General features: G+C 65.7%; 195 protein-coding genes, 1 tRNA gene and 5 pseudogenes (2 of these 201 only partly in view). 89 read left to right on the top strand and 112 right to left on the bottom strand.

The features are described 5' to 3' along the window. The 3 genes in view from K8P63_RS12565 to K8P63_RS12555 are tightly spaced (at most 49 nt apart) and all read left to right on the top strand, a layout consistent with a single transcriptional unit that may run on beyond the window. Positions 1-1,512: the 3' end of a WD40/YVTN/BNR-like repeat-containing protein gene (locus K8P63_RS12565; protein WP_223796369.1), read on the top strand. The gene continues 1,728 nt to the left of window position 1, outside the view; the window shows 1,512 of its 3,240 coding nt (coding positions 1,729-3,240); its start codon lies off the left edge, out of view; the stop codon is at positions 1,510-1,512. Positions 1,513-1,561: 49 nt separating this feature from the next. Next, positions 1,562-4,801, top strand: coding sequence for a WD40/YVTN/BNR-like repeat-containing protein (locus tag K8P63_RS12560; RefSeq protein ID WP_223796368.1), 3,240 nt, complete (start codon positions 1,562-1,564; stop codon positions 4,799-4,801). After that, the gene (locus K8P63_RS12555) at positions 4,798-5,883 is read left to right on the top strand and encodes a PepSY-associated TM helix domain-containing protein (RefSeq protein WP_223796367.1); all 1,086 of its coding nucleotides are present in this window, start codon (positions 4,798-4,800) and stop codon (positions 5,881-5,883) included. The genes K8P63_RS12560 and K8P63_RS12555 overlap by 4 nt, the downstream gene beginning before the upstream one ends. 13 nt (positions 5,884-5,896) lie before the next feature. On the opposite strand, the gene K8P63_RS12550 is transcribed toward K8P63_RS12555, so the two are convergent. From K8P63_RS12550 to paoA, 5 genes are read right to left on the bottom strand one after another with little or no spacing between them, the layout of a single operon-like run. Next, positions 5,897-6,469: a nucleotidyltransferase family protein gene (locus tag K8P63_RS12550; RefSeq protein WP_223796366.1), complete on the bottom strand. Its 573-nt coding sequence runs from the start codon at positions 6,467-6,469 to the stop codon at positions 5,897-5,899. Beyond that, positions 6,456-7,379, bottom strand: a complete 924-nt coding sequence (locus K8P63_RS12545) for an XdhC family protein (RefSeq protein WP_223796365.1) — start codon at positions 7,377-7,379, stop codon at positions 6,456-6,458. The genes K8P63_RS12550 and K8P63_RS12545 overlap by 14 nt, the downstream gene beginning before the upstream one ends. A gap of 26 nt (positions 7,380-7,405) precedes the next feature. After that, on the bottom strand, positions 7,406-9,619 hold the full coding sequence (gene paoC, locus K8P63_RS12540) for an aldehyde oxidoreductase molybdenum-binding subunit PaoC (RefSeq protein WP_223796364.1): 2,214 nt from the start codon (positions 9,617-9,619) through the stop codon (positions 7,406-7,408). Beyond that, positions 9,616-10,566, bottom strand: a complete 951-nt coding sequence (locus K8P63_RS12535; protein WP_223796363.1) for an FAD binding domain-containing protein — start codon at positions 10,564-10,566, stop codon at positions 9,616-9,618. The genes paoC and K8P63_RS12535 overlap by 4 nt, the downstream gene beginning before the upstream one ends. Beyond that, positions 10,563-11,198, bottom strand: coding sequence for an aldehyde dehydrogenase iron-sulfur subunit PaoA (paoA, locus tag K8P63_RS12530; RefSeq protein ID WP_223796362.1), 636 nt, complete (start codon positions 11,196-11,198; stop codon positions 10,563-10,565). The genes K8P63_RS12535 and paoA overlap by 4 nt, the downstream gene beginning before the upstream one ends. Positions 11,199-11,483: 285 nt before the next feature. On the opposite strand from paoA, the gene K8P63_RS12525 reads away from it, so the two are divergent. After that, the gene (locus tag K8P63_RS12525; protein ID WP_223796361.1) at positions 11,484-12,227 is read left to right on the top strand and encodes a dienelactone hydrolase family protein; all 744 of its coding nucleotides are present in this window, start codon (positions 11,484-11,486) and stop codon (positions 12,225-12,227) included. A 15-nt stretch (positions 12,228-12,242) separates the two neighbouring features. Here the strand turns inward: K8P63_RS12525 and K8P63_RS12520 are convergent, their stop codons facing one another. The 14 genes from K8P63_RS12520 to K8P63_RS12455 all read right to left on the bottom strand — a co-directional run bounded on the left by K8P63_RS12520 (position 12,243) and on the right by K8P63_RS12455 (position 22,804). After that, entirely contained in the window at positions 12,243-12,602 is a 360-nt protein-coding gene (locus K8P63_RS12520; RefSeq protein ID WP_223796360.1) for a hypothetical protein, read from the bottom strand. A gap of 6 nt (positions 12,603-12,608) precedes the next feature. Beyond that, entirely contained in the window at positions 12,609-12,863 is a 255-nt protein-coding gene (locus K8P63_RS12515; RefSeq protein WP_223796359.1) for a hypothetical protein, read from the bottom strand. Positions 12,864-12,916: 53 nt separating this feature from the next. Next, positions 12,917-13,174 (bottom strand): hypothetical protein, encoded by a 258-nt coding sequence (locus tag K8P63_RS12510; RefSeq protein ID WP_223796358.1) that lies wholly within the window; start codon positions 13,172-13,174, stop codon positions 12,917-12,919. A gap of 82 nt (positions 13,175-13,256) precedes the next feature. Further along, positions 13,257-13,925 (bottom strand): spermidine synthase, encoded by a 669-nt coding sequence (locus tag K8P63_RS12505; RefSeq protein ID WP_223796357.1) that lies wholly within the window; start codon positions 13,923-13,925, stop codon positions 13,257-13,259. Beyond that, positions 13,922-14,260: a DUF6481 family protein gene (locus K8P63_RS12500; RefSeq protein WP_223796356.1), complete on the bottom strand. Its 339-nt coding sequence runs from the start codon at positions 14,258-14,260 to the stop codon at positions 13,922-13,924. Before K8P63_RS12500 ends, K8P63_RS12505 begins: the two co-directional genes overlap by 4 nt. Before the next feature lie 154 nt (positions 14,261-14,414). Then, positions 14,415-15,107: a phosphatase PAP2 family protein gene (locus K8P63_RS12495; RefSeq protein WP_223796355.1), complete on the bottom strand. Its 693-nt coding sequence runs from the start codon at positions 15,105-15,107 to the stop codon at positions 14,415-14,417. Further along, positions 15,107-17,413, bottom strand: coding sequence for a TonB-dependent receptor (locus tag K8P63_RS12490; protein WP_223796354.1), 2,307 nt, complete (start codon positions 17,411-17,413; stop codon positions 15,107-15,109). Before K8P63_RS12490 ends, K8P63_RS12495 begins: the two co-directional genes overlap by 1 nt. A 162-nt stretch (positions 17,414-17,575) precedes the next feature. Then, positions 17,576-18,979, bottom strand: a complete 1,404-nt coding sequence (locus K8P63_RS12485; RefSeq protein WP_223796353.1) for a sensor histidine kinase — start codon at positions 18,977-18,979, stop codon at positions 17,576-17,578. Then, positions 18,970-19,650: a response regulator transcription factor gene (locus tag K8P63_RS12480; protein WP_223796352.1), complete on the bottom strand. Its 681-nt coding sequence runs from the start codon at positions 19,648-19,650 to the stop codon at positions 18,970-18,972. The genes K8P63_RS12485 and K8P63_RS12480 overlap by 10 nt, the downstream gene beginning before the upstream one ends. 116 nt (positions 19,651-19,766) lie before the next feature. Further along, positions 19,767-20,186 (bottom strand): (R)-mandelonitrile lyase, encoded by a 420-nt coding sequence (locus K8P63_RS12475; RefSeq protein ID WP_223796351.1) that lies wholly within the window; start codon positions 20,184-20,186, stop codon positions 19,767-19,769. A 40-nt stretch (positions 20,187-20,226) separates the two neighbouring features. Further along, on the bottom strand, positions 20,227-20,562 hold the full coding sequence (locus K8P63_RS12470; RefSeq protein ID WP_223796350.1) for a putative quinol monooxygenase: 336 nt from the start codon (positions 20,560-20,562) through the stop codon (positions 20,227-20,229). 78 nt (positions 20,563-20,640) lie between these two features. Then, complete coding sequence (locus K8P63_RS12465) at positions 20,641-20,967, bottom strand: carboxymuconolactone decarboxylase family protein (protein WP_223796349.1); 327 nt, start codon at positions 20,965-20,967, stop codon at positions 20,641-20,643. A 38-nt stretch (positions 20,968-21,005) separates the two neighbouring features. Then, positions 21,006-21,764: an SDR family oxidoreductase gene (locus K8P63_RS12460; RefSeq protein WP_223796348.1), complete on the bottom strand. Its 759-nt coding sequence runs from the start codon at positions 21,762-21,764 to the stop codon at positions 21,006-21,008. Positions 21,765-21,895: 131 nt separating this feature from the next. Further along, positions 21,896-22,804, bottom strand: a complete 909-nt coding sequence (locus tag K8P63_RS12455; RefSeq protein ID WP_223796347.1) for a LysR family transcriptional regulator — start codon at positions 22,802-22,804, stop codon at positions 21,896-21,898. A gap of 101 nt (positions 22,805-22,905) precedes the next feature. On the opposite strand from K8P63_RS12455, the gene K8P63_RS12450 reads away from it, so the two are divergent. Genes K8P63_RS12450 through K8P63_RS12440 form a run of 3 tightly spaced genes read left to right on the top strand, consistent with a single transcriptional unit; the run spans position 22,906 to position 27,148 of the window. After that, positions 22,906-23,577, top strand: coding sequence for an ABC transporter ATP-binding protein (locus tag K8P63_RS12450; RefSeq protein WP_223796346.1), 672 nt, complete (start codon positions 22,906-22,908; stop codon positions 23,575-23,577). Positions 23,578-23,579: 2 nt separating this feature from the next. Then, the gene (locus K8P63_RS12445) at positions 23,580-26,087 is read left to right on the top strand and encodes an FtsX-like permease family protein (RefSeq protein WP_223799817.1); all 2,508 of its coding nucleotides are present in this window, start codon (positions 23,580-23,582) and stop codon (positions 26,085-26,087) included. Next, a complete protein-coding gene (locus K8P63_RS12440) occupies positions 26,087-27,148 on the top strand; it encodes a lipocalin-like domain-containing protein (protein ID WP_223796345.1) in 1,062 nt (353 codons plus the stop codon). The genes K8P63_RS12445 and K8P63_RS12440 overlap by 1 nt, the downstream gene beginning before the upstream one ends. A 1,159-nt stretch (positions 27,149-28,307) precedes the next feature. On the opposite strand, the gene K8P63_RS12435 is transcribed toward K8P63_RS12440, so the two are convergent. From K8P63_RS12435 to K8P63_RS12410, 6 genes are all read right to left on the bottom strand, one after another. Next, entirely contained in the window at positions 28,308-29,519 is a 1,212-nt protein-coding gene (locus K8P63_RS12435) for a DUF5703 domain-containing protein (RefSeq protein ID WP_223796344.1), read from the bottom strand. 90 nt (positions 29,520-29,609) lie between these two features. Next, a complete protein-coding gene (locus tag K8P63_RS12430; RefSeq protein ID WP_223796343.1) occupies positions 29,610-31,220 on the bottom strand; it encodes a hypothetical protein in 1,611 nt (536 codons plus the stop codon). Between the two features lie 89 nt (positions 31,221-31,309). After that, positions 31,310-31,987, bottom strand: coding sequence for a TorF family putative porin (locus tag K8P63_RS12425; protein WP_263282638.1), 678 nt, complete (start codon positions 31,985-31,987; stop codon positions 31,310-31,312). 22 nt (positions 31,988-32,009) lie between these two features. Further along, a complete protein-coding gene (locus K8P63_RS12420; protein WP_223796341.1) occupies positions 32,010-33,218 on the bottom strand; it encodes a S8 family peptidase in 1,209 nt (402 codons plus the stop codon). Continuing rightward, complete coding sequence (locus tag K8P63_RS12415) at positions 33,215-33,823, bottom strand: zf-HC2 domain-containing protein (protein ID WP_223796340.1); 609 nt, start codon at positions 33,821-33,823, stop codon at positions 33,215-33,217. Before K8P63_RS12415 ends, K8P63_RS12420 begins: the two co-directional genes overlap by 4 nt. A gap of 1 nt (position 33,824) precedes the next feature. Next, positions 33,825-34,436 (bottom strand): RNA polymerase sigma factor, encoded by a 612-nt coding sequence (locus K8P63_RS12410; RefSeq protein WP_223796339.1) that lies wholly within the window; start codon positions 34,434-34,436, stop codon positions 33,825-33,827. A 187-nt stretch (positions 34,437-34,623) separates the two neighbouring features. Here K8P63_RS12410 and K8P63_RS12405 point away from each other — a divergent pair, with 187 nt between their 5' ends. Both K8P63_RS12405 and K8P63_RS12400 read left to right on the top strand, forming a co-directional pair. Beyond that, positions 34,624-35,256, top strand: coding sequence for a PEPxxWA-CTERM sorting domain-containing protein (locus tag K8P63_RS12405; RefSeq protein ID WP_223796338.1), 633 nt, complete (start codon positions 34,624-34,626; stop codon positions 35,254-35,256). Positions 35,257-35,342: 86 nt separating this feature from the next. Continuing rightward, complete coding sequence (locus tag K8P63_RS12400) at positions 35,343-35,735, top strand: cupredoxin domain-containing protein (protein ID WP_223796337.1); 393 nt, start codon at positions 35,343-35,345, stop codon at positions 35,733-35,735. A gap of 56 nt (positions 35,736-35,791) precedes the next feature. Here the strand turns inward: K8P63_RS12400 and K8P63_RS12395 are convergent, their stop codons facing one another. Genes K8P63_RS12395 through K8P63_RS12380 form a run of 4 tightly spaced genes read right to left on the bottom strand, consistent with a single transcriptional unit; the run spans position 35,792 to position 42,202 of the window. After that, positions 35,792-37,213 carry an efflux transporter outer membrane subunit gene (locus K8P63_RS12395; protein WP_223799816.1) on the bottom strand — a complete coding sequence of 474 codons (1,422 nt, stop codon included), beginning with the start codon at positions 37,211-37,213 and terminating at the stop codon, positions 35,792-35,794. 2 nt (positions 37,214-37,215) lie between these two features. Then, on the bottom strand, positions 37,216-38,370 hold the full coding sequence (locus K8P63_RS12390) for an efflux RND transporter periplasmic adaptor subunit (protein WP_223796336.1): 1,155 nt from the start codon (positions 38,368-38,370) through the stop codon (positions 37,216-37,218). An 11-nt stretch (positions 38,371-38,381) separates the two neighbouring features. Further along, entirely contained in the window at positions 38,382-41,567 is a 3,186-nt protein-coding gene (locus tag K8P63_RS12385) for an efflux RND transporter permease subunit (protein WP_223796335.1), read from the bottom strand. Next, a complete protein-coding gene (locus K8P63_RS12380; RefSeq protein ID WP_223796334.1) occupies positions 41,564-42,202 on the bottom strand; it encodes a hypothetical protein in 639 nt (212 codons plus the stop codon). Before K8P63_RS12380 ends, K8P63_RS12385 begins: the two co-directional genes overlap by 4 nt. A 91-nt stretch (positions 42,203-42,293) precedes the next feature. On the opposite strand from K8P63_RS12380, the gene K8P63_RS12375 reads away from it, so the two are divergent. Beyond that, the gene (locus K8P63_RS12375; RefSeq protein WP_223796333.1) at positions 42,294-43,190 is read left to right on the top strand and encodes a LysR family transcriptional regulator; all 897 of its coding nucleotides are present in this window, start codon (positions 42,294-42,296) and stop codon (positions 43,188-43,190) included. Positions 43,191-43,218: 28 nt separating this feature from the next. Here the strand turns inward: K8P63_RS12375 and K8P63_RS12370 are convergent, their stop codons facing one another. The 3 genes from K8P63_RS12370 to K8P63_RS12360 all read right to left on the bottom strand — a co-directional run bounded on the left by K8P63_RS12370 (position 43,219) and on the right by K8P63_RS12360 (position 45,584). Next, the gene (locus K8P63_RS12370) at positions 43,219-43,581 is read right to left on the bottom strand and encodes a DUF779 domain-containing protein (protein ID WP_317629309.1); all 363 of its coding nucleotides are present in this window, start codon (positions 43,579-43,581) and stop codon (positions 43,219-43,221) included. A 17-nt stretch (positions 43,582-43,598) separates the two neighbouring features. Further along, a complete protein-coding gene (gene adh, locus K8P63_RS12365) occupies positions 43,599-45,137 on the bottom strand; it encodes an aldehyde dehydrogenase (RefSeq protein ID WP_223796331.1) in 1,539 nt (512 codons plus the stop codon). A gap of 243 nt (positions 45,138-45,380) precedes the next feature. After that, a complete protein-coding gene (locus K8P63_RS12360; RefSeq protein WP_223796330.1) occupies positions 45,381-45,584 on the bottom strand; it encodes a hypothetical protein in 204 nt (67 codons plus the stop codon). Positions 45,585-45,691: 107 nt separating this feature from the next. Between K8P63_RS12360 and K8P63_RS12355 the strand changes: the two genes are divergently transcribed. Then, positions 45,692-45,970, top strand: a complete 279-nt coding sequence (locus tag K8P63_RS12355) for a UvrB/UvrC motif-containing protein (protein ID WP_223796329.1) — start codon at positions 45,692-45,694, stop codon at positions 45,968-45,970. Here K8P63_RS12355 and K8P63_RS12350 read toward each other — a convergent pair. Continuing rightward, positions 45,967-47,253: an Hsp70 family protein gene (locus K8P63_RS12350; protein WP_223796328.1), complete on the bottom strand. Its 1,287-nt coding sequence runs from the start codon at positions 47,251-47,253 to the stop codon at positions 45,967-45,969. The two genes, K8P63_RS12355 and K8P63_RS12350, sit on opposite strands and share 4 nt — an antisense overlap. Positions 47,254-47,401: 148 nt before the next feature. Between K8P63_RS12350 and K8P63_RS12345 the strand changes: the two genes are divergently transcribed. Beyond that, positions 47,402-47,785 (top strand): reverse transcriptase-like protein, encoded by a 384-nt coding sequence (locus K8P63_RS12345; RefSeq protein ID WP_223796327.1) that lies wholly within the window; start codon positions 47,402-47,404, stop codon positions 47,783-47,785. Positions 47,786-47,839: 54 nt separating this feature from the next. Here K8P63_RS12345 and K8P63_RS12340 read toward each other — a convergent pair whose 3' ends face one another. From K8P63_RS12340 to K8P63_RS12325, 4 genes are all read right to left on the bottom strand, one after another. Then, positions 47,840-48,223, bottom strand: a complete 384-nt coding sequence (locus K8P63_RS12340; RefSeq protein WP_223796326.1) for a YdbL family protein — start codon at positions 48,221-48,223, stop codon at positions 47,840-47,842. Then, positions 48,220-48,396, bottom strand: a complete 177-nt coding sequence (locus K8P63_RS12335; protein ID WP_223799815.1) for a YnbE family lipoprotein — start codon at positions 48,394-48,396, stop codon at positions 48,220-48,222. Before K8P63_RS12335 ends, K8P63_RS12340 begins: the two co-directional genes overlap by 4 nt. 50 nt (positions 48,397-48,446) lie before the next feature. Then, positions 48,447-51,374, bottom strand: coding sequence for a YdbH domain-containing protein (locus tag K8P63_RS12330; RefSeq protein ID WP_223796325.1), 2,928 nt, complete (start codon positions 51,372-51,374; stop codon positions 48,447-48,449). Between the two features lie 61 nt (positions 51,375-51,435). After that, positions 51,436-52,344, bottom strand: coding sequence for a LysR family transcriptional regulator (locus K8P63_RS12325; RefSeq protein ID WP_223796324.1), 909 nt, complete (start codon positions 52,342-52,344; stop codon positions 51,436-51,438). A 76-nt stretch (positions 52,345-52,420) separates the two neighbouring features. On the opposite strand from K8P63_RS12325, the gene K8P63_RS20795 reads away from it, so the two are divergent. Both K8P63_RS20795 and K8P63_RS20790 read left to right on the top strand, forming a co-directional pair. Then, positions 52,421-52,804 carry an SDR family NAD(P)-dependent oxidoreductase gene (locus tag K8P63_RS20795; protein WP_263282636.1) on the top strand — a complete coding sequence of 128 codons (384 nt, stop codon included), beginning with the start codon at positions 52,421-52,423 and terminating at the stop codon, positions 52,802-52,804. Next, positions 52,687-53,217, top strand: coding sequence for an SDR family oxidoreductase (locus K8P63_RS20790; protein ID WP_317629373.1), 531 nt, complete (start codon positions 52,687-52,689; stop codon positions 53,215-53,217). Before K8P63_RS20795 ends, K8P63_RS20790 begins: the two co-directional genes overlap by 118 nt. Before the next feature lie 102 nt (positions 53,218-53,319). On the opposite strand, the gene K8P63_RS12315 is transcribed toward K8P63_RS20790, so the two are convergent. From K8P63_RS12315 to K8P63_RS12300, 4 genes are all read right to left on the bottom strand, one after another. Further along, positions 53,320-53,700, bottom strand: coding sequence for a chemotaxis protein CheW (locus K8P63_RS12315; RefSeq protein ID WP_263282726.1), 381 nt, complete (start codon positions 53,698-53,700; stop codon positions 53,320-53,322). 72 nt (positions 53,701-53,772) lie between these two features. Then, positions 53,773-55,620: a methyl-accepting chemotaxis protein gene (locus tag K8P63_RS12310; protein WP_223796322.1), complete on the bottom strand. Its 1,848-nt coding sequence runs from the start codon at positions 55,618-55,620 to the stop codon at positions 53,773-53,775. A 198-nt stretch (positions 55,621-55,818) separates the two neighbouring features. Beyond that, entirely contained in the window at positions 55,819-56,526 is a 708-nt protein-coding gene (locus tag K8P63_RS12305) for an anti-sigma factor (RefSeq protein WP_223796321.1), read from the bottom strand. Beyond that, entirely contained in the window at positions 56,523-57,194 is a 672-nt protein-coding gene (locus tag K8P63_RS12300; RefSeq protein ID WP_223796320.1) for a sigma-70 family RNA polymerase sigma factor, read from the bottom strand. The genes K8P63_RS12305 and K8P63_RS12300 overlap by 4 nt, the downstream gene beginning before the upstream one ends. On the opposite strand from K8P63_RS12300, the gene K8P63_RS12295 reads away from it, so the two are divergent. Next, positions 57,185-57,433: a hypothetical protein gene (locus K8P63_RS12295; protein WP_223796319.1), complete on the top strand. Its 249-nt coding sequence runs from the start codon at positions 57,185-57,187 to the stop codon at positions 57,431-57,433. The genes K8P63_RS12300 and K8P63_RS12295 overlap by 10 nt on opposite strands. Positions 57,434-57,435: 2 nt before the next feature. On the opposite strand, the gene K8P63_RS12290 is transcribed toward K8P63_RS12295, so the two are convergent. Beyond that, positions 57,436-58,164 carry a Crp/Fnr family transcriptional regulator gene (locus K8P63_RS12290; RefSeq protein WP_223796318.1) on the bottom strand — a complete coding sequence of 243 codons (729 nt, stop codon included), beginning with the start codon at positions 58,162-58,164 and terminating at the stop codon, positions 57,436-57,438. 225 nt (positions 58,165-58,389) lie between these two features. Here K8P63_RS12290 and K8P63_RS12285 point away from each other — a divergent pair, with 225 nt between their 5' ends. From K8P63_RS12285 to K8P63_RS12235, 11 genes are read left to right on the top strand one after another with little or no spacing between them, the layout of a single operon-like run. Further along, positions 58,390-59,340, top strand: a complete 951-nt coding sequence (locus K8P63_RS12285) for a ferritin-like domain-containing protein (RefSeq protein ID WP_223796317.1) — start codon at positions 58,390-58,392, stop codon at positions 59,338-59,340. A gap of 29 nt (positions 59,341-59,369) precedes the next feature. After that, positions 59,370-60,353 carry a ferritin-like domain-containing protein gene (locus K8P63_RS12280; protein ID WP_223796316.1) on the top strand — a complete coding sequence of 328 codons (984 nt, stop codon included), beginning with the start codon at positions 59,370-59,372 and terminating at the stop codon, positions 60,351-60,353. 16 nt (positions 60,354-60,369) lie between these two features. Next, a complete protein-coding gene (locus K8P63_RS12275) occupies positions 60,370-61,026 on the top strand; it encodes a lytic transglycosylase domain-containing protein (RefSeq protein WP_223796315.1) in 657 nt (218 codons plus the stop codon). Continuing rightward, the gene (locus K8P63_RS12270; protein WP_223796314.1) at positions 61,023-61,364 is read left to right on the top strand and encodes a TrbC/VirB2 family protein; all 342 of its coding nucleotides are present in this window, start codon (positions 61,023-61,025) and stop codon (positions 61,362-61,364) included. The genes K8P63_RS12275 and K8P63_RS12270 overlap by 4 nt, the downstream gene beginning before the upstream one ends. Before the next feature lie 3 nt (positions 61,365-61,367). Further along, complete coding sequence (locus K8P63_RS12265) at positions 61,368-61,646, top strand: type IV secretion system protein VirB3 (protein WP_223796313.1); 279 nt, start codon at positions 61,368-61,370, stop codon at positions 61,644-61,646. Between the two features lie 19 nt (positions 61,647-61,665). Then, complete coding sequence (locus K8P63_RS12260; RefSeq protein WP_223796312.1) at positions 61,666-64,065, top strand: VirB4 family type IV secretion/conjugal transfer ATPase; 2,400 nt, start codon at positions 61,666-61,668, stop codon at positions 64,063-64,065. After that, positions 64,062-65,279: a type IV secretion system protein gene (locus tag K8P63_RS12255; RefSeq protein WP_223796311.1), complete on the top strand. Its 1,218-nt coding sequence runs from the start codon at positions 64,062-64,064 to the stop codon at positions 65,277-65,279. Before K8P63_RS12260 ends, K8P63_RS12255 begins: the two co-directional genes overlap by 4 nt. After that, positions 65,276-66,034 carry a TrbG/VirB9 family P-type conjugative transfer protein gene (locus K8P63_RS12250; protein WP_223796310.1) on the top strand — a complete coding sequence of 253 codons (759 nt, stop codon included), beginning with the start codon at positions 65,276-65,278 and terminating at the stop codon, positions 66,032-66,034. Before K8P63_RS12255 ends, K8P63_RS12250 begins: the two co-directional genes overlap by 4 nt. After that, the gene (locus K8P63_RS12245; RefSeq protein ID WP_223796309.1) at positions 66,031-67,152 is read left to right on the top strand and encodes a TrbI/VirB10 family protein; all 1,122 of its coding nucleotides are present in this window, start codon (positions 66,031-66,033) and stop codon (positions 67,150-67,152) included. The genes K8P63_RS12250 and K8P63_RS12245 overlap by 4 nt, the downstream gene beginning before the upstream one ends. After that, entirely contained in the window at positions 67,149-68,162 is a 1,014-nt protein-coding gene (gene virB11, locus K8P63_RS12240) for a P-type DNA transfer ATPase VirB11 (RefSeq protein WP_223796308.1), read from the top strand. The genes K8P63_RS12245 and virB11 overlap by 4 nt, the downstream gene beginning before the upstream one ends. A 1-nt stretch (position 68,163) precedes the next feature. Continuing rightward, positions 68,164-68,790, top strand: coding sequence for an outer membrane protein (locus K8P63_RS12235; protein ID WP_223796307.1), 627 nt, complete (start codon positions 68,164-68,166; stop codon positions 68,788-68,790). 57 nt (positions 68,791-68,847) lie between these two features. On the opposite strand, the gene K8P63_RS12230 is transcribed toward K8P63_RS12235, so the two are convergent. Together K8P63_RS12230 and K8P63_RS12225 are read right to left on the bottom strand one after the other, a co-directional pair. Continuing rightward, on the bottom strand, positions 68,848-69,669 hold the full coding sequence (locus tag K8P63_RS12230; protein ID WP_223796306.1) for a DeoR/GlpR family DNA-binding transcription regulator: 822 nt from the start codon (positions 69,667-69,669) through the stop codon (positions 68,848-68,850). Positions 69,670-69,673: 4 nt separating this feature from the next. Next, complete coding sequence (locus K8P63_RS12225) at positions 69,674-71,209, bottom strand: glycerol-3-phosphate dehydrogenase (RefSeq protein WP_223796305.1); 1,536 nt, start codon at positions 71,207-71,209, stop codon at positions 69,674-69,676. A gap of 165 nt (positions 71,210-71,374) precedes the next feature. Between K8P63_RS12225 and K8P63_RS12220 the strand changes: the two genes are divergently transcribed. The 4 genes from K8P63_RS12220 (at position 71,375) to K8P63_RS12205 (ending at position 75,612) form a co-directional block, all read left to right on the top strand. Next, the gene (locus K8P63_RS12220; RefSeq protein ID WP_223796304.1) at positions 71,375-72,181 is read left to right on the top strand and encodes an MIP/aquaporin family protein; all 807 of its coding nucleotides are present in this window, start codon (positions 71,375-71,377) and stop codon (positions 72,179-72,181) included. Between the two features lie 22 nt (positions 72,182-72,203). Beyond that, positions 72,204-73,697 (top strand): glycerol kinase GlpK, encoded by a 1,494-nt coding sequence (glpK, locus tag K8P63_RS12215; protein WP_223796303.1) that lies wholly within the window; start codon positions 72,204-72,206, stop codon positions 73,695-73,697. A gap of 189 nt (positions 73,698-73,886) precedes the next feature. Continuing rightward, a complete protein-coding gene (locus K8P63_RS12210) occupies positions 73,887-74,684 on the top strand; it encodes an SDR family NAD(P)-dependent oxidoreductase (protein ID WP_223796302.1) in 798 nt (265 codons plus the stop codon). Positions 74,685-74,718: 34 nt separating this feature from the next. Continuing rightward, positions 74,719-75,612: an SDR family oxidoreductase gene (locus K8P63_RS12205; RefSeq protein WP_223796301.1), complete on the top strand. Its 894-nt coding sequence runs from the start codon at positions 74,719-74,721 to the stop codon at positions 75,610-75,612. Between the two features lie 44 nt (positions 75,613-75,656). Here the strand turns inward: K8P63_RS12205 and K8P63_RS12200 are convergent, their stop codons facing one another. Next, positions 75,657-77,483: a glycoside hydrolase family 15 protein gene (locus K8P63_RS12200; protein ID WP_317629308.1), complete on the bottom strand. Its 1,827-nt coding sequence runs from the start codon at positions 77,481-77,483 to the stop codon at positions 75,657-75,659. Between the two features lie 184 nt (positions 77,484-77,667). On the opposite strand from K8P63_RS12200, the gene K8P63_RS12195 reads away from it, so the two are divergent. Beyond that, a complete protein-coding gene (locus K8P63_RS12195) occupies positions 77,668-79,827 on the top strand; it encodes an alpha-galactosidase (protein ID WP_223796300.1) in 2,160 nt (719 codons plus the stop codon). A 107-nt stretch (positions 79,828-79,934) separates the two neighbouring features. Here K8P63_RS12195 and K8P63_RS12190 read toward each other — a convergent pair whose 3' ends face one another. Continuing rightward, positions 79,935-82,460, bottom strand: coding sequence for a TonB-dependent receptor domain-containing protein (locus K8P63_RS12190; protein WP_223796299.1), 2,526 nt, complete (start codon positions 82,458-82,460; stop codon positions 79,935-79,937). A gap of 173 nt (positions 82,461-82,633) precedes the next feature. Then, complete coding sequence (locus K8P63_RS12185; protein WP_223796298.1) at positions 82,634-84,151, bottom strand: tryptophan halogenase family protein; 1,518 nt, start codon at positions 84,149-84,151, stop codon at positions 82,634-82,636. Between the two features lie 161 nt (positions 84,152-84,312). Here K8P63_RS12185 and K8P63_RS12180 point away from each other — a divergent pair, with 161 nt between their 5' ends. Both K8P63_RS12180 and K8P63_RS12175 read left to right on the top strand, forming a co-directional pair. Next, positions 84,313-85,650 carry an MFS transporter gene (locus tag K8P63_RS12180; RefSeq protein WP_223796297.1) on the top strand — a complete coding sequence of 446 codons (1,338 nt, stop codon included), beginning with the start codon at positions 84,313-84,315 and terminating at the stop codon, positions 85,648-85,650. Between the two features lie 21 nt (positions 85,651-85,671). Further along, on the top strand, positions 85,672-86,832 hold the full coding sequence (locus K8P63_RS12175) for a glycoside hydrolase family 68 protein (RefSeq protein ID WP_223796296.1): 1,161 nt from the start codon (positions 85,672-85,674) through the stop codon (positions 86,830-86,832). Between the two features lie 12 nt (positions 86,833-86,844). Here the strand turns inward: K8P63_RS12175 and K8P63_RS12170 are convergent, their stop codons facing one another. Continuing rightward, positions 86,845-87,882: a LacI family DNA-binding transcriptional regulator gene (locus tag K8P63_RS12170; protein ID WP_223796295.1), complete on the bottom strand. Its 1,038-nt coding sequence runs from the start codon at positions 87,880-87,882 to the stop codon at positions 86,845-86,847. A 135-nt stretch (positions 87,883-88,017) separates the two neighbouring features. On the opposite strand from K8P63_RS12170, the gene K8P63_RS12165 reads away from it, so the two are divergent. Continuing rightward, complete coding sequence (locus K8P63_RS12165; protein ID WP_223796294.1) at positions 88,018-89,799, top strand: alpha-glucosidase; 1,782 nt, start codon at positions 88,018-88,020, stop codon at positions 89,797-89,799. A gap of 8 nt (positions 89,800-89,807) precedes the next feature. Here the strand turns inward: K8P63_RS12165 and K8P63_RS12160 are convergent, their stop codons facing one another. Together K8P63_RS12160 and K8P63_RS12155 are read right to left on the bottom strand one after the other, a co-directional pair. Then, complete coding sequence (locus K8P63_RS12160) at positions 89,808-91,001, bottom strand: MFS transporter (protein ID WP_223796293.1); 1,194 nt, start codon at positions 90,999-91,001, stop codon at positions 89,808-89,810. Positions 91,002-91,011: 10 nt separating this feature from the next. Next, complete coding sequence (locus tag K8P63_RS12155; protein WP_223796292.1) at positions 91,012-92,046, bottom strand: aldo/keto reductase; 1,035 nt, start codon at positions 92,044-92,046, stop codon at positions 91,012-91,014. Between the two features lie 86 nt (positions 92,047-92,132). Between K8P63_RS12155 and K8P63_RS12150 the strand changes: the two genes are divergently transcribed. The 5 genes from K8P63_RS12150 to K8P63_RS12130 all read left to right on the top strand — a co-directional run bounded on the left by K8P63_RS12150 (position 92,133) and on the right by K8P63_RS12130 (position 100,616). Then, positions 92,133-93,038 carry a LysR family transcriptional regulator gene (locus tag K8P63_RS12150; RefSeq protein ID WP_223796291.1) on the top strand — a complete coding sequence of 302 codons (906 nt, stop codon included), beginning with the start codon at positions 92,133-92,135 and terminating at the stop codon, positions 93,036-93,038. Positions 93,039-93,140: 102 nt separating this feature from the next. After that, positions 93,141-94,091, top strand: coding sequence for a DMT family transporter (locus K8P63_RS12145; RefSeq protein WP_223796290.1), 951 nt, complete (start codon positions 93,141-93,143; stop codon positions 94,089-94,091). Positions 94,092-94,253: 162 nt separating this feature from the next. Beyond that, positions 94,254-94,418, top strand: a complete 165-nt coding sequence (locus K8P63_RS12140; RefSeq protein WP_223796289.1) for a hypothetical protein — start codon at positions 94,254-94,256, stop codon at positions 94,416-94,418. Positions 94,419-94,669: 251 nt separating this feature from the next. Beyond that, positions 94,670-97,885 (top strand): WD40/YVTN/BNR-like repeat-containing protein, encoded by a 3,216-nt coding sequence (locus K8P63_RS12135; RefSeq protein WP_223796288.1) that lies wholly within the window; start codon positions 94,670-94,672, stop codon positions 97,883-97,885. 598 nt (positions 97,886-98,483) lie between these two features. After that, positions 98,484-100,616 carry a glycoside hydrolase family 31 protein gene (locus K8P63_RS12130; RefSeq protein WP_223796287.1) on the top strand — a complete coding sequence of 711 codons (2,133 nt, stop codon included), beginning with the start codon at positions 98,484-98,486 and terminating at the stop codon, positions 100,614-100,616. Positions 100,617-100,672: 56 nt separating this feature from the next. Here the strand turns inward: K8P63_RS12130 and K8P63_RS12125 are convergent, their stop codons facing one another. After that, complete coding sequence (locus K8P63_RS12125) at positions 100,673-101,575, bottom strand: AraC family transcriptional regulator (RefSeq protein ID WP_223796286.1); 903 nt, start codon at positions 101,573-101,575, stop codon at positions 100,673-100,675. Between the two features lie 183 nt (positions 101,576-101,758). Between K8P63_RS12125 and K8P63_RS12120 the strand changes: the two genes are divergently transcribed. Next, on the top strand, positions 101,759-102,721 hold the full coding sequence (locus K8P63_RS12120) for an SDR family NAD(P)-dependent oxidoreductase (RefSeq protein WP_223796285.1): 963 nt from the start codon (positions 101,759-101,761) through the stop codon (positions 102,719-102,721). 60 nt (positions 102,722-102,781) lie between these two features. Here the strand turns inward: K8P63_RS12120 and K8P63_RS12115 are convergent, their stop codons facing one another. Both K8P63_RS12115 and K8P63_RS12110 read right to left on the bottom strand, forming a co-directional pair. Next, positions 102,782-103,888 (bottom strand): DUF2891 family protein, encoded by a 1,107-nt coding sequence (locus K8P63_RS12115; protein ID WP_223799813.1) that lies wholly within the window; start codon positions 103,886-103,888, stop codon positions 102,782-102,784. Continuing rightward, a complete protein-coding gene (locus K8P63_RS12110; RefSeq protein WP_223796284.1) occupies positions 103,888-104,958 on the bottom strand; it encodes a DUF2891 domain-containing protein in 1,071 nt (356 codons plus the stop codon). The genes K8P63_RS12115 and K8P63_RS12110 overlap by 1 nt, the downstream gene beginning before the upstream one ends. A gap of 256 nt (positions 104,959-105,214) precedes the next feature. Between K8P63_RS12110 and K8P63_RS12105 the strand changes: the two genes are divergently transcribed. Then, positions 105,215-105,979: a PEPxxWA-CTERM sorting domain-containing protein gene (locus K8P63_RS12105; protein WP_223796283.1), complete on the top strand. Its 765-nt coding sequence runs from the start codon at positions 105,215-105,217 to the stop codon at positions 105,977-105,979. A 15-nt stretch (positions 105,980-105,994) separates the two neighbouring features. Here K8P63_RS12105 and K8P63_RS12100 read toward each other — a convergent pair whose 3' ends face one another. The 4 genes from K8P63_RS12100 to K8P63_RS12085 form a co-directional block, all read right to left on the bottom strand. Then, a complete protein-coding gene (locus K8P63_RS12100) occupies positions 105,995-107,107 on the bottom strand; it encodes a glycoside hydrolase 5 family protein (protein ID WP_223796282.1) in 1,113 nt (370 codons plus the stop codon). A gap of 26 nt (positions 107,108-107,133) precedes the next feature. Beyond that, positions 107,134-108,267 carry an aldose epimerase family protein gene (locus K8P63_RS12095; RefSeq protein WP_223796281.1) on the bottom strand — a complete coding sequence of 378 codons (1,134 nt, stop codon included), beginning with the start codon at positions 108,265-108,267 and terminating at the stop codon, positions 107,134-107,136. Positions 108,268-108,476: 209 nt separating this feature from the next. Beyond that, positions 108,477-109,463: a GGDEF domain-containing protein gene (locus tag K8P63_RS12090; RefSeq protein WP_223796280.1), complete on the bottom strand. Its 987-nt coding sequence runs from the start codon at positions 109,461-109,463 to the stop codon at positions 108,477-108,479. 275 nt (positions 109,464-109,738) lie between these two features. Then, positions 109,739-111,340, bottom strand: a complete 1,602-nt coding sequence (locus K8P63_RS12085; protein WP_223796279.1) for a hypothetical protein — start codon at positions 111,338-111,340, stop codon at positions 109,739-109,741. A 370-nt stretch (positions 111,341-111,710) separates the two neighbouring features. On the opposite strand from K8P63_RS12085, the gene K8P63_RS12080 reads away from it, so the two are divergent. Then, positions 111,711-114,896, top strand: coding sequence for a VPS10 domain-containing protein (locus K8P63_RS12080; RefSeq protein ID WP_223796278.1), 3,186 nt, complete (start codon positions 111,711-111,713; stop codon positions 114,894-114,896). A gap of 511 nt (positions 114,897-115,407) precedes the next feature. After that, positions 115,408-115,995, top strand: coding sequence for a PEPxxWA-CTERM sorting domain-containing protein (locus K8P63_RS12075; protein WP_223796277.1), 588 nt, complete (start codon positions 115,408-115,410; stop codon positions 115,993-115,995). Between the two features lie 119 nt (positions 115,996-116,114). Here K8P63_RS12075 and K8P63_RS12070 read toward each other — a convergent pair whose 3' ends face one another. Both K8P63_RS12070 and K8P63_RS12065 read right to left on the bottom strand, forming a co-directional pair. Continuing rightward, entirely contained in the window at positions 116,115-117,176 is a 1,062-nt protein-coding gene (locus K8P63_RS12070; RefSeq protein ID WP_223796276.1) for an alpha/beta hydrolase family protein, read from the bottom strand. Between the two features lie 773 nt (positions 117,177-117,949). Beyond that, positions 117,950-120,706 carry a hybrid sensor histidine kinase/response regulator gene (locus K8P63_RS12065; RefSeq protein WP_223796275.1) on the bottom strand — a complete coding sequence of 919 codons (2,757 nt, stop codon included), beginning with the start codon at positions 120,704-120,706 and terminating at the stop codon, positions 117,950-117,952. 262 nt (positions 120,707-120,968) lie between these two features. Between K8P63_RS12065 and K8P63_RS12060 the strand changes: the two genes are divergently transcribed. Further along, a complete protein-coding gene (locus K8P63_RS12060; RefSeq protein WP_223796274.1) occupies positions 120,969-121,337 on the top strand; it encodes an ArsR/SmtB family transcription factor in 369 nt (122 codons plus the stop codon). A 39-nt stretch (positions 121,338-121,376) separates the two neighbouring features. After that, positions 121,377-122,372 carry an aldo/keto reductase gene (locus tag K8P63_RS12055; RefSeq protein WP_223796273.1) on the top strand — a complete coding sequence of 332 codons (996 nt, stop codon included), beginning with the start codon at positions 121,377-121,379 and terminating at the stop codon, positions 122,370-122,372. A gap of 222 nt (positions 122,373-122,594) precedes the next feature. Here K8P63_RS12055 and K8P63_RS12050 read toward each other — a convergent pair whose 3' ends face one another. Together K8P63_RS12050 and K8P63_RS12045 are read right to left on the bottom strand one after the other, a co-directional pair. Next, positions 122,595-123,017, bottom strand: coding sequence for a VOC family protein (locus tag K8P63_RS12050; RefSeq protein WP_223796272.1), 423 nt, complete (start codon positions 123,015-123,017; stop codon positions 122,595-122,597). A gap of 187 nt (positions 123,018-123,204) precedes the next feature. After that, entirely contained in the window at positions 123,205-123,621 is a 417-nt protein-coding gene (locus K8P63_RS12045) for a VOC family protein (RefSeq protein WP_223796271.1), read from the bottom strand. 128 nt (positions 123,622-123,749) lie between these two features. On the opposite strand from K8P63_RS12045, the gene K8P63_RS12040 reads away from it, so the two are divergent. Further along, complete coding sequence (locus K8P63_RS12040) at positions 123,750-124,454, top strand: helix-turn-helix transcriptional regulator (RefSeq protein ID WP_263282634.1); 705 nt, start codon at positions 123,750-123,752, stop codon at positions 124,452-124,454. 24 nt (positions 124,455-124,478) lie between these two features. On the opposite strand, the gene K8P63_RS12035 is transcribed toward K8P63_RS12040, so the two are convergent. Beyond that, complete coding sequence (locus K8P63_RS12035; RefSeq protein WP_223796150.1) at positions 124,479-124,706, bottom strand: hypothetical protein; 228 nt, start codon at positions 124,704-124,706, stop codon at positions 124,479-124,481. 98 nt (positions 124,707-124,804) lie between these two features. Here K8P63_RS12035 and K8P63_RS12030 point away from each other — a divergent pair. From K8P63_RS12030 to K8P63_RS12020, 3 genes are all read left to right on the top strand, one after another. After that, positions 124,805-125,571 (top strand): IS5 family transposase gene (locus K8P63_RS12030; RefSeq protein ID WP_223796151.1). Its coding sequence is split into 2 segments (ribosomal slippage): positions 124,805-125,117 and positions 125,117-125,571, totalling 768 coding nucleotides; the frame shifts between segments, so codons are not numbered across the junction. A 301-nt stretch (positions 125,572-125,872) separates the two neighbouring features. Further along, a complete protein-coding gene (locus tag K8P63_RS12025; RefSeq protein ID WP_223796269.1) occupies positions 125,873-126,067 on the top strand; it encodes a hypothetical protein in 195 nt (64 codons plus the stop codon). Next, on the top strand, positions 126,054-126,455 hold the full coding sequence (locus K8P63_RS12020) for a hypothetical protein (protein ID WP_223796268.1): 402 nt from the start codon (positions 126,054-126,056) through the stop codon (positions 126,453-126,455). Before K8P63_RS12025 ends, K8P63_RS12020 begins: the two co-directional genes overlap by 14 nt. A 231-nt stretch (positions 126,456-126,686) precedes the next feature. On the opposite strand, the pseudogene K8P63_RS21030 reads toward K8P63_RS12020, so the two are convergent. The 3 genes and pseudogenes from K8P63_RS21030 to K8P63_RS12005 form a co-directional block, all read right to left on the bottom strand. Beyond that, positions 126,687-126,791, bottom strand: a pseudogene (locus tag K8P63_RS21030) (PEPxxWA-CTERM sorting domain-containing protein); the annotation flags it as partial. A gap of 225 nt (positions 126,792-127,016) precedes the next feature. Beyond that, complete coding sequence (locus K8P63_RS12010) at positions 127,017-127,412, bottom strand: histidine kinase dimerization/phospho-acceptor domain-containing protein (protein ID WP_223796266.1); 396 nt, start codon at positions 127,410-127,412, stop codon at positions 127,017-127,019. A 260-nt stretch (positions 127,413-127,672) separates the two neighbouring features. After that, complete coding sequence (locus K8P63_RS12005) at positions 127,673-131,083, bottom strand: glycosyl hydrolase (RefSeq protein ID WP_223796265.1); 3,411 nt, start codon at positions 131,081-131,083, stop codon at positions 127,673-127,675. 665 nt (positions 131,084-131,748) lie between these two features. Here K8P63_RS12005 and K8P63_RS20865 point away from each other — a divergent pair. The 3 genes from K8P63_RS20865 to K8P63_RS11980 all read left to right on the top strand — a co-directional run bounded on the left by K8P63_RS20865 (position 131,749) and on the right by K8P63_RS11980 (position 138,130). Continuing rightward, entirely contained in the window at positions 131,749-134,481 is a 2,733-nt protein-coding gene (locus K8P63_RS20865) for a TonB-dependent receptor plug domain-containing protein (protein WP_317629307.1), read from the top strand. Between the two features lie 104 nt (positions 134,482-134,585). Then, entirely contained in the window at positions 134,586-136,826 is a 2,241-nt protein-coding gene (locus K8P63_RS11985; protein ID WP_398287510.1) for a beta-glucosidase, read from the top strand. Next, the gene (locus tag K8P63_RS11980; protein ID WP_223796264.1) at positions 136,823-138,130 is read left to right on the top strand and encodes a glycoside hydrolase family 1 protein; all 1,308 of its coding nucleotides are present in this window, start codon (positions 136,823-136,825) and stop codon (positions 138,128-138,130) included. Before K8P63_RS11985 ends, K8P63_RS11980 begins: the two co-directional genes overlap by 4 nt. A 288-nt stretch (positions 138,131-138,418) precedes the next feature. Here K8P63_RS11980 and K8P63_RS11975 read toward each other — a convergent pair whose 3' ends face one another. Then, positions 138,419-138,865, bottom strand: a complete 447-nt coding sequence (locus K8P63_RS11975) for a DUF488 domain-containing protein (protein ID WP_223796263.1) — start codon at positions 138,863-138,865, stop codon at positions 138,419-138,421. A 261-nt stretch (positions 138,866-139,126) separates the two neighbouring features. Between K8P63_RS11975 and K8P63_RS11970 the strand changes: the two genes are divergently transcribed. Both K8P63_RS11970 and K8P63_RS11965 read left to right on the top strand, forming a co-directional pair. Continuing rightward, a complete protein-coding gene (locus K8P63_RS11970; RefSeq protein WP_223796262.1) occupies positions 139,127-140,239 on the top strand; it encodes an acyltransferase family protein in 1,113 nt (370 codons plus the stop codon). Between the two features lie 186 nt (positions 140,240-140,425). After that, positions 140,426-141,552, top strand: a protein-coding gene (locus K8P63_RS11965; RefSeq protein WP_223796261.1) for an IS3 family transposase whose coding sequence is annotated in 2 segments (ribosomal slippage) — positions 140,426-140,678 and positions 140,678-141,552 — 1,128 coding nt in all. Because the reading frame shifts where the segments join, the coding sequence is not laid out codon by codon here. A gap of 973 nt (positions 141,553-142,525) precedes the next feature. Here K8P63_RS11965 and K8P63_RS11960 read toward each other — a convergent pair. The 7 genes from K8P63_RS11960 to K8P63_RS11930 all read right to left on the bottom strand — a co-directional run bounded on the left by K8P63_RS11960 (position 142,526) and on the right by K8P63_RS11930 (position 146,672). Beyond that, on the bottom strand, positions 142,526-142,720 hold the full coding sequence (locus K8P63_RS11960) for a hypothetical protein (protein WP_223796260.1): 195 nt from the start codon (positions 142,718-142,720) through the stop codon (positions 142,526-142,528). 328 nt (positions 142,721-143,048) lie between these two features. Then, entirely contained in the window at positions 143,049-143,240 is a 192-nt protein-coding gene (locus tag K8P63_RS11955; RefSeq protein ID WP_223796259.1) for a hypothetical protein, read from the bottom strand. Positions 143,241-143,487: 247 nt separating this feature from the next. After that, the gene (locus K8P63_RS11950; protein ID WP_223796258.1) at positions 143,488-144,030 is read right to left on the bottom strand and encodes a GNAT family N-acetyltransferase; all 543 of its coding nucleotides are present in this window, start codon (positions 144,028-144,030) and stop codon (positions 143,488-143,490) included. Between the two features lie 86 nt (positions 144,031-144,116). Next, positions 144,117-144,659: a cysteine hydrolase family protein gene (locus K8P63_RS11945; RefSeq protein WP_223796257.1), complete on the bottom strand. Its 543-nt coding sequence runs from the start codon at positions 144,657-144,659 to the stop codon at positions 144,117-144,119. Between the two features lie 41 nt (positions 144,660-144,700). Beyond that, positions 144,701-145,669, bottom strand: coding sequence for an IS110 family RNA-guided transposase (locus K8P63_RS11940; protein WP_223796256.1), 969 nt, complete (start codon positions 145,667-145,669; stop codon positions 144,701-144,703). A gap of 46 nt (positions 145,670-145,715) precedes the next feature. Then, positions 145,716-145,868 (bottom strand): hypothetical protein, encoded by a 153-nt coding sequence (locus K8P63_RS11935; RefSeq protein ID WP_223796255.1) that lies wholly within the window; start codon positions 145,866-145,868, stop codon positions 145,716-145,718. Positions 145,869-146,015: 147 nt separating this feature from the next. After that, positions 146,016-146,672 carry a TetR/AcrR family transcriptional regulator gene (locus K8P63_RS11930; RefSeq protein WP_223796254.1) on the bottom strand — a complete coding sequence of 219 codons (657 nt, stop codon included), beginning with the start codon at positions 146,670-146,672 and terminating at the stop codon, positions 146,016-146,018. A 212-nt stretch (positions 146,673-146,884) separates the two neighbouring features. Between K8P63_RS11930 and K8P63_RS11925 the strand changes: the two genes are divergently transcribed. The 5 genes from K8P63_RS11925 (at position 146,885) to K8P63_RS11905 (ending at position 152,130) form a co-directional block, all read left to right on the top strand. Next, positions 146,885-147,058 (top strand): hypothetical protein, encoded by a 174-nt coding sequence (locus K8P63_RS11925; RefSeq protein ID WP_223796253.1) that lies wholly within the window; start codon positions 146,885-146,887, stop codon positions 147,056-147,058. Between the two features lie 71 nt (positions 147,059-147,129). Then, positions 147,130-147,765, top strand: a complete 636-nt coding sequence (locus K8P63_RS11920; protein WP_223796252.1) for an RNA polymerase sigma factor — start codon at positions 147,130-147,132, stop codon at positions 147,763-147,765. A 96-nt stretch (positions 147,766-147,861) separates the two neighbouring features. Further along, positions 147,862-149,118: an HlyD family secretion protein gene (locus K8P63_RS11915; protein WP_223796251.1), complete on the top strand. Its 1,257-nt coding sequence runs from the start codon at positions 147,862-147,864 to the stop codon at positions 149,116-149,118. A gap of 1 nt (position 149,119) precedes the next feature. Then, positions 149,120-150,679, top strand: coding sequence for an MDR family MFS transporter (locus K8P63_RS11910; RefSeq protein WP_223796250.1), 1,560 nt, complete (start codon positions 149,120-149,122; stop codon positions 150,677-150,679). Beyond that, complete coding sequence (locus K8P63_RS11905) at positions 150,679-152,130, top strand: efflux transporter outer membrane subunit (protein WP_223796249.1); 1,452 nt, start codon at positions 150,679-150,681, stop codon at positions 152,128-152,130. Before K8P63_RS11910 ends, K8P63_RS11905 begins: the two co-directional genes overlap by 1 nt. A 340-nt stretch (positions 152,131-152,470) precedes the next feature. On the opposite strand, the gene K8P63_RS21025 is transcribed toward K8P63_RS11905, so the two are convergent. From K8P63_RS21025 to K8P63_RS11820, 17 genes are all read right to left on the bottom strand, one after another. After that, a complete protein-coding gene (locus K8P63_RS21025) occupies positions 152,471-152,677 on the bottom strand; it encodes a DUF1697 domain-containing protein (protein ID WP_223796248.1) in 207 nt (68 codons plus the stop codon). A gap of 119 nt (positions 152,678-152,796) precedes the next feature. Continuing rightward, positions 152,797-153,429: a tyrosine-type recombinase/integrase gene (locus K8P63_RS11895; RefSeq protein ID WP_223796247.1), complete on the bottom strand. Its 633-nt coding sequence runs from the start codon at positions 153,427-153,429 to the stop codon at positions 152,797-152,799. Positions 153,430-153,722: 293 nt separating this feature from the next. Beyond that, positions 153,723-155,381: a recombinase family protein gene (locus tag K8P63_RS11890; protein ID WP_223796246.1), complete on the bottom strand. Its 1,659-nt coding sequence runs from the start codon at positions 155,379-155,381 to the stop codon at positions 153,723-153,725. Beyond that, on the bottom strand, positions 155,378-155,794 hold the full coding sequence (locus K8P63_RS11885; RefSeq protein WP_223796245.1) for a DUF2924 domain-containing protein: 417 nt from the start codon (positions 155,792-155,794) through the stop codon (positions 155,378-155,380). The genes K8P63_RS11890 and K8P63_RS11885 overlap by 4 nt, the downstream gene beginning before the upstream one ends. Further along, positions 155,791-156,300 (bottom strand): DUF3489 domain-containing protein, encoded by a 510-nt coding sequence (locus tag K8P63_RS11880; protein WP_223796244.1) that lies wholly within the window; start codon positions 156,298-156,300, stop codon positions 155,791-155,793. The genes K8P63_RS11885 and K8P63_RS11880 overlap by 4 nt, the downstream gene beginning before the upstream one ends. A gap of 492 nt (positions 156,301-156,792) precedes the next feature. Next, positions 156,793-156,969 (bottom strand): GNAT family N-acetyltransferase, encoded by a 177-nt coding sequence (locus K8P63_RS11875; protein WP_263282633.1) that lies wholly within the window; start codon positions 156,967-156,969, stop codon positions 156,793-156,795. Between the two features lie 802 nt (positions 156,970-157,771). Continuing rightward, positions 157,772-158,848 (bottom strand): alcohol dehydrogenase AdhP, encoded by a 1,077-nt coding sequence (adhP, locus tag K8P63_RS11870; protein WP_223796242.1) that lies wholly within the window; start codon positions 158,846-158,848, stop codon positions 157,772-157,774. Between the two features lie 25 nt (positions 158,849-158,873). Further along, positions 158,874-160,265 carry an NAD-dependent succinate-semialdehyde dehydrogenase gene (locus tag K8P63_RS11865; RefSeq protein WP_223799810.1) on the bottom strand — a complete coding sequence of 464 codons (1,392 nt, stop codon included), beginning with the start codon at positions 160,263-160,265 and terminating at the stop codon, positions 158,874-158,876. 162 nt (positions 160,266-160,427) lie between these two features. Then, positions 160,428-161,303: a LysR family transcriptional regulator gene (locus tag K8P63_RS11860; protein WP_223796241.1), complete on the bottom strand. Its 876-nt coding sequence runs from the start codon at positions 161,301-161,303 to the stop codon at positions 160,428-160,430. A gap of 21 nt (positions 161,304-161,324) precedes the next feature. Continuing rightward, positions 161,325-163,361, bottom strand: coding sequence for an FUSC family protein (locus tag K8P63_RS11855; protein WP_223796240.1), 2,037 nt, complete (start codon positions 163,359-163,361; stop codon positions 161,325-161,327). 63 nt (positions 163,362-163,424) lie between these two features. Then, positions 163,425-163,808, bottom strand: a complete 384-nt coding sequence (locus tag K8P63_RS11850; RefSeq protein WP_223796239.1) for a hypothetical protein — start codon at positions 163,806-163,808, stop codon at positions 163,425-163,427. Positions 163,809-163,926: 118 nt separating this feature from the next. Beyond that, positions 163,927-165,441, bottom strand: a complete 1,515-nt coding sequence (locus tag K8P63_RS11845; RefSeq protein WP_223796238.1) for an acetyl-CoA hydrolase/transferase family protein — start codon at positions 165,439-165,441, stop codon at positions 163,927-163,929. 354 nt (positions 165,442-165,795) lie between these two features. Then, a complete protein-coding gene (locus tag K8P63_RS11840; protein WP_223796237.1) occupies positions 165,796-168,093 on the bottom strand; it encodes a heavy metal translocating P-type ATPase in 2,298 nt (765 codons plus the stop codon). A gap of 1,017 nt (positions 168,094-169,110) precedes the next feature. Beyond that, on the bottom strand, positions 169,111-171,561 hold the full coding sequence (locus K8P63_RS11835; RefSeq protein ID WP_223796236.1) for a phosphoketolase family protein: 2,451 nt from the start codon (positions 171,559-171,561) through the stop codon (positions 169,111-169,113). 83 nt (positions 171,562-171,644) lie between these two features. After that, positions 171,645-172,316, bottom strand: coding sequence for an NAD(P)H-dependent oxidoreductase (locus K8P63_RS11830; protein WP_223796235.1), 672 nt, complete (start codon positions 172,314-172,316; stop codon positions 171,645-171,647). Positions 172,317-172,348: 32 nt separating this feature from the next. Further along, positions 172,349-173,035 (bottom strand): NAD(P)H-dependent oxidoreductase, encoded by a 687-nt coding sequence (locus K8P63_RS11825; protein WP_223796234.1) that lies wholly within the window; start codon positions 173,033-173,035, stop codon positions 172,349-172,351. An 857-nt stretch (positions 173,036-173,892) separates the two neighbouring features. Then, a complete protein-coding gene (locus tag K8P63_RS11820; RefSeq protein WP_223796233.1) occupies positions 173,893-175,083 on the bottom strand; it encodes an acetate/propionate family kinase in 1,191 nt (396 codons plus the stop codon). A 493-nt stretch (positions 175,084-175,576) separates the two neighbouring features. Here K8P63_RS11820 and K8P63_RS11815 point away from each other — a divergent pair, with 493 nt between their 5' ends. From K8P63_RS11815 to K8P63_RS11805, 3 genes are all read left to right on the top strand, one after another. Beyond that, positions 175,577-177,184 (top strand): PAS domain-containing sensor histidine kinase, encoded by a 1,608-nt coding sequence (locus tag K8P63_RS11815; RefSeq protein ID WP_223796232.1) that lies wholly within the window; start codon positions 175,577-175,579, stop codon positions 177,182-177,184. Continuing rightward, positions 177,174-177,797, top strand: coding sequence for a response regulator transcription factor (locus K8P63_RS11810; protein WP_223796231.1), 624 nt, complete (start codon positions 177,174-177,176; stop codon positions 177,795-177,797). The genes K8P63_RS11815 and K8P63_RS11810 overlap by 11 nt, the downstream gene beginning before the upstream one ends. Before the next feature lie 91 nt (positions 177,798-177,888). Further along, positions 177,889-178,287 carry a response regulator gene (locus K8P63_RS11805; RefSeq protein WP_223796230.1) on the top strand — a complete coding sequence of 133 codons (399 nt, stop codon included), beginning with the start codon at positions 177,889-177,891 and terminating at the stop codon, positions 178,285-178,287. Between the two features lie 606 nt (positions 178,288-178,893). Here K8P63_RS11805 and K8P63_RS11800 read toward each other — a convergent pair. The 4 genes and pseudogenes from K8P63_RS11800 to K8P63_RS11785 form a co-directional block, all read right to left on the bottom strand. Further along, positions 178,894-179,126, bottom strand: a pseudogene (locus K8P63_RS11800) (L,D-transpeptidase family protein); the annotation flags it as partial. Between the two features lie 113 nt (positions 179,127-179,239). Then, positions 179,240-180,544 (bottom strand): NRAMP family divalent metal transporter, encoded by a 1,305-nt coding sequence (locus tag K8P63_RS11795; protein ID WP_223796229.1) that lies wholly within the window; start codon positions 180,542-180,544, stop codon positions 179,240-179,242. Positions 180,545-180,630: 86 nt separating this feature from the next. Next, on the bottom strand, positions 180,631-180,840 hold the full coding sequence (locus K8P63_RS11790) for a hypothetical protein (protein ID WP_223796228.1): 210 nt from the start codon (positions 180,838-180,840) through the stop codon (positions 180,631-180,633). Positions 180,841-180,906: 66 nt separating this feature from the next. Continuing rightward, positions 180,907-181,326, bottom strand: coding sequence for a GNAT family N-acetyltransferase (locus K8P63_RS11785; RefSeq protein ID WP_223796227.1), 420 nt, complete (start codon positions 181,324-181,326; stop codon positions 180,907-180,909). Between the two features lie 586 nt (positions 181,327-181,912). Here K8P63_RS11785 and K8P63_RS11780 point away from each other — a divergent pair. After that, positions 181,913-182,629 carry an IS6 family transposase gene (locus K8P63_RS11780; RefSeq protein WP_223796226.1) on the top strand — a complete coding sequence of 239 codons (717 nt, stop codon included), beginning with the start codon at positions 181,913-181,915 and terminating at the stop codon, positions 182,627-182,629. Here the strand turns inward: K8P63_RS11780 and K8P63_RS11775 are convergent. Continuing rightward, positions 182,619-183,416, bottom strand: a complete 798-nt coding sequence (locus K8P63_RS11775; RefSeq protein ID WP_223796225.1) for a transglutaminase family protein — start codon at positions 183,414-183,416, stop codon at positions 182,619-182,621. The two genes, K8P63_RS11780 and K8P63_RS11775, sit on opposite strands and share 11 nt — an antisense overlap. A gap of 73 nt (positions 183,417-183,489) precedes the next feature. Next, positions 183,490-183,936, bottom strand: a complete 447-nt coding sequence (locus K8P63_RS11770; protein ID WP_223796224.1) for a ferritin-like domain-containing protein — start codon at positions 183,934-183,936, stop codon at positions 183,490-183,492. 463 nt (positions 183,937-184,399) lie between these two features. On the opposite strand from K8P63_RS11770, the gene K8P63_RS11765 reads away from it, so the two are divergent. From K8P63_RS11765 to K8P63_RS11755, 3 genes are read left to right on the top strand one after another with little or no spacing between them, the layout of a single operon-like run. Then, on the top strand, positions 184,400-184,873 hold the full coding sequence (locus tag K8P63_RS11765) for a DUF3489 domain-containing protein (RefSeq protein ID WP_223796223.1): 474 nt from the start codon (positions 184,400-184,402) through the stop codon (positions 184,871-184,873). Between the two features lie 2 nt (positions 184,874-184,875). Further along, positions 184,876-185,292 carry a DUF2924 domain-containing protein gene (locus tag K8P63_RS11760; protein ID WP_223796222.1) on the top strand — a complete coding sequence of 139 codons (417 nt, stop codon included), beginning with the start codon at positions 184,876-184,878 and terminating at the stop codon, positions 185,290-185,292. Beyond that, on the top strand, positions 185,285-186,949 hold the full coding sequence (locus K8P63_RS11755; protein WP_223796221.1) for a recombinase family protein: 1,665 nt from the start codon (positions 185,285-185,287) through the stop codon (positions 186,947-186,949). The genes K8P63_RS11760 and K8P63_RS11755 overlap by 8 nt, the downstream gene beginning before the upstream one ends. Before the next feature lie 257 nt (positions 186,950-187,206). Here the strand turns inward: K8P63_RS11755 and K8P63_RS11750 are convergent. Together K8P63_RS11750 and K8P63_RS11745 are read right to left on the bottom strand one after the other, a co-directional pair. Continuing rightward, positions 187,207-187,293, bottom strand: a tRNA-Leu gene (locus K8P63_RS11750). A 100-nt stretch (positions 187,294-187,393) separates the two neighbouring features. Then, the gene (locus tag K8P63_RS11745; protein WP_223796220.1) at positions 187,394-188,047 is read right to left on the bottom strand and encodes a zinc-ribbon domain-containing protein; all 654 of its coding nucleotides are present in this window, start codon (positions 188,045-188,047) and stop codon (positions 187,394-187,396) included. 112 nt (positions 188,048-188,159) lie between these two features. On the opposite strand from K8P63_RS11745, the gene galA reads away from it, so the two are divergent. Further along, positions 188,160-190,595, top strand: coding sequence for a beta-galactosidase GalA (galA, locus tag K8P63_RS11740; protein ID WP_223796219.1), 2,436 nt, complete (start codon positions 188,160-188,162; stop codon positions 190,593-190,595). Between the two features lie 111 nt (positions 190,596-190,706). On the opposite strand, the gene K8P63_RS11735 is transcribed toward galA, so the two are convergent. Further along, entirely contained in the window at positions 190,707-192,755 is a 2,049-nt protein-coding gene (locus K8P63_RS11735) for a TonB-dependent receptor (RefSeq protein WP_223796218.1), read from the bottom strand. A gap of 288 nt (positions 192,756-193,043) precedes the next feature. Continuing rightward, a complete protein-coding gene (locus tag K8P63_RS11730; protein WP_223796217.1) occupies positions 193,044-194,387 on the bottom strand; it encodes an amidohydrolase family protein in 1,344 nt (447 codons plus the stop codon). Positions 194,388-194,477: 90 nt separating this feature from the next. Here K8P63_RS11730 and ispG point away from each other — a divergent pair, with 90 nt between their 5' ends. After that, positions 194,478-195,614 carry a flavodoxin-dependent (E)-4-hydroxy-3-methylbut-2-enyl-diphosphate synthase gene (ispG, locus tag K8P63_RS11725; protein WP_223796216.1) on the top strand — a complete coding sequence of 379 codons (1,137 nt, stop codon included), beginning with the start codon at positions 194,478-194,480 and terminating at the stop codon, positions 195,612-195,614. A 163-nt stretch (positions 195,615-195,777) separates the two neighbouring features. Here ispG and K8P63_RS21020 read toward each other — a convergent pair. Beyond that, a pseudogene (locus tag K8P63_RS21020) lies at positions 195,778-195,888 on the bottom strand (PEPxxWA-CTERM sorting domain-containing protein); the annotation flags it as partial. A 72-nt stretch (positions 195,889-195,960) separates the two neighbouring features. Next, a pseudogene (locus K8P63_RS11720) lies at positions 195,961-196,638 on the bottom strand (SGNH/GDSL hydrolase family protein); the annotation flags it as partial. Positions 196,639-196,874: 236 nt separating this feature from the next. Here K8P63_RS11720 and K8P63_RS11715 point away from each other — a divergent pair. The 5 genes from K8P63_RS11715 to K8P63_RS11695 all read left to right on the top strand — a co-directional run bounded on the left by K8P63_RS11715 (position 196,875) and on the right by K8P63_RS11695 (position 202,504). Further along, on the top strand, positions 196,875-197,789 hold the full coding sequence (locus tag K8P63_RS11715; RefSeq protein ID WP_223796214.1) for a DMT family transporter: 915 nt from the start codon (positions 196,875-196,877) through the stop codon (positions 197,787-197,789). Then, positions 197,786-198,262, top strand: a complete 477-nt coding sequence (locus tag K8P63_RS11710) for a GNAT family N-acetyltransferase (RefSeq protein ID WP_223796213.1) — start codon at positions 197,786-197,788, stop codon at positions 198,260-198,262. The genes K8P63_RS11715 and K8P63_RS11710 overlap by 4 nt, the downstream gene beginning before the upstream one ends. Beyond that, positions 198,259-199,074, top strand: coding sequence for an ATP-binding protein (locus K8P63_RS11705; protein WP_223796212.1), 816 nt, complete (start codon positions 198,259-198,261; stop codon positions 199,072-199,074). Before K8P63_RS11710 ends, K8P63_RS11705 begins: the two co-directional genes overlap by 4 nt. A 278-nt stretch (positions 199,075-199,352) precedes the next feature. Beyond that, entirely contained in the window at positions 199,353-200,222 is an 870-nt protein-coding gene (locus tag K8P63_RS11700) for an OmpA family protein (RefSeq protein WP_223796211.1), read from the top strand. Positions 200,223-200,698: 476 nt separating this feature from the next. Next, entirely contained in the window at positions 200,699-202,504 is a 1,806-nt protein-coding gene (locus tag K8P63_RS11695) for a DUF885 domain-containing protein (RefSeq protein WP_223796210.1), read from the top strand. Positions 202,505-202,508: 4 nt separating this feature from the next. On the opposite strand, the pseudogene K8P63_RS11690 reads toward K8P63_RS11695, so the two are convergent. Beyond that, a pseudogene (locus tag K8P63_RS11690) lies at positions 202,509-203,239 on the bottom strand (NAD-dependent deacylase). Between the two features lie 104 nt (positions 203,240-203,343). Between K8P63_RS11690 and K8P63_RS11685 the strand changes: the two are divergent. After that, the gene (locus tag K8P63_RS11685; protein ID WP_223796209.1) at positions 203,344-204,060 is read left to right on the top strand and encodes a CPBP family intramembrane glutamic endopeptidase, BDIM_20840 family; all 717 of its coding nucleotides are present in this window, start codon (positions 203,344-203,346) and stop codon (positions 204,058-204,060) included. Positions 204,061-204,110: 50 nt separating this feature from the next. Then, the gene (locus K8P63_RS11680; protein WP_223796208.1) at positions 204,111-204,473 is read left to right on the top strand and encodes a DMT family protein; all 363 of its coding nucleotides are present in this window, start codon (positions 204,111-204,113) and stop codon (positions 204,471-204,473) included. 181 nt (positions 204,474-204,654) lie between these two features. Here the strand turns inward: K8P63_RS11680 and K8P63_RS11675 are convergent, their stop codons facing one another. Further along, a complete protein-coding gene (locus K8P63_RS11675) occupies positions 204,655-206,184 on the bottom strand; it encodes a M20/M25/M40 family metallo-hydrolase (protein WP_223796207.1) in 1,530 nt (509 codons plus the stop codon). 122 nt (positions 206,185-206,306) lie between these two features. On the opposite strand from K8P63_RS11675, the gene K8P63_RS11670 reads away from it, so the two are divergent. After that, on the top strand, positions 206,307-206,792 hold the full coding sequence (locus K8P63_RS11670) for a GAF domain-containing protein (RefSeq protein ID WP_223796206.1): 486 nt from the start codon (positions 206,307-206,309) through the stop codon (positions 206,790-206,792). On the opposite strand, the gene K8P63_RS11665 is transcribed toward K8P63_RS11670, so the two are convergent. Beyond that, a complete protein-coding gene (locus K8P63_RS11665) occupies positions 206,741-207,223 on the bottom strand; it encodes a response regulator (RefSeq protein ID WP_223796205.1) in 483 nt (160 codons plus the stop codon). The genes K8P63_RS11670 and K8P63_RS11665 overlap by 52 nt on opposite strands. A gap of 149 nt (positions 207,224-207,372) precedes the next feature. On the opposite strand from K8P63_RS11665, the gene K8P63_RS11660 reads away from it, so the two are divergent. The 3 genes from K8P63_RS11660 (at position 207,373) to K8P63_RS11650 (ending at position 211,534) form a co-directional block, all read left to right on the top strand. Then, positions 207,373-207,729 (top strand): hypothetical protein, encoded by a 357-nt coding sequence (locus tag K8P63_RS11660; protein WP_223796204.1) that lies wholly within the window; start codon positions 207,373-207,375, stop codon positions 207,727-207,729. Between the two features lie 101 nt (positions 207,730-207,830). Further along, a complete protein-coding gene (locus K8P63_RS11655) occupies positions 207,831-210,419 on the top strand; it encodes a TonB-dependent receptor (protein WP_223796203.1) in 2,589 nt (862 codons plus the stop codon). Positions 210,420-210,427: 8 nt separating this feature from the next. Continuing rightward, the gene (locus tag K8P63_RS11650) at positions 210,428-211,534 is read left to right on the top strand and encodes a glycerophosphodiester phosphodiesterase (RefSeq protein ID WP_223799809.1); all 1,107 of its coding nucleotides are present in this window, start codon (positions 210,428-210,430) and stop codon (positions 211,532-211,534) included. Positions 211,535-211,657: 123 nt separating this feature from the next. Here the strand turns inward: K8P63_RS11650 and K8P63_RS11645 are convergent, their stop codons facing one another. Continuing rightward, on the bottom strand, positions 211,658-213,265 hold the full coding sequence (locus K8P63_RS11645) for a hypothetical protein (protein ID WP_223796202.1): 1,608 nt from the start codon (positions 213,263-213,265) through the stop codon (positions 211,658-211,660). A gap of 199 nt (positions 213,266-213,464) precedes the next feature. On the opposite strand from K8P63_RS11645, the gene K8P63_RS11640 reads away from it, so the two are divergent. Continuing rightward, the gene (locus tag K8P63_RS11640; protein ID WP_223796201.1) at positions 213,465-214,484 is read left to right on the top strand and encodes an acyltransferase family protein; all 1,020 of its coding nucleotides are present in this window, start codon (positions 213,465-213,467) and stop codon (positions 214,482-214,484) included. Between the two features lie 9 nt (positions 214,485-214,493). Here K8P63_RS11640 and K8P63_RS11635 read toward each other — a convergent pair whose 3' ends face one another. From K8P63_RS11635 to K8P63_RS11610, 6 genes are all read right to left on the bottom strand, one after another. Further along, the gene (locus K8P63_RS11635; protein ID WP_223796200.1) at positions 214,494-214,721 is read right to left on the bottom strand and encodes a hypothetical protein; all 228 of its coding nucleotides are present in this window, start codon (positions 214,719-214,721) and stop codon (positions 214,494-214,496) included. Between the two features lie 93 nt (positions 214,722-214,814). After that, positions 214,815-217,082, bottom strand: coding sequence for a CHASE2 and HATPase_c domain-containing protein (locus K8P63_RS11630; protein WP_223796199.1), 2,268 nt, complete (start codon positions 217,080-217,082; stop codon positions 214,815-214,817). A 7-nt stretch (positions 217,083-217,089) separates the two neighbouring features. After that, positions 217,090-218,103, bottom strand: a complete 1,014-nt coding sequence (locus tag K8P63_RS11625) for a FecR family protein (RefSeq protein ID WP_223796198.1) — start codon at positions 218,101-218,103, stop codon at positions 217,090-217,092. A 4-nt stretch (positions 218,104-218,107) separates the two neighbouring features. Beyond that, a complete protein-coding gene (locus K8P63_RS11620; protein WP_223796197.1) occupies positions 218,108-218,803 on the bottom strand; it encodes a response regulator transcription factor in 696 nt (231 codons plus the stop codon). 144 nt (positions 218,804-218,947) lie between these two features. Then, the gene (locus tag K8P63_RS11615) at positions 218,948-219,919 is read right to left on the bottom strand and encodes an alpha/beta hydrolase (protein WP_223796196.1); all 972 of its coding nucleotides are present in this window, start codon (positions 219,917-219,919) and stop codon (positions 218,948-218,950) included. A gap of 63 nt (positions 219,920-219,982) precedes the next feature. Next, on the bottom strand, positions 219,983-220,651 hold the full coding sequence (locus tag K8P63_RS11610; RefSeq protein ID WP_263282630.1) for an IclR family transcriptional regulator: 669 nt from the start codon (positions 220,649-220,651) through the stop codon (positions 219,983-219,985). A gap of 233 nt (positions 220,652-220,884) precedes the next feature. Here K8P63_RS11610 and K8P63_RS11605 point away from each other — a divergent pair, with 233 nt between their 5' ends. The 9 genes from K8P63_RS11605 to K8P63_RS11565 all read left to right on the top strand — a co-directional run. Next, positions 220,885-223,809 (top strand): TonB-dependent receptor, encoded by a 2,925-nt coding sequence (locus K8P63_RS11605; protein ID WP_223796194.1) that lies wholly within the window; start codon positions 220,885-220,887, stop codon positions 223,807-223,809. A 110-nt stretch (positions 223,810-223,919) separates the two neighbouring features. Then, the gene (gene fucP, locus K8P63_RS11600; RefSeq protein ID WP_223796193.1) at positions 223,920-225,164 is read left to right on the top strand and encodes an L-fucose:H+ symporter permease; all 1,245 of its coding nucleotides are present in this window, start codon (positions 223,920-223,922) and stop codon (positions 225,162-225,164) included. Next, the gene (locus K8P63_RS11595; RefSeq protein WP_223796192.1) at positions 225,161-225,955 is read left to right on the top strand and encodes an amidohydrolase family protein; all 795 of its coding nucleotides are present in this window, start codon (positions 225,161-225,163) and stop codon (positions 225,953-225,955) included. Before fucP ends, K8P63_RS11595 begins: the two co-directional genes overlap by 4 nt. After that, positions 225,948-226,901, top strand: a complete 954-nt coding sequence (locus K8P63_RS11590) for an aldo/keto reductase (RefSeq protein ID WP_223796191.1) — start codon at positions 225,948-225,950, stop codon at positions 226,899-226,901. The genes K8P63_RS11595 and K8P63_RS11590 overlap by 8 nt, the downstream gene beginning before the upstream one ends. After that, the gene (locus tag K8P63_RS11585; RefSeq protein ID WP_223796190.1) at positions 226,898-227,200 is read left to right on the top strand and encodes a UxaA family hydrolase; all 303 of its coding nucleotides are present in this window, start codon (positions 226,898-226,900) and stop codon (positions 227,198-227,200) included. Before K8P63_RS11590 ends, K8P63_RS11585 begins: the two co-directional genes overlap by 4 nt. Further along, complete coding sequence (locus K8P63_RS11580; RefSeq protein ID WP_223796189.1) at positions 227,197-228,405, top strand: UxaA family hydrolase; 1,209 nt, start codon at positions 227,197-227,199, stop codon at positions 228,403-228,405. Before K8P63_RS11585 ends, K8P63_RS11580 begins: the two co-directional genes overlap by 4 nt. Next, positions 228,402-229,133: an SDR family oxidoreductase gene (locus K8P63_RS11575; RefSeq protein ID WP_223796188.1), complete on the top strand. Its 732-nt coding sequence runs from the start codon at positions 228,402-228,404 to the stop codon at positions 229,131-229,133. The genes K8P63_RS11580 and K8P63_RS11575 overlap by 4 nt, the downstream gene beginning before the upstream one ends. A 1-nt stretch (position 229,134) precedes the next feature. After that, positions 229,135-229,482: an L-rhamnose mutarotase gene (locus K8P63_RS11570; RefSeq protein WP_223796187.1), complete on the top strand. Its 348-nt coding sequence runs from the start codon at positions 229,135-229,137 to the stop codon at positions 229,480-229,482. Between the two features lie 37 nt (positions 229,483-229,519). Beyond that, positions 229,520-230,686, top strand: partial view of a DUF5597 domain-containing protein gene (locus K8P63_RS11565; protein ID WP_223796186.1) — the 5' portion only. The gene runs 444 nt beyond the window's last position; only the first 1,167 of its 1,611 coding nucleotides appear in the window; it begins with the start codon at positions 229,520-229,522; its stop codon lies beyond the right edge, outside the window.

Here is a 230,686-nt window from a genome sequence, read left to right as displayed (position 1 = left end):
GCCAAGGGACTGATCTGGGCCGGCACTGACGACGGCCTCGTCCAGCTGACCCGGGACGGCGGCGCGAGCTGGAGCAACGTGACGCCGAAGGCGATGCCCGAATGGGGCACGGTCGACATGGTCGAGCCGCATCCGAAGAAGCCCGGCACGGCCTATATCGCGGTCGATTGCCACCGGCTGGACGATCTGCGCCCGCACGCCTTCCGTACCGATGATTACGGCAAGAGCTGGGTATCGATCACCGACGGGCTGCCGGCCGACGCTTATGTCCATGTCGTCCGGGCCGATCCGGTGCGCGACGGCCTGCTCTATGCGGGCACCGAGAACGGCATCTTCGTCTCGTTCGACGATGGTGGCCACTGGCAGCCGCTGCAGCTGAACCTGCCGCGCACGCCGGTGCACGATCTGGTCGTCCACGCCGACGATCTCGCGGTCGCCACCCACGGCCGCTCCTTCTGGATCCTCGACGACGTCAGCCCGCTGCGCCAGTGGCGGCCGGCGATCGCCGACGAGACCGTCCACCTGTTCGCGCCGCGCGTCACCAAGCGCGTCGTCTATTGGGGGCATGGCGACGGCAGCACGACCTCGACCGGCGCCAACCCGCCGCAGGGCGCGATCATCTATTATTCGCTCAAGACGGCCGCCAAGCCCGAAGCGGTGAAGCTGGAGATCCTCGACGCGCAGGATCGGGTCGTGCGCACCTTCCCGCAACCGACGCAGGGTGCGAAGCCGGACGAGAAGCCCGGCACCGAGGAGGAGTTCCAGCCGCTCGCCAAGTCCAAGCTGACGATGTATGCGGGCCTCAACCGCTTCGCGTGGGACATGCGCTACGAGGCGCCGGTGAAGGTGCCGCACTCGCCGCTGTGGAACGCCACCGGCGGCGGCCCGATCGCGCTACCCGGCGCGTACAAGGTTCGCCTGACGGTGGCCGGCAAGAGCCAGGTCCAGCCCTTCACGATCGTGCCCAATCCGAGCCTGTCGGTGACGCAGGCGCAATTGCAGAAGCAGTTCGATCTGGTCAGCGCGATCAATGCCGAGTTCGACGCGGTGCAGAACGCCGTACTCGAGATACGCGGCCTGCATGCCAAGCTGGATGCGATGCGCAAGCAGGCGGCGGGCAATGCCGCCTTGCTGCAGGCGGCGGATGCGCTGCAGGCGAAGGTCGGGCTGGTCGAGGACAAGCTCTACCAGAAGAAGTCGGTCGCGTTCGAGGATCCGCTTAACTATCCGCCCGCGCTCAACAATATGCTGGCTTCGCTCGCGACCACGGTGGGCGAGGGCGATACCGATCCGACCCAGCAATCCTACGCCCTGTTCGAACAGCTCAAGGCGGAGGCCGCGCGCGATCTGGCGGAATGGACGGCGTTGAAGGCCAACGACCTCGCTCGCTTCAACGCCGCGGCCGGCCAGGCCAAGCTGGCGCCGATCGCGGTGACGACGGAGCTGGAGCGTCGCCGTGAACTTGCGCTCTACGGCGACGAGCAGGTCGGCGTGGGTGACGACGATCGGTAGCGACGGCGTCTTCCGACCTAGTATACGACCGACCCGAGGAGATTCGAAGATGAATGGCTGGCGCTTCTGGTTCGCGATGGCGTCGGCCGCATCGGCGTGGAGCGGCGACGCGCTCGCGCAGCGCGCGCGCCCCGATCCCAACGCGTTCGGGTTCCATTTTGCAGGCCCGATGGTCGGCAATCGCATCGCTTCGGTTGCGGGCATTCCGGGCGACTACAACACATACTATGCAGGCGCGTCGTCGGGCGGCGTGTGGAAATCGACCGACGGCGGCAACCGCTGGTCGCCCGTGTTCGATGACCAGTCGGTCGCCGCGATCGGCGCGCTCGCGGTCTCGCCGGCCAATCCGAACATCGTCTGGGCAGGCACCGGCGAGGCGTGGGCGATCCGCGACATGGATGTGATGGGCGACGGCGTCTATCGCTCGGCCGACGGCGGCAAGACGTGGACCAACATGGGGCTGAAGGGCACCGGCCGCATCGCCCACATGATTGCCAGCCCGACCAACGCCGACGAATTGTGGGTCTGCGCCGCCGGCCGCATGACCGGGCCGCAGCAGGAACGCGGCGTCTATCATACGGTCGACGGCGGCAAGAGCTGGGTGCGCTCGCTGTTCGTCGATCCGAACACCGGCTGCTCCGGTTTGTCGATCGACGCCAAGGATCCCAACACGCTCGTCGCCGGCACGTGGCAGGTCGTGATGCACACGTGGGGCGAGTTCAGCGGCGGCCCCGGCAGCGGCGTGTTCATCACGCACGATGCCGGCAAGACGTGGAAGCGCGTCGTCGGCCACGGCATGCCGAAGCCGCCGGTGGGCAAGATCGACGTGGCGATCGCCCCGACCGATCCGAAACGCATCTACGCGCTGATCCAGGCGCCGGGGCAGGGCTCGGTCTGGCGCTCAGACGATGGCGGCGAGAATTGGCAGCGAGTGAGCTGGGATCGCACGCTCGCCGGCCGCGCCGGCTATTATATCAAGATTGCGGTGTCGCCCGGCGATGCCGACAAGGTGTATGTCGCCAGCAGCAACTATCACGTCTCCAGCGACGGCGGGAAGACGTTCGAGATCCGCCCGTGGGGCGGCGACAATCACGATATCTGGCTCGATCCCAAGGATCCGAAGCATTTCGCCATCACCTATGACGGCGGCATCGACATCACCACGGTCGGCGGCGACGGCTGGCGCAAGACCGGCCTGCCGATCGGGCAGATCTACCATGTCGCGGTGGACGATCGCATCCCGTACAATTTCTACGGCAACATGCAGGACAACAGCACGATGCGGGGGCCGAGCAATCCGTTCGGCAGCACGTCGTGGGGGCTCGGCGCGACCGCGGGCTGGGAGCATGGCATGGGCGGCTGCGAGTCCGGCTGGACCGTGCCGGAGCCCGGCAATCCCGATATCGTCTGGGCGACCTGCTACGGCAACGAGGTGACGCGGTGGGATGCCAAGACCCACCTCGCGCGCTCGGTCGCGCCGTGGCTGCACACGCTCAGCTCGGCGCCGGGCGACGCCAAATATCGCTGCCACTGGACGGCACCGCTGGCGATCGACCCGTTCGATCCGAAGCAGGTCTATTATGGCTGCCAGTATGTCCTGAAGACGAGCGACGCGGGCGAGAGCTGGAGCGAGATCAGCCCCGACCTGTCGACGAAGGATCCCAGCCGGCTCGGGCCGTCGGGCGGCCTCGTCGGCGACAATCTCGGCCAATTCTATGGCGAGGTCGTCTATGCGATCGCACCGTCGAAGAAGCAGCAGGGCCTGATCTGGGCCGGCACCAACGACGGCAAATTGTGGTACACCACCGACGGCGGCGGGAAGTGGACCGACGTCACGAAGAACATCGCCGGGCTGCCGGCGTGGGGCACGATCAGCAGCATCGAACCGTCGGTGTTCGATCCGGCCACGGCCTACGTCACGGTCGATTTCCACATCAACGACGATCGCGATCCTTACGTCTATCGCACGCGCGACTTCGGCAAGACGTGGACGCGGATCGACGGCGATCTGCCGCGCGGAGAGCTCGGCTATGCTCGTGTGATCGCGCAGGATCCGAACACGCCCGGCCTGCTGTTCGTCGGTACGGGCAATGCGCTGCATTATTCGATCGATGACGGCGCGCACTGGACGCGGCTGAAGCAGGGGCTGCCGCCCTCGCCGGTGACGTGGGCGGTGGTGCAGCAGCGCTTCCACGATCTGGTGCTCTCGACCTGGGGCCGCGGCTTCTACATCCTGCCCGACGTCACCCCGCTGGAGCAGCTTGCCGCCGATCATGCTGCCGGCAAGGCCGAGCCCGACGTGCGGCTGTTCGATCCGCGCCCGACCTATCGTCTGCCGCGCAATCAGGCCGCTTACGTCAACTTCTGGCTGAAGGGCGCCGCGGCCAAGCCGGTCCGCGCCGAGATCCTCGACGCGTCGGGCGCGGTGGTGCGGACGCTCAGCCACAAGGGCGATGCCGGCATCAACCGCATCGTGTGGGATCTGCGCTACGACCGGCTGGACAACGTCAAACTGCGCACGACGCCGGTCGAAAATCCGGACATCTGGAACGAGCCGCGCTTCAAGTCGAACCGCGCCTATCGCACCGTGACCCAATGGGGCCTGCCGACGCGCCAGAGCGGACCACTGGTGCCGCCGGGCACCTACACGGTGCGCTTGACGGTCGACGGCAAGGTGCTGACCGCGCCGCTCGAGATCATGCTCGATCCGTCCAGCCCCGGCACCGCGCCGGAACTGGCCGCCACGACCACGCTGGCGTTGCGCATCAGGGACGATGTCCGCCAGACCGCCGACGTCGTGAACATGATCGAACGCATGCGTCGCCAGATCGAGGACATGCGGCCGCGGCTGACGGGCAGCAATGCCAGCATGAGCCGATCGGCCGACGTGATGGACCGCAAGCTGGAGGCGGTGGAATATCAGCTGTTCAACAAGGATATGCAGCCGAGCGACGACAAATATTACACCTCGGCCTACAAGACCTATTTCAACCTGCTGTGGCTCTATGCAGGCGTGAACGGTAACGTTCTGGACGTGGCGGGCAGCGCCGAGCAGCGGCCGACGAAGACGATGCCGATGCTGGTCGATCTCATGGAAGGCGAGATCAAGGCGGCACGCGCCGATTATGCGACGCTGATCGGCAGGGACGTCCCGGCGTTCAACCGCCAGCTGACGGCGCATGGCCTGCCCGCGCTCGTCACCTCGGCGCCTGCTGCTTCGGATGAGGATGCCGACGGCGACGACGATCAGGATGCCGCCGAGGGCGAAGCGGAGGGCAGCGACCAGTGACGAAGATCGAGCTGCGCCGCGCCTGGTTCCAGGTTCACAAGTGGATCGGGATCGCGTTGTGCGTGATCCTGATCCCGCTGAGCCTGTCGGGCTCGGTGCTGCTCGCGCATGACTGGATCGAAGAGGAATGGGGCGAGGCCGCGCCGGCGGCGCCGCTGCCATTGTCGCGCTACGTCGCGGCGGCACAGGCGACGCTGCCCACCGGCGCACGCCTCGCCTCGATCGGCCTGCCGAGCGAGGAAGCGCCGTCAATTACCGTGAGCGCCTTCCCGGCGGCGAGCGCGGATGGGCCGCCGCGTGGCCGTCCGCGCCCCGTGCGGGTCTCGGTCGATCCGGCCACCGCGCATATCGTCCCGACCGAGGAGGGCGACGATTTCTTCGAAGTGACGCTGCACCGATTCCACGGATCGCTGCTGATCCCCGTTGCGGGGCGGCCGATCGTCGGCTGGCTCGGCATCATCATGCTGGTGTCGTGCCTGTCGGGCATCTGGCTGTGGTGGCCCACGGTCGGGCGGTGGCTGCGTGCGCTGCGCTGGCGGCGCGGCGACAAGCTCGATTACAATCTCCATCATCAGGTCGGCTTCTGGATCGCGCTGCCGCTCGCGATCCTGTCGCTCAGCGGGGCGTGGATCTCGTTTCCCGGCTTCTTCGGCGGGCTGGTGGGCGAGCCGGCGCGGGGCGGCCGTGGCGGGTTCACGCCGGTCGCGGCGCCGCATCTGTCGCTCGATGCCGTGGCGACGCGCTTCGCGGCGCGCGGTGCGATCGGCCAGCTCGATTATCCGACCGAGCAGAACGGCCGCTGGATCGCGCAGATCGGCGGCGAGGGACAGCGCCAAAGGCTCGCGATCAACGACACGACCGGCGCGTTTGTCCCCGCCGACATGCGGCAGCAGGGGCCAGTGATGCAGTGGATGCGCGCCATCCACGAGGGGCATGACGATACCGGCCCGGTCTGGCGCCTGATCGTCATCCTTGGCGGCGTCGCGCCGGCGGTGCTGGGGGTGACCGGCATCACGATGTGGCTGCGCAGCCGTCGCTGGCGGGCGACGGTCGACGCCCGGATGGCCGCCCGCCGGCGCTAGGATCGGATCCGCGTTACCGCGTCCGCGCGGCGTGGAGATCTTCGATCGTGTCGATGTCGCGAAGCTCCGCGGGGGGCGCCGCGACGAGGGTCGCCTCACGAAGCAGCGCGCGCGCGCCGGCATCGCCGGTCAGCGTTTCGAGTGCCGGGAAATGCGTCGCGTCGAACAGGGCCGGCGGCAGGGCCCGACCGCCATCGCTCGATGCGACCACGCCAGCGTCGCTGTCGAACTGGACCATCAGCGCCGCGATATGGGCGATCGTGACGAACGGCATGTCGGCCAGCGCGATCAGCACTGCGCGCGGCTCCGCCAAACGCGCCGCGGCGAGACCGAGGCGGATCGAACCGGACTGGCCGGCGTCCGGATCGGGATTGATGACCGGCGCGAACTCCTGCGACCGAAAGTCTGGGCCGTCGGGTCGGGTCACCGCGATCCGCGCGGCGAAGGGTAATCGGCTGAGGGTCCGCGCGGCATGAAGCCCGAGCGGCAGCCCGTCGAGTGTTTGTGCAAGCTTGTCGGCTGTGCCGAACCGGCTCGAGCTGCCGGCGGCGAGCAGGACGACCGCGATCGCCTCAGGCGGGATCACGCAGCGCCCTGACCATGCCGGCCGCGACCGAGAGCGCGATCTCCGCCGCACCGATCGCGCCGATGTCGATGCCGGCCGGCCCCTCGATCCGCGCCAGATCGGCCGGGCCGATGCCGAGCGCCGCCAGCCGTTCGAGGCGTGCGGCGTGGCTGCGCCGCGAGCCCAGCGCCGCGACATAGCCGGTCGGTGCGGCCAGCGCCGCGACCAAGGCCGGATCGTCGATCTTGGGATCGTGGCTGAGTGTGATGACCGCGGTCGAGGCGCCGGGCCGACAGGCCGCGACCGCCTCGTCGGGCCAGCGATCGTCGAGCGTCACGCCAGGAAAGCGCTCCTCGGTCAGGAAGCGGCTGCGCGGGTCGATCACGGTCGTCCGGATGCCCAACGTATCGGCGATCCGCGCGAGCGACTGCGCGATCTGCACCGCGCCGACGATCAGAAGCTGGCGCGGCGCGGCATAATGATTGGCGAACCCCGCCTCGCCGGCGATCGGTGCGAGACCGCTTCGTCCACTTGCGAGATCGGTATGCACTGTGACGCCGCGGCCGTCGTCGCGGGCCGCATCGATCGCATCGAACAGCACGGCCGGGAAGCCATCGTCGCCGATCGGCTGCACCAGGATTTCGATCGTGCCGCCGCAGGGGAGCCCCACCTCCCACGCCGCGCCGTCCGCCACGCCATAACGCCGCCGTTCGGGGCGCCCGCCGGCGATGACCTCGCCCGCCAGCGCCAGCACGTCGCCCTCGACGCACCCGCCCGAGACGGAGCCCTCCAGCCGGCCGTCGGCATGGACGAGCATATGGCTGCCGCGCGGCCGCGGCGCCGATCCCCAGGTGGAGATGACGGTGGCGAGCGCGACGGGGGCGCCGTGCCAGCTACGATACGCGGCGAGGACGGAATCATTATCGGCCATGGAGGTGTCTTATCGCGAGGTCGCGCTCATGCCACTTCGGGCAGTTTATCGAGGTGCTTGTCGAGCGTGATCGGATAATCGCGCACGCGCACGCCGGTGGCGTTGTAGATCGCGTTGGCGATCGCCGCGCCGACGCCGCACAGGCCGAGTTCGCCGACACCCTTCGCCTTCATCGGCGACGATTTGTTGTCGGGATAGTCGAGGAAGATCACCTCCTGATGTGGGATGTCGGCATGGACCGGCACCTCGTAGCTGGCGAGATCGTGATTGACGAAGAAGCCGAAGCGCTTGTCCACCGCCAGCTCCTCGACCAATGCCGCGCCGACCCCCATCGTCATCGCACCGATCACCTGGCTGCGCGCGGCCTTGGGGTTGAGGATCCGGCCCGCATCGCACACCGCGAGCATTCGGCGGATGCGCGTCTCGCCGGTGTAGTTGTCGACCGCAACCTCGACGAAGTGCCCGGCGAAGGTCGATTGCTGATATTGCTTGTCGAGCGTCCCATATTCGATGCCGTCCTCGGCGACGAGCGGCCCGGCCTGCGCCGCCTCGGCGAGCGGGATCGCGCGATTGCCGGCGGAGACCTTGCCGTCGGCGAACGTGGCGTCGGCGGTGTTGAAGCCGAGCCGCTGGGCGACCTGCTCGCGCAGCTTCACGCAGGCGGCGTAGAGGCCGGCGGTGGAGTTGTTCGCGCCCCACTGGCCACCCGATCCGGCCGATGCCGGAAAGTCGCTGTCGCCCAGCCGTACCGTGACACGCTCGATCGGCACACCCATCATCTCCGCCGCGGTCTGGGCGAGGATGGTGTAGGTGCCGGTGCCGATATCGGTCATGTCGGTCTCGATGGTTAGCTGGCCGCCATGCTCCAGCCGGATCCGCGCCGCCGACTTGGTGAGCTGGTTGTTGCGGAAGCCAGCGGCCATGCCCATGCCGATCAGCCAGCGCCCCTCGCGCACCTGCGCCGGTTTGGCGTTGCGCTTCGACCAGCCGAAGCGTTCAGCGCCGGTGCGCAGGCACTCGACCAGATGGCGCTCGGAGAATGGGCGGCTCGGCTTTTCGGGGTCGACCTGGGTATCGTTCAGGATACGGAACTCGACCGGATCCATGCCCAGCGCCTCGGCCATCTCGTCCATCGCCAGTTCGAGCACCATCAGCCCCGGCGCCTCGCCCGGCGCGCGCATGGCGTTGCCCTCGGGCAGATCGAGCGTCGCGAGCTTCATATAGGTCTCGCGATTGGGCGCGGCGTAGAGCAATCTGGTCTGCGCGACCGCCGTCTCGGGCCGCCCGTCGGGCAGATTGCCACTGGTCGAATTGTGCGCGATCGCGGTCAGCCGGCCGTCGCGCGTTGCGGCCAGCCGCACGCGCTGGATCGTCGCGGGCCGGTGGGTGGTGTTGTTCATCATCATCGGCCGCGTGAGCGCGATCTTCACCGGCTGCTTGGCCGCCTTCGCCCCCAGCGCGGCGAGGACGACGTCGGAGCGGATGAACAACTTCCCGCCGAACCCGCCGCCGATAAAGGGCGAGTCGACGCGCACGTTCGCCGCCGGGATCGACAGCGTCTTGGCGAGACTGCCCTTGCTCCACGCGATCATCTGGTTGGAGGTCCACACGGTCAGCTTGTCGCCGGTCCAGGCGGCGATGGTGGCGTGCGGCTCCATCATCGCATGGCTCTCGTCGGGCGTGGTGTAGGTCCGGTCGATCTTCACCGGCGCGGCGGCGAAGGCGTCCGCAAAGTCGCCGACGCGATCGATCGGCGGCTTGTCCTTGCTGTCGGCCGGCGCAAGCGGTGCGCCATCGACCTCGGCGGCGAGATCGAACTTGCCGGGCGTGCGGGCATAATCGGTCCGGATCAAAGATGCTGCGGCGCGTGCCTGTTCGAATGTCTCGGCAACGACGAGGGCGATCGCCTGATGATAATGCGCGACCTCCGCGCCGCCGAACAGGTGGGCGATGTTCATCATGCCGAGCGGCAGAGGGGTGGGGTAATCGAGCGTCGTCACCACTGCGATCACGCCCGGCGCGGCCTTCGCGTCGGCGGTGTTCATCGCGGTGATGCGGCCCTTGGCGATCGCGGCACCGACGACGAAGCCATAGGCCTGATCCGGGACGACGTCGTGCCGCTCATAGGCGTAGGGCGCGGTTCCGGTGGTCTTGAACTTGCCGTCGATGCGGTTGGTGGGGCGGCCGACGACCTTGAGCTGGTCGATCGGGTTGGTGCCGGCTGGCGTGTCGAACTTCATGCGCGTGCCTCCGCCATGACCGCGGCGAGCGTGCGCTCGGCCAGAGCCAGCTTGAACCGGTTGTCGTTGGTCGGCCGCGCATCGGCGAACGTCTGCGCCGCCACCGCCTTCGCGCCCCGCCGCATCGCGGCCTCCGCCGGCTCGACCCGCCACGGCTTGGGCGCCACGCCGCCGAACGCGACGCGGCCGCTGCCGTCGGGCTGGATCACCGCTGCGACCGACACCAGCGCGAACGCGTAGGAGGCGCGGTCGCGCACCTTCTGGTAGAGATGCCGGCCGCCAAGCGGACGCGGCAGCGTCACCGCCGTGATCAGTTCGCCGCGCTTGAGATTGGTCTCGACGTTCGGCGTGTCGCCCCACAGCCGATGGAAGTCGGCGATCGGGATCGTCCGCTTGGCGCCGGTGGGGTCGACCGTCTCGACCTGCGCATCCAGCACGCGCATCGCCACTGCCATGTCGCCGGGATAGGTGGCGATACAGGCATCGGACGTGCCGACGATCGCCAGTTGCCGCGAATAGCCGCCGATCGCTGCGCAGCCGCTGCCGGGCCGGCGTTTGTTGCACGGCTGGTTAGTGTCGTAGAAATAGGGGCAGCGCGTCCGCTGGAGCAGATTGCCCGCGGTCGTCGCCTTGTTGCGCAATTGCCCCGATGCGCCGGCGACGATCGCGCGGGTGAGCACGCCATAATCGCGCCGCACGCGCGGATCGGATGCCAGCGCGGTATTACGGACGAGCGCGCCGATGCGGAGCCCGCCCTCCGGGGTCGCCTCGATGCGGTCGAGCTTCAGATCCTGCACGTCGACCAGATGCGTCGGCGTCTCGATCTGCAGCTTCATCAAATCGAGCAGATTGGTGCCGCCCGCGAGGAACTTGGCGCCCGGCGTGTGGGCCACCGCCGCGGCAGCCTCCGCCGCGTTCTTCGCGCGGCTGTAGGTGAAGGCCTTCATGCGTGGCTCCCGGCGACCTGTTCCATCGCCTCGAGGATGTTGGAATAGGCGCCGCAGCGGCAGATGTTGCCGCTCATGCGCTCGCGCAGCTCGAGGTTCGTCGCCTTCGGATCGGCCGCGACGTCGGCCTGCACGTGGCTCGGCACCCCGCGGCGGATCTCGTCGAGGACGGCGACAGCGGAGCAGATCTGGCCGGGCGTGCAATAGCCGCATTGGTAGCCGTCATGCTCGATGAAGGCGGCCTGCATCGGATGGAGATGGTCCGGGCTTCCCAGCCCTTCGATCGTGGTGATCTCGTCGCCCTCATGCTGGAGGGCGAGGCTGAGGCAGCTGTTGATGCGCTGGCCGTTGACGATCACCGTGCAGGCGCCGCACTGGCCGTGGTCGCAGCCTTTCTTGGTGCCGGTAAGCTGCAAATGCTCGCGCAGCGTGTCGAGCAAGGTGGTGCGCGTATCCAGCTTGAGCGCATGGTGCTTGCCGTTGACCGTCAGCGCGACCGTCATCTTCGGCGGGTCGGCACGCGGCAGCGCTGAGTCCGCCTCGACGAGCGGCACCGTCGTCAGCGCGGCGGTCGCAGCGCCGCCCGCCATGATGCCGCGCCGTGAAATTGCCAGGTCGGCGGGTCCGTACATTGATGATCCCTTTCAATGCCGCGCGATCAGGATGGCTGCGGCACGCTGAGTGCGGTTCGAGTAGATGGCCGGGCCCTCTCACACCGCCGCCGATCCTGTAACGCGCCAGCCGCCTTTCTTATACATTCGGTTGGCCGCATGAAGCCATATCGACCATTCATGAATGGCGCCGCCTGCGCGAAACACGACAGGTGGCGCGCCCGCCTCGACGGACGACTGCGCGCGGCGGTTCCATTGCCGGTCGTAAACGCGCATGGCAGGTGCTTGTTCAACCGGAGGTGGCCGATGCTGTTGCGGAGCGACGAGGTTCAGGATGTCGCGGTGCCCGGCGGCGGCGCGATGCGGATGCACCTGTTCCGACCGGCGATCGAAGGGCGCTTTCCCGGCGTGCTGTTCTTTTCCGAAATCTATCAGGTCACCGGGCCGATCCGCCGGCTGGCGGCGATGCTTGCCGGCCATGGCTATGTGGTCGCGGTTCCCGAGGTCTACCACGAATATGAGCCTGCCGGCACCGTATTGGCCTACGATCCCGCCGGCACCGATCGCGGCAACGCGCTCAAATTCGCCAAGCCCGTCGCCGCCTATGATGCCGACGCCCGCGCCGGCCTGAGCGCGCTGGCCGAACATGCGGCGTGCAATGGAAAGCTGGCGACGTTCGGCGTGTGCCTCGGCGGCCATCTCGCCTACCGCGCCGCGCTCGACCCGCGGGTCGTGGCGGCGGCCTGCTTCTACGCGACCGACATCCATTCCGGCACGCTCGGCGAAGGGCGCGCCGACGATAGCCTTGAGCGGATGGCGGATCTGAAGGCGGAAGCGATGTTCGTGTGGGGTCGGCAGGATCCGCATGTCCCCTATGACGGGCGTGAGCTTATCCGCACGCGGCTCGAGGCGGTGGGCGCATCCTACGAATGGCACGAGGTCAACGCGCAGCACGCCTTCCTCCGCGACGAGGGACCGCGCTACGATCCCGCGCTGTTCATGCAGGCGGTGGCATGGACACTCGCTTTATACCGTCGCGCCATGGGCTGAACGGTCAGCGGCGCTTCACTGATAGCGTTTGATATTCGCGAAGCCTTCGTTGGCCTTGGCGCTCTTCATCAATTTGCGGATATAGGTCCGCACGTGGCGATCGAAGCGATCGTCGTTGTAGACGCCGCGCCAGACATAATCGTCACGATCGAGCAGGCCCTTGAGCTCCTGGACCAACATGTCCTGCTGCGCCGTCACCCGCTCGTTGCGGACTGCGGTGCAGACCAGCTCCTCGGCAGCCGCCTTGTCGCAATCGTCCTGCCGTTCCCGACCGTAGCGCTCGGCCGCGACCTGATCGGCGCGCGCCGCTGCGATCCGGCTCTCCAGCCATGTGCGGACGGCGGCGCCGTCCCATGGCTTTTCGGGATCACTCACGGATGCTCAATCGTCTTCGTCGATCGAAGCCACGAAATCGCGCGCGGCCTCGCGATCATCCTCTTCATCGAACGCGTCCTCCAGATCGGGCGCGGCGCCGAGCATATAGAGCAGGCACCAGATCGCGAACCGATCCTCGCCGTCTTCTTCGGCATCGAACTGGGCGCGGAGCTTTTCGACCCCGGCCAGAAGCTGGTCGTGCGGCAGCGCCGACAGGTCGCTGGTGCCAAAGGCGCGGAGGAGGAGCTGATCGAAATCCATGACGAGGCTCTAGCAGGCCCCGGCCGCGCATCAACCGTCGACCGGTCCGCCCGCTAAAGTCCGACCTTGTCGAGCGCCGAGGCGAGTTCCGCCGTGATCGATGTTCCGCTTTTGGGCGTCAGCCGGTTGAGCGCCGTCTGGACGCGTTTCTGCGCCACCTGCAGCGTCTTGTAGCGCACCTCGCGGATTGCGTTGGTTCGCCATGACGGGCTCTCGCCGCGCAGCGCCTCCCATTTGGCCTCCTCGGCGGCCAGGATGGCCAGCGCGAGCCGCAACCCATCGCGCCGGCCGTGATCGTAATCCTCAGACATCGCGCACCTCGCCGGGCCGCAACCTGCTCCCGCTCACTCGATCCTGCCTAAACGATTGGCGGCCGCTTGGGCATAGGCGGTGTCAGCGAGCTGCAAACCAGATGGTGTGGGTCGGTCCCTTGCCGTTCGATCGCGCGCGCACCTTCACTTCATCCACGGCGAAGCCGGTCTGCTGCAGCCGTCGTGTGAAGGCGGCATCGGGCTCCGCCGACCAGACTGCCAGAACCCCGCCGGGCCTGAGCGCCGCCCGCGCGCGCGCCAGCCCGGGCATGCCGTAGAGGGCGTCGTTTCCCGGCCGGGTCAGGCCGTCGGGGCCGTTGTCGACGTCGAGCAGGATCGCGTCATAGGCGCCCTTGCCCGCGGCGATCGTCGCGCCGACGTCCTGCAGGACGATCTCGACGCGAGGATCGTCGAGGCAGCCCTCGGTCATCGCGAGCATCGGCCCACGCGCCCACTCGATGATGCCGGGCACGAGCTCGGCCACGGTGATGCGCGCGTCAGGGCCGAGTTCCGCCAGCACGGCGCGCAGCGTGAAGCCCATGCCGTAGCCACCGATCAGAAAGCGGGGTGCGGCCGCCGATCGCAACCGTTGGCAAGTCATCACGCCGAGCGCGATCTCCGACCCGCTCATGCGGCTGCTCATCAACTCGTTGCGATCGAGCATGATCATGAAATCGCCGCCATGCCTGACGAGGCGGAGCGGCGGCCCGCCGGGAACCTCCGCGACGCCGATCACCTCGCGCGGGATCACTTCTTTCGCGCCTTGCGCGCTGCATAACGGGCGTCGCGCAGTGCCTTGCGTTCCGCGTCGCTGAGCTGGGGGCGCTCCGGCGCCTGCGCGGCGCTTGCGGCCAGAGCCTCCGCTTTCTTCACCGCCGCGGCGGCCTTGGCTTCCTCCGCGGCGCGCCTGCGGGCGGCGCGACGCTCGGCCTCGGCTGCCTCGCGGGCGGCACGGGCCGCCTGTCGTTCGGCGACGATCGCAGGATCGTGCGCCGGCTTGTTCCGCAGCAGTTCCATCGCGCGCTCGCGCTGGGCCTGCGCCGCCGCCGCGCGCTCTTTGAAGTCCGGAGATTTGAATCCTGCCATCTGCCCTGCACCTGCCGATCGCAGCCGCCTTTATGGCGTCTCGCGACGCTCCGCCATGGTTCCTGCCGCCTCGCTTCGCGAAAACGGCCCGATGGCGATGCGCGACCGACGATCGTCAGGATGCATCACGTGGACGGTAGCAGGCTGGGTCGGATCACAAGCCCTTCGATCGCAGCTCGGCCGCCGCCGCGTCGAACCTCGCGACGAAGGCCGGCGTTTCCATCAGTCGTTCGGTGATGAGCAGGCCATATGCCTCGCCGGCGGCGATATCGCCGGGGAAGTGCTGCTCGCAGACGATGCGGCTTTGCGAATAGGTGCGTGCGCGATCGAGCAACTGCGGCGCCTTGTCGGGCATCAGTCGCGCGAGCAGCGCGGCCGTCGAATAGGCCATCGAGACGTGCCCGCTGGGATAGCTGGTCTTCGGCTCGTCGTCGGGAGCGCAGCTATGCAGCTTGGGATCGACGATCCACGGGCGGTTGCGCAGGAAATGCGTCTTCGCGCGTGCCACCGCCGCTTTTTCTTCCTGCCGCAGCGTGGCGAACAAAGCCGTCGTGACCGGCAGTGTCGCCGGATCGAAGCGCGGGCCAAGTACGCCGGCGAAGACGGCGGTGCTCTTCAGCTTGCCCTCGGCGGCGGCCTCGGTCGCTTCCGCCGTCGTGCGGACCTTGTCCTCCGCCTGCAGGAACGCCAGTTCGGCGCGCGCTTCGGGCGTGCCTTCCGCCGCGGGGGGCGGAAGGAGCTTGGCCGGATCGAACTTTTCGGGCGTCAGGAAAAGCGCCGGTTCCGGCGCGGCCTTCGCTGCCGTGAGTGCCAGCAGCGGCAAGGCGTACAATGCGATCCGACGCATCAGAACTTGACCGTGATGTCGCCGGTGATCTGGCGGCCGGGCTGATAATAGAATTGGTCGCTATTCTGGTTGACGCCGTGGGCGACGTTGCCCGTCGGCCCGTTGCCCGAGAGACCGATATTCTCGACCTTCTTGGAGTCGAACAGATCGGTGACGTTCAGGCCGAAGCGCAGGTTGCGCCACTGGTAGCTCGCGGCGAGGATGGTGGTGTTATAGGGCGAAAGGCGGACGTTTCGCGACACCACGAAGAAGCTCTGCGTGGGATCCAGTGCCTCCTGAGTGGCATATTGCGGGCCGGTCCACTTGTCGATCAGCGAGAAGCGGATCGGGCCATGCTTGTACAGCACGCCGCCTGCCGCGGTCGACTTGGGCGAGTTGGACACCGGATTGTGCGTCCCGGCTTCCTTGGCATAGTTGAGCGAGCCGTTGGCGAAGACGGCGATGCCGCCGTTCAGCGCATAGGTCACCTGGCCCTCGATGCCCTTGTAGAGGACGCGGCCGGCGTTGAAGTAAGCAGTCTGCGTGGCGCCGGTATTGTCGGTCACCGTCTCCTGCTGAATCTTGTTGTTGATCTTGATGTAATAGACATCGCCGTCGAGGCTGAGACGCTCGCCGTGATAGACGGCGCCCGCCTGATAATTGGTCGAGGTCTGCGGCTGGATCGACGACAGGCTGGGATTGTTGACGTAGAGCTCGCTCAGCACCGGCACGGCCATGCCCTGCGCATATTGACCGTAGACCGACAGCTGCGACGTGACCGCATAGTTGATCGTCGCGAACGGCAGATCCTTGCGATAGGTCTGGCTGATGTCCTGCGCGTAGCGCGTCGTCTGATTATAGGCGGCGTCGATCGTCAGGTTGAACTCGACATGCTTGTAGCCGGGCGTGATCGTCAGGCCGGGCAGGGGGCGAAGCTCGAGCTCGGCGAATTCCTCGGTGTGATTGTAGCCGCTATTCTGGTTGAACTTGACATATTGCGGGGTGGCCGCGCCGGTCGTCGGATTGGTGACCTTCTTCTCGACATAATTGAAATTGCCGGTGAGCAGGTCGACGTCGGTCTGCTGGCGGAACGTATCGGCATGTTCGAACCACATGCCGACGGTCAGCGACGCCATGTCGAGCAGCTTGAACTTCGCCTTGGGGATGTCGCCCCACACGCGATACTTGTTGGTCTTGGTGTAGCCGGGGACGCCAGCGGCGGTCTTGCCGGTCGACAAGGTGACGGTCGTCGCGGCGACGGACGACGACAGCGTGCCCGTCGGGATCGTCGTCGCGCTGTTGCCGCTCAGCGTCTCGTTGTCGTAATAGAAGGTGTAGGCCGAGTTGGTGAAGGTCGTGCCCGGCGCGATCTCCGCATCCAGCTTCGCGATCTCGAAGTCGGTGGTCTTCGTGGTCACGTTATACTTGTAGTAGCTCTGGCTGGTCGGATCGTTGTTGAGGTTGTAATATTTGCCGTAGAGCGCTTCCTGCGCGAGCGTAACGCCGTTCTTGTCGGGCTGGAAGAAGTGGTTCTTGTTATAGGTGCTCAGGAACGACAGGTGGACGTTCGGGGCGATCGGGATCACGACCTTGCCGAAGATGTTCTTCTGGTTGTAGCCGCTGAGGCTCAGCGCGCCATCGGTCTTGATATATTGCGCCGAGACGACCGCTTCGGTGCCGCCCAGTTTGTCGATCGCGCCCGTCTGGACCAGCCCGCGCAGCAGGTAGGTGTTGAAGCTGCCGTAGGTGCCCTTGAACTCGGCCGACGGATCGGCGCGCGTTTCGCGCGAGAACAGGTTCATGCTGCCGCCATAGGTCGCCTGGCCGATCGCGCTGGCATTGCCGGGGCCGCGATCCACGACCAGCGTCTCGATCGTGTTCGACGGGAAGAAGGTATTGCTGTGATGGCTCGGCCCGTTGGTGTCGCCGAACGGCACGCCATCGTAGGTGATGTTATATTCGCCGTCGCCGAAGCCGCGGATCGTGGTCTTGGATTCGTTGAGGCCGACGCCGTTCTCACCGCCCGTATTGCTGACCGAGGGCGAGATCAGCGCGACGTCGTTGAAGTCGGCGCTGGCGGGCAGCGAATCCTCGATGAACGAGCGCGACACGATCGATGCGGGCTGGGTCTCCTTCAGCGACGCCGTCACCGGCGCGATCTCGTTGGCTTTCGTGCCGGTGACGAGGATGTCCGATCCCTCGGCGATGCCGTTGTCGACCGGCGGTGCCGGCCCGTCGGCGGCGCTCGCCTGGCTGGAAAGCGCGATCGTCATCGCGAAGGCGGACGCAATGGAGAGGGCGTGCAGGCGCCGCGCTGAAATCGTCATGTCTAGGTTCCCCGTTTCGGCCGATGCCGTCAATGGGCGGGTACGAGCGCTGCATGACAGTTCGGCGGAGAGTCGTTCCCTAAGATTGCGGAAATGTAAGGTTGAAAATTTGCAACGTTCGGCCCGAAAATATGCCTGCGATTCCAGTCCCCCGGATCGGCTTCAGAGTGCCGATTGTTCCGCCGCGTCGGAATGGTGGGCGCTGTCGTTTGCCGGAATGCGTACCTGCACGACCAGACCCGGGGTCGCGTCGGTCAAATCGAGGCTTCCGCGATGAAACCGCGCGATCGCATTTGCGATGGCGAGCCCCAGCCCGCTGCCGCCGCCCGACGATACGGCGGACCCGCGCTCGAACGGCTGCGTGACGCGTGCGAAGTCGCCGACCGCGAGGCCGGGCCCGTCGTCGCGCACGACGATGACCGCGCTGCCGCCGTCATGTTCCAGCGAGAGGGTCGCGCTCGTTCCGGGTGGCGTGTGCGTGGCGACGTTTTCGAGCAGGTTGATGAGGAGCTGATTGATGAGGTCTGGATCGCCGGTGATCGAAACGTCGTCCAGCCTTCGGACGCGGAGCGTGCCGCCATGGTCGCTGATCACCGGCTCCATCGTGTCGGCAATGTCTTCGATCAACGGGCGCAGCGACACCGCGCTCATCGCCGTGGGGTGCCGCCCGGTCTCGATCTCGGCGAGCCGGAGCAGCGCGTCGAAGATGCTGATGATCGACGCGCATTCGCGGTCGGCGCGCTCCATCAGCGACGGGAAGGTCGACTGGCCCTCGCGCGATGCCTTCTCCAGCAGGCTGCGGAGCCGCGTGAGCGGCGTGCGCAGATCGTGCGCGAGGTTGCTGGAAAAGAGCTGCTGCGCGCGCACCAGCTCCTCCATATGGTCGAGCATCCGGTTGAGGCTCTCGGCTTGCACGGCGAACATCCCGTCCAGTCGGTCGGTTGGGATGCGGCGGCTGAGGTCTCCGGCGGCGATGGCGGCCGCGGTGTTCTGCGTTTCGGACAGCCGCTTCGCGGTCAGGTGCGCGAACAGCAAGGTAGCAGACAGGCCGAGGATGAGGGCTGCCAGCGAGATGATCAGCACGACGATTGGCAGGAGCGCGTGGAGGCTCATCGCCGCCTCGCTGTGCTGGACGACCACGAACAGGCTGCCGCTGGGCAGGCGCGTCGCGAGCCCGCGCCCGATCTGGTAGTTATGGCCGCCGCCGGTGAAGCGCAGGTCCGAGAAGCCGGGGGGTGGCGGCGTGATGTCGAGGCGACCCGCGATCCTTTTGCTGGTCCGGTCGAACAGAACGTAGGTCCGTTCGCTCAGCACCTTGCGGTGCTGCCACTCGAGGATCTTCGCCTGCAGCCGGGCATCCTCGCCCGGGCCGTGCCCGGCCTCCGACAGATATTTGGCGGTATGATAGCGCAGCGACGTATCGATCCGGCTCGACACCCAATTGTCGGCGAGGCTGAAACCGACCATCCCCACCGTGACCATCGCGATGGCAAAGGCGAGGCCGAGCTGGATGGCGAGACGGTCGAGCCGCGCTGGTCCGCGGAAGATCCGCCAGGTCAGGCGCATCGTTCGGCGCGCAATATGTAGCCCGCGCCGCGCTGGGTCTCGATCGGATCGCAGCCAATCTCCTGCAGCGCCGTCCGCAGCCGGCTCATGTTGCTTTCGATGATGTTCGTGCTCGGCGAGAACGAATAGGACCAGACGTTCTCGATCAGCATGGCGCGGGTGACGAGCCGATCCGCGTTGCACATGAAATAAGCGAGCAGCGAATATTGCTTGCGATTGAGCGCAGCGCTGGCCTCGCGATAGGCCACCGAATGGCTGCTGGGGTGAAGCTGCAGCCGGCCCACCTCGAGGCTCGTTTGCTCCGTGCGTGCGGCACCACGGCGGGCGATCGCGATCAGGCGCGCGGCGAGTTCGTCGACGTCGAACGGCTTGGCCAGATAGTCGTCCGCGCCGCCCTGAAGCCCCTCGATACGGTTCTTCACCGATCCGAGCGCGCTGAGCATCAGCACCGGCGTGGAATCGCCGCGGCTGCGCATGTGGCTGATGACGGACATGCCGTCGATATCGGGCAGCATCCGATCGAGGATCATGGCATCATGCGCCTGATCCGCCATGGCCCTGATCGCTTCCGAGCCGGTGCGCGCGAGCGTGGCGCTGTGACCGATGTCGATCAGGCCAGAAACGATATGATCGGCGATGATCGGATCATCTTCGACGACAAGCAAGCGCACGCGGAACTCCTCCGCTTTACCTCCTCGTCAAATACCATGACAGATTAATGTCATTGGCTGTTCGTCCGATGCCGGGGGGCGCCCGTTTGAGCAACAAGATCAATGCGTCGTCGACGTCACGGGGCGGTATAGCCCGGCGGGCCGGCGTAATATTGCTCGTCCGTCACTTTCTCCAGCCAGATCACGGCCTTGCCATCGAGCGCTTCCTGGATGGCGATATGCGTCATCGCGGTAGTCGGCGAGGCGCCATGCCAATGCTTGTGGCCGGGCGGACACCAGATCGTGTCGCCGGCGCGGATTTCGACGATCGGTTCGCCTTCGCATTGGGTCCAGCCGCAGCCGGCGGTCACGAGCAGGATCTGGCCGAGCGGATGCGTATGCCATGCGGAGCGCGCGCCGGGCTCGAACGTGACGGCGGCACAGGACACGCGGGCCGGCTCGGGCGCCGCGTGCAGCGGATCGATCCGGACGGTGCCGGTGAAGAATTGCTCGGGGCCTTTTTGCGAAGGCTGCGAGCCGGCGCGGATAAGCTTCATATCGGCATGTCCTTCGAAGGTGACAGGATCGGGAGCAGGACTATCGGCAGCTGACGGCCTTGCTGCACAGCCGGATCGGATCGGTCTCGATCAGCCGGAGCGCGCGCACCATCGCGGCGGTCCCCTTCTTGTATTTCAGGAAGTGCGGCGTCGTGAGATGCCGTTCATAGGCCGCCTCGTCCGCATAGATTTCGAGGATGCGGATCTGGGCGGGATGGTCCTTCACGGATACCGCATTGAGCGCCAGCACGCCGGGCTCGATCTTGACCGAGGTCTCGATCTCTTCGGCCAGCATCGCCGTGTAGTCGGCGAGTTGCGCCGGATCGATGTCGAGTTCGGCCATGCGGACGACCGGATCGTTCTGGGCCTTTGCCATCGCTGCATCTCCTGCCAGGATCGATGCGACCGCCAAGGCTGCCATCAGCCATATGCGCGCCGGCCACATCCGCACCGCTTAAACGCCCGCTTCCGCGAACACCTTCTTGAGGATCGGCAGCGCCGTCATCGCGGGCGGCCAGCCGGCGTAGAAGGCGATCTGCGTCACCGCCTCGACGATTTCGTCGCGGGGGACGCCGTTCTCGATCGCCTTGTTGATGTGGAAGGGTATTTCGTTGAGTCGATACATTGCGATCAGGCAGGTGATCGTCACCAGGCTGCGATCGCGGGGTGTCAGCGCGGCATTCTCCCAGACATCCCCGAACAGCACCTTGTCGGTGATCTCGGCGAGGTGCGGGGCGATATCGCCAAAGGATTTTCGGGCGTTGGTCGGCTCGGTGGTCATGACGATATCTCCTGCAAGGATTGCCAGTCGCGGCGGCATCAATGGACGGTGAAACCGCCGTCGACGGGCAGGCCGACGCCCAGCACGAGGCTCGCACCGTCGCTGCAGAGCCACAGCACCGCCGCGGCGACCTCCTCCGGGCGGCCAAGGCGTCCGATCGATTGCTCGCGTATGACCTCCTGCAGCGCCGCCTGGTCGATGCCGGATGCCATCGGCGTCTCGATCGTGCCGGGGCAGACCGCATTCACCCGGATGTTCTTGGTGGCGAAATCGAGCGCGGCGCACTTGGTAAGGCCGAGGACGCCATGCTTCGAGCTGTGATAAGCGGCGCGGCCGGGCAGGCCGACGAGACCGCCGAGCGACGAGCAGTTCACGATCGCGCCGCCGCCCTGCTTCTCCATCTGGATGAGTTCGTGCTTCATGCAGGCCCAGATGCCCTTGAGATTGACGGCGTGGACATCGTCGAAGCCGGCTTCGGTCTCCTCGGTGACCGGACCCCATGGGCCGAGGATCCCGGCATTGTTGTAGGCCATGTCGAGGCGGCCAAATGCGGCGACCGTGCGATCGACGAGCGCCTTGGCTTCGGCCTCGACGCTGACGTCGCAGACGACGGCGAGCGCGGTGAAGCCGTCCGAGGTGAGCGACGCGACGGCGGCGGACAGAGCGTCGGCATTGCGATCGGCCAGAACGACCGAGGCACCGCTCTCGGCAAAAGCGCGGGCGGCGGCAAAGCCGATCCCCTGGCTCGCCCCGGTGACGAGTGCGACCTTGCCGGTGAAATCGTAGCTTGGCGTCATGGAATGTTCTCGCATGGGGGTGGGCGCGGTTTCGGCCCGTTCGAGCGAGACATAAGATCCGCAGCGGCGCGCGTCAGCCGGGCCGGCATTCCATGCTACGTTGCACGCCGCTCATCGTGGAGGCCGGAACTTTACAGCCCGAGCGGACGAAGCTCGCGGATCAGGTCGATCAACAGGCGAAGCCCCGTCGGCACCTGCCGCCGGCTGGAATAATAGATGTGGAAGCCCGGACCCGGCCCGGCCCAGTCGCCAAGCACCTCCTCCAGCGTGCCGGCGTCCAGCATTTCGCGCAGCAAGGGTTCCGGCCCGTACATCAGCCCGGCCCCGCGCATCAGTGCGCCCACGATGATGTGGCTGTCGTCGAAGGTGAGCGTGCCCGGCACCGCGATGCTGAGCGCTTCTCCGTTTCGCTCGAACTCCCAACGATAGATGCTGTCGTCGCCAAGGCGAAAGCGCAGGCAGCGATGGGCGAGCAGGTCGTTCGGATGGGAAGGGCGCCCGAACCGATCGAGATAAGCGGGCGTTCCCGCGACGAGCCAGCGGATATCTGCCGAGAGGCGCTGCGCCACCATATCCTCGGGCACGGTCCCACCATAGCGAATGCCCGCATCATAGCCGCCGTCAATGACGTCGGTCATCCGGTTGCTGACGCTGATGTCGAGCTCGACATCGGGATAACGCTCCACGAAGGGCGCGAGCACCGGTGCGATCAGCAGGGTAGCGGCATCGACCGGCACGTTGAGGCGGATGCGCCCGGTTGGCGCGTCGCGATAGCGATTGAGCCTCTCCACCGCCTCGGCGATCTGATCGAACGGGCCGGTGACCGCTGCCTGAAGCTCCGCGCCGGCGGCGGTGAGCATCACGCTCCGGTTGGTCCGGTTGAGCAGGCGCACGCCGAGCCGCGTTTCCAGACCTTTCAGGGCATGGCTGAGCGCCGACGCGCTGATGCCCAGTTCGAGCCCGGCCCGCCGAAAGCTCAGATGCCTCGCGATCGCAAGGAAATAGGTGAAGTCGGTGAAGTCGGATCGGCTGGTCGGCATCGCTCGAGATGTGAGCGCCCGGCTTCGAGAAGGCAATCTGCCGTCCGCGCAGAGCCGTTGCCGGGCCTTTCTGATAAGCGCGCTTGCGTCTAACTGGACATGTGCTGCCGCCTCTCCTCGACATCGACAATCTCCGCAAGACCGTGCCCGGCGGGCGGCTGCTGTTCGACGGTCTCTCGATGCGGCTTCGCGCAGGCGAACTGGTCGCGATCATGGGGGAATCGGGGGTCGGCAAGTCGACGTTCCTCAACCTGATCGCGGGACTGGATACGCCCGATGCGGGATCGGTCGTGCTGGACGGGACCGATCTCGCGACGCTCGACGAGGATGGCCGCGCCGCCTTGCGTCGCGCGCGGATCGGCTTCGTGTTCCAGGCCTTTCACATCCTTCCCCATCTTACCCTCGGCCAGAATGTCGGTTTGCCGCTCGCCTTGCTGCGTGCCGCACCGGCGGATGTCCGTTCGCGCGCCAAGGAATTGCTGACCGCGGTCGGATTAAGCGGACGCGATGCCGATTATCCGAGCCAGCTTTCGGGCGGCGAATTGCAGCGCGTGGCGATTGCGCGCGCGCTCGCGCACCGCCCGGCGCTGATCCTTGCGGACGAGCCGACCGGCAATCTCGATCCCGAGACGGCGGCGCGGGTGTTGGCGTTGCTGGTCGCGCAGCTGCGCGAGGCCGGGGCCAGTGCGCTGCTCGTCACCCATTCGGATGTCGCTGCCGCCTCCGCCGATCGCGTGATGCGCCTCACCTCCGCCGGCCTCGTCCCCGCGTGACGATGGCGCTCGACTGGCGGGCGACAGCGGTGCCGCGCTGGATGATCGTCGGTGAGTGGCGCGCGCATCCGGTGCGGATCGTGACCGCCGTGGTCGCCATCGCGATCGGGGTGGCGCTCGGCTTCGCGGTGCATCTGATCAATGCATCCGCGCTCGACCGGTTTGCGCGCGGCCTCGCCACCGTCAATGGCGGTGCCGATCTTCGGATCGCGGCGACCGGCGTGCAAGGCTTCGACGAGCGCGTCTATCCGCGGGTCGCCCGGCTGGCGGGGATCGCCGCCGCGAGCCCGGTGGTGGTGCTGCATGCGCGTCTCGACGGGCGGCCGCTCGATCTGCTCGGGCTCGACGTGCTGCGCGCGGCCGCGGTCACGCCGCTGCTGCTTGCCAGGCCGGAGCGGGAGAGGGGGCTCGCCTTGTTCGATCCGGACGCGCTGTTCCTCTCGCGCGCGGCGCTGGCCGGACATCATGTCGGCGACCATGTGGCGCTGGTCGTCGCCGGGCGCGTCGAGCGTTTCGCCATTGCCGGCCTGCTCCCCGGTGTCGATGGACGCGCGCTGGCCGTGATCGACATCGCCGCGGCGCAGGACCGTTTCGATCGCCTCGGTCGGCTCGACCGGATCGACCTGAAGCTCGCCGCTGGCGCCGATGCCAGGCGCGTGCGTGCGACGCTCGCCGCCACCCTTCCTGCCGACGCCGCGGCGGCCAGCACCGCCGACGATGCCAGCCGCACCGACGCATTGTCGCGCGCCTATCGCGTCAATCTCGACATGCTCGCGCTGGTCGCGCTGCTGACCGGCGCCTTCCTCGTCTATTCGGCGCAGGCATTGTCGATCGCGCGCCGCCGCGCCCATTTCGCGCTGTTGCGCGTGCTGGGCGCGAGCCGGGCGATGGTGATGGGGCAGATATTGGCGGAGGGGTTGGCGCTCGGTGTCGTCGGTGCCGCGATCGGGATCGTCGCCGGCCTCGGGCTGGCAGCCGGGGTGCTGCGGCTGGTCGGTGGCGATCTGGGGAGCGGCTATTTTGCCGGACAAAGCGCGCCGCCCCTGCTGTTCGCACCCGGCGCCGCACTGGGCTTTGCCGGGCTGGGCCTTGCCGCCGCCACGCTCGGCAGCCTGTTGCCCGCACGATCCGCGGCGCGGGTGACGCCGGCGGTGGCGCTGAAGGCGCTGGGCGATGCGGTCGATCCACGCCGCCGGCCGCCGATCCTGCCTGCGCTGCTGCTGGCGCTGGCGGGTGGGGCGTGCGCGCTGATGCCGGCGGTCGGCGGGATCGCGCTGTTCGGCTATGGCGCGGTCGGGCTGCTGCTCGCGGCGGGGATCGCGGCGATGCCGTGGCTGGCGCGGACGTTGCTGGCGCCGCTCGCCCGTCGCCACTTCGCCGCGCCTGTGGTCGAATTGGCGGTCGACCGTCTGTGGGGCGCACCGAGCCAGGCGGCCGTGGCGCTGTCGGGCATCGTCGCCAGCGTCGGGCTGATGATCGCGATGGCGGTGATGGTGGCGAGCTTCCGCGGATCGGTGGATGCGTGGCTCGACCAGATCCTTGTCGCCGATCTCTATGTCAGCGCGAATGGCGACACACCGTTCGATCCCGCGCTGCAGGCGCGGCTGAGCCGGCTGCTGGGGGTCGGCGCGATCACGTTCGGTGCGCAGCACCCGATCGTGCTGGCGCCGAACCGTCCGGCATTGACCCTGATCGTCCGCGCCGACCCCGACCACGCCGATCCGCCGCTGGGGCGCGTCGTGCCGCCCCCCGCAGGCGCATTGGCGGTGCGCGTGTCGGAGCCGGCGGTGCGGCTGTATGCACTCGCGCCCGGCGCGACGTTGACGCTGCCGTTGGGGGCGCGGCGGGTGCCCGCCTTCGTCACTGCCATCTATCGCGACTATGCGCGGCAGGATGGCGCAGTGATGATCGCCGGGCACGATTATGATCGGCTGACTGGCGACACCGCGCGCGGCGAGGCGGCGATCACGCTCGCCCCCGGCGCCGACCTCGTCGCGATCCAGGAGGCGTTGCATCGTGCATTGCCGGCCGCATTGGCCGACGAGGTGCAGATCGTGCCGACGCGGCTGCTCAAGGCGCGGGCGCTCGCCATCTTCGACCGCAGCTTCGCGATCACCTTCGGGCTGGAGCTGGTCGCGATCGTCGTCGGTCTCGCCGGCGTCGCCGCCACTGCCTCGGCGCAGACGATCGCGCGCACCCGCGAATTCGGCATGCTGCGCCATCTCGGCGTCACCCGTCGCCAGATCGTCGCGATGCTCGGCATCGAGGGGGCGCTGCTCGGGCTGGTCGGCGGGGTCGCCGGCGTGGCGCTGGGCTGCGGGCTGGCGCAGATCCTGATCCACGTCGTCAATCCGCAATCGTTCAACTGGACGATGGACACGCGGCTGCCGCTCGGGCTGCTGGCCGGCGTCGCGCTCGCCTTGATCGTCGCGTCGGCGGCGACCGCGATGCTGGCCGGGCGGCGCGCGGTCTCGGCCGATGCCGTGCGCGCGGTGCGGGAGGATTGGTGATGCGCCGACTATTCGGCGGGCTGGCGGCGCTCGCGCTGGTGGGTGCCGCGCCCGCCCCGCACTTCGCCGATGTGCGGCCCGGCGTGCCATTGGCCTTCCCGCGCGATCATGGCGCGCATCCGGATTATCGCACCGAATGGTGGTACGTCACCGGCTGGCTCGACGGGCCGGGCGGCAGCCATCGCGGCTTCCAGATCACCTTCTTCCGCACGGCGACCGGCATCGGCGCTTCGAGCCGCAGCGCGTTTGCCCCGCGCCAGATCCTGTTCGCGCACGCGGCCTTGTCCGATCCGGCGGTCGGTCATCTGCTGATCGGCGAGCGGATCGCGCGCGAGGGGCTTGGCCTCGCCGGCGCGTCGCGGGCCGATGCGGATGTGTCGATCGACGACTGGCACCTGCGCCGGGATCGCGACGGGCGCTTCGTCGCGCATGTCGCCGGCGAGGGCTTCGCACTCGACCTCACCTTCCGGCCGACCCAGGCGGTGCTGCCCGAAGGCGAGGGCGGCTACAGCCGCAAGGGCCCCGATCCGCGATCGGCCAGTCATTATTACAGCATGCCGCATCTCGCGGTCACCGGCACGGTCGTGCGGGGCGCGCGCGCGGATGCGGTGACGGGGGCTGCGTGGCTCGATCGCGAATGGTCGTCCAGCTATCTGCCGCCCGACGGGGCCGGCTGGGACTGGACCGGGCTCAATTTCGACGATGGCGGCGCGCTGATGGCGTTCCGCATCCGCCGCACCGACGGGGCGTCGCTCTGGGCTGGCGGCTCTTGGCGCGCCCCGGACGGGCGGGTGACCGTGCTCGGCCCGCAGGACATCGCCTTCGTGGCGCGTCATCGCTGGCGTTCGCCCCGCACGGGGGCGGTCTATTCGGTCGATCCTGTGCTGCGCATTCGCCTGCCCGGTGGCATCCGCAGCCTGCCGTTGCGCCCGCTGTTTCCGGATCAGGAGCTTGACGGCCGCGCAGCCGGCAGCCCGGTCTATTGGGAAGGCGCGGTGACGACGACCGGCGGCAGGGGCTATCTCGAGCTGACCGGCTATGCCGGCCATCTGCGATTGTGATCGACCGGGCGGCCCGGGCGTCAGTCGAGCCATTCGGGTAGCACGACGCGCGTGCGCGCGCTGGCAGGTTCGATCGCCAGCGCGACAAGCTTCCCACCGCGCAACGTCGCATCGACGCGCGTCGCATGCGGCGCATGAAGGCGGAACTCGACGTCCCAGTCGCGCGGCCATGCCGGGAACAGATGGATCGCGTCGCCCGGCGTCTGCATCAGCATCTCCTGCAGCCCGATCATGCCCGATCCGCCCCAATTATGATCGGGCGCCCAGTCATGCCCCGGCCCCCAGAAGCTCGGATATCGCCGCGCCGAATCGTCCAGCTTGAGCGCAGTGAGCCGGGCGGCCTCATCGGTCAGGCCCATGCGTGCGCAGAAGATCGCGTCCTGATGCCAGCTCTTGATGTCCTTCTGCACGGGGGTGTCGACGCCGTATTGCCACGTGTCGATCGCGATCTGCAGGTCGGGCCGCCCGACGCCATATTGGCCGTATGGAAAGACCGGGTAGAGCTGCGGGATCTCGACATTCTGGATGCGATCCCACAGCCGGGCAGGGGCGATGACGCGCCGGCCAGCCATGGTACGGAACGGGATCGGCGGCAGCGTCGCGCGCATCGCCGAATAACGCGCGCGCAGTTCAGCGCCGACCAAGGGCTCGGGCAGCGCGAGCAGCGCGGACAGGACCGCGTCGAGGCCCGCGATCGTCACCGTCGAGTCGAGCGCGTTCTTGTAGGTCTCGCACGCCGTGCCGGGAAACAGCACCAGCTTGCCGTCCTCGCCCAGCTCGCTGCCGGCGACGCGCAGATGCTCGCGGCGATAATGCTGGTCGAAGAAAGTGAGGCAGCTGTCGATGAAGATCAGGTCGCCCGAAACGTCGGCGGCGGTGAAGCGCCCGACCTCTAGCATCATCAGGCAGAATTCGAGAACCGTGTCCCATAGATGATCGACGAACGCGCTGTCCTCGACGCCGGGCAGCCGCGTCGCGGGCCGGTTCCAGCCGCGCGCCCAGCCCCATTCCTGGCCGCAGCACAGCCCGAAATTCTCGATCTGCTCGACGAAGCAGGCACCCTTGTGGCCCCAATAGGTCTGGCTGCGCAGCTCGGCCGTGCGCCGCAGGCGGCGGTAGAAATCCAGCTGGGGCAGCATGAGATCGGCATCGCCGCTCTTCAGCATCGGCCAATGAACCAGCCGTTGATTCTGTGCGGTGAATTCGCCGCCGCCCCAGGCGCGATAATCGGGCGACAGGCGCAGGCTGGGATCGGTGAATTCGGGATCGACGGTGAAATTGCCGCCGTTGAACTTGGTCGGCCAGCTGCCGCGGGCGTTGGTGCCGAGCTGGTGGCGGAAAAGCTGGTAGTTGCGCCCGATCCGCCATGGCTGGCTGTGCGGCCGGGCGGCCCCGGCTCGATCATGATGTAGCTGCGCGACCAGAAGGCACGCCACCAGCGCCGGCTGCGCGCGCGCGATGCCGCCGCGCCGACGTCGGCCGCGGCCAGCCGGCGCAGGCCGACCAGCCAGTCTTCGCGCGTGGCGGCCTGCGCCACGTGGCAATAGAGGCGGAGCGCGTGTGTGCGCTGCGGCTTCGCACTGGCCAGCGTCCAGCCGGTGAAGTCGGTGCTCGCGTAGCGCCCGTTCGTCTGACCTGCCGGCACCAGCCCGTCGCCACGCATCGATGTGCCGAAGGTCAGTCCGCTCAGCGGGTTCCACAGCTGATCCCTGACCGCGCCCATGCCCTGCTGCTCGACGAGCAGGTCGAAGACCGTGCCCTCGTCGCGGTTGCGATGCAGGCTGACCACGCCGCCGTCCGCAAAGCCGGTCGCGTCGGCATATTGGCGCGGCGTCACCGGGGCGCCGTCATAAGAGCGGTGCATCGACATTTCGGTCGGCAGATAATCGCGATCCGCCGTGCGCCAGCTTTCGAACGTCGCCGTGAGCGAAACTGGCGCGGCGCTTTCGCAGGCGACGTGTACCACGGGTGCCTCGGCATCGGCCCAGATCGTGACCGACACGCCGTTGCAGCTGATCTCGATCTCGCCGTCGAGCAGGCGCAATTCCTGCCGGAACGGCTTGCCGGACGCGAAGGGCGACGGATCGAGCCGCAGCCGCACGCGGCCGAGCTTCAGATAGCTGTTGGTCTCGTCGAACGCGCCGCTGCGGGCAATGTAGAACAGGATGTCGTCGCCTTCGACCCAGACGTTCAATCCGATGTCGCCGGCCCCGCATGGCATCGACGCGCCGGCATTGTCGCTGGGGCTGGTCCAGACCGGATTGTAGGTCGCGATGCGCCGGGCGGTCCCAGGCTCGTCATGGTAGGCGGCGGAGCCGGCGGCTGCGGGCGGAATGGCTGGCACGACGGCGGTGGCCGCCAACTGTTTCAATGTCTTGCGCTTATGCCTGTCCATCGTGGGACGTTCGCAGCCGTTCGACGCGGATGCAACGGCCGCCCGGACAAAGGGCGCGAGGGCGCGTCAATGCGCCGGCAGGATGAAGCCGTTGACCTGCGCCATCCAGCGGCTGGCCGGCGTCTCTGGGTCGCTCTCGGTCTGCCACACGAACCAGTCGGTATCGCCGCTGACTTCGCTCGCCACGTCGGCGAACTGATAGCTCAGGTCGCAGCCTGCGGCCGCGAGCGCATCGTGCATGGCGGCATAGCCGGTGGCCATACGATTGTCCGCGCGCATCCGGTGGCGCAGATCGAAGACGAAGGGGCGGTCCTGCGCCGAATAGCCGGTCAGCGGCATGGCATGGCTCCACTCGTAGACGCCCAGCCGCATATGCTCGGCGTCGAGCACCGTCTTCCATTGCTTGAACAGGCGTGCCTGGTCGGCGATCGAGCGATACGGCACTGTGGTCGTGAGCCCGGTGCCGTCCATCATCGCCCTGAATGCGGCATCCAGCCCAGCCGTGCCGCCCTTCGCCCAGGCGACGACCTTCGCGCGATCGACGTCATTCTCGGACGGAATGCCGAAATAGGCGGCGACCTGGCCGACATCGAAGCCGCAGTCGCCGAGCGTCTTGGCGTTGATGCCCAATTCGCGTGCCGCGAGCAGCGCGCCTTCCTTGCGATAGAGCGTCGAAGGCCAGACCGCCTGGAAGCCGAGGTTGGTCACCAGCCGGTCGCGCTTGCCGGCGAATGCCTTGATCGCACGCTGCATCACCTGGGTGGCGCGATAGGCATAATATTGCAGCGGGCGGCTGCCGCCCTGCGGCAGCTTGGCCATGAAGGCGCGCTCATTGCCCTTCTCGTTCGCCCAAACGCCCTGCAGGAAGGCCGCGTTGAATTGCCAGCCCATCTCGTTGCTGTAGGCGCATGAATAGCGACCGGTCAGCGTGTCGCGGATCTGGGCGACGAACTTGTCGACCGAGGCATTGTCGAACTGATGCGGCACCGGCAATTCGGCGATGCTTACCTTCAGGTCGTTCGCCAGCTTGCAGCAGGCCGCGACCGGCACGCCGGCATTGTAGGTGTTGTAGGTTTGGTCGTCGACCTGCGGCAGATCGGCGAACGTCTTGAACGGGCTGCTGTTGGTATGCAGCCAGTCCATGAAGCGGATCGCGCCGAAGCGCCGCAGCTTGTCGAGCATCGGCGCGCTGTAGATCGAGCCGTTCTCGAATTCGGACAGCCGATCATAGCGCACGACCCGGATATATTCGTCGGGCTGGAACGGTGAGCCCAGCGCGGTGATCGCGAGCGTGCCCATGCTCCAGTTCGGGTCGCTGCGCGCCCATTGATAGGGCTCGAACACCATCGTGTCGGACCGCGACAGCGCAGCGACGATGCCGGCGGTGGAGAAGGTCAGATCCCGCTTGTTGGTGAGCGCGACATAACGCTGGCCGGGCTTGCCGGCGCCGTCGGTGGGAAAGAAGCAGCCGACCTGTGTGGCGCCCGCCGGGATCGACGTTGGATAGCCGCGCGCGTCGACGGGCGCGGGGAAATCGGGCCGGCCGGGCATCGAGACCGTCCAGGGATCGGCGCCGAGCATGCGGTCCAGCATCAGGTGCGCCGTCCCGCCATAGGCGAAATGGCCGCCCGCCAGGTTGATCCCCACCGTGCGCGCATTCGGTGCCGGAACGACCATGGCAATCTCCATCTCAACCAGCGCAGCGCGGATGGCTGCCACAGCGGCGCCGACCGTAGCAAGCCCGATCGATCGTGTCTCCGAAAGGTCTAAAGCGGCAGGGATGCCCCGAGCGTCACGATGTGGTGGCCGTGATCGTCGCCACCATACCGGTCCGAACGGGGGCCGCCGACCGTCCAGCCCGCCTCGAGCTGGACGCGGCCGAGCCGCCGCGCAAGGCCGAGCCGCGTATCATAGCGGAGCTTCGGCACGGTAGCCGGGCGTCCGTCGCTCAGCCACAGGAGCAGGCCGCCGTGGAGCGCCAGGCTCCAGCGATCCGACAGCGGAAACTGATGTGCGATCTCGCCATAGGCGGTGACGTTTCCGCGTCCGAGCCAATCTGGCGACAGGCTGAGGCGCGCGCTCGACCGGTTGTCGGCAAGCCCGATATAGGCTTCGCTATAGTCGGCCTCGCGGCGGAGGCTCGAATGACGCGAGAAGCGGGTGTGGGTCAGTCCGGCATCGACGGTGAGATCCGGGCCGACGCGCCAGGCATAGCCGGCATAGGCCTGCGCGCTCAGAAATTGCGGCGTCGCGCCGCCCGCCAGCACGCTTTTGCCCTGCACGCCGACATAAGCGCCGCCAACGTCGTCATAAGCGAGATCGAGGCCGATCGCCGGCCGCCCTGCGCTGATCGACCGGCCGCGGAACGTTTCCTCGCTCGCGATCGCAACCCGCCCACCAATGTCGGCGATTGCGGGCGAGGCGGTCGTGAAAAGAAGCGCCAATGCAAGGCGGCTCCCGCATCGCCTAGCACGCGCTGTTGCACAGGCACTCACGGGCGTCATGGTCGCGCGTCAGGCTCAGGCAGGCGTTGACGAGGCCGCCACCCGCCGTCGCGAGCTCGATCGGGCGATCGGCCGGCTGCCCCTCGCGCAGCAACGCCAGCAGTCCGCTTACATGCGCTGCCGAATAGGAGCTGCCGTTGACGATCGACCATGAGCTTCCCGGCTCCGTAGTGGGAATGTCGCGACCCGGCGCAACATAGACCGGATTGCGGCCGCCGCGGACAGGCCGATCGCTGACGGCGATCACGCCCGTCATCGAAGCCGGAAAGCCGCCGTCCGCCGCCGCCGGATCGACCGCGGCGACGATCGCCCGGCCGCGTGCGAGACCTGCCTCGATCAGTCGTTGCAGAAGCAGATCGGGCGGCCCGCTCAGGCTCATGTTGATGATTGGGGCGCCGCGATTAAGCGCGAAGTCGAGCGCCTTGGCCAGGCTGAAGCTGTCGCAGACGGTGGGCGCATGAGTGGTCGCGCCGGTTTCCCAACACGCGCGCAAAGCAAGCAGGCGCGACGCGGGCGCGATGCCGACGATTCCCGCGCCGTTTCCACCCCGCGCGGCGATGATGCCCGCCACGCCGGTGCCATGCCATTCGGCGCGGAGCGGCACATGCCCGGTAAAATCCCGGTCGATCGATATCTGGCCGCGCAGATCGGGCTGCTGCGTGTCCACGCCGCTGTCGATCACCGCGACCGCGACACCCCTGCCGGTGGCGACCGCATGCAATTCCGCGAGCCGCCACGCTTTCGCCGCGGGTTGGGCCGCGAACAGCGGATCGTTATAGGCCGGCGGCGCGCCCTGCGTCTGATAAAGCCGAATAGGCTGCGACCACGCGACATCCTTGTCGGTGGTGACATCCACCGCCACGGCGCCGGCCGATCGTTCGGGCGACGTCCGCATCACGAAGCAGTCGATCCCCAAGATGGGCATCGGCCAATTCTCGATCACGGTAAGGCGGTGGCGCGCGGCCACGCGCCGCGCGATCCGCATCCGGGCGCTGGCGCCGAGCTCGTCGCTATAGCTGCCGCCATAGCTCTGGTCCGGCCGATAGTGCGAGGGTGCCGCCCGCAGCATCACGAGAATGCGATGATCGGAGTCCGGCGGCGCGGCGTACGAGGGTGCCGCCAGCAACAGCGCCAGCACGACCATCACGAACGCCGGCAGTCGCGGCCTCATGGATCGATCGGCTCCGCCATCGCGACGGCGGGCTGCGCGCGCAGGCGTGCGATCCGGTCCGCCCGCTCGCGCGGTGCGACACGAGCCAGCCACGCGCCCGCGTCGGTCGGCCCGTCGACGATCCGCGCATCGACGGATGCCAGCGCGTGCATCATCTCGTCCGCCTTGGCTTCGGGGCGAAACATGATGAGGGCGTTACCCCGCGCCGGCGCCGGCGTCGCGCTGAGGACGTGATAGGCGGCCGGGCGCCCGATTGGCGCGAAAGTAACGACCGTCGACACCAGCAGCACCAGCTGTGCGGCCAGCGCAAGCCCGATCCAGCGTGGTCGGCGGGCGAGCCGCGGGCCGAAGCTTCGCCGGCCCTGCGCCGGCTGGCGGGCGAGCCGCTGGCGCATGTCGTCCCAGCCGACCTCCACGTCGAGCGACAGGTTCGCGACGCGTCGCCCGATCGCTTGCTCGGTCGCCAGGGCGGCGCGGCATGCGCCGCAGTCCGCCAAATGGTCATCGACCTGACGGCGATCCGCGTCGTCCAGCTGCCCGGTCGCGTACCATGGCAGCAGCAATTGCGCCTCGTCGTGCGGGGTCGGTCGATCCAATTCGCTCATGTCAGCCGTCCCACAGCCAATCCTCCCGATCTCCGGCCATCAGCGCCCGCAATTTCCGACGGGCATGGAACATGCGGGTTTTAACCGTATCGACGGGGCACCCCATCACCACGGCGATGTCGCGATAATGGAGTTCGTGGAAATAGGTGAGGTCGATCACGGCGCGATGGTCGGCCGAAAGCTGTGCCATCGCTTCGATCAGGCGCCGGTGCGATTGTGATCGCCCCAGCGTCTCATCGGGAGCGGGCTCGTATGTCTCGTCCTCGTCGATGGCTCCTGCCTCGACGGGAACGTCCTGGCGCTGAAGCGCCTTCAGCGCCTTGCGATACGCGATTGCGAAGATCCACGTCGCCAACTTGCTCTCGCCCCGATAGGCGCCCGCTTTCTCCCAGATCACGACCATCGTGTCGTTCAGAGCCTCCTCCACGATCGTCGGCCGATGCGTGACACTCAGCAGGAACCGCGTCAGCCGCGGATGGAAACGGCGATAGAGCTGCTCGAACGCCGACAGGTCGCCGGCGCCGATCCGCGCGATCAGGGCAAGCTCGAACGCGCGATCGGTCGAGCCGCCCACAGCGCGTGCGCCGCGGCCCCAGATCGCCGGCCGGTTCAAGATCCCATCCCCATCGATATGTGAGTGCCTCTCTTCCGCCTTTTGGTTCAAAGCGTTCCGCACTTTATTTTCGGATCGTGCCGCGGACGTCCGTTGATCGCTCTACCGAAACATTTCGCCGATCGGATTGAACCTTTCGAGCGCGATCCGAAACCAACCGATCGAATGCAACGACGGGAGGTGGAACATGCGCAAATCCTTTAGCATCATCGCGACGGCGGCCAGTCTGTTCATGGCGGGCGGAGCGCTTGCCGCTTCGGTTTCGGATCCGGTCGGGGATTTCGCCAGCGGCTATGTCGGGCCGCATCAGGCGGACCTCGACGTCACCGGGTTCAGCGTCTCCTACGACAGCGCGGCCTCGTCGTTCCTGCTCGAAAGCACGATGGCGGGGCCGATCGATCCCAGCCTGCCCGGCTTCTACGCGATCGGCGTGAACACCGGAACGGGCCCGGCCAGCTTCGCCAGCATCGGCCTCCCCGGCGTCCGCTTCAATCAGGTCATCGCCGTGCAGAAAGCGGGAACGGCCGTCGTGAGCGGCAGCAGCCTTCCCGCCGGTTCGGTCACGATCGTGGGCGATCTGCTGAGCGTCGTCGTGCCGCTCTCGCTGCTTCCCTCGACCGGCTTCGCGCCCGAGGCCTACGGCTTCAACATCTGGCCGCGCAGCGGGGCCGGGGGCACCGAGGTGATCAGCGATTTCGCCCCCGACAATGCGACCGTCGCGGCGGCCGTGCCGGAACCGGCGGGCTGGATGATGATGATCCTCGGGTTCGGTGTGCTGGGTATCCGGATGCGCAGCCGCCTCGTGTCGAAGCCGGCCTGACCGACAGCCGCTTCGGCACCGGCCGGGTCCGGACCCTCCCCCTATCGGTCTGCGACCCGGCCACCCCATGGAGGCAAGCCATCCTTATGAAAGACGCGATCGCGGCGTTTCTGCTACTCACATCCTCCGCGGCAGGTGCCCAGCAGACCGATTGGTCGCGAGCTGCGCGGGTGGACGTCGATCTGTCGAGCTTCAGGTTTCGGCCGGCCATCCTGCATCTCAAACACGGCCAAGCTTACACGATCGTCTTTCACAACAGCGCCGATGGCGGCCACGATTTCGTGGCCAAGGACTTTTTCGCCCACGCGATGCTCGCGCCGGCTGCCCGCCGGACGGTCAGCGACGGTGAGGTCGAGCTCCATGGCGGCGAGAGCGCGACGATATCGTTGATCGCACCGCCGTCCGGAACCTACGAAGCCCATTGCTCGCATTTCATGCACAAGACGATGGGCATGACCGGCGAGATAATCGTGGAATGATCGCGCGACATCGCTGCCGGTAAGTCGCCGAGTGCGCTCGACCGATCGGATAGCCGCTAGGTCGGTCCGTTTGCCGTCCACCCGCCGCCGAGCGCCCGAATGAGATTGACCGCCGCGACGAAACGACGCGTCCGAATGTCGAGCGCCGCCTGCTGCGCCTGAAGCAAGGCCGTCTGCGCGGTGACCACATCGAGGTAGCTCGTTGCGCCATTGCTGTAGAGGCCCATCGCCGCGGTGGTCGTCTGCTGGGCCGCGGCGGCTGCCGCGCTCGACGACGTGCCCTCCTGCTCGAGCCGGAGCAGCAATGCCCGATTGTCCTCGACCTCCTTGAAGGCGGTCAGGGCGACCGACTTGTAATGGGCCGACGTCTCGCGGAAGCGGGCATAATTATAGGCAAGCTGGCCCTTGAGCTGCCCGCCGTCGAACAGCGGCAGGCTGATGCTCGGCCCCAACGACCAGAAGATGTCGGCGAGGCTGAACGGGTTGGTGCCCTGGCTCATCACGCCGCCATTCGCGCCAAGCGTGATCGTCGGATAGAAAGCGGCGCGCGCAACGCCGATCTCGGCATTGGCCGAGGCGATCGCGCGTTCGGCCGATGCGATGTCGGGTCGGCGCTGGAGCAGGGTCGCCGGAATGCCCTCCGGAATCGCCGGCAGCGTCATCGGCACGTCGGCCGGGTCCAGCGCGAAGGTTGACGGGCTCTCGCCGACCAGCACGGCGAGCGCATCGGCCATCAGCGCGCGATTTGCCTCGATATCGGCCGCGGCGGTCTTGGCCGTGTTGAGCTGCACCGACGCGCGCGATACGTCCATCTCGGCCGCGACCTTGCCCTTGTAGAGCGTCACGGTGAGATCGTAGCTTTTCTGATAGGCCGCGACCGTCCGGGTGAGAAGCAGCGCATCGGCGTCCAGCCCGCGCAGCTGGAAGTAGGTGCCGGCGAGTTGCGCCTCGAGGCTGAGCTGGATGGCGGCGCGATCGTCGTCGCTGGCCTGGGCGAGCGCCTTGCGGCTGTGCAGTGTGTTGCGCAGTTTGCCCCACAGATCGAGCTCGTAACCGGCGACGCCGTTGACCTGATCCGAGCCATAATTATCGGGCAGGTTCGAGCCGCGCAGCGGCCGATCGCGCGACTCCCGGTTCTGCATGGCATTGCCCTGCAGCCCGAGCGTGGGCAGCAGGCCGCCGCGGGCCTGCTCGACATAGCCACGCGCCTCGTCATAGCGCGCGACCGCCGCCTGAAGATCAGGATTGCTGCCGTCGAGCTTTTGCTCGAGCCGGTTTAGGATCGGATCGTCGAACACCGCCCACCAGGCGCCGCGCGGTGCGCCGTCCGACGGGGTCGCCGGCGTCCAGCCGGGCAGCGGCTTGTACGCCGCCGGCGTCGGCACCACGGGCGGATGATAGGCCGGCGCCAGATTGCATCCGGCGAGGAGGCTCGTCGCCAACAGGGCGAGCGCCGCGCGGCCGATCGTGGAGCGCATCGTCACGCGCCCGTGGCCTTGCCGAGCTGGACGTGGTCGCCGTTGCGCAAAGTCTCGGGCGGGCTGTCGATCACGCGATCGCCCGGTGCCAGACCGGCGACGACATCCACCTCGTTACCATAATCGCGGCCAAGCTTGACGCTGCGCAGATAGACAATGTTGCCGGCGCCGAGCACGGCGACCTGCGACCCCGCATTGGCGGTCGGAACGAGCGCCGTCGCCGGGATGCGGGTGGCGCTGCCGGTTCCGGCAGCTTGGAACACGACCTTGCAATAGGCGCCGGCGCCGATCGCGCCGCGGGGATTGGATGCCTGCAGCTGGACCAGCATGGTGCGAGTATTGAAGTCGAGCGCGTGCGAGATTGCCGCGATGGTGGCATGTTCGGTCTTGCCCGGCGTCTCGGGCAGGGTGAAGTCGACATGCTCGCCGGGCTTGAGCTTGGCGGCCAGCGTCTGCGGCACCTGGACGTAGATGCGCAGTTTGGTGAGGTCCGAAACCTCGAACAATTCCTGTCCGTTGGCACCTGCATTGATCAACGCGCCGATATCGGTCTTGCGCGCGGTGACGATGCCGGTGAACGGGCTGGCGATACGCTTATAGGCGACCAGCGCCTCGACGCCGCGAAGTTTGGCCAGACTGGCATCGACCACCGCGCGGTTGGCGGCGCTGGCGCCGACCTTCTCGTCGATGATCTGCTGCGACACCGCGCCGGTCTTCTGCAAAGCGGTCCAGCGCTGCGCGGTCAGGTCGGCGAGCTTGGCGTTGGCGCGCGCCATCTCCAGGTCGCCCTTCGCCTGCGCGAGCTGCTGGTCGAGATCGGGCGTGTCGACCGTCGCCAGCGTCTGCCCGGCCTTCACCTGCGTGCCGATGTCGGCCTTCCACGATCGCAGATAGCCGCTCACCCGCGCGTAGATCTGCGCCTTCTGGAACGGCTGGGCGGTGCCTGGTAGCTCGATGCTGCTGGCCTGGTCAGGCTGCATCTTGGCGAGCGTAACCGTCGGCACCGACTGCGCCTGCGACCATTGCGCGTTCTGATGCGCACCGTGTGCGCGCGAAACGAAACCGGTGCCCGCCACGACGGCGGCGACGGCGGCCGCGCCGATCCCGGCGGTGAGGAGGAAGCGCCGGCTGGGCGTCTTGGCTTGGAGCGTGGTCATGGGATCTGCTCTCAGGAATGAGCGGGCTGGGGAGGCGAAGGTTCGGCGTCGTGCCGGTCTTCGCGCGACGTCTTGCGGTGCATGACGGCGAACAGGGTCGGCACGAGAATGAGCGTCGCGAAGGTGGCGAACAGCAGGCCGCCGATGACCGCGCGGCCGAGCGGCATGTTCTGCCCCGGCTCGATCGCCATCGGGATCATGCCGAGGATCATCGCCGTCGCGGTCATCAGCACCGGGCGGAAGCGCGCGGCGCCGGCCTCGCGCGCCGAGGCGAGCGCATCCTCGCCGGTCGCCATATGCTCGCGCGCGAAGGCGATGACGAGGATCGAGTTGGCGGTGGCGACACCCATGCACATGATCGCGCCCGTCAGCGCCGGCACAGACAGCGGCGTGCCGGTCGCGAACAGCATCCACGCCATGCCGGCGAGTGCGGTCGGCAGACCGAGCACGATCACCAGCGGATCGAGCCACGACTGGAAGTTGACGACGATCAGCAGGAAGATGAGCACGATCGCGGCGGCAAGGCCGGCATAGAGCTGGCTATAGGCGCTCTTCATCGTCGAAACCTGGCCGCGCAGCGTCGCAGTCGCGCCCTTGGGCAGGCTCCGGGCGGTATCCTTGATGACCTTCTGCACGTCGGCCGCGACGCCGCCTAGATCCCGATCCTGCGGGCTGGCATAGATGTCGATCACCGTGCGCACGTTGTAGTGCGAGACGATGGCGTTGCCGGGGGTACGGTCGATCGTCGCCATGTTGCGCAGCAATTGCGGAACCTGGCCAGCCATGCCCGACGGCGTGATCGTGGTGTTGCGCAGCGCGTCGATCGAGGAGACCTCGCGCTGCGGCGTCTGGATCGACACCGGATAGGACACGCCGGTCTTGGGATTGAGCCAATAGGTCGGCGCGACCTGGGTGCTGCCGGCATAGGTCGTCAGCATCGCGTTGGCGGCGTCCTTCTCGGTCAGCCCGACCATCCCGGCGAAGGAGCGGTCGACGTTGACGTTGAGCTGGGGCTGCTGGAACGCCTGCTGGATGTGCGCATCGGCGATGCCGGGGATCGCCTTGATCCGCGCCAGCACGATATTGGCATAAGCGCGGTTGGCCGCGGTGTCGCTGCCGACGATCTGGAGGTCGATCGGCGCGGGCGAGCCGAAATTGAGGATCTCGCTGACCATGTCGGCGGGCAGGAAATCGAACTCCACGCCGGGGAAGCGGCGCGGCAATTGCTCGCGCAGCAGCTTCACATAGGTGGCGGTGCTGCCATGCTTGGGCGACAGCGTCACCGAGATCGTGCCGTCCTCGTTGCCGATCGTGCCGGCATTGTCATAGGCCATGTTGATGCCGCTGACGCTGAGGCCGACATTGTCGACGATGCCCGCGACCTCGCCCTGCGGCAGCAACTGGTGGATCGCGATGCCAACCTGATCGGCGATCTTGGTGGTCTGCTCGATCCGCGTGCCGGTCTGCGCGCGCATGTGGATGCGCATCTGGCCGCCATCGAGCTGCGGGAAGAAATCCTGGCCGAGCTGCGTCACCAGCAGCAGCGACAACAGCGAGCAGCCGAGGAAGCCGATGATGACCGCGCGACTGTGCGCCAGCGCCAGCTCGAGCAGGCCGACATAATAAGCCCGCACCGTCTCGAAGCGGGCCTCGAAGCCGCGCTGGAAACGCACCAGCGCACGCGCGATCCGGCAGCGCGGCTCCTTCTCCTGATCGGGCTCCTTGATCAGCCAGTCGGCCATCGCCGGGACGAGCGTCCGCGACAGGATGAACGAGGCGATCAGCGCGAACACCACCGCTTCCGCCAGCGGCAGGAACAGGTTGCCGGGCACGCCGGTGAGCAGCAGCATCGGCACGAAGGCGATGCAGATGCACAGCAGCGAGACAAAGGCCGGCGTGGTGATCTCCTCGGTGCCGGCGATTACCGCGTCGCGCACGGCCTCGCCACGCTCGAGATGGGCGTTGATATTCTCGATCGTCACGGTGGCATCGTCGACGAGGATGCCGACCGCGAGCGCCAGGCCGCCGAGCGTCATCACGTTGATCGTCTGGCCGAACGCCGACAGCGTGGCGAGCGAGGCGAGGATCGACAGCGGGATCGACACGGTGATGATCAATGTCGAGCGCCAGCTGCCGAGGAACAGCAGGATCATCAGGCCGGTCAGCGTGGCGGCGATGACGCCTTCGCGCACCACGCTCGACACCGCGCTCGTCACGAACACCGACTGATCGCCGGTCGCGAGCAGGTTGAGCCCGGCGGGCAGTGTGCCCTTGATCTGCGGCAGCAGCGCCTTCACCCCCGAGATCACCGACAAGGTCGAGTTCGCGCCCGACTTGATGATGCTGAGCAGCACCGCATTCTGACCGTCGACATGGACGACGTTGGTCTGCGGCGGATTGCCGTCATGCACGAAGGCGACGTCGCGCATGTAAACGGTCGCGCCGCTCACCGTCTTGATCGGCAGATCGTTGAACGCGGCGATGGCGTCGGGCGAGTCGTTCAGCTTCAGCGTATATTCGAGCTTGCCGATCTTCTGCGTGCCGACCGGCGTGATGATGTTCTGGTTGGCGAGCGCGGCCGACACGTCGTTGGCGGACAGGCCATATTGCCGGAGCGCCTGCGGGTTGAGGTCGGCCTGCACCTGACGGACCTTGCCGCCATAGGGCAGCGGTATCGAGGCGCCCGCGACCGAGGCAAGCTGCGGGCGGATGAAGCTCGATGCCTGGTCGTTGAGCGTCGTGTCGGGCAGCGTCTTGCTCGACAAAGCGAGCTGGAGGACGGGGACGCTCGAGGCGTCGAAGCTCAGGATCGTCGGCGGCGTGATCCCGGCGGGCATCTGCTTGAGCACGGTCTGCGAGGCGGCATCGACCTGCGCCAGCGCGGCATTGATGTTCACCGACGGCTGGAAATAGATCTTGATGATGCCGTAGCCGGGGATCGACTGGCTCTCGATATGCTCGACATTGTTCACGCTCGTCGTCAGCGCGCGCTCGTAATAGGTGACGACGCGGCCGGACATTTCGTCGGGCGACAGGCCGGTATAGCTGAACACCGCGCTGACCACCGGCACGTTGACGGCCGGAAAGATGTCGATCGGCGACTTGGAGATCGAGAACAACCCGAACAGGAAGATCAGGATCGAAAGGACGACGACGCTGTAGGGGCGATCGAGCGCGATCCGGACGATGCGGTTCATGCGCGGTCCCCGGCGCGCGATGAGACGCCATGCCCGCTCCGCTCGACCGCATGATAGCGGCTGGCGCGGGCGACGAGCTCGACGAGGAAGGTCTGGATTGCGCGGTCCGTCGCCCCGACGCCAACGGGAAGGATCATCGTCCGGATATCGATCGCCGACCGTCGAAGCGTGTGGATCAGCTCCTCGAAGAACCGGCCGTCCGGATCGGCGTCACGATGGTGCTGGACGAACCTGAAGGCGCCTTGCGCCGGGGGCAGGCCGACGACGACGCCGTCGGGCGGCAGATCCACGATGATCGCGCTGACGTTTCCCAAGACATTGCAGAGCGCGAGATCGAGCGCACGTTGGCCGGCCATGCCGAAGCCGATCAGGACGATCTGCAAAGGATCGAGCCCCAGCCGCTTCGTTTCGTGTTCGACCAGCTCGCGGACGGGTGCGAATGCGATCTGCCGGTACGCCAGGTTTGTCTCGAGGCCAGCAAATGCGCAGCCCGGCACCAGACTGGCCCAATGCGCGGCAAATGACCTCGCATGGGGCAGAGATCCGGCCTCGCAGATGATGAGCGCGAGGGTCTCGGTCGCCGGGGGGGCTTCGAACGAGTGCCAGCGGAGAGGCGTGGACGGATTGGAGATCATTGAAACGAGATGACGGCAGCTTGCTCATCTATCCAACTCATTATAGGAATTGATGCATGCATCAGATGCATATCTGGGAGAGCAATGCGACATGCGGATCGATCTCAATCTGCTGGTGGTATTCGAAGCCGTGCTGCGGGAGCGGAGCGTCACCCGCGCAGGAGCTCGCCTCGGATTGAGCCAGCCCGCGATGAGCCACGCGCTCAATCGGCTGCGCCATCTCACGAAGGATCAGTTGTTCGTGCGATCGTCCGAGGGGATGATTCCGACGCCGCTTGCCGAGCGGCTTGCCGAGCCGGTGCGTCGCTCGCTCCTGGATCTGCGGACCGCCCTGGAGGCCGAAGAGTTCGTCCCCGAAGATGCGCGACAGCGCTTCATCATCGCCGTCAATAATTATGCGGCGGTCGCGCTGGTCGCGCCGATCATCCAGCGCGCCCGCGCCTTGGCGCCGAACCTGCAGTTTCGCTTCCGGCCCAGCGGTACGTTGGATGTCGCCGACATGCTCGATCGGGGCGAGCTCGATCTTGCGCTGGTCGCGCATACCCCCCGGCTATCCCGATTTCACTCGCACAAGCTGCTTGAGGACGAGTTCGTCGGGGTCGTGCGGCGGGGTCATCCAATACTCAAGACCGAGCTCGATCTCGCGACGTTTGCCGGCCTGCCGCAACTTGCGATCTCCTCGAGCGGCGACGATCTCAGCTTCATCGAGGATCTGCTCGACGCTGCCGGGCTGACACGAACCACGCAATTCGAGGTGCCATATCTCGCTGCCGGTGCGGTACTGACCCAATCGGACATGATCGCGATCGTCGCGCGCCACGTCGCCGAGGAATTCAGGCGCGCTTACTCCGTCCAGATCGTCGACCTCCCGTTCGCGTCGAAGCCCTGCATGTCGGTAATGGTCTGGCAGGGCCGCTTCGAGGACCAGGCGGCGCACCGCTGGATGCGTCAGTCCATCATATCGGTTGCCGATGAGATCAGCCGCTGACGCAACTCAGATGCGCGCCGGACCAACCTCAGGGGACGGGTTGCGCGGTCGCGTCGAGGGCGTCGAGTTCACCGGCGTCGAATGCGCGCGAGCGCGTCAAGAAACGCCGTTCGCGCCCGTTATCCAGCGAGAACATGCCGCCCCGGCCGGGCACGACGTCGAGGATCAGCTGGGTATGCCGCCACAGCGCGAACTGCTGGCCGCCGATATAGACCGGCATTCGATCGACACGGCCGAGCAGCACGTCGTGATCGCCGATCAGGAATTCGCCTTGCTGGTAGCACATCGGCGAGGAGCCGTCGCAGCAGCCGCCTGATTGATGGAACAGGACCGGCCCATGTTCGGCGACGATCTCGCCAAGCAGGGCCGACGCCGCCTCGGTGGCGCGCACGCGAGGCGGCGCACCCATCAGAAGAAGCCCAGCTTCTTCGGGCTGTAGCTGACCAGCATGTTCTTGGTCTGCTGATAATGGTCGAGCATCATGCGATGGTTCTCGCGCCCGATGCCCGACTGCTTGTAACCACCGAACGCCGCATGCGCGGGGTAAGCGTGATAGCAGTTGGTCCACACCCGCCCGGCCTGGATCGCACGGCCGAAGCGATAGGCGCGCGTGCCGTCGCGCGTCCACACGCCCGCGCCGAGGCCGTAGAGCGTGTCGTTGGCGATGGCGAGCGCATCGGCATCGTCCTTGAAGGTGGTGACCGACAGGACCGGCCCGAAAATCTCCTCCTGGAAGATGCGCATCCGGTTATGCCCCTCGAACACGGTCGGCTCGACATAATAGCCGTCGCTCAGCGCCCCGCCGCGATCGGCGCGCTTGCCACCGGTCAGCACCTTGGCGCCTTCCTGCTTGCCGATGTCGATATAGCTGAGGATCTTCTCCAATTGCTCGGACGAGGCCTGCGCGCCGATCATCGTCGCGGGATCGAGCGGGCTGCCCTGGACGATTGCCTCGACGCGCTTGAGCGCCTTCTCCATGAAGCGGTCGTAGATACTCTCGTGCACCAGCGCGCGGCTCGGGCAGGTGCAGACCTCGCCCTGGTTGAGCGCGAACATGGTGAAGCCCTCGAGCGCCTTGTCGAGGAAGTCGTCATCCTCGGACGCGACGTCGGCGAAGAAGATGTTGGGCGATTTGCCGCCCAGCTCCAGCGTCACCGGGATCAGATTCTGGCTGGCATATTGCATGATCATGCGGCCGGTGGTGGTCTCGCCGGTGAAGGCGATCTTGGCGATGCGCGGGCTCGACGCAAGCGGCTTGCCCGCCTCCAGCCCGAAACCGTTGACGATGTTGAGCACGCCCGCCGGCAGCAGATCGCCGATCAGTTCGGCGAGGACCATGATCGAGGCCGGAGTCTGCTCGGCCGGCTTAATAACCACGCAATTGCCCGCGGCGAGCGCGGGGGCGAGCTTCCACACCGCCATCAGGATCGGGAAGTTCCACGGGATGATCTGGCCGACGACGCCCAGCGGCTCGTGGAAATGATAGGCGACCGTATCGTGGTCGATCTCGGAGATGCCGCCTTCCTGCGCGCGGATGCAGCCGGCGAAGTAGCGGAAATGATCGATCGCCAGCGGCAGGTCGGCGGCGGTCGTCTCGCGGATCGGCTTGCCATTGTCCCACGTCTCGGCGAGCGCGAGCATGCCGAGCTTTTCTTCCATCCGATCGGCGATGCGGTTGAGGATCAGCGCGCGCTCGGCGGGGCTGGTGCGGCCCCAGCTGTCCTTGGCGGCATACGCGGCGTCGAGCGCCTTCTCGACGTCGGCGGCGCCGGAACGGGCGATCTCGCAGACCTTGCCGCCGGTGATCGGGGAGACATTGTCGAACCAGCGACCCTCGACCGGATCGACGAACGCACCGCCGATGAAATTGCCGTAGCGCGCCTTGAACGGCGAGCGCAGCGCGGGCTCCCGCGGCGCTTCGGCGACGTCCGGCGCGGCGTCCAGCATGATCTGATCCACGACTCTCTCTCCTATTGTTATCGCCGCAGGATAGCCCAAGTCGGGCCACCATCCCAGCAGGCAAGCAGGAGCCGCCGACCGCTTTACCGTTCCGTCTTCGTCAGTTGGGCGATTTTCGATACCGGAACGGCAGTCGGCCGGTCATCGCTGAACGACGGGCAGTGCTTCGCGCGATCGAGCCAATTGATGCCGAAATCGGGTGCGGCATCGTGAGATACCGCACCCGGCAATTCAGCAGTTATTGAAGCGCCCGACCTGGCCGCGGCAGCGTTCCACCTTCACCGGATGCTTCGCCTTCAAATTGACCCTCGGCGCGACGACCTTGTGGCAATGGAAATGCTTGTCGTGGCTGTTGCGGCACACGCGCGCCTCGGCGGGCGTAACACTGGCAACGCTCACGCAGACGAGCACGGCAGCGGCGATCGCTTTCAACATTCGATTCTCCCTGGCGTACATCGACGCCATCAGACCAACGAACCGGCCGATGAATGGATGCGATGCCTGCCGTCGATCGAAACGACCGCACGCGCGTTGAGGCAGGCATGACCGATACGATCGAGACGCTACGCGTGAAGATGGAAGCGGCGGCGCGCGACCTCGATTTCGAGGAGGCCAAGCGGCTGCGCGACAGGATCAACCTGATCAGGGGCGGCGCGACGGCCGGCGAAGCCGAGGAAGCCGATGTCGCCGGATTGATGCGCCAGCGGCCGGGCGCGATGGGCCTTGGGACCAGCCAGCAGCGGATGGAGCCGCCGTCCGGGTGGACGCCGCCGCCCAAGCCAGACCTTCTGACATCCGGTCGTCGGCGACGCGGATCCTAGGCGGCCCAGGCCGCGGCGTCGTCCTCGAGCCCGATCAGCGCCAGGCCGTGTGCGATCGAGGTCAGTTCCCCGCCGCTCTCGATCTTCGCTTCGCCGAAACGCTCGATGAAGATGCGACGAATACATGGCACGAGCGAGGTTCCTCCGGTTAGAAACACGCGATCGATGCCGGCTGCGTCGAGCCTGGCGGCGTCGAGCGCACGATCGACCGCACGCTCCATCTGCGCGACATCGGCCGCGATCCACGCCTCGAATGCTGTGCGGTCGACGTCCGCTTCGATCTTCAGGCCGCCGCCTTCGAATCGGAACGCGGCGGTGTCGGCGGTCGACAAGGCGCGCTTGGTCTGCCCGACCGCCTCGTACAGCGGATAGCCCAGCTCGCCCTCGATCACCGCGATCATGCGGGTGATCGCGTCTCCGTCGACCGCCGTGCGGCGAAGGCGGTCCAGCTCAGCCATCGTCCGCGGGTTGCGCATCAGCGCGAGGCGCGACCAGTCGGCGAAGTCGTTGAACCAGGTGCCAGGAATTTCCAGCAGCTTGTCGAACGAGCGATACTGGCTGCCTTTGCCAAGCATCGGCAGGACGAGCCGGTCGAGCAGCCGGTAATCGAGGCGGTCGCCGGCGATGCCGACGCCGGCGTGCGCGAGCGGCACGCAGCGCGGTGTCTCGCCCCGCGCACCGATCCGCACGACCGAGAAGTCGCTGGTGCCGCCGCCAAAGTCTGCGACGAGGATCGTGGCGGGCTCCTCGAGACGCGCGGCATAGCTGTAGGCGGCGCCCAGCGGCTCGTAGACATAATGGATTTCGGTGCCGAACGCCTTGAACATCGCGTCGTAGCGCTTGCGCGCCAGCGCCTCGTCAGGCCGCGCACCGGCATATTCGACCGGCCGCCCGACCACGATGCACGGCTGCCGGGAGTCGAGCTGGCCACCGGCATGGCCGGTCATCCGATCGAGGAACAGGCGGCCGAGATCCTCAAACTCGAAGCGCTTCCCGAAGATCGTCGCTCGCTCAAAGCTTGCGCTCGCCGCGACCGTCTTGAACGACTGGAGGAAGCGGCTGTCGGTCGGATATTCGAGATATTCGGCGATCGCCCACGGGCCGGCCTCCGACGCCAACCCGTTCTTGATCGCGTCGTCATGCCAGAAGCAGAGCGCCGAGCGGAATATCGGGATGCTGCCGTCGGGCGTGTCGAACGCGAGCAGATCGGAGGCGCCGTCGCGGCCAAGCGCCACGACGCTGTTGGTCGTCCCGAAATCAAGGCCGATCGAGCTGCTCGCCATATCCTGTCTCCCGGGCAACGGGCTGGCCGTGTGCCGATGGTTGCCGGGGAGTGCAAGCGTCGACCGCGCTTGCCGAACGACGGCATTGCATGCCGCGAGGTCCGGCGAGCGGGTGGGAAAGAATGGCGCGAAGCGTTAGGGCCGGCGGATGATCCGGCGCCCCACCTTCTTTTTCGACGGAGGTTGCCAGCCCAATCCGGGCCCGATGGAGATCATGGTCGTGAGCCATGGCGAGGCGCACTATCGGTGCGATCTCGGCAGTGGGGACAATAACGAGGCCGAGTGGCTCGCGCTCCGTTATGCGGTGGAACTGGCCTGCGCTGCCGGGGTGACGGACGCCCTGTTCGTCGGCGATTCCGCCTTGGTGGTCGCCCAGGCGGCAGGTCGCCAGCGTTGCCGCAGCGCACATCTCCAACCGCATCTCGCGGCGTTCCGCGATGCCGTGGCGGCGATACCCCACGTCACGCTGAAGCAGGTCGCCCGATCGAAGAACCTTGCGGGCATCGCGCTGGCGCGACGCGGTCACCCGTGACGCGCCGACAAACGCTCATGAAGTCCTACGAAAAGCGTTTGGCTCGAACCGAAATCAGCCGCCGCATTGCGCGGGGAGCGTGATCGCCGCCGAACCCTTAGTCGCCCACGCGCCGCTGACGCTATACGCACGGCCCGTCCTCAGCCCGGCGAGCGTGTGACAGCCGATCGACGCGGCGAACGCCTCGATCGGCACGTTCTTCGCCTGGGCGACGCGGGTATAGCCCTCGCGCCGCTTGATGTTGATCGCGTCCACTTTCGCCTTCAGCCCCGGCACCGGCGCGCGGGCGAAGCCGAGATAGCCGTCGGCCTGCTCGCCTACCGCGCCATTGTCCAATGCGGCCTCGACCTCATTGTCCATCTGGGCGGCGACGGGGGCCGTCAGCGTCAGCATCGCCAGCGAGGCGAGGGCGATCAGGAGAGGGTTGCGGTTCGTCATTTCGGGAACAGATCCGGGTTGCTGTTGACGAAGTCCTCGGCATCCTTCTTCAGGCTGACGACGACCTCCTGCTTGACGCTGATGTTGAGGTTGATCTCGATCGGTTTGTCGGGAGCCTTCACCGTCACGCATCCTGCCAATGCCAGACCGAAACCGAGGGTAAACCAGCGCATCACGCCCCATGGGCTCGCATCCGAACGCGTCAGCGTCAAGCATGCAGCCTTCATCGCACGGGGCCGCTTGCCGGAGGCTGAACGTCGGCCGTGGTCGTCGGCGTCGCGGGCTGGGTGAGCAGCAGGCGCGGATCCATGTACGACCGCGCCGAACCGAGCAGGCCGCGCAGCGGCGCCCGGATGCGGATGTTGAAGCGGAACGGCAGGTTCTGGATCATGCGCGCGAGGAGGCTCCGTTCGGGCGTCGCTTCGCGGACCCCGGTAAAATTGACCTGACTGATCATCTCCCCGTCGAGCCGCCCGTCGAAACGAAGCTCGAGCGAGGAATAGCGGATCGCCTTCAGCGCGTCGAACGCCAGCTTGCCCATCGTGCCGATCTCGGCCTGGGAAAGCTCGCCCACATAAGCGAGCGTCCCGCCGCCGGGCCGCGCGACGAGCGAGCCGCCCTCGATCCGTCCGCCGTTGCTGTCGAAGATCATCGGCAGCACGCCGTCGAATTTGCCTTTTGCCGCCAGATTGGGAAGATCGAGCTGCTGGACGAATGACGCCGCATCGAGCCCGTCGACCCGGAAGGTGAGGCGGCGTTCGGCATCGGCGCCGAAATCGAGCGTGGCCGGATCGAGGCGGATGCTGCCCGAGGCGAACGGCCATCGCGCATCCTCGATCGCGACGCGATTGCCGGCGACGAGCTGGAGATGGACGACGCCGTCGATGACGGCGACACCGGGGTTGGTCTCGGCGATCGTCAGCGCCTGATGGGGTGCGCTGACCAGCCCAAGCAGGTCGGTGAAGTCGATCCGCCCCTTCACGCCGGAAACTGGCCCGAAAGCGGCGGCGAGATCGAGCTTGTCGGTGCCGAACGAGCCCGTGCTGCTGACGTTGCCGCCCGACCACTCGATCCGCCCCTCGCCCGAGACGGTGCCGGCGACGTTGGCGATCACGCCCAACGTCAACGGCGTCAGCATCTCCGGCTGAAGCCCCTTGGGCGAGAACGTGATCCCCGGAACGGCGAGTGCGGCGTGGCCGACCCCGTCCGCAAGGCGATGGCTGAGCGATACGCTGGTGACTTCCACCCGCGATTTGGGCTCGCGCAGGATTGCGCTCGCCGTGACCGCTCCGTCGCGCAGCGTCAGGTGCATGTCGTCGGTGACGAGCGGCAGGAAGTGCGGGCTCGCCGCGGCATCGGCGACCCGGAGGCTGCCGGCGAGGTCGAGCGACCCGTCGGCGAGCGTCCATTTGCCCACACCTTCGGACAGGAGCAGCGGGACGTGGGCGATGGCGCCTTCCGCGCCGGAATAGTCGCCGCTGATCGTGCCGCCCAAAGTGCCGGTGAGAGTGGCGATCCGCAATCGGCTGTCGCCCAGCTCGGCAGCGAGCGCGTCCGCTTCGAACCCGCGTTCGGACAGATGCGCGCGCTGGATGTCGAGCGTCACGCGCTCGCCGCCTGCAGTGCGTCCGGCCAATTGGATCGGCCCGGTCGTCGCGTCCAGCGTGCCCGCACTCCCGGCGAATAACGGCCGACCGCACAATGTCGTCCGCGCTGCGCCGAAGCTGAAGCCAGCCAGTCTCAGCGCGCGGAAGCCGACGGGCTGGCACCCCTGACCGACGAGAAAAGCACCGTCGTCGGAGATCGTCCCCTGCAACGGCAGGTCGAGACCCGCGACGAAACCGCCGCCAATCGGCCCGTCGATCACGGCGTCGATGTCGAAGCGGACACGCTTCCGGTCCCAATCCAGTCGGGCGGCCGGCAGAGCGAGCTGCGATGCGCCGACACCGTAGGGCGCAATCTGGCCAATGGCAGTCAGACGTGCGCCGGGGGCAGCCTGGCGCAACCGGAAATCCGCCGTCGGAAGCTCGGTGCCGCGAAGGCTGATGTCGCCGTCCGCCTGCCAGCCTGCCTGGCCCCACGCGATACCGCCGCGCTCGGCTATGCCGAGCGAACCAGCGGCTGTCTGAAGCGATGCCTCACGCAGGCGCACCGCGACCTGTTCGCCGGTGATCGCCGCATCCACCCGTGCCTCGGCGCGCGCATCGCTCAGCAACTGCACGAACGCCCGCTGCGCCCGCTGGACGGCCGGGGTGATCGGCAGGCCCTGCGGCAACGATCCGGCTGCGGCCAGCCTGCGGGACAGAATCGGCGTTGCGAAATGGTCGACCCCCAGCCGCGCCGTGACGCCCAGCTTGCCGAGCATGCCGCTCGCGCCGACCGGGCCGTCAATGGCGGCGAAGCGGCTTGGGCCGGCAGAGCCGCCGAACCCGTCGAGCCCTGCGGTGAGCGCGACGCGATCGAAGGCCGGGTTCGACGCTGCATCCACCCGCGCGCTCCCCGCACCGAGCCGGACGCCGGGGCAGGCGACCGTGCCGATCGCGACGATCCCGCGCGTGCGCGGCTCGCCCTGGTCGACCGCGATCGCCATCGTCGCCTCGGTTCGGCCGAGCGCGCAGGAGGCGAGGCGCAGCGCCTGCGCCTCGACCTTTGCCGTGCCCCGGAACCGCCGGGCCGGATTGCCCTGACCCTGCAACGCGACATCGAGACTGCCGTTCGGCGTTTCGAGCGCCAGCCGTCCGTCGGATATCGCCACCCCGAGATCGGGCATCGCCGCGCCGCCGCGCGAGGATCGCGGCATCAGGCGGTCCAGCGCCCCGAGATGGAGCCCATCGGGCTTGAGCGTCGCGCGCAACCGCGCTCCGTCGACCGCGACGCCGCTCACGTGCGGGCCGCGGAGGCTATAGCCGATCGCGACGTCGATCCGCCGCGCAATCAGATCGGGATGCGCCGGGTCGCCGATGCGGACATCTTCCATCCGCTCGAGGAACGGGCCGATGCGCGTGATCCGGTAGCTGCCGCCGACCCCGGCGGCGGCCAGCCTGCGATCGACGATCGCGGTCGCCACGCGCATGCGCGACCACCACAGAGCCGCGACCACCGATGCCAACAGGAGGATGCCAACCGAGCAAATGATACGGACGGTCTTCATCTCATCCCACGCTAGAGCGTTCGGCAGCGGAAGCCGACCCCCTCAACCCACAATGTGGCGGTTACGTCCGTTCCCAGGAGGGCGTTCCACGAAACGCCTCGCTCAGAAAATCGACCATCAGCCTTACTTTGGCCGAGAGATGGCGGCGACTGGCGTAAAGCGCGAGGATGTCGATGTCCGGCAGGCTGAAGCCGGGGAGCAAGGCGACGAGCGCGCCGCTGCGCAGATCGTCGCCGATGAGGAAACTTGGCTGCCAGGTGATCGCTTCGCCGGCAAGGGCGACCGAACGCGCCGTGTCGCCACTGTTCGTGCGTAGCCGGACACCGACGCGAACGCGGCGCTCGCGCCCGTCCTGGTCGAGGAAGGTCCAGACGTCCGGTTCCGGAGCATAGCCGTAGATCACGCAACCGTGGTCGGCGAGGGCTTCCGGATCGTGCGGCGCGCCATGCCTCGCGAGATAGCCGGGTGAAGCGCAGAGGATGTTACGGGAGGTCGCCAGCTTGCGCGACACATAGGCCTGCGAACCGCCGCGCGAAATGCGGATGCCCAGATCGTAGCCCTCTTCCACGATGTCGACCACGCGGTCGGTCAGCGCGATGTCGAGTTCCACCTCGGGATGGATCGCCATGAAACGCGGCCAGAGGGGGGCGAGATGGCGAATGCCGAACACGAGCGGCGCGTTGATGCGAAGGCGCCCGCGCGCCCCCGCGGCACGCGCGGTGGCGGCGGCTTCCGCCTCGGCCACGTCGTCGATGATCGTCCGCGCGCGCTCGTACAGCGCCTCTCCGGCCTCGGTGAGCGAGACCCGGCGCGAGGTGCGATGGAGCAGCCGGGTGCCGAGATGCGCCTCAAGCTCGGACACGTAACGGGTGACGTTGGCCGGCGATGTCGCGAGCGTATCGGCGGCGCGGGCAAAGCTGCCGCGCGCCACCACGGTCGCAAAAACCTCGAAGGCGCGCAGGCGATCCATCGGCTCATCCTTCAGCTTTCCTGAACTAATGAGCCATCTTTCGCCCATCGATCAAGCCGCGCCGATCGATTAGGTGATGCCTATCGCCGACGCGATGACCGCCGGCTTCCGATCGAAGGAGCTTCCCATGACCCGTCTCGCCAGGAAATTCGCCCTCGTCACCGGCGGCACCAGCGGCATCGGCCTCGCAACCGCCCGTCGCTTCATCGAGGAGGGCGCCGTCGTCGCCATTACCGGCACAAGCGAGGAGAAGCTGGCCGCGGCCAAAGCCGAATTGGGCGATGTCCTTACCATTCAGGCCGACGCCGGCGACATCGCCCACCAGGCGTTATCGCAGAGACGATCCGCTCGGCGTTCGGGCGTCTGGATATTCTGTTCGTCAATGCCGGCATCGCCGACTTCCGCCCGCTGGCGGCGTGGGACGAGGCCGGGTTCGACCGCTCGTTCGCGGTCAACGTGAAGGGACCGTTGTTCCTGGTTCAGGCGCTGGTGCCTGTGCTGGGCAATCCGGCCTCGGTCATCCTCAACGGCTCGATCAATGCCCGGCTGGGTAAGCCCAACTCGATCGTCTATGCGGCAACCAAGGCAGCGCTCATCTCGATGGCGCGTACGCTCTCCGGCGAGCTGATCGCGCACGGTATCCGCGTCAACGTCGTGAGCCCGGGGCCGGTCGTAACGCCGCTCTACGGCAAGCTGGGCCTATCCGATGCCGATCTTTCCGGCATGAAGGATTATCTGATCGGCGCCATCCCGGCCGGACGCTTCGGCGAGCCGCGCGAGATTGCCGACGCGGTGGTCCATTTCGCCTCGGACGAGAGCCGCTACACGGTTGGCAGCGAACTGATCATCGACGGCGGCATGAGCAATATCTGACGACATCGTGCGGCGCCTGCGCACAGGCGCCGCACGGCGATCAGCGTTCGCGCGCGACCCCATGCGCTTCCGACGCCAACAAATTGACCGAGCGGCCGGCGATCACGCCGCCTCGCTCAGGGCGCCGATTTCCAGACCGCCGAGCGCGATGACCGTCACCATCCGTTCGTCGGTCGTCGCGATGCCCTCGATCAGCGCCTGCATGGTATCGCCACCCAATGCCGGAGGGGATTGCAGCTCGTCGCGATCGATCGAGACGATATCGTTCACGGCGTCGACGATAAGCCCCTGCAATTGGGGCCCGATCTGGACGACGACAATGACGTGCCGGCCGGAGGGTTCGGTGCGGCCCCAGCCGAGAAGATGGCGCAGGTCCAGCACCGGCAACACGACGCCACGCAGATTGACGACGCCGCGAACGTGCGGCGGCGTGTTGGGCAAGGGCGTGGCGGGCGACCATGCCCGGATCTCGCGGACGGCCATGATGTCCACGCCCAGAACCTGGTCGCCGAGTTGAAAGGTGATGAGTTGTTGAAGCGTCACGGCGTGGACCCTTTAAAACTCGGACCAATTGTCTTGCGCGACCGCGACGGCGGCATTGCCGGCGCGGCGGGGGGCGGGCTTGGCGATGCGACGCCCGGCATTGGCGGCGCGCTCCTGCAGCTGGTGCACGGGGGAGCCCGATGCGGCCGACACGCTGCCGGTCTGGAAGCGGGCGATCTGCCGCGTCAGGCCGTCTGCCTCGCCGGCCAGGCTGCGCGCAGCGGCGGTCGCCTCTTCGACCATCGCCGCATTCTGTTGGGTCACGCTGTCCATTTCCGACACCGCGGTATTGACCTGGTGGAGGCCACTCGCCTGCTGCTCGGTCGCGCTCGCGATTTCGGAAACCAGCGAGCTCGCCTCGCCGATGCGGTTGATGATGCGTTCCAGCGCCTTGCCGGTTTCGCCGACCAGCTTCACGCCGGCATCGACCTGCTCGGACGAAGCGGTAATGCGTGACTTCACGTCCTTGGCCGCTTCGGCGGAGCGCTGCGCCAGGGCACGGACTTCGGACGCGACGACGGCGAAGCCCTTGCCGGCGTCGCCTGCGCGTGCCGCCTCGACGCCTGCGTTCAGCGCGAGCAGGTTGGTCTGGAACGCGATGCCGTCGATGACTGAGATGATCTCGGAAATCTCGTTCGACGTCCGCTCGATCCCGCCCATGGCTTCGACCGCGCTGCGCACGACGGTGCCCGAATGCTCGGCCTCCTGGCGCGCCTGGTGAACGGCATCGTTGGCGCGGCCGGCATTCTCGGCGCTGGTGCGAACCGTCGCGGTGATTTCATCCATCGCGGCCGCGGTCTCTTCCAATGCCGCCGCTTGCTGCTCGGTGCGCTGCGACAGGTCGTCGGATGCCTGACGAATCTCGCCTGCGCCGGTGTTGATGCCGGCGGCTGCCTCCGCGACCTGCGACATGGTCGCCTGGAGCGACGTGGCGGCGTCGTTGAAATCGCTCTTCAGTTTGGCGAACGGGCCGTCGAGGTCGGCATCCACCCGCGAAACCAGGTCGCCCTGCGCCAGCCCGGAAAGTCCCTTTCCGATGCTGTCCACGATCAAGGTCGTCTGTTCGACCTTGGATCGCTCGGCAGCCGCCAGCTGATCGCGGAGCCCGGTCATGGCCTGGCCAAGGCTGGCGATCTCATCGGCGCGCTGACCCACATCCGCCCGTGCGTTCATGTCGCCGCGCGACAGCGCACCAAGGCCGTCCGTCACCAGCTTCATCGGCTTTGCGATTGCGTTCACGAGCATGACGAGCATCCCGATGCAGAGCACGACAAATGCCAGGGCTGCCGCGATGATGATCGCGCGCGCCGTCTTGTACGTTTCCTCGGCGGCCTGCGCACTCTCGTTCATCACCGCGGACTGCGCCGTCTGGAGCGCCACGGCGGAGGTATTCATCGTGTCGTAGGTGGACTTGTCGGCGCGGAACGCCGCGATCGCCTGCGGGTCGAGATTCTGTTTCGCCAGCACGCTGACCTGATCGGATCGCTCCTGATAGGCGGCGACCTGCTGCTTGAATTCGGCCAGCGCGCTGCGCACCGCCGGGATGTTGATGTGAGCGTCGAGCCAGCTTGCCTGATCCGAGATCAGTCGCCGCTGATCGGCGATCATCTTGGCCGCTTCGCTCAGAGAGGCGGGGTCATCGGCCAGGATCTCGTAGGCTTCGGCCACGCGCAGATCCGATGCCGCGGTGTTGATCGTCGCCGCCGCTTCCAGCTTCGCGCGGCGCTCCACGCCAAGATCGTGCGCAGTATCTGCCATACCGCCGAGCTTCGTGATCGCGAGAGCGCTGACCATCAGGAAAGCGGCCAGCAAGGCGCCGAAGCAGACCAGCAGTTTTTTACTTATGGACAGATTCGACATTGCGCTCCCCGCTCAGAATCGATTGGATATCGACGCGAGGCGTAACAGCAGGAAGTTAGCGCAAGGTTAGAATAAGCGGCGGTTAACGGCGATCCCGCAGCTTTTTACGCAATTTGCATAGCGGGATATGGGCGAAGCGCGCGCGGCATCCCGCAGCTCGCACGCTGCGGCCACGCCGGGCGCCCGAACCGGGTCCGTTCACCCCCCGCGGATAGTGCCCGTCAGGATGATCGGGCCGGTCGGCTGTCCGGTCGGCGAACCACCGATCGGTTCCAGCGAAATGGCGAGCGTCGCCCCGGGCTGAAGCATGGGCGCGGCGATCGGCTTGAACGAGCGCCACGTGGGGTGGGGGAGTGGCACGAGCCCCAGCGACACCGGCTTGGCGGAGGCCGGCACCACCCACAGCTCCGCCGCGTGCCCGTCGGTCGAAAGCCCGTTCGCCGCGAGCAGCATCGTGCCGTCGGCGGGATTGATGCCGACGGTCACCGATGCCGCGTCGGACTTGCCGGAAAGAATGGCGACCAGCGGACGCGCGTGGGCGGTGGCTTGCTGCACGCCTGGATGGCTTGACGGGCTCGGTCGCTCGAACGCGACGACGGCGAAGGCCAGAGCCGCCGCAGCAGCGAGCGCAGTCGAGATCTGCCAAGGGCGCTTGCCTGCGCTGCGCATCGAACGCTCCGCGCGGAGTGCCACATCGATGCCTTCCCATATGCGCGTCGGCGGCTGCTCCTCGCGCCCGTCGGCCATGTGGCTAAGCTGATCGTCCCACCCGGCCTTGATAGCGGCGAAGGCCGGGTCGTGGGCGACCCGCATCGTCAGAGCCAGTCGCTCGGTCGACGGCAGGAGACCAAGCGACAGCTCGGCTGCGGCGATGATATCGTCCTCGTTCGGCATGGTCTGGGTCATTGCATGCACTCCCTTAACTTAAGGAGTGCGCGGCGGATTTTGCTCTTGATCGTGCCGAGCGGTGTCGCGGCCCGGCTTGCCAGTTCGGCATAGGTCGCCCCTTCGTAAAATGCCGAGCGGATCAGGCGCGCCTCGAATGGCCCCAGACGATCCATGCACATCAGCAGCCGGCCGGTCTCCTGCCGCTGTTCGACGAGATCGGAGGCGAGGGGTGCGGCGTCGGGCACGTCGTCGCCGGGCTCGATCGGCTCGATCGAGACGCGGGTCACGAGGCGCAGTCGATCGATGGCATGATTGCGCGCGATGGCGACGAGCCACCCCATGGCGCTTCCCCGACCCGGATCGAACGTGGCCGCGCGGCGCCAGATGGTGAGGTAGATTTCCTGCAATACGTCTTCGGCATCCTGCCGTCCCGGCGCGATGCGCAGGCAGAGCCCGAACAGGCGGCCGGACGTCGCTGTATAAAGATCATGCAGCGCCGCCACTTCACCCTGCGCCACCCTGCGGACGGTCGATTTCAACCGACCGTCGTCGTCGATGATGTGATTGACCGCCGCGGCGTCAATGCTGCTGTTCGTCACCGCAAGTTCCCCGCTACAAGATGACAAACGCGCCGATCCCCGGTTCGTGCCCGCAAGCGGTAGCAAGAGGATGCGTGATGCGTGCATGGTGGCTTTGCCCGCTTCTGGCGCTCGCTTCGCCGTCGCTCGCGGCTGCAGGCGAAGACGAGGCGCACCGTCTCGACCGCATGGAAACCAGGCGCCTCAACCAGGCCGCAGCGCAAAGGCTCCCGCGACGATCGCTGACACCGGCCGAAAAGGCGCTGATGATGCGCGAAGAACAGGCGATTGCCGAATGGCGCCGGGGAGCTGTGCCATGCGGGGTCGGCGATCGACCGGCATGTTGATGCTAGGCCGCAATTAATCGACAGCCGGCCGACTTGCCGAACGGCGCGATCAGATTCCGATATTGAGCCTCGGCTTCGCCATAAGCGTCGCCGGCACGCTCTTCCAGCGCCGAGCGATCGCGGATCAGGATCCTGCCGCGATTGCACCGGATCAGCAATTCGCCTTCCAGCATGTGCAAGCCATCCGTGATGCTCGCGCGACGCACGCTCAGATTGGCGGCGATCTCGTCATGCTGGACGAGCAGCACGTCACCGCCGAGGCGATCATGCCGCATGAGGAGCCAGCGGGCGATGCGCTTGTTGACCGTATCGTGGAGATGCGAGGCGATCGATCGGCCCATCTGCACGATGATGAGATGGACGAACTGCAGCAGGGCATCGAGCACACGCACGCCGCAGTGACGCCGCAGCGGCTCGACCGCGATGCGCAGCGTCGAGCCTGCGCGAAGCTGCGCGACCACTGCATGGGTCATGACGTCGGATCCCAGCAAGGCCGGCCAGCCGAGCAAGCCCTCGCGGCCGATCACCGCCACCTCGATGTGGCGTGACTGGCCAACCTGCTCCTCCAGCGAGAAAATGGCGCTCTCCGGGAAATAGAAGTCGCTCAGTCGGTCGGCGGGGCTGAACAGCCTGGCACCCCGCTGCACGGTAACCGTTTCCGCGAACGGTTCGAGCAACGCCTGATCGGCGGGCGATAATCGACGCAACAACAGATTGCTGCTGGATGCCACCAGCCTCGGCTCGTTCCCCTGCACGTGCGTCCTCTCCGCTCGTTTCAGATCATATACGGAGCCCGCTGACGCCCGGATGCGTCGCATGTTAATTTAATGGAACCAATTCGAAATCATTGGAAAATTGGCGGCGGGCGGTACGCTAACGTACCTCCTGCCAAAGCTGCTTTTTACTATCCTGAAAACATGCAAGCTCTCTGCCTACGTCTGCAGGAGCACATAATCATGGCGGATCAGCTCGCGCTACTCGAAGCGCTCGAAGAACGGTCACAACGCAGAGAAAGCCGACGAGCTCTATTCAAGGCATTTGGGGCGATTACTGCTGCCGCCGGGGGGATCGCTGCGGGCAGCATTCTGAGTCGCGCGGATGCCCAGACTGCGATCACGGACGCGGACATTCTCAATTTTGCGCTGAACCTGGAATATTTGGAGGCGCAATTCTACCAATATGCCGTCTTCGGCACGGGCCTGCCGTCGACCATGCTCGGCGGCACCGGAACACAGGGCGCGGTCACGGGCGGTCGCAAGGTGAACTTCACCGATCCGGCGGTCGCAGCCTACGCCAAGGAGATCGCGCAGGACGAGGTGGCGCACGTCACCTTCCTGCGCACCCAGCTTGGAGCCTCGGCAGTCGCGCAGCCCGCGATCGACGTCGGGACGGACCCGAGCGGAGCATTTTCCAGCGCGGCGCGCGCGGCCGGGCTGATCGGCGCGGGGCAGTCGTTCGATCCTTATTCGAGCGACGAGAACTTCCTGCTCGGTGCCTTCATCTTCGAGGATGTCGGGGTCACCGCTTACAAGGGCGCGGCGCCGCTCATCAACAACAAGACCTATCTCGAGGCGGCCGCAGGCATCCTCGCCGTCGAAGCCTATCATGCGAGCATCGTCCGGACGACGCTCTATCAGAAGGGCATCGCGACGCCGGCATTGATCGACGCGACCGAGAAGATCTCGGCGGCGCGCGACAGCCTCGACGGGTCGAGCGACGACGATCAGGGCATTCGCGGAACCGGCACCGCGAGCAACATCGTCCCGCTGGACGCCAACGGCATCGCCTACAGCCGCACGACCGGCCACGTCCTCAACATCGTGTACCTGAACAGCGGTGCGGTCTCGAAGGGCGGGTTCTTCCCCAGCGGGGTGAACGGCACGATCGCAACCAGCACCGCCAACTGAGCGCAGCGGACCCGAGAGAGGATCCCCACATGAACCAGCATCATCTGATCGCCGAAGTGTTCGAACGGCAGGCCAAAAGGCGCGAAGAGCGGCGGCAATTCCTGAAGTTCGCCGGCGGCGCGACCGCGGCGGCGGCAGGCGCCGGCCTGCTCGCCGCCTGCGGCGACGACAACAAGACCAGCACGGGCGCTGCCACCCCCACCACGCCATCGACCGTGGTCGGCGACGGCGACATCCTAAACTTCGCGCTCAACCTCGAATATCTCGAGGCGCAATTCTACGTCTTCGCCACCACCGGCGCGGGCCTCGACCAGAGCATGCTCGGCGGGATGGGTACGCAAGGGACGGTGACGGGCGGGCGCAAGGTCGCCTTCACCGATCCGGTCGTCGCGCAATATGCCAACGAGATTGCGGGCGACGAGCGCGCCCATGTCGCCTTCCTGCGTACCGCGCTCGGCAGCGCGGCGGTCGCCCAGCCGGCGATCGACATCAGCGCGAGTGCCACCGGCGCTTTCTCCAGCGCGGCGGTCGCCGCTGGCCTGATCACGCAGGGACAGGTGTTCGATCCCTATGCCAGCGACGAGAATTTCCTGCTCGGCGCCTTCATCTTCGAGGATGTGGGCGTCACCGCCTACAAGGGCGCGTCGCCGCTCATCAAGAACAGCACCTATCTGGAGGCGGCCGCCGGCATCCTCGCGGCCGAGGCCTATCATGCCGGCCTGATCCGTACCGTGCTTTACGGCAAGGGGCTGCAGGCGCCGACGCTCATCACCGCGACCGAGAAGATTTCGGCCGCGCGCGACAGCCTCGACGGCGCGAGCGACGACGATCAGGGCATCCAGGGATCGAACGGCGCGTCGAACATCGTGCCGACCGACAGCAACGGCCTCGCCTACAGCCGCACAACGGGGCAGGTGCTCGACATCGTCTACCTGACCAAGCTGGCGGCGCAGAAGGGCGGGTTCTTCCCGAACGGCGTCAACGGCACGATCAACCTCAGCACGGCGAGCTGAGGGCGGCGATCTGATCATGGCGAACGGCATCCTCCTCGAACTGTTGCTGGCATCGGCCGTGGCGTCCGCCGCGGCCGGGCCTGCGATGGCGGACGTGTTCGAGGTCGCCGCGGACGGGGTGGTGCATGCGCGCGGCGTCACCGCCCAGGCACCGTGGTCGATCCGCGATGCGGACGCGGCGCCCGACGATGGCGATCGGATCGATGCCCCCCAGGACGGTGCGCTGCCGAACGGTGCCATGACCCTGGTCGGCGCACCGGAGGCGCCCGAACGGTTCCGGTCCGCTCTGCTCGATGCAGCACGCCGCTACGATGTCAGCCCGAGCCTGCTCGCGGCGCTCGTCTGGCACGAAAGCCGGTGGCAGCCGGCGGCGCTATCCTCGAAGGGCGCCATCGGCCTCGCCCAGCTCATGCCGGCGACGGCGCGCGCGCTCGCGGTCGATCCGCACGATGCGGGCGCCAATCTGGCGGGCGCTGCGCATTACCTCCGTCAGATGCTCGATCTGTTCGACGGCGACGTCGAGCGCGCGCTCGCCGCCTACGATGCCGGGCCGGCGCGCGTGCTGAAGGCCAACGGCATTCCCCCCATCGCCGAAACACGCACCTACGTGGCGTCGATCATCGACCGGCTCGGACGGTCGGACGCCGCTTCTGTCCAAGGAGATGTCCGATGAAGAAGCATCATTCGCCGGCGCTGGCCGCTTCGCTGCCGGTCAACCGCCTTTATGCCCTCGCCGCCGCATTCGTGCCGACCGCGGCCCTGGCGCAGGCCTCGGGTGACCCCGCCGGATCGGGCCCGATCGTGTCGGCGCTCGGCTGGCTGCAGGGGACGTTGCTCGGCAACGTCGCGACGGCAGTCGCGGTGATCGCTGTCGCGATGGTCGGCTTCATGATGCTGACCGGCCGCGTGAACTGGCGCTACGGCGCGACGGTGATCGTCGGCTGCTTCGTCCTGTTCGGGGCGTCGGCGATCGTGTCGGGTATCCAGTCCACCGCCGCGCAGAGCCGCTGAGCGATGCTCGCCCGCGCTCCTGTCTTCCGCGCGCTGACCCGCCCGCAGATGTTCGCGGGCGTCACTTACAGCTTCTTCATCCTCAACGCGGCGGTGACGACCGAGGCATTCCTGATCTCGCGCAGCTTCCTCGCGCTGCCGGTGGCGCTGCTGGTGCATGCCGGCGGCTACCTCGCCTGCCTGCGCGAGCCGCGCATCTTCGACCTGTGGCTGACCAAGGTCAGCCGCTGCCCGCGCACCGCCAATTGGAAGCGCTGGGGCTGCAACAGTTACGCGCCCTGAGGCGCGGGAAGGACCGACGATGGCGACGTGGATCGGACCGGCGGCATGGGCCGCTAAGGAAGCGAAGGCGGGCGACCGGCTGCCTTACGCCGTCCACGTCGACGATGCCACGATCCGGCTGCGCGACGGCGCGCTGATGCGCATGATCCAGGTGCCGGGCCTGCCGTTCGAAACCGAGGATTCGCAGGCGCTCGATCATCATCTCGCCGTTCGCGAAACCGTGCTGCGCAGCGTGCTGGATGCGCGCTTCGTCGTATACCACCATGTCATCCGCCGCCGCGTGTCGGTGACGGTCGACGGCACGTTCGACGATCCGTTCGCCGCCGCATTGAACGAGCGCTGGCAGCAGCGCCTGGAGGAGCGGCGCCTGTTCGTGAACGAGCAGGTGCTGACGCTGGTGCGCCGGCCGGCGCGCGGCAAGAGCGGCTGGGTCGACCGGGTGCGTCGTCGCTTCGGCGCGGGCCGGGAGGGCGTCGATCCCGCCGACCAACGCGCGCTCGACGCCGCCGTCACCGCGTTGATCGCCGGGCTGGAACCCTATGGCGCGCGCGGCATGGGCATCTATGACGGGCCGGGCGGCTCCTGCTCGGAGCCGCTGGAGATATTGTCGGCGCTCTACAATGGCGAGATGCGGCCAGTGCGCGTGCCGTCGGCCGAAGCCGATCTCGGCCGGCATATCCCTTATGCCCGCGTCAGCTTCGGGCTGGAGGCGATCGAGACGCGGCGCACCGACGGCCGCGACTTTTCGGGCATGCTCTCGATCAAGGATTATCCCGACGCGACGCGGGCGGGGCTGATCGACAATGTGCTGCGCCTGCCGCACGAAATGGTGCTGACCGAGAGTTTCGCGCCCGCGGACCGCCAGATCGCGCGCGAGCGGATCGACCTCGCGCTGCGCCGGCTGCGGTCCGCCGACGAGGAGGCCGGTGCGGAGCGGCGCGAGATGCTCGCTGCGAAGGACGCGCTGGGCGCGGGCCAGATCGGGTTCGGCGATCATCACCTTTCGCTGCTGATGCGCGCCGACAGCCTGCCGGCGCTCGACGATGCGATGGCCTCGGCCGGCGCGGCTTTGGCCGATCTCGGTGCGGTCGCGACGCGCGAGGATCTGAACCTCGAGCCGCTTTTCTGGGGGCAATTGCCCGGCAACGAGGCCTATCTCGTCCGCCGCGCGCTGATCTCGACCGCCAACGCCGCCGGTTTCCTGTCGCTGCATGGGCTGGCGATCGGCCGCGCGTCGGGCAACCATTGGGGTGAGGCGGTCACGGTACTCGAGACGACTGCCGCCACCCCCTATTTCTTCAACTTCCACGAGGGCGACCTCGGCCACTTCACGGTGGTCGGTCCGTCGGGATCGGGCAAGACGGTGGTGCTCAACTTCCTCGCCGCGCAGGCGCAGCGCTTCGCGCCGCGCACCATCCTGTTCGACAAGGATCGCGGCGCCGAGATCTTCCTGCGGGCGGCGGGAGGCCGCTACAGCCGGCTGCTGCCGGGCGAGCCGAGCGGGCTCAACCCGCTCCATCTGCCCGACAGCGCGGTGAATCGCGCCTTCCTGCGCGACTGGCTGGGCGTGCTGCTGGGCGTCGACGGTGCCGAGGAGCAGGCGACGGTCGCCTCCGCGGTGGACGCCTGCTTCGAGGCGGATCCAGCCTTCCGCCGCCTGCGCTATTTCCGCGAGCTGCTGGGCGGCAGCCGCCGACCGCAGCCGGGCGATCTCGCGCATCGGCTGGAGGCGTGGATCGGTACTGGCGAACATGCCTGGCTGTTCGACAATGCCGAGGATCGGCTCGATCTCGACGCGCGCACGATCGGCTTCGACATGACCGCTCTGCTCGACGCGCCGGCCTTGCGCACGCCGGCGATGATGTATCTGTTCCACCGCGTGGACGAGCGGCTGGACGGCACGCCCGCGACGATCCTGATCGACGAAGGCTGGAAGGCGCTCGACGACCCCGTCTTCGCCGCCCGCATCCGCGACTGGCTGAAGACGCTGCGCAAGCGCAACGCCATCGTCGGCTTCGCCACGCAGTCGGCGCGCGATGCGCTCGACAGCCGGATCGCAAGCGCGCTGGTCGAGCAGACCGCGACGATGATCTTCACGCCCAACCCCAAGGCGCGCGCCGAGGATTATTGCACCGGCTTCGGACTGTCGCCGCACGAACTCGAGCTGATCCGGCAATTGCCCGCGCACAGCCGCTGCTTCCTTGTGCGCCATGCCAATCATTCGGTGGTGGCGCGGCTCGATCTGGCGGGCATGCCCGACATCCTGACCGTGCTGTCGGGCCGCGAGGCGAGCGTGCGCCGGCTGGACATGCTGCGCGCGCAGGTCGGCGACGATCCGGCCGACTGGTATCCGCTGCTCGTCGGCCAGCCGTGGCCGGCGGATCGCGCGATGCCGGACTATGCCGAGGCCGCCGAATGAGCGGGTGCCCGGCCTTGATCGGTGGCGAGGGCGGCGCTGCGCTGTCGGCAGCTTTGCGCAGCGTCGACTGCCAGACGGGGGAGGCGACCGCCTTCGCCTTCGGCCGCTTGTTCGGCGCCGACGGGCGGCTGCTGCCGGCGCTGACCCTGCTGCTGACGCTCTACGTCGCTTTCTTCGCGATCGGCCTGCTCACCGGCCGCACGCGCGTCGGCATCGGCACGCTGACGCCGCGCATGATGACGCTGGGACTCGTGCTGACCTTCGCGACATCGTGGGCGGCCTATCAGAACGTCGTGTGGACGCTGGCGACCGGCGCGCCCGACCAGATTGCGGGCGTCCTGACAGGGGCTCGCGGCTCCGCCACCACCGCCTTCGCCGATCGCCTGGATGGCTTGTTCACGATTGTGTCCGACGCCGCCGACGCCGCCAGCCGCCCCGCTGCGCCGAGCGCGACCGGCATCACGCCCGCGACGCCGATGGCGGGCGGCTTCACCGCGGCGACGGTGCTGTCGCTATCCTCCGTGATGCTGATGCTCGGTACGGTCGGCGTGCTCGTCACCAGCAAGATCGCGCTTGCGGCGATGCTCGCGCTCGGCCCGGTGTTCATCACGCTGGCGCTGTTCGGTCCGACGCGCGGCCTGTTCGAGGGCTGGCTGAAGGCCGTGGTGCTGTTTGCGGTCACGCCGTTGCTCGCGGTGCTGATCGGGGGCGGGGCGGTGATCGCGCTCGCGCCGGTCGCGCGTGCGGTCGCGATGGAGGGGGCCGAGCCGTCCAGCCGGCTCGTCGGCGTGCTGTTCCTCGGCGCGGCGGTCTATCTCGCGCTGATGGTGATGGCGCTCCGCACCGCCACGACCCTCGTCGGCGGGTGGCGCCTGCCCGGGACGGCGCGCGAGCGCGGCGACGATCGGGCGCAGACCGGCACACAAATCGCGGCCGTGTCGCCGGCAGCTTCCTCCTCAGCGATCGTCTCCAGCTCGACCCATGCCGATGACCGCGTGCGGGCGCTGGTGACAGGGCTGCGATCGTCGGACCCCGCCGGCGCCATCGTCGCGGCGGGGCCGGTCTCCAGCCAGCATCGATCGGCGCAGGTGATCTCCATCAACGGCACGCCCGCGCCCACGATCGCCACTGACATGCGGGTTCACGGCGTGGGCGCGCGCTTCCGTCCTCGGGCGCTGCCCGCGCCGGCCATCGGCAAAGGGAGGCTCGCATGATCCGGCCGTCGCAGCTGCTCGCGCTGCTCGCCATAAGTTTCGCGGTCCCGGCCCTGGCCGATCCGCGGATCACGACGCGCCTCTACGAGGCGAGCAACGTCGTGACGCTCCACGGCCGGACCGGCGTCGAGTCGACCATCGCCTTCGCACCCGAAGAGCGGATCGAGAATATCGCGGTCGGCAATTCCAGCACATGGCAGGTGACGCCGAACAAGCGCGCCAACCTGCTGTTCGTGAAGCCGTCGAGCGCACGCGCGCGCAGCAACATGACGGTCGTCACCGACCAGCGCACCTATCTGTTCGATCTGGTCAGCAGCCCGAATACGGCGCCGGTTTACATGCTGCGCTTCAGCTATCCGGTGCCCCTGACACCGGTCGCCGCCACGTCGCCGCCACCTGCGCCGCCGGTCACCGTGGTGGCGGTGAACCAGCCCGCCGCACCCGATCCCACGCCCCCGGATCTCCATTTCGACTGGCATGGCAAGGGTGATCGCGCGCTTCTGCCCGCGCGATCGTTCGACGACGGCCGCGCGACCTATCTGTCGTGGGCGAAGGACGCGACCTTGCCGGCCATCCTCGCGCGCGGACCGAACGGTGCCGAGGGGCCGGTGAACTACACCGTCGCGGGCGACTATATCGTCGTCGACGGCGTCCCGGCCGAATTGATCCTGCGCACCGGCCGCCAGATGGCGACGATCACCGCGCCCGCGCGGCAGGCGCCGGCCTCTACCCAAACCGCGAGTGCGCAACGATGAGCAGCACGAAGCAACCGACCCGGCTGATCCTGCATCCGCTGGATCGGATCGATCCGCGCGCGATACTGGACGATCGGGCGCTGATCGAGGCGAGCAACAATGCCTATCCGATCGTCGCGCAGGCGCGGCGGCGCAAGGATGGGGCGGGGCTGCTCGCCGGCAGCGGCATCGCGCTCCTGCTGGGCGGGCTGACGTTCTGGTCGATGAGCGGCCACCGCACCGCCCGCCCTGCGCCGCCGCCCCGGATCACCCCGGCACAGGCATTCATCGTGCCGGGCAAGAAGCCCGTTGTCGCGCCGCCTTCGTCACTGCTGCTGCCGTCGGTTCCCTCGGTTGCGAACCAGATGGCGCTCGCGCCCAACGAGGCGCGCCAGCCCGCGCCGATCATGGTGTTCGACACGAGCAGCGCGCCGCTTCCGGCGCCGGTCGCGTCGGCGGCTCCGGCGGTCATGCCGAACGCACCGGCCGCGCCACGCACCGCCAATGTCGGCAGCGGCGAGAACGAGCAGTTCGCCGCCCGCGCCGGCGATGGCGAGGTGCAGGTGGCGAGCGCGCACCGGCTGACCAATCCGGCCCAGACGGTGACGCAGGGCACGCTGATCGCGGCGGTACTCGAAACCGCGATCGATACCGATCTGCCGGGCTATGCCCGCGCGCTCGTCAGCCGCGACGTGCGCTCGTTCGACGGCAGCCAGGTGCTGATCCCGCGATCGTCGCGGCTGATCGGCCAGTATAAATCGGGTCTCGCCGCCGGCCAGACGCGCGCCTACATCATCTGGACGCGGATCATCCGGCCCGACGGCGTGTCGGTCGCACTCGGCTCGCCCGCGGTCGATTTTTCGGGCAGCGCTGGTCTGACCGGCAAGGTCGACGGGCATTTCATGAAGCGCTTCGGTTCGGCGGTGCTGCTGACGGTGGTCGGCGGTGTCGGCGCGCTGGCGAGCAGCGGCACGTCGGTGGTCCTGTCCTCCGGCGGGCAGAGCGCGGCGTCGGTCGCTGCCCAACGCGACACCGCAATCCCGCCGACGATCCGTGTGGCGCAGGGGCAGCCGATCCGGATCTTCACCGCGCGCGACCTCGATTTCTCGACCGTGGGCACGGAGGGCGTCGGCGAATGACCGCCACGCTGCATGCGCTCGACGAACCGAATGTCTTCCTCGGTGCCTATCTCGCGCCGTTCCGGCCGTGGCTGGAACGCGAGGATGTCACCGAGATCCTGATCAACCAGCCGGGCGAGGCGTGGATCGAGCATGGCGGCGCCGTGCACATGGAGCGGTTCGCGCTGCCGGACGTCGACGATCGGCACATCAAGCGTTTGGCCGAGCAGATTGCGCGCGCCAGCCACCAGGGGATCAACCGCGAGCAGCCATTGCTGGGGGCGACCCTGCCCGATGGCGCGCGCGTCCAGTTCGTCGCGCCGTCGGCCACGCGCGGCCATTGGGCGATGGCGATCCGCCGCCACCGCATGCTCGACATGCCGCTCGACGCCTATGCCGGCGATGGCGCGACGCCTGAAACGCCCGCTCCCATGCCGGACCGGCGCGCCGACCCCGTCGCCTTCCTGCGCAGGATGGTGCGTGATCGCCGCACCATCCTGGTGAGTGGGGGCACGTCGTCGGGCAAGACGACCTTTCTCAACGCATTGCTGGCCGAGGTGCCCGCACACGAACGGATCGTCCTCGTCGAGGACACCCCCGAGATCCGGCTGCGCGCCGCCAATGGCCTCGGCCTCGTCGCGGTCAAGGGCGAGCTGGGCGAGGCGCGCGTCACCACCGACAACCTGCTGCAGGCCGCGCTGCGGTTGCGGCCGGACCGGATCGTACTGGGCGAGCTGCGGGGCGTGGAGGCAGTCAGCTTCCTGCGCGCGATCAACACCGGCCATCCCGGCTCGTTCACCACCATCCACGCCAATTCGGCCGCGGGCGCGCTGGAGCAATTGGCGCTGATGGTCATGCAGGCCGGCCTCGGCCTCGGTCGCGCCGACACCATCGCCTACGCCCGATCGATGATCGACGTGATCGTCCAGCTCGATCGCGTCGGCGGCCGGCGCCGCATTGCCGACATTCACTGCGTAACCAGCGCCGCGTCCACCACCGAACTACTCCCACCTCAACAGAAGGGGTTCTGACATGCGTACGTCCACTTTGCTCGGCCTGCTCGCCGCCGTCGCCGCCGCGCCTGCGGCCCAAGCCTTCGACTTCGGCATGCCGAGTACGTTCCGCGGCTTTCGTGTGGAGGGCAATGTCGGTGGCGATCGGTTCCAGTCGCAGGCGATCCACACGGACAAGTTCGGTTATGGCGGCACCGCCGGCTTCGACGGCGTGTTCGCCGATCGCATCGTCGTTGGCGCGGAGGCGAGCTACTGGACCGCCAACAAGGGCAGTGAGAATAACTCGGCCGGTCTCAACGGCGGTCTCGTCCACGATAAATCGTTCGAGGAGTTTGGCGGCGCGATCCGCGCGGGCTACCTGATCACGCCCAAGCTGCTGATCTTCGGCAAGGGCGGCTACGTCAACAGCGAGCAGCGCAAGAGCTTCAACCCGACGACCAACCTGTTCTACGTCAACGGCAACATCGTCGGTCCGGAGCGTGGATATTACAACCACATCCACACCGATGGTTTCCAAGGTGGCGGCGGTGTCGAATACAGCCTGACCGACATGTTCTACGTGAACGCCCAATATGTCTATTCGGGCTATGCCGATCATACGGCGCGTCAGCGGATCATGGCGGGCGCGGGCGTAAGGTTCAAATAAGCGCTGGCGGTCGCACCACTCTTCCGGGATCCACAGCACGGCGTCTGCGATCGGCTCTTAGGCCTTCGTCTTGATCACCCGCACGTCGCTTCTTTCGCAAAGTGCAAGCAATGCGGCGTCGGCCCGATCGTCCGTCACGAGGAAATCCATGTCGGTGACGTTGCCGATCCGGACGGGCGCGGGGCGGCCGATCTTCGACGAGTCCGCGACCAGGATGACTTCGCGGGCGTTGCGGATGATGGTCTGCGACACCTTCACCTCGTCCACGTCGAAATCGAGCAACGTCCCGTCGCGGTCGATCGCGGAGGCGCCGATCAGGGCGAAATCGACCTTGAAGTGGTTGATGAACTCCATGGCGAGCGCGCCGACGACGGCGCGATCATGCGCGCGGATCCGGCCGCCGACGACGATCATCTCGATCCCCTTATGCCCGGCCAGCATGTCGACGACGTTGAGGTTGTTGGAGATCACCATCAGGTCGCGATGATCGCCCAGATGCGCCGCGACCGCCTCGGTCGTCGTGCCGATGTTGATGAACAGCGACGCGCCGTTGGGGATGAGCCTCGCCGCCGCGGCGCCGATCGCCGCCTTCTCGCGCGTGGCGACAGTCCGTCGCGTATCGTAGGCGATATTGTCGACGCCCGACGTGATCATCGCGCCGCCATGCACGCGCGACAACATGCTCTGGCGCGCGAGGATGTTCAGATCCTTGCGGATCGTCTGCGGCGTGACGGCGAGGCTTTCGGCAAGCTGCTCGACCGTGACGCTGCCTGCGTGGCGCGCAAGATCGAGGATCCGGCGATGGCGCGCGGCGACGATCTCGGCCGATCCCGCCGGGCTCGGCGTGTCGGAAGACGAGCCCGTCAGCGTCCGCGCCATTCGATCATCCGATCGCGCGGTCGGTGGCGGCCGCCCGCGGACGGTCGCGCTGCGACAGATATGCGGCGAGGTAGGCATCGATTGCCGCGTCCGCACCCGCCGGCACATGCAGACCAAGCTTGCTGCGGCGATAAAGAACATCCTGCGCGCTGGTCGCCCATTCCTGATCGACCAGATAATCCAGTTCCGCGGCGTAGAGGCCCGCCCCGAAATGCTGCCCGAGATCGGCGATGGTCTTCGCCTCGCCCAGCAGTGCATCGATCCGCGTGCCGTAGGCGCGCGCAAGGCGGCGGATCAGCAGGCGAGGGAGCTTCGGGCGCTGCTGAGCAGCACGATCCACATAGGCGTCGAAATCGGCGCCCGGAATGTCTCCGCCGGGCAGCGGCTTGCTCGCCGTCCAGCCGCCGCTCGCCTGCGGGAAGAAGGGCGCAAGCTTCTCCAACGCATGCTCGGCAAGCTTGCGATAGGTCGTGATCTTGCCCCCGAAGATGCTCAGCATCGGCGCCCGACCATCCTCCGCATCCAGGTCGAGCACGTAATCGCGTGTCACCGCCGAGGCATTGGCGGCGTGATCGTCATAGAGGGGGCGGATGCCCGAATAGGTCCAGACGATGTCCTTGGCCTCGACGCGCTTCTCGAAATAGCGCTCGACCGTCTGGAGCAGATAGGAAGTCTCGGCATCGTCGATCGTGGCACGGCCGGGCGCGCCCTCCCATGCCTCGTCGGTCGTGCCGACCAACGTGAACTCGCCCTCATAGGGGATCGCGAACACGACGCGCTTGTCGGGGTTCTGGAGCAGGAAGGCGTGGCTGCCCTCGAACAAGCGCGGCACGACGATATGGCTGCCCTTGATAAGGCGGACGCCGCGATCCTCGCGCGCATCGGGCACCTTCGAAAGCACGTCCGCCACCCACGGCCCAGCGGCGTTGACGAGCACGCGGGCCTTGACCGTGCGGCGGCCGGCGGCATCCTCGATCGTCGCGGACCAGCCGCCGTCTTCGCGCACCGCATCGACCAGACACGTATGCGTGAGGATGTCGGCGCCGCGATCCGCGGCATCGCGCGCATTGAGGACGACGAGGCGGCTGTCCTCGACCCAGCAGTCCGAATAGACGAAGGCGCGCGGCTTGCCGGGCTTGAGGCCCTTGCCGAGGGGGTCGCGATCGAGGCTGACGGTGCGCGTCGCCGGCAGCTTCTTGCGACCGCCGAGATGGTCGTAGAGGAACAGGCCCAGCCGGACCATCCATGCGGGGCGCGGTGAATTGGTCTGCGGCAACACGAACTGCAGCGGCCAGATGATGTGCGGCGCCATGTTGAGTAGGCGCTCGCGTTCGATCAGCGCCTCGCGCACGAGGCGGATCTCGCCATATTCCAGATAGCGCAGGCCGCCGTGGATCAGCTTGGTGCTGGCGGACGAGGTGTGGCTCGCCAGATCATCCTTCTCGACGAGCAGCACCGACAGGCCGCGCCCGACCGCGTCGCGTGCAATGCCCGCCCCGTTGATCCCGCCGCCGACGATCAGCAGATCGACCCTGTTCATATCTTCCATGGCAAGCCTTCGAGCGAAACCGGCAGGCGATGCTGCGCGTTCGTTTCATATACATACGAAAGCTATTATGCGCAATGAACGCTCCAAACGAAGCTTGTTGACGTTCAAACGAAACGGGTGAAAGGAAGCGGGGATAAGGATGAGAGGATCGGCGCAATGACTCCGGCGAGGCGATTTTTCGGCGAACTGATTTCCGAATGCGTCGCGGTGGCGATCGTCATCACGCTGGGGGATTCGGCCGCCGCGATGTACGCGCTGTACGATCCGAGCCCCTATGCGACGGCCTATTGGGGCGTGTGCATCGCCTGGGGCCTGGCGGTCACGCTTTCGATCTACGTGACGGGCGCGGTGTCCGGCACGCACGGCAATCCGGCGGTGACACTGGCGCTGGTGCTGTTCCGGAAGTTTCCGAAGGCCAAGGCGCTGCCTTATGTCGCCGCGCAGATTGCAGGTGCGTTCATCGGCGCCGCGCTCGTCTATCAAATGTTCTCGCCGACGATCGACGCCTTCAATGCGCTGCACGATGTCGGGCGCGATGCGGGCGGCGCGGCCGGCGTGTTCTTCACGCATCCGAACACCGGCATCACGCCGATTCACGCCTTCTGGGACGAGGTGATCCTCACCGGCATCCTGATGCTGGGCATCTTCGCGATCACCGACGAATATAACACGTCGGCGCCGATGGCCAATTCCAGCGCGCTGATGATCGGGTTGCTGGTGGCGTGCATCGGCGCCTCGGCGGGCTATCTGGAAGCGTGGCCGCTCAATCCGGCGCGCGATTTCGGCCCGCGCCTGTTCTGTTGGCTGATGGGCTGGGGCGATCAGGCGTTGCCGGCGCCGCAAAATTACTGGTGGGTGCCGATCTGCGGACCACTCGCCGGCGGGGTGGCGGGCGCGAGCCTCTACAGCTTCCTGATCAAACCCTATCTGCCCCCGCGCGATGCGTCGCCGTCGGCGCGCTGAACAGACTTAGAGGAGAGGCCCCTTGGCACAGCCCACGCACATCCTGGCGATCGATCAGGGCACCACGTCGACCCGAAGCATCGTCTTCGACCAGCACGCGACGCCGGTCGCCACCGCGCAGCGCGAGTTCCAGCAGCATTATCCCGAGCTGGGCTGGGTCGAGCATGATCCCGAGGATATCTGGCGCGATACGCTCGCCACCGCGCGCGAGGCCGTCGCCGAGAGCCGCTTGTCCGCCAAGGATATCGCCGCGATCGGCATCACCAACCAGCGCGAGACGGTGGTGGTGTGGGAGCGCGCGACCGGCAAGCCGATCTACAACGCGATCGTCTGGCAGGATCGCCGCACGGCGGACATCTGCCAGAAGCTGAAGGCCGACGGGGCGGAGCCGATGGTGCGCGCCAAGACCGGCCTGCTGCTCGATCCCTATTTTTCCGGCACCAAGCTCGCCTGGATTCTCGATCAGGTGTCCGGCGCGCGCGCGCAAGCCGAGAAGGGCGAACTGGCGTTCGGTACGATCGACAGCTTCCTCCTGTGGCGCCTGACCGGCGGCAAGGTGCACGCGACCGACGTCACCAATGCCGGGCGCACCTTGCTCTACGATATTCGTCGCCAGAGCTGGGACGACGAATTGTGCCGCCTGCTGCGCGTGCCGGAGGCGATCCTCCCCGAGGTGCACGACAACAGCCATCTGTTCGGCACGACCGAGCCCGGCCTGTTCGACGCCGAAATTCCGATCGCCGGCATGGCGGGCGACCAGCAGGCGGCGTTGTTCGGCCAGGCCTGCTTCGCCAAGGGCATGGTGAAGTCGACCTACGGCACCGGCTGCTTCGTGCTGCTCAACACCGGCGAGACGCCGATCGAATCCGAGAACCGATTGCTCACGACGCCCGCATATCGCCTCGACGGCAAGATGACCTACGCGCTCGAAGGCTCGATCTTCGTTGCCGGCGCGGCGATCAAGTGGCTGCGCGACGGGATCGGCGTGATCACCAGCGCGCGCCAGACCAACGACATGGCGACGCAGGTTCCGAACAGCCACGGCGTCTACATGGTCCCCGCCTTCGTTGGGCTGGGCGCGCCGCACTGGGATCCCGATGCGCGCGGGGCCATTTTCGGGCTGACGCTCGGCGCGACGGCGGCACATCTCGCGCGTGCCGCGCTGGAGGCGGTGGGCTACCAGACGCTCGATCTGGCGGAGGCGATGATCGCCGACGGCGGCAGCGCGCCCGCCACGTTGCGCATCGACGGCGGCATGGCGGCGAACGACTGGCTCTGCCAGTTCCTCGCGGACATGCTCGAGACCACCGTCGAGCGCCCGAAGCATCTCGAGACGACCGCGCTGGGTGCGGCATTCCATGCGGGCTTGGCCACGGGTGTCTGGCCCGACCTGGACGCGCTCTCGCGGACATGGACGCAAGGGGCGTCGTTCGAGCCGAAAATGGCGAAAGCGGATCGGCAGGTGCTGATCGACGGCTGGCGCTCGGCACTGAAGAAGACGCTTTCCGCGGGCTGAGGCGCCGCGCCGGGCCCTCATGATCCGGCGGTGTCGGGCGCGGCCGGCGCCAGGGCCGCCAGCCGATCCGTTCCGCGCGTCGTTTCCTCGGTTCCGTCTAAGTCTTTGGGTGTGAGGCCGTTCCGCAGGGAACTTCGCGCGGCCTGAGCCCTTCCTGCTGCTATCCCCAAGCACAGGACAATCGCGGCGATGAAGCTCGATATCGAAGGCCGGATCGCGCTTGTGACCGGCGCAGATAGCGGGATCGGCAAGGAAACGGCACGATGCCTTCTCGCAGAGGGCGTGCGCGTCGCGATCAGCGATCAGCCGGGCGGCACGCTTCAGCAAAGCCTCGCGGACCTGCGGTCTTTCGGTGAGGTCGTGGCGTTCGAGGCAGACGTCACGAAGCTCGACAGCGTGCGCGCGCTCTACGGCCAGGTTCGCGCGGCCCTCGGCGAGCCGGATATCCTCGTCAACGCGGCGGGCGTCACCGGCGCCACCGGCGATTTCGTCGAGGTAGACGACGATGGCTGGCTTGAGACGCTGAACATCAACCTGATGGGTGCCGTGCGGATGGCGCGCGAAGCGATCCCCGCGATGCGCGCGAAAAAATGGGGGCGGATCGTCCTGATCGCGTCCGAAGACGGCGTGCAACCCTATATCGACGAGCTCGCTTATTGCGCATCGAAGGCCGGGATCATCAATCTCGCGAAGGGTCTGTCGAAGGCCTACGGCTGCGACAACGTGCTGGTGAACACCGTCTCGCCGGCCTTCATCGCAACGCCGATGACCGACGCGATGATGGAAAAGCGCGCCGCCGAAAAGGGCGTCAGCTTCGACGCGGCGGTGCAAAGCTTCCTCGAGGAAGAGCGCCCCGGAATGACGCTGAAGCGCCGTGGCAGGCCGCAGGAAGTGGCCGCCATGATCGCCTTCCTCTGCTCGGAGCGTGCGAGCTTCGTCAACGGCAGCAACATGCGCGTCGATTCCGGCTCGGTCACGACGATCTGAGCCGGCCACCACCCTCGCTTTCAAGGAGAGCCAAATGACCGACCGCCTGACGATGCAGGATCCCCGCGCGCAATATCCGCAACCGCCTTTCCCCCGCCAGCCGCAGCCGGTGCCGGGCCTCGCCGCCGACATGGATCCCAAGCCCGATCATGGCGAGACGAGCTATAAGGGCTCGGGCAAGCTGACCGGGCGCAAGGCGCTGGTGACCGGCGGCGATTCCGGGATCGGGCGCGCCGCCGCCATCGCGTTCGCGCGCGAGGGCGCGGATGTCGCCATCGCCTATCTTCCCAGCGAGGGGAGCGACGCCAGGGAGGTCATCGCACTCATTGAGGCGGAGGGGCGCACGGCCGTCGCGCTGGAAGGCGACGTGACCGACGAGGCTTGGTGCCGGGAGCTCGTCGCCAAGGCGGTGTCGGGGCTCGGCGGCCTCGACGTGCTCGTCATCAACGCCGGCCACCAGCAGAGCCGGCCGTCGATCGACGCGGTCACCTCGGCCGACTTCGACGCGACGATGAAGACCAATCTCTACGCCATGCACTGGATCGTGCAGGCGGCGGTCCCGCATCTGCCGGCGGGCGCGTCGGTGGTCACCACCGCATCGATCCAGGCGTATGAGCCGTCGGAGACCCTGCTGGACTATGCCACCACCAAGGCCGGCATCGTCGCCTACACCAAGGCGCTCGCCAAGCAGCTGTTGAAGAATGGCATTCGCGCCAACGTCGTCGCACCCGGCCCGTTCTGGACGGCGCTGCAGTCGAGTGGCGGCCAGACGCCCGATAAGGTCGTCAAGTTCGGCGAGGAAAGCGCCTATGGCCGCCCGGGCCAGCCGGTCGAGATCGCGCCGGTCTACGTGCTGCTCGCTTCGCAGGAGGGCAGCTTCATCAACGGCGAGGTCTATGGCGTGACCGGCGGCGCCGGCATCGCCTGAAGCGTCGCGGGGCCGGACGCGCTGTCCGGCCCCGCTTGCTCGCGCTAGGCCTGGTCGCGCAGCGCCAGCGCGGCGTCGATGATCGCGAGATGGGTTAGGCCCTGCGGGATGTTGCCCAGCCAGCATCCGCTTTCGGGGTCGATCATTTCGGGATAAGGCCCTTCCGAACCAAGCACCGCGACGAGCGCCTCGAACGCGTCGCGCGCTTCGTTGCCCCGGCCGAGCAGCGCCTTGGCTTCGGCAATCCAGAAGCTGCAGGCGAGGAAGCAGCCTTCCTCCTCCGACATCCCCGTGTAGCGATAATGGAAGGGCCCCGCGCCAAGCTCCCGATCGAGCGCGTCGATCGTGCGTTCCAGCCGCCCGCAATCCTCGAACCCGAAGCGGACGGCCAGCGCGAGCGAGGCGTCGAGCGTGTCGCTGCCTGCCCAGCCGGTATAAGCCTGCTTCTCCTCCGACCAGCAATGTTCGCCGATCCAGGCGGCGATGCGATCGCGCTCCCGCGACCAGCGTTCGCGGCAGGTCGTCGGCAGATGGCCGTCGTCGGCCAGTTGCACCGCGCGGTTCATCGCCTGCCAGCAGCTGATCTTCGACATCGTGTAATGCCGCTGCTCGGGCAATTCCCACATGCCCGAATCGCGCCGGCGCCAGCCATCGGCGCATTCGTCGGCCAGCTTGGACAGCGTTTCCGCGGTGCGGGCGTCGAGGATATTGTTCTGCTCGACGAACCGATAGGCCATCTCGAAGATGTCGCCGTAGACGCCCTGCTGGAATTGTTCGCCGGCGGCATTGCCGATGCGGACCGGGCGCGATCCGCGATAACCGGGTAGATCGACGTCGGTCACTGCGGGAATAAGATGGCCGTCGAGCGTGTAGACGACCTTGGCGCCATGATCGGTGATGCGGCGGATGAGCCAGGTCAGCGCCGCCTTGGCCTCCGCATCCGCGCCGATGCCGAGGAAGGCCCTGATCGTGTAGCTCGCGTCGCGTACCCAGGCGTAGCGATAGTCGTAATTCTTGTCGCCGCCGATCCGCTCGGGCAGCGACGAGGTGGCGGCGGCGGCGATCGCGCCGGTCGGCGAATAAAGCAGGATCTTCAGCCCGAGGGCGCTGCGCAGGACCAGATCGCGATAAGGCCCGTCATAGCCGATCCGCGCCGACCATTCGCCCCATTCCTTGTGCGAGATGTCGATCCGCCGGTCGATCTCGTCGATCGTCGGAACGACCAGTGGCTCGCTTTCGCCGGCGATGATCGCGATCAGCGCGCGGTCGCCGGGGCTGACCGAGATATGCGCGCGGAACACCAGATCGTCCTCGCGATCGACCACGAACCCATCGCTGCGGCGGATCAGGCCAAGGACGTCGCCCGCGTGGAAGACCGGCCCCGCGCGGCTTGAGATGAGATACGGGCAACATGTGTCGGCGCGCGTGCCGAAGCGGATCTCCACGTCGAGGCGGACATGACCGTCCAGCCCCTCGATCCGGCGGGCCAGCTCGCACCACGGCAGGCGGCCTGCCGATCCGCTGTTGATGCATTCGACAAGCTTCGCCCGGCCCGTTTCGGTGACGAAGATCGTCTCGTGGACGTTGCTGCCCTCCAGATATCGCCGTTCGACCGAATAGGGGCCGGATGGGACGATCGCGAACCGACCCCCTTCTTCCGGGCTGAGCAGGCGATCGAACAGCGGCGGCGAATCCAGATTGGGGACGCACCACCAGTCGATCGAGCCGTCATCGCCCGATAGCGCGACCGACCGGCCATCGCCGAGAGCGGAATATGCCGACAGCGGAAGGAAGCCCTGGCTGCGGAACGTTGTTTCGAGGGTCAGAAGCTTGCCATTTCGCGATTGAGTTCGGTTCGTGATCTGAACCAAGCGCGACGCGACTTGTGCCCGCGCGCGCTGCTTATTCCGACGCGGCCGAATGCCGTTCGGCACCGCGACCTGCCTGCTCGTCGCCGCTCCAACGCCACCTAATGCTTGTCAATTTACGATGCCGCTCTAGATCTGCTCTCTGCAATCGATTGAGAACGGTCCGATGATCACGCTGGCGCTTGTGATGGCTTCCACACTGGCTGCGCCCGACCCCGCCGCGGGGGCGGTCAAAGCCGATCAGCCGCTGCGGCTCGACGGCGGCAACGTCACCTATGCGCTGGGCGTGGATGAGCATGGTTTTCTGGAACCGCTCTATTGGGGTCCGAAGCTGCCGGCCGGCGCACCGCTCATCGCCAAGGCGCCGGGCGAATTGTCGGGGTTCGATCCCGCCGGCTCGGTCACGCCGCAGGAATATCCGGGGCAGGGCGGGGGCCTCGTCACCGAGCCCGGCGTGAAGGCGGTGTTTGCCGACGGCAATCGCGATCTCGTCCTCACCTACCGCGCCCACCGCGCGACGGCCGGCGGGTTCGACGTGGATCTGGCGGATATATCGCGGCCGGTCACGGTGACGCTGCATTATCGGATGGATGCCGCGACGGGCATTCTCGGCCGCTCAGCCACGATCCGCAACGGGGGGCGTATCCCGGTGCGGCTGGATCAGGTCGCGTCGGCGGTGTTCACCCTGCCGGTGGGCGGCGACTATCGGCTGCACATGCTCACCGGCCGCCATGCCGCGGAATGGACGCAAGCCACGCAGCCGGTCACGCCCGCGCTGACCGTGCTCGAAAGCCGCCGCGGGTCGACCGGGCATGGCGCCAATCCGTGGTTCGCGATCGATCGCGCCGCGACGACCGAGGAGAACGGCCCGGTCTGGTTCGGCGCGCTCGCCTGGTCGGGATCGTGGCGGATCAGCGTGGGGCAGGACAATCTCGGCCACGTGAAGATTGCCGGCGGCTTCAATCCCTACGATTTCTCGTGGACGCTGAAGCCGGGGGAGACGCTCGACACGCCCGTCTTCTACGCCGGCTATACCGACGGCGGGGACGGCGAGGCGGCGCGTCTGTTCCACCGCTTCACCCGCACTGTTATTCTACCCGGCGGCGACGCGGCCAAGCTCCGCCCGGTGCTTTACAACAGCTGGGAGGCGACCGAATTCAATGTCGACGAGCCCGGCCAGATCGCGCTGGCGGAGCGCGCGGCGAAGATCGGCATCGAGCGGTTCGTGGTCGACGACGGCTGGTTCGGCGCGCGCGACAATGATAGCGCGGGCTTGGGTGACTGGGTGGTCAACCGCCGCAAATTCCCGAGCGGGCTGAAGCCGCTGATCGATCGCGTCCATGGGCTCGGCATGAGCTTCGGTTTGTGGGTCGAGCCCGAAATGGTCAATCGCGACAGCGATCTCTACCGCAGGCATCCCGATTGGGTGCTCAACTTCCCCGGCCGGCCACGCACCGAGGGGCGCAACCAGCTGGTGCTCAATCTCGCGCGCGAGGACGTGCGCGATCATCTGCTGACGGTGCTGGACACATTGCTGCGCGAGAACGACATCCAGTTCCTGAAATGGGACTATAATCGCAACTGGACCGAGCCCGGCTGGCCCGAGATGAAGCCGGCCGATCAGCAGCGCGTCTATGTCGATTACGTGCGCAATCTCTATTGGCTGCTCGCCGAATTGCGGCGACGCCATCCGGGGCTCGAGATCGAGAGCTGTTCGGGCGGTGGCGGCCGGGTCGATCTCGGCATCATGGCGCTCACCGACGAGGTCTGGCCATCCGACAATACCGATCCCTACGATCGGCTGGCCATCCAGGATGGCTATACGCGCGCTTATCCGGTCGCGGCGATGATGGCGTGGGTGACGGACAGCCCGAACTGGGCGAACGGACGCACCACGTCGCTCGACTATCGCTTTCTCTCGTCGATGCAGGGCAGTCTCGGCGTCGGCGCCAATCTGACGAAATGGTCGGATACGGACGCCGCCACGGCCACAAAATGGATCGCCGCCTACAAGGATATCCGCGCGACCGTGCAGCGCGGCGACCTCTATCGCCTCCTGCCGCCCGAGAACGGGGAGACGGCTGCGACCTTCTATGTCGCGCCCGACAAGCGGCAGGCGGTGCTGTTCCAGATGCTGCACAGCTCGCACTGGAGCGACAATCCGCCGCAGATCCGGCCGCGCGGGCTTGATCCGGCGCGCAGCTATAAGGTACGCCTGCTGGGTGGTGCGCCGCTGCCGGCGGCCGTGCCGGCGCAGGCGAGCGGCGACTATTGGATGGCGCACGGGCTGCGGGCCCCGCTGAAGGGCGATTATCAGGGCGCGGCGTTCGTCTTCGACGCCGTCTGATCCCGGCCCCGCACGTTCTCAAACAGGTGACGGGCCGCTCCCCGAAGGGAACGACCCGTCTTTGCTCCGGCGGCAGGCCGGGGCAGGCGCCTGCCGCCAGAACCGGATCAGAAGCGGAAGCGGATCGAGGCCTCCGTCGTGCGGCCGTAGATGCCGGTGTTGGTGTAGTAAGAGGTGCCACCGCTCTGCACGACGTTGCCGCCGTAACGGAAGCCGAGCGTATTGAAGAGGTTGTTGACGTTGATCCCGAGCTCGAGATTCTTGACCGGGCGGATCTTCAGGAAGGCGTTGACGAAGGTCGTTCCGTTCAGCTCGTACGTGCCGAAATCGTCGATCGGCGCGCCGGTCTGGCCGTCGATCGTGAAGCCCACCGCCGCGATGCCGCGATCATAGGACGGCTGGATGAAATATTGCAGGCGCGGAATGCCGCCCGGCCGGTTGCCGATAATGGCAGCCGTGGCGCTGTCCTTGATCTTGGCATCGGTATAGGTGAGGTTCGCGGTCAGGTGGAAGTTGCCCATCGCGATGTTGCCGGTGAATTCGACACCGAACGAGCGATATTTGTTCGAGATATTGGGATTGTTGTTCGGCGGCGAGTTGGCCAGCCGGGTGAAGTCGTAATTGTTCTCAGTCAGCGTCGAGTGGAAGAAGGTGGTCTCGGTGGTGTAACGGCCGGTCATCCCGAACAGGCTGAGCGTGCCGCGCTGCTTCAGGCCCGCTTCCTGCTGGTTGAGGAAATTGACCGCGGTCGAATTGCCCTGCGCGTTGAGCGAGCCGTCGCTGTTGAAGTTGCCGCCCAGCACGCGCCGATCGGCATTGAAGCGGCCGCCGCGGCTGGCGCGGACGAACACGCTGGTGTCGCTGCCGAACGCATAGAGCGCACCCGCGGACCAGCTGGAGTAGCTCTTGAGGTAGTTGATATTCTCCTTGGCCGACGCGGCGATCAGCGACGGGATCACGGCGGTGCCGAGCGCGTCGGACACGGTGTAATTGGCGCCGGCGACGCCGCCCTGCGCGAAACCCTTGCCCGCCACGCGATCGAAGCGGACGCTGCCGTCGAGATTGAGGCCGCCGACCGAATAGCCCGCCGACAGGAACGGCGCGTCGTCGGTATAGGTCAGGTCGACATTGCGCGCGCAGCAGGTGCCCCAATTGTCGCCATAGCCTGCCTGGCCCGCCGCGGTGAGCTGCGTGCCGGTGGTCGAGAACAGGTCGAGTTCGGCCCCGTTCTTGGTGGCGATTTCGCTATACTGGCGGTTGACGAACCACGTCTGGTCGATCTTCTGGCTCATGTGGAACCAGCCGGCCGACAGGTTGACGGTGCCCGAGCCAAGCTCGTGCTTGCCGTTGATCTGCAGGTTGTTCGCGAGATTGCCCATGTCGTGCATGAGCGTGTTGATGTTCGGATTGTTGTTCACGAACTGGCCGGTGAACGTCTTGCCCTGGTTCGGTCCGTTGGCATAGCGGATCGCGCCGACCGTCTGGCCATTCACGGTCGATCCGATCAGCGACGATGTCGGCAGCACGTTGAGGAACTGGGTGGTGAAGCTGCCGCTGATCCACGACTTGCGGAAATTGTCGTCGATCGTGATGCCGTCGGCGATCTCGTAATGGATCTGCGCCCCGACCGAGGTCACGCGCGGATGGATGCCCTCCACCTTCGCGGACTGGAGGTTGCCGTTCTGATCGACATATTGGAAGCGGCGATTATTTTCGGAATAGGTCGATCCCTCGCGCGGATCGATGCCGGGCGCGAGATCGAAGCCGGTGATCTTGTTGCCGTCGAGCTTCGCGATGGCGAGCGACGAGGTGTTCGTCGGCGCCTGCTCGTCCAGCCGCTTGAACAGCAGGCGGATATAGCCGCGATTGTCGGGCAGTTCCTTGGTGATGTTGGCCTTGACCTGATAGCCCTTCAGCGCGTCGTAGCTGATGTCGCTCGGCCCCGCGCCGCGCCGCCAATAGCCGCCGATATCGTAGCGCAACGTCGGATCGATGTGGCCGCCATAATTGAAGTTCAGCTGGTGCTGGCGAAAGTCGAGCCCCTCGGTGTAGCCGATCGAGCCGCCGTCATGATCGCCGGTGTTGCTGATATAGTTGATGACCGCACCCGGTGCCTGGCTGGCGAAGGTCGAGGCCGATCCGCCGCGCACCGCTTCGACGCGATCGACGGTATAGTCGAAGCGCAGCCAGTAATCGTTGTTGCCGAAGTTGATGTCGCCGAACAGCACGACCGGCAACCCATCTTCCTGCAGCGCGACATATTCGGATCCGCCGGTCGAGACGGGGATGCCGCGCACGCCGATATTGGCGTTGCCGCCGGGGCCGGCATTGGCGGCGGTCTGGATGCCGGGGATCGAGCGCAGGATCTCGGCCTGCGAACGCGGCGTGAAATTCTGGATCGCCTCGTTCGAGACCTGGCTGACCGAGACCGAGCTCTTGAAGCGCGTGCGGTCGCCGACAGCAGCAGTCACGACGATGTCGTCGCCCGTCTGTGCCTGGCTCAAGGCGCCGCTGACCGGCGGACTGGCAGGTTGGGCGCCGGCGGGCGCGTCCTGTGCGAAGGCGGGTGCCGCCAGAAGGGCCGTCGCCAATGCGGCAATGGAAACGGTGGGCTGGTGAGCCAAGCTCTTCATGCGATCCTCTCCGGTGATATCGTTGGCGCTCTGGTGGCGCGGCAGAGATGGTCATTAACGCTCATTCAATCGATTGCAATCGCTTTCCGCAAACGATTGTATCGACTTCGACCGAAGTCGTAGGATTGTTGCCGACGGGCATCACCGTCGGCCTCGCCTGCACTTCCGCCCGGTCAGGCGATCGTGCGCGCGATCGCATTGCCATGGCTGGGCATCGTCTCCGCCGCGCGCGCGATCGCGCCGGCCAGTTGATCGACGAACGCCCGACTCCGCGCGGGATCGGCGACGTGGTCGAGCAAAGGATCGCGCGCCTCGGGCAGGTTGAGCTGGCCGATATGGACTGCCGACCAGCTCGCCGCGCCGAACAGATCCATGTCGCGCGCGATCAGGCGGCCGAACCGCCGGAAGTGATCGATCTTGAGCTGGAGCGTGTCGGGCACGGCCATTGCCGCGCATTCCCGCCACAGCGGCGCATCGGCGCGCTGGGTCAGCTTATAATGCAGGATCAGGAAATCGCGGATCCGCTCGACTTCGGTGATGGCGATGCGATTATATTCGTCGGTTACCAGCGGATCGAAGCGGCGCGTCGGGAACAGTGCGAGCAGCTTGGAAATGCCCGCCTGGATGAGGTGGATGCTGGTCGATTCCAGCGGCTCCATGAAGCCGCTCGCCAGCCCGATCGCGACGACATTGCGGTTCCAGAACAGCCGCCGCCGCCCAGTGATGAAGCGCAGCGCGCGCGGCTCGCCCAGCGCCTCGCCGTCGAGATTGGCGAGCAGGGTCGCCGCCGCTTCGTCGTCCGACAAATGGCGGCTGCAATAGACATAGCCGTTGCCGGTGCGGTGCTGCAGCGGGATGCGCCATTGCCAGCCCGCGCTGCGCGCGGTCGACCGCGTAAAGGGGGTGAAGGGCGCAGTCCGTGCGCTGGGCACGGCCATGGCGCGGTCGCACGGCAGCCAGTGGCTCCAGTCCTCGTAGCCGGTCTGCAGCGCGCCTTCGATCAGCAGGCCGCGGAATCCGGAGCAGTCGACGAACAGGTCGGCCTCAAGCGGTCGCCCGTCGGCGAGCGTCACGCTCGCCACGTGGCCGCTGGTGCCCTCGAGCGCCACGTCCGCGACCTTGCCTTCGACGCGGACGACGCCGCGGGCCTCGGCGTAGCGGCGCAGGAAGGCGGCATAGAGGCCCGCGTCGAAGTGATAGGCGTAATCGAAGGTCGAGCCGATGCTGCGCGGATCGGGGAGGGGGCGGGCGAAGCGGTTCCGCTTCGCGGCACCCCACGCCATCGCCAGATCGTCCAGCGGCACCGTCGATCCCGCCGCTCGCGCCGCGAGCCAATGCTGGTGCACCGCGACCAGGTCGAACGGTTTTCCGAAGCTGCCGAAGGGATGGAAATAGCGCTGGCCGAGGCGCGCCCAATCGACGAACTCGATGCCCAGCTTGAAGCTCCCCTGCGTCGCGCGCAGGAAATCGGCCTCGGCGATACCGAGCGTCTCGTTGAACAGGCGGATCGGCGGGATGGTCGCCTCGCCGACGCCGACGGTGCCGATCTCCTCGGATTCGATCAGGGTGATGGTGCAGCCGCGCGGCAGCGCGTGCGCCAGTGCCGCGGCGGTCATCCAGCCGGCCGTACCGCCGCCGACGATCAGGATGCTGCGGATCGCGTCGTCGGCCACGGCCTTCTCCTTCGTCATGCCCGTTGTCCGCACGGGTTCGCGGGCGCTGTGTCACGGCGCATGCGGCTTGGTCAACGCTATCCGGATAAGAAATGCAATCGATTGTTGCATTCGGTGGGTCGATCCTCCATGATCGCTTCAGAGCCGACCAGAGCGGCGGAGAGGATCTCCCGAACCCCATGCGCCATCCGGACAGCAAGCCGCGCCTGAGCCTACCCCGCATCCTCGAGATGAACCTCGGCTTCCTCGGGCTGCAGTTCAGCTTCGGGCTGCAGCAGGGCAATATGGCGCCGATCTATTCCTACCTCGGCGCGAGCGAGGCGACTTTGCCGCTGCTGCTGCTGGCGGGGCCTGCGACCGGGCTGATCGTGCAGCCGCTGATCGGGGCGATGAGCGACCGCACCGACAGCCGCTTCGGCCGCCGCACGCCTTATTTCGTCGCCGGCGCGGTCCTGTGCATGCTTGGGCTGCTGTTCATGCCGTTCAGCGCCTCGATCGTGATGGCGGTGTCTTTGCTGTGGCTGCTCGATGCCGGCAACAACATCACGATGGAGCCTTATCGCGCTTATGTGTCGGACCGGCTGGACGAGAGCCAGCACGAGATCGGATTTCTCACGCAGAGCGCGTTCACCGGGCTGGCACAGATGCTGGCGTTCCTGACGCCTTCGTTGCTGGTGGCCGCGGGCATGAACGCCGACTGGGTCGATGCGCACAACATTCCCTATACGACGCGGATCGTCTTCCTGATCGGCGCGGTGCTGTCGATCTGCACGATCCTGTGGTCGATCCTGCGCGTGCCCGAACTGCCGCTCACGATCGCGCAGAAGGCCGCCATCGCCGGCAAGCAGAAAACCTTCGGGGCGACGATCGTGGAGATCGGTTCGGCGATCCGCGACATGCCGCCGGCGATGCGCAAGCTCGGCCTGATGAGCCTGTTCCAGTGGTACGGGATGTGGGCCTATTGGAGCTACGTGGTCTATGCGATCGGCCGCGCGGTCTACGGCACCACCAGCGCAACCGCGTCGGGCTTTCACCAGGCGGTGCTGACCAATGGCGAGATGGCGGCCTTCTATAACGGCATCGCCTTCGTCGCGGCGTTCGCGATGGTGCCGCTGGCCAAGCGCATCGGCGCGGGCGTCGTCCACGCGCTGTGCCTCGCCTGCGCGGGCATCGGTATGCTGTGGCTGCCGCATGTCAGCGACAAGGCACTGCTGTTCGTGCCGGCAATCGGTATCGGCGTCGGCTGGGCGAGCATCATGGGCAACCCCTACGTCATCCTCGCCGGAACGATCCCGCCCGAGCGGACCGGGGTCTATATGGGCATCTTCAACATGATGATCGTGCTGCCGATGATGCTGTTCGCGCTCACCATGCCGTTCCTCTACGATCGACTGCTGGGCGGCGATCCGCGCCGCGTGCTGATGCTGGCGGGCGTGCTCATGCTGCTCGCGGCGGCAAGCGTCCTTGCCGTGCGCGAGGGGCGCGTCGCCGGCCGTGCGCCGGCGCGACCCGCCTGACCCCCAAACCGGAGTATTTCCTTGGACGAACGTGCCTATTCCGCCGCCGAGGCCCCGCCGTCGGCGTGGACCGCGGAGCATGTCGCCGGCGCCGATGCCCAGACCGGCGCCGCCATCCCCGTCATCCGCGCCGCCGACGTGCAGCCGATGCTCGCGGATGGCGTCGTGTGGGATATGTGGCCGATCCAGTGGCCCGATGCGTCGACGGTCGTGATCGACGGGCGCAGCTTCTGGTTCTTCCTCGCCGCGCCACGCGCCGACGACCCCGATCTGCGGCACGATCGCGCGCGCATCCGGTTGTTCAGCTGGGGAGCGGACGGATGGCGCGATCATGGTGACACTTTCCAGGACGGCTTCACGCCGGGCAGCCGCGAATGGTCGGGCACGGCGGTGCTGGACGAAGACGGGCACAGCCTGACCCATTATTTCACGGCGGCCGGCCGGCATGGCCAGCCCCGCACGTTCGAGCAGCGCCTGTTCGAGACGCGGGGCCACTTCGAAGTGGAGGACGGCGTGCCGCGCCTGTCCGATTGGACGACCCCGATCGAGTCGGTCGCGGCGGACGGAATCGTCTATGCGCATGCCGATCAAGCGCAGGCAGAAGGCGGGCTCATCAAGGGGTTTCGCGATCCGGGTTACTTCCGTGATCCTGCGGACGGCACCGATTACCTGCTGTTCGCCGGCACCGCCGCGGCGTCGGAGCAGCGTTACGACGGCGTGGTCGGCATTGCGCGGCGGGAAGGGGCGCAGTGGGCCATGTTGCCGCCGCTCGTCACCGCCATCGGCCTGAATGCGGAGCTCGAGCGGCCGCACATCGTGACGACCGACGGACGCTATTACCTGTTCTGGTCGACCCAGCGCGCCCGCTTCGCGCCCGCCGGGCCATCGGGGCCGAACGGTCTGTACGGCATGGTCGCGGAACAGTTGTCCGGCCCGTGGCGTCCGCTGAACGGCACCGGCCTGGTGGCGGCGAACCCGCGCGAGGAGCCGCTGCAGGCCTATTGCTGGTGGGTGACGGGCGAGTTCGACGTCATCAGCTTCGTCGACCTGTGGGGACTGGACGGGCGCGATCCCACCGTCATGCCGGAACTGCGCGCCCGCCAGTTCGGCGGTACGGTGGCGCCGTGGTTCAGCCTGCACGTCGCGGGCGACCATGTCGTGCCGCGCTTCGGCCCACGCTGATCCGGTCGCCCGTCAGGCGGTATCGCGCTCCATCAACTGCGGTTCCATCTGCAGCGATGGCGTATCGTCGCCGGCGATGCGCGCGAACAGGGCCGAGACCATCGCCTCCGACCCGCGTGCGAGATCCTGCCGGATCGTGGTGAGGCGCGGCACGGTCTGGATCGCCAGCGGCAGATCGTCGAAGCCGATCACGCGGATGCGGCCCGGCACGTCGATCGCGCGATCCGCGAGCACGCGCAGGGTGCGCATCGCGATCACGTCGGATGCGGTCGCGATGCCGTCGATCTCCGCGCCCGCGCGATCGATCTGCGCCGCGATCTCATGCTCCATGTCGTCGGAGGCGATGTGGACGTGCAGCGGCAGCGGTCCCCTAGGCAGGCCCGCTTCGGCCATCGCGGCGGCGACACCCTCGAACCGAAGCCGGAATTCCGGCGCGCGCGTCTCGCCAAGAAAGGCGATGCGTCGCGCGCCGCCGGCGATCAGCCGCGCGCCGGCCAGTCGGCCGCCCTCGAAATTGTCGCTGCCGATCGCGCAATGAACCTGCCCGGCCTGGTGGATGCCCCACGCAACGAGCGGCCGGTAGGTGCGCGCGACCCGCTCGATCGCCCCGTGCTGGTCCGACTGGCCGATCAGCAGCACGCCGTCGAGCATGCCCGATTCCACGATCCGCTCCAGCCAGTCGTCCGCGTTCGGGATCACGCGCGACAGCATGATGTCGTAGCCATTCTCGGTCAGCGTATCGGCGAGGTGGCCGAGCAGCGACATGAAGAACGGGTCCGACAGGTGCTGGCGCTGCTCGTGGCCCAGCGGCACCACCACGCCGATCACACCGGTACGCTGCGTGCGCAGGCGCTGGGCCATCTGGTTGGGGCGATAATTGTGCTTCGCGGCGAGCGCCTGGATGCGCTGGCGTGTCTTGAGCGCCACCACCGGGCTGTCCGCCAGTGCACGCGAAACCGTGCCTGCATTCACACCGGCGAGCTTGGCGAGTTCCGCGATGTTGCGGACGCGCGCTTCGCCCTTCGGGGCGTCGGAACGGGGATCGGTCATCCCGCCGATCTTGCGCAAGGCGGCAGGTGCGCGCAACCCGCCTTGCGTGCATCTTGCAATCGATTGCCCGCGCGGTACGACATTGCCATCAAGCGCCGGGCCCGATCCCGCGCATTCATGAGCCGGGGAGGCATTATGCTCGCGTGGAAACGAAGGCTGTCGATCACCGCGGCGATGGCCTGCGCCGTGACTGCGCAGGGGCAGGGGGCGGCGCCCGCCAGACCCGCGTCGCAGGCGGCCGCGCCGTGGTGGTCGGGCGCCTTTCTCTATGAAATCTACCCGCGCAGCTTCGGCGACAGCAACGGCGACGGCGTCGGCGATCTGCCCGGCATCACCCAGCATCTCGACGACCTCAAATGGCTCGGAGTCGATGCGATCTGGCTGACGCCCAGCTATCCCTCGCCCCAGATCGATTTCGGCTACGACATCAGCGATTACGAGGCGATCGATCCGCAATATGGAATGATGGCCGATTTCGCGGCCTTGCAGTCGGCGGCGTCGAGCCGGGGTATCCGCGTCCTGATGGACATGGTGCTCAACCACACGTCCGACCAGCATGCCTGGTTCAAGGAATCGGCGACGTCGCGGACCAATCCGAAGGCCGACTGGTATGTCTGGAACGATGGGCTGGCCGCCACCGCGCCGGGTCTGTTATCGGTCCAGAAGGCCAATGTCCATGACGGCCGCGTGCCGCCCAACAATTGGACGTCGCTGTTCGGTGGATCGGCCTGGACGTGGGTGCCGGCACGCAGGCAATTCTATTACCACAAATTCTACGTCCAGCAGCCCGACCTGAACTGGCGCAACCCGGCGGTCGAGCGGGCGATGTTCGACGTGATGCGCTTCTGGCTCGATCGCGGCGTCGCCGGCTTCCGGCTCGACGCGATCCCGACGCTGTTCGAGGATCCGGGCCTGCGCAACGAGCCGGAGAGCGGCGGCATCGATCCGTTCGGCGCGCCCAATTTGCGCCACATCTACACCGAGAATCTGGACGAGGTGCACGGCGTCATCAAGCGCATGCGGGCGATGGTCGACGGCTATCCGGGCAACCGCGTGCTGGTCGGCGAGACCTATCTGCCCGACACGGCCGCGCTCGACAAATGGTATGGGGGCGCGGCGCAGGACGAGCTGCATTTGCCGATGGACATGCTTGTCGGCTTCGGGGCCGGCGCCGCCTACCGTGCCGACTATTTCCGGCCGCTGCTGCGTGCGGCGCAGACCGACCTGCACGGCGCGATGCCGCTGCTGGTGTTCGACAATCACGATCAGGTGCGCTCGATCGATCGCTTCGCCGACGGCGTGCACGATCGTGCGATCGCCAAGGGCATCGCCGCAATCCTGCTGCTGTCGCGCGCGACCGCGCTGACATATTATGGCGCACCGATCGGCATGCGGACGGCGACGCCGACCCGGCGCGAGGATGTACGCGATCCGATCGGCATCTCCGGCTGGCCGCGCGAGAAAGGCCGCGACGGCGAGCGCACGCCGATGCAGTGGACCGCCGGCGCGCAGGCGGGCTTCTCGACCAGCACGCAGACATGGCTGCCGGTGAGCCCCGATCACGTCACCATCAACGTGGCGACCGAGCGGGCCGATCCGGCCTCGCTGCTCAACTGGCACCATACGCTGATCGCGCTTCGCCGGAGCGAGCCGGCCCTGTCGCGTGGCACGATGCAGCTCGTCGGAACGGACCCCGACATCCTCGCATGGAAGCGCCGCGACCCGCAGACGGGCGCCACGGTCCTCGTCGCGATAAACATGAGCGGCACGTCACGGACGATCGATCCGGCAGACTATGATCCGGCGAAACGACCGGGACAGGCAGTGCATACGCTTGCACAAACCGGCGGCGCATCCGTCTCGGCGAAGGCGGTCGTGCTATCGCCCTACGACATATGGGTTGGTAAGGTTATGTGATCGAAGTTTCATATCGTGCCGTGCGCCGTCGCGACGCACGCGGACGGCGCAGCCGATGAGGGTGACCGGCGCGCTACGATAAGCACCGCCACGAGCCCGATCACCGAGCAGGCGGCGCCCGCAAGCGCTACCGCCGGATAGCCGAGGCCGGAGGCGATCACCCCGCCGCCCAGCGCCGCGCCGATGGCATTGCCGAGGTTGAACGCGCCGATGTTGACGGCCGATGCGAGGTTGGGCGCGTCGGCGGCCGCGGTCATCACGCGCACCTGGAGCGGCGGGACCAGCGCGAAGCTGGCGATGCCCCACAGGAACACCAATATGGCGACCGGCGCGGGATGGCCCATCAACAGGCCGAACAGGATCAGGATGGCCGAGAGCGAACCCAGCGTGACGATCAGCGTGCGATCGACCGAGCGATCGGCGAAACGCCCGCCGAGCCAATTGCCGATGGTCAGGCCGACGCCATAGAGGACGAGCATCGCGGTGATGAAGCCGAGCGAGGCGTGCGTCGCCTCGCGCAGGATCGGCGCGATATAGGTGAAGACGGTGAACATCGCGCTCGATCCGACGACGGTGAGCGCCAGCGCCCCCAGCACCTTGCCGCGCGCCAGCACGCGCAGCTCGGCCATCGCATCGCCGCCGGCGGGGGCGGGCAACGGGGGAAGCGTGGCGCGCAGCGCGGCCATGGTCAGCAGGCCAAGCCCGGATATCCCCCAGAAGGCGGCGCGCCAGCCGAGATGCTCGCCCGCCCATGTGGCGAGCGGGACGCCGACCACGTTCGCGATCGTCAGCCCCATGAACATCGCTGCCACCGCGCCGGCCTTGCGATCGGGCGGGACGAGGCTGGCGGCGACGATCGAACCGACGCCGAAGAAGGCGCCATGGTTGAAGGAGGTCAGCACGCGGGCGGCGAGCAGCAGGCCGTAGCCATGCGACACCGCCGCCAGCAGATTGCCGACGGTGAAGATCCCGGCCAGCAGGATCAGCAAGGTTCGGCGCGGCATCCGCCCCGTCGTCAGCGTCATCAGCGGCGCGCCGAGCATCACGCCCAGCGCATAGGCGCTGATGAGCAGGCCGGCGGTTGGGATCGACACCTGCAGATCGCGCGCGATCACCGGCAACAGCCCCATCGGCGCGAACTCGGTGACGCCGATGCCGAACGCGCCGATCGACAGGGCGATCAGGCCCGGATTGAGCTTCATGGCGATATCCTCAGACGAGGGCGGGGTTCAGGCGGGCAAAGCCCTCCTGCTGGCGATAGGGTGTGTGCGGGTAGGGCGGTAGCACGTCGCTCGCCGCGTCCAGCCGGGCGATCTGCTCGGGCGTCAGCGCCCAGCCGACCGCGCCGAGATTCTGGCGCAGCTGCTCCTCGTTGCGCGCTCCGATGATGACCGAAGATACGGTCGGGCGGCGCAGCAGCCAGTTGATCGCGATCTGGGGCACGGTCTTGCCGGTCTCCGCCGCGATCGCCTCAAGTTCGTCGATCACGCGATAGAGCAGTTCGGTCTCGACCGGCGGCGCGAACTGCTCGGTTTCGTGAAGCCGGCTGCCCGTCGGAAGCGGGCGATCGCGGCCGATCTTGCCGGTCAGGCGGCCCCAGCCGAGCGGGCTCCAGACCAGCGCGCCGATGCCCTGATCCGCAGCCAGCGGCATCAGATCCGCTTCATAGGCGCGGCCGATCAGCGAATAATAGACCTGATGGGCGACGAGGCGCGGCCAGCCGTGGCGATCGGCGATGGCTTGCGCCTTCATCGCCTGCCAGCCGGGGTAGTTGGAAACGCCGGCGTAGCGGATCTTGCCCGCGCGGGTCAGCAGATCGAGCGTGCCCATCACCTCCTCGGTTGGGGTGGAGGCGTCAAAGGCGTGGAGCTGGAGCAGGTCGATATGGTCGGTGCCGAGCCGGCCGAGCGCGTCCTCGACTGCGCGGATCAGGCGGCTGCGCGAGGCACCCCAGTCCTGCGGCCCGTCGCCCGTCGGCAGTCCGGTCTTGGTCGAGATCAGCACCGCGTCGCGACGGCCTTGGATGGCCTGCCCGAGAATCTCTTCCGATGCACCGGCCGAATAGACGTCGGCCGTGTCGAACAGCGTGACGCCGGCCTCGATGCAGATGTCCAGCAGCCGGCGAGCCTCCTGCGCGTCGCTCGTGCCCCATGCGCTGAACAGCGGCCCCTTGCCGCCGAACGTCCCCGTGCCGAAGCTCAGCGCCGGCACGCGCAAGCCCGATTGCCCCAATTGCCGATATTCCATGCGTCACCCATCGCTGCTACGTCGGAGCATAAATGACGTGGGCAGTCAGCCCGCAGTAGCCCGTCGGAACGCGAAGGATCTTTGCAATGAGCGCAAAGCTGACCGGGGGCGCCGATCGCGCCCGATCGCTTGCCTTGTTTGCCGCGATCGTGGAGCAGGGCAGTTTCTCGGCGGCGGGGCGCGTCCTCGATCTCAGCCCTTCGGCCGTCGCGCGTGCGGTCGACCGGATCGAGGCGCGATTGGGCGTCCGCCTGTTGTTGCGATCGACCCGCGCGCTATCGCTCACCGCGGAGGGGCAGACCTATCTCCAGTCGGCGCGGCGGATCCTCGCCGATCTGGACGAGGCCGAGCAGCGGATCGCCGATCAGGGCGCGCCGCGCGGGCGGCTGCGGGTCAGCGCCGCGCTCTCGCACGGCCGGCTGTGCGTGGTGCCGTTGCTGGGCGAGTTCGCGGCGCTCTATCCGCATATCCTGATCGATATCGCGTTGACCGACACGCTGGTGGACGTCGCGGCGGGGCAGGCCGATGTCGCGATCCGCTTCGGGCCGCTGGCCGACAGCATGCTCACCGCGCGCAAGCTCGGCGAGACGCGCCGCGTCATCGCCGCATCGCCGGATTATCTGGCGCGCCGGGGCACGCCGCGCGAGCCCGAAGATCTGCACGCGCACAATTGCCTGAACTTCAACTTCCGTCGAAGCGAGCCGATCTGGCCGTTCCGACGCCATGGGCGGGGCTTCGTCCTGTCGGTGAAAGGGAACATCGAGGCCAATAATGGCGAGACGCTGGGTCAGCTGGCGGCGGCCGGCGTCGGCATCGCCCGTGTCGGGGCGTTCAGCGTCGCCGACGAGATTGCGCGTGGCCACCTCGTGCCGATCCTGGAAGACTATAATCCCGGCGATGTCGAACTCATCCACGCCGTGTTCGTCGGCGGCGCCAGCGTTCCGGCGCGGACACGCGTGTTCGTCGATTTTCTTGCCGCGCGGCTGAGATGACCCGATCGATTTGACGGCGGCGCTCACATGCGCCTTGGAGTTCGCAGCATCGGCTCGTCGGCGATCGGATCGCTGCGATGGACGGCGCCGGCGGAAAGACGCATGGGCGATGGCGCAGATTGGATGGTCCGGCAGCACCGGCCGGCGAGGACGATGCTCAGCTTCTCATTTCTCTGGATTCCCGCAACCGTCGCGGCGTCGATTTTCCAGGTGGGGCGCAACGCGCTTCAGCGCGGTGTCATGGGTACGGCCGGGCCTTGGGGCGCGACGCTCGTCCGGTTCCTGTTCGGGCTCCCCTTTTCGGTCCTGTTCACGGTCTTGGCTTTTCTCGCGGTGCCGATGGCCCACCCAAGTTTCGGCGAGCCGTTCTGGCTTTCGGCGGTGGCGGGCGCTGTGTCGCAGGTGCTTGCCACCGCGGCGTTGCTGGCCGCCATGCAGCGAGCCGGCTTCGCCGTCGGCACCGCCCTGCAGCAGAGTTCGCTGCCGCTCGCGGCACTCATCGGGGCCGTGGTCTATGACGACCGGCTGAGCGGCATTGCGTGGATCGGCGTCGCCGTGACGACCGTCGGTCTCGCGCTGCTCACCTGGCCGTCGAAACTGGCGTCAACGCGGCATGCCGTGTCGGGCGCATTGTTCGGCCTGTTGTCCGGACTGTTCTTCGGTTTCTCGCTCAATGCCTTCCGCCATGCGGCGCTCGCGATGGAGCCCGATCATCCGGTGTTCGCGGCGATCATGAGCGTCTCGATCGTGCAGGCCATGCAGGCGGTGGTCCTCACGTTGGTCCTGCTGCTCGTGAGCCCCGCCGCGGTGAAGGCGGTATTGCGCAACTGGCGCAATTCGCTCGGGGCGGGAGCATGCGGAGCTTGCGCCTCGACAGGCTGGTTCGTCGCATTGGCGCTTTCGCCGGCCGCCCCGGTCCGCGCGCTGGGTGTGATCGAGGCGCCGATTGCCGCAATCGCCGGTCACCGGCTGTTCCGCGAAACGCTCCACATCAAGCAGATCGTGGCCGGCCTGGCGGTGATTATCGGGATCGTCATGACATCCTTGTGGTGAAGCGAGCGGGGCGGTGCTCGGCGGGACGGCTCCTCCTCCGTACGGCGGCGGACGAGGTTCGCGAGCGGGCCGGGCAAGGTCATCCGGCGGATCGCAAAACTGGTCCGGATTGGAAATCCGAACTGCTGACGGCGTCGTACGTAGCCGCGTGGAGGCACGCAGATGTCGGATCAGATCCGTGATCTTGCCGAGCGGTATGTACGCCAATTTGGCGATCGGGCCTTGGCGCGCATCGCGGACGACATCAGCATCGCAACCGCGAGGTGCGACTGGCCCGCGGTTCTGGCGCTCACCGAAGCCCGGCGGCAGATCGGCGGCTTCAAATGAAGGGCCGCGATACCGGCAGATACACGCGCATGCTCTCCAAGACATGGTCGTAGGCGCGCTCGCCGTTGCGAAGCGTCGATGTCCGCCACCGAAACCGGCGATCGGTTCGAAATCTTCGGACTGGTCATCGTCGTCGTAGCGTCTAGGCTCGTCGCCGGACTTCATGCCCATGGGTGCCGATCAACCTCCGGCCCGGTCCGCGCGGCGTAGCACGACGCGCGGCAGCCGGGTTCCAGCTCTGGACTAACGCTATGCGCATTCTGGCACTTTTGCTCTCCACCGCGGCTCTGGCCGGCACCGCCGGTCTCGCGGCAAAACCGGCGTCGTCCGCGAGTGTGGCTGGGCCACCGGAAGCGGCGGTCGTCACCGGCGAGATGGCGTGGCGCATGATCGGGCCGTTCCGCGGTGGCCGGACGCGGGCTCTGGTGGGGGTGCCGACCCAGCCCGCGGTCTTCTACATCGGCCCGGTCAACGGCGGCGTGTGGAAGACCGACGATGCCGGGCACACCTGGCACTCCGTTTTCGACGACCAGCCCACCCAATCCATCGGTTCGATCGCGGTGGCGCCGTCAAATCCGGACATCATCTACGCCGGCAGCGGCGAAGGGCAGCATCGGCCCGATCTGTCGGTGGGCGACGGCATCTACAAATCGACCGATGCGGGCAAGAGCTGGACGCATCTCGGCCTACGCGACGGGCAGCAGATCCCCGATCTCGCGATCGACCCCACCAATCCCGACCGCGTCTTCGCCGCCGTGCTCGGCCACCCCTACGGCGCCAATGCCGAGCGGGGCGTCTATCGCTCGCTCGACGGCGGCAAGACGTGGGAGCGCGTCCTGTTCAAGGATGACGACACCGGCGCCTATTCGATCGCGATCGATCCGGCCCAGCCGCAGACCGTCTATGCCAGCCTCTGGCAGGATCGGCATGGCCCGTGGGAAGACCACAACGCCTTTCAGGGGCCCAATGGCGGACTGTTCAAGTCGACCGACGGCGGCACGACGTGGCGCAAGCTGACGAACGGCCTGCCCGCGAACACCGCGCAGGTCATCGTCACCGTCAGCAGCGCCAATCCGAAGCGGCTCTTCGCGACCGTGTCGGCGCGCACGGATACCGGCGGCAAGGGCGGCCCCGGCAGCGGGCTGTACCGCTCCGACGATGCCGGCGAGACCTGGATCCGCATCACCGAAGACCCGCGTCCGCTGGCGAGCATCACCGGCAACGATCTGCCGACGATGCGCCCGGACCCGACGAATGCGGACGTGGTCTACATGTCCGGCATCATGGCGATCAAATCGGTCGATGGCGGCAAGAGCTGGAGCCCCGTACGCGGTGCGCCGGGCGGCGACGATTATCAGAACGTCTGGATCAACCCGACCAATCCCGACATCGTCGCCTATGCGGTCGATCAGGGCGTCACGATCTCGCTGAACCACGGCAGGACGTGGAGTACGTGGTTCAATCAGGCCACCGGCCAGCTTTACCACGTCACCGCGACCACCAACACGTTCCCCTATCGCGTCTGCGGCGGCTATCAGGATAGCGGATCGGTCTGCATCTCGAGCCGCGGCAACGATGGCGCGGTGACGGTGCGCGACTGGCATCCGGTCGGCGCCAGCGAATATGCCCAGGTGGCGCCCGATCCGCTGGATCCCGATCTGATCTACGGCGCCGGCCGATCGGAAGTCTCGCGCTTTCACTGGTCGACCGGCCTCGTCGAGGACGTCACCCCCGTTCCCATCGTCACGGGGGCCGACCGTGTTGATCGTACCCAGCCGATCCTGTTCGCGCCGTCCGATCCGCATGCGCTCTATTACGCCACCAGCAAGGTCTATCGCACGCGCGATGGCGGCACGAACTGGGACGCGATCAGCCCCGATCTCACCCGCGAGAAACCGGGCCTCCCCGCCAGCGTCGGCGCGATGCACGGCCCGGGCATGGAGAGCCAGCGCGGCACGGTCTATTCGCTCGGCGTGTCGCCGCGCGACAGCAATATCCTGTGGGCCGGCACGGACGACGGGCTGGTGTGGACGAGCCGCGACGGCGGCAAGAACTGGGCGAACGTCACACCGCCGACGATGACGGCGTGGAGCAAGGTCACGCAGATCGACGCGTCGCATTTCGACGGCAATGTCGCCTACATCTCGGTCAGCCGGATGCGCGTCGACGATCAGCGCCCCTACATCTTCCGCACGCGCGACGGCGGGAAGACGTGGGACTCGATCGTCGCCGGCCTCCCCGACAATGCCGCAGTCGACGCGGTGCGCGAAGATCCGAAAAAACCGGGACTGCTGTTCGCAGCGACTGAAAAGGCCGTCTGGTTTTCGCGCGACGACGGCGCCCGTTGGGCCTCGCTCCAGCTTAACCTGCCCCACACCTCGATGCGCGACCTTGCGATCCACGACGACGATCTGATCGTCGGCACGCATGGCCGGTCGATCTGGATTCTCGACGACATCTCGCCGCTGCGCCAGATGGACGTCGCTGCGGCCGGGAAGGCGGCGCTGCTCAAGCCGGCTGTGGCCTATCGCGTGGCCCGCAGTACCTGGACCGATACGCCGATGCCGCCGGATGAACCGAACGGGCAGAACCCGCCCGCAGGCGCGATCATCGACTATTATTTGCCGCAGGATATCAAGGGGCCCGTCACGCTCGAAATCCTCGACGGCCGCGGCAAGCTGGTCCGCCGCTATCGCGGCGACGATCCGGCAGAGATCACCGAGGCGGAGATCAAGCAGGGGCTGGTCCCGCCATACTGGATGATCCCGCGCCACGCATTGTCGGGCAAAAGCGGCATGCATCGCTGGATATGGGATCTGAACTATACCGCGCCTGCGGGCAGTGCGCGGCGCGGTTACCCGATCTCGGCAGTGCCCCATGCGACGCCGCGGCTGCCGCAGGGCCCGATGGCAATTCCGGGCGATTACGTCGTCCGGCTCATCGCCGACGGCAAGACGCTGGATCAGCCGCTGACGCTGCTGGCCGATCCGCGCGTGAAAACCCCCGCCGAGGGGTTGCAGCACCAGCTCGAGCTGGGCCTATCCGTCAGCGAATCCTTGACCCGTGCTTCGGCGATGCTGGTGGAGGCCCAATCGCAATTGGCTCAGCTCAAGCAGGCGAAGGCTGCCAACGACCCGGCGGTCGAGCGTCTGGTCGAGGCGCTCGAGGCCGTTCTGGATGGAAAGGGAAGCGGGGACCGCGACGGACTTGTCGCGACGCAACGCAACCTCGACCAGCTTTATTCGCAGGTGACCGAAGGTGCGGCTGCCCCGACGAGCGCGCAACTGGCTGCGGTTCGCGTCGTCGGGGAGCAATTGGCGCGGCTTCAAGGTGAGTGGACGCAGGCGCAGGCGGCTGTGCCCGAGGCCAACAAGAGCCTGCGCAAGTCGGGCCTCGCCGCCTTGCACGGAAGCAAGGCGCAGATCGATGCGGTCTTCGAGTCCGATGACGATCAGGACGACGATTGAGGAAGGACGATCCAGCGACGAAAAATGCCGGGAGATTCCTCGCGGGGGGCGGCCAGTGCGGCTTGAAGTGGCCTTGAACGAACCCTGCTCCGCCCCGTGGCGTAAGGATTGGACCAACCTTATCAGCGGATTGTATTCAACGCGCGAGGAGCAGGCGGCCTGGGTCGAAGCCGGCAAGCTTCTCGCATAAGGTCACAGGGCTTCGTCGTCGGAGAAACCGGAACATCGGCTTCGTCGAACGCCCGCGAATAAGATGTCCGATCATAATCGAGGCGAGGAGAACGGGATGCGTCCGAAGATTTTGAGCAGTGCGATGAAGGCTGTGCTCCCGTCGTCGCTCTTCGTCCTTGCCGTCATGCCCTTGGCGCAACCTGCTTGTGCCTCCGACCCTGCGACAGCCAGTGAATTTGTCATCGCGCGCGACGGCAGGACGATCGTGATCGAGCCCTATGGCCCGAATATCGTCCGCGTTTCGATGAGCAGCAAGAGTGCGGAAGCGCTGGCCAAACCCGGATATGGCTTCGTGGGGCTACCGTCGGCGAACGGCTGGACCCGGGAGAAGAGCGCGGACGGTTATGATGTCATACGTTCATCGCGAATGACCGTGCGTCTGGCCCCGGCCGATTTCCCGGCCCCCCGTCCGATGCCGCTCGATCCGCTGAACCAGTCGCTGCGTGACGTCTATTTCGGCGGAGGAAATCACCCCGGTCCCTTGAACGACATGCTGTCGATCGCGACCGCGGCCGGAAAGCCTTTGCTCACCCTGCAGCGCTGGTCGATGGCCCGCAATTCGGCCGCCGCTCCAGGGGGGCAGGCTGCTCCGTCAGCGGCGAGCGATCCCGGATATCGTGTCTCGGCCACGTTCGATGCGGCGACCGACGAGCATTTCTACGGGCTCGGACAACAGCAGCAGGGGCTGCTCGATCTGCGCGGGCACCAGATCCGCTGCTGGCACGATTATAGCGCGCCGGGTGGGGAGAATGTGTGCATCCCGTTCATGGTCTCGACGCGTGGATATGGGCTGATCTGGGACAATCCGTCGAAGACGACGGTTAATCTCGCGATCAACCAGCAGAGCCAGTGGTCGTCCGAGGTCGGCGATCGCGTGTCGTTCTTCGTGATTGCCGGGGATACCAGCGACGAGATCTATCAGGCATACCGGCAGTTAACGGGCGTCGCGCATCTGCTGCCCAAGGCCGGCTACGGCTATATCCAGAGCAAGGCCATCTACGCCACCCAGCAGCAGGTGATGGATGTCGCCAGCGGATATCGCGATCGGAAGCTGCCGCTCGACACGATCGTGGTCGATTTCCTGAACATGACGCGTCAGGGCGAACTCGATCTCGATCCCGCGCGCTGGCCCGACCCGGCCAAGATGAACCGCGATCTGCACGCGATGGGCATCGGGACGATGTTGAGCGTGTGGCCGCATTTCTCGCCCGGCACGCGCTATTACGACATGCTGGTGAAGAAGGGATGGCTCGTTTCCGGACCGGACGGCGTCCCCGACCAGGGCGGATTCAAGGATGCTGTCGGCCCCAACATCGACACGACCAACCCCGAAGCCGCGAAATGGTGGTGGGAAGCGATCCGGGATCGCTACGTGAAGCCGTATGGCTTCGATTATATCTGGCTCGACGAGACCGAGCCGGACATCGATCCGGCCAAGGACGTCTTCTCCATCGGATCCGGCAACCGTTACTACAACGCCTATCCGCTGTTCCACACGGCATCGGTCTATGACGGGTTCCGCAGAGACTTCGGCGACTCGCGCCGCGTGCTGATCCTCGCGCGTGCCGCCTATCTTGGCGCACAACGTAACGGCACGGTCTTCTGGTCGAGCGACGTCACGTCGACCTGGGACATGCTCAAGCGCTCGATCCCGGCCGGGCTGAACTTCGCCGCCAGCGGCATGCCCTATTGGGATACCGACATTGCCGGCTTCTTCTCGCCGACGCTTGCTGCCACGTATCGCGCGGACCACACGCCGTTACTGAGTCCGTCCGACGTGCTCGACAATGTCGATCGCTACGAAGATTATCCCGAATTGTTCGTCCGCTGGTTCGAATGGGGCACATTCCAGCCGGTGATGCGGGTGCATGGCGAAAGGCAGCACAACGAGGTCTGGTCGTACGGCAAGGCGGCCGAGCCGATCCTGTCGGCTTATCTGCGGCTGCGCTACCAGCTGATGCCCTACACCTACGCGCTGGGCTATCGCACCTATCAGACGGGCGCGCCGTTCATGCGCGCATTGTTCATGGATTTCCCCAATGATCCGAACGTCGTCGATCTCAAGGACGAATATATGTTCGGGCCGGCATTTCTGGTCGCGCCGGTGACGGAGCAGGGGGCGACAAGCCGGAAAGTCTACCTGCCCGCAGGCAGCGACTGGTATAATTACTGGACCAACGAGCGCTTCGCAGGCGGCACGTCGATCGAGGTGGCCGCGCCGATCGACACCATCCCGCTGTTCGTTCGCGCAGGCTCGATCGTCCCGATGGGATCGGCGATCGAAAGCGCAAGCCAGCCGCAGGCGATCGAGTCCGTGCGCGTCTATCCGGGCGCCGACGGCAGGTTCGCGCTGTTTTCCGACGATGGCACGACCTACAAATATGAGCGGGGTGCCGGATCGGTCACGACGCTCGTCTGGAATGATCGCTCGCGGAAGCTGACGTACGAGGGTGCGTGGCGTCCTGCCGATCCTTCGGTCGTCAAGGTCATGGGCCGTTGATCTCCGCCCTCGTCGGGAGCCTCTGACCGTCGCGGGGCGGCCTGAAACGCTTGCCGTCAAGCGTCGGCAGCTTCACCGACCTGGGCGATGCCCGTCTCACGCAGCCGTCCAGCATCGCGAGCGGGCGGCGCGCCGAACATCCGGGCATATTCCCGGCTGAATTGGGAGGCGCTCTCGTAGCCCACCATATGGGCGGCGCGCGCGGCATCGCCGCCCGAAACGAGCAGCCGCCGCGCTTCCTGGAGCCGAAGCGTCTTCTGATATTGGAGCGGGCTCATCGCGGTCGCTGCCTTGAAGTGGCGGTGGAACGAGGCGGGGCTCATTCCCGCCAGATCGGCGAGCTGCTCGACGCGCAATGTCCGGTCGAAGTGCGCCCGGATCCAGCCGATTGCCTGACGGATCTGGCTGAGCCGGCTGTCCGAACGCGCGATCTGGCGCAGCACGCCGCCCTGCGGTCCGCGCAGCAACCGGTAGAGGATCTCGCGCTCGTGTATCGGCGCGAGCACCGGCACGTCCTCCGGCCGGTCCAGCAGTGCGAGGAGGCGCGACCATGCGTCGAGCAAATCGGGCGTCACCGCGCTTACCGCAAAGCCTGCGGTTTCGCCCTCCGACCCGCCGGGCACGTCGAGAATGAGCGAGCTCAGGGTGCTCCGGTCCAGCTTCATGCTCACTGCGACATAGGGCCGCGCCGGGCTCGCCTCGACGACCCAACCGCAGGCGGGGAGATCGATCGTGGCGATGAAGTAACTCGCCGGATCGTAGCGGAGGGTGCGATCGCCGATCAGGATCTGCTTGGCACCCTGCAGGACCAGGCACAGCGCCGGCTCGTAAACGCCCGGCGTCGGCTTGGTCATCGTGCAGCCGACATGCACCGCGACGCGCGGAAGCGGCGTATCCTGCCGCGCGCCGTTGCCATGGCGTTCGGCGATTGCGCGCATTCGGGCCAGTTGTTCGTGCATCCGTCCCACATCGTCACGATCGACCGTCAAGGCAATGCGGCGCCCGTGCCGCCGAGCGCGTCCTGATAGGATCGGGCAAGAGAACGATATGATCGGGCTTCAACGCAAGCGCGACCGTGCCGATCTCGGTGATGCGTAGCGATTGCGCGCACGTGCATCATCCTATCAGGCAGGACTGCAATTATGACCAAGATATTCGGAGCGGAATCGACCACCGACGAGGTGCTCGATGGCATCGACCTCACCGGCAAGCGCATCCTCGTGACCGGCGTCTCCGCCGGGCTCGGGGTGGAGACCGCACGCGCGCTGATGGCGCATGGTGCGCACGTGGTCGGCGCCGCGCGCGACCTGGATAAGGCGCGCGTAGCGACGGCGGGGCTCGACGCGGCCGCAGCAGGGGGAGCGACCCTGGAATTGGTGGAGCTCGACCTTGCATCGCTCGCCAGCGTGCGGGCTTGCGCGGATGCGCTGGTGGCGGACGGCCGACCCTTCGATGTCATCATCGCCAATGCCGGCGTCATGGCGTGCCCGCAAAGCCAGACCCAGGATGGTTTCGAGACCCAGTTCGGCACGAACCATCTCGGCCACTTCGTCGTGGTCAATCGCATCGCGTCGCTGCTGAAGCCCGGCGGGCGGCTGGTGAACCTGTCCTCCGCTGGCCACCGTTTCGCCGATGTCGACCTCGACGATCCCAATTTCGAGCGCACGCCCTACGACGAATGGGTGGCCTATGGTCGTTCCAAGACCGCCAACATCCTGTTCGCGGTGGAGTTCGACCGGCGCCATCGGGGTGCGGGCATTCGCGCGACCGCGCTCCATCCGGGTGCCATCCAGACCGAACTCAGCCGCTACATGACGCCCGAGGCGACCGAACGGCTGATCGCCGCGATCAACGACACGCAGCGGGCGGCCGGCGCGCCGCTCTTCAACTATAAGTCGATCCCCCAGGGCGCGGCGACATCGGTCTGGGCGGCGGTCGTCGCATCGGCGGACGATATTGGTGGCCGCTATTGCGAGGATTGCCACGTCGCCGAAATTCAGGACGGCGCGGGCATCCGCGGCGGTGTTCGTCCCTATGCGCTCGATCCCGACCACGCCAAGGCGCTCTGGGCCAAGAGCGAGGAGATGGTCGGCGAGCGTTTCTGAGCGCGCAATGTCCGAATTTCGGGATGGCGCTTCAGAAGGAGGATCCGGGCAATGTCGGGTCTACACCTGCTGGAGCGCCAGCACTGCCCGCGCCGGCAGGCTGCGGCGGCCATAGTCGGTCTCGTCGAGATGACGGATGCCGGCCATGTAATGGGCGTGGGCGGCAGCGAGCAGCACCTGCGCGCGACGCCCTTCGGACGCCCTGCCGAGATTGCCGAGCAGCCATGATCGATGGAGGTTCATCAGGTCGGTCGCGAGCGTTATCCGCCAGTCGCTGCGATCCTGCAGCGCGCACGGCTCGAACAGGATCGCCGGCTGCCGCTGTTCGATGGTCGGTGCGAACCGCTGAAACCAGGCGGTGAATTCCTGCTTGGGTAGCACGCGGCGCATCAGATCGGCGGTGGCCAATTCGGCCGGGACGCTTTCCTCGCCCCCCACCGTCGCATTCGGTGCGATCACCATGGTCGCGTACCACCGTTCGGCATGATGGCGCAGCGTCGACAGAAATGCCGCATCGCCGGTCGTCTGCGCGGCGCAGGCCATCAGGGAGAGGCCCAGCGGCAGCGTGCCGCTCCGGCCGGCATTGGCGAGCTTCGGGAGGAACCCGACCATGCGCCTCTTCAGATCGTCGACCAGCGGCGTCAGCAGACGGTGCCAGTTCGCGGCCTGCGCGGTCTTTTGCCGCGCGAATTCGGCATCCAGCATCATCACGTGCCCCCAGCCTACCGGCCTGGAGAAGCCCTGCCGGTCGGGCTTCGCAAAGAAGGCGATCTCGGTCGCGACCTTCTCCGCCGACAAAACATGGTCGAAATAGGCCCGTATCCCGGCGGTTTGTGCCAGCGATGGGTAAAGGCGCGCCAGCCGCGCCAGCATCCAGCAATTCAGCGTGGCGGTCGACCAATCGAAGCTGCCGTAGAAGATCGGGTGATTGATGCGCGGCGACAGCGGATCGTCGACGCCAAGTCGCGACAGGCCGGCCTGAACGGGATATTCGCGCTTGAGCTCGGCCATGGCGAAACCCGCGAACGATCCCGCCAGCCCGGCGCCCAGGCGATCGGGCACTGCCAGCCGGGCCGACGCGACGCCGGCGGGGGCCGCCGCACCGAACAGGAACGTGGCATCGCGCAGCAGCGCGCGGCGATCGATGGTCATGCCGGAATTGTCCATCACTTGCCTTCCTCGATCGATTCCAGCGCGAGCAGTGCATAGGTCGAGAGCCAATGCTCGCTCATGTAGCCGCCCTGCACCTTGTCGAGCGAGGCATCGAGGAAGGTCGCGGCGGTATGTCGCAGCACTTCGGCGCGCGGATCCTGCCCCAGCGTCCGCGCCAGATTGTTCATCGCCCAGGCGCGGCTGAGGTTGACGCCGTCGAGATGGGCGAGAACCCCGTCGGTCGGGTCGGTCACGACGGCGACCTGGAAGAGGATCGCCGGCTCGCGGGCGGCCAGCCGCGGCAGGTAGCGATCGAGCCAGGCGAGGAAGCGATCGCGCGGCAGCACGCGCCGCATCAGTTCGGCCTCGGTCAGGATCGGCGAGAGGAAGTCCATCGGGCCGTAATCGACCTGCGTCGGGGCGACGTCGGCCGAAAACCAGTCGATCGCCCGCCGGCTTATCTGGTCGCGCAACGCCGCATCGCCGAAGCTGTCGGCATAATCGAGCGCCAGCACCATGTTGAACGCGCTGTTGGGGTGCGCACCATCCCGCGTCGGACGGGGCAGCTTCTGGATGTAGTCGCCGAAACGCCCGGCCAGGAAGCGCGCCATCGGCGTCACCGCTGCCAGCCAGCGGCGTCCAGCCTCGTCCTTGCGTTCGTGCAGCTCCGCAGCGAGCTTCAAGAACCAGCACCAGCCATAGGGTCGCTCATAATCCTCGGCAAAGGGGCGCTTGAAGAAGGCGATCTCGCCTGCGACCTTCGCCGGAGTGAATGCCTGATCGAGCTGTGCGATCGTGGCCGCGCGCTGGGGCAGATCGGGATAGAGCCGGTTCAACCGGGTGAGCAGCCAATAGCCGTGCACGCAGCTGTGCCAGTCGTAGCTGCCGTGGAAGATGGGATGGAAATCGCGCGGAGTCAGCGCGAGGTCCGCCGGGCCGAGCAGCACCTCCCCTTGACCGAACGGGAATTGCCGGCCGACGTGGCCGAGGGTGATGTCGACGAGATTCCCGGCGCGCTCGGGCGAAAGGCGGCGCCCGGTCCCGCTGGTGGGCTTGGGAAGAGCTTTTGCGTCCGCAGCATCCATGCCGGCTGATATCCTTCGTTCGCTTTCGGCTCGGCACTAGCGGATTACCCGCGAACCGCCACCCGGCGCGTTCGACACATTGTCGTCACGGGCAGGCCGAACGATTGCGCCGTCTTCGCTTGGCGTCGGCCGGGCATCGAGCGAGGTCATCACGGAGGCTGGTCTTCCTGATATCGTGGAAGTTGTTTCGCCTGTCGGCCATATTCATGGTTTGGCCGATATGGTAAACAAGGACTGTCCTGCCGGGGAGAGTCGCATGAAGCGCATCAGTCAGCTTGTATCGACTGCGATCTTCGTCACCGCCGCTTTGTTCGGTTCGGAAGCCGGATCGACGGTCCCTTATACGGTGACTTATAATGGAGTGGTGACGAGCGGGCAGGGCGTCGGCGTAGACTTCGCTTCTGTCTTCGGTAACGGCGCTGACCTTGTCGGCGATCCGGTCACGGTAGTCTTCACGATCGATCCGACCAAGGCCGACGTCAAGTTCAGCTCATCGGATGGATCGGATCGCTATGGCCCGGTCCATGCCGAGGAATATGATCTCACCAGCAAGTCGCTCGCGTCGGACCAGCTTGCGATCACGGCGACCGTGAAGATCGGGGATCTCTTTGCGGACGTCGCGACGTCGGTTCCGGCATCGGACCAGATCGATCAGGCGGCCGCGACGCGAAGCTTCATCGATACCTTTTCGTCGCGCACCACGAACATCAATTTCTACGATCCCGCGACCGGTCTAAGTCGCTCCGTCGGAAACAATACCGGCTTCGGAACGCCGTATGACGTCTTCGACCGGCCGGTCGATGAGCCGTTGTCCTATGACTCGCCCGGTGGGACCGGCGGGGTTTTCGCCGGCAACGGGTCACCGAGCTATTTTTTCGTCGTGTACGACATCACGAAGGTGACGGTCGCCCAGATCGCCGCCGTGCCCGAGAATGGCTCGTGGGCGATGATGCTCCTCGGCTTCGGCGCGGTAGGGGGCATTATGCGTCGTCGTCCGCGAGCGAGGCTTCGCTTCGGCTGATCCGCGCGCTCCGGCCTAGTTCGTCGCCGCCGTCAGCTTCCTGATAAGATCGACCTCGGCCTGTCGGTAAGGCGTGCCGTCGGTGTGCAGTACGTCGTGAAACCACAATGTCGGTTCCTGCGACACGTAGGGGCGCTGCCAGCTGTCCCACGGCAGCCGGGTCTGCTCCTTGCCGTCGACGAAGCCCCAGTTGATCATGCCGACATGGTGGCTCTTTCCGACGGGAAGCGAGCCGTCGAAGGTCGAACCGGCGCCCCGCGCCATATATTCGGTGCAGATGATCGGGCGGCCATAGCCTTCCAGCTTGGTGATCCGCGCCTCGATCGATTCCGGCCAGCCATAATCGTGAAAGGTGATGATGTCGGATTGGCCCAACTGCACCGTCTCGATCGGGCGGTGCGTATCGGCCGGCGCCCACGCCTTGCCCAGCCAGACGCCGCTCGTGAGCGGCTGGACGGGATTGGCGGCACGGGCCCACGCGAACACGCTCGGCAGCAGCTGCGTGACGAGCTGCGCCTTGTTGGCCGGCTGGTCCTTATACTGTTCGGAAGGATTGTCTGGCTCGTTCCATACGTCCCAGCCCAGAATGCGGTCATCCTTGGCGAAGGCGCCGACGACGCCCTTCACATAGGCTTCGAGCCGCGGATATTGCTTCGGGTCTTCCAGCGCCGCAATGCCGGGCGATTGCACCCAGCCCGAATTGTGGACGCCCGGGATCGGCGGATGCTGCGGCCCGAGCTTCGGATCGGGATCCCAGCAGCTGTCGAACAGGACGAACAGCGGCTTGATGCCGTGCCGGTGGGCGATCGTCAGGAACGTGTCGATGCGCTTGGCGAACCCCTTCGGATCGCTGTCCCACAGCCGATCGTGGAGGAAGACGCGCATCGTGTTCATGCCGATCTTCTGGGCCCAGCCCAGTTCCAGATCGATGCGCGCCGGATCGAAGGTTTCGGGCTGCCACATCTCGAGCTGGTTGATCGCCGTGGCGGGCAGATAATTGGCGCCGACCAGCCAGCGTTGCTGGCCGTACCACGCCTTCGCCTGATCGGGCGTCCAGCGTTCGCGCGCCACCGCCGGCGACGCCAGCACCGCCGCGCTTGCCAGAAGGGCAAAAGTCGCCCTGTTCATGCGATCACCCTCCGAAACTTTATTTCTTAGCGCGTCGTCGAGAAGCGGAAGACGATATGGTTTGCGTAGGTCTGTCCGGGATCGAGCCGGACCGATCCGAAATCGGGCCGGTTCGGCGTGTCCGGAAACATCTGCGGCTCGAGCACGATCGCATCGCCCTCGCGATAGATATGACCGGATTTGCCGGTGATCGTCCCGTCGAGGAAATTGCCCGAATAGAATTGCAGTCCGGGCTGGTCGGACAGCACCTCCATCACGCGGCCCGTTTCCGGATCCTCGACCCGCGCCATCAGCTGCATCGCCTTCGGCTTCGTCCGGCTGATGACCCAATTGTGATCGTAGCCGCGGCCGAAGCGAAGCTGTTCGTCCTGGCCGTTGCGCACGCGCAGGCCGATCGCGGTCGGCGTGCGGAAATCGAACGGCGTGCCGGTGACGGGACGGAATTCGCCGGTGGGAATCGCGGTCGCATCGGTCGGCGAATAAGCGTCGGCCGGGATCATCATCTTCAACCCCATCGCACCCGCAACGGAGCCTTCGCCGTTGAGGTTCCAATAAGTATGGTTGGAGAGATTGACGACGGTCGGACGGTCGGTCGTCGCGCTATAATCGACGGCGAGATCGCCCTTGTCGTCGAGGCTGTACGTAGCCGTGGCGGTGAGCGTGCCGGGATAGCCCTGGTCGCCGTCCGGGCTCACGTAGCGCAACGTCACGCCCGGCTTGGCGCCGCTATGGGTTTCGACGACCTGCCAGACGACCTTGTCGAACCCCTTGGTGCCGCCGTGCAGCGCATTGGGTCCGTCGTTGACCGGGGTCTGATAGGATTTGCCGTTGAGCGTGAACCGCCCCTTGGCGATCCGGTTGGCGACGCGGCCGACGGTGGCACCGAAAAAGTTGGGCTTGGCCACATAGCCGGCGAGATCGTCATAGCCGAGCACGACATCGGCCAGCTTGCCGGCGCGATCGGGCACCATCAGCGACTGGACGCTGGCACCCAGCGTCAGGATCGTGGCCGACATGCCCTTGCCGTTGCTGAGCACGATGGCTTCGACCGGGCTGCCGTCCGGCATCGACCCGAAAGGCTTGCGCTGCACCGCGCTGGCGAGCACCGGACCGGCCAACATTGTGATCAAGGCGAGGCCCATCCCCAATTTCGTGTGCATCTCTTCCTCCCCGACCGCCGCTTGAGAGCGCGTTTCGTGTCTTCGTTAGATGATAAATCGATTTGGTCCAGTGGCGTGGACCGGGTCAGGGGTCGTTCGCCGACCAATCATCAGTCGATCATCGGCTGTTCATCAGGCTCGCATCCTTCGAGGCCGTTGAGGTGCAGGCTAGACGGTGGCGTGTGCCGCGCGAGCGCGGCGCTGCCGCCTCATGCGGAAAGCAGCTGGTTGCGTCCGTTCTGTTTGGCGCCGTAGAGTCGGCGGTCGACGCTCTCGCAAAAGTCGCGCGCGCGCTCGCCTTCGTCGGGCACGACCGTGCCGACGCCGACGCTGGCGGTGACGAACGTGCTGCAGTCCGAAGCTTCGTGCGGGATGGCGAGCGCCTCGATCGCGTGGCGGCAGGTTCGCGCAAGATCGAGCGCGGTGGCCTCGTCGGTGTCGGGCAGCAGCAACACAAATTCCTCGCCGCCGAAGCGGGCGACCACGTCCTGCGCGCGACCGATCTTCCGCAGCGCCGCGGCTACGGTGACAAGGCATTCATCGCCGCGGACATGGCCGTAGCGATCGTTGAACCGCTTGAAATGATCGATATCGAGCAGGATCATCGACAATGGCCGAGCGCCGCGACGCGCCGTTTCCCATTCGGCCTCCAGCCGCTCGTCGAACCGGCGACGGTTGGCGGTGCGGGTCAGCCCATCCTCGAACGACAGGGCCTCGAGCTTCTTCTGCATCTTGACCAGTTCCTGCTCGATCCGCTTGCGTTCGCTGATGTCGAACATGAAGCCGATCAGGCTATCGACCTCGCCGGCGGCGTTGCGCACGACATGGACGACGTCGCGGATCCATACGAACCCGCGATCGGCGGTGAGCGCGCGGTAATCGGCTTCGTGGTCGATCCCGGCGATCGATTGGGCAACGCAGTAATTGACGACATGCTCGCGATCGTCGGGATGGATGCGCGACGCCCAATCCTCGACCGAAACCCAGCTATTCTGCGGCCAGCCGAGCAGCGGCTCGATCTGCGGTCCCATATAGGTGAAGCGCATGGTCGCCCAATCGATCTTCCACGGGATCGCCAGCGTCGATTCCAGCAGCGTCCGGTAGACCGCGGCATCGGCTTCGAGGCTCGCGCTGGCGGGATAGGCATGGATGGGGCTGGCCGCGACGGGCGCGGCAACGGGATCGCTCCGAGGCATGGCAGCTTGTCCAGCAATGGGGTGAAAGGCGGCGGGTGGCGACGACATACCCACATGCGCCGGATTAGGGATACGGAATCGCGACATGCTCCCCGGAAATCATGCCCATGGCAGGTTGGCTCGCCCGATGGCGACGAAAGATGCGGCGAGGCTTTGCCGACGATCGGATCACCGGCGCGCCGCGTGAGCATGCGGCGCGTGTGAAGACCGCCGCTGTGCCGCTCGCGCACCGATACGTCGACGTCAGCGCCCTCTGAATATGGCGAGCATGGCCATTACGGCTTCGATGCTGCTGCCGCGCCGCACGTCCCGACACGAAACGCGCCGATGCGGGTCGAGTAAGCGGCATCGCCGAACCCCAGATAGTCGCCGGTATACCAGAACGTGCAGTCATCGCTCGGATCGACCGCGGTCTCGACATAATCCTCCCAGCGGAGCGTGTCCGCCTGCGCCGCCTGGCCATGCACCAGCACGGTTTCGCCGGCCATCTGGCCGACGGGATCCGCCGCCACGCGCCCGGCGAAGCGTTGCCCGACATAGGTCTGGGCGTCGGCGAAGGAGTATCCGACACCGATGCTGCCAAAACGGTCCATCGCGATGCTCGGCATCCAGTGATAGCTCGGGTCCGGCGCATAGGTGCCTTGCTGGTAGACGCGCGGATCGCCACGCGCGTCGAGCCGCAGCTCGTACCAGCGCACGCCCCCGCTGCCCCCGGCCTCGATCGAGTGTGCCGCGAGCAGCGACTGCTGGTCGCCGATGCGTCGGTACGTGAAGCGCTGCATGATCTTGTCGCCCTGCGCGTCGATCTTCATGTCGACGCGCGGTTGCGGCACGCACTTGGTGAGCTGCCCGCCACAGAGATAGCGGTAAGGCTCGACCGCGATCCGGGTCGGTCCGACGAGGCGGCTTCGCGTCGGATGGTCCCAGTCGACATGATATTTCCAGACATACAGCGCGTCGTCGCCCGGCTGCCCCTTGAGCTGCGATCCGCCGGCCGCGATCACGATATTCGGTGCCCCCTTGGGCGGCAGCGCGGTGCCGTCGAGATCCGCATTGTTGAGGAAATTGACCCCGTCGACGATGATGCAGAGTTCGCGCGCGGGCTTGCCGGCCAGCATCTTGGCGCGCTCGGCGACGCAGGCGTGCTTTTGGATCACCGTATCGCCCGTGCTGGTCGGGACATAATAGCCGTCGGGCCAGATTGCCGGGCGCGGATAATCGGGAAAAAGCGGCCGCACGAATTCGTATCGGTAATAAGCACCGAGCGGATCGGGCGTCGCACTGACGGCGTAGCACATCGCATAGGATCCCTCGCCCAGCGCCTTGGGCCGTTCCGGTGCGTGGCCGCCCTGCGGCGCATCGAGCCGCGCCGCGGCGGGCTGGAACAGCGGCTCGGCCGGCCCCGGCTGATCCGATCGCCCGGGCATGCTCAGCGCGGGAGGCTCGCCCGCGGCCGGTGCCGATGGCTCGTGGCTGCGCTTGGGAAGCCGCGTGAAGATCGGCATCACGATCAGCCAGCGGTCGGCCAGCTGGTCATAGCGCACGACCGCATCGCCATTGTTGATCGTCTCGCACGGGCCGCCGAACCCACGGAAGACATTGCGCGTCTCGACCGGGCCGTAGAGCGGCCGGCCCGTCTCGCCATAGACCGCGCCGGCCTTGGTGAAGATCGCCATCCGCGTGTTGACGACCTGCACGATGTGGTTCGGCCCGACCGCCAGCGAGGTGTCGCTCGGACTGCGCCCGTAAAAGCGGCCTTGCGGGCCCGAAAAGCCCCGACCCAATCCCTCGAAGCTTTCGATCAGGCGGGGCGCGGCCGATCCCCGCACTGGTTCGGCCGCAACCGTCGGCGACGAACCAACACCGGCCAGGATCAACGCCGCAAGCCACCCAGCGAACGAATATGGTTTGGATCCGGCCATTCAATCCCAGCCCCGCTTTGGATAGCGCACGGGTATGCCCGATCCCGGCGCGGAGGCAATCGCGTTGGGAGGCAGTGGGATACGGCACAAATTGGCTGCTTGGGGCGGCAACGCTTCGAACTTGAACAAATCCGAAGAATCGATTGAATTGATGCGGTTTTGCCGAACTAGATTCTTAGTTTTGCCGTCTTAAATCGTATACTCGCGTCGCTTGCGCTGTTAGCGTCGGCGAATCCACGGCTGCGACTGCTCGGCGAGAAAAAGCGCGATATCACGGTGATATACGTCGCTCCGGACATGCCGCAGTCAAAAGGGGTAGGCGACGATGGTCCGTATGCTCGTGCGGTTTTGTGGCTATGTTCTGACGCTTGTGAGCCTCGCGCTCGCGGGTGCCTGCGCAAGTCGCGCGGACGTTCCCGACAATCCATCCAATCCCCTCGCGCAGCTCCATTATCGCATGATTGGACCGGGCGGGAACCGCATGGCGGCGGTCGCGGGCGAGCCCGGCAACCCGCTGGTCATCTATGCCGGCGCCTCCGACGGCGGCATCCGGAAGACGACCGACGGCGGTTCCAACTGGAAACCCGTATTCGACGATAAGGACGTCTCCGCCGTCGGCGCGCTCGCGGTCGCCCCTTCCGCGCACAATGTCGTCTGGGCCGGCACGGGCGAGACCTGGATCGTGCGGCCCGATTATTCGATGGGCAACGGCGTCTACAAGTCCACCGACGGCGGCGAGACCTGGACGCATATGGGCCTCGACCTGACCGGCCATGTCGGCCGCATCCTGATCGATCCCAAGAACCCGGACATCGTCTATGCCTGCGCGATGGGCCAGGCCTATCGCCCGCAGCAGGAGCGCGGCATTTACAAGACCACCGACGGCGGCAAGACCTGGACGCGATCGCTGTTCGTCAACGAGAATACCGGCTGCTCCGAACTGTCGATGGATCCCAAGGATCCCAACACGATGTTCGCCGGCATGTGGCAGGTCGACATCAAGACCTGGGATCTGCACAGCGGCGGCAAGGGCAGCGGCGTCTACGTGACGCACGATGCGGGCAAGAGTTGGACGAAGGTCGCCGGCAACGGCCTGCCCGCAGCGGACAAGGTGATCGGCAAGGTTGCGGTGCAGGTGGCGCCCACCGATCCCAATCGCGTCTACGCGCTGATCCAGGAGGATACGCCGCGTTTCTATCGCTCGGACGATGCCGGCAAGAGCTGGCGCATCGTCAACCAGCAGCACATCATGTCGGAACGCTCCTCTTATTATACGCGCTTCGCGGTGGCGCCGGACGACGAGAATTTCATCTTCGTCGTCGCGGTCAGCATCGTCTATTCGCGTGATGCCGGCGTCACCTTCGCCGAGGATCTGCCGCATCCGGCGGGCGACGTGCACGACGTGTGGTACGATCCGCTCAACCCCAATCGCGTGATGGTCGCGCACGATCACGGCATCAGCGTCAGCCTCAACCATGTGAAGTCGTTCCAGACCTACGGCTTCCCGGTGGCGCAGATGTATCACGCCTTCACCGACGACCAGATTCCGTACAACGTCTACGGCAACCGCCAGGACGAACCGACCTTCCGCGGGCCGAGCGACAATCTGAGCGGCGGGAAGGGCGACGGCATTTTCGGCGGCGGGATCAGCGCGGCCGACTGGACCCAGATCGGCGGCTGCGAACCCGGCTTTTCCATTCCCGACTGGAAGGACAACAATATCGTCTGGTCGGGCTGCTACAATGGCGACCTGACGCGGATGGATCTTCGCACCGGTCAGGCGCGCTGGGTCTCGCCCTGGCCTGCCGCGACCTATGGCTGGGCGCCCAAGGACGTGAAATATCGCTTCCACTGGACGATGCCGATCGCGATGTCGCCGCACGACAACAACAAGATCTATGTCGGCAGCCAATATGTCCATATGACCGAGAATGGCGGTCAGTCGTGGAAAGCGATCAGCCCCGATCTCACGCGCAACGACAAGAGCCGCCAGCTGGATTCGGGCGGCATGCACCCCGATAACCTGATGGTGTTCGAGGGCTCGGTCCTCTACGCGATCGCGGAATCGCCGGTACAGCCGGGCGTGATCTGGACCGGCGCCACCGACGGCACCGTCAGCGTCACCCGCGACGGTGGCAAAAGCTGGGACAACGTCACCCGCAACATCAAGGGCATGCCGCCGCTTGGCATCATCTGGAGCATCACGCCGTCGCGCTTCGACGCAGGCACGGCCTATGTCGTCAACAATATGGAGCAGAGCGCAGGCGATTATAACGCCTATGCCTACAAGACCAGCGACTTCGGCAAGACGTGGAAGCTGATTACGTCTGGAGTACCGAAATCGGTTAACAGCAGCGCTCATATTCTCCTGGAAGATCCGACCCGAAAGGGACTGCTTTACCTTGGAACCGACAATTTCATCTACGTGAGCTGGGATGACGGCGGCAAATGGACGCTGCTGCGCAACAATATGCCGCCCGCGCCGATCTACTGGATGACGATCCAGCCGCGCTACAACGATCTCGTCGTGGCCACTTATGGCCGCGGCTTCTGGATCCTCGACGATCTCAAGCCGATCCAGGAGTTCGACAAGGCCGAGGCGAACGGCACGGCCGTCACCTTCTTCAGGCCGCGCGATACCTATCGCTATCGGACCAACAACGCGACGCATCTGGCGGACACCTACAATCTGATGGTCGGAGAAAATCCGCCGCACGGTGCCCCGCTCAATTATTACCTCAAGGCGCCGGCGCAGAAGGTGACGGTCTCGATCTCCGACGGAAACGGCAGGCTGGTGCGCACGCTGGGCGGGCCGGCCAGGGCGGGCGTGAACCGGCTGTGGTGGGATCTGCGCTACGAGGCGCCGGTCACGGTCAAGCTGCTCAACAGCCCGCCGGGCGAGCCGTGGGTGCCGCTCGACAAGCAGGGCTGGCGACCGCTGGTCCACTGGCGCAATTACACGCACGGCCCGCTCGTCGCGCCGGGCGCCTATAGCGTGAAGATCGACGTGGACGGGCAAATCTCGACCCAGCCATTGACGGTCCTGCGCGATCCCAAGGATCTCGGATCCGAGACGGACATAAAGGCGAATACCGACTTCCTGTTGGGCCTGGTCGACGATCTCAACGGTGCCGCGGCGACGATCAACCGGCTGGAAGAGGTGCGCAAGCAGATCGGCGACCTCCACGCGCAGCACGGGAAGGAACCCGCCTACGCCGCACGGATCGCCGCGGCGGATCGAATGGACGCGCGCCTGAAAGAGGTCGAGGCGCTGTACTTCCCGCTCGCGCTCACCGGCCGTATCGAGGACGCGTTCCGCGTGCCCAGCCTGATCTACGGCAACCTCGCCAACCTCGCCTTCCTGACCGAGGGCGGAGCGGATTTGCCGCCGACGGATCAGGCCGTGGCCCTCCACGGCGAGCTTCGGCAGCAGTTGGCCCATGCCAAACAGCAGGCCGACCTGCTGGAACAGCAGGAGGTCGGCCCGTTCCTGGCGGGGCTTGCCCGATAGCGAAATCGATCGACGCGACGTGAGTTGGCTGCCGCGTCGGCCGGACGCGTCGGGGCGGCCAGGTAGCCTTCCGCGCAATGGCCGGCACGGTCGACACGGTGCCGCGAAACCTGCTCGACGCGGCCACCGTGCAGCAGCTCACGTCGGTCGTTTGCGCCCTGCCGCTGTGGATGCGTCGAGCCCAGGCGTGTGATCGTCGAAGCCGCCCGCATCGAGATAGCGGGCCGTGCCGATCTGTTGATATCACAGCGTCGTGCTCAGTTGGCGGTTGGTTTATCCGCCAGGTGCCGGTGCTAACGCCTGACCGGACGGTTACAAAATGCCGCCTGCCAACGCAAAAATAGCGATTTTGCTAAAACCGGATGTAAACGAGAAGGATAAGGATCCTGAGGCGCCTTGTCGTCTCTGTTAGAAAACCTGTTCCGGGCTGTCGACTCTCGGTTAACCGAATGTTAAACTCCGATGATCGCGAAAGACGCTTTGCCGAGTCGCGGTAATTGGGGGATTGATCATGAACAGAGCGATTTCGAGTGCGCTTGTCGTAACTTCGTGCATCGCCGGTCTGGCTGCTTCACCAGCAATGGCTGTCGATCTTACGGGTGCGAGCATTGGGGTTACCTGGCTGTTTCCGGATTCATCCACGGTCTACCAGTCCCAGACATTCGTTGCCGGGCCTGGCGTCGAACTGACCTGTCCAGGCGGGAGCGTTGGCGGAGGCCTGTGCTCCGGATTTGTCGATGCCTCGACAATTGATTTGGGCGTCGACACGCTCTCCCTGACGATCACCGACGGCACGTCATCTTGGACCTCGCCCGCCTTCAATGGCTATGAATTCAGCGGGCTGTCGGCCCACGGCGCCATCGCTGGTTATTCATTGGCGACGAGTTTCGCGGGCCTCGACGACAGCCGGATTTCCTTCACCGGCGACTCGATCTCCGTGAATATGGAGGGCATCAGCCCGGTGGCGGGGCAGAGCTTTACGATCACCCTGCTCGACGGCGCCGTTCCCGAAGCATCCTCTTGGGCGATGTTCGTAGCAGGGTTTGGACTGGTCGGCGCGGCGGTGCGCAACAGGAGAGGCAAAGTGAGCTTGGCCTGATCACATGGCGGATGGAGTGACCGCATGGGTTGCGGCACAACCGGAACCATGGCGGCCCCGGCCATAGCCGCCATGCGCTTCACAAGCCAAAGAGGCGAAGCGCATCGGGGCGATCTGGGTCAACGGCGCGGTCTGGCGTGGTCATCCAGCCATGCGCCGAGCAATGCGAAATAAGCGGGCGCGTTCGGCGCGGCTTGCTTGGCGAAACTGGTATCGAGCTGCTGCACAGGCGGCACGTCGAGCATCATCGCGTGATCGGCCCCATCGATGACGTGCACGCTCACCTGCCGGAACTCGGTGGCGCGCGACTGCAGGGCAGCCAGGGACGGCGCGACCGGCACCCACGGGTCTGCCTGACCGAACAGGATGAGCGTCGGAACGCGCGAACCGGCCAGCGCCTGCAACGGGTCCGCTTCGATCTGCCGCTTCCACTCCGGGTCGTCGATATTACCCTTGAGCCAGATCCGGTCGTACCATGGCTCGCCCCGGACATCCGCCTCCGCTGCCGCAGCTTCGGCGCGGCTGCGGCGACCGCGCGCATAATCGTCGACCGTTGTGCGCGCACGGATCGCTCGGTCGATCACCGTCTGTGGCTGCCCGGCAACGTGCAGGATGTTGGCGACGGCGAAATTCATCTGGACGTCGGCGCCTGCCATCGGCGCGGACACGGCGATGGCGAAGGCGGCGCGCTGCTCCTTCCTGGCGGCAAGCAATGTCAGCCAGCCGCCTTGCGACAGACCCCAGAAGCCGATGCGCGTGGGATCGATGCCCGGCTCGTGCCGAAGCCGCGCGAACGCGGCCACGGCATCCGCCGCCAGCAGGTCGAAATTTCCAGGCGCCGCGCCGCCGCTGGTGGACTCGCCCGAGCCGCGCCGATCGTAGAGGAACAGGGCGATGCCGAGCCGGGGCAGGATTTGGACGAGGTGGCGGTAGAGCGGATCGGTGCGCAACGGCACCTGTGCGCCGTGCAGCGCGATCACCGCGGCGCGCGGCTGCTGGCCAGCCGGCAGAAACAAGGTGCCGGCGAGACGGGCGCCCTGATTTTCCACGACGATCGCGCGTTGCTCGACCGCGACATCCGATGCCACCGCCCACGGCACCTGTTCGGCCGCTGTCGCTCGACCGCCAGCCCCGAGGGCCAAACTGCAGATAACGGCCGCCAACCCGATCGCCAGCTTCATCTTCCGCTCCCATCAGCACCAGCGAGCGCTTTTACCCCGCTAACCGTCCGAGAAGAACCGCTGTCCATTTTCGAGCGCGTTCCGAGCCCTTCAATGCCTGCAATTGGATCCTCATTGACTTAAGGCCGCTTCCGCGTTCGTTCAACAAATGCAGTTAGCCGGCCAGCGGACCAAAAAGCGGCGACCCGCGGAAAATACGGATGGGATGCAGAAGGTTTCCGACGCACGATTATCTAGTTCTGAGGCGCAGGGGGCTTCGCCTCGCGACAGAAAAGCATGACTAAATACAAGATCAAGGCGCAGGTGTTGTACTTGAGATGACGATCGTCCACCTCCATCCCTGTGGCTCTGACACGAGAATTAGTCAGCAGTCTGTAGGATTGATGCAAGCGCCATGAGATCAGCCATTACAGCTCGATAAGACGAACGCGATCAGCGCCATGACAAAGCGACAACCGCCAAAAACAAACCGGGACACTTCAAAAAGCTCTCTCATCTGATGAAGCAAACGCTGGCGTCCGTCACGCACTCGGCAAGTCAGTTCGCCGCGGGACCGCCGATTAATCGCCCGCCATATAGCGCCGCATTCAGTCTCAACGCTGGCAAGCCCGACCTCTGCGGGCTGCCGCGGTAAATGAGCGGCCGAGCGGCGTCGAATGGCCGGGATTGGGTCCACGCAGTAGCCGACACCGAAAGCCGTTTATTTCACCGATCGAGTTCAACAAAGCTGCGGAAATCTGACGCTATTCTGCCAGCCAGGCGGATTCGAGCCGCTAGATAGGCAGCTCCAATATTGCCGCCACTTTGACGGCGAGTGCTTCCATGGAGAAGGGTTTCGTCAGCAGCTCCATACCAGGTTCAAGATGACCATTCCCGACTGCGGCATTCTCCGCGTAGCCGGTAATGAACAGCACCTTGAGATTGGGCCTTAGCGCGCGGGCTGCATCGGCGACCTGGCGACCGTTCATGCCGTTGGGCAAGCCAACGTCGGTGATCAACAGCTCGATCCTTGCGCCTGACTGAAGCACCTTCAACCCGGCTGCGCCGTCGGCCGCGCCGATGACCGTGTAGCCGGCATCTTCCAGAACTTCGTCGATCAAGTGGCGGATGGTGGGCTCGTCATCGACAACGAGGATCGTCTGCCCGTTCGCGGCGTCGGGTCGCGCCTTTGCTCCTTCGGTTTGCGGCTCGGGCGCGTCGCCGATGTGGCGGGGCAGGTAGATGCAGACGGTCGTACCGCTGCCGACCTCCGAGTAGATCCGGACCTGACCCCCGGATTGTCGCGCAAAGCCGTAGACCATCGACAGACCCAGACCTGTTCCCTGTCCGATCGGCTTCGTCGTGTAAAAAGGTTCGAAGGCGCGCCCGATCGTTTCGGCCGACATGCCGGAGCCCGTATCGGTAACGCAGACCGAAAGATATTGACCGGGTATGAGATCACGCTCTTTCGCCGCGCGATCATCAAGCCATTTGTTGGCCGTCTCGATGGTGAGCCTGCCGCCATCGGGCATGGCGTCGCGCGCGTTGATGCTCAGGTTGAGCAGGGCGTTCTCGAGCTGGCCGGCATCGATGTTTGCCGGCCAGAGGCCAGCCGCCCCGACGACCTCGACCATGGTCGTCGGCCCGACGGTGCGCGCCAGGAGCTCCTCCATGCCGCCGATCAGCCGGTTGACGTCGATGGGCTTCGGATCCAGCGTCTGGCGCCGCGAGAAAGCGAGCAGGCGCTGGGTCAGGGACGCCGCGCGACGTCCCGCGCCTTGGGCGGCGAGGATGAAGCGGTCGATGTCGTCCACGCGGCCGCGGGCGATCCGCGCCTGCAGCAACTCGAGGTTGCCCATCATGCCCGTCAGAAGATTGTTGAAGTCGTGCGCCAGGCCGCCGGTCAATTGGCCCACCGCCTCCATCTTCTGCGACTGACGCAAGGCTTCCTCGACCTTCTCGCGCTCGGCGATCGCATCGACGATCCGCTCCTCGAGCGTGCGGTTGAGCTCTAGGACGGCGGCCTCGGCCCGGATCCGCGCCGTCACGTCCACAGAGGAACCGACGATACCGACCACCTCGCCGGCGCCGTTGAACACCGGGGATTTGGTCGACAGCCAGATTGCGGGTGTGCCGTCGGCGAGCCTGACCTCCTCCTCGGTCTGCTCGCTCCGGCCACTTTCCATGATCCGGCGATCGTTCGCCATGATCTGCGCCGCCTCGGCCTTGTCGTCGAGCAATTCGAGATCGGTCCGGCCGATATAGTCCTCAGGCGCCCTGCCGAGCAGATCGGTCGTCCCGCGATTGCCGATCAGGAGGCGTCCTTCGCGATCCTTGGCGTAGACGACGCCGGGGACCGTCTCCGTGAACGATCGCAGCAGCTCGGTCGCGCTATCGCGCTCAGCTTCCGCGGCGCGGCGGGCTTCGATGTCGAGCAGCACGCCGGGGAAATGGATTGCTCGGCCCTCCGCATCCTTTTCGACCCGGCCGTTCGCCTCGATCCAGTGGAAGACGCCGTCGATGTGCTTGACCCGATATTCGCAGCGATACGCGCCGCCTTGCGCGAGGGCAGCGGCGATCGCCTCGTTGACGCGGGCCTGATCGTCCGGATGAATGGACTCCACCACTTTCTCGAGAGGCAACCCGGTCTGGCAAAGTTCGTGCGATAGTCCGAAGGAATCCGCGAACCGATCGTCGGCGATGAATCGATCCGCGAGCACGTCCCAAAACCAGGTTCCGACGATGGCACCGGCATCGAGCGCCAGCTTCAGACGCTCGGAGGCGTTCCGCTCTTCAGTAATCTCGATGAAGGTGCACATCGCCCCCTGGTGGATGCCGCCCGGTGCGATCGGGACCGCCCAATATTCCACCGGGACAGGATCGGCACCGTTTATGGGGAAAAAGAGTTCGCCTCGGATATGGGCCGGAGTGCCATCCCGCGCGCAGCGATAGATTGGGCAATCAACGACATCGTAATGCGTGCCGTCCGGATGCTTGCCGTGGATGACGTCGTGCAGCTTGCGACCAACCGCATCCTCTTCCTTCTCGAAGCCCATCATCCGTAGGAAGGCGGCATTGCAGACGGTCGTGACCCCGTCCGGATCGACCGCGTAAAACCCTTCGATCATCGTATCGAGCAACAGGCGAATGTTCGCCTGTCCGCCGCGCAGCGTTTCGGTGGCGAGGCGCTGCTCGGTCCGGTCGCGCAGGACCTTGACGAAGCCCACGGCGCCACCAGCATCGTCGCGCAGCACGGTCATCTCGCCATTGGCCCAGAAACGCTCGCCGTTCTTCCGCAGATGCCAGCGTTCGTCGTTCCCCGCGCCGGTCTCGAGGGCGCACTGCATTTCCACCGCCGGCCGATCGCCCGCGAGATCCTCGGGGGTGAAGATGCGGTCGACCAGCTCGCCGAGCATCTCCGTTTCCGTCCAGCCAAGCGTGAGCTCGGCACCCTTGTTCCAGGCGGTGATCTTACCGCTTCGATCCGTCGCGATGATGGCAAAGTCGGTCGCGCTATCGATTATCCAGCGGTTGAGGGCATTGTTCGGCAAGACATTTCCATCTTCGATGGGATCTGGGCGGCAGCCTACTCTAGCGACCGAACGATCCGAAGTATCCCGATGTGTTGGCCCAGCCATGCATAGCAGCAGGGACGATCGTTAAAAGCCGAGACCAGATGGTTGTCAGTGAGGTCGCCAACCACGCGGCTGCCGAGCGGCCTCTCGACGCGGCGGCGCGCTGGCGGTCATGGAGGTATGGCTTGATTCATACTATCTGGGAAGGTATAGATCGAGTCGTACCTTGAGAGACAAGATGCCCGAAATCCTGCCCGCTCCCTCCGTTGATCAGATCGACCTCGGCGCCGTCCTGGCCGCGCTGGCCGATCCCCTGCGCCGAGAGGCGGTGGCGAAGCTGGCGTTGCTCCCCGACGGTGCTGAACGAGGTTGCTCGGCATTCGGCTTTCCGGTCGCCAAGGCCTCGCTGACCCACCATTTTCGCGTGCTGCGCGAAGCCGGGCTGATCCATCAGGTGGATTACGGCAACCGCCGGGCCTCCCGCCTCCGTCACGACGACATCGACGGCCGTTTCCCGGGACTGCTCGACCTGCTCAGGTCCGAAGTCGCCGGAGGCGGTCTTTCGATGGGCGTCGGCGCCGTGACCGACGTCGCCTGTCCCATCTGATTTTCAGTGCCGCTGCCGGCACGCAACGAGGAACGAACCATGGATTATGTGAAGCTCGGCTCGACCGGCCTCGATATCTCGCGCCTGTGCCTGGGCTGCATGACGTTCGGCGAACCGGATGCGGGCGTGCACGAATGGACGCTGGGAGAGGCGGACAGCCGGCCGATCATCCGCCACGCCATCGAACAGGGCATCACCTTCTTCGACACCGCCAACAGCTATTCGGCGGGTACTTCGGAGATCATCGTCGGCAAGCTGCTGAAGGAGTTCGCGCGCCGCGAGGAAGTGGTGATCGCCACCAAGGTTTTCTTTCCGGAACGCATGCTGGAAGGCGGCGCCGCGCCCAATCGCAAGGGCCTGTCGCGCAAGGCGATCATGACCGAGATCGACGCGAGCCTGAAGCGGCTCGGCACCGATTACGTCGACCTCTATCAGATCCATCGCTGGGATTATGCCACGCCGATCGAGGAGACGATGGAGGCGCTTCACGACGTCGTGAAGGCCGGCAAGGCACGCTATATCGGCGCATCCTCGATGTTCGCCTGGCAGTTCGCCAAGGCACAGGAGGTCGCCCGCGCCAACGGTTGGACGCGGTTCGTGACGATGCAGAATTACGTGAACCTCCTCTATCGCGAGGAAGAGCGCGAGATGATCCCGCTGTGTCGCGACCAGGGCGTGGGGCTGATGCCGTGGAGCCCGATGGCGCGCGGCCGCCTCGCCCGGCCCGTCGGCGAGCAGACGAAGCGGAGCGAGACCGACGCGTTCGGCAAGACCCTGTTCGCAGCGACCGAAGAGGCCGACAATGCGGTCGTCAGTGCCGTGGGAGCGATCGCCAACGCACGTAATGTGCCGATGGCACAGGTGGCGCTGGCGTGGGTGCTCGCCAAGCCGGGGGTATCGGCGCCGATCGTGGGCGCGTCGAAACCGCACCATATCGATGATGCCGTCAGCGCGCTCGAGGTGACGCTGACGGCTGACGAGATCGGGACGCTCGAAGCGGCGTATATCCCGCATGCCGTGACGGGCTTTGAATGAAGGAGCCGGTTCCTTCGCTTCGTGCCCGAACGTGTTTGAACGCGCCATCTAACCTGTTTTGAGCGCCCGGTGTGACAACCGAAGATCGTCCATCTCCCATCAACGAACGGCCGGCTTCGGGTATTCGCCCTGAAGCACCGGACGTTCGCGACCGGGTCAGTCCGGCCGACTGTGATGAGAGGGGTGGGGCTAGTCTCGTCGTCGCAGCCCGCGGGCCGCTGTCTAAGCGTGCTCCGGAGGGCCTCCCTCGACGGCGGCGGGATCCATCCAGAACGGCCCGAAACCATGACCGTCGAGATCCTCGAACGCGCGGCTGTACATGAAGCCCATGTCTTGGGGCTCATGCAATTCGCGTCCGCCCGCCTCGACTGCCGCCCGCGTGATCGCATCGACCTCGTCGCGACTATCGAACGACAGCGCATAATGTCCGGTGGAACTCGTCGTCGCATCGACAATCGTCTTGTCGGTAAATGTCGCAAAGAAGGGCTTGGCGAGCAGCATGACGTAGATCGCATCCGACCAGACCATCGACGACGACTGATCGTTGCTGAACCGAGCGTTCCTTTCGAAGCCGATCGCCTCATAGAAGGCCGTCGATGCCGCAACATCAGCGACCGGCAGGTTGACGAAGATCATTTTGGGCATCGCTGTGCTCCTCCGTGTCGTGACGGCGACCGCCGAATCGGCCGGCGCGCACGAGCCTAGCGCGATTCAACGCCATCCTTCATGTTTCACGCAATTGCAGGGGGGTAGCCGATAATCGAGCCAGACGTCGCCGCCCGCGCCATGAACGCGGAGCTGGACGACGACGCCGGCCTCTCGATCTCCGGTTTCAGGCCTGCGGATCGACGTCGACGATCCAGATGACGCCGAACCGATCGGCCAGCATGCCGTAGAGCGGTGACCAGGCCGACGGACCGATCGGCTGGAGGATCGTGGCCTCCTCGGCCAACGCCGTCCACCGCTGCCGAACCTCGTCGACCGACGATCCGCGCAGCGAGACGTAGAATGCGTTGACACCTGGATCATGGTCTTGCCCCGCCCGCACGTCGAACGCCATGATCCGGAAGCCGTCATCTGCGACGACCTGGCCCCAGATGATATGGTCCGGTGATCCGGCCGCCTCCGGCTGGCCCATGGCACCATAGGTCATCAACGTCTGTTCGCCGCCGAAAACCTGTTTGTAAAAGTCGAGGGCCGCGCGGGCATGGCCGTGGAAATTCAGATGGGTCGTAACGGCCAAGGTCATGCTTCAGCTCCTGCAGGTTGGGCGAATTGGCGTTCGCCATCCGACTCCTCCATAGCGGCGCCCAACTGCCATTTTCCGTCAGTAGGCCCATGTCGCGTTCCGCTCGTCTGCTTCGACTGCTTCATGCGATGCGGACCCTGTCCGGGCCAATTACCGCAGCGCGCCTGGCGCAGGACACGGGCGTCTCGCCGCGATCCCTCTACCGTGACATCGATGCGTTGCGCTCTGCAGGTGCTCGGATCGAGGGCGAGCGCGGCTATGGCTATCGCCTGCTGGAAGACCCGGCGCTGCCGCCGCAGATGCTCGATCAGGACGAGATCGAGGTACTTGCGCTAGGGTTGGCGGAAGTGCGGGCCTGGGGCGATCCGGCGCTGGCGCGTGCTGCGGATTCCGTGCTCGCCAAAATCGCCGCGACGCTGCCCGACGAACGGGAACGACAGCTGCTCCACGCGATCGCGCAGGTATTCCATCCGGCGCCGCGCTACACGCAGACCCTTGATCTTGCACCCTTGCGCGCTGCGTGCTGGCAGGAGCGGGCGCTCGATATCCGTTACGTGGACGGAGATGGGGCGACAAGCGACCGGACGATATTGCCGCTCGCGTTGTTTTACACGGAGACGTGCGTAACCGTTCTCAGCTGGTGTTGCTTGCGCGAAGACTTTCGGATGTTCCGGACGGATCGCATGTCGGAGATCCGCTCAAACGGCACAAGCTTTCGCCCACGCCGTGTGCCGCTCTTGCGTGACTATCTGGCGCAGCTGCAAAAGCAACGCGGGGAAGGCGCAGTGGCGGCTCGACAAACACCCGACGAAAGGGCTGTCGCGCCCAATTAGGTCGTGAACCCATAAAAGGGTGATCTACGCGGGGCTTTGAAGTTCGATGTTTACGACCCGTGAGGCATCAAACGTAATATCATCCTGCTGGCCGACCCTGACCACTTCCGTTGCCCAAGCGACATGGACATCACGGACGCGACTGCCGTCATCGAGCGTCACGATCACGCGGGTGCTGCCATAAGAGGTCTCTGGCATTTCACGAACTTTGTCGCTGATATGAGCAGGCAGCGTGCGCGATCGGGTGTCCATCCGCAGATCTTACCTCATGAGCTACACCGGAAAAAGCTAGTGCCGGCGGAGCCGCCGACCCGCTTTCACGCCGAGCCAGATTGTGATTCAGCTTCGGCATGAGCCGATATGATCTGACAGACTTCGAGTGGCGAGTGATCGAGCCGCTGCTGCCCAACAAACCGCGAGGCGTGCCGCGCGTAGATGACCGGCGCGTGCTAAATGGCATCTTCTGGGTGCTGCGATCCGGTGCGCCGTGGCGTGACCTGCCCGAGCGCTACGGCCCTCGCACGACTTGCTACAACCGCTTCGTGCGATGGCGGAAGGCGGGCGTGTGGGATCGAATGATGGACGCCATCACCGCCGCACATGACGGCAACATCCAGATGATCGACAGCACCTCCGTTCGCGCCCACCAGCAGGCCGCGACGGCAAAAAGGGGGATCCAGATCATTGTCTCGGTCGCTCACGGGGCGGCCTCACGACCAAAATCCACGCAGTCGTCGACGCGCAAGGGCTCCCAATCCGGCTCGGCCTGACCGCCGGGCAGGCGCATGACAGCCCCGCCGCGTATCACCTGCTCGACCGTCTCGGTCCGCGAACCATCGTACTCGCGGACAAAGCTTATGATGCCGATGGCATCCGCGGCCTTATCGAGGCCCAAGGCGCAGTGCCCAACATCCCGGCCAAATCCAATCGCAAATGGAAACCATGCTTCAGCAAGCAGCTCTATCGCGAGCGCAATCTGGTCGAGCGCTTCTTCAGCAAACTGAAGCACTTCCGGCGCATCGCCACTCGTTACGACAAGCTCGCCGCAAACTTCCTCGCTATGGTTCAGCTCGCTTCAATGCGACTGTGGCTACGCGCTTATGAGTCTACGGCCTAATATATGTCGGGCCCTCCGGCGGCGGAAATTTCGTGCCGACGGGCATCGCCGTAAACGTCGCGGCGCGGGCGCCTTCGCTGCCGGCTTTAGCGGCGGCGTGACCCGCGACACTCCGGGCGTTTACAAGGCCACCGCTGCACAGACTGCGCTGGGCCGCGTCGGCGGGCCCGGGAATGTCGGCCGAGCCTCACCCCCCTTGTCTGCGGTCGTCTATACGATTCCGTAATCCGTGATCCACGGTCCGGGCAACGCGGCTGTGAGGGGAGGCGCCATTCTCTCAATCGATCCCCGGAGGGCTGCGTTGGCTCGTTTTGTCTTAGAGCACAAAATCTTCGTGCTTCTGGCCTGGGCGGCCATTGCGATGGCTGCGATGCTGACGTTCGACAAGCTTGAGCCGGCGCTCGACTATACCTACGCGACACCAGGTCGGGTCGGCTACGATTCCAATGCCAAGATCGAAGGGCTCGGACATCGGACAGATGATGCTGGACGGTGAACTGGTCGCGACGCTGCAGGGCGTCGACCTGCTCAAGGATCCGCGCGTCGCCCATTTCGTGCCCGAGCCGTTCGAAGCGGCGAAAGACTGGTATGCGCGCGAGGGCGTGGTGCCGATCAACCACATGTTCGTGGTCCACGAAAGCCTCGCGCGTGAACGGCCCGACATCGTGCGCGACATCTTCCGCATGCTGGTCGAAAGCCGGGCGCTTGCCGACGGCGGTGTGCCTGCAATCTATCCGCCGATCGGCGTGGAGGCGAACCGAAAGGGAATTCAGCTGGTGACCGACTGGGCCTTCGATCAAAAGATCATTACAGAAAAAATGGCGGTCGACGATCTATTCGGCGACGTTGCGGCACTCGCCGCGATCGAGCACTGGGCGGGCTGAACTTAAGCAGTAGAGGCCGACTTTGCCGATCCGGGCGAGCCCTGATCGCGCAACTCTTGTCGGCGACATGCCTTGGTGGCTGAAGCGCCATTGATTCAAGCGGCTGCAGGCCGATTGCCAGTCGATCATTGTTCCGTTTGCATCACCCGTGGCTTTGGCGTCGTTTGCGCGCTGTGTTCACCCCGCCGGCGAACGGGCCGGCGGGGTGATCGCCCGGTTACCCCCTCTGCTTCAGGCGAAACGGACAGTCACGCGGCGGCGGCGCATCGCGCCGCCCGCCATGCCGAAGCCGCCGAGCATCAGTGCCCATGACGCAGGTTCGGGTACGGCGGACGCATCGGTCACGCTGAGAGTGCCCGTCGCAAGCACGGTGCTGGTCCCATGGTGATCGGCATTACCGAACACTTGCACGTCGTCGCGGTACGGCATGGAGAGGTCGATATCGCGCAATGCGGCAAGGGTTGAGAGATCGATGATCGCCTGCTCGGCGAGGCCGGTGGATGAGCAACGCGACCGTTGCTCATCCACCGTCTCGGCATCGAGCCTCGACGTCACCAACAGCTAATGCGACAGGCGGTTGGCGCGCGCGATCCCTTCCTTGAGCGATCGAATCGCCGCCTCTCGGTCTGGAGAGGATTGGGCTTCCTCCAGTAGCTGCACGAGGATCTGCAGCGCAGCGAGCGGCGTGCGCAGCTCGTGCGACGCATCCGCCACGAATGCCTGCTGGACGGCGGCAGCCCGGCGGAGGCGCGCGAGAAGCATGTCGAGCGCATTGGCGACCGGCATGATTTCCTCGGCATCATTGCCGCCTGCGAGCGGCTCCAGCGTATGCCAGTCCCGCGCCTGCCGATCGGCGGAAATCCGCGTCAGCGGTGCCAATCCGCGCCGCACGCAGATCCGGATGCAGGCGATGGCGAGCGGGATTACGAGCAGCAGCGGCACGATCAGCAGCAGCACGCGATGGATCGCGATGGTCGAACGGGCGTCGAGGCGACCGAAGGATTAGATCAATTCACACCAGGCATTGACGTCTCAGAGGCGTAGAAGCGCCATCATCATCTAAACAATCCGAGGGCAACCGCATCGCTCATGGCGACATATTCCGACGGACTGGGGTGAAGATGATTTGAGCAATTCGCTAAACGTCCATTCCCTCCGCTGCCGCCGGCCCAGCGACTGCAGCCAAAATTCGTGCGATCTCCTCGCCTCCCGCTTGATCATCGGCCGGTAGAGTCTATCCGTTCCAATTTGACCGGACCGAGCAGGCCTGACGGGCTCAGCGCGGTATCCTTGTCGATGATGCCGCCGAGCGCCGCGAAGCCGCCGCCTGCCGCCGCATTCGTGAATGCGAGCGGCTTCGTTCCGGGCTGCTTGTCGCCGACCAGACGGTTACGCCAAACGTTCGCGACGCGGATCTCCACGCGGTTGCGACCGGCATGCAGGCTGTCGGTCACGTCGACGCGATAGGGCGGCTTCCACGCGGTTCCGGCGGATTTGCCGTCGATCCGAACCTCCGCGACCTCGCCGACCGCTCCCAGATCGAGCACCAGCCGGCCTGCGCCGGCCAGCTGCGCCCGCGATACGTCGATCACCTTCTCGTACGTGCCGACCCCGGAGAAATAGCGCACCGCCGGATCGGTATTGTTGGTCCACGACGCCAGGCGGTCCATGGTCAGCGAAGGGGGAGCGCCCCAACCGGCAGGGAAGTGCAGCGTCCAAGGGCCGGTCACGTCCGCGATCGTGCGCGTCGTGGCGGCAGCGGCGGTGCCGGCCGAGCCCGACGCCTTCGCGCGAAACACCACGAACACGGCCTCGTAGGGCTCGAGCGTCAACGACACGCGCGTGATGCCGTCGCGAATTTCGTAGCCCACGGGCTCGATCTTGCCGCTGTCGGCGTGCCACAGTTCGGGAACGTAGCCTGTCACCCGGAAATCGGTGGTGACCGGCCCGGCCCGATCGCTCTGGTTAGTGACGAAATAGATGTCGCCATCGCCCAGGCGACGATGCGCGAAGCGGAGATCGAAGCCCGGATCGGCCGCGGCAAAGTCGAAGTCGCGCGGGACCCCGGCGTCGCCCAGCACCGATATCGGCTTGGGGCCCCAGAAGACCTCCCCGCGACCATATGCGTGACGGGTGAGGATCCGACCATCCATGTCGCCCCACAGCTCGTCCGCGATCGTCCTGACGGTATCAGCATCCGAGGCAAGGCTGGGCGACGCGACCGGCTTCGGCCCGGTGACGCGCGCGCCGGCCGCGACGAGGTCACGGATCTTCTCGATCATCGGTAGCGTCATGGCGTCGAGCGTGTCGGGAAGCGCCAGCACCGCATAGGAGGCGCCGCCGGGGAAGACGATCCGCCCGTCCTTGACCGTGGCGAGCCGCAGCAGCGCGTCGGCATTCACATAATCGAAGCCGTAGCCCTTCGGATCAGCCGGCTGGCCGACCGCGCGATATGGGACGCCCGACGGCGCGCCCTCGCCGTAAAAATACAGGATGTCGGCAACGGCCGTGCCCTGCTGCAGCAGGTATGAGCCACGCGCGAGATACTCGACCCACGGCTGCGCCATCTCCGCCCAAGTCTCGTTGCGGGTGAAGGTCTGCCCGAACGGCCCGAGCGTCAGCCCCGGCTTGTGCGCATCGTCGGGCTGGTGCGGTGAGGTGTGGATCACCAGTCGGTTGACGCCCATCGCCATATATTTGTCGGCGACCCATTTCAGCTTCCATGGGGTCGTCGTCCACAGTGGCTGCGACGAGGTGAAGGATTCGGCGGCCACCAGCGGCTTGCCGTAGACGTGCGCGGTCGACGCCGTCTCGATCACGTCGGCGGGGAATTCGTCGGCGCGCACGCCCTGATAGGCGGCCGGCTTGCCGCCGAACGGCATCGCCCAGAATTCGCCCATCGGGATGTCCGTATAGCTCTTGGCGAGCATGCCGTCGGCAACCGTCGGCCACGCCGCACCCTCGGCCTCGCCATAATAGCCAAGCTTATGCTCCTTGGCGAAGCGGGTGATCGTGCCATAGTGATTTTCGGCGAGCAGATCGGCGAGGGTCCGCCGGAAATCCCAGAGGAAGGCGTCGCTCTGCGCAGCACTTCCCACCACGCGACCGGCCAGCACCGGCAGCCACGGCGTCAAATCGTAGCCGCGGCGGCGCTTGAACTCGGCGGCCATCGCCTCGGTCCAATTCTCGTCGCCGGCTTCCCAGCTGTCGGTGATGAGATATTTGAGGCCGCGATCGCCGATCAGCGGCCCGAGCTCCTTGATGACCGGGGCCATATAGGCGTCGAGGTGCGCCCGGACGTGCGCGGCGTTGAGCTTGTCCGCCTCGGGCCCGGTCGCCTCGGGGGTTGCGGGGTGGTTCACCTCGCCGGTCGGCGAATAGCCCATGCGCAGCACCACCCACTCGCCCTTGGGCGGCGTCCAATCAAGGCTGCCGTCGGGGCGGAGCTTGGCAGTGAGGTCGACGATGCCGTCGCGCGCGATCGCCGCGTCGGCCGCGATCTGCGGGCTGTGGTCGGCATCCAGATCGGGCATCACGCCGAAGCCGGCTTTGTCCTCGAACAGGTCGACGCGCGCGCCCGGCACCAGCATCAGTTCGTTGAGCGCGATGCCAGGTGGGTGCGGATAGGGCTCCTGCGAGATTTCGGGCCGATCGAAGATCACGCGGAACCAGCGCGCGGTGGTGGCAGGGAAGGCGAAGGTGCGCTGCGGCGCCGGATTGTGCGCGGGCCCGGTGATCGTACGGATCGCGCGCCAGTGGACGCCATCGTCGCTCGCTTCGATCCGTCCCTGAGGCCCGGTGGCGAAGCGGCCGCCGAGCGGGCCGACCATCGACAGCGCGCGCATCGTCGCGGGCTTGGCAAAGGCATAGGCGATCCACACCGGCGCCGAGGGCGTCGGTGTCGGCAGCGTCACGCTCTTGTTCAAATCGCCATCGACCAGCGCGGGAAGATCGACGCCCGGCGCGCTCGACGTCATGGTCGGTCGCAGCGCGGCCAACGGCGTTTCGCCCGTGGGTGCGCGATAGGCGATCACCGCGACGTCGTGAACATAGCCCGGCATGGTATTCTCGACCCGGCCCAGCGGATCGTGCATCGGGATCGCCTGGAAGGGGCCGGGGACGGACGGCGGCGGGGCGAGCCTGCCGGTGAACGGGCGCCCACCCGTGACCTGCGTCTCGGACCAGACGACCTTTTTCATGCCCGATTCCGGCGGCACCCAAGGCCCCCCGGTCTCGCTCCAGCCGGGCGCGGCTGCCATGCCGAATTCGAGGCCCAGTCGATCGGCTTCAGCCGCGGCGAAGCGCAGGTCGTCGCGCCATTCGGGGGTGAGCGCCTTCACACGATGGTCGACGATCTGCGGTGCGCCCATGTCGCCATCGAACATCTGCACGCCACCCAATCCGACGCGCTTCATCCATTCGAGATCGAGCGTGATGCCCTGCTTGGCGATGTTGCCGCTCAGCCAATGCCACCATACGCGCGGTCGGGCGCTGTCGGGCGGGGTCTCGAACCCGGCGCGCAACGGATCCGGCGACGGCGACTGAGCGAAGGCAGCGGTCCCCGCGGCCATCGTTGAAGCGAGCAGCATGCGATTCAGTGCGCGGATGATGTGCGTCGATCGTGCCATTGCGTCAGTCCCGCAGAAGGTTTCGCCCGTCGCCGGGCATGTGCCGTTGGTTCAGGCGACGATGGTGTCGCCAAGTTGGTAAGTCTGTTAGCTGGGCAGAATCGGCCTGGCGTCGTACGCGAGCGCGCGACAAGGCACTGAGCCCTCGCGTCGCACATTTGCGGCGGTCGTCACCAAGGCATCCTCGCTCCATCGCCGTCGGATCGCCTTCCGACCTGTCGAGCATGCAGCGGCCCAAAGGCCACCAGCATTCTGTTCCTATATTCCCATTTTGTGGGCAAGGAAGTCATTAAATGAAACGATTCGGTTGCGGGCGGCCGCGAGCCGCCTGACGATGGCGCCGAATTTACGTTTCGGCTCAAGCGAGTGACTGCAATAGTCCCACTATATGGGCATAACTATCGCCTATTGGAATTCTCTTGCAATGGGCTATAACGGCTTTAAGAATGGCTCATCAAAGCAGGGATAACCTGCTGCGCGGGCAGGGACTCGGTTCCACTGCCGATTTGGAGAGTAGATGACCAAGGGGTTTCAGTTGAACAAAGCGTATCGACGCTATTGAACTGAGCCGGTCAAAGACCGGCCGTATGATGACCTGCGCTCCAATGGGCGCGGGGTCAAATTATGCACGCAAAAACATAGACAATAACTGACAGGGAACGATTATGAGCAACCGGCATCTTTTGGTGGCAACGCTGATGGGCGGAACGGCCTTGTGCGCAGCGATGCCCGTTCAAGCACAACAGGCTGCACCCGCGCAGGCCCAGACCAATCCCAGCTCGTCCGATACCGGCGCTGGCGCGCAGGGCCCGCAGACATCCGCAACGCCGGCCGCTTCGGCCGCCGATGCCCAGTCGATCGGCGGCGCCACGCCGCCCGCGGCTCCCGAAGCAACGCAGGAAATCGTGGTCACGGGCAGCAGCATCCGCGGTGTCGCTCCGACCGGTTCCGCGCTGACGACGGTTTCGCGCGCTGATATCGTCGCGACGGGCGCCTCCACCACCACCGAGCTGCTGCGCTCGGTGCCGCAGCTCGGCAGCTTCGGCGCGACCGGCGGCAATACCGGCCACGATCAGGCCAATTTCGTCGACCAGCCGGCAATCCACGGCATCGGCGTCGGCAATGGCGGCGGTGGCCTGACGCTGGTGTTGGTCGACGGCATGCGCCTGCCGGGCGCCGGCATCAACCAGACCGCCCCCGACCCCAGCGCGATCCCTCCTTCGGCGATCGAGCGCGTCGAGGTCGTTGCCGATGGTGCGTCGTCGATCTACGGCTCGGACGCCGTCGCCGGCGTGGTCAATTTCATCCTGCGCAAGAACGTCAACGGCATCGAGACCAACGGCAAGATCGGCTTCGGTGAAGGCTACCGGACGTACAATGCCAGCATTCTGGCCGGCAAGACGTGGAGCAGCGGATCGATCCTGTTCGATTATGAATTCTCGAAGAATTCGAACGTCAATGGTCGCGAACGCGACTATTATCACATGAACACGCCTTCGACATTGTGCAATCCGGCCAACGTTACGGTCGGCGGCGTCAATTATGCGCTATCGGGCAACAGCGCGACACGCGGCGCGACCAATACCTGCGACGTCAACAAGGCGAACGACCTGTTCCCGGCGCAGCATCGTCATCAGGGCATGATCTCGCTCCGTCAGGAACTGACCGACGGTATCACGCTGCATGCGCGCACCATCTACTCGCGTCGCGACGTGGATTCGCTCCAGGCGATTTCCGGCGGCTATGTCGCGAGCGGCGGCCTCAGCGTGCCTGTCACCAGCGGGCAATTCTACAATTACGTTCTCGGTCTGGGCGTTCCCGCCGGCGCGCAGTCCGTCACCTATAATCCCACGGGGGATTTCGGACCGACGGTCACCAACCGCATCCGCACCGAGACGTGGTCGTCGAACGTCGGCATCGATGCCAACCTGTTCGCGGACTGGAAGGGCTCGATCGACGCCAATTACGGGCGCGAGCGCGACAATATCTATCAGCCCGGTATCAACCAGACGCTGCTGACCTCGCTGGTGGCGAGCGGTCAGTTCAACCCCTACGGCGTCGGCCCGGCCAATTCGTCGACTTTGGTCAGCCAGATCGGCGACTATCGCACGCATTATTACGGGCAGCAGACGGTGCTGGAGGGCCTCGCGAAGGTCGATGGCACGGTGTTCAACCTGCCCGGCGGCGCGGTGAAGGCCGCGCTCGGCACCGACGTCCGGCGCGAGCGCTTCGCCGCCACGGTCGATGTCGGCCCGTCGGGCACGCAACCGCAGACCTCCACGGTCGGCACCCGCAAGAGCTACTCTTTCTACGGCGAGCTCTTCATCCCGGTGTTCGGCGCAGACAATGCGATGCCGGGCTTCCAGAAGCTCGATCTGTCGCTGTCGGGTCGCTACGATCATTATAACGACGTCGGCGGCACCACCAATCCGAAGGTCGGCGTGAACTGGACCCCGGTCGAGAGCCTCACGTTCCACGGCAGCTTCGGCAAGTCGTTCCACGCGCCCAGCCTCGCCGACGCCGGCACGGCGATCGACACCCGCGTCATCCGGTTCAGCGACTTCACCGGCGCGGGATCGAGCGCTTATTCGATCATCCTGGCGGGCGGCAACAAGCTGCAGCCGGAGAAGGCGACCACCTGGTCGCTGGGGGGTGACTTCAAGCCGATCTTCGCGCCCGGCGTGAAGCTGAGCGCGTCCTACTTCAACATCGACTACAAGAACGTCATCACCTTCCCCGGCTTCGACGTGGTGACGCAGCCGAACAACCCGATCTACGATCGCTATCGCACCTATGCACCGACCGCAGCCGAGGTGCTCGCCGCAACCGCCGGCCTGCGTCACGACGGTATTTCCTATCCCGACGTGACCCAGCTGCCGACGGCGATCTACGACCTGCGCCGCCAGAACTTTGCCGAGCAGAAGATTGACGGCATCGATTTCGACGCGTCCTATGCCTTCACCCGCGACTTCGGATCGTTCAACATCGGTGCTGCCGGCACGTGGCTGTGGAAGTTCGATCAGAAGATCAACGGTGACACCGTCGTCACCAGCCGCCTCAACACCAACTATGCCGTCAACTTCAAGGCGCGTGCGCATTTCGGCTGGGCGAAGGACCGGTACGATGCGACGGTGTTCGTCAACTACACCAATCATTATCGCAACCTGATCGACGGCAGCCAGACGTCGTCGAACACCACGGTTGATTTCCACGGCGGTTGGCGGCTTCCGCTGTCGGGTATCGGCGACAACACCCAGCTGACGGTGGATGTCACCAATCTGTTCGATAAGAAGCCACCTTATTATTACGATGCGGGCAACAATTATTACGGGTTCGATCCGACCACCGCGTCGGCGCTCGGGCGGGTCGTCTCGATCGGCATCCGCAAGAAATTCTGAGCCCCACCCTGTGGCGGCGGTTTCGACCGCCGCCCCTTTTTGTTTGACCTGATGGCTTCCCGGTTCATCACGCCACGCAAGAACAAGAGCTGAAAGGCAAGACCGTGAAGACCAACCTGCGCTCCCTCGCGCGCGACACCGGCTCCGCGCTGGCCCTGTTGCTGTCGCTCGCCGCCATCGCCGCACCTGCCCGCGCCGATCGGGCGGTGGATGCGCGGGCCGATCAATTGCTCGCGCGGATGACGCTCGACGAGAAGATCGGCATGGTCAACGGCACCTTCGGCAGCGCTTTCCTCAAGACGCATCCCGGCGACGCGCGCAACGCCGCCGGCCACGTCGCGGGCGTATCGCGCCTCGGCATCCCCGATCTGTTCGAGAGCGACGCCAGCCTCGGCGTCGCCAATGGCGGCGAGATGCGCAAGGGCGACGTCGCGACGGCACTCCCGTCCGGCCTTGCGACAGCGGCGAGTTTCGATCCGGACATCGCCTATGCCGGCGGTGCGATGATCGGCGCCGAAGCACGCGCCAAGGGCTTCAACGTCCTGCTCGCGGGCGGCGCGAACCTGACCCGCGATCCGCTGAACGGCCGCAATTTCGAATATCTGAGCGAGGATGTGCTGGTGACGGGCATGCTCGCCGGCGCCGCCATCCGCGGCATCCAGTCGAACCAGATCGTCTCGACGATCAAGCATTATGCGCTCAACGCGCAGGAGAGCGGCCGCAACGTCCTCGATGCCCGGCTGGCCGAAGCGCCGATGCGCGAGAGCGACCTGCTGGCCTTCCAGATCGCGATCGAGACCGGCCATCCGGGGTCGGTCATGTGCGGCTATAACCGCGTCAACGGCGACCATGATTGCGAGAATGCGTTCCTCCTCAACGACGTGCTGAAGCGCGACTGGGGCTATGACGGCTGGGTCATGTCCGATTGGGGCGCGGTTCATTCGACCGCGAAGGCCGCGATCAATGGTCTCGACCAGGAATCGGGTCAGGAACTCGACAAGCAGCCCTTCTTCGGCGCCCCGCTCAAGGCGGCGGTCGCAGGTGGCAGCGTGCCGCAGGCCCGGCTGGACGACATGGTGCGCCGCATCGTGCGCACGATGATCGCGGAGGGGCTGGTCGATCACCCGACGCCTGCGACGCCCCAGCCGATCGACTACACCGCCCACGCCGACGTGGCGCAGCGCGCGGCGGAGGCCGGGATCGTGCTGCTCCGCAACGAGCGACAGCTTCTGCCGCTGGCCGCGACCGCCAGGACGATCCTCGTCGTCGGCGCGCATGCCGACAAGGGCGTGCTGTCGGGCGGCGGCTCGTCGCAGGTGCGCTCGGTCGGCGGCCTGCCGGTCGAGGAGCCGCTGCCCGGCGGCGGACCGCTCAGCGCCTTCATCCGCATCAGCTATCACGCATCGTCGCCGCTCGACGCGATCCGCGCGCGTGCGCCGGGTGCCACGGTGCGCTATCTCGACGGCAGCGACGTGGCCGCCACGGCCGCCGCGGCGCGCACGGCGGATGTCGTCATCGTCTTCGCCCAGCAGTGGCGCAGCGAAGCGTTCGACATCGAGACGCTGTCGCTGCCCGACGGGCAGGACAAGCTGATCGACGCGCTCGCCGCCGCCAATCCCAAGACGGTCGTCGTGCTCGAGACCGGCGGCGCCGTCGCGATGCCGTGGCTGTCGAAGGTCGGCGCCGTGCTGGAGGCGTGGTATCCCGGCCAGCGTGGCGGCCCCGCAATCGCGCGCGTCCTGTTCGGAGACGTCAATCCGGGCGGTCGCCTGCCGCTGACCTTCCCCGCCAGCATGGCGCAGGCGCCGCGTCCGCAGATTCCGGGCCTCGATCTGGTGCATCAGGCGAATGCGGCCAATGCCGGCAAGCCGATCGGCGATCTGACGACGGTCGACATCACCGGCGGCGTGCCGCCGTTTGAGGTGCATTATCCGGAAGGCGCCGACGTCGGCTATCGCTGGTATGCGCGCAACGGTGCGAAGCCGCTTTTCCCGTTCGGCTTCGGCCTGTCCTACACGCGGTTCGCCTATCGTGGCCTGAGCGCGACGGCAGGCAAGGTGAGCTTCACCGTGACTAATATTGGCAGGGTCGCCGGCGCCGACGTGCCGCAGGTCTATGCCGATGTGGCCCTCGACGGCGGGGCCGCGCTGCCGCGGTTGATCGGGTTCCAGCGCGTCATGCTGCAGCCGGGCGAGAGCAAGACCGTGACAGTGTCGATCGATCCGCGGCTCCTGTCCGATTATCGCGACGGCAAGTGGGTTCGGACTGCGGGATCGTTCCCGATCAGGCTGGGGCATGATGCTGCGTCATCGATCCTCTCGTCCCGGCTGGTCGTGCAGGAGTGAGCGCGTTCGACCTGTCCCGGCGAACGATGCTCGCGGCCGGTGCTGCTGCGATCGGGAGCGCGGCGTCGAAGGGCGCCGATGCCGCACCGACTGCCCCCAAGGGCTTTCTGTGGGGGTGCGCGACGGCCGCCTATCAGGTCGAGGGCAACAACCTCAACAGCGACAATTGGCTGCTGGAGACGCTGCCGGGCACGCCGTTCCGCGAGAAATCGGGCGATGCGTGCGATCATTATCACCGCTTCGAGCAGGATATCGCGCTGTTCGCGCAGCTCGGCTTCAACAGCTATCGCTTCTCGATCGAGTGGGCGCGGGTCGAGCCGCTGCCAGGGCTGTTCTCCACCGCCGAGCTCGATCATTATCGGGCGGTCCTGCTGGCGTGCCGCAAGCACGGGCTGAAGACCGTGGTGACGCTGCACCACTTCACTTCGCCGCTATGGTTCGCCTGCCAGGGCGGCTTCCAGAGCGAAGCGGCGATCGTACTGTTCGCCCGCTATGCCGAACGGACGATCCGCCACTGCGGCGACCTGATCGACCATCTCTGCACTTTCAACGAAGCCAATCTGTCATTCTCCGGCTTCGTGCCGGCGCAGCCGCTGATGCAGGCCGCTGCCGCCGCGACCAACGCGCCGCATTTCTCCAGCTTCCTGTTCGACGATGTGGCCATCTCCAAGCCGATCGTTCGCGCCTGCCATCGCGCGGCGAGGCGTGCGGCAAAGGGGATCTGGCCGGATCTGCCGGTCGGCCTTACGCTGGCTATGGCCGATATCCAGAGCGTCCCGCCGGACGGTCCCTATGGGGCGAGCAAGCGGGCGGAGATGTACGACGTCTGGCTCGACGAGGCGCGCGCGGACGATTTCGTCGGAGTGCAGACCTACACGCGTGAGCTTTATGGCGCACAGGGCCGGGTCGAGCCTGCCGCCGGTACCGTACGCACGCAGATCGGCCAGGAATATTACCCGCAGGCGCTGGAGGGCACCGTTCGCTACGCGGCAGGCCGTGCGCGGGTTCCCGTCATCGTCACCGAGAACGGGATCGGCATCGAGGACGACAAGATCCGCATCGCCTATATCGAGGCGGCGCTGGCCGGGCTTCGCCGCGCGATGGCGGATGGCTGCGACGTGCGCGGCTATATGCACTGGTCGGCGATGGACAATTTCGAATGGCTGTTCGGCTATGCACCGAAATTCGGATTGATCGCCGTCGATCGTGCGACCCAGATCCGTCAGCCAAAACCGAGCGCGTACATGCTCGGGAAAATTGCGCGCGGCCCCGACATCTTCGGACAGCCACGCCGGATTTCGTAGCAGCGAACGCAGCGGACGGTCCGCCCACGAGCGGCAGCGAGATTAGGTCGCCTGGCGTATCATATGCTCGCGCATCCCTACACCACGGGCACGGACGGCCCCGCCACGCATAACGGCTCGGCACGATTTAAAATTACGCGACGTGCACCCTACTTGGGCCGTTCGTTGATCCCAAAAACCGACGTTTATCTACGCAATGGCTTTCGATGCCGAAGTAAATTGGGTCGGTCGCTTTTGGCAGGGGCGAATTGAAGTGAAGACTTTTTTTGCGTCCTAGATCAACCGCCGTCACCCCGCCAAAGAATTGGCAAAGAGGTGGGTCACCTTGGCCTCTGGGAGGATGGCATCGATAAGCAGCGATCGATGACAGTGATGCGGTTGTCGCTCGAAGCAGAGAAGGGCGGTTGGTCGTTCCTCGGCCAACGCGCGAAGCTGGGCGCCTTGCGCCAGTGCTTCCGGCAATTCGAGCTGACCCGCATATACACGCGCCATCGTGGCGTGATCGCCACGCCGCGCCGCCTCTCGCCCCAGCGGTGGCGTACCGAGGGCCTTGAGCCCGATGTAATCGATCCCGGCTTCACGAAGGCCGTTTGCCAAGATGTTCTTTGAGAAGCCGGGGCGCCGCGAGAGCGGGACAGCCCGTACGTCCGCCAGCAGGCGCACCCCCGCAGTTTCTAGCGCCGCAATGAGTTCGGGCTGGGTCGCGCCTTCATACCCGATCGAGAAGATTTGCATCGGTTAAATATGGGAAACCATAAGCGAGATTTCGATGGGGGGGCGGGCGTCAGACTAGTGCCGTAACGGTCGGACATGGCCATAGCCAGCCATGACATCGATGGGGGCTTTCCCCACCGGGCGATCGATCGGCTTGGGCAAGCGGTCCACGGCTTGCGGAACCCACGATCAGGAACTTTGTTCGACGACGGCGGCGGGTCGGCCGTAGCACCTCTACGGCGTTTCTACCTAGCCGCGCCGCCTCGAAACGAGCGAGTCAGTATGACGGAGTGGCAAACGCACAGCCGGAAGCGGGAGCGGCTGGATCATATCGACGCTCTTCGCGGCATTGCGGTTGCAGCTGTCTTCGCCCAGCACGTCGCCGAGCAGATTCTTCAGTCTAAGCCGGCGGCGCCGTGGGTCACGGCTTCACTGCACGGCCTGCTGCTACAGGGGACCAATCTCGGTCGCTACGGTGTCATTGTCTTCTTTCTTATCAGTGGTTTCGTCGTGCCGTTCGCTTTTCGTGGCGCACACCCGGTGCGCAGCTTCGTTGTAAGCCGCATGTTCCGGCTCTATCCTGCTTATTGGCTGGCGATCCTCGGATCGGTGGTCGTCGCTTGTGCTGCTGGCCACGCATTTCCGCTGAGGCAGGTGCTCGCCAACCTGACGATGTTGCAGCGCCTGTTCGGTGTCGCAAACATCCGCGTAGCTTTCTGGACATTGTTCATTGAGGTGATCTTCTACTGTCTCGTCATGCTGCTATACACGCTGGGGCAGCTGCGGCGCGTGGCGATACTCGGCACGCTGGCGTTTGGGTGCATACTGCTCGCAGTCATCCCGGCTTGCCTGCGGTACGTTCTCGGCTGGCCAATACCGTCGCCAGACGATCCCATCTTCATCGCCTACATGCTAACCGGTTCGGTGTTACGCATGGCGGTTGATGGAGATGTCGCAGCTCCGCGGTGGGCAGGTTTGCTCGTGCTTCTGCTGCTCGCCGCCGCGCCGATCCTTGGTGGCGCGATCTTCCCTGTCTCGTCGAACGGCAACCCCTTCTTAACGCCGCTGGCGTTGACGACTGCCTATCCGCTTGCGCTCCTCACCTTTGTGGTAGCGATCTGGCTACAACGACCGCGCTGCACCGCGCTCAATCGCCTTGGTCTTATAAGTTATTCGGTCTATCTTGGGCATGGGCTAGTCATTTTTACGCTGGGATCCCTAATTCCGCCCGGCGTCGATCTTGTATCGGAACTCCGCTTCCTGATCGGAACCGTTGCATTCACCCTGCCTTTGGCCGTGCTCAGTTACCGCTACATCGAGCGGCCTTGTATTGCTTTTTCGCGCCGGATCACAGCTGATACCGTGCCTGCCCGCGCGGCTGAAGTCGCCCCGTAGCTAATCCGATACGGCGGCTACCATCGCCGGCGGCACACGGCCTATTATGTCGGTGCATGTTCCGATTGCAGCCCATCCTGCTCCCCGTTTTCCACATGATTCGGGTCACTAGCGCATGGCGCTGGTGACGTGCTCCCCTGAAACTCCTCCATTTTGAGCTAGAGTCCTTCATTGAGGAGGACGGAGATGAAGCGCAGCAGGTTTAGCGAGGAGCAGATCATAGGGCTCCTGCGTGAGCAGGAAGCTGGATCGTCGACCGCGGACGTGTGCCGCAAACACGGCGTGAGCAGCGCGACCTTCTACAAATGGAAGGCGACCTATGGCGGCATGGACGTGTCGCAGGCGCGCAAGCTGAAGGTGCTGGAGGACGAGAACGCGCGGCTGAAGCGGCTGTTGGCCGATGCGATGCTCGACAATGCGGTGCTGAAGGAGGTTGCCTCAAAAAACTGGTGAGGCCTGCCGCTCGCCGGAGGGCTGTCGAAGATGTTCGGCAGGCCTTCGGTATCAGCGAGCGTCGGGCCTGCGCCATCCTCAGCGTGGATCGGTCGTCGATGCGCTATGCGCATCGGCGTGGTGATGATGGCGACCTGCGGTCGCGTCTTCGCGAGATCGCGCTCGAACGTCGGCGCTTCGGCTACCGGCGGCTGGGGATCATGCTGGCGCGCGAGGGTCTGGTCATGAACCACAAGAAGCTGCTGCGGCTGTATCGCGAGGAGAATCTACGGGTGCGCAGACGGCGTGGTCGCAAGCGAGCGATGGGCACGCGGGCACCGGTGACGCTACCGCAAGGCCCGAACCAGCGATGGAGCCTGGACTTTGTGAGCGACACGCTGGTGTGCAGCCGGCGTATCCGCATCCTCGCCGTCGTCGACGACTTCACGCGCGAGAGCCTCGCGCTGGCGGTTGACACGTCGCTGTCGGGCGCTCGGGTCGCACGGGAGCTGGACGCGATCATCGCGGTGCGCGGCAGGCCGCTAATGATCGTCAGCGATAACGGGACCGAACTGACGAGCCTGGCGATCCTGCGCTGGGCGCAGGACCGGCAGATCGAGTGGCATTACATCGCGCCGGGCAAGCCGCAGCAAAACGGCTACGTCGAGAGCTTTAATGGTCGCTTGCGCGACGAATGTCTGAACGAGACGCTGTTCGCGTCGTTGAGCCACGCCCGCTCGGTGTTGAGCAGCTGGCGCGACGACTACAACCATGTGCGACCGCATAGCGGGATAGGCGGGCTGACGCCCGCCGATGCTGCCAAGCGGGTTGTGCAACCCCGCCCACATGGGCACGATGATGACCCCGGACTCCAGTTATGACTGGAGGAGAAATGGGGAGCACGTCACTGGGGCGGGGGAGGCGCCTTTGCATGCTGGCGATCGGCCCATCCACGACCGCCGACTGCCGGCTCTGTACTAGGCGGAAGGCATAAAGGCTTGCCCGGGTAGCCGTCGCCGCACGCCATGGCAGCAGCCTGAAACTCGTAAAACGGGCTGGGCTTGAAGATTGCACAGCCTGACAGGCATCGCTCGATAATGAGTCGGGCGGCCGTTTGGCAGGCCCGATCCGAGCCCAGGCGCTGAAGATGTGTTCGCGTCGCGCCCCGCAGAACGCGAAGCTGGATATAGATGCACATTTCCAGCTCGGCCTGGTCGACTTGCCTCATCGCCGATCATATTCGCGTTCGGCGTCCTCCAGTGCCATCAGCGCGTCGCCATCCGCTCCCGCGACGGCAAACCGGGCTCGGACGTCGTCTATCGAGCCGTGCCTTGGGAACAGGCGATCCAGCTTGGCTGCCTTCGCCAACTCGCCCAACAGTCCTGGACGCTTCGCTTGATCAAACAGCCAACTACCGAAAGCCTGCGTAGGTCCGGGGCCAACTTCATGCGCTTCATCGCCTACGGTCTTTACGGGTTCTGCTGGCAAAGACCCAGGCGCCATCGTTACAAGAACGGGTTCTTGGGCCAAGGGCTCGACTCTCACGGCCTTCTTCGATCTCTTCGGCGCTGGCGCCATGTTCAATTCCAATTGTTTGAGGGTCGGGCGACGGTCGGCACGCTGGTCGCCGGGCCTGAGCTCGCGCGGACGACTTAGGATGGGGCAGCTGACGTCGAGCCAAAGCTGCTGCAGGCGGCCTGGACCGATCCCCACGGACGCGTTAATGCCAGATCGGTATCGATGGCAGGAGCGCGGGATCTGTCTCGCCGAGCGCCTCCCATTCATCGGGCGTGATACCCATCCACCGCTCGAACGGGCTGGGTTCGCCCGGCTCATCCCGATCGGTCGGCCGCATCAGATCAGCTCAAGCTGTGCAGGCGATGCAACGAGCATGGATCGCGCGTGCAGCGCCGCCTCGACCGCTTGGCGATAATGCACGATCCGGAACCGGTCTGCTTCCTCGAAGCCGGTCTGCGACCATTCCTCGGACGGATAGCAAGCGTCAGAGATCGCTCGCGCCGCGGCCCTCAGCCGCACGTCGTGCTGCATGTCTCATGCTCCAGCGGTGTTTCGACCGCCTAGCGGGGCGCAAACCCAGCTAGAACATAAAAGGAACGCTTCGCAAGCTGGATCGGCTTGACCACGACAATACACGGCGGTCCTACCGTTGGCCGTAGTCCTTCTCGCAACCGTTAATGGCGCGCTCCGGACGAACTTCGTGCGTCAGCGATCCTAGGCCAGCGAGGCTACGGCCTCAGTAAGGGTCTGCGAGACGCCACAGATCCCGATGGGCAGCCCGTATGCGCCCAAAGCGACGCTCAGGGGGAGCCTAACGCAGCCGCCGTCCTAACGCCTGGGCTTCAAGCTCGATCAGCAGCTATTTTGGGCAGGCAACAAACTTGCCGCCCGTGCCGTGGCAGCGTCCCTTGCTGTCCTTCGTCACTGCAGCGGCCGATGCGCTTCCGGCCGGCGGGCACTTGGCGAAATGGCCCTTCGCATCGCGACATGGCGCGGCGAGCACCGGCGTGGTCATCATGACCGCGGCGGTCAGCGCGAGGATCAGCTTCACGGTTTGCTCTCCTGAGTCGTGGCGCCGCGATCATCTGTGGCATGAGCGAAGGGCGCAAGGCCAATGGTGGGTCCGCGAGCTGCGTCCGCCAAAGCCAGCCAAATTTTCGGTCGCCCTCCCTTGGGCAAGACTTTGATCGCGAGCGACGCTGTGCCGTCAATCAAAAAAGACAGTTGAATTTCGCTCCAGAGACGAACGTTGCCCAACCGTTTCTGGCTTCCGCTTTGGATAGACCGCCGACGGACAGCTATTGGCTTCCATTCGCACCGAAACTGCCAGCGAGATGTCGGCTAAGTTCGATCCGGCGATGGCTCTTGATCTTGAACGCGTCCGGGCCGACCCGGCGCACTTCGCCAAATCCAAGGGAGCGCCAAAAGCGTTCCCCTGCCTCATTTGCTTCTAAGACAGCCAATCGGATTTCCGTCGCCCCCCTTTTGGCGGCCCAATCCTCGATCTCACCATAGATCGCCCTACCGAGACCGAGGCCGCGGTGTGCGGGCTCCACGATCATAAGGCCGAGATACCATGTGCCATCCCGTGGATAATCGCGAAGAATCGCCGCAACAGCATGAAGTCCGTCGTCACCTCTCCAGCCCAAAACGGTTTGATCACGGGCCTCCTTTTCTGACGGCAAGCCGATGAAAAGCTCATCAGCGTCGGCGAGTGTGGGCGCCAAGCCATCCTGCAAAAGGAAATAGTCGGCGCAACGGTCGTATAGGGCCGCCACTTCAATAGCATCGGCCTTCGCCAGTTTCGTCGGCAAAGGATGGGAGGGCGTATGAAGGGCCATGCGTGCCTTATACCACATGACGTGCGAAAGTTCGCTTCCGGGAGATGGCTATCGAGCCTAAGCGGCCGCTACTGCGGCGATAGGCGTCAGGATGTTTCCGTGCCCAGCTGGTCGCAGCGAGAGAGGAGGGCCGGCCCAACGGGCGAAATGAACTCTGCCCAGATGGCATTATGATGCTCGATCACCTTCTGTGCTGATAGGTAGGTACGATCTCCGGTTGTATGGCCGTCCGCAGGGACGATCGTCTTATATCCACGCGCTAGCGCCGTCCGGATTGTCGTATCGACGCAGAAATCCGTGGCACAGCCGGTGACGATAAGCTCATCGACATTCAGGCGCGTAAGTGTCTCAGCGAGCGAGGTATCGAGAAATGCGTCGCACGACGCTTTGGCGATAGTCGTATCGGCGGGATCTACCGTGAGGCTTTGGTGGATGGCGTTCCCCGGCTGGGAGGGGTGAAGCGCCGTTCCTTCCGGCCCGCAATGCTTGATGAAGATGATCGGAACGCCCTTTGCGCGCAGCCTAACTGCCAGGGCATCGAGCCGAGATAATAATCCTTCGGCATCATGACGCGGACCAGCGAAAAGCCCCACCTGCATGTCCACGATTATCAAGGCCTGCTTGCTCACCGCGATAGCTCCGGCATTGTCATCACATTTTGTCGCGGGTTCTAACGGCTCTGCAAACATCGCGGAACGCCCTCAAATGGGCGATTGCCGCGCGTCCCCCTACGGCCGGAAGGGGTGGAAAGCAGCAAGGCCGCTTTCGAGTAACATTTGGTGTAAATAGACTTTCGTTCATAGCGTTGGCATGGTCGGTAATAAATACAATCGAGTGCAGCCGCGTCGAAATGTTGGCTGGTGTCGCGTTGCGGTACCGGTCCAACGCCCTCAGGTAATGGAGCACGAGGCGGCGATGCAGACGGTCTGAAGGTTGCCTGCGGAAGCTGCGTCGGGATCGCGCCATTGACGCTCGCCGCGCGGCTCAGATTGGTGGCGAGCCGTTCGCTCGCAGCATCAGAACGGTGCCAGGCCAGGATCTGAGCCTCGAGCCTGTCGACCGCGCTCGCGATCGCGCGGAGCTGCAAGCCGATCGTGTGGAGAGCCGATCGCGCGTGCGCCGGTAGCCGCTCCTGCGCCTCATGCAGCACCTTCATCAGCACGGTGACACCGCCCGGGCCCTTGCTGCTGATGATGCCGTACTCGGCAAGATGGGCGCGCAACGCGTTGATAAGCCCGGTCCGCTGCCGGACAAGCAGGTCGCGAGTCTTATGGAGCATCAGCACGGCCTGCTGTTCCGTCGTCTTCACCGCCACGAACCGCATGGTCGGCCGGGTCCCCGCCTCGCAGATCGCCTCCGCGTCCGCTGCATCGGTCTTGCCTCGCTTCACGTACGGCTTCACATAAGCCGGGGGCATGAGGCGCACGTCGTGCCCAAGCGCGATCAACTCGCGTCCCAGTGATGTGCCGATGCGCATGCTTCCATGCCGACGAGGCACGGTGGCAGCGCCGAGAAGAACTTCAGCACGTCGGCACGCCGGCTGCCGGCGCACCAGCACCTTGCCATCCGCGCCGATCGCATGAACCTGGAACACGTTCTTCGCCAGATCGACTCCGACGGTAACAACATCCTGCGGCATGGGACGGCTCCTCTAGACGTGGCTCTACGGCCGCATCATTGCACAGCTACGCTGGTGCAGGGGCCGTCCATGCCATCACGTCACCATCGAGATAGAAGATGAAGAGCTCCCGGCTTCCGAGGCGTACCTTCTCGGCCGCGACGCCGCTTGCTCCCTGCAACGGGTCGCCCGGCAGCGGCGCGGCCGAGAACAGCGCCATCACGCGGTTGCCGGGCCGATCGGAGAAAGGGCGATACGCTGAGACTTGCTCGCTTGCCGGGTCCAACCTCTCGGCAGGTAATGGCCTGCTCCCGGCTTTGTTGCGCGATCGATCAAGTCCGAAGCTGCAGATCGTGAAAGTCGATAATCATGGGTTGGACCAATCCGGCCGCGCCAGCTGCAAAAATGAGAGCCAGCGCTGTTGAAAATAGTGGTCAAGGCTCGCGTCATCGAGCGGGTTTCTGGTTTGCCCACTATAACTCATTCGATTGAACAGGCCATCGATCAGGTCCAGCAGCAGGAACACAAGAATTTCGGGATCGCAGCGCCGAAGGTTCCCGCTTTCCTGAGCGGCCACGACAAGAGTGCTCGCCGATGCGATGAGCCGCCTCGCCCAGACGTCGAGCATGTCGGCGGCCCAAGGTTCGGTCAGACCGGCAAAGCGCAACAACAGACTTAGCCGTTTCGCGTCATCTCCCGAGAGCTGTCGGAAAATTCTCAATCCCCACAACCGCAATCGTTCGACGGGCAACAGGTCTGCCCGATCGCGTAAATCGTCGATCTGCGTGAGACGAAGGGCTCGCCGTTCCACGACGGCTTCGATCAGGGCGTTCTTGCTTTTGTAATGACGGTAAATGGTGCGCTTCGTCACGCCACTTACCTTGGCCAGCGCATCTATGGAAAAGCCGTGTACGCCGCGCTCGCACAACATATCGAAAGCTCGATCCAGGAATGTTTCGCGCAAGGCTGCAGCCTCGTCGAGCGTGGGGCGACCAAGCCGCCGCCCAGGTTTGATCTCAGCCATAGAACCTTTCCTGCAGACCGGCGGCTGGCCCCCAGTTTGACCCGCTTCGGGAAGCAGCGACAACCGGTCAACTGCCAAACTTGCCTTGAACAGCGTTCGGCCTCAAAAATCGCTGGGCGGCCGTTCGCATGGAGAAATACCCTTCTCGGGGTATTTAGGGCTTGACGCAAGACGGGCGGCAACGGCTCGCGGCCTTGCAGGCGCGTTCATGAATGCTTGCGCTCCAGCAAGCCCATGCGGCGAACGGCACCGACCCGGCGCTGGAGCAAATCGCGACAACGGCTATCCCCGTGGTCATGCAGCACAGCTCCGCCTTGATCGGACCGGCCGGCGGCGCGATGCAAGGTTGTGCGAACCATGCCGGTTTGTGCGTCGGTATGGCTTGACACCTCTGTCGTTGTAAGTACACTGTTCCGTGTATTTGTCGCATCCTGCGCGGTGCGCGGCGGGATTGGGCATGAACGCAGAAGCGATTAAGCGTAGCAGCGCCGGCCTGGCGTATGACTTCACTACCGAGGTTCAGGGCGCGCGTGACGCGCTGCTCCGCTATGCGTACCGGCTGACCGGCAGCGAGGCCGCGCGCGACGACCTGGTCCAGGACACCTTGCTGCGTGCCTGGACCGCACGGGACCGGTTCGCGGCGGGGACCAATTACAAGGCGTGGCTGTTTCGCATCGCCCGCAATATCTTCCTGTCGGGTATTCGCCGTCACAAGCGTCAGGTCGACATGTCGGACGACGATCTCGGCCGCCTGCTGACGGCGCCGGCCAGCCAGGAAACGGGGTTGCATTTCGCGGACCTGAAGGCTGCCATCGCGAAGCTGCCGGTGGCGCAGGCCGAAGCGCTCGCGGCCGTCGACGGTGGGACGAGCCAGTATGAAGACATCGCCGCCGGTATGGGCATCCCGGCCGGGACGTTGCGAAGCCGGGTGTATCGGGGAAGGCAGATGCTCGCCGAGTTGATGGACGATTCCGCGGCCTGGAAAACCATCGAGCCCGAACCCGCGAACGATGCCGATGCCTTTTCGTCCGACAGCGCCAAGCGCCGCATCTATGCCGCCTGGAAAGCCTCAGGATCGCGCATGATCGGTTAACAGCTGCCTGATATGTAGCCGAAGCACTTTCCAATTTTCGGCATGACGGCCGGTGATCGCCGGCCGCGTAGATGCTTCTTCCCGAACTGGATTGCTATGACCGACGACCCTAACAGCGCTGGCGCCCCCAAGGACGGGAACGACCCGGCCTCGCATGACGACAAGAGCGACAATGATGGTCGCAACGCCAGGGCGTCGCAGCCGGATGGCGACGGCAAAGACCCCGGTGACAATGGCGACGCCGACGACAAGCCGAAGAAGAAGCTGAGCGGCCGTGCCAAGATCATCCTGCTGGTGATCGCGATCGTGGTGGTCGTCGCGATCGCCATCTGGTTTACCCACTACGAAACACGCGGCAAGTATGTGCAGAGCACCGACGACGCGTATATTAAAGCGGATGCGGTCACCGTCGCGCCCAAGGTCAACGGCTACGTTGCCGAGGTGCTGGTCGCGGACAACCAGGACGTAAAGGCCGGGCAGCCGTTGATCCGCATCGACGCGCGCGATTACCAGGCACAGGCCGATCAGGCGCGCGCGCAGATCGCCCAGGCGCAGGCGAGCGCCGACAGCGCGCGCGCGTCGATACGCGAACAATATGCGACGATCACGCAGACCCGGGCACAGCTTGCCTCCAACGAGGTAAAGGCAGGCTATGATGCAGCCGAAGTCAGGCGCTACGCACCACTTGCGGTCAGCGGCGCTGAGACGCGCTCGCAGCTGGCCCAGTTGAGTTCGACTGCCGGGCAGTCGCGCGAGAATGCACGCGCCACCGCGGCGCAGGTCGTGATGCAGCAGCGCCGGATCGGCACCTACCAGGCGCAGATCCGGGAGGCGCAGGCGCAGGCGCAGGGCGCGCGCGCGCAGCTGGCCGCCGCCAATGTCGATGTTGGGGCAACCCTGATCCGTGCCGCGATGGACGGCCGCATCGGCGACAAGACCGTGACTATCGGCCAATATGCCCAGGCCGGCACCCGGCTCATGTCGCTGGTGCCGGTCACCAAGCTCTACGTCACCGCCAACTTCAAGGAAACGCAGCTCGGCCTGATGCGGGTCGGGCAACCGGCGACGATCGAGGTCGATGCGCTTGGCGGCATCGAACTGCGCGGGCGGGTGGAAAGCGTGTCGCCCGGCACCGGCGCGCAATTCTCCCTGATCCCACCCAGCAACGCCACCGGCAACTTCACCAAGATCGTCCAGCGCGTGCCCGTGCGGATCAGCATCGAGGCGACCCCGGATGCACGCAAGCTGCTCGTGCCGGGCCTGTCGGTGAAGGTGGCGGTAGACACCATCGGCGCCAAGGGCGATCTTGATCATATCGAGGACGAGCAGAAGCGCCTCGACAAGCGGAACTGACATGGCGGCGGCGGCGGGAGCCGGATCCAAATCGAGAGCGTCGGGAAGCGCGGAAAAAGCCGACGCCGCGGCATGGATGGCAGTGGCTGCGGGAACGCTGGGCGCCTTGATGGCAACCCTCGACATCTCGATCGTCAACTCGGCGCTGCCGACCATCCAGGGCGAAATCGGGGCCAGCGGCACCGAGGGCACGTGGATCTCGACCGCCTATCTGATCGCCGAGATCATCATCATCCCACTTTCGGGCTGGCTGGAGCGGGTGCTTGGGCTGCGCACGCTGCTGCTCGGCACCACCGTGCTGTTCACCTTGTTCTCGATCGTCTGCGGTACCTCGACCAACCTGGGCATGATGATCTTCGGCCGCGCCGGCCAGGGCATCACCGGCGGGGCGCTGATCCCGACCGCGCAGACCATCATCGCCCAGCGCCTGCCGCGCAGACAGCAGCCTATCGGCACCGCGCTGTTCGGCGTCACCGCGATCATGGGCCCGGTGATCGGGCCTGTGATCGGCGGCTGGCTGGCCGAAAACATCAGCTGGCACTACGCTTTCTTCCTCAACGTCCCGCTCTGCGCGGCGCTGGTGATCCTGCTGCTGGTCGGCCTGCCGCACGAAAAGGCCAAGCTGGGCCAGCTCGCCGAGGCCGACTGGCTCGGCATCGCCGGGCTCGCCTTCGGGCTCGGCGGCATGACGGTGGTGCTGGAGGAGGGACAGCGCGAACAGTGGTTCGACAGTTCGCTCATCCAGATCACGACGGCGGTCAGCGTGTTGGGGTTCATCTGCCTGTTTGTGGGGCAGCGTTTCGCCAAGCGGCCGGTCATCAAGCTGTCGCTGCTCCTCGACCGGCAGTTCGGGTCGGTGGCGGTGATGGGCGTGTTCGTTGGCATCGCGCTGTACGGCACGTCCTATGTCATCCCGCAGTTCCTTTCCAACGTGTCGGGCTACAACGCGCTTCAGTCCGGCCTGGTGGTCATGATCTCGGGCATTCCGAGCCTGTTCGTGATGGCCATGGTCCCCATCCTGCTGAAGCACGTCGATATCCGCATCGCTGTGGCGATGGGCATCACGCTGCTTGGCCTGTCGGCGATCATCAACTCCCACCTCAACAGCCTTTCGGTGGGTCATGATTTCACCGACGGTCAGCTGATGCGCGGGTTCGGCCAGATCCTTTCCTTCATGTTCCTCAGCCAAGCGGTGGTGCAATCGGTGCCGCGCGAGGATGCGGGCGATGCGTCGGGGCTGTTCAACGCGATGCGCAACATGGGAGGCAGCCTAGCTCTGGCCGCGATTTCCATCCTTCAGGACAAGCGGCTGTGGCTCCACGAGCGGCGCATCGAGGAGTCCCTCAACGCCAACTCCTATGCTGTGCAGCATTATGTCAGCAGCAACGGCGGCATCACAATGGCCGCGCCCCAGCTTGGCCAGCAGATCATGGGTCAAGCCTATGTGATGACGTACAACGACATCTTCTGGCTGATGGGCGTGGCGACGCTGGCGACATTGCCGCTCGTCCTGTTCCTCCGTCCCCTTTCCAAGAACGCCAAGCCGGCAGCGGTGCACTGATGAAAAAGCTTCCCCTCCTTTGCCTTGGGCTGCTGGCCGGCTGCACCGTCGGTCCCAATTACGGCGGAGCGCCCCGGGTCGCCTCCGATGCGGTCACGCGCGGCACGTTCGTCCGCGCACAGGACCCGGCCTTCAATGCCGCCCCCGGCCTGACGCGGTGGTGGGAGGCGCTGGGGGATCCGACGCTGACCGCGCTGGTCGACGACGCGCTGGCGCACAGCCCGCAGATCGACAGGGCGCAGGCGACGATCCGCGAGGCCCGCGCACAACTGCGCACCCAGCAGGTGAACCAGCTTCCCTCGGTCAGCGCGTCCGCCAGCTACCTCCACGCCAAGATACCCGACGTAAACATCGCCGGTACGTCGGGTTCGGCGCAGGGTGGGACCAGCACCAACACCTCGTTCGACTTCTATAATCTCGGCGGCACCGCCTCGTGGGAACCCGACCTGTTCGGGGGCGGACGTCGCGGCGCCGAAAGTGCCCGCGCCACGGTGGCGGAGCGGTTCGCCGATCTGGCGGACGCGCAGGTCAGCCTGTCGGCGGAGGTCGCCCAAGCCTATGTCAATTTGCGGGATGTCCAGCACCGCGCCGCCCTGAACGCCCAGTCCACCAAGCTCCAGACACAGGCATTGGCACTGACCCGGCAACGCTATGCAGCAGGCACCGCGACCGCGCTCGACGTCGAGCGGCTTCAGAACCAGCTGAATCAGACCGATGCGCAGAACCTGCCGCTCGGCGCTCAGATCGACGAGTACCGCAATCAGCTTGCGGTGTTGACAGGCCGCGCGCCGGGCGCCCTCGACGCGACGTTGGTTGTTGTCGTGCCGGTGCCGCTACCACCCGCCAGCGTGCCGATCAGCGATCCCGGGACCCTAATCGCTCATCGGCCCGACGTGCGCTCGGCGGAACGCGCGCTCGCCGCCGGCACCGCGCAGATCGGGGTCCAGACGGCGAAGATGTATCCTAGAATCAGCTTTACCGGGATCCTCGGGCTGGGTGGCACCGCGATCGGCGACGTGGTGAACCCGAACAAGTTTACCGCTCTGCTCGCGCCACAGCTCAGCTGGTCGTTCCTCGATTTCGGACGCAACCGCGCGATGGTCCGGCAAGCGCAGGCGCAGCGCGACGAGGCCGAGGCGCAGTACCGCCAAACGGTACTGAGCGCGTTGCAGGACGCCGAGAACAGCCTGTCGCAGTTCGGCAACCGGCGGCAGCAGCTCGCGCAGCTGGTGGAGGCGGAACGCTCCGCCCAACGGTCGGCGCAACTCAACGCGTTGCGGGTCCAGGCGGGCACCAGTACGGTGACCGACCAGCTCGACATCGAGCGGCAGCGCTACGCCGCCACGATCTCGGTCGCACAGGCGACGGCGCAACTGACCAACAGCTACATCGCCGTCCAGAAGGCACTGGGGCTGGGTTGGTCAGACCCATCCGCGGCAGCCGCCCGGTAGCGCCAACGCTGTGGCTGTCGACCTGCCGTTGCTACGTCCGCCGATGCCGAGCGCAGCTCCTCGCTGGCGACGGCCCTGCTCCTGTTCGGAGTGAACCTCGTCGGTGGGCCGGTCAACCTCTGCGCCATCGAGGAGGACGGGGACGAGACGCTGCGGCACACCGGCGATTATCTGTGGAGCGATATCGAAAAGCCCCGCGAGCAGTTCAGGCCGCTGCGGACCACGAATTAGCCGCCCTGCCTTAACGTACGTTCAAAAACGCGTTCTGCGATAGCCCAGAAAAGGTTCCGCCAGAGCGCGTCCGCGATTTCGCTTCCGAGCGCACTACCACGCGACGAATTTACCGGCATACTCGCAGAGCCGTTCCTCCAACGCGGTCCGGATCTCCTGCTCGCTCGATCGGTCGTGACCACGACGTTGCCGCTGGCGATGCAGATCCGAGGAGTGGTGAAACCGGCTTCGACGCACATCGCACGAGGCGATCCATAGGTCGCTCCCCCATGCCGCCGACGTTCACGGCGCGGAGGAGGGCGACGTAGGTTGCCATTCAAAGTGCGGCTACGCGGCAGCACATCGAACCGCAAGAAATCGGAGGTGGAAGCTCGATGAACAATCGGCTGCTCCCGGAAACGCCGAAGCGGGCCCGAGTGACCGGCACTGGTCCGCTCAGACCTCAGTGCGTTCTGCCAGTTCCAAAGCGTCTTCCACGTCAACGCCCAGATAGCGCACCGTGCTGTCGATCTTGGCATGGCCGAGCAGGATCTGGACGGCGCGGAGATTGCCAGTCGCCTTGTAGATGATCGATGCTTTCGTGCGCCGAAGCGAGTGCGTCCCGTAATCCTGAGCCGGAAGGCCGATGCCGACCACCCACTCTTGCACGAGGCGGGCATATTGCCGCGTGCTCATGTGGGCCATGTAGTCGTTTCGGCTCGGGAAGACGAAGTCGTTCAGCGTCCCGCGGCGTCGCTCCAACCATGCCCGCATCGTCTTTCGTGCCGTATCCATCAGCTCGAACTGAACCGGACGTTTGGTCTTCTGCTGAACCACAACGGCGCGGTCACGGACGCGCCCGCCGGAAACTACATCGCCGATCCGCACCTTGACCACATCACAGCCGCGCAGCTTGCTGTCGATAGCGAAGTCGAACAGCGCTCGGTCGCGCAGTCGTCTATGCTGGTCGAGCCAGAAGCGAATGGCCCAGACCTGTTGCTGTTTCAGCGCCCGCTTCGCACCGATAAGCCGGCCCTCGTTCCAGGGTCGAAGTTCGTGAAAGGCGGGGTCCATCGACGAATGACCCATCGATCATCTCCATCGGGCCGGATCAGCCAATCGAGCGTATGTAGGCCCGGTAAACCGGCGGTTCGGAAATGTGGTTGAACGGCCGTCGGTGATGCTGAACGAGCGGCGGAGTTCTGGCGGTGCCTCGTAGTCGCTGAGCGGCCGGAAGTGGGTCAGTTCCACCGTGAGTAGCCGGTCTCACACCTCTGCGAGTGCGTTTTGAGCTGCTCCCGAGCCTGAGCCGACAAGGTGGCGACCGGTGCGATGCCAGACAGTTTGATACGACAGCGTTCGCGCACCCCCCATCCAGCTCATTAGGCCGGGCCCCTGATCATGGCGTCCTGCTCGCGCCAGTCGGGTGATATGGTAAGCTTGAGCGTGAGGCTGGTGCCATCGATCCCATCGCGGAGCCTGCCGGCAAGCGCAGCCTCGATGATCAGGGGCGAGAGGAATGCGAGCCGCAGCACGCGGGTCACGTAGGAGGCGGTCACCTTCTCGCGCCCGGCCAGGTCGGTGAGCGTCATCTCGCCCCTCCTGAGCTCGGCCCACCAGCCGTGCGCCCTGGCGATCAGCCGGGTGAGCGAGGGGTCGGTCAATGGTGCGATCGGATGCCCGTCGCGCGTGACGAGCCGGGTGGTCCTCCCCCTGCGGAACTGGCCGTCGATCGCAAGGGTGATCGGCGCCGCAGCACAACCCGCCCGCACCTCGAGCAGCTCGGCGAGCCTGGCACGGTCGAGCTGCACGACAAGTTGCTCGTCGCCGACCTGCACCTTCTCAACCAGGGAGAGCAGCGTCTGGGCTTGGCTGGCGCGCGGGAGCGCCCGAAGGTGCGCGCATTTGTCGCCGAGCAGTTCGAGATGGTCGACCTTCAGACCAAGGTCGGTCATGAGAGCGAGCGGATCGGCGAACAGTGCGAGGATGCGGTCGACCACCGGCCGCTCGATCGCGCTGGTCGGCAGCCTCAGCCCGTATTGGCTCACGCCGCATTGCCGGTCGCGGCTGACATAATAATGGTAGCGCAGCATTCCCTTGGATGCATGCGAGCAGAGGAGCGGCACGCCTTGCCTGTCCACGATCCGCCCGGCAAGCAGCGCCGGGCTTGCAGCGCGTCGATAAGTGCGACCCTGCCGGTTTTCAGTGAGCAGGAGTTGCACCCTGTCGAACGTCTCGCGATCGACGATCGGCAGGTGCTGCCCGGCGAACGTTGCGCCGCGGTGGACGATCTCGCCCACGTAGATGCGGTTTCTCAGCATCGCATAGAGGGGACCTCGCTCGTACCGTCCGCCGCCGATCACCCGGCCCATGGCGAGCGTACGCCGCGGCAGCCGCATCCGCTTGTCGTCCAGCCACTCCTGCAGCGCGCCCACCGTTCCCAGCTCCAGCGCCTTGGCGAACAACAGCCGCACGAGCGTGGCTTGCTCCTCGATGATGGCAAGGCTCCGCCCATCGGGTGCATAGCCGAGCGGCGGCACGCCGCCCATCCACATACCCTTTGCCTTGGAGGCAGCAATCTTGTCGCGGATCCGCTCGGCGGTGACCTCGCGCTCGAACTGGGCGAACGACAACAGCATGTTGAGGGTGAGCCGCCCCATGCTGCTGGTGGTATTGAACGACTGGGTGATCGACACGAACGAGGTGCCGGCCTTCTCGAACGCCTCGACGAGCTTTGCGAAGTCGAACAGCGAGCGGCTGAGCCGATCGACCTTGTAGACGACGATCACGTCGATCTTGCCCGCCTCGACATCGGCCATCAGCCGCTTGAGTGCGGGCCGCTCGAGCGTGCCGCCTGAGATGCCGCCATCGTCATAACGGTCGGGCAGCGCCGCCCAGCCTTCGCTTGCCTGGCTGAGCACATAAGCGGCACATGCCTCGCGCTGCGCATCGAGGCTGTTGAAGCCCTGTTCGAGCCCTTCGTCCGAGCTTTTGCGCGTGTAGATCGCGCAGCGAACCCGCTGAGCAGTCCCCGCGCTCATGCCGCCACCTTGCGTTTGAGCCCGAAGAAGGCCGGTCCCGACCAGCGCGTGCCGGTGATCGCGCGCGCGACCTCGCTCAAGCTGTTCCACTGGCGATCGTCCCAGTGGATCGCCTGATCCTCGCCGACGATCACCACATGGACCTTACCGCCATATTCACGCACCAGCCGCATGCCGGCGGCGGGCGTGGTGGTGCGGGTGGCGCCGCGAGCGAGCTGGTCGAGGCGGGCGCGCGTCGTTCTCGACACGCCGCCATAGGCGCGCGCCTGGATTTCCCAGGCCAGTGCCAGCCGTAGCAGGCTCGGGCTCACCCGCGGCACGACCTCGCCGACCAGCCGGCGCCAGAGGTCGCGCAGCTCCGTACTGCTGAGCTCAGGCAAGGCGCCAAGCTGGCGATCGACCGCAGCGCTCATGCGGCCGCGCCGATGCGGTAGCAGGTCTGGCCGTCCCGCTTGAACCGTTCGATCGCATGCCCCTTCTTACGCAAGCCGGTCAGCGCTGCCCGGGTGCTGTGCGGTAGCCAGGCGGTCGCGGTGATGAGCTCGGTCAAGGTGGCACCTGCCTCACGGCGCAGCAGGTCGAGCACCGCGGCGGTCTTGTTGGAACGGGCAGGCGAGGGGGCAAAGGCAGGCGGCTGGGCTGGCGCAGGCGGGTCCACTTCGTCAGGCTCGATGCCGATCGCCGCGAGCCCCGCATCGGTCGCAAACAGGCCGAAGCGGAGGTCGCCATCGGTGCGGCTGACCGCCGCCGATACGTTGGTCTCGCGCTCTCCGATCAGGCCGGCGGCAGTGAGCGCCGCGAGCGCCTTCGACAACCCGCCGCTCGGCTTCAGCGTGCCGGGCAGGGGATAGAGGCTCCGATCCTCCCGCTGCGCTGCGGTGGAGAGCAGGATGGTCTGGGTGTCGCTGAGGCGTGGCATGACATGGTCTCCGGCGGGCGCGGCGCCTTGTCCTGAGCTTAGTCGAAGGGCGCTCCCACCAGCCACAGCCCCGGCGATCACCCTCGCGGAGCCCAACACGCTCAGCAGCGGGTCGACTTGTGCTGTCGCTCTGATGTGGAGCGAAGTCGAGCGGGTATTGTCGGACCAACTTACCCCCCCCGCTAGTGTCAAGCCGCTGTCAGTGCCTGCGAACTCGTCTGGCTGATTTCCGAATAAACTCTTCCTTTGCCTTCGATGCGGAACAAAACATCGAAGGAGCTCGCTTCCAAAAGTCCTAATAAAATTGCTCTGACAACAGCGCCCTTGAGCTACGTGACGAGATTGAGGGAAAAGCGGGCAGTCTTTGCTTTCATGAAGAAGGCCCCTTCTTGAAGCAAGATCTGGTGAAAGAATGTCGTAGTCTCCATGCGCGCTCAAAGACCATCAGAATCGGTTGCCATCGGGTAACAAAGCCGAACTTCTCGTAGAGCGCTATCGCGCCGACATTGTCGCGAAGGCGCGCAAAAAGGGCCTTTCGCCCTGTTCCAATATTCCGCGAGCAACTTCTCGCATAAGTCCAGCGGCATAGCCGCGTCCGCGATGGTGGGGATGGGTACACACGCCGCTCACCCCTGTGAACGGTCTGGCCTTCATCCATTCGCCTGCCATCGAAACAAGCCGGCCGTCGCGCCATGCACAGACAAAGCGGCCGATTTCGAGCGTCCGCGCTGCGAATGGACCTGATTTTGTGAGCACAGCCGAACGATGCCAATCTGGCGCCGGGCGGCGGCACGGCCGTCACTCGGCCCGGCGACTGTGGCAGCTTGGGCTCATCGCCTGTTGCGCGGCGACGCGACCGACGCTGAGACCTACGTCAAGCTACAAACGCGCCGCCTACATCTTCGCCGACCCGCCGTACAACATCCTGATCTCGGGTTCGTCAGCCCGACCGGCGAGCATGACGACTTCGTATTGGGCGCGGGCGAAATGTTTTTTTGCCCTGTCGACCCCGATCGCAAATTGCCGACGACCGCGACGTGTGATCCGGCCGAACTCGCCGCGGTTCCTCGTCGACCAAGATTGGACTGGCCGGAAGGAAGTGCCGGTTCTCGGGCCGAATACCTCTCTTGCAACGAAATGGCCGCCATCTGTCCGATATGCTCGACCGTGACGTTCGCTACCGGCAGACTTCGCCTGAGCAGCTGAAGCGGCAATCTCTCAATCGGGGCGCCAGCGAATCGTTCGCCGAGGGGACGTAGCGGTGTTCCGCGCGAAAAACTACGGCATGGACAATGTCGCTGAACCCGGGTCAGGCGGCCGCCCGCCGACGACGTTCCGCCGGTGAAAGAGCAGTTGAAGCCGATGTGCTCGGCGTAGACTTGCTTCATTCCCAATCCAGCGTCGCCAGCGAAGGCTCACAACAGCGTGGAAAATAGCTATTCGACAATAGCGGCAGCGCGGCATTCGCCCGTTATGTGATTGACGCAAGTGGCTCCGCCGGCGTCCCGGCCGGGGCTGCGTTCTGCTCTAAGTCGAGCACGATCCGCCCTTCGATCTCGCCGTGATGCATTCGCGAAAAAACGTCGTTGATGTTTTCCAGCGTATCCGTCGACACGGTCGCGCGGACTTTCCCTTGAGCAGCGAAGTCGAGCGATTCCTGAAGGTCGAGCCGTGTGCCGACGATCGAGCCACGCACCGTGATGCCTTTCAGCACGGTATCGAAGATCGATAGTGGGAAGTCGCCAGGTGGCAGCCCGTTGAGTGAGACGGTCCCACCGCGCCGGACCATGCCGAGCGCCTGCTGAAATGCCTTGGGCGATACCGCGGTGACCAGCACGCCTTGCGCGCCGCCGATCTCCTTCTTGATGAACGCGGCCGGATCGGCATGCAGCGCGTTGACAGTCATGGTCGCGCCCAGTTCCTTCGCCAAAGCCAGCTTAGCGTCGTCGATGTCGACAGCCACGACGTTACGCCCCATCGCCTTGGCATACTGGACGGCCATATGACCCAGGCCGCCGATGCCGGAGATCGCGACCCAGTCCCCGGGCTTGGTGTCCGTGACCTTCAACCCTTTGTAGACGGTGACGCCGGCGCACAGGATTGGCGCGATCTCAACGAAGTCGACACCATCGGGAAGATGGCCGACATAGTTCGGGTCGGCGATCACATATTCGGCGAAGCTACCGTTAACCGAATAGCCGGTATTCTCCTGGCTTTCGCAGAGTGTCTCCCAGCCGCCGAGGCAGTGCACGCAATGCCCGCACGCGGTGTAAAGCCAAGGCACCCCGACGCGATCGCCCTCCTTGACGTGAGTGACACCGGAGCCGACCGCGACGACGTGGCCGACACCCTCATGCCCCGGAATGAAAGGCGGATTGGGCTTGACGGGCCAGTCGCCGTCGACCGCATGGAGATCGGTATGACATACGCCGGTCGCGGCGATCTTGACGAGAATCTGTCCGGGTCCGGGCATCCGCACCGCGACCTCCTCGATGACGAGCGGCTTGCCAAACTCACGGACCACAGCGGCCTTCATGGTCTTCTGCATGATATGAAATCCTCCTGTCAGTGCGTCAGAAAGCGGCATCAATGTCGACGACATCAATCAGCTTGTGGTTGACGAACTCCTTGATCCCGAGCCCGAGCAGTTCGCGGCCGTAGCCTGAATTCCGGATCCCGCCGAACGGCAGGTCCGCCTTGACCATCGTCGGGTGGTTTACGAACACCATGCCGGTGGAGATCTTCCTTGCGACCTCCACGCCGTGCGCCGTGTCGGACGTGAACACGGAGCCGCCGAGTCCATAAGGCGAGTCATTCGCGATGCGCACGGCGTCACTTTCATCGCTGGCACGGAAGATCATCGAAACTGGGCCGAAGAACTCCCAGTAACGGGCAGGATTCTGCTCACCAACGTTGGTGAGGATCGTCGGGCGGACGAAAGCGCCCTGGTTTGGTGCCTGCGGCCCGACCTCGGTCGCGGTCGCGCCATGCTCAACAGCCTTGCGCACCATGGCCTTGATATCGTCCGCCGCTTTCTGCGATGAAAGCGGCGCAAGCGTCGTGTCCGGATCGAACGGATTACCCATCCGCAGCCCGGCGACACCCTCCGTATACAGCGTGAGGAAATCGTCATAGATTTCATCGGCGACGATCATCCGCTTCGACGAAACGCAGACCTGACCGCCATTCCAGTGCCGGCCGAACACCGCCCATTTGACAGTCTTTTCGAGGTCGGCGTCCTTCAGCACGACGAACGCATCCGATCCGCCCAGTTCCATGGTCGATTTCTTGAGCGTCTTGCCCGCTGTCGCGGCCACAGCGGCGCCGGCGGCTTCGGACCCCGTGAGGGCAACACCGTGGACACGACGATCGCTCAGGATCAACTCGACCTTCTCATGCTCCGCAAACAGATTGATGAAGGCTCCGTCCGGCAACCCCGCCTCCGCCATCAGCTTCTCGAACGCCTGCGCGCTCTGGGGCACGTTCGCAGCGTGCTTGAGCAGCATCGTGTTGCCTGCCGACAGCTGCGGAGCGATGATGCGGGCGATCTGGTAATAGGGGAAATTCCATGGCTCGATCGCGAGAAGCACGCCAAGCGGTTCACAAACGAGGATCGCCTCGCCCTCCGCCGGCGTCGCGACCGGAAGCTTCTCCGGTCTAAGCAGGGTCTCGGCATTCTTCGCATAATATTCGAAGATCGCGGCCGACAGTTCGACCTCGGCCTTCGCCTCCGAGATCAGCTTGCCCATCTCAAGGGTCAGGATGGGTGCATAGCTCTCGATGTCGCGGCGCAGAATTTCGGCGGCTGCCTGCATTACCCTGGCGCGCTCGGCGAAGCTGGTTCCGCGCCAGGCCTGAAAAGTCGCATCGGCCCTGTTGATCGCCGATTTGATGTCTTCGTCGGTAGCTGCCGGGAATGTCTTCACGACCTCGCCGGTGTAGGGGTTGGTACTCGCGAAGATCATAATGTCATCCTCCTCCTGGACCGGGCTTGGCCCGATCCACATCTGCCGGTTCGACGGCCGCCATGCGCCGCCCCTGGCGAGCAGACCAACATCGTCTTCCTCTGACATCATACCGGAGAGGTATGTCATGCCAGGAATAGGTCGATCTGCCCGACGGTCACTTCAGTCGTAGAGGCGCATCAGTTTCTGGAGGGTATCCGGGATTTCCCCTATTCGGCGGCGGAGGAGGAAGGGAGCCGTCACGGTTTCCTCCATCACTGCATAACCAATGTCGGATCGCGCAAGGCGCTGGACCGATTCCGGGATCAGGCAGGCCCCGGCGCCCGACGCGACCATCACCAGCGCCGTCTGCAGCTCTCTGACCTCGATGATCCCCGCCGGCATTAAATCGCGGTTCTGAAAGAAGGATAGGGTCAGGTCGGCATAGCTGGGTCGGGGTGTGCCGGGGTACACGATCAGCGGCAGAGTTGCGATTTCACCCAGACTTACGCCACCGCCTCGCACGAGAAATTCATGCCCGTAAGGGAGCGCGGCAACGATTGGCTCCTCTCGAAGAACCATGTGGACGACCCATGGATCATCCACGATGATGCGATCGAAACCGACGTCGATGCGCCCGTCCTTCAAGGCCGCCACCTGATCGAGGCTGTCCATCTCGGCGAGGACGATGTCGACCCCGCTGGTCTCCTTGCGAAGCCGCGCAATGATTTCGGGCAGCCGCCCATAGAGGGTGGAGGGCACGAGCCCGATGACGAAGCGCGGTCGCTCAGCCGCGATGAAACGCCGCATCGTCGCCTGAAGCTGGTCCAGCCCTCGCACGACGCGGAGCGCTTCCTCCTGCAACAGCCTGCCGGCGGCCGTCAGCGCGATGGGCCGGCTCTCTCGATCGAAGAGCTGGACAGACAATTCCTCCTCAAGCTCCTGGATGCGCTTACTGAGCGGTGCCTGCGCCATGTTCAGCCGCCGAGCGCCCTGCGTGAAGCTGCGCTCCGCCGCAACTGCCAGAAAGTATCGTAGCTGCCGTATATCGATCGCCATAGACCCCATTGGTATAACAGTTCAGGCCAAAGGCGACAGGTTGCGCGAAAGACCGACGAGCGCCAGCAACAGACTGCGTTTGCCTGCCGAGGGCGGCAGAGCATTCGCGCTAGCAAGGGTTCGGTCGAGCAGACGCTGCAAAGCAGGATCGGTCTCCAGGACACCGATGCGCTGCGCGGACACGAATCGGTCGCGCAGCCTGTTCTTCAATAGATCGTTGCGCCGCACCTGCCGCTCGCCGACGCTCATCCCAACGCGTTGAAGTTCGTCAAGCGCCATCCCGATCCGCAGGTCGCGCAGTCGGTCCCGTTCCTCCGATGTGGCTTCCGCCAGATTGGCAAGGTGCGGGCTGAGCAGCACCATGCGATCGAGTGTGCGGCTGATCCAGGCCGGCGTATCAGGCTCCGATCTTGTCTCCGTTTTGCGAGCGAGTTCGCGCCAGCCCGCGCGGGCCAGCCTTCGCGCGGTGCCTTCCGCACCGGTGGCGCGCACCGCACCCAGCATCAAACAGGCCACGAGCGAGCCGAGAACCTGCGCGATTGCCTGGTTCGCGAACGTTGCGAACATACTGCCATAGGTCGCATTCAGGCCTGCTAATCCCGGAAAGGCCAGCACTGCGCCGATCCCGTATGGCGCCCTGTTGGGTCGAGCGAGCAACCAGCCGAGCAGGAAGAGGAAAGGCGACAGAACCAGGCAGAGTATCACGAAATCGGTGGCGCGTGGCATCAGGACGAAGGCGCACAAACCCGCGACGATGGCCGCACCAATGGTTCCGTGGAACACGCGTCGCGCGGCACGCAGCGGTGCGTCCAGATGGCTGAAGAGCGCGCAGATGATCGCGGCACTCACGACCGCAGTGGCACCATCGGGCCAAGCGGTGACGATCCAGAAGGTGCAGCCGGCGATGACGGTCAGTGACGTCGTCGCCGCGGCGCGCAAGGCCATCCAATGATCACGGTGAAGCACCCGCCGCGCTGCGTCGCGCGGGCGGATCGATGCGGTAGGGCTCCCCGAAGAAGCGCCACGGACAAGCCGGTTGCGCAACTGGCGAACGGTGGCATGGGTCTCGATCAGATCGGCTAGCCGGTCTAACAAACTCAGGCGGACCAGCTGCGCCCAGCCCTCCGGCGCATCCAGAGTAGGTTCCAGTGCACAGGCCCGCTCGATCAGCGGCAGGCCGTCTCCCGGAGCCTCGCGCGCAACCCAGTCACGAACATCCTCGATCAGATCGGTGAGCGGTGAGGTATAGGCATCCTCTTGCCGCAAGGCCTCGATACGATCCTCGACGGCGCTAGCGAGCGGCAAGAGCCTGCCGAGCTGCATCTCGACGCTGCGCAAGCTGGCGGGCTCTATAACGGTGCTGGCCATGTCGTAGGGAAGATGGACCGACAGCAGGTGCAGATCGTGAAGATCGTTCGCCAATCGCCGCCGGTCCCGCCAAAGAACCGCATCGGGTGCGGCCGGCGTAGCGAGCGCGTCGAGTGACCAGGCTTCGGCGTCAGCGAGGATCAGGTCCAGGCGATCGCGCACCTGCCGCCAGACAGGACGGGGAAACAGCAGCGCATGCACCAGGGACACGCAGACGATCCCGATACCGATCTCCTGCACGCGCGATAGGGCGACGATGAAAATCTCGCCGGGCGTGTCGACGGACGGAAAGCCCACAATCACCGCGCTGTAGCCGGCCAGCAGCGAAATGTAGGAGCGCGGCGTCCGATCCAGCGCCGCGACGTAGGTGCAGGTGCCGAGCCAAACCGCGAGCGCCATGCTCAGCAGTTCGGGCGTATTGACCAGGTTGGGCACCAGTACGACCGCCATGCCGGCACCGATGACGGTGCCGATTAGGCGGAACAGGCCCTTGGAAAGCAGCGCACCGGCCAGCGGCTGGGCGACGATGTAGCACGTAATTACCGACCAGTAGGGCCGCTCCAGCCCGATCCGGAGCGAGATGTAATAAGCCAGAAAGGCGGCCGCGAGCGTCTTCAGCGAGAAGAAGGCGTCGACAAGACGGTTACGGCCGACCGCCCTCTTTTCAGAGGACGGCCGGCCGCTCGCCATGGGCAGGAGCCACGAAATTAAAGAGCGGGGTTTCGCGGGACCCAGGGGAGGTTGATCGCGCAATCAGTCGGAAGCCGGGTCGCGCGCGACGGTGAAGGAGGCGACCTTGTCGTCCGCCGTCCGGAAATCCACCGTCCAGCTGACGTCCTGCATGATGTCGTCCTGCATATGGATGTCGTTGTAGCGGCAGCGCATTCCGCCGTCCGCCTTCGGCACCCGGCAATGCGCACCGGAGCCGCGAAGAAGTGCACGTGCATCGTCAATCGAGCTACCCGCCGGAAGACGGGCGGCCAGGCCGGCGCGCACGTCATCCACCATCGCGGCGGGGTAGGCACTCAACTCGATCGACCGGAAGCTCGGGATAGCGGCCGTTTCGGCGAAAGCCGGCACGGCCAGCAGGCCCGCAGTGACGATGAGGGAAAGAGAGGCGATCTTCAGCGTGAACATGGCTTGCGTCCTGGTGGTGCCTGACCGTTAGCCGGCACCGCGCAGATGCGCGCTTGACCCCTTTTGCGCCAACATTGTCTTCGTTTCGAAACATACCGGAACGGTATGTTGTTCTCGATCAGGCCCGCATGGTGCCCGTATCGATATAGCGCTGGTGCCAGGCCAGCGCCTCACCTGGCAGCATGGGGGCCTGTAGTCCGTAAGAGCCGGCTTTGGCCCGCCGATAATAGTCGCGCAATGCCGGCCGGTAATCCGGATGGGCGCAGCGTTCGATGACCAGTTCTGCGCGCTGCTTTGGGCTGAGACCACGCAGATCGGCCAAGCCCTGCTCGGTCACGATCACCTGCACGTCCTGTGTGATATGATCCACATGGCTGACATGCGGTACGATCGCCGAGATCGCACCATCCTTGACGGTTGAGGGCGTCATGAAGACGGAGATATAGGCATTGCGGGCGAAATCTCCCGAGCCGCCGATGCCGTTCTGGATGCGCGACCCCATCACGTGCGTCGAATTGACGTTGCCGTAGATGTCGGCTTCGATGAGCCCGTTCATCGCGATGCAGCCGAGCCGACGGATCAGTTCGGGGTGATTGCTGATCTCCTGCGGGCGCAGGATCATCCGGTCTCGATATTGGCCCATGTCGGCATTGATCCGTGCCGCCGCCTCGGGGCTCAGCGAGAAGGCGGTGGCCGACGCCAAGCGCAGCTTGCCCGCATCCAGAAGATCCAACATGCCGTCCTGGATCACTTCGGTATAAGCCTTCATGTCCTCGAACGGGCTGTTGAGCAGGCCGGTCAGGACGGCGTTGGCGATGTTGCCAACGCCGGATTGGAGCGGCAGCAGCGAAGGCGGCAGCCGACGGCGACCAACCTCATGCGTCAGGAATTCGAGGAGATGTCCCGCGATGGCTGAAGCCGCTACATCAGGCGGCGAGAAAGGCGCGTTGCGATCGGGCGCATCGGTCTCGACGACCGCCAGGATCTTGTCCGGGTCGCACCGGAACCAGGGCTCGCCGATCCGGTCGTCGGCGCGCACGAGCGGGATCGGAATGCGATGCGGAGGCAATGCAGTACCATAATAGATATCATGCATCCCTTCGAGTGCCGGGTTCTGCCACCTGTTCACCTCTAGGATCACACCATGCGCGCGATCGAGCCAGGTTTTGTTGTTGCCAACCGATGAGGACGGGATGAGGCTGCCATCCTCACGGATCCCAGACACTTCGATTACGGCGACGTCGAGGGGCCCAAGGAAGCCCTGCCAGGCGACAGGCGCGACCTGGCTTAGATGCATGTCGAGATAATCCATCTCGCCACGATTGATCCGCTCGCGAGCAATCGGATCGGAATTGTAGGGCAGGCGGAACTCGATGCCGTCCGCCTTGGCGAGCGCGCCGTCCAGCTCGGGGCCGGTCGAGGCACCAGTCCAGACCCTCACACGCATTCGCTTGCCGGCTGTATGCTCGGCCTCGATACGCGCGGCGAGAGCGGCGGGCACCGCTTTGGGATAGCCCGAACCCGTGAAGCCGCTCATCCCCACGGTCATGCCATCGGAAATGAACGAAGCCGCTTCATCGGCGGTCGTGACGCGCCGGGCTAGAGTTGAATGCGATATGCGGCCCACTGTCATGGCAGATGCTCTTCCCTTGGTCGCCTGAGGCTTATGACGCAAAAACTTGCCTCAACCGTGCTGCGGGGGAGGTCACGCACCCAACACCGTTTCGATCCGTTTCTATAGCGGAACGGTATGCGCCGCTTCCATCGCGACTGCGTCGCCGTCGATCATTGCCTTCCTTCGGCGCCGCCGCTCCCGACACGTCCGGGCATAAGCGGCCCGATGTCTCCGCCTGCGGTCACAGTGAGGTCTGCCAAGACCGCGGGATTGGGATGAAGGCGAACGCTTGCAGAAATCACTTCAATATTTCTAAGCGGATATTGTTTGTTGCGGAAATGCACGTGTCGCAGTTTCGCTAATAGTCGTTGGTCACTTCTCGAGGCGTACATTATTCAATCGAAGCGCGTTTGCGACCACGATAAACGACGATAGCGCCATCGCAGCCCCTGCTAACATCGGAGACAGAAGAATCCCGGCTATTGGATAAAGTACACCTGCCGCAATCGGTATGCCGACGCCATTAAACAAAAAGGAGAAGAACAGGTTCTGGCGAATGTTTGCCATCGTCGCGCGGGCAAGGCGCCGTGCGCGGACCATCGCTGACAGGTCGCCTTTGGTCAGCGTTAGTCCAGCGCTCTCAATCGCGACGTCGGTCCCAGTGCCCATCGCCACGCCAACGTCGGCGGCGGCGAGTGCGGGCGCGTCGTTGATGCCGTCGCCCGCCATCGCCACCCGTGCGCCCTTCGCCTTAAGTTCGCTTACTATCCCGGCCTTATCGGCGGGGCGGAGATCAGCATGGACCTCATCGATCCCGCCGATGGCGTTCGCCACCGCTTGCGCAGTACCGCGTCCGTCGCCGGTCAGCATCACGATGCGCAGCCCCTCCGCGCGCAGCGCGGCGATGGCCTCGCGGGCTGAAGGCTTGATCGGGTCGGCGACGACGATCAGTCCTGCAGCGCGCCCGTCGACTGCAATTAGTATCACGCCCGCACCGTCGCTGCGGTGCTGTTCGGCCCGCAATGCCAGGGTATCGACCGATGCCCCGACATGGCGCATCTGCGCAACATTACCAACGACAACCAAGCGGCCGCCAACTGTGCCGCTGATGCCTGTCCCCGTTTGGGAATCGAAGTTCTCGACCGATTCAAAGGCAAGCCCGCGCTCACGCGCACCGGCGAGAATCGCCGCAGCAAGCGGATGCTCCGATCGAGCTTCGACGGCCGCCGCCAGTACCAAGAGTTCGGCACTCGCGAACCCTTGTACCGGCTCTACCGCGACCAGTTTCGGTTTGCCCTCGGTCAGCGTGCCGGTCTTGTCCATCACCAGCGTGTCTACGGAGTCGAGAGCTTGCAGTGCTTCGGCATTCTTGACAAGCACACCCGCTTTAGCGCCGCGTCCGGTGCCCACCATGATCGACATTGGCGTGGCGAGACCAAGTGCGCAGGGACAGGCGATTATGAGGACGGCGATGGCGTTTAACAGAGCGTGGCCAAAGCGCGGTTCCGGGCCGATCAAATTCCAGACGACGAACGTCAGGACCGCAACGAATAGCACCAACGGCACGAACCACGCGGAGATCCGGTCAGCCACGGCCTGGATGGGTGCTCGGCTGCGCTGTGCCTCAGCCACCATCGAGACAATGCGGGCGAGCATAGTCTCGGAGCCGATCGCCTTTGCCTCCATGATTAGGCTGCCGGTGCCGTTAACCGCGCCTCCGGTCAGTGCCGCGCCGGGCGCTTTTGGCACTGGAGCGGGCTCGCCGGTGAGCATCGATTCATCGACCGAAGACCGGCCAGCAAGGACCACGCCATCGACCGGGATTGCTTCGCCCGGTCGCACGCGCAGGTGATCTCCCGTTGCGACCGCACCCAGCAATACGTCGCTTTCGGCCCCGTCCGCGGCGATGCGCCGCGCAGTCTTGGGGGCCAGATTGAGCAGTGCGCGTATTGCCCGGCCAGTTGCCGCACGGGCGCGCAATTCTAGCACCTGACCGAGCAGCACGAGCGCAACCACGACGCCGGCCGCCTCATAATAGACGGGAACCGTTCCACCATGCACGCGAATGCTTGCAGGGAATGCGCCGGGCACGACGGTTGCGACTAAGCTGTACAGGAACGCCGCGCCGACCCCGACCGCGATCAGCGTGAACATGTTGAAGCGGCGGCTCTCAAGCGATGCCCAACCGCGCTGGAAAAAGGGCAAGCCTGCCCACAGCACGATTGGCGCGGTCAGCGCGAGCTGCATCCATGACGACCAGAGCTTCGGGACGAGATGCAGCCCCGTCATCTCAGCGCCCATCGACAGCAGCAGGATTGGTACCGCAAGCACGGCGCTCACCCATAATCGGCGGGTGAAATCGGCCAGTTCGGCGCTGGGGCCTTCGTCGGCGCTAGGCTCCGCGGGCTCGAGCGCCATCCCGCAGATCGGGCATGATCCGGGTCCCGGACGTCGGATCTCGGCATGCATCGGACACGTCCAAACCGAGGCCGGCGCAGGTGAAGGTACTTGAGCGAGCTTGGCATTGACATATTTCGCCGGCAAGGCTGCGAACTTCGAGCGACAGCCCGCACTGCAGAATTGGTAGGTTTGACCGTTGTAATCGGCGCGGTGCGGCGTCGCCGCCGCGTCGATGGTCATCCCGCAGACCGGATCCCTCACCATCGACATAAGCTCGGCCCGGGGCGCTTTCCAACAGCTGCCATGAGCAGGATAACCGTGCATCCCGAATTGCTGCAGGCGATCACAGATTGGCCGCGGATTGTGAGGGTAAAGCTCCTGTCTCTGAGCGGGGCTGCAACCGGCAACTTGGCGGCTCTACTAGGAAACGGTGGGACATGCCGCATCATGCCCGTGCAAGTGAGAACGGCTTACAAGCTTTTCGGATGCCTGGGCGTGACATCCAAAACGGCGGGCCGCTACCTGCAACAAGCATCAAGTCGACATTAGTTGAGGTTGGCAACGACCCACTCGCTTTCTTGAGAACCTGAGTGACGTAAGGTTGCGGATGATGGCTGAGTCTTCGATATCTCATCGCGGCGATATAGGTAATTTCCCGATTGCCCGACGCCTAAGCGCGGTCATACCGCGGCAGGATGACCCCCGCCAATCGATCTGCCATCCGACGTTTTGCGCTTAAACGGCCATCTTGATTGCCTTTGCGCTACCGCAGTGGCGCCACGGCATTGCACTAACTCTAAGTATTCTGTTCGGCATAGCCAGCGTTATCGATATTGCTATGGCCATCTATGCTAGGAGCCCGATTGGGCATTTCCATCTGACATATTGGGATGAGGCGGCGGTTATGGCGCTCATGAGCGGTGTCGCCGTATATATCGCAACACATTAGCCAACAAATCGGGCCGCTCAGCGAGCTGGGGCGCTATCCCGAGGCCCGATCGGCAAGCCCTAATCTGCCATCGACTGGAATCAAGAAATGTCCTCAGCGCCGAGATTCAAGAAAAAGCGGCGCTTTCCCTTGCTGTTGGAGCGTTGGATCCCGAGGGATCCTAGTGGAATGCCTTGCGTGGGTCGGCATTCGCTGGAAAAGCGAGCGCGAAAGCAACATATCCGTTCATAGTGGAGCAAAAGAAACAACCCAATGACACGCTGTAGAATGCCGCAGGTTACGGACGCAAACACGGTTAAGGTGCCGATCGATCCTCCTGTTGCGCTACCCTTTTTGGATCAGAAATCGGTTCGTAAACCGGACTGCGGATATGCGATACAGTTGTCGCCCTCGTCGTCTCGGTCGGACCAGATCCAGTCCCTGATTTCGGGAAGGTCGTCGAAATGCTCTCGGATATAGGTTTCGTGCCGTTCGAGCAGGTCATTGCAGTGGCGCACCAGCGCACCATTGGCCGCAAGCGCACCTGGCACGTAGCGGAGGACATCGAGGCAAAGGTGAAGCCGGCTCATCTCATTGAGAACTACCATGTCAAAAGGCGTGGTGGTGGTGCCTTCTTCCAAATAGCCGCGAACGTGGAAACGGTCATGCGCGGATCGCCCATGCAGGAGATCGTGGATGACACCGGGATAGCCGTGAAAAGCCAACACCACGGGGACATTGCCTGTGAAAATTTCAATGAAGTCTGCATCGCTCATCCCATGCGGATGTCGATCGGCCGGGCAGAGCCGCATGAGATCGACGACATTGACAACCCGCACCTTGAGATCGGGGGCGAAGCGCCTCAACATCCAGGCCGCTGCGATGGTCTCCTGTGTTGGAACGTCTCCGGCGCAAGCAAGGACGATGTCTGGCGTGTCGGCCTGGTTGCTGTACATGTCCCAGATGCTCACTCCTCGCGCGCAATGCGCGTCGGCCTCCTCCATCGTCAGCCATTGCAGCTGCGGCTGCTTGTCGATGACTATAAGGTTCAAATAGTTGCGGCTCTGGAAGCAGTGATCGGCGACCGATAGCAGGCAATTGGCGTCCGGCGGAAGATATACACGCGCAACCACTGGTTTGCGGTGAATGATTGTATCAATGAAACCAGGCCCCTGATGACTGAAGCCATTATGGTCGTTGCGCCAGCAGGTTGACGTGAGCAAATAGTTGAGTGAGGGAACATCAGCCCGCCAAGACACACGGCGGGCATGTTCAATCCACTTGGCATGCTGCATCGCCATGGAATCGATGATCATCGCAAAAGCTTCGTAGGTCGCAAACAAGCCGTGCCGGCCGGTCAGGGTGTAGCCTTCAAGCCAACCATGGCAGCAATGCTCGCTCAATACCTCCATCACGCGGCCATCATGGGATATGTGGTCGTCACCGGTTTCGATCTCGCTCACAAGGCAGCGATCGGTAACGTCGAAGACCGCGCCCAGCCGGTTCGAATTGGTTTCGTCTGGGCAAAAAAGACGAAAATTGTGGGGATTATCGCGATAGATATCGCGCAGATACTGGCCAAGAACGGCGGTGGATCCGAGCCGCTCCGCGGCGCGTCGGACGAACCGGATTTGATAGTCGCTATAAGTCGGAAGCTTGAGAGCTTTGGTCAAAAGGCCGCCGTTGGCCTGCGGATTGGAGCCCATGCGCCGGTCGCCCTCCGGCGCCAGCGCAGCGATCTCAGGCTGGAGCCGCCCCCGAGCATCGAACAACTCGTCGGGACGATAACTTCGCATCCAGTCTTCCAGGATACGAAGATGTTCAGGATTTGACCGCACTTCGGAGACCGGAACCTGATGCGCGCGAAACGTGCCTTCGATTTTCACGCCATCAACGACTTTGGGACCCGTCCACCCTTTCGGCGTCCTCAGCACGATCAGCGGCCAGACCGGACGGTCCTTCAAGCCGTCCGCGCGAGCGTGGCTCTGGATATCTCGGATCTGCAGAACTGCCGTCTCCAATGCCCCGGCAAACTGTTGATGAACGAGGACCGGATCTTCGCCCTCAACAAAAACCGGCGCATAACCCTGGCCTTCGAAAAACTTGGCAAGATCGGCGTCACTATGACGCGCCCAAACGGTCGGGCCGGATATCTTATGGCCGTTGAGATGGAGGATCGGCAGCACCGCACCGTCGCGGATCGGATTGAGGAAATCGACGCCCTTCCAGCTTCCGGCCAAGGGGCCAGTCTCAGATTCGCCGTCTCCAACCACCGCCGCCACTAACAGGTCGGGATTGTCCATGACCGCCCCAAAGGCGTGGAGGAGCACATATCCGAGTTCGCCGCCCTCATGGATCGATCCAGGTGTCGGGACGCTGACGTGGCTCGGCACTCCGCCCGGTGTCGAAAATTGGCGGAACAGGCGAAGCATTCCAGGTTCGTCCCGCGTGATTGTCGGGTAGAAGTCGGTATAGCTTCCTTCCAGCCAGACGTTGGCGATGAGGGCGGGGCCGCCATGGCCCGGCCCAGCCATATAGATCGCATCAAGCGCATATTTGCGGATCAGCCGGTTGAGGTGGACATAAACAAGATTGAGACCCGGTGAGGTGCCCCAATGGCCAAGCAACCTCGGCTTGATATGGTCGACCGTCAGCGGTTCACGCAGCAGCGGATTGGCCGAGAGATAGATTTGTCCAACGTTCAGGTAATTGGCGGCCCGCCACCACGCGTCCGTCCAGCGTAGTTCATCTCGATCGAGCGGGCCTACGGCGTCGGAGTGGGTAAAACCTGGATTTGCGACCTCGGTCATAAGTGTTCCATCAACCTGTTTTAGGCAGCCCAAGTCTGCGTGTTCTATATGGCAACGCTGCAACCGGAAGTGGTTCGCCGCTGTCAGCTGCGATCCGCTGAGAATTGCCTGTTCGATCCCGCGTGCCGCTCCGCCGCGAGCATGGCACAAACCTTCCTCGCGCGTTCGAACACTTCATAAAGAGCCTGATCGACGAAGCGCTTTGAATTTCCTTCGACGACTCCGCCGAGATGGAGATGTTCGCACGAACGCGCGGCGAGGGCGTTGCGAAGATAGTCGCCAACCAAGGTTCGAAGCGATTGGACCTGACCTTGCTCATCGAGCCAGACGTCGCGCGTGGCCGAGCTCGTGATGTTAAGCATATGCTGTCCACTCAGCACGCTTTCCCCTGCACGATCTTGGATCGCACGCGCTGTGACGCCCGCTCCAATCACACGGTCAATGTAGCCGATCATCATTGCGGGGGGCATGGCGAACCAGATGGGATACACAAAAGTATAGATGTCCGCGCCGCGAATAACTGCCAGTTCGGCCTCGACGTCTGGCGACAGCCGAACGCCTTGCTTCTGAGGCCGTTCGTCGTCCGTTAGAACCGGGTTGAAATCCATCGCGTAGAGATCGCGAACGATCGTCTCTTGCCCACATGAGCAGGCAGTCTCGCAATAGGTACGGACCACGCTGGCATTAAAGCTGTCGGCGTTCGGGTGCGCGAGCACGACAACGTGACGGGGCGAGGCGAAGGCTTGCTGAGACATTAGTTTCTCCTGACCGGAGCCGTCTCGGCCGGTTATTTGCCCGCTCTATGGGCAGGAAGATCATTGCCTCGCGATGCTTGCGCTGCTCGCTCGGCGGTGATGGTCGCGCAAATCCTGCGCGCGCGGTCGTCGACGACCCGTAAGTTCTGGTCAACATACTCCTGATCCAGTCCTTCCACAGTCTCTCCGAAATGAATATCCTGATAGTCACTTATCTGGAAGGCGTGTAGCAGATAGCGGCCGAGCACGCTCCGCAAGGACTCTATTTGGTCCTGCGCGTTAAGCCATTTCTTGCTCGCTCCCGACGATGTGATGTTGACGAGCCGTTGCCCTTTCATCAGCGTCATGGCGGTCCGATCTCGGACGCCCTGTGGCGTAACCCCCGCGCCGAGAACGCGGTCGACATAGCCCTTCATCATAGCTGGCGGCATGCCGAACCAAATCGGGTATACCATCACGAAGACGTCACTGCCCCTGATCGCGTCATGCTCGGCTTCGACGTCTTTCGAGGGCACGAAGCTTTGTCGACCGGGTCGCTCGTGTTCCTTGAGCACGGGGTCGAAACCGATACCGTAAAGATCCCGCACAATGGCTTCCTGACCGCAAGAGCGCACGGCGTCGCAATATGCGTCGGCAATCAGACCGTTGAAGCTGTTACGGCTCGGGTGTGCGAGCACAATGACGTGCCGTGGGCTATAGAAAGCAGGCGGATGTGGCATAGGTGGCTCCTTCCTGCAGGCCGTAAGCTGCTGAGCACGGGCGCGCCTTCCGGGAATCTACTAAGGTCATGACGTGCGGCACGTCGGCGGCCTCTTCCGCCTCCTTGCCCCACAAGCAGGTATCCTGGGCGGCACACATCTTATCCGCATCATTGGGCCGCAACCGCGTTTCGTCCGACGATTGCATCTGAAGCACCACCGTCGCTCTGATCAAGGAAAGGTCGCCCAGCCCGAACCACGTCATGGCATAGGCGATATGGTTGTATCTTTCCCGATGGTGACAGCGTCGAGGCAAATCTGGCGCTCCTGGCGGAGCAGGGATTACTTTGCGCCGATCGGCGATATTGGATTTAACACCCACTGGGCGTCCTATGCTCGGTTGGCCGCGACAATTCGACCCGGCGCGCTCGACTGTCATGCGGACGTTAGTACCGTCGACGACATAGTGGCAGCAGTGCTCGCGGAATCAGCAACTCAGATTTGCGCTGCTAAATTCAGTCCGCCGCCCACAAGCGCTTCTTCACTTGGGAATAGTCGGTCGCTGTTTTGTTCGCGCACGTACGCCTCCCGATGCCGAATGCCCGACGTGTGAAATCCTTTTATATTGCGATGCTGCGGAAGCGCTTGTCCAAGCTTAGTGCGTGAACAAAAACCCGCCCGGACGTGCCGGGCGGGAAAGGTCCGTTCCCGCGAGCAGGGAGGGGATGCTCGCGTCCTGTTGCAATCCTGCTCGAGTCTTTCGCCAACGCCTTTGATCTAGGGCAAAATGACCATTCCATCGACGCGACCCGGCATTCTCGATTACCCGCTTGATCCGTTTAGGTCGGCCGTGGCTCGACCACGGACCTGAGGTTGTTTCAATTCTTGGCCATGGTCCGCGCGCAACCAATCCGCTCGGCGGTATGGAACGCAATCATCCGTTCCTCATCTGTCGGGATGACGCGAACTGTAACGCGGCTGGAAGGTGCGCTGATAACGGGATCCCCTCTATCATTTGCCTTCTCGTCGATCTCCAGACCCAGCCATCCAAGGCGCTGGCCGACGAGCGAACGGATTGCCGGCGCGTTCTCCCCGATACCGGCCGTGAACACGAGCCCGTCCAGTCCGCCGAGCGAGGCGATGAGTGCGCTAGCTTGGCGCGCAATTTGCCAAACGAACAGCTCAATCGCCTCGCGTGCGAACGGGGCATCGCTATCGAGCAACACGCGCATGTCACTGGACAGGCCTGAGACACCGAGCAAACCGGATTCGTTATAGAGCAGATGTTCGACAGCATCGGGGATCATGTTTTTCTCTTGAAGGAGAAAAAGCACGGCGCCGGGATCGAGCGCGCCGCAACGGGTGCCCATCACAAGGCCGTCCAGCGCGGTAAAACCCATTGTGGTATCGACGCTTCGTCCGTTTTGCATAGCGCAAAGGCTCGCGCCATTACCAAGATGCGCGACGATGACGCGTCCGCCGAAGCGCGGATCTAACTCGCCCAGTCGACGGGCAATATACTCATACGAGATACCATGAAAACCATAGCGCCGCATGCCTGCCGCCGTGAGGACGCGAGGCAACGCGAGGCGCGTGGCAACTGCGGGTTGCCCATGATGGAAGGCCGTGTCGAAGCAGGCGATCTGAGGCAAGCCGGGGCGCGCGGCCATGATCGTTCGGACCGCAGATAGATTGTGGGATTGGTGTAGCGGCGCTAGTGGACAAAGCGCATCAAGGCGTGAAAGCACATCGGAGTCGATCCGCACCGGTGCGGTAAAGTCCGAGCCGCCATGCACGACTCGGTGGCCCACGGCGACCAGCTCCCTGGCGAACTGTTCTTCGATTTGATCCAGCAGAGTTACAAGGAGGGTCTCATGCGTGGCTTTGTTGGCCTCGGGCCAGCGTTGTTCTGCGATTGTCGCGCCTTCTGCGTCGCGCAGGATCAGATGCGGTTCGAGGCCGATATCCTCGATCTGGCCTGCGACAATCCGCCGAGCCACCGGGACAGAAGCGAAAACCGCGAACTTCAGGCTCGACGACCCGGCATTGAGGCAGAGAATCTCGCCCATCAGGTGCTCCGCGCCACGCTAGCAGCACGCGCTGAACTGCAAGGCACATGTGGCATCCGCATGCGGTCTGCCCGGTTGGTCAGCCCGCGCACGATGCCGTCGGCGTCGATAAGAAAGGTGCGTTGTTCAGAAATCATATTACCCGTTTGCAGATCCGGCGTTATCGAACAATGAGAATGGTCGCCTGGGCGAAACGACCCCTGTCTCGCGTGGCGATATGGTGATCGCACGAACCAATATTTGCGTTATCGGGCCTATCGGGCCAGGTTCCAGCGCGGTCGATTGCCCCCGTTCATACTGCGAAACTCCGTGCAGGCTTACTTGCGCGATTGCCCGTCCCGCAGCCATCGCACACTCCGTAAATTCCCTTGATGAGCCCGCTCGCGATAGTTTCACGAAAGGCAAAGCTGGGCCGCCAAGCGAGCGGAAAGCGCATCGCTCGAAACATCTCAACGCGCTATAAATCGATGGCTGATCAGCCTAAAATGTCGTCATGGCCGATGACACTCCACCTATGCGACCGGACGTATCCATCAGGCCAAAGCGGGCACAAATTTACCGCCACGGCGGGCGCATCGACAGTTTGGCGGCGCGTGCCGAAGTGATCGCGGTCGAGCTTGGGCTGCTCATCGACAGTGCGACGAACTACGCTATCTACATGCTCGACGCCGCCGGCAATGTCGCGGTTTGGAACGACGGTGCCGAGCGAATCAAGGGCTGGTCTGAAGAAGAAGTTCTCGGCCAGCATTGCTCGATCTTCTATCCACAGGACGAAATAGCATCTGGAAGGTGCGAAAGCGATCTTTTGCGCGCACGCACACTTGGTCGCATCGAAGAGGAAGCGTGGAGGGTCAAGAAGGATGGGTCGGAGTTTCTGGCTCATGTCACGATAACTGCCCTAACCGATGATGCGGGCGATCTGATCGGATACGGTAAAGTCTTGCGCGACATCACCGACCAGCGCGCAGCCGAGCGCGCGCTGGAGGCTAGGGAATCGCAACTTGCCTCCATCCTCGGCACCGTTCCCGATGCGATGATCATCATTGATGATCAGGGAACGGTCCAGTCGTTCAGTACCGCTGCCGAGCGCCTGTTTGGCTATTCAGAGCCGGAGATGCTCGGCAAGGATATAGGCATTCTCATGCCCTCGCCCGATCGCGAGCGACATTCGGGGTATATCTCGCGATACTTGGCAACTGGAGAAGCCCGCATCATCGGTACGACCCGTCGGGTTATCGGTCAGCGTAAGGACGGTTCGACGTTTCCGCACGAGCTGGCCATCGGGGAAGCGACCGGTGGGGGACGCCGGCTATTTACCGGGTTCATTCGGGATCTGACGGAACGGGAAGCGACGCAAGCGCGGCTCAACGCGCTCCAAGCCGAGCTCATCCATGTTGCCAGGGTCAGCGCGATGGGGGCAATGGCTTCGACCCTCGCTCATGAACTCAATCAACCAATAACCGCTGTGATCTCCTACGCGGAGGGCGCCCGCGAGCTGCTTACCGAGCCTAACGAGGACAATGTCGCCACTGTGCGCGACGCACTTTCAGATGCCATTGCGGAGGCAATTCGTGCAGGGCAGATCGTGCGCCGCCTGCGGGCTTTCGTTGCCCGCGGCGAAGTAGAGAAGGCGATCGAGGATCTGCCGAAGCTGGTGGAAGAAGCGTGCAGGCTCGGCCTGGTCGGCACGCGGTGCGACGGCGTCGAGGTGGTCATGACCCTCGACCCGCGCGCCAGCCCGGTTCTGGTAGACCGCGTTCAGATCCAGCAAGTGATCGTCAATCTCGTGCGGAATGCGGTAGAGGCGATGATGGACCAGCCGGTGCGCCGGATTACGATTGAGACGGCCTTCCGGTTGCCCAACTGGGCAGAGGTTTCGGTGCAAGACACCGGCCCCGGCCTCGCACCGGAGGTGGCTGCGGAGCTGTTTCGCGCCTTTCTGAGTACGAAACAGGAGGGTATGGGCTTGGGATTGTCGATTTGCCGCACAATCGTCGAAGCGCATGGCGGGCGCATCGGAGCGGACGCTTGCCAGGACGGCGGCACGCGCTTCCATTTTACATTGATGCTGGCAGCCGAGGAGACAAGCGTTGAGCGATAAGCCTCTTGTCCACCTCATAGACGACGAGGAATCGGTCCGGCGCTCCACGTCCTTCAATCTGCGGGTTTCGGGGTATGAGGTGAAGACATATGTTTCGGGAATCGAGTTTCTGAAAGTCGCCCAATCGGTAATGCCAGGGTGCGTGCTACTCGACATTCGTATGCCGGACATGGACGGCCTTGAGGTTCAAGAACAGCTTCGCGCGCGCGGCATCGCTATGCCGGTCGTGGTTCTGACAGGACATGGTGATGTTCCGCTGGCGGTGCGCGCGATGAAGGCGGGCGCGGTCGACTTCCTCGAAAAGCCGTTCGAGAAGGCCGTCTTGGTAGCGGCGATCGCGCGAGCCGTGGAGCGGCTCAACGACACTGGTCGGCGAATTGAGGATCGCGCGGAAGCACAGCTTTGTATCGGCGCTCTCACTGCGCGGGAGCGCGATGTCCTTGAAGGTTTGGCGAACGGGCATCCGAACAAGACCATCGCCTACGACCTCGACATCAGTGCGCGAACGGTGGAAGTCCACCGTGCCAACCTGATGAGCAAGCTTCGCGCGCAGAGCCTTTCCGAGGCGTTACGTATCGCGTTTGCTGCCGGCATGCCGAATGAGGAGCACTAGTAGCTCTACGTAGCGAGTCCCCGCCTTTACCCTGCCAGTGTAGCAGTTTGACGCGGTCTAGTCCCGTGACTGCACACGGAAGGGTACGGACATGAGAGGGCTAATCGAGCGACCTACTCCTACGGCTTCAGAAACACTTCTCCTAGTAGACGACGATCCGCCTACGCGAAGATCGCTCCAGCTTCGCCTTCGCGGATGCGGCTACATTGTTCGAGCTTATGGGGATGGCCGCAATGCTTTAGCGGATCCGATTGCGCAGACTGCAATTTGCCTCATTACGGATAATGAGATGGCGAGTATCGACGGTATATCTTTGATGCGATCGTTCAGGGCATTAGGATGGTTGGGTGTTGCTATCCTGATGACCAGCATCGATGGCGAAGAGGCGAAGTCCGAAGCGATAGCCGCGGGCTTCGCAGCAGTGATCCAGAAACCTATCGAGGGCTACCGGCTGGTCGATGTTGTCGATCGCGCCCTGATGCATAGCTGAGGCGCTCGACAAGCTTCAATCGACGGCGTGCAACAGTATGGTACTGGCAGAGATCGCCATAATCTAATGCCCGAAATGACGGGCACGCGCGACTCGCGAAGGCCTGCCTTGTTGACAACCAGATCGAAATGGCGCGCCAAGCGGGTGACTTTGTTGCTGACAAATGCCCACCTCGGCCGCAGATATACGATCCACAAAATGCGGTCGAGGGACTGTCATGAGACAGCAGCGCTAGGCCCCGCGTACTCAACAGAAGATCACACGTGACCCCATCCAATACCCATTCCCGCAGCCGATTATGGCTATAAGTGCCGGCTACAATTAGATCCGCACCCTGCTCGTTTACTTTCTTGGCCAGACTGTGCACGTTTGAGCCCTGAGCCTCAGATGCTTCGGTTTCAACCACTACGCCATGGCGGCCGAGCAATGGGCGATATCCACGAGATGTTCGCGTGCTTCGGCGATGCGATCGGCATGCGCGAATTCGACGACGACGACATGGCGCGGGGCCTGCAGCAGCGGCAATGCTTCCAGCACGGCGCGGCGCGCTTCCCGCGTCTCCTTCCCGCCTACCAGCGCCCGGTCCAACGTGACCGTGGCGACCCCGGCGGAGCATTGGGGCACATTCCAGGGCGGGTTGACGAGTATGCTCCGGACGGTCGATTGAGCATCGGCGTTTCAGCGCCGGGGCGCCCCGTGACCGCGCGCATCGACAGCACGGGCTTATCGCCGTCGAAAAGGGTTAATACAGCGGCGGCGATATTTACCTGAATACGACGTTCTGGAAGCGTCGAAGGCATCTATCGCCAACGTTCCATATTCGCCCTGATGTCGGCCACAGCCAACTTCTGCCGCTATCCTTATGGGCGTCGTCTCGACGCTGCCCTTAGGGATGATACGTAGACGAGTTCGCGCCGACCAAGCGAGAGTACGGGGGAGCCTCCATAAACGTTCAGAGATCTGCTGCATACGGGATGAGAAGGCCTGCTGCAGCAACGGCCATCACCGCCGTCGCGAGCCACCCGATCAGCTTCGATCCGATTGGTAATTGAAAGTTACCCATCACGCGCTTGTTGGTCGACATGATCATCATCAACGCCATGATGGGTACCGCAGCCACGCCATTAATGACGGCGCTCCAGAACAGGGCTTTGATTGGGTCGATTGGAGTGAGATTCATAAGGACGCCGAGCGCGGTTGCGACAGCGATACAAACGTAAAACGCCTTTGCCCGATCAGGCTTCCGCGCCAGCCCCACATGCCAGCCGAGCATCTCCCCCAACGCGTATGCAGACGAGCCGGCGAGAACCGGCAGCGCGATCAAGCCAGTGCCAATAATTCCCGTCGCGAAGACAAAGAATGCGAATTTCCCAGCAATTGGGCGGAGGGCCTGAGCGGCTTGCGACGACGTCTGAATGTCCGTGATGCCATTGGCGTTTAGCGTCGCGGCGGCTGTAATGATGATGAACAATGCGACGCCATTGGAAAGCGCCATTCCCACGTAAGTGTCGATCCGGATGCGCTTTAATTCGGACACCGCCTGCTCGGGGGCGCGCTGTAAGGGCTTTGCATCTGGGCGCTCCCGAACTTCCTCAACCTCTTCCTCCGCCTGCCAGAAAAAAAGATAAGGGCTGATGGTCGTGCCGAGAATGGCAACAACCGCGGTCACATAACTCGTCGAATAGGTGATGGACGGGACGACGAGGCTATGTGCGACCGTGCCCCAAGGCACGTGGACCACGCAAGCGACCGCGACATAGGCAAAAAGCGACAGCGTCAGCCACTTCAGCACTGACACATAGCGCGAGTAGCGCGAAAACACTTCGAGTAGCACCGAAATTCCGCCGAATGCGGCTACGTACAGCAGTGAGGGGCCGCCGATCAGCAGCTTCAGGCCTGCACCCATCGCGCCGAGGTCGGCACCGAGGTTAATCACATTGGCGATTACAACAAGCAACACGACCGAATAGCCGATCGGAGCTGCGTAATGATGTTTGAGGTTGCCCGCGATGCCCCGACCCGTGACCCGACCGATCCTTGCACTGATCTCCTGGATCGCGCACATCAGCGGCCAGGAGAAGAGCATGACCCAGCTTAGGCCGTAGCCAAATTGCGCTCCCACCTGCGAATAAGTAGCAATCCCGCTGGGGTCGTCGTCCGAGGCGCCGGTAATCAGTCCGGGTCCAAGCATCTTAAGGAGCTTCGGACGTTCGGGCTGCTTGACGTCGGCATGAGCGTTGGACGCGGCGGGCTCCATAGGACGCAATCGAACTCCTGCCACGGTTCGTCCACACGATTCGGTGTGCCGACGCCTTTTCTACCTCTCGGCCGCGATTCAGGTGATTAATCCAGCTTGAGCACCGAAACGAGATGGTCTTGCGCTATCGTTTGCTCATGCTCTGGAGCATCAGCGAGCATTTCGTCGGCGACTTGCAATGCCTCGCGCGGGGTGAGCTTGCCGAGCTTGGTTAGAGCCGCAAGCATCTTGAATGGGAGTAGCCGCGCTCGCTCAGCATGTTCAGCCAGCTCGATAAGGTTTGGATTGCCGATCATGATAATCTCTCAACTTGCGCTCGATCACTCGACTCATCGATAAATCGCTGCCGCATTCCAACACGATTAGTCGACGCGCTTGCTCAGAACCATTTCGATAGGACTGGCGGAGCTAAGTCGCGCCACAAAGCCCATCTCCCGCTCAAGAGCGATCGCGATCCGATCGTTGCCGCTTTCGAGCGAGGTCACAGTCGTTAGGCCATGCGCAGCGGCATATTGAAGAACATGTTCGAGCAGTGTCCAACTGACCCCTACGCCTTTCCAATCCGAACGTATTGAAAGGCCGACATCGGCGCTCTTACCATCGAGGTCGTCAATTAGGGTGCAACACGCGATCGGCGCTTCTTTACTGAACGCAATAAAGGTAATGGTGCCGTCGTCGACGGCCAGCATAGGCGTGATCTGCTCATCGCCGATTTGTTGAATGGTTCCAAAAAACCGAAACCGTCGATCCTCTGGGCTGACATGACGAAACAACTCCGTCATTAAGGCCTTATCCGACGCGGTTGCCGGTCGGACATGCACGGTGGCTCCGCCCCGCGTCGTAAGGTCCGCCGACCAGTTAAAGTCCGTGCCTCTAGTCTGGCCTGAGCGAGTTCCTGTTCCGGCAGCTTGCATGGCCTGTCCTCGTTGAGCCGCATGGCGGGGGGGCGAATGTGCCGCGGCTCTTTGAGACGCTCCATACGTATAAACCACAGCACCGGCGGTCCCTACGAACGAGCTCGCATATCGCGAACTCATCGCATAGAACGGTGCTGTCAAATCAACGTGGCATGGGATGATCGTGGCGGTCAGCAAGCTTGAATGCGCCGTAGATCGAGAGCCAAGCCGTACAGCCCATTCCTTTATTTTGGACTTGCCCCCGAAAAGTGGAGAGTTCCCCTGGTGTGAAAGGCGAACTCATCGCCGGGCGGAAAATAAGAGGTCGGAGGATGGCTCGCCTTAATCGTGCGGACGCCGCGACGGGGCGAGCGAAGCGCTGGAGCGTCGGCCGAACGCGTAGGAAGCGGCGATAGGGTGCTGTCAGACCAAATGCACCGCTCGGTAAGGAGGACTGGGTAAGGCGGGCTGGATGCCTCGACCTCGCAAGCCACAGAGCCCATTCCGCTACTTCAACTCGTCACCCGAGGTGATCCGCCTCGTGGTGATGATGTATGTGCGGTTCCCGCTGTCGCTGCGGAACGTGGAGGACCTGCTATTCGAGCGCGGGATCGACATCTGCCATGAGACGGTGCGGCATTGGTGGAACCGCTTTGGTCCGATGTTTGCCGGCGATATCCGTCGGCAGCGGGTGTCTCGCATGCGGGGCTTCCGCCATTGGCGCTGGCACCTCGACGAGATGTACGTGAAGCTCAACGGTGAGATGGTCTACCTCTGGCGAGCCGTCGATCACGAGGGCGAGATCCTCGAAAGCTACGTCACCAAAGGGCGCGACAAGGGCGCAGCGCTTCGCTTCATGAAGAAGGCGCTGAAGCGTCATGGCTCGCCGGAGGCCATCACAACCGACGGGCTGCGCTCCTATCGCGCCGCGATGACCGAGCTTGGCAACGAGGACAAGCAGGAGGTCGGCCGCTGGGCCAACAACCGAGTGGAGAACAGTCACCTGCCATTCCGACGACGAGAGCGAGCGATGATGCGGTTCCGGCGGATGAAGACGCTTCAGAAGTTCGCCTCGGTCCACGCCAACGTCAGCAACCACTTCAATCTCGAACGCCACCTCGTCGATCGCCAGACCTATAAGCTTCGCCGCTCGGCCGCCCTGGCCGAGTGGCAGATCCTTATGAGCTAGGATGCCAGCCGCGAAGACCCAAATGCATCGTCTGGAGACGAGTTCGCATTAGACTGACAGCACCATCGAAGGCGATCCATCCGGCTCCGGGCAAGTAGATCTCGGCCCAGGCGTGCGTCGAGCCGGGATTGTCGGGAGCCTGATCGAGATCGATGAGGTAACCTGAAGCCGCACGCGCACCGAAGCCGAGGTGGCGGGCCGCTTCGATGAACAGACCGGCTATGTCGCGACAGGAGCCGCTGCCGATGTCGAGCGTGTCTGCCGGCGATTGCGTGCCTTCCTCATCCCGCCAACGGTACGTGATGTTGGCGAGCATGCCGATGTTGAGATCCTTGAGCAGCGACAATGTGTCCGTCCGCGACCCCATGACGAAGCCGCGTGCCCAGTCGGCAACGCGCTCGCCACCCGGCTTCAGCCAGTCCGGCTGCGCCAGGCCGCCAAGATCGATGATGTCGTCAAGCGAGTAGGTAAAAGGATAGGCATGGGCCATCGGATCTATGGCGAAGACCGGCCATTCCGGCGCGCGTTGTTCAACCTCGGCAGCTGCGACGATCACCAGTTCGGAGGCCGGTTCATCGAATGTGGCCGCGGCGATGAAATTCCCAAAGACGTCGACGGTCCAAGTCACGTCGGCGTCCGGTTGGAAGCGCAGCGATCTGGACAAGGTCGTCAGATCCTCGCCGTCGTACGGCGTCACAATCAGCCGATGCAGCTGGAGCGTCACCGGGCGCTTGTAGCGGTAGCGCGTCTCGTGACGGATGGTCAGTCGCAATCGACGATCCAGCATTGCGCATCGACCGACGCGCGCAATGTGCGCATAGCGGGGCCGGCTCGATCGGCGGGCCGGCCCCGAACCATCATTATGCCAGACTGTGCTTGAGCGCGCTCATCTGGTCGTGGCCTTGGCGGACCGTCGTGAAGGCCTCGCGGATTACCGCGTTGCTCTCAGCCGCGAGCTCGGCATCGTTGAGGGCATCCTCGAACTTCGCCTTGATGTGGTCTTCGCCACGCTCGACTTCGATGACGATCGCCTTGTCATCGTTCGACGTGAAGGCCTGCTTCAGGTCGAGGAAGGTGCGGTGAGCGGCAGCCAGGAAACTGCTGCCGGTCTCTGACGTGCCGCCCAGACGCGCGACTTCAGCCTGCAAAGCACGAGCGGCTTCGCCACGATCTCGGGCGAAGTCAGCGAACATGGTGGCGAAGCGGGTGCTCTCCGCGTCCTTTGCGGCATCCTCGTAGCCCTTCATGCTGTCGAGAGTCGTCTTCGTCAGGCCGTTGAGGACGGAGATGTCGTGATCGCGGTTCATGGGATTTCCTTGCTGGGAAATGCTTAAAACGATCCCGGGCTTGAGATGGGCCCGCGACAATCAGAGGATTAGGGTCGAAGGTCGTGAAAGGCGGGGTCCATCGAAGAGTGACCCATCGATCATCTCCATCGGGCCGGATCGGCTAATCGAGAGTACGTAGGCCCGGTAAACCAGCAGTTCGGAAATGTGGTTGATCGGGCGTCGGTAATGCTGAACGAGCGGCGGTTTTCTGGGGGCGCCCCGTAGTCGCTGAGCGGCCGGAAGTGGGCCTGACCTGCCGCAAAAGGATATGCGGTGTCCACCAAATCGCGAACTTGTTCAAAAATCGACTGGACTGTCCTCTCGTTTGGAGCGGTAATGTACTCGTGAGCGGCGGCGGCAAGGACGCGGCAAGCACGACCTGGCGGTGCGCCGGGCTTCGGTCAGTGGGGCGGCATAGGGCCGTTTCCGCCGGAGACGATCGATGACCAGCCTTACCGACCTTGAGATTTCGCTGCTGACCAATGCGGCAGCCTTGCCGAACGGCAGCTTGCTGCCGATGCAGGGACTTACCGACCTAAGCGACGTACCGTCAGCGATCGACCACCTGATCGAACTCGGTCTTGCCGCTGCTTTTCCTGTGCGCGCGAAGGCCGACGCTTACCGTGTTGACGGCCGCAAGAAGCTGGGCGCGACGATTACCGCTGAAGGTCGAGCGACGCTCTCAACACTGTCCCAGCCTACCGTGGCGGCGGCCGGCAAGCCGACCAAGGCGGCGCAGGTGGTCGACCTGCTGGCGCGCGATGCCGGCGCGACCATCGCTGAGCTGACGGCAGCAACCGGCTGGTTGCCGCATACGACGCGCGCCGCTTTGTGTGGCCTGCGCAAGAAGGGGCATGCCATCGTCACCGGCAAGCGTGATGACGTGACCTGCTACTCGATCGGACAGGCTGCCTAATCATGGCCCGGCTTTCCGACCAACTGACGGCGCTGGCGACCATGTCGCCAGCGCAGCTGCGCGACGCCTGGCAAGCCGCCTACGATGCTCCCGCACCTAGCCTTTCGGCTGACCTCCTGCGGCGAGGAGTAGGCTACCGGTTGCAGGAGCTGCGGTATGGAGGACTCGGCGTTGCGGCGGCGCGGGCGCTTCAGCGACGGAGCGAAGATGCCACGCCAAAGCCGGCCCAGCCTATGGCGCTTAGCGCAGGCTCCCAGCTGATCCGTGAATGGCAGGGACGGACGATCAGCGTGCTGGTGACCGAGACGGGGTTCCTGTTCGAGGGTAGAGCTTTCGCTTCATTGAGTAGCATCGCGAACCTGGTGACCGGCGCGCACCGGTCCGGCCCTCGCTTCTTCGGGCTCGGCCGCCATGCGTGACGTCAAAGCGAAGCTTCGCACGCGCTGTGCAATCTATACCCGCAAGTCGACCGAGGACGGGTTGGAGCAGGAGTATAACAGCCTTGATGCCCAGCACGATGCCTGTGCTGCTTACGTGCTCAGCCAACGACATGAGGGCTGGACGCTTCTTGCCGATCGCTATGACGATGGCGGCTTCTCGGGCGGCACCATGGAGCGCCCGGGGTTGCAGCGGCTGCTTGGCGATATCGCGGGCGGCAAGGTCGATACGATCATCATCTACAAGGTCGACCGGCTGACCCGCAGTCTCGCCGACTTCGCCAAGATCGTCGATGTGCTCGATAGGGCAGGGGCGAGCTTCGTGAGCGTCACTCAGTCGTTCAATACGACCACCTCGATGGGGCGGCTCACCCTCAACATGCTGCTGTCGTTCGCGCAGTTCGAGCGCGAAGTCACCGGCGAGCGCATCCGCGACAAGATCGCGGCGTCCAAGCGAAAGGGGCTGTGGATGGGAGGACCGGTGCCGCTTGGCTATGACGTGCAGGATCGCAGGCTGGTGGTGAACGAACCCGAAGCTGCACTCGTCCGGCACATCTATCAGCGATATGTCGCACTGCCCTCCGTCAAGGAGCTGATCGTCGAGCTAAACCAGGACGGCCATCGCACCAAGGTCCAGCTGCGCGCGAGTGGGCCTCATAAGGGTGGCGTCGCGTTCCGACGCGGCACGCTCTACCATCTGCTGGCGAACCGCATCTATCTGGGCGACATCGTCCACAAGGGTAATCCGCATCGCGGTGAACATCCCGCGATCGTCACCCAGGCACTGTGGGACGAGGTTCGCGACAAGCTTGCGGCACGCGGCCCGGGCTCGATCGTGAAGCGCGAGAGTCGCGATGGTCGTCTGCTGGTCGCCCTGCTCTACGATGGGCTCGGCCGCGCGATGTCGACCAATCACGCAACCCGAGGGAGCCGGCGCTATCTCTATTATGCGACCCGCAACGCATCGGCGGACCAGCCGGCATGGCGGGTCGGCGCACGCGATCTGGAGCGCGCGGTCATCGGGCGGGTCAAAGAGCTGCTGCTTGATCGCAACCGGATGGCGCGGGCAGCGCTCAAGGTCGATCCGCGCTCGGTCGATCGCATCGTGGCAAAAGCGGCGGGGCTGGCTGAGCGCGAGCGCGATCTGGTTCAGCTTCTGCCGACTATCGTCGAGCGGATCGACCTTGCCGAGGAGCGGGTGACGATCCGCGTGAGCGAGCATCGTCTGCTCCAGGCATTTGGAATGAGCCACCACGATGACCAGATCGCCATCATCATCGATGCTCCGGTTCAGCGCATCCGGCGCGGGCGTGAGCTTCGGCTGGTGTTCGCGGGCGAGCAGGCGGCTCCGGTCCGCGCATCGCCTGATGCCGGGCTGGTCGCGCTGCTTGCCGATGCCATCGACGCACGGATGCTCGTGCTGGCCAACCCAACCGCTTCTATCAACCAGATCGCGGCGACACATGGTCGCTGTCGCAAACGGCTGACGATGCTGCTCAAGCTGAGCTGGCTCGCACCTGAGATCGTCAAAGCGATCCTGGCGGGATGCCAACCCACCACAGTGACCCGCTCCGTACTGACCGAGGTCGATCTACCGATCGCTTGGGCCGCGCAGCGGGCGATGCTGTTGGCAGCATAACGCGCGATCAGAACATAAGCAGAGGGCGCCGCGGGCGCCTTGTGTCGTTCGGGCGGCATGGCCTGATCGCAACGATGCATTGAGGTCTGCGAAATGGCCCGCAGAGACCGAGGCGCCAATCACGCGCAAACAAGCGCTGATCCGAGACCTCGACTGCCACACAGCCTTCGCGGGGAGTGGCAAAGTGCCGGAATTACGGGGCTTATTCCCCGCCATTCCGGCCATGCTCTCAAATAACAACAGCCACTCGGACTGTGTGGTGCGGTCGAGAAGACTCGAACTTCCACGGCCTTTCGGCCACAACGACCTCAACGTTGCGCGTCTACCAGTTCCGCCACGACCGCACATCGAGAAGGGCCCCGGCTGACCGCCGGGGTGCTGGCAGGCGCGAGCCCCTAGCAGAGGGTTTTGCCGCCCGCAATGCCGGTGGCGCACAAACTTGCATCAGGGCGCGTCGGTGCCGGCGAAGCTGACGCTGACGTTGGTCGAGCTGGCCGGCACGTCGACCGCCGCGCCGTCGAACGTCGCCGATGCACCCGGCCCGAGCCGCGGCGTCGGGCGCGCGATCGTCCAGGCATAGACGGTCTTGCCGTGGGCGTCCTTCAACTCGGCGCGGATGTCGGGCACCGGCTGGCTGTCCGACGTCGGGTTCCAGATGCGGCCGGAAACCGCGAACAGCTGGCTGCCGCCCGCGATCATCCGCCAGTCGGGCTGCTTGGTGATCGCGATGCCGAGCGGCACGCGATCCTCCTTCAAACCGAGCCGCGTCGCCACCGGGCCAGGCCCGAATGCGAGGATTGCGGCGGTCACGCCGAGCCCCACCGCGAGCACCGCCAGCAGTAGCAGGATCCACGGCAGCGCGCGTCGGCGCCGGCGTGGCGGGAAGACCGGTTCGTCGGCCGGTTCCGGCACGGGCGCGACGGCTTCGGGCTGCGAAATGGGGGGCGGGGTGAGCGGCGCGACGGGCGCGGCCGGTGCGTGCGGCGGCTCGAACCAGCTCGTGCCGCACGCCCGGCAGCGCACCTTGCGGCCGTTCGCGCCGATCGCACCGTCGGGCACGTCATAGGTCGCGGCGCAGCTTGGGCAGGTCAATTGCATCGCCCCGATAGACCATGTGCCCGCATCGCTCGCAAGCATCGACGCGCGTCGGCGCGGGCTTGACGGCCATGCGACCGCCGATCCTATAGGCGCCGGCATCGGGAGGACGGCATTGGGTGGAGTAACGCGGCGCGAGATGATGGTCGCCGGCACCGTGGCGGGCGCTGCGGTGGCATTGCCGGCGCATGCGGCGGGCGAGGGGGCTTCGCCGCGCATCGTCGTGCCGCTCGACACGGCCTGGCGCTTCCATCTCGGCCATGGTGCCGATCCGGCGCAGGATTTCGAGTTTGGCGGCTCGCACGAAACCTATGCCAAGTCGGGCACGATCAACATCGCGCTGCAGAAGCCCGATTATGACGACAAGGGCTGGCAGGCGGTCGAGCTGCCGCACGATTGGGCGGTCGACCTGCCGTTCACGAAGTTCGGCGAGCCGGGCAGCAAGGAAGACCATATCGGCGCCTTCCAGGGGTTCAAGCCGCTCGGCCGCCGCTTCCCGGCGACCAGCGTCGGCTGGTATCGCCGCAAACTGCCGATCGCGGCGGAGGATGCCGGGCGGCGCCTGTCGCTCGAATTCGACGGCGTGTCGCGCGATTGCCTGGTGGTGCTCAACGGCTTCGTGGTCGGCTCGAACGAGAGCGGCTATGCGCCGTTCACCCTCGACGTCACCGATTTCGTCAAGCCGGGCGAGGACAATATCCTGCTCGTCCGCTGCGATGTCGGGCTGGGCGAGGCATGGTCCTACGAGGGCGCGGGTCTCTATCGCCACGTGCGGCTGGTCAAGACCGCGCCGGCGCATGTGCGGCAATGGGGTGCCGTCGCGCGCTGCACGGTCGAGGGCGAGACGGCGCGGGTCGCGCTCGCCACCGAGATCGACAATGACGGGCCGGCCGCCACCGCGCGGCTGCGCTCGACCATATTCGGCCCCGACGGGCAATTGCTGGCGACGCTCACCTCCGACCCGCTGGCGCTGCCCGCGTGGGGCGCGGTCGCGTGCCCGCAGCAGACGATGCTCGCTCGGCCGGCGTTCTGGTCGATCGAGACGCCGGCGCTGCATCGCCTCGTCAGCGAATTGCTGGTCGACGGCGCCGTGGTCGATCGCGACGAGACGGTCTTCGGCATCCGCACCATCCGCTTCGATCCCGACCAAGGCCTGTTCCTCAACGGCAAGCCGGTGAAGGTGAAGGGCACCTGCAACCACCAGGACCATGCCGGGGTCGGCTTTGCGGTGCCCGACAGCCTGCACGTCTGGCGGATCGAGCAGCTCAAGGCGATGGGCTCGAACGCCTATCGCTCGACCCACCATCCGGCGGCGCCCGCGGTGCTGGCGGCGTGCGACCGGCTCGGCATGCTGGTGCTGCAGGAGACGCGCCAGATGTCGAGCAATCCCGAGGGGATGAGCCAGCTCGAGCGGATGGTGCGCAGCGGCCGCAACCACCCGTCGATCTTCCTGTGGAGCATCGGCAACGAGGAGATCCATCGCGGCACCGAAAATGGCCGCCGCATCGCTGCGTCGATGAAGCGGCGCGTCTACGAGCTCGACGGCACGAGGCTGGTGACCGAGGCGATGAACGGCAAGTTCGGCGAGGGCGCGAGCTCCGAACTCGACGTGATGGGCTGCAATTATTATCTCGACGCGATCGATGCCTATCATGCGAGCCACCCGAAGGTGCCGATGATCGGCACCGAGACGGCGAGCACGGTGTCGGTGCGCGGCGAATATAAGCGCGACGATGCCGCCGGGATCGTGCCCGCCTACGATACCGATTTCCCCAAATGGGCGAGCACGGCGGAACGCTGGTGGACCTTCTATTCGGAGCGGCCCTTCCTGTCGGGCGGGTTCGTCTGGACCGGGTTCGACTATCGCGGCGAGCCGACCCCGTTCGAGCGCTGGCCGAACCACACGTCGAACTTCGGCATCCTCGACACCTGCGGCTTCCCCAAGGACAATTATTATTACTATCGCGCGTGGTGGGGCGATGCGCCGGTGCTGCACCTGTTCCCGCACTGGAACTGGGCGGGGCGCGAGGACCAGTCGATCGCGGTGTGGGTCCATTCGAACTGCGACGCGGTCGAGCTGCTGGTCAACGGCCGCAGCCTCGGGCGCAAGCCGGTCGAGCATAATCGCCACCTCGAATGGCAGGTGCCCTATGCGCCGGGCCGGATCGAGGCGCGCGGCTATCGCAACGGCCGCCTGATCCTGACCGACCGACGCGAGACGACCGGCGCGCCCGCCGCAATCGCGCTGTCGAGCGATCGTCGCCGGCTGGCGGGCGTGGGCGAGGTGGCGGTGGTACGCACTGCGATCGTCGATGCGAAGGGGCGCGAGGTGCCGACCGCGTCGAACGGCGTGCGGTTCGCGCTGTCGGGCGACCTGCGGCTGCTTGGCGTCGACAATGGCGACCCGCGCAGCCTCGAGCCCGATCATGCCGACCGGCGGAGCGCCTTCAACGGGCTGTGCGCCGCGATCGTGCAAGCGACCGGCACGGGCGCGATGCGGATCGAGGCGCGGGCGGAGGGGCTTAGGCCGGCGGTACTGCTGCTGCGCTAGCGTCGCACGTCACCCGTTCTCCTGCGCACGCAGGAGCCCAGGTGAGGCGAGCGCCGCAGGTGCAGGCCTGGGCTCCTGCTTTCGCAGGAGCACGGGGAGGGCGATGCGTCGTTATTCGAACCGCAACCCGATCCACAATGTCCGCGGGGTAGCGCGCTCGATGATGTCGTTGCCGGAGATGCCCGCCTCGACGCGCACGTTGCTGAGATTCTCCGCGCGCGCGATCACCGACAGGTGGGAGAGGATCGGCACGCGCGCGGTCGCGTCGAGCGTGACCGCGCCCTTCAGCGTCTCCTGGTTGAGATCGTCCTCATATTGCGGCCCGACGTAGCGCAGCGTCGCCGAGAGCGCGACGCGCCGCCAGCCCTCCCAGCCGAGCGTGCCCGAAGCCTGATGCCGCGCCGTCTGCGCCGGGCGCAGCCCGTTGAGCACCACCGCCGTACCGTCGGCATGCACGCGCGCATCGGTGTAGGCGTAGGAGGCGGCGAGCGTCCATTGGTGCAGCTTCAGCCGCGCTTCCAGCTCGGCGCCGGACGAGGTGATCGCGCGCAGATTCTCGCGCACCTGATAGCGGCCGCCCGACGCGACGACGCCGACATCGGGGAAGGTGCCCGGCCCGATGCCCATCGTCACGTTAGCGATGGCGTCGCTCAGCCGGTTGGTGAAGGCGGTGGCCGACAGATGCAGGTTGGGCAGCGGATCGTAGTCGATCCCGCCGTCGATCCCACGCAGCCGCTCGGGCTTCAGCGACGGATTGGCGTCGATCGCGTCGGCGCCGACGCGATACAGGCGATAGAGCTCGTTCAGCGTCGGCAGGCGCCAGCCGAGATAAGCGGCACCACGGATCGAGACCGGCCCGCCGCCGGGCTTCCACGCAAAGCCGCCGCGTGCGGTCGGCCGCCAGCCCTCGCGGTTGGGATAGCGGTTGTTGGTGAGCGCGGCGCCGGTCGCGATCAATTTCTGGTCGAGGAAGCCGCCGTCGATCCGCCAGCGATCGATGCGGCCGCCGGCGGTCAGCGTCAGGTCGCGCAGCGGCTCCAGCCCCGCCTCGGCAAATCCGCCGATCGTCAGCGCATCGCCGCCCGCGCGGCGCGTGCGGGTGGGGGAGCCGGTGACGTAGGAATAAAGCTCGTCGGTCTCGCCGGTGACGTAGCGCGTGTCGGTGCCGATGCGCAGCTGCACGTGCGTGCCGACCGGCGGCCGCAGCTCGAACCGGCCGCCGAGCCCGGTGGAGGGCACGCTATACTGGTCGAGCGTCTGGGTGACGGTGGTGCGCGCATCGTTGATCGAGGCGAAGCCGGCGGTGAACGATCGCACCTGGACATAGCCGAGCGCCTCGTATCCCCAGGCGCCGCGGCCGACGAGCCGCACGCTGGCATCGGCGCCGCGCGTGTCGTTGGGGGTGAAGGCGGTGCCGCGCGTGCGCTTGTCGCTGAACGCCAGCATCGAGGTCTGCAGCTCGCTATTGTCGCCGACCGGGAAGACCAGCCGGCCGGAGACCGACGCTTCGCGATAGGGCGCCGCCACGTCGACCGGACCGCGATCCGCCGCGATGATCGGCACGAAGCCGTCGCCGCGCGCATAATGGCCGCTCAGGACGGCGCTGCCGCCGCCGAGGCCCTGCGCCACGCCCGCGGTCGTATCGACCGAGTTGCGGCTGCCATAATCGACCTCCGCCCACAACGGCGCGATCTGGCCGGCGGCGGCGCTCGACAGTTCGATCGTGCCGGCCAGTGCGCCCGGCCCATAGATGCCCGATCCGCCGCCGCGCGTGACGCGCGCGCCCTGCAGCCGCTCAGGATCGATCGCGGAGAAGCTGACCCAGCCGCCGAACGGATCGGCGAGCGGCACGCCGTCGAGCAGGATCAGCGCGCGCGATGCCGCATTGCCGCCGAGCCCGCGCAGGGTCGCGCCCTGGCTTGTCGGCTGCGCCGAGCGCGAATCCGAGCGGCGGAACTGGGCGAAGCCGGCGGCGTCGCGCAGCACGTTTTCCAGCCGGCCGCTCGCCTCGTCGGTCAGGCGCTGGCGGTCGATCTCGACGCTGTCATAGGCGGCATCGCCCGGCTGGCGCGGCAGTCCCAAACCCGTGACGACGATGTCGGGAGCGGACGAATCGGCGGCGGCGGCCGCAAGCGCGGCGGACAACAAGATCGCTCCCATCGCCGTCGCCTAGCCGCTGCGGATTGGGTCCACAAGCGACCTAAGGTCTCGCAAGAGCCGGAAAATTCCCGGTTTTCCGACGATCGCAGGCGCGGTCACGAATATTATACGAAATACTGTGCATAGATCGCCGCGGCGCCGTCATAACGGCGAAGGGGTTGGGAATGTTGAATCGTATGTCCGTACCTGCGCGGGTCCTGCTGTCAGCTGCCCTCGCCACCGGCGTGTCGTTCATGGTCGGCGGCGCCGCGATCGCCGTGGCGCTGCCCTGGAGCTGAGCGCGGCCGCTTACTTCACCTGCTGGCCGTGCTTGAACACCATGTCGACACGCTGGAGCAGATCGACATGCGCCATCACGTCGCCCTTCACCGCGATGATGTCGGCGAACTTGCCCTCGGTCACCGTCCCATAATCCTTGTCGACCTTCATCGCGACCGCCGGCCAGAAGGTCGCGGCGCGGATCGCCTCGATCGCCGGCACGCCGAAGCCGTTCACCCACAGGTCGATCTCCTGCCACGTGCTGCCCGAATGGAAGTTCATCGGCACGCCCGAATCGGTGCCGATCAGCAGGATCGCGCCTGACGCGCGCAACTGCGCGAACTTGCGCTTCAGCGTCGGCTGGCGCTGCGGTACGCCCTGGAAATAGGGAATGCGCTCGGGGTGGGCGAGCGATGCCTTGATGTCGGCGACCATTTCGGGCGTCAGGCCCTCGTGCCAGTCGGTCGCGTCGATGAACTCATGTTCCTTCAGCCACGCCGGATAATTGTAGAGGATCGACGCGGTCGGGGTCCAGAAGAGCGGTCCGAGCGAGCCGCTGCGCGCGGTGCGCTCCTCCAGCGCGGCCATGATGTCGGCCGGATATTCGGGTGCTGCGGCGAGCGCGGTATGCTCGAAATCGTCGACGCCATATTTCAGGCCGAGCCGGATCTCGTCGGGGCGATGCGCGTGCGCGACCACCGGCAGATGGCGGGCATGCGCCTCGTCGACCACCGCCTTGATCTCGGGCTCCTTCATCTGGTCGACGTCGATCAGCTTGACGACGTCGACCCCGGCCTCGGCGATCTTGCGGACCTTGGCGCGCGCATCCTCGGGCGAGCTGACGCCCCAGCGATAGCTCACCTCGTGCGCGCTGTAGGGCGCGTGCTGGATGAACGGACCGGCGACGAACAATGTGGGGCCGGGGATGCGGCCCTCGTTGATCGCCTTCTTGACCGCGAGGATGTCGTCCGGCGGCGCGCCGAGATCGCGCGCGCCGGTGACGCCCGCCATCAGCAACTGCTTGGCCGATGCCGGCATGATCACGTCGCGTTGCTTGGCGAGATAGGCGGCGTCCCAATGGGCGTAGTCGGCATGGCCGTCGATCATCAGGTGGACGTGCATGTCCCACAGGCCAGGCAGCACCGTCATGCCCTCGGTCGAGACGCGGCGCGCGTCGGCGGGCACCGGCAGGCTCTCGACCGTGCCGATCGCGGTGATGCGGTCGCCGTCGATCAGGATCACGCTGTTATGGATCGGCTCGCGCAGCGTGCCGTCGACCAATGTACCGCCGACCAGCGCCAGTCGTTCGGCCAAAGCCGGCATGCCGATCGTCGCCGCCGCCGCGCATGCAAGTGCCAAGGCCTTCAAACGCATCATGATCTCCCCCGAGTCGATGGTATACGTTAGCACCGCCCACCGCATTGGCCAGTTTCCCCTGAGCCTTGCAGTCGCTATATGGCGCGCATGTCCTCCGTACGCCCCTGGCGCGATATCGCGCGACGCCCCTCCCGCCAGATCATGGTCGGCAATGTTCCTGTCGGCGGCGACGCCCCGATCACGGTGCAGACCATGACCAACACCCCGACCGATGACGTGCGCGCCACGGTCGACCAGATCCGCCGCTGCGAGGAAGCGGGGGCGGACATCATCCGCGTCTCGTGCCCCGACGAGGCCTCGACCGCCGCGCTCAAGCAGATCGTGCGCGCGTCGCACGTGCCGATCGTCGCCGACATCCATTTCCACTACAAGCGCGCGCTGGAAGCCGCGGATGCGGGTGCCGCATGCCTGCGCATCAATCCGGGCAATATCGGCTCGGCCGCGCGCGTGAAGGAAGTGGTCGACGCCGCCAAGTCCAACGGCTGCGCGATCCGCATCGGCGTGAATGCCGGCAGCCTCGAGAAGGATCTGCTCGAAAAATATGGCGAGCCGTGCCCCGAGGCGTTGGTCGAAAGCGCGCTCGATCACATCAAGCTGCTGCAGGATCAGGATTTCCACGAATATAAGGTGGCGGTGAAGGCGTCGGACGTCTTCCTCGCGGTCGCGGCCTATCAGCAGCTCGCCGAGGCGGTCGATTGCCCGCTGCACCTGGGCATCACCGAGGCGGGCGGCCTGATCGGCGGCACGGTCAAGTCGTCGGTCGGCATGGGCTCGCTGCTGTGGTTCGGCATCGGCGACACGTTGCGCGTCAGCCTCTCGGCCGAGCCCGAGGAAGAGGTGCGCGTCGGCTTCGAGATCCTCAAGGCGCTCGGCCTGCGTCAGCGCGGCGTGCGCGTCATCTCCTGCCCGTCCTGCGCGCGGCAGGGCTTCGACGTGATCCGCACGGTCGAGAAATTGGAGGCGCGGCTGACGCACATCCGCACGCCGATGTCGCTCTCGGTGCTCGGCTGCGTCGTCAACGGCCCCGGCGAGGCGCGCGAGACCGACATCGGCCTGACTGGCGGCGGCAACGGCAAGCACATGGTCTATCTGTCGGGCGTCACCGATCACACGGTTCAGGACGCCGACATGGTCGATCACATCGTCCGGCTGGTCGAAGCCAAGGCCGCCGAGATCGAGGCCGCCAACGCCGCCGCTGCGCCGACGGCGGTCGCGGCGGAGTAAGCGGCGCTTTAGGAGTGCTCCTGCGGACGCAGGAGCCCAGAGCCGCAAACGCGCCGTCCATTGCTCTGGGTTCCTGCGTGCGCAGCAACACGGCCAAGGCGCAACCCGCGCGACGAGCCAAGCCGGTTCGCCCTGAGCGAGCGGACGTTCGATCGGAACCCCGCTAGGCTGCGATCACCGCAGCCCCGGCGGGTTCCCGCCGCCGCAGGCGCCAGCCGATCGCGCCGAAGCCGAGGATCATCATCCCCCACGAGGCCGGCTCGGGCACGCCGGCCAGTTCGCCGACGATCGCCTCACCGATCAGCTTGTGGATCTGCGTGGTCGGGTGGATGCCGTCGAAATAGAGCGAGTTGGCGCAGTTGCTGAGCTGGGGTGAGCCGCCGCCGACGACCTGGCACGGCGTGGTCGTGTCTAGCCCGCCCAGCCCGTAGGCCGTCAGATTGTCGAGCAGGTCATGCTCCCAATCGTAGAGATCGAAGAAGGTGACGTCGGTGCCCGGCAAGGCGTCGAGCGTGGTCGCGTCGCCGGCGAACAGCGCGCTGATGTCGCGCGAGCGCTTGCTCAGCGCGTCGAGCCGGCCGGGGATCGCCCCCAGCGGCTGCGCGCTCGGCAGCAGGCCGATATCGGGCGAGCCGACGATGACGAAGTTGCGCGCGCCGAGGCCGTAGAGCGTTTCCAGGCCCGTCAGCAGGGTGGTCGACGCGGCGGTGAAGTCGACCGTGCCGCCGGTCGTCGCGGTCGCGCGCACGTCGTTGCCGCCGAACGTCACCAGCACCAGCGCGTCGGATGCGATCGTCGGGGCGGGCGAGCCGAGGAAATAAGTGAGCTGCGCCGGGAAGCTCGGGCTGCTCTCGCCCGGCACATATTGCGTCAGCGCACCGCCGACCGCGACATTGTCGCCGCCGGTCAGGAATGGCTGGGTCGGCGCGCCGGTGACAAGTTCTCCGACATAGTCGGCGAAGTTGTATCCGTTGGAAAAGCGGCCATTATAATAGCCGTTGGCAGGACTGGCCTGCGCCCCCATCGTTCCGTAATAAGCGTTGCCGGCATCCACCAGGCTATCGCCGAACACATAGAGGCCCGAATAACTCAGCGCCTGCGCCTGAGTCGCGCCGATCATCATCGCCATCGCGGCGAAAAGCATCCTTGTGGATCGCATCACGTCCTCCCCCACGTATCGTTAACTTTGATTTACCAACTTGTGCCGCCCCTCACAAGCGCGGGCTGACAGCCGGCGGTGCGCGCGCTAGGGCGCGGGGCGTGTCCTCCGTCGTCCTGCCTCAGCCCGTCCGCAGTGCCGCCTTGCCGTTGATCGCGGCGATGGTCGGCGTCGCCTTGTTCACATTGATGGATGCGGTGATGAAGGGGCTCAGCCTCGTCATCGGCGCTTATTGCGCGATGCTGTGGCGCACCGTCGTCGCGCTGCTCACCACCGGGCTGCCGTGGCTGCACGAGGGCGCGGCGTGGCCGGCGCGTCCGATCGCGCTGCTCCATCTGCAGCGCGGCGCGGTGAACGCCGTCTCGGCCACCGGCTATTTCTTCGGGCTCACCCGCCTGCCGATGGCCGAGGGCATCGCGCTCTCGTTCATCGCGCCGCTGATCGCGCTCTATCTGTCGGCGGCGATGCTGGACGAGCGGGTCGGCTGGCGCGCGATCGCGGCGTCGCTGCTCGGCCTTTCCGGCGTCGTGCTGCTGGTCGCGGCGCGGCTGGGTGGCCCGCACGACATGCGCGCGGTCGTCGGCGCGGTCGCGATCCTGATCGCGGCGTCGGTCTACGGTTATGGCATCGTCCTGCTGCGGCGGCAGGCGCAGGCGGCGAGCCCGGTCGCGATCGCCTTCTTCCAGAATGCCGCGACCTTCCTGTGGCTCGCGCCCGCCGCCTTGTGGCTGGCGCCGCTGCCGGGGGTGCAGCATTGGCCGGCGATCCTCGCCGGCGCGCTGCTGGCGCAGGCATCGATGATGCTGCTCGCCTGGGCCTATGCGCGTGCCGAGGCCAAGACCTTGATCCCGGCCGAATATACCGCGTTCATCTGGTCGGCTCTGTTCGGCGCGCTGATCTTCGGCGAGGCGCTGACGCGGACCGTGCTGGCGGGGGCGGTGCTCATCATCGCAGGCTGCGTCCTCGCCGCACTCGCAAAATCGCCGCCGCCGATGCCGACCGAGATGGCGCTGTGAGCGCCGCCGTCCGCCCCGCGCGGCCCGACGACGTGGCCGAGATTCTCCGCCTGATCCGCGCGCTGGCGACCTACGAGCGCCAGCCCGAGGCGGTCGAAGCGACCGAGGCCTCGCTGCTCGACACCTTCTTCGCACCCGATGCGCGCGTGTATGCGCACGTCGCTGAAACGAAGGGGCGGATCGTCGGCGTCGCGGTGTGGTTCCTCAATTATTCGACGTGGACCGGACGGCCGGGCATCTACCTCGAGGATCTGGTGGTGGACGAGGATGTGCGCGGCTCGGGCGCCGGGCGCGCATTGTTCGACGCGCTCGGGCGCGAGGCGCGCGCACGCGGCTGCGCGCGGATCGACTGGGCGGTGCTCGACTGGAACCGCCCGGCGATGAACTTCTACCGCGCCATCGGCGGCCGCCCGCAGACCGGCTGGCAGCCGTGGCGGCTCGACGGGCCCGAACTGGAGACGCTGGGCGAATGACCGAAGAATTGCTCGCCCGCATCGCCGCCGCGCTCGACCGGATCGCGCCGCCGCCGCCGGCCGACGCCGATCCGCTCGACCATCCAGCCTACGTCTGGCGCGACGGCGCGCTGCAGGCCGCGCGCGCCTTCGCGCCGCTGCCGCTCGATCTGCTCGAGGGGGTCGATTCACAGAAGGAGGCGCTGGTCGGCAACATGCGCCGCCTCGCCGCGGGCCTGCCCGCGCACGACGTGCTGCTGTGGGGCGCGCGCGGCACGGGCAAGTCGGCGCTGGTCAAGGCCGGCGTCGGCGCGGTGCAGGACGAGGGCGGCGACCTCGCTTTGATCGAGGTGGCGGGCGACGCGCTCACCGGGCTGCCGCGCCTGTTCGACCGGATTGCGGGGCAGCCGCGCGCCTTCGTGCTGTTCGTCGACGACCTCGGCTTCGCCGAGGCGAGCGAGGCGCCGCGCCTGCTGCGCTCGCTGCTGGAGGGCGGGGCGGAGGCGCGCCCGGCCAATGCCCGGCTGCACGTCACCTCGAACCGCCGCCACATCGTGCCGCGCGACATCAAGGAGCAAGACGGCTCGATCAACCCGCGCGACACCGCCGACGACAAGCTCGCGCTCGCCGACCGCTTCGGCCTCAGCCTCGGCTTCCACGTCGTCGACCAGCCGACCTATCTGGCGATGCTGGAGGGCTATGCCCGTACCTACGGCCTCGCGCTCGACCCGCACGACGCGATCGCCTGGGCGGTCCAGCGCGGCGGCCGCTCGGGCCGCGTGGCGTGGCAATATGTGGTCGAGCTGGCTGGGCGGCAGGGCAAAAGGCTGTAGCACCCCCCGAACTGCTCCCCCGTCATCCCGGACGTGATCCGGGATCCCGCTTCTTCTCCCGGATAGCCACGAGAAGCGGGGCCTCGGATCAAGTCCGGGGCGACGCAAAGACCAAAAGACCACTCAAAATGGCCGGACCGGACAGTGATCGGCCTCGGTTCGTCGCAGGAAGCGCTCTAATGGCCGGCTCGGCCGGCAGTCCTGCCCGCGGCGTTCATGATCCGGACAGGTCGATCTGAACACCCTTTGTGCACTGGGCAGTTTAGAGGAGTTGCTCAATGCATGTCATTACCAAGAAATCGGGCGGCCGCGTCTTGCTCGTCGCGCTGGCCATGTCCGCATCGGGCGCCGTGGTCGCGCAAACGCCGCCGGAACCGTCCGACCCCAGCATCGTCGTCAATGGCGAGAAGACCGCCGGCCCCGAGCTGAAGGGCGTCATCTCCGCACGCAATGGCGACAAGATGAAGGTCACGACCGCCGACGGCGCCAGCACGATCGTCGCGATCGACGACGCGACCCAGATCAAGGGGCAGAGCGGGCTGTTCGGTGGCCGCAACAAGCTCGGCGCGGAATCGCTGCTCAACGGCCTGCCGGTCACCGTCAGGACGGTGCAGATGGGCGATGCCCAGTCGGGCAGCGGCCTCGTCGCGAGCCGGATCACCTTCCGCAACACCGATCTGAAGACCGCGGCGATGATCCGCAACGGCACCGCCCAACGCTTCGAGGAACAGACCGCCGCGACCGAATCCTTGCGCGGACGCATGGGCGATATCGACAAATACAATATCAAGGGCACGACCAACGTGCACTTCGATACGGGCCGATCGGAATTGTCGTCGCAGGACAAGGCCGATCTGTGCGCCGCGGCAACCCAGGCGCAAAGCAACGAGAATGCGCTGATCCTGGTCGTCGGCTATACGGACTCGACCGGCGGCGACGATTTCAACCAGCAGCTCAGCGAGAAGCGCGCCGGGCGCGTCATCAACTATCTGCAGCAGGCGTGCGGCTGGAAGCCCTATCGCATGCTGACCCCCACCGGCATGGCCAAGGCGGACCCGCTGGCCAGCAACGACACGCCCGAGGGCAAGGCGCAAAATCGCCGCGTCGCGGTGAACATTCTGGTCAGCAAGAGCGTCGACGGCATGTAGGATTGCGGTCCGGTCGGGAGCGGTCTCTGCGCTTCCGACCGGACGATCGATCGCTGATCGCTGGTGAGAACATAGAGCGAACATTTCGCTTGCAAAGTAGGAAATGGCGGGTCAGATAGTCGGGCTCTCTCTCGATCAGGAGCGCGCCATGGCCATCACCCGCATCTCCGCCCGATTGATCCATGCGCCGCGAGGCGTCGCCTTCTGTCGGCGCCGCTCACGTCGGGCGGGACTTGTGTCGCGAGGGCCGGGGTGCTGCGCGGGGATCGCACCCACCCCCGACGTAGCGTCACCTTTGTCACCTTCCGGCTGCGTGGCGGGCATTCTTTCACCAGCGGGTGCGCCGGCTGCCCGAACACCTCACGTCGCCGCTGTTGCCCAAAGGCGACGACGGCCGACCGAAGCGACCGCATAGCATTGCCGGGGCGGTGGGCGGCGTTAAGCTGCCGCCAACAACGCCAGCAGAAAGCCCGTTCATGGATCGCCGTTCCTTTCTCGCCTCGTCCGCCGCCGCGTCGGTCGCGATTGGGATGCCGACCCGCCTGTTCGCGCAATCGGGCGATGCGCAGCTCAACGCGCTGTTCGACGCGATCTTCCAGGACAATGTCGCCAATTCGCCCGAGCTCGCCAGCAGCCTCGGGCTCGACAAGGGCGCGAATGCGGCGGCCAAGCATCGCCTGAGCGACCGCAGCGCCGCCGATACCGCGCGCAACGCGGCGCGCGTCCATGGCTGGCTCGCCAAGCTGCGCCAGGTCGATCGCGCGACGCTCTCGCCAGCCAGCCAGCTCAACCTCGACGTGATCCTGTATTCGCAGCAGGCGCGCGTCGTCTCCTACGATCGCTTCAAGATCGGCTCGGTCATCCGGCCCTATCGCATCTTCCAGCAAGGCGGCGCCTATTTCGAGGTGCCCGATTTCCTCAATTCGACCCACAGCATCGCGACGACCGAGGATTGCGAAGCCTATCTCGATCGCCTCGCCGCCTTTGCGGGCTCGCTCGATCAGGACAGCGCGGTGCAGAAGGCCGAGGCGGCGCGCGGCTTCCTCGCGCCGGGCTTCTGCCTCGATCTCACGCTCGGCCAGATGGCGAAGCTGCGCGGGGCGGCGGCGGCCGACAGCAACATGGTCCGCAGCCTCGCCACGCGCGCGGCGGCCAAGGGCATATCGGGCGACTGGTCCGGCCGCGCCACCAAGATCGTCGAGGGGCAGGTCTATCCCGCGCTCGACCGCCAGATCGCGTTGATGAAGCAGCTGCGCACGACCGCGACCGACGTCGCCGGCGTGTGGCGCCTGCCGCAGGGCGACGCCATCTACGCCGCCGCGCTGGAACAGGCGACCACCACCAAGCTGACTCCGGCCGAGGTCCACAAGATGGGGCTCGATCAGGTGGCGTCGATCGGCGCGCAGCTCGACGTCATCCTCCGGCAGCAGGGGCTGACGCAGGGCTCGGTCGGCGCGCGGCTGACCGCGCTCAACACGCGCGCCGACCAGCTTTATGCCGACAGCGCCGCCGGCCGTGCCGAATTGCTCGCCAGCCTCAATGCGCGCGTCGCCGACATGTATACGCGGCTGCCCAACGCCTTCGCCGAGATCCCGACCGCCAAGCTGGAGATCCGCGCGGTGCCGGTCGAGATCCAGGACGGCGCGTCGAACGGCTATTATCAGCGCGGCGCGCTCGACGGTTCGCGTCCGGCGATCTACTTCATCAACCTGAAGGATGTCGGCGACTGGCCGAAATACAGCCTGCCGTCGCTCAGCTATCACGAGGGCGTGCCGGGCCACCATCTGCAGATCAGCACTGCGCAGGAATCGAAGAACATCCCGACGTTGCGCAAGACCGGCGGGTTCAGCGCCTATACCGAGGGCTGGGCGCTCTATGCCGAGCAGCTCGCCGACGAATTGCATGCCTATCAGTCGCCGGTCGAGAAGGCCGGTTACCTCCAGTCCTTCCTGTTCCGCGCGGCGCGGCTGGTGGTCGACACCGGCATCCACGAGCAGAAGTGGACCGCCGAGCAGGCGACCGATTATCTCGTCGCCACGACCGGCTTCGCCCGGCCGCGCTCACGCCGTGAGGTGGAGCGTTACTGCACCCAGGCCGGGCAGGCGTGCAGCTACAAGGTCGGCCACATGGCGTGGACCGCGGCGCGCGCGCGGACGCAGAAGGCGCTGGGCGACCGTTTCGACGTCAAGCAGTTCCACGAAATCCTGAAGGACGGCGTGATGCCGCTCACCATCCTCGATGCGCGCGTCGACGCGCGTATCGCGGCGGCGCAGAAGGGCTGAACGGTTAGCTGAGCAGCTCGTCCACCCACGCCGGCACCAAAGCGGTCGCCGGGCCGAGGCGGGTCGCGTCGAACCACGCGCTGCCCGCCGAGGGCTCGAGATTGAGCTCGAGCGTCTCGGCCCCGGCGGCGCGGGCAAGCTGGACGAAGCCGGCGGCGGGATAGACCGCGCCCGAGGTGCCGATCGAGACGAACAGATCGGCGCTCTCCAGCGCCGCCTCGATCGCCTCCATGCGGTACGGCATCTCGCCGAAGAAGACGATGTCGGGGCGCAGCGCCGCCGTGCCGCAGGGGGGCAGGGGGGCGCGTCGGCGAGGTCGCGGTCGAGCGGCGTGCGGCCGCCGCAGGCACGGCACAGCGCCGACTTCAGTTCGCCATGCATGTGGATCAGCCGCCGCGCGCCCGCGCGCTCGTGCAGGTCATCGACATTCTGGGTGACGATCAGCAGGCCTCCCGCCCATTCGGCATCCAGCCGCGCCAGCGCGTGGTGCGCCGAATTGGGCGCGACATCGGCGAGCGCATGGCGGCGCCCGTCGTAGAAGCCGAACACCCGATCCGGATCACGCGCCAGCGCCTCGGGCGTGCACACATCCTCGATCCGATGGCCGCGCGTCACGCCCTGCGCATCGACATATTCCCACAACGTCGCTGCCCCGCGCGTGCGGAAGGTGAGTAGGCCCGATTCCGCCGAAATGCCCGCGCCGGTGAGGATGACGATGTATCGCGGGTGCGGCATAGTGGCCGTGATAATCGATCGTGCGGGTCGGGACCATTGGCGGTTTGCCGTCGGTTCGCCTTCGCAGCATCATGTTCGCGGCGGCGGCAACGCGGGAGGTTTGCGTGAACGGGGTCATCGGAATTGCGGGCGTGGTCGCGCTGCTGATCGTGGTGGGCGGTCTCGTGGGCCTCGCGCAGCGCGACCGGTTTGCGCCCCGCTGGCTGATCGCCGCGGCCGGGCTCGTGATCCTGAACGATGCCATGCTGACGCGCGCCTACGGCCTGTTGCCGCGGCTGCTGCCAGACGCGGACTGGAACTGGCAGGGCAAGCTGACGGCGCTCGCCGCGACGCTCGTCGTCGCGACGTTTCCCGCGTTCGGCTGGCGGCGTTCGGGCCTGACGCTCCGGCAGGCGCGCGGCAGCCTGACGAGCAGCATCCCCGTCGCTTTGCTCTACTGTCTCTTCTTCGCGATCCTGGCCTATGTCTACCCGAGCGATCCGGCCTCGCGTGAAACCGTCGCGTTTCAGCTGACGATGCCGGGGCTGGAGGAGGAGCCATTCTATCGCGGCATCCTGCTGCTCGCGCTCGATCGCACCTTCCTCGCCCGGTGGCGTTTTCTGGGCGTCGATTGGGGATGGGGTGCGGTGTTCTCGTGCGCGCCGTTCGGCCTCGCGCACGCCTTCGGCTATGCGCACGGCGCGTTTTCGTTCGATCCGCTGACAATGGCGCTGACCGCTTTGCCATCCTTCATCGCGGTCTGGCTTCGACTGCGGACCGGCAGCGTGCTCCTGCCGATCCTCCTCCACAATTTCGGAAACTCGATCTCGCTGTTCGCATGATCGGCAGGACTATGCTTTCGCGCCCTACGCCGATCCTCTAGCGCGTCGTGATGCCTACGCTTTCCGCACGCCTGCTGCCGGTCCTGCTGCTGATCGGATCGAACCTGTGCATGACGACCGCCTGGTATGGCCACCTGAAGTATAAGGATCGGCCGCTGTGGGAGGTGGTGCTGGTGAGCTGGGGGATCGCCTTCTTCGAATATTGGCTCGCGGTGCCGGCCAACCGCATCGGCAGCAACGTCTATTCGGCGGCGCAGTTGAAGGCGATCCAGGAGGTCATCACGCTGACGATCTTCGCCGGCTTTTCGGTGGTGTATCTGGGGCAGCGGATCACGATCAACCATGCGATCGGCTTCGCGCTGATCGCGGCCGGTGCCTTCTTCGTCTTTCGCGCGCCGGTGTCGGGCGGCTGATGCCGCCGGCTACAGGAACGCCCAGCTGATCGCCGCCATCGCCGCGCCGACCGCCATCGAGGCGACGCCGGTGCCGAAGGCGAGACCGGTGAGCAGGGCTGCGGGAACCTTCAGTTCGTTGAGCATCGCGTGCCTCCCATGACGAAGACGTCACCGGCGCACGCGATGCACACCAAACAATTCAGGCGGTGGCGGCGATCTGGAAGAAGAAGTCGGCGAAGCCCGAGACCGCCCCGTCATAGCCCAGCACCTTGGGGTTGCTCGGCTCGATCACGAAATATTCGTCCGGCGCGTGCTGCCCGCCCGATGCGCCGAACCCGAACTGGCCGGCCGGCTTCGACACCGGCGCCGAGGTGAAGATATAGCCCGGCCACGATCCGGTCAGGCGCGGATAGACCGAGGTCTTGATGCCCGCGCGCTGATAGGCCGCCATCTCCGCCTTGATGAGCGGGCTGTTCTCGTCGGTCTGGGTCGGGTCGTAGCCGCCCGAGACGTTGACGACGATGTCGCCGAAGCCGCGCTTCTGCAGATGCGCTTTCAGCTTGGCGACGCAATCGTCCATCGTCTGGTCGGGCACGAGGCGGAAGTCGAGCTTGGCGGTGACCTTGCTCGGGATGATCGTCTTGCCCCCAGGGCCGGTATAGCCGCCGATGATGCCTTCGATGTTGACGGTCGGCATCGCCGCCGCGCGCTCCAGCGCCTGCGGCCATGGCGTGTCGCCGTAGAAGCGCTTGACCTCCATCCCCTTCAGCTCGGCCGCGGGATCGCGCTTGGCCGCGCTGTCGGCGATCAGCGCCTTCTGGCGCGCGGTGAGCGGCGCGACCTTCTCCATCCAGCCGTCAATCGCCGGCGTGTTGCCGTCGGGCGTGACGAGGCTCGCCAGCGCTTCGACCAGATGCCAGGCGGGGCTGCCGACGAGGCTCTTGTTGCTCGAATGCAGATCGTGGCGGGGGCCATAATCCCACGTCTCGCCCGACGAGATCAGTTCCAGCTCGATCACGCCCTTCGCGCCGAGATTGATGACGACGCCGCCGTCGGTCACCGACTGCCAGCTCGACGGGATGACGACGCCGACCGTCTTCTGCAGCGCGGCGCTGACGTCGGGGCGGCGGACGATCTGTGGGAAATGCGGCGAGCCGATCTCTTCTTCGCCCTCGCACACCAGCACGAAATTGACCGGCGGCTTGCGACCGGCCGCCTTGAAGGCGTGGAGCGCGGCCAGCACCGCGCTCTCCGGGCCCTTCTGGTTAGCGGCGCCACGCCCCACCAGCGCCTTGCCAAAGCCGGGCTTGTCGACGATCCGGCCCTCGAGCGGCGGCGAGCTCCATTCCTTCGGATCGAACTGCTTGACGTCGTACATGAAGTAGAGGCCGAGCGTCTTCTTCGCGCCATTGTCCATCGTCGCGAACACGCCGGGCACGCCATCGGTCGGCACGCGCTCGACATGCTGGAAGCCGGCATCCTTGGCGAGCTGCATCATGTGCGCGCAGCCTTCCTCGACGTTGCGCTTCTCGGCCGCGATCGTGGGCAGCGCGATCCAGTCCTGCAGCCGCTTGACGTTGGCGTCGTGCTGGCTGGCGATCGCCTTGCGGATGCCCGCCATGTCGCCATCCGACGCAGCCTGAGCGGCGGCGGGCGCCAGCAACGCGGCGCCGGCGGCCGCGCCGCGCAGCAATGTGCGCCGATCGGTTTCGAAGCTCGTATCGGTCATTATCCTGTCCCCTTTGCCGCAACGGCAGGCGGACATTTAAGTATAAAATATACGTGGCCTCAAGCGTTTCGCGGCGCCGATTTTCGCTTGCCTTCGCGGCACCGGCGCGGCCAAGCGCCATTATGCACGACATCCAAATCTCGACGGTGGGCGACAAGGCCGATCTCTATCGCGATCTCCTGTCGGCGCTCGACGGGCTGACCGCGGGCGAGCCCGACGCGATCGCCAACATGGCCAACGCCGCCGCGCTGATTTCAGAATATGTGCCGGACCTCAACTGGGCGGGCTTCTACCGGCTGGTCGGCGGCGAGCTGGTGCTCGGGCCGTTCCAGGGGAAGGCGGCATGCATCCGCATCGCGATCGGCGCGGGGGTGTGCGGCACCGCCGCCGCCACGCAGACGACGCAGCGCATCGCCGACGTGCATGCCTTTCCGGGCCATATCGCGTGCGATGCGGCGTCCGCGTCGGAACTGGTGGTGCCGATCGTGGTGGACGGTGTGCTGGTGGGCGTGCTCGATCTCGACAGCCCGCTGCGGGGCCGTTTCGACGCCGAAGATCAGGCGGGATGCGAGGCGATGATCGCGCTGCTGGGGCCGCGCATCGCCTGACGGAAATCGGCACCGCCCGCCATGCCGTTGAACAGGCTGCGGCGGCTCTTGCGTGCGGCCATGCGGTGGAGGAGGCGGATGAAGCCGTCGGCGTCGCTCATGACGTGCGCCTTGTCGAACCACGCCGCCGCGCCGCGATCCAGCACCTCGCGCGAGGCCGCGCTGCCGCAGCGCGTCGCCGAGGAGACGACGACCACCGGCGCATGCGGCCGGCCTCTGAGCTCGCCGAGCAGGCTGAAGCCATCGAGGCCCGGCATGTCCAGATCCAGCGTGATGACGTTGGGCGCCAGATCCTCGATCATCGCGCGCGCGCCGCGTCCGTCGGCGGCCATGCCGACCACGCGCGAGACGTGATCGCGCTGCACGAGATGTTCGATCATCCCGCGGATCGTCAGCGAATCGTCGATCACCAGAACGCGCAACGCTGCCACCAACATCAGTCCTTCGCTACTCGAGTCGAGCATGACCCGCCGATGGTTAAGGATCGGTAGGCATGCATCGCCAAATGGAGGCGTATTCTGGCTGTCCAGCCGCTGGCGGCTCGGCTAGAGCGCGGGGATCGGGTGAAGGCGGGCGGGCAATGGCAAAATCGGCGACGGACGTGATGCAGGATATCCTCGTGTCCACGGTGCTGGACGCGGTCGATGCGCTGAAGGCATCGTCCAAGGGTGTGCCCAATGCGCTGCTGCGCGATCTCAACGCGATCCACCGCAACACCGCTTTCCCGGACTTCCCCGCGGACCTTCAGGCAGCCGTGACGGCCGCCGTGCGCGATGCCTTCAATCGGCTGCGCAAGGAAGGGTATGCCGTTTCGCCGGCCGTGCCCGGTGCACCGCCGCCGCGTCCGGCCGGGCCGCGCCCGACGGCGCTGCGTCCGGGCGGTCCGCGACCGGGTAGCCCACGCGGCCGGGCGGATCGCAAGCCCGGCGCACGATAGGCACTATTCGGTCCTATGTCACAGGTTTGTAACGCCTGTGTCACGAAAGCCCCACACGACCTCACCTAGACGCCCCCTCATAACATCAAGGGGGCTTGATCATGAACATGAAGCAGGGATCGTCGTTGACGGTCATCGCATTGCTGCTGGCGGGTGCGACCGCAGCGCGGGCGGAAACGCCGGTTGCGGCGGCCGCCGTGCCGGCCGACGCGGCACCGGCGGCCGCGCCCGCCGCCGACATCGACACGGGTGCCGCGATCGTCGTCACTGCGAAGTCGACCCGCTCGGCCACCGCGCTGCCGGGAACCGAGATTCAGAAGATCCTGCCCGGCGTCTCGCCGCTGAAGGCGATTCAGACGCTGCCAGGCGTGCTCTACATCACCGCCGACCCGTGGGGTTATAACGAGCAGAACGCGCAGATCTTCATCCACGGCTTCGCGTCGAACCAGCTCGGCTACACGATGGACGGCCTGCCGCTGGGCGACCAGAGCTACGGCAATTATAACGGCCTCGCGCCGCAGCGCGCGGTCATCTCGGAGAATGTCGGCCGCGTCGTGGTGGCGACCGGCGCCGGCGATCTCGCGACTGCGTCCAACAGCAATCTCGGCGGCACGGTCGAGACCTATTCGTCGAGCCCGCTGCGCACGCTCGGCGCTCAGGTGAGCCAGACGTTCGGCAGCTACAGCACCTCGCGCACCTTCGCGCGGATCGACACCGGCGCCTTCGGCCCGAGCGGCGAGAATTCGGCCTACATCTCGGCCGCGCGCCAGCATGCCCGCGCGTGGGACTTCAACGGCATTCAGGGCGGCTATCAGGTCAACGCCAAGTTCGTCCACGACGACAGCATCGGCAAGCTGACCGTGTTCTTCGACTGGAACGACATGACCCAGCCGAACGAGGACGCGACCGTCTTCTTCAAGCCGTCGGCGGGCGGCACGGCGACGGCAGCGCAGCTCTACACGCCCTACAGCAAGCCGTTTTATTATCCGGACTTCTCGAGCTATCGCACGTCGTATCTGAGCGCGCTCGGCAACACGCCGTCGACGGTCGGCAGCAATTACCGCAACTATTATTCCGACGCGCAGCGCACCGATTATCTCGGCTACATCCGCTACGACGCGCATCTGAGCTCGAAGATCACCTGGTCGAACACGGCCTATTATCATCACAATGACGGCGCCGGCGTCGTCGGCGGCCCGCTCGGCCAGTCGGTCACGACCGCGCAGGCCTATCTCGATCCCGCTTATGCAAGCCTGCCGACCAATTGCCGCTTCGGCGGCAACGGCAATGGCGTGCTTCCCTCGGCCTGCACCGCGCTGACCGCGGCACAGGCGGCGGCCGCCGGCGCGGCTTTGGTCAAGGCGACCGGCGGATCGGGCCTCATCACGCGCACCACCGAATATCGCATCGATCGCGGCGGCCTGATCTCGGCGCTCAACATCGATCTCGGCGCGCACAAGATCGAGCTGGGCGGCTGGTTCGAGCGCAACAGCACAACCCAGTGGCGCCGTTGGTACGGCGTCGATGTGAACAACCCCAACAGCAGCACGCCCTATATCCGCCCGCTCGATGTCGAGCCGCCGCTTTTCACCCAGTATCAGGGAGAGGCGCGCATCAACGAACTGCAGCTGCACCTGCAGGATACGTGGCAGATGTTCGACAAGCTGCTCGTCCAGGCCGGCTTCAAGACCAGCGGGCAGTGGGCGGATGGCTGGTTCCCGATCCAGCCGAAGCTGGGATCGCTGTCCGGCCTTGCCGGCGGCCTGCCGCAGGGCAAGATCGACACGCTGCGCTGGTTCCTGCCGGCGGTCGGCGCGACCTATGACTTCAACGGCCACGAGCAGGCCTATTTCAACGTCCAGAAGAATTTGCGCCAATATTCGGCGTATCTGGCCGGCGGCGGCGGCCCCTGGTTCACCGGCAGCCAGGCGGCGTTCGATGCCTTCGCCCAGCAGGGCAAGCCCGAGACGAGCTGGACCTACGAGGGCGGTTTCCGCACCAACCGCAATTTTGCGAACGATATCGGGCTGCAGGCGCAGATCAATTACTACCACGTCGTGTTCAACAACCGGCTGCTCGCCATCTCGACCAATCCGGGCGGCATCGCCGGCAGCGGTATCACCGGGGGCACCTCGATCCTGGTGAATGTCGGCGACGTCCATACCGACGGCGTCGATGCCGCCTTCACCGTGCGTCTCGGCCGCATCTTCAGCCTCTACAATGCGGTCTCGTACAATCTGTCGAAGTATCGGAGCGACTATACGTCGGCCGCAACCGGCATCGGTGCGGCAACCGGAACCTGCATCGGTGGCTTCGTCGTCACCAACGGCGTCGTGCCGACCTGCGGCAAGCAGCTGCCCGGCACGCCGAAGTGGATGAACAAGACGGTGGCGACGCTGGATTTCGGGCCGTTCGAGGCGCAGGTGATCGGCGACTTCGTCGGCAAGCGCTTCGCCACTTTCGCCGACGATGCGAGCGTGCCCTCTTACTTCCTCACCTCGCTGCGGATCGCCGCCAAGGTGCCGGAGAACATCCTGCCGTTGCGCAAGGCCGAGATCGCGCTCAACGTCACGAACCTGACCGACAAGAAGGGCTGGTCGAGCCTGTCGATCGGATCGGCGACCAACAGCTACTCGGCCTATCCGATCGCGCCGCGGCAATGGTTCCTGACGCTGACGGCGGCCTATTGATGCGAGCGATGATGACGACGCGGCGGCAGGTGATGGCGGGTTCGGCCGGGCTGGTGGCCGCCGCGGCGACGGCGGGGCTCGCGGCCGAGCCGCGCCGCAAACCTCTGGTGTTCGGGCATCGTGGCGCCTCGGCGCTACGGCCCGAGCATACGCTCGCTTCCTATGCGAAAGCGGTGGCCGACGGGGCGGACTTCATCGAGCCCGATCTGGTCATCAGCAAGGACGGCGCGCTCGTCATCCGTCACGAGAACAACATTGCCGGCACCACCGACGTCGCCAAGCATCCCGAATTTGCGGACCGCAAGACCGAGAAGATCGTCGACGGCGAGCGCCAGGTCGGCTGGTTCGTCGAGGATTTCACGCTCGCCGAACTGAAGACGCTGCGCGCGGTCGAGCGGTTGCCGCAGCTGCGTCCCGCCAATGCCGCGCTCGACGGTCGCTTCGACCTCGTCACCTGGCCCGAAATGGTCGATTTCGCTGCGGCGGAATCGCTCGCGCGCGGCCGTCCGATCGGATTGGTACCGGAGCTGAAGCATTCCACCTACTTCCAGTCGATCGGGCTGCCGCTCGAGGATCGCTTTCTGGCGACGCTCGGCCAGCACGATTATCTGTCGCGCTGCGCATTGGTGATCCAGTCGTTCGAGATCGCCAACCTCAAATATATGCGCGGCAAGCTGGGCCGGCGCGCCAATCTGCAGCTTATGCAGCTCACCTCCAGCGAGGCGGCGGCGGAGCATCCGGCCGACGTGGTCAAGGCGGGCGGAACGCTGACTTATGGCGCGATGATGGCGCCGGCGGGGCTCGCCGACATCGCCGCTTATGCCGACATCCTCGCGCCCGACACGCGCGCGATCATCCCGCTCGACGCCCAGAAGCGGCTTGGACGCCCGACGCCGGTGGTGGCCGATGCGCACAAGGCCGGACTGCTCGTGCTGCCCTACACCTTCCGCCCCGAAAACTACTTCCTCGCGGCCGATTTCCGTGACGGGGCAGGGGATGCGGCACGCAACGAGGCGGGCTCGGTGGCGGAAATGAAGCGCTATCTGGCGGCTGGCATCGACGGCTTCTTCACCGACGATCCGGGGCTGGGGCGCCGGGCGGTGGACGGCGCTTAAACCGAACCCCTGCCGTCCGTCATCCCTGACTTGATCCGGGATCCCGCTTCTTGTTTCGTTCGCCAGAACAAGCGGGGCCCCGGATCAAGTCCGGGGCGACATTAAGATGTCGTAGCTAAACGCTTACCGCGCCAGTTCCTCGCGCACCGCGCGCAGCTTCGGCGCCTCGCTCGCGGGCTGGCCGAGATATTCGACCAGGCCCCATGCGCCATAGACGCTGATCGGGAACGCCGTGCCGAACACGATCATCGTGTCGCCGACCCGTTCGCGCCACGCATCCATGTAGCGCTTGGTCATCTCGCCCATGCGCGGATCGCGCTCGACCTTCTGCAGCAGCTCGACATTGCCCATGGCGAGCCCCTGGCTCGATTCATAGGCGATCAGGCGCAGGCCAACGCGATGCGCCATCGCCTTGTTCTGGACGGAGACCTTGATCTGCTCCTCGATCCCGGCGGGGATGCGGCGATAGATCTCGTCCACATCCTCCGGCATGCCGGTCGCGTCGTAGGAGAAGTAAGGCGCGATCGCGAACGCATCGACATGGCGCGGAAGATCCTTGTAGTTCAGGATCAGCCCGGTGCGGTAGATGTTCGGCGCTTGGCCCGATGCGACGCGCACCAGCCGCTTGGGATCATCGGCGAACACATCGCGCCAGATGTCCATGACGTGCATCAGATGCTCGCTATAGGCAGCGACGTTGGCGATCTGCCCGTCGGTCGAATAATGCTTGTCGAGACCTTCCTTGGTGGCCGCGCGGCCTTGCGGGAAGCCGTCGTTCCACACCTCATTGGCGAGCTCGACATAGACGATGTGGCCGGCCGGAAGCTGATCGTGCACCATCTGCGCGAAGTGGCGGACATAATCGTCGTCGGCACGCCACGGCATGTTGAACCACGGATCGGAATCGTTGAGCTTGGCGAGCGCCAGCATGTCCTCGATCGACACGCCATCGCCCTGCATGACGTGGCCCGAGCCTGGCAGGTGGCGCGTCGCCCAGGTAACCGGATTATTGTCGTTGGTGTTCTGCCAGTCCATGAAGCGGATGACCTTGAACCCCTTGATGATGTCGAGGACGTTCGCGGAGAAGCGCTGGTCGCGCGGGATCGCGGAGTTGCGGCAGTCGAGGTCGCGCAGCGGATGCGCCGGATCCATGTCCTTCACGTTCAGCTGGGCGACGGTCTTCGGCTCGCGCAACGTCCAGCGGAACTTGAAGTCGTTCGAGCGCTGCGGCACCGAGCCTTCGATCGATGGCCCCTCGATCCACACCGTCGCCTTGCCGGTGAAGGTGCAGCGGACCGTGATGCCGTTCTTGCCGCGATCGGGTGTGGCCAGATAGAAGCCCGCCGTCATTCCGGCCGGGATCGTCTTCAGATTGCCCGATTCATCCTGATATTCGGCCGGCATCGGCGTCCACGGGGCGTAGGCCTTGGCCTGGATCGACCAGGCCGCGCCGATCGCGAGATTGTTGAACGTCTCGTTGTCGCCGGGCGAACTGACGTGGATGCCGAACGTCGTCGGCGGCACCGGCCCAGGCACGGCCGCGGGTAGAGCGACCGGCGCGGCGGTGACCGCGACCGGCATCACCGCCGCGACCGTTGCCGTACGGAGTTCCCGCAGTCGAGCGCGCAATCCCGTCATGCCATCCTCATGTTCGATCAGCAGCGCCACGACCAGCGCAAGCAGCACGGCCGATGCCGCGGCCAATAGGACGATGCGCTTCGTGCTCGTCATGTCCGTCCTTTGTCCGGGCGAGGGCCTAGCAACGCACCCGGCGGAAGACAATCATCTGCCGTCCGGGCGCCATAAGCCATTGTTTACGCCGATATCGCATGAACGTGGCGGTGGGTGCGATTGTCGCACCGATGCGGACAGGTTAATCCGGTTTGCGCGGCGGCGTTCGCGCGCGGGGCATTGAAGGGGCGTCGAACGGGTGCTGGAGCGCGTCGACCAAGGCGACATCGCCACCGATCCGACGCGGGCTGCGGGCCGGCCGGATCATGCGCGGCTGCGGATGCTCGACGGCTGGCGCGCGATCAGCATCCTGCTGGTGCTTGCCGGGCACATGCTGCCGCTCGGGCCGGCACGGTGGGAGTTGAACGCCCCAGTCGCGGCGCTGGGCATGGCGATCTTTTTCACGCTGTCGGGGTTCCTGATCGTCAGCATACTCGCGCGCGATCCGAACGTCGGGCGCTTCCTCGTCCGCCGCTTCGCCCGCATCGTGCCGCTCGCATGGACGGTGCTCGCGGTGGTGTTCCTGCTCAATCGACCCGAGCTGCGCGAGATCGTCGCCAATTTCCTGTTCTACGCGAACCTGCCGCCTTTCTTCCTCGACTATACCGGGCATTTCTGGAGCCTGTGCGTCGAAGTCCAGTTCTACGCGATCGCGGCACTGGTCGTGCTGGCGGCCGGGCCACGCGGGCTGATGCTGGTGCCGGTGGCTGCGATCATCGTGACCGGCCTGCGCATCTGGGAAGGGGCGACGATCTCGATCGTCACGTGGCTGCGGCTGGACGAGATCCTCGCGGGCGGCTGCCTTGCGCTCGCCATCCATCATTTCGGCGTGGCGCGGTGCCGCGCGGCCGTGGCGTGGATACCATTGCCGCTGGTCGTGCTGGCGTTCGCCTTGTCGTCGGCGGAACTGGTGCCGGGGCTGGATTATGCCCGGCCGTATCTGACGGCGCTGATGGTCGGCCTGACCGTTTCGCGGCCGGACATGCGGCTCAACCGGCTGCTGGAGTCGCGGCCTTTATATTATCTCGCGACCGTTTCTTACGCGGTCTACATCATCCATCCCTATACGCATCAGGGATGGATGGTGAGCGGAGGCGGCGCGATCAAGGCGGCGAAGCGACTGCTCGCCTTCCTGCTCACCTTCGGCTTCGCGCACCTGTCGACCTTTTACGCCGAGCGGCCGATCAATCGTTGGGCGCACCGCATCACCGCGCGGTGAGGGCCGGCGTCAGACGATCAGCGCGAGGAAACCTGCCCAGACCAGCACCGAGCCGATGAGACCGGCATAGAACCAGGGCGAGCCGAACAGCGACCGTCCAGCCGGGGAATTGCCCAGTTCGCGCTGGCGGCGGCGAAAGCCGAAGCCGGTCGAGCGGCGCGGACGCGACCGAAGCGGCCACGCCGCACGCGCGAATTGCTTGGAGCCTGCGCCCTTGCCGCTGATCGAACGAACCATGTTGTTCCCTGCCCGCTAAACGCTTTGCCCTGTGTGTAGATAACGGCTGGAACGGTGGGCACTCAAGGGCGCAACCGTAAAGGATTGTTGCGATCAATCTGGCGGAAGCGGCTCATCCTCCAGCGGCAGCCAGAGGCTGAAGTGCGCGCCGCCGCCTTCACGATTGGCGCATTGGATCGTGCCGCCGTGGCGGCGCACCACCGTTCCGACGAAGGCGAGGCCGAGCCCGACGCCGGCGGTGGCGGCGCGCTGTGTTCCGGTGCGGAAAGCGGCGAAGATGGCGTCCGCTTCGCCATCGTGGATGCCCGGCCCCCGATCCTCGATGTCGCAGCGGACCATCGACGAGGAATCGCCGTCGGGTGCGGGTTCGGGCGAGCGGACGGTGCAGGTCACCACGCCGCCGTCCGGACTGTGCTTGACCGCATTGTTAACGAGGTTGACCAGTACGCGGCACAGCAGCGACCGGTCGCCCAGCACCAGATGCTCGCGGCTGTCGTAGCGGCATTCGACATGAATATGACGACGCTGGGCCAGTGCCCACTGATCGTCGGCGGCCTCGACCACCATCGCCGCAAGATCCACCGGCTCGGCCGCATAGTTGGCATTTTCGGCCCGGGCGAGCTGGACGAAGCCGTCGGCCAGATCGAGCGTGCGCTGGGCATGCCGCGCGATGCGCGGCGCCAGCGCCGCCGGTTCACCACCGCTCTCGAGCAACGCGAGGATCGACGCCTGCGGTGAGCGCATGTCGTGGGTGAGGAGCTGGAGCGCCTGCTCGCGCTGGCGGGTCGCGACGCGAATCGCGGTGATGTCGGTCAGCCGGCAGATCCAGCCGCCGCTGCGATCGTCGAGCCCGATCCGCGCCGCCATGCGCGCCGTGAAGATCCGTCCGTCGCGCGTGGCGAATTCCTGCTCCGTCGCCGACAACAAGGTCGGCGCGTCCGGTGCCAGCAGCGCCATCAACGTGGCAAGCGGCGTGCCGGCCGGTGATGCGCCAGCATCGGCGAATAACGCATCGGCGGCCTGGTTCGCCATCAGCACCACGCCATCGGCGTCGACCACGAGCGTCGGATCGGGCAGGCTCTGCAGGCTGCCGTCGAGGAAGCGGCTGAGATCGCGCACCCGGTCGATCGCCCGGTTCAGCAGCGTGATCTGATCCTCGATCACGTCGCCTGCATGCGGTGCCCCCTCGATCTCGCGCATCAGCACGTCGGGCTCGCGATCGAGGCGGGCGAGCTCGCGTGCCATGTAGCGGCTGGTGGCGGCAAGCCGTCGCCAGCCCCACAATGGATAGACGGTCGCCAGCGCGATCAGTGCCGGCGCGGGCGAGAGCCACAATCCGGCATAGCGCAGCAGCAGCGCCGCGAGGCCGACCAACGCCGCCATCAATCCCAGCCCGAGCACGAAATTGATGCGTGGCGACCATGCCAGCAAGGCGGCCACGAAAAAGGCAAGCGCCGCCGCCGCAAGCAGATAGGCCGGCATTTCTCCGGCCGGCTGGATCAGTTCGTCGGCGACGAGCGCCGCGGTGACGTTGGCGAGCAACTCGACGCCCGGCATTGCCCCGGCATTGCCCGCGACGGCATAATGGTCGCCCGATCCGGGGGCGGTCTGCCCGACCAGCACGATGCGATCGCGGAACAGGCCGGGTGGTGCCTCGCCGCGCAGCACCGCATCGAAGGCGATCGTCGCGAACCGGCCGTGGGGAAGGGGGACGAGCACGGGCTCGCCGAGACTGAAACGATCGGCCGGCAGCGCCGCGCCCGCCAGCCGCAGGAATGCCGGCGAGGGGCGACCGAACGCCGCACGATGCAGCAGTTCCGCGACATGCGGCCAGCGCCGCGCGCCGCCGCCGGCGACGAGCGCGGTGCTGCGCACGATTCCGTCCTCGTCGAACGCCACCGCGGCCTGGCCGACACCGGCTGCGGCGCCGGCAATGGGGCCGACCGGCGGCTGCGGCGTGAACGGCGACCCCATCTCGCCCGGCACAAGAAAACCGACCGGAAGCACGGTCGGCATGCCGCGCATGGCGTGCACGAGCAGCGGATCGTCGGCGCTCGGCTGATCGAACAGGACGTCGTAGCCGACCGCCTTGGCACCGTCGGCGCGAAGCCGGTCGAGCAGCGCCGCGTGGAGCGATCGCCGCCACGGCCAGCGGCCGATCGTGCCAAGACTGGGCTCGTCGATCGCGACGATCACGATGCGGTTGGCCGGCGGCAAGGGTGCTGCCTGCACCAGCTGGTCGTAAAGCAGGTTGTCGCCGCGTGCGACCAGTCCCAGAAAGGCGAGTGCCGCCAGCACGGCGGCGGCGACGGCGCCCGCCAGCAACGCCTCTTGGCGCAGGAAGCGCCGGGACGATCTCATCCGCGCATCACTTGCCCGTCGGCCGCGACCCCAGCACCGACTTGTGCTCGTACTGGACGACGTCGGGCAGGCCCTCCAGCCCATGGCTGTCGATCGCCGTCGCGCGCAGATAATAGACCCCGAACGGCGTCGCCTTCAGGTTGACCGACGGCGCGTCGGCAAGTTGCTCCGCCAGCAGGCTGACGAAATCGGGCGTGGGGGAGAGCTGGACGCGATAGCGGACCGCGCCGGGGACCGAGCCGAGTTCGACCGCCTCGCCACCATCGGCGCCGGTGCTCACCCGCTCGATCTCGGGCGCGGGCAGCAGTTCGATCGGCGTTCCGGCCGACTGGACATCCGAATGGGCGCCAAATCCCTTGGGCAGGCTGATCGTGGCGACGCGACCTTGCACGCCCACCTCGCCGCGCAGCACCTCGGCGTTCGCGCTGGCGCTGTCGGGCAGCGACACGCGGAAGATCGTGCCGCGCACCGCTGCGACCGACACCGGCGTGCGGATCTCGAAGCGGCTGCCGAAGCGGTGGTTGGGCACGACGTTATACTCGCTGCGCCCTGCCTCCAGGCTGAAGCGGCGATCGAAGATGCGCGTCAGCGCGGTACGGCGCAGCCGCTCGATGCGGATGCGGCTGGCGGACGGCAAGGTCACGACCGATCCGTCGGGCAGGCGCAAGCCGATCGCGCTGTCCGCGCCGGTGACGATCAGCGTGCCCTCGCCGAGTCGCGCGCCGGGGCGGGTCAGCGCGAGACCGCTCGCGTGCACGTCGCCGCGGACCGCCACGACGCTGGCGCGCAGCGGGATCTGACGCAGCAACCGCATCGGGAACCTCACGGTGCGTCCGGCCTGCAGCACGCCGGTCGGCGCGCCGTTCGCACGCAGCACCGCGTCGAGGTCGGCAGGGTGGATCAGCACGCTCGCGACACCCGCGCGCGTGTCGCCGGGGCGAATCGTGTAGGCCGCCATTCCGCCCGCGTCCGTCCCCGAGGTCTGCAGCAACAGGGAGAGGATCGCGGTCGTTAAGCTCATGTTTTCAGGCCTCGGGAGTGGACACTCGCTCCAACCGATATCCGTAGCTGTAGACCGGCACCAGCTTGTAACCATTTTGCGGGTGCAGGCGCAGCTTTTCGCGCAGACGCGAGACATGCACGTCGAGCGTGCGCGACTGCACCTCCGGATCATGTCCCCACACGCGTTCCATCAGGTAGGAGCGCGACAGCGCCCGATCCCGGTTGCGGAACAGGAATGAGGCAAGCTCGAACTCGCGCGGCGACAGCGCGACGGTGTCGCCACCGATCGCCACCGACAAAGTGGCGCGATCGAAATGATAGGTGTCGAACATCTCGATCCTCTCGATTTCGGCCGGATAGCTCCGCCGTAGCAGGGCGCGCACGCGCGCCATCGCCTCGCCGATCCTGATCGGCTTCACCAGATAATCGTCGGCGCCCGCGTTGAGGGCGCGGACGATGTCGACCTCGTCGGTGCGGCTCGTCATGAACAGCACCGGCGGCACGCGGCCGAGATGTTGACGCGCCCACAACAAGACCTCGTCCCCGTCCATGCCGGGCACGTTCCAATCGAGGATCAGCAGATCCACGGTCTCACGCTTGAGGTACGCGACCAGCGAGCGACCATCCCCAAAGATGACCGGGTCGAATTGATCGGCTCTAAGCGCATTGGCGACGAGCTGCGCCAGATCGGCCTCGTCCTCCAGCACAGCAATACGCATGATGATGCAACAGGCTCCCTGCCGCCGCCGCTTCCCCGCGACGACGATTGACGTGCCTGCCTTAGCATCGTCCGCGCGCGGCGCGCCGCGCTAATTAACATTCCTAAACCTTGTTTACATTTGAGCTGGGCGCGCGAGCTCCGATTAGGCGCGGGGGCCGAAAATGCGGTGACGAATTGCGAAATGTTCCATCAGCCGCGGCCATTCGGAGCCGGGCATTTCGGGCTTCAGCCGCGTGCCGAAGCCGTGGCCGCCTTCCTCGAAGATGTGCAGCGCGGCGGGGCGACGGGCCGTCTGCGCCGCCTCGAACAAGGCGATGCTGTTCGCGACCGGCACGACATCGTCGTCGGCGGCCTGGACCAGAAACAGAGGCGGCGTGTTCGCATCGACCCGCCGCTCGACCGAGCGCGCGCGCATCGTTTCCACTGCTGCTCCCTTGCCGAGCAGATTGTCACGCGAACCGCCATGGGTGAACGGCTGGTCCATGCTGACGACTGGGTAGATCAATGCGGCGATATCGGGGCGCGCGCTCTGCTGGTCGGCCGCGTCGACCGACGCATAGACGTGCTCGGCATGGCGCGTGGCAAGCGATCCCGCGAGATGACCGCCGGCCGAGAAGCCGAGCACGGCGACGCGATCCCCCGCGATGCCATAGCGCGATGCACCCGCCCGGATCAGCCGCATCGCGCGCTGCGCGTCCTGCAGCGGCACGTCCTCGCGTCGCTGCCAGCCTTCGGCAGGCAGGCGATAGACCAGGATGAAGGCCGTGGTGCCGCGCGCGTTGAGCCACGCGGCCTGCTCCAGCCCTTCATTGTCATAAGCGAGGAAGCCATAGCCGCCGCCAGGTATCAGCAGCACCGCCGATCCGTCGGGGCGTGGCGCGCGCTTGACGACCAGCGTCGGTCGCGCGACCCCGGTGATCCAGCGATCGGGATGGGCGGGATCGTTCGATCGCTCCGTCACCTTGCGCTGGATCGGCGTTCCGCCGGCGCCCGGCGGATTGCCCGGCCAGAGGTCGATCGTCTCGTCGCTAGGAGCGATCTGCGCGACCGCGCGGGGAGAGGCGGCGGCCGCCGCTGCGGCACCCAGGATGGCACGGCGCGTGATCGAAGGCATTCGCATTTCTCCAATGGGATCCGGCCCGACCCTATCCGGGCGCCGATGTCGATGCGAGCGCCGTCAGGATGTGGCTGGCAGCGCCGCCGAAATTCCTGCGGCGGCGGCGCGCAGCGCCTGCGAGGCTTCCGCCATGTCCACGGCCAGGCCGGGCCCGGCGACGAACGGCATCGTCAGCGCGGCAACGGCGGCACCGTCGCGCAGCACTGGGGCCGAGACGTCGGTTATGCCCATCAGCATCGGGCTCGCCATCGTGATGAAGCCGGCGGTCCGCACGCGGGCAAGCACCGCATCCAGCGCCTCGCGATCGAATGGAAGGCCCGCCGTCTCGGTGTCGCGCAGCAGATCGCTGCGCGCCGGCCCGGCCTGAAATGCGAGCAGGATGTGGCCGGAGGCGGAATGGATCAGCGGCCGACGATAGCCCATCCGCACCGCGAAGCCGAGCAGCCCCGGCGTCTCGACGTTGGCGACGACGACCATTTCCGATCCCGACGCCATCGCCAGATGGCAGCTTTGCCGCACGTGATGCGCCAGCGCGTGCATCCGCGGCAGCGCATGGCTCAACAAGTCGCGAATCGGCGGCTGTGCCATGCCGAGCGCGAACAGGCGATTGGTGACGCGATAGCCTTCGCCCGAACGGCTGATATAGCCGTGCTCCTCCAGCACTTGCAGCATGCGGAAGATCTCGCTGATCGAGCGGCCGAGCGCGGCGGAGATATCGGCGGTCGGCATCGGAACGCTCGACGGGGCGAGTAACTCAAGGATTTCCAACCCTTTTTGCAGGGCCGGTGCGCGATATTTCGGTGTCGCCATGAACGGTGCCGGCTGCCTCCCCAATGCGGCCAATGTGTCGAAGGCTACCGAGAAACCATTCGTCGCACAACATGGCGCAAAGCCAAATTTGAAAGCGGTTTTCATATTTCATTTTTTACGGACTGTTGCTAGCAGCGCCCAACGGCCCCGGGATGGCCGGCTACGGCTCGTCGCATGTCGCGACGCATCGCCGTCGATCCGGGGGCTCCAAAGCCGATCCGACCACAGCGCCGGACGATCAGACTTGTCTCAAGTCGACAGGGAATATTGGAGGGGTTCAGATGACTGCCTTGCTCAAGCCGCATTCGAGCGGCGTCACGCGTCTTTTCTTGACCAGTTCATCGGCAGCCTTGCTCGCCGCGATGCTGGCGCAGTCGGCCTCGGCGCAGACCGCCGCCGCGCCGACGGGTGCCGCTGTCCAGGCTACGAGCGGCGCGACCGCGCCGAGCGGCGACCAGGGCCAACCCGCCGTCGCCCAGCAGGGTACGGATCAGGAAGCGGCGATCGTCGTCACCGGCGTACGCGCCAGCCTGCGCTCGGCCGAGCAGATCAAGCGCAATTCGCCGCAGATCGTGGACTCGATCGTCGCCGAGGACATCGGCAAGCTCCCCGATCGCAACGTTGCCGAGGCGTTGCAGCGCATCTCCGGCATTCAGGTCCAGCGCCAATATGGTGAGGGCACGTCGGTAGCGATCCGCGGTCTCACGCAGGTGCGGACCGAACTGAATGGCCGCGATATCTTTACCGCTGGCGGCATCAACCAGCTGACACTGGAAGACGTGCCGTCGGAGCTCCTGGCCGGCGTCGATGTCTACAAGAATCCGTCATCGGATCTGATCGAGGATCAGCTGAGCGGCACGATCAATTTCCGCACGCGCAAGCCGTTCGATTTCGACGGCTTCAAGGTCTCGGCGTCGGCCTCCAACACCTATTTCGACATCAGCCGGAAGATGCGGCCGGCGGGCTCGCTCCTGCTCAGCGATCGCTGGGACACGGGCATCGGCGAGATCGGCGTATTGCTGAACGTTTCGTATCAGGAGACGCGCTTCCAGCAGGACACGATCGCGACCCAGCCGTTCTACACGCTCGATCCGACCACCGCCGCAGGGGCGGCCACGCTTGCGGCATTGGGCCGCACCGGCCAGGTGACCACCTTGCCGCACGGCGCGGGCATCGGTCAGGTCGATGGCGATCGTCGCCGTCTGGGAACCGACCTTTCAATCCAATGGCGTCCGAGCAGCACGCTGGAACTGACCGGCGAAGTGTTCCGCAACGACTTCAAGTTCCGGTTCTACGATTACAGCTATTTCGCATATACCAGCGACACCGCGATCAACCCGGTGCCCGGCGCGAGCTTCACGTACGGGCCCAATGGCGACCTGACGAGCGGCACCTTCAGCGACGTGCCGATCGGCGCCAACACCAGCCTCGACAAGCGTCACTCGGTCACGACCGATTACTCGCTCAACGCCAAGTGGAAGCCGACCAGCCGCCTCACCGTCACGGGTGACGTGCAATATGTCGACGCGACGACGCATTTCCTGCGCTCGATCGTCGGTTTGAACGCCACCAGCTCGACGCTGACGCAGGACATTCGCGGCAACATTCCGGCGTTCCAGATCTCGACAGCGGCTGGCCTCACCAATGCAGCGACCTATGACGGTGCGCCTTTCTACCTCGACGATCTGGCGCATCAGAAGGGCACGGACAAAGCGGCCCGCGTCGATGTCGATTACAAGTTCGAGGGCATCCTCCAGTCGCTGCGCGCCGGCCTGCGTTATTCGGATCGCCGCAACAAGAGCAGCGATACCGGCTACCGCTACACCGGTCTCTCCGGCCAGATCGGCCCGCTTCAATATGTCGATCTGAGCAACTTCTTCCGCGGCGATGCGAATCTTTTTGGCAATGCGCTGTTCTTCTCGCGTGACGTCACCGAGAGCTATGACGGCACGCGTGCGGCGCTCGGCATCAACACTCTGCCGAGTTATCTGCCCAGCGGTACCAACCAGGAAAACCTGAAGACCTACACTGGCTACATCACCGCTTTCTTCAATGCCGACAGCGTGTCGGTTCCAATCGACGGCAATGTCGGCGTCCGTGTGATCAAGACCCAGTCGGGATCGTCGGGCTTCTACCAGCAGACCGGGCTCCTCACCGCCGCCGACGGCACGCAATCGACCGGGACCACGACGTTCAACGCGATCGCGTTCCAGCGCGACTATACGTCGGTGCTGCCGAGCCTTAACCTGCGCTATCATGTCACCGATCGCCTGCAGGCGCGGTTTGCGGCGTCGAAGAACGTTTCGCGGCCGAGCTTCGACCAGATCAACCCGAGCCTGTCGATCACCGAGCCGGGGGCGGCACAGATCACCCAGGAGCACACGACCACCGGCGGCAATCCTGAGCTGAAGCCGATGAAGTCGAACAATTTCGACGTGTCGCTGGAATGGTATTTCTCGCACACCGGTTCGCTGACGGCAGCCGCTTTCTACAAGGATGTTAAGAACTACATCCAGACGGCGATCAGCCCACGTGTCGTGACCTTCGATGACGGTGTGACGGCCACCTATCAGGTGACGTCTTACAACAACGTGACCGACGCGAAGGTGAAGGGCACGGAAATCGCCTATCAGCAATTCATGGACTTCCTGCCGGGCGCCCTGAAGGGCATCGGCGTCCAGGCGAACTTCACTTACGTCGACTCCAAGGCGCCCAGCCCGGCCACCGAAGGCCCGGTGCGGCAGGTGTCGCTGGAAGGCCTGTCCAAGTATAATTACAATCTGGTCGGCATGTACGAGCGCGGCCCGATCTCGGCGCGCGTCGCCTATAACTGGCGCAGCAAGTTCCTGCTGACGACGGCCGGGAACGGATCGGGCAATCTGCCGATCTTCCAGAAGGCTTATGGTCAGGTCGATGCCTCGGTCACCTTGGATGTGAGCAAGCACTTCTCGGTGACGCTGGACGGGGTCAACCTCAACAACGCAGTCACGTCGACCTATTACGGTCTGCCCACGCGACCGCAGAGCGTTCAGGTCGTCGACCGCCGTATCGCCGGCACGGCACGGGTGACTTTCTAACGGTTCGATCGACCGTGCGGCAAGCATCTCTCTCCCACCCTGCGGCCGGAGCCTTTCGCTCCGGCCGTCTTTGACACAGCATTGCCGCCATGCATGTCGAAAGGGTTGGAATGAAGGGAAGCGTGAAACGGCGCGCGATCGGCGGACCGACCAGCCCGACAGCGCTGGCGTTGGCCGTCGGCTTGTTCTTCCTCTGGGGCGCGGCCAACAATCTCAACGATGTGCTGATCGCGCATTTCCGTACGTTGTTCAGGCTCGGCGATCTGCAGTCCGGGCTGGTCCAGTCGGCTTTCTACCTCGGCTATTTCTGTTTCGCCGTGCCCGCGGCGTTGGTGATGCAGCGCGTCGGCTATCGGCTGGCGGTTGTGATCGGGCTGGTGCTGTTCGCGCTTGGGGCTTTGCTGTTCTGGCCCGCTTCGGCGATGCTCAGCTACGGTTTCTTCCTGTTCGCATTGTTCGTGATCGCGAGCGGGCTCGCCTTCCTCGAGACCGCCGCCAACCCGATGGTGGCGGCGCTCGGCAGCGTCGAGACCGCCGAGCGGCGGCTGACGCTGGCGCAGGCCTTCAATCCGTTGGGCTCGATCGCCGGGGTCGCGATCGGCGTGACGTTGATCCTGTCGGATGTCGAGCGTGATCCGCATGCTGCCGCAGCGGCGGTGCGCCTGCCTTATCTGCTGATCGCCGGCGTCACGCTGGCATGGGCGGTGCTGATCCTGCTCGTCCGCTTTCCCGATGTCGCGACGCGCGCCGAGCCGGCGCTCGATCGCGCCGCCGCGCCGTTCCGGGCGCTGTTCGCGCGGCCGCTTTATCTTGCCGGGGTCGCGGCGCAATTCTTCTATGTCGGCGCGCAGGTCGGCGTGTGGAGCTTCCTGATCCGCTACACGACGGCTGCGCTGCCCCACCTCGGCACGCGCCATGCGGCGTGGCTGCTCACCGTCTCGCTGGCTTTGTTCATGGGGGGGCGGTTTGCGGGTTCGGCGCTGATGACGCGGGTGCCCGGCGCGCGATTGATGCTGGTGTTCGCGCTGATCGACGCGGCATTGTGCGGCGTGGCGGTGGTTGCCGGCGGCTGGATCGGCGTGGGCGCGCTGATCGCGTCGAGCGCCTTCATGTCGGTGATGTATCCGATCATCTTCGTGCTCGCGCTGCGCGGGCTGGGGCCGCTCACCAAGCCGGGATCATCGTTGATCGTGATGGCGATCATTGGCGGCGCGGTTTTGACTGCGCTGATGGGGCTGGTGTCCGACGTGGCGGGATCGATCCGGTTCGCGATGCTGGTGCCGGCGGGATGCTTCCTGATCGTGGCATTGTTCGCGCGCATGCATCTGCGCGATCCGGCGGAGCGCATCGCATGATCGACGCGCACGTCCATCTCTGGCGCCTCGGACAGAACGACTGCACGTGGCCGACGCCGGCTGACGGGATCATCCATCGCGACTTCGCGCTCGAAGAGCTTCTGTCGACGCTGGATGCCGCTGGAATGCCACGCGCGATGCTGGTTCAAACCCAGGAGAGTGCGCGCGATACGGATTGGTTGCTGGCGCTCGCCGCAGGGTGTCCGCGGATCGCGGGCGTGGTCGGCTGGGCGGACCTGCGTGATCCGGCCGCGGTGCGTGCGCTGGCGGCCCGACCGGGGCTGTGCGGGCTGCGGCCGATGGTCCAGCATTGCGCGCCCGGCTGGTATGACGATCCCGCGCTCGATGCGGGCTTCGCCGCGATGGCGGAGGCGGGGCTGGTGCTGGACGCGCTGATCCGCGTTCCGCATCTGCCTGCGCTCGATCGGCTGGCGGCACGGCATCCGACCCTGCGGATCGCGATCGATCATGCCGCCAAGCCCTCCGGCCTCGCCGAATGGCGCGCGGCGATTGCGCCGTTGGCCGAGCGTTCCAACGTGGTGGTCAAGCTTTCGGGGCTGTGGACCGAGATATCGCGCGATGACGCCGCCGAAGTGATCACGTCGCTATTGACGCTGTTCGGTCCGGCGCGGCTGATGTGGGCCAGCGACTGGCCGGTGGTCACACCCGTAGGCAGCTATCGGGATTGGCTCGATTTCGTGCGCGATCATGTTCCCGCGCGCGATCACGCCGCGGTGTTCGGCGGCAATGCGGCCGCTTTCTATCGGCTGGAGGAAATGGCGCATGCCTGATCTGTCGCGGCTCGGCCTCGGTACGGCGCCGATCGGCAATCTCTACCGCGCGATGAGCGATGCGGAGGCGGAGGCGACGGTTCACGCCGCGCTGGACGCCGGCATCCGCTATTTCGACACCGCACCGCATTACGGCTTCGGTCTTGCCGAGGAGCGGCTGGGGAGCGCACTCGCGGGCAGGACGGATGTGCGCGTCTCGACCAAGGTGGGGCGGCTGCTGGTGCCGACCGACGATCCCACGCCCGAACGCCACGGCTTCGTCGGCGCGCGCGCGTGCGAGCCGGTGTTCGATTATTCGGGCGACGCGGTGCTGCGCTCGCATGACGCCAGCCTGCGGCGACTGCGGCGCGACCGTGTCGATGTGCTGCTGGCGCACGATCTCGGTCGGCTTACGCATGGCGACGCGCATGACGCGATGCTGCGCGACTTCCTCGACGGGGGCTATCCGGCGATGCGGCGGCTGCGCGACGAAGGCACGGTCGACGCGATCGGCATCGGCGTGAACGAGGTGGCGGTCTGCCTCGACCTGCTAGAGCGCGTCGAGATCGACACGATCCTGCTGGCCGGCCGCTACACCCTGCTCGATCGTTCGGCGGCCGTGCGGCTACTGCCGTTGTGTGCCGAACGCGGCGTGCGGGTAATCGTCGGTGGCCCGTACAATAGCGGTATCCTCGCCCAGTCGTTCACGACCTCGGCCGAACGTCGTTTCAACTATGAGCCGGCCGATGTCGGGATCGTCGCCGAGGCGCAGGCGCTCGAGGCCGAATGCGCGCTGTTCGGCGTGGCCCTGCCCGAGGCGGCGCTGCAATTCCCGCTGCGTCACCCGGCGGTCGATCGGGTGATCGCCGGCATGGCGAACCCGGCCGAGGTGGCCGACAATGTCGCGCGCATCGCAGTACCCGTTCCCGATGCCCTGTGGCAGACGCTGGAGACCGTGCCGGCATGACCCCTGCGCAACTCATCCTGCTGCACGAGGACGACAATGTGCTCGTCGCGGTCGCGCCGATCGAGGCGGGCGACCTGCTGCCGATCGGCGGCGGCACGATCCCCGCGCGCGAGGGCATCACCGTCGGCCACAAGGTCGCGCGTCACGCGCTGCGGCCGGGCGACAAGGTCATCAAATATGGCGCGCCGATCGGATCGATGACGGCGGCCGCCGACGCGGGCGACTGGGTCCACATGCACAATATGAAGAGCGACTATATCAAGGCGCATCTGCGGGATGCGGCGGGGAGCGCGGCATGATCGAGGCATTTCTGCGCGCGGATGGCCGCAAGGGCATCCGCAACGTCACTATCGTCGCCTATCTGGTCGAGTGCGCGCATCACGTCGCGCGGCGGATCGTCGACAAGGCCGACGATCCCGACGTGCATCTGGTCGGCTTCCCCGGTTGCTATCCCAACGCCTATGCGACGCGGATCATGGAGGCGATCGCCACCCATCCCAATGTCGGCGGGGTGGTGCTGGTGTCGCTCGGCTGCGAAAGCTTCGACCGCAAGCGGCTGCTCGAAGTGGCGAAGGCGAGCGGGCGCCCGGCCGAACTGCTGGTGATTCAGGAGACGGGCGGCACCGCCGCGACGATCGCCGCCGGGCTGGCGGCGGTCGAGCGGGTGCGCGCGGTCGCCGCGACCGTGCCGCGCGGGCCGATGCGGGTCGACGAACTGGTCGTCGCGACGATCTGCGGCGGATCGGACGGGACGAGCGGCATCACCGCCAACCCGGCCGTGGGCCGCGCGTTCGACCGGCTGGTGGCGGACAATGCCACCTGCATCTTCGAGGAGACGGGCGAATTGGTCGGGTGCGAGGGCATCATGGCCGATCGCGCGATCACGCCTGAACTGGGCACCGCGATCCGCGCCTGCGTCGAGAAGGCCGAGCATTATTATACGGTGATGGGCTTCGGCAGCTTCGCGCCCGGCAATGCAGAAGGCGGGCTGACGACGCAGGAAGAGAAGTCGATGGGCGCCTATTCCAAGTCGGGATCGTCGCCGATCGTGGGCATCATCAAGCCGGGCGACGTGCCGCCGAGCGGCGGCCTCTATCTGCTCGACGTGGTGCCCGATGGCGAGCCTCGCTTCGGCTTCCCCAACATCTCCGACAATGCCGAGATCGTCGAGCTGATCGCGTGCGGTGCGCACGTGACATTGTTCACGACCGGGCGGGGTTCGGTGGTGGGATCGGCGGTATCGCCGGTCATCAAGATCTGCGCCAACCCGGAGACCGCGCGGCGGCTGGCGGCGGACATGGACATCGACGCGGGACGTATCCTGGAAGGAAGAGCGAGCTTGGCACAGGTTGGCGACGAGATTTACGAGCGCGTGCTCGCGGTTGCGCGCGGCGCGCGCAGCGTGTCCGAGGAACTGGGCCATCGCGAGTTCATCCTCACCTACAAGGCGTTCGAGCCGATCGGCCCGGCCTGCCTGCCGCTACGCGCGGGAGCGGCGGCATGAGCGGGCGGCTTGCCGGCAAGACCGTGCTGCTGACGGCGGCAGGGCAGGGGATCGGGCGCGCCACCGCCGAGCTGTGCGTGGCGGAAGGCGCGCGCGTGATCGCCACCGACGTGCGCGCGGAGCTGCTCGACGGGCTCGAGGGCTGCGAGCATTGCCGTCTCGACGTCACTGATCCCGCCGCGATTGCGGCGCTGGCGGCGGAGATCGGCGCGGTCGATGCGTTGCTCAACATCGCCGGCTACGTTCATGCCGGCTCGATCCTCGACTGCGACGAGACGGCATGGTCCTTCTCGATCGATCTCAACATGACCGCGATGTACCGCACGATCCGCGCCTTCCTGCCGGCGATGCTGGCAGCCGGCGGCGGCTCGATCGTCAACGTCGCGTCGATCGCCAGTTCGGTGAAGGGCATCCCCAACCGCTTCGCTTATGGCGCGACCAAGGCGGGCGTGATCGGCCTCACCAAGGCGGTCGCGGCGGATTTCGTGGCGCAGGGCATTCGCTGCAACGCAATCTGCCCCGGCACGGTCGAATCGCCGTCGCTCCAGCAGCGGCTGCGCGACACCGGCGACTATGAGGCGGCGCATGCGGCGTTCGTCGCGCGCCAGCCGATGGGGCGGCTTGGTCAGCCCGAGGAGATCGCACGATTGGCGCTCTATCTCGCCAGTGACGATTCCTCGTTCACGACCGGCCAGGCGCACGTGATCGACGGCGGCTGGGTCAACTGAGGTGGCGCGGCAGGTTCTGCTCCTCGACGTGGTGGACGATCCTGCCGCCATCGCCCGCTACGAAGCGTGGCACGCCGCCGGCGCGCTCCCGCCGGCTATCGGCCGCAGCATCCGTTCGGCCGGGATCGAGGCGATGGAAATCTATCGCTCCGGCACGCGACTGGTGATGGTGATGGAAACGGCTGCGTGGTTCGACCCGGCCGCCAAGGCTGCCGCTGATGCCGCCGATCCCGACGTGCAGGCGTGGGAGACGCTGATGGCGACCGTGCAGCACCCGGTCCCGTCGGCGTCGCCGGGCGAGAAATGGACCACGACCGCGCGCATCTTCGCGCTCGACGAGCAACCGTGATCCGGCCTAACCGGGCGCAAACACAAGGGGAGTGACGATGCGACGTGGCCTGAAACTGCTGGTGCCCTTGCTGCTCGGCGCGGCGGGTGTCGCGCCATCGACGGCGGCGGAGCTTCCCCGGATCGTCGCGGACCACGGCCGCCACGCCTTGTTCGTGGACGGGGCGCCCTTCCTGATGCTCGGCGCACAGGTCAACAATTCGAGTGCGTGGCCGGCGATGCTGCCGAAGGTATGGCCGGTGATCGAGCGGCTGCATGCCAACACGGTCGAGGTGCCGATCGCGTGGGAGCAGATCGAGCCGGTCGAAGGCAAGTTCGACTTCTCCTTCCTCGATACGTTGCTGGCGCAGGCGCGCGAGCATCATGTGCGGCTGGTGCTGCTGTGGTTCGGGACGTGGAAGAACACGTCGCCGAGCTATGCGCCCGATTGGGTCAAGCTCGACGGCAAGCGCTTCCCGCGCATGATCGACGCCAAGGGCGGCACGGCCTACGCGCTGTCTCCCTTCGCGCAATCGACGCTGGCGGCGGACAGCGCGGCGTTCGTCAAGCTGATGGGTCACCTCAAGACCGCCGATCCCGACAACACCGTCATCATGGTGCAGGTCGAGAACGAGACCGGCACCTATGGCGTGCCGCGCGACCACTCGCCCGCAGCGGAGAAGGCGTTCGCCGCACCGGTGCCGGCGGACATCGCGCGGCGGCTCGGCGTGAAGGGCAGTTGGGCGCAGGCGTTCGGCGATCGCGCCGACGAGCAGTTCCACGCCTGGGCGATCGGGCGTTACGTCAGCGCCGTCGCCAAGGCGGGCAAGGCGGTCAAGCCGCTGCCGATGTACGTCAATGCCGCGCTCAGCGATCCGTTCAAGACGGTCGATGCGTCCAAATATGCGAGCGGCGGCCCGAACCATACGGCGCTCGACATGTGGAAGGCGGCGGCGCCGGACATCGACGTGCTGGCGCCCGACATCTACAATCACGATCAGGCCGCCTATCTGAAATATCTCGATCTGTATGGCCGACCCGACAATGGCCTGTTCGTGCCGGAGACCGGCAACAGCAAGGATTATGCCCGCTTCTTCTTCGCGGTGCTGGGCGATCACGGCTTCGGTTTCTCGCCGTTCGGAATGGACGCGACCGGCTATTTCAACTTCCCGCTCGGCGCGCCCAAGCTGGACGACGCGACGCTCGACGCCTTCGCCGCCAACTAC

The organism is Sphingomonas nostoxanthinifaciens, assembly GCF_019930585.1.
Classification (GTDB): Bacteria; Pseudomonadota; Alphaproteobacteria; order Sphingomonadales; family Sphingomonadaceae; genus Sphingomonas_I; species Sphingomonas_I nostoxanthinifaciens.
This window is presented reverse-complemented; position numbering and strand designations above follow the sequence as displayed.

What these genes read in the sequence shown, in the direction of transcription:
- K8P63_RS12560 (WP_223796368.1), top strand. Translation starts at nt 1,562, where the DNA reads ATGAATGGCTGGCGCTTCTGGTTCGCGATGGCGTCGGCCGCATCGGCG.
- K8P63_RS12545 (WP_223796365.1), bottom strand. Translation starts at nt 7,379, where the DNA reads ATGGCCGATAATGATTCCGTCCTCGCCGCGTATCGTAGCTGGCACGGC.
- paoC (WP_223796364.1), bottom strand. Translation starts at nt 9,619, where the DNA reads ATGAAGTTCGACACGCCAGCCGGCACCAACCCGATCGACCAGCTCAAG.
- K8P63_RS12535 (WP_223796363.1), bottom strand. Translation starts at nt 10,566, where the DNA reads ATGAAGGCCTTCACCTACAGCCGCGCGAAGAACGCGGCGGAGGCTGCC.
- paoA (WP_223796362.1), bottom strand. Translation starts at nt 11,198, where the DNA reads ATGTACGGACCCGCCGACCTGGCAATTTCACGGCGCGGCATCATGGCG.
- K8P63_RS12525 (WP_223796361.1), top strand. Translation starts at nt 11,484, where the DNA reads ATGCTGTTGCGGAGCGACGAGGTTCAGGATGTCGCGGTGCCCGGCGGC.
- K8P63_RS12515 (WP_223796359.1), bottom strand. Translation starts at nt 12,863, where the DNA reads ATGGATTTCGATCAGCTCCTCCTCCGCGCCTTTGGCACCAGCGACCTG.
- K8P63_RS12510 (WP_223796358.1), bottom strand. Translation starts at nt 13,174, where the DNA reads ATGTCTGAGGATTACGATCACGGCCGGCGCGATGGGTTGCGGCTCGCG.
- K8P63_RS12500 (WP_223796356.1), bottom strand. Translation starts at nt 14,260, where the DNA reads ATGGCAGGATTCAAATCTCCGGACTTCAAAGAGCGCGCGGCGGCGGCG.
- K8P63_RS12495 (WP_223796355.1), bottom strand. Translation starts at nt 15,107, where the DNA reads ATGCGTCGGATCGCATTGTACGCCTTGCCGCTGCTGGCACTCACGGCA.
- K8P63_RS12490 (WP_223796354.1), bottom strand. Translation starts at nt 17,413, where the DNA reads ATGACGATTTCAGCGCGGCGCCTGCACGCCCTCTCCATTGCGTCCGCC.
- K8P63_RS12485 (WP_223796353.1), bottom strand. Translation starts at nt 18,979, where the DNA reads ATGCGCCTGACCTGGCGGATCTTCCGCGGACCAGCGCGGCTCGACCGT.
- K8P63_RS12475 (WP_223796351.1), bottom strand. Translation starts at nt 20,186, where the DNA reads ATGAAGCTTATCCGCGCCGGCTCGCAGCCTTCGCAAAAAGGCCCCGAG.
- K8P63_RS12470 (WP_223796350.1), bottom strand. Translation starts at nt 20,562, where the DNA reads ATGGCAAAGGCCCAGAACGATCCGGTCGTCCGCATGGCCGAACTCGAC.
- K8P63_RS12465 (WP_223796349.1), bottom strand. Translation starts at nt 20,967, where the DNA reads ATGACCACCGAGCCGACCAACGCCCGAAAATCCTTTGGCGATATCGCC.
- K8P63_RS12460 (WP_223796348.1), bottom strand. Translation starts at nt 21,764, where the DNA reads ATGACGCCAAGCTACGATTTCACCGGCAAGGTCGCACTCGTCACCGGG.
- K8P63_RS12455 (WP_223796347.1), bottom strand. Translation starts at nt 22,804, where the DNA reads ATGCCGACCAGCCGATCCGACTTCACCGACTTCACCTATTTCCTTGCG.
- K8P63_RS12445 (WP_223799817.1), top strand. Translation starts at nt 23,580, where the DNA reads ATGGCGCTCGACTGGCGGGCGACAGCGGTGCCGCGCTGGATGATCGTC.
- K8P63_RS12440 (WP_223796345.1), top strand. Translation starts at nt 26,087, where the DNA reads ATGCGCCGACTATTCGGCGGGCTGGCGGCGCTCGCGCTGGTGGGTGCC.
- K8P63_RS12430 (WP_223796343.1), bottom strand. Translation starts at nt 31,220, where the DNA reads ATGGTCGTTCCGGCACCGAATGCGCGCACGGTGGGGATCAACCTGGCG.
- K8P63_RS12420 (WP_223796341.1), bottom strand. Translation starts at nt 33,218, where the DNA reads ATGAGGCCGCGACTGCCGGCGTTCGTGATGGTCGTGCTGGCGCTGTTG.
- K8P63_RS12415 (WP_223796340.1), bottom strand. Translation starts at nt 33,823, where the DNA reads ATGAGCGAATTGGATCGACCGACCCCGCACGACGAGGCGCAATTGCTG.
- K8P63_RS12405 (WP_223796338.1), top strand. Translation starts at nt 34,624, where the DNA reads ATGCGCAAATCCTTTAGCATCATCGCGACGGCGGCCAGTCTGTTCATG.
- K8P63_RS12400 (WP_223796337.1), top strand. Translation starts at nt 35,343, where the DNA reads ATGAAAGACGCGATCGCGGCGTTTCTGCTACTCACATCCTCCGCGGCA.
- K8P63_RS12395 (WP_223799816.1), bottom strand. Translation starts at nt 37,213, where the DNA reads ATGCGCTCCACGATCGGCCGCGCGGCGCTCGCCCTGTTGGCGACGAGC.
- K8P63_RS12390 (WP_223796336.1), bottom strand. Translation starts at nt 38,370, where the DNA reads ATGACCACGCTCCAAGCCAAGACGCCCAGCCGGCGCTTCCTCCTCACC.
- K8P63_RS12385 (WP_223796335.1), bottom strand. Translation starts at nt 41,567, where the DNA reads ATGAACCGCATCGTCCGGATCGCGCTCGATCGCCCCTACAGCGTCGTC.
- K8P63_RS12380 (WP_223796334.1), bottom strand. Translation starts at nt 42,202, where the DNA reads ATGATCTCCAATCCGTCCACGCCTCTCCGCTGGCACTCGTTCGAAGCC.
- K8P63_RS12375 (WP_223796333.1), top strand. Translation starts at nt 42,294, where the DNA reads ATGCGGATCGATCTCAATCTGCTGGTGGTATTCGAAGCCGTGCTGCGG.
- adh (WP_223796331.1), bottom strand. Translation starts at nt 45,137, where the DNA reads ATGCTGGACGCCGCGCCGGACGTCGCCGAAGCGCCGCGGGAGCCCGCG.
- K8P63_RS12360 (WP_223796330.1), bottom strand. Translation starts at nt 45,584, where the DNA reads ATGTTGAAAGCGATCGCCGCTGCCGTGCTCGTCTGCGTGAGCGTTGCC.
- K8P63_RS12355 (WP_223796329.1), top strand. Translation starts at nt 45,692, where the DNA reads ATGACCGATACGATCGAGACGCTACGCGTGAAGATGGAAGCGGCGGCG.
- K8P63_RS12350 (WP_223796328.1), bottom strand. Translation starts at nt 47,253, where the DNA reads ATGGCGAGCAGCTCGATCGGCCTTGATTTCGGGACGACCAACAGCGTC.
- K8P63_RS12345 (WP_223796327.1), top strand. Translation starts at nt 47,402, where the DNA reads ATGATCCGGCGCCCCACCTTCTTTTTCGACGGAGGTTGCCAGCCCAAT.
- K8P63_RS12340 (WP_223796326.1), bottom strand. Translation starts at nt 48,223, where the DNA reads ATGACGAACCGCAACCCTCTCCTGATCGCCCTCGCCTCGCTGGCGATG.
- K8P63_RS12335 (WP_223799815.1), bottom strand. Translation starts at nt 48,396, where the DNA reads ATGCGCTGGTTTACCCTCGGTTTCGGTCTGGCATTGGCAGGATGCGTG.
- K8P63_RS12330 (WP_223796325.1), bottom strand. Translation starts at nt 51,374, where the DNA reads ATGAAGACCGTCCGTATCATTTGCTCGGTTGGCATCCTCCTGTTGGCA.
- K8P63_RS12325 (WP_223796324.1), bottom strand. Translation starts at nt 52,344, where the DNA reads ATGGATCGCCTGCGCGCCTTCGAGGTTTTTGCGACCGTGGTGGCGCGC.
- K8P63_RS20795 (WP_263282636.1), top strand. Translation starts at nt 52,421, where the DNA reads ATGCCTATCGCCGACGCGATGACCGCCGGCTTCCGATCGAAGGAGCTT.
- K8P63_RS12315 (WP_263282726.1), bottom strand. Translation starts at nt 53,700, where the DNA reads ATGGCCGTCCGCGAGATCCGGGCATGGTCGCCCGCCACGCCCTTGCCC.
- K8P63_RS12310 (WP_223796322.1), bottom strand. Translation starts at nt 55,620, where the DNA reads ATGTCGAATCTGTCCATAAGTAAAAAACTGCTGGTCTGCTTCGGCGCC.
- K8P63_RS12305 (WP_223796321.1), bottom strand. Translation starts at nt 56,526, where the DNA reads ATGACCCAGACCATGCCGAACGAGGACGATATCATCGCCGCAGCCGAG.
- K8P63_RS12295 (WP_223796319.1), top strand. Translation starts at nt 57,185, where the DNA reads ATGCGTGCATGGTGGCTTTGCCCGCTTCTGGCGCTCGCTTCGCCGTCG.
- K8P63_RS12300 (WP_223796320.1), bottom strand. Translation starts at nt 57,194, where the DNA reads ATGCACGCATCACGCATCCTCTTGCTACCGCTTGCGGGCACGAACCGG.
- K8P63_RS12285 (WP_223796317.1), top strand. Translation starts at nt 58,390, where the DNA reads ATGGCGGATCAGCTCGCGCTACTCGAAGCGCTCGAAGAACGGTCACAA.
- K8P63_RS12280 (WP_223796316.1), top strand. Translation starts at nt 59,370, where the DNA reads ATGAACCAGCATCATCTGATCGCCGAAGTGTTCGAACGGCAGGCCAAA.
- K8P63_RS12275 (WP_223796315.1), top strand. Translation starts at nt 60,370, where the DNA reads ATGGCGAACGGCATCCTCCTCGAACTGTTGCTGGCATCGGCCGTGGCG.
- K8P63_RS12270 (WP_223796314.1), top strand. Translation starts at nt 61,023, where the DNA reads ATGAAGAAGCATCATTCGCCGGCGCTGGCCGCTTCGCTGCCGGTCAAC.
- K8P63_RS12265 (WP_223796313.1), top strand. Translation starts at nt 61,368, where the DNA reads ATGCTCGCCCGCGCTCCTGTCTTCCGCGCGCTGACCCGCCCGCAGATG.
- K8P63_RS12260 (WP_223796312.1), top strand. Translation starts at nt 61,666, where the DNA reads ATGGCGACGTGGATCGGACCGGCGGCATGGGCCGCTAAGGAAGCGAAG.
- K8P63_RS12255 (WP_223796311.1), top strand. Translation starts at nt 64,062, where the DNA reads ATGAGCGGGTGCCCGGCCTTGATCGGTGGCGAGGGCGGCGCTGCGCTG.
- K8P63_RS12250 (WP_223796310.1), top strand. Translation starts at nt 65,276, where the DNA reads ATGATCCGGCCGTCGCAGCTGCTCGCGCTGCTCGCCATAAGTTTCGCG.
- K8P63_RS12245 (WP_223796309.1), top strand. Translation starts at nt 66,031, where the DNA reads ATGAGCAGCACGAAGCAACCGACCCGGCTGATCCTGCATCCGCTGGAT.
- virB11 (WP_223796308.1), top strand. Translation starts at nt 67,149, where the DNA reads ATGACCGCCACGCTGCATGCGCTCGACGAACCGAATGTCTTCCTCGGT.
- K8P63_RS12235 (WP_223796307.1), top strand. Translation starts at nt 68,164, where the DNA reads ATGCGTACGTCCACTTTGCTCGGCCTGCTCGCCGCCGTCGCCGCCGCG.
- K8P63_RS12230 (WP_223796306.1), bottom strand. Translation starts at nt 69,669, where the DNA reads ATGGCGCGGACGCTGACGGGCTCGTCTTCCGACACGCCGAGCCCGGCG.
- K8P63_RS12225 (WP_223796305.1), bottom strand. Translation starts at nt 71,209, where the DNA reads ATGAACAGGGTCGATCTGCTGATCGTCGGCGGCGGGATCAACGGGGCG.
- K8P63_RS12220 (WP_223796304.1), top strand. Translation starts at nt 71,375, where the DNA reads ATGACTCCGGCGAGGCGATTTTTCGGCGAACTGATTTCCGAATGCGTC.
- K8P63_RS12210 (WP_223796302.1), top strand. Translation starts at nt 73,887, where the DNA reads ATGAAGCTCGATATCGAAGGCCGGATCGCGCTTGTGACCGGCGCAGAT.
- K8P63_RS12205 (WP_223796301.1), top strand. Translation starts at nt 74,719, where the DNA reads ATGACCGACCGCCTGACGATGCAGGATCCCCGCGCGCAATATCCGCAA.
- K8P63_RS12195 (WP_223796300.1), top strand. Translation starts at nt 77,668, where the DNA reads ATGGCTTCCACACTGGCTGCGCCCGACCCCGCCGCGGGGGCGGTCAAA.
- K8P63_RS12190 (WP_223796299.1), bottom strand. Translation starts at nt 82,460, where the DNA reads ATGAAGAGCTTGGCTCACCAGCCCACCGTTTCCATTGCCGCATTGGCG.
- K8P63_RS12185 (WP_223796298.1), bottom strand. Translation starts at nt 84,151, where the DNA reads ATGACGAAGGAGAAGGCCGTGGCCGACGACGCGATCCGCAGCATCCTG.
- K8P63_RS12180 (WP_223796297.1), top strand. Translation starts at nt 84,313, where the DNA reads ATGCGCCATCCGGACAGCAAGCCGCGCCTGAGCCTACCCCGCATCCTC.
- K8P63_RS12170 (WP_223796295.1), bottom strand. Translation starts at nt 87,882, where the DNA reads ATGACCGATCCCCGTTCCGACGCCCCGAAGGGCGAAGCGCGCGTCCGC.
- K8P63_RS12165 (WP_223796294.1), top strand. Translation starts at nt 88,018, where the DNA reads ATGCTCGCGTGGAAACGAAGGCTGTCGATCACCGCGGCGATGGCCTGC.
- K8P63_RS12160 (WP_223796293.1), bottom strand. Translation starts at nt 91,001, where the DNA reads ATGAAGCTCAATCCGGGCCTGATCGCCCTGTCGATCGGCGCGTTCGGC.
- K8P63_RS12155 (WP_223796292.1), bottom strand. Translation starts at nt 92,046, where the DNA reads ATGGAATATCGGCAATTGGGGCAATCGGGCTTGCGCGTGCCGGCGCTG.
- K8P63_RS12150 (WP_223796291.1), top strand. Translation starts at nt 92,133, where the DNA reads ATGAGCGCAAAGCTGACCGGGGGCGCCGATCGCGCCCGATCGCTTGCC.
- K8P63_RS12145 (WP_223796290.1), top strand. Translation starts at nt 93,141, where the DNA reads ATGGGCGATGGCGCAGATTGGATGGTCCGGCAGCACCGGCCGGCGAGG.
- K8P63_RS12140 (WP_223796289.1), top strand. Translation starts at nt 94,254, where the DNA reads ATGTCGGATCAGATCCGTGATCTTGCCGAGCGGTATGTACGCCAATTT.
- K8P63_RS12135 (WP_223796288.1), top strand. Translation starts at nt 94,670, where the DNA reads ATGCGCATTCTGGCACTTTTGCTCTCCACCGCGGCTCTGGCCGGCACC.
- K8P63_RS12130 (WP_223796287.1), top strand. Translation starts at nt 98,484, where the DNA reads ATGACCGTGCGTCTGGCCCCGGCCGATTTCCCGGCCCCCCGTCCGATG.
- K8P63_RS12125 (WP_223796286.1), bottom strand. Translation starts at nt 101,575, where the DNA reads ATGCACGAACAACTGGCCCGAATGCGCGCAATCGCCGAACGCCATGGC.
- K8P63_RS12120 (WP_223796285.1), top strand. Translation starts at nt 101,759, where the DNA reads ATGACCAAGATATTCGGAGCGGAATCGACCACCGACGAGGTGCTCGAT.
- K8P63_RS12115 (WP_223799813.1), bottom strand. Translation starts at nt 103,888, where the DNA reads ATGGACAATTCCGGCATGACCATCGATCGCCGCGCGCTGCTGCGCGAT.
- K8P63_RS12110 (WP_223796284.1), bottom strand. Translation starts at nt 104,958, where the DNA reads ATGGATGCTGCGGACGCAAAAGCTCTTCCCAAGCCCACCAGCGGGACC.
- K8P63_RS12105 (WP_223796283.1), top strand. Translation starts at nt 105,215, where the DNA reads ATGAAGCGCATCAGTCAGCTTGTATCGACTGCGATCTTCGTCACCGCC.
- K8P63_RS12100 (WP_223796282.1), bottom strand. Translation starts at nt 107,107, where the DNA reads ATGAACAGGGCGACTTTTGCCCTTCTGGCAAGCGCGGCGGTGCTGGCG.
- K8P63_RS12095 (WP_223796281.1), bottom strand. Translation starts at nt 108,267, where the DNA reads ATGCACACGAAATTGGGGATGGGCCTCGCCTTGATCACAATGTTGGCC.
- K8P63_RS12090 (WP_223796280.1), bottom strand. Translation starts at nt 109,463, where the DNA reads ATGCCTCGGAGCGATCCCGTTGCCGCGCCCGTCGCGGCCAGCCCCATC.
- K8P63_RS12080 (WP_223796278.1), top strand. Translation starts at nt 111,711, where the DNA reads ATGGTCCGTATGCTCGTGCGGTTTTGTGGCTATGTTCTGACGCTTGTG.
- K8P63_RS12075 (WP_223796277.1), top strand. Translation starts at nt 115,408, where the DNA reads ATGAACAGAGCGATTTCGAGTGCGCTTGTCGTAACTTCGTGCATCGCC.
- K8P63_RS12070 (WP_223796276.1), bottom strand. Translation starts at nt 117,176, where the DNA reads ATGAAGCTGGCGATCGGGTTGGCGGCCGTTATCTGCAGTTTGGCCCTC.
- K8P63_RS12060 (WP_223796274.1), top strand. Translation starts at nt 120,969, where the DNA reads ATGCCCGAAATCCTGCCCGCTCCCTCCGTTGATCAGATCGACCTCGGC.
- K8P63_RS12055 (WP_223796273.1), top strand. Translation starts at nt 121,377, where the DNA reads ATGGATTATGTGAAGCTCGGCTCGACCGGCCTCGATATCTCGCGCCTG.
- K8P63_RS12050 (WP_223796272.1), bottom strand. Translation starts at nt 123,017, where the DNA reads ATGCCCAAAATGATCTTCGTCAACCTGCCGGTCGCTGATGTTGCGGCA.
- K8P63_RS12045 (WP_223796271.1), bottom strand. Translation starts at nt 123,621, where the DNA reads ATGACCTTGGCCGTTACGACCCATCTGAATTTCCACGGCCATGCCCGC.
- K8P63_RS12040 (WP_263282634.1), top strand. Translation starts at nt 123,750, where the DNA reads ATGCGGACCCTGTCCGGGCCAATTACCGCAGCGCGCCTGGCGCAGGAC.
- K8P63_RS12035 (WP_223796150.1), bottom strand. Translation starts at nt 124,706, where the DNA reads ATGGACACCCGATCGCGCACGCTGCCTGCTCATATCAGCGACAAAGTT.
- K8P63_RS12020 (WP_223796268.1), top strand. Translation starts at nt 126,054, where the DNA reads ATGCTGGACGGTGAACTGGTCGCGACGCTGCAGGGCGTCGACCTGCTC.
- K8P63_RS12005 (WP_223796265.1), bottom strand. Translation starts at nt 131,083, where the DNA reads ATGGCACGATCGACGCACATCATCCGCGCACTGAATCGCATGCTGCTC.
- K8P63_RS20865 (WP_317629307.1), top strand. Translation starts at nt 131,749, where the DNA reads ATGAGCAACCGGCATCTTTTGGTGGCAACGCTGATGGGCGGAACGGCC.
- K8P63_RS11975 (WP_223796263.1), bottom strand. Translation starts at nt 138,865, where the DNA reads ATGCAAATCTTCTCGATCGGGTATGAAGGCGCGACCCAGCCCGAACTC.
- K8P63_RS11970 (WP_223796262.1), top strand. Translation starts at nt 139,127, where the DNA reads ATGACGGAGTGGCAAACGCACAGCCGGAAGCGGGAGCGGCTGGATCAT.
- K8P63_RS11960 (WP_223796260.1), bottom strand. Translation starts at nt 142,720, where the DNA reads ATGCAGCACGACGTGCGGCTGAGGGCCGCGGCGCGAGCGATCTCTGAC.
- K8P63_RS11950 (WP_223796258.1), bottom strand. Translation starts at nt 144,030, where the DNA reads ATGGCCCTTCATACGCCCTCCCATCCTTTGCCGACGAAACTGGCGAAG.
- K8P63_RS11940 (WP_223796256.1), bottom strand. Translation starts at nt 145,669, where the DNA reads ATGCCGCAGGATGTTGTTACCGTCGGAGTCGATCTGGCGAAGAACGTG.
- K8P63_RS11935 (WP_223796255.1), bottom strand. Translation starts at nt 145,868, where the DNA reads ATGGCGCTGTTCTCGGCCGCGCCGCTGCCGGGCGACCCGTTGCAGGGA.
- K8P63_RS11930 (WP_223796254.1), bottom strand. Translation starts at nt 146,672, where the DNA reads ATGGCTGAGATCAAACCTGGGCGGCGGCTTGGTCGCCCCACGCTCGAC.
- K8P63_RS11925 (WP_223796253.1), top strand. Translation starts at nt 146,885, where the DNA reads ATGCTTGCGCTCCAGCAAGCCCATGCGGCGAACGGCACCGACCCGGCG.
- K8P63_RS11920 (WP_223796252.1), top strand. Translation starts at nt 147,130, where the DNA reads ATGAACGCAGAAGCGATTAAGCGTAGCAGCGCCGGCCTGGCGTATGAC.
- K8P63_RS11915 (WP_223796251.1), top strand. Translation starts at nt 147,862, where the DNA reads ATGACCGACGACCCTAACAGCGCTGGCGCCCCCAAGGACGGGAACGAC.
- K8P63_RS11910 (WP_223796250.1), top strand. Translation starts at nt 149,120, where the DNA reads ATGGCGGCGGCGGCGGGAGCCGGATCCAAATCGAGAGCGTCGGGAAGC.
- K8P63_RS11905 (WP_223796249.1), top strand. Translation starts at nt 150,679, where the DNA reads ATGAAAAAGCTTCCCCTCCTTTGCCTTGGGCTGCTGGCCGGCTGCACC.
- K8P63_RS21025 (WP_223796248.1), bottom strand. Translation starts at nt 152,677, where the DNA reads ATGGCAACCTACGTCGCCCTCCTCCGCGCCGTGAACGTCGGCGGCATG.
- K8P63_RS11895 (WP_223796247.1), bottom strand. Translation starts at nt 153,429, where the DNA reads ATGGGTCATTCGTCGATGGACCCCGCCTTTCACGAACTTCGACCCTGG.
- K8P63_RS11890 (WP_223796246.1), bottom strand. Translation starts at nt 155,381, where the DNA reads ATGAGCGCGGGGACTGCTCAGCGGGTTCGCTGCGCGATCTACACGCGC.
- K8P63_RS11885 (WP_223796245.1), bottom strand. Translation starts at nt 155,794, where the DNA reads ATGAGCGCTGCGGTCGATCGCCAGCTTGGCGCCTTGCCTGAGCTCAGC.
- K8P63_RS11880 (WP_223796244.1), bottom strand. Translation starts at nt 156,300, where the DNA reads ATGCCACGCCTCAGCGACACCCAGACCATCCTGCTCTCCACCGCAGCG.
- K8P63_RS11875 (WP_263282633.1), bottom strand. Translation starts at nt 156,969, where the DNA reads ATGGCAGGCGAATGGATGAAGGCCAGACCGTTCACAGGGGTGAGCGGC.
- adhP (WP_223796242.1), bottom strand. Translation starts at nt 158,848, where the DNA reads ATGCAGAAGACCATGAAGGCCGCTGTGGTCCGTGAGTTTGGCAAGCCG.
- K8P63_RS11865 (WP_223799810.1), bottom strand. Translation starts at nt 160,265, where the DNA reads ATGATCTTCGCGAGTACCAACCCCTACACCGGCGAGGTCGTGAAGACA.
- K8P63_RS11860 (WP_223796241.1), bottom strand. Translation starts at nt 161,303, where the DNA reads ATGGCGATCGATATACGGCAGCTACGATACTTTCTGGCAGTTGCGGCG.
- K8P63_RS11855 (WP_223796240.1), bottom strand. Translation starts at nt 163,361, where the DNA reads ATGGCGAGCGGCCGGCCGTCCTCTGAAAAGAGGGCGGTCGGCCGTAAC.
- K8P63_RS11850 (WP_223796239.1), bottom strand. Translation starts at nt 163,808, where the DNA reads ATGTTCACGCTGAAGATCGCCTCTCTTTCCCTCATCGTCACTGCGGGC.
- K8P63_RS11845 (WP_223796238.1), bottom strand. Translation starts at nt 165,441, where the DNA reads ATGACAGTGGGCCGCATATCGCATTCAACTCTAGCCCGGCGCGTCACG.
- K8P63_RS11840 (WP_223796237.1), bottom strand. Translation starts at nt 168,093, where the DNA reads ATGTCGATGGTGAGGGATCCGGTCTGCGGGATGACCATCGACGCGGCG.
- K8P63_RS11835 (WP_223796236.1), bottom strand. Translation starts at nt 171,561, where the DNA reads ATGACCGAGGTCGCAAATCCAGGTTTTACCCACTCCGACGCCGTAGGC.
- K8P63_RS11830 (WP_223796235.1), bottom strand. Translation starts at nt 172,316, where the DNA reads ATGTCTCAGCAAGCCTTCGCCTCGCCCCGTCACGTTGTCGTGCTCGCG.
- K8P63_RS11825 (WP_223796234.1), bottom strand. Translation starts at nt 173,035, where the DNA reads ATGCCACATCCGCCTGCTTTCTATAGCCCACGGCACGTCATTGTGCTC.
- K8P63_RS11820 (WP_223796233.1), bottom strand. Translation starts at nt 175,083, where the DNA reads ATGGGCGAGATTCTCTGCCTCAATGCCGGGTCGTCGAGCCTGAAGTTC.
- K8P63_RS11815 (WP_223796232.1), top strand. Translation starts at nt 175,577, where the DNA reads ATGGCCGATGACACTCCACCTATGCGACCGGACGTATCCATCAGGCCA.
- K8P63_RS11805 (WP_223796230.1), top strand. Translation starts at nt 177,889, where the DNA reads ATGAGAGGGCTAATCGAGCGACCTACTCCTACGGCTTCAGAAACACTT.
- K8P63_RS11795 (WP_223796229.1), bottom strand. Translation starts at nt 180,544, where the DNA reads ATGGAGCCCGCCGCGTCCAACGCTCATGCCGACGTCAAGCAGCCCGAA.
- K8P63_RS11790 (WP_223796228.1), bottom strand. Translation starts at nt 180,840, where the DNA reads ATGATCGGCAATCCAAACCTTATCGAGCTGGCTGAACATGCTGAGCGA.
- K8P63_RS11785 (WP_223796227.1), bottom strand. Translation starts at nt 181,326, where the DNA reads ATGACGGAGTTGTTTCGTCATGTCAGCCCAGAGGATCGACGGTTTCGG.
- K8P63_RS11780 (WP_223796226.1), top strand. Translation starts at nt 181,913, where the DNA reads ATGCCTCGACCTCGCAAGCCACAGAGCCCATTCCGCTACTTCAACTCG.
- K8P63_RS11775 (WP_223796225.1), bottom strand. Translation starts at nt 183,416, where the DNA reads ATGCTGGATCGTCGATTGCGACTGACCATCCGTCACGAGACGCGCTAC.
- K8P63_RS11770 (WP_223796224.1), bottom strand. Translation starts at nt 183,936, where the DNA reads ATGAACCGCGATCACGACATCTCCGTCCTCAACGGCCTGACGAAGACG.
- K8P63_RS11765 (WP_223796223.1), top strand. Translation starts at nt 184,400, where the DNA reads ATGACCAGCCTTACCGACCTTGAGATTTCGCTGCTGACCAATGCGGCA.
- K8P63_RS11760 (WP_223796222.1), top strand. Translation starts at nt 184,876, where the DNA reads ATGGCCCGGCTTTCCGACCAACTGACGGCGCTGGCGACCATGTCGCCA.
- K8P63_RS11755 (WP_223796221.1), top strand. Translation starts at nt 185,285, where the DNA reads ATGCGTGACGTCAAAGCGAAGCTTCGCACGCGCTGTGCAATCTATACC.
- K8P63_RS11745 (WP_223796220.1), bottom strand. Translation starts at nt 188,047, where the DNA reads ATGCAATTGACCTGCCCAAGCTGCGCCGCGACCTATGACGTGCCCGAC.
- K8P63_RS11735 (WP_223796218.1), bottom strand. Translation starts at nt 192,755, where the DNA reads ATGGGAGCGATCTTGTTGTCCGCCGCGCTTGCGGCCGCCGCCGCCGAT.
- K8P63_RS11730 (WP_223796217.1), bottom strand. Translation starts at nt 194,387, where the DNA reads ATGCGTTTGAAGGCCTTGGCACTTGCATGCGCGGCGGCGGCGACGATC.
- ispG (WP_223796216.1), top strand. Translation starts at nt 194,478, where the DNA reads ATGTCCTCCGTACGCCCCTGGCGCGATATCGCGCGACGCCCCTCCCGC.
- K8P63_RS11705 (WP_223796212.1), top strand. Translation starts at nt 198,259, where the DNA reads ATGACCGAAGAATTGCTCGCCCGCATCGCCGCCGCGCTCGACCGGATC.
- K8P63_RS11700 (WP_223796211.1), top strand. Translation starts at nt 199,353, where the DNA reads ATGCATGTCATTACCAAGAAATCGGGCGGCCGCGTCTTGCTCGTCGCG.
- K8P63_RS11695 (WP_223796210.1), top strand. Translation starts at nt 200,699, where the DNA reads ATGGATCGCCGTTCCTTTCTCGCCTCGTCCGCCGCCGCGTCGGTCGCG.
- K8P63_RS11680 (WP_223796208.1), top strand. Translation starts at nt 204,111, where the DNA reads ATGCCTACGCTTTCCGCACGCCTGCTGCCGGTCCTGCTGCTGATCGGA.
- K8P63_RS11675 (WP_223796207.1), bottom strand. Translation starts at nt 206,184, where the DNA reads ATGACCGATACGAGCTTCGAAACCGATCGGCGCACATTGCTGCGCGGC.
- K8P63_RS11670 (WP_223796206.1), top strand. Translation starts at nt 206,307, where the DNA reads ATGCACGACATCCAAATCTCGACGGTGGGCGACAAGGCCGATCTCTAT.
- K8P63_RS11660 (WP_223796204.1), top strand. Translation starts at nt 207,373, where the DNA reads ATGGCAAAATCGGCGACGGACGTGATGCAGGATATCCTCGTGTCCACG.
- K8P63_RS11655 (WP_223796203.1), top strand. Translation starts at nt 207,831, where the DNA reads ATGAACATGAAGCAGGGATCGTCGTTGACGGTCATCGCATTGCTGCTG.
- K8P63_RS11650 (WP_223799809.1), top strand. Translation starts at nt 210,428, where the DNA reads ATGATGACGACGCGGCGGCAGGTGATGGCGGGTTCGGCCGGGCTGGTG.
- K8P63_RS11645 (WP_223796202.1), bottom strand. Translation starts at nt 213,265, where the DNA reads ATGACGAGCACGAAGCGCATCGTCCTATTGGCCGCGGCATCGGCCGTG.
- K8P63_RS11635 (WP_223796200.1), bottom strand. Translation starts at nt 214,721, where the DNA reads ATGGTTCGTTCGATCAGCGGCAAGGGCGCAGGCTCCAAGCAATTCGCG.
- K8P63_RS11630 (WP_223796199.1), bottom strand. Translation starts at nt 217,082, where the DNA reads ATGAGATCGTCCCGGCGCTTCCTGCGCCAAGAGGCGTTGCTGGCGGGC.
- K8P63_RS11625 (WP_223796198.1), bottom strand. Translation starts at nt 218,103, where the DNA reads ATGAGCTTAACGACCGCGATCCTCTCCCTGTTGCTGCAGACCTCGGGG.
- K8P63_RS11620 (WP_223796197.1), bottom strand. Translation starts at nt 218,803, where the DNA reads ATGCGTATTGCTGTGCTGGAGGACGAGGCCGATCTGGCGCAGCTCGTC.
- K8P63_RS11615 (WP_223796196.1), bottom strand. Translation starts at nt 219,919, where the DNA reads ATGCCTTCGATCACGCGCCGTGCCATCCTGGGTGCCGCAGCGGCGGCC.
- K8P63_RS11610 (WP_263282630.1), bottom strand. Translation starts at nt 220,651, where the DNA reads ATGCCGACCGCCGATATCTCCGCCGCGCTCGGCCGCTCGATCAGCGAG.
- K8P63_RS11605 (WP_223796194.1), top strand. Translation starts at nt 220,885, where the DNA reads ATGGCCGGCTACGGCTCGTCGCATGTCGCGACGCATCGCCGTCGATCC.
- fucP (WP_223796193.1), top strand. Translation starts at nt 223,920, where the DNA reads ATGAAGGGAAGCGTGAAACGGCGCGCGATCGGCGGACCGACCAGCCCG.
- K8P63_RS11595 (WP_223796192.1), top strand. Translation starts at nt 225,161, where the DNA reads ATGATCGACGCGCACGTCCATCTCTGGCGCCTCGGACAGAACGACTGC.
- K8P63_RS11590 (WP_223796191.1), top strand. Translation starts at nt 225,948, where the DNA reads ATGCCTGATCTGTCGCGGCTCGGCCTCGGTACGGCGCCGATCGGCAAT.
- K8P63_RS11585 (WP_223796190.1), top strand. Translation starts at nt 226,898, where the DNA reads ATGACCCCTGCGCAACTCATCCTGCTGCACGAGGACGACAATGTGCTC.
- K8P63_RS11580 (WP_223796189.1), top strand. Translation starts at nt 227,197, where the DNA reads ATGATCGAGGCATTTCTGCGCGCGGATGGCCGCAAGGGCATCCGCAAC.
- K8P63_RS11575 (WP_223796188.1), top strand. Translation starts at nt 228,402, where the DNA reads ATGAGCGGGCGGCTTGCCGGCAAGACCGTGCTGCTGACGGCGGCAGGG.